General features: G+C 69.4%; 157 protein-coding genes, 7 tRNA genes, 3 pseudogenes and 1 riboswitch. Of the genes and pseudogenes, 92 read left to right on the forward strand and 75 right to left on the reverse strand.

Features of this window, described 5'->3' with window-relative positions; translation table 11 throughout:
* Positions 1–104: 104 nt before the first annotated feature.
* The 8 genes from ACF1CT_RS04750 to ACF1CT_RS04785 form a co-directional block, all read right to left on the reverse strand.
* Positions 105–1,007, reverse strand: a complete 903-nt coding sequence (locus ACF1CT_RS04750) for an amidohydrolase family protein (protein WP_391782308.1) — start codon at positions 1,005–1,007, stop codon at positions 105–107.
* 59 nt (positions 1,008–1,066) lie between these two features.
* On the reverse strand, positions 1,067–2,038 hold the full coding sequence (locus ACF1CT_RS04755; protein WP_391782309.1) for a DUF2797 domain-containing protein: 972 nt from the start codon (positions 2,036–2,038) through the stop codon (positions 1,067–1,069).
* A 45-nt stretch (positions 2,039–2,083) separates the two neighbouring features.
* Entirely contained in the window at positions 2,084–3,592 is a 1,509-nt protein-coding gene (locus ACF1CT_RS04760; RefSeq protein ID WP_391782310.1) for an MFS transporter, read from the reverse strand.
* Positions 3,589–4,533, reverse strand: coding sequence for an ABC transporter ATP-binding protein (locus tag ACF1CT_RS04765; RefSeq protein WP_391782311.1), 945 nt, complete (start codon positions 4,531–4,533; stop codon positions 3,589–3,591). Before ACF1CT_RS04765 ends, ACF1CT_RS04760 begins: the two co-directional genes overlap by 4 nt.
* A complete protein-coding gene (locus ACF1CT_RS04770) occupies positions 4,523–5,656 on the reverse strand; it encodes a FecCD family ABC transporter permease (protein WP_391782312.1) in 1,134 nt (377 codons plus the stop codon). Before ACF1CT_RS04770 ends, ACF1CT_RS04765 begins: the two co-directional genes overlap by 11 nt.
* A gap of 89 nt (positions 5,657–5,745) precedes the next feature.
* Positions 5,746–6,759, reverse strand: a complete 1,014-nt coding sequence (locus ACF1CT_RS04775; protein WP_391782313.1) for an ABC transporter substrate-binding protein — start codon at positions 6,757–6,759, stop codon at positions 5,746–5,748.
* 263 nt (positions 6,760–7,022) lie between these two features.
* Positions 7,023–8,090, reverse strand: coding sequence for a helix-turn-helix transcriptional regulator (locus tag ACF1CT_RS04780; protein WP_391782314.1), 1,068 nt, complete (start codon positions 8,088–8,090; stop codon positions 7,023–7,025).
* Positions 8,091–8,244: 154 nt separating this feature from the next.
* On the reverse strand, positions 8,245–9,078 hold the full coding sequence (locus tag ACF1CT_RS04785; protein ID WP_391782315.1) for an SDR family oxidoreductase: 834 nt from the start codon (positions 9,076–9,078) through the stop codon (positions 8,245–8,247).
* Between the two features lie 374 nt (positions 9,079–9,452).
* Here ACF1CT_RS04785 and ACF1CT_RS04790 point away from each other — a divergent pair, with 374 nt between their 5' ends.
* Positions 9,453–10,559, forward strand: a complete 1,107-nt coding sequence (locus ACF1CT_RS04790) for a hypothetical protein (protein WP_391782316.1) — start codon at positions 9,453–9,455, stop codon at positions 10,557–10,559.
* 108 nt (positions 10,560–10,667) lie between these two features.
* Here ACF1CT_RS04790 and ACF1CT_RS04795 read toward each other — a convergent pair.
* Together ACF1CT_RS04795 and ACF1CT_RS04800 are read right to left on the reverse strand one after the other, a co-directional pair.
* Positions 10,668–10,740 (reverse strand) — tRNA-Arg (locus ACF1CT_RS04795).
* A gap of 324 nt (positions 10,741–11,064) precedes the next feature.
* A tRNA-Ser gene (locus ACF1CT_RS04800) sits at positions 11,065–11,155 on the reverse strand.
* Between the two features lie 292 nt (positions 11,156–11,447).
* Here ACF1CT_RS04800 and ACF1CT_RS04805 point away from each other — a divergent pair.
* Both ACF1CT_RS04805 and ACF1CT_RS04810 read left to right on the forward strand, forming a co-directional pair.
* The gene (locus ACF1CT_RS04805; protein ID WP_391782317.1) at positions 11,448–11,915 is read left to right on the forward strand and encodes an SSI family serine proteinase inhibitor; all 468 of its coding nucleotides are present in this window, start codon (positions 11,448–11,450) and stop codon (positions 11,913–11,915) included.
* Between the two features lie 238 nt (positions 11,916–12,153).
* Positions 12,154–16,377: a PAS domain-containing protein gene (locus ACF1CT_RS04810; protein WP_391782318.1), complete on the forward strand. Its 4,224-nt coding sequence runs from the start codon at positions 12,154–12,156 to the stop codon at positions 16,375–16,377.
* A gap of 465 nt (positions 16,378–16,842) precedes the next feature.
* Here the strand turns inward: ACF1CT_RS04810 and ACF1CT_RS04815 are convergent, their stop codons facing one another.
* From ACF1CT_RS04815 to ACF1CT_RS04850, 8 genes are all read right to left on the reverse strand, one after another.
* Positions 16,843–18,492 carry a long-chain fatty acid--CoA ligase gene (locus tag ACF1CT_RS04815; protein ID WP_391782319.1) on the reverse strand — a complete coding sequence of 550 codons (1,650 nt, stop codon included), beginning with the start codon at positions 18,490–18,492 and terminating at the stop codon, positions 16,843–16,845.
* 355 nt (positions 18,493–18,847) lie between these two features.
* The gene (locus tag ACF1CT_RS04820) at positions 18,848–19,534 is read right to left on the reverse strand and encodes a SigE family RNA polymerase sigma factor (protein ID WP_391782320.1); all 687 of its coding nucleotides are present in this window, start codon (positions 19,532–19,534) and stop codon (positions 18,848–18,850) included.
* 220 nt (positions 19,535–19,754) lie between these two features.
* The gene (locus tag ACF1CT_RS04825; protein ID WP_391782321.1) at positions 19,755–20,921 is read right to left on the reverse strand and encodes a lipid-transfer protein; all 1,167 of its coding nucleotides are present in this window, start codon (positions 20,919–20,921) and stop codon (positions 19,755–19,757) included.
* A complete protein-coding gene (locus ACF1CT_RS04830; RefSeq protein ID WP_391782636.1) occupies positions 20,918–21,391 on the reverse strand; it encodes a MaoC family dehydratase in 474 nt (157 codons plus the stop codon). Before ACF1CT_RS04830 ends, ACF1CT_RS04825 begins: the two co-directional genes overlap by 4 nt.
* A 50-nt stretch (positions 21,392–21,441) precedes the next feature.
* Positions 21,442–22,476: an acyl-CoA dehydrogenase family protein gene (locus ACF1CT_RS04835; RefSeq protein ID WP_391782322.1), complete on the reverse strand. Its 1,035-nt coding sequence runs from the start codon at positions 22,474–22,476 to the stop codon at positions 21,442–21,444.
* 1 nt (position 22,477) lies between these two features.
* Complete coding sequence (locus tag ACF1CT_RS04840; protein ID WP_391782323.1) at positions 22,478–23,491, reverse strand: bifunctional MaoC family dehydratase N-terminal/OB-fold nucleic acid binding domain-containing protein; 1,014 nt, start codon at positions 23,489–23,491, stop codon at positions 22,478–22,480.
* Positions 23,488–24,660 carry an acyl-CoA dehydrogenase family protein gene (locus tag ACF1CT_RS04845; RefSeq protein WP_391782324.1) on the reverse strand — a complete coding sequence of 391 codons (1,173 nt, stop codon included), beginning with the start codon at positions 24,658–24,660 and terminating at the stop codon, positions 23,488–23,490. Before ACF1CT_RS04845 ends, ACF1CT_RS04840 begins: the two co-directional genes overlap by 4 nt.
* A gap of 504 nt (positions 24,661–25,164) precedes the next feature.
* Positions 25,165–25,239, reverse strand: a tRNA-Trp gene (locus ACF1CT_RS04850).
* Positions 25,240–25,772: 533 nt separating this feature from the next.
* Here ACF1CT_RS04850 and ACF1CT_RS04855 point away from each other — a divergent pair.
* Entirely contained in the window at positions 25,773–26,762 is a 990-nt protein-coding gene (locus ACF1CT_RS04855) for a prealbumin-like fold domain-containing protein (protein ID WP_391782325.1), read from the forward strand.
* Positions 26,763–26,911: 149 nt separating this feature from the next.
* Here the strand turns inward: ACF1CT_RS04855 and ACF1CT_RS04860 are convergent.
* Together ACF1CT_RS04860 and ACF1CT_RS04865 are read right to left on the reverse strand one after the other, a co-directional pair.
* Positions 26,912–26,996: transfer RNA gene (locus ACF1CT_RS04860), tRNA-Ser, on the reverse strand.
* Positions 26,997–27,049: 53 nt separating this feature from the next.
* Complete coding sequence (locus tag ACF1CT_RS04865) at positions 27,050–28,546, reverse strand: trypsin-like peptidase domain-containing protein (protein ID WP_391782326.1); 1,497 nt, start codon at positions 28,544–28,546, stop codon at positions 27,050–27,052.
* Positions 28,547–28,846: 300 nt separating this feature from the next.
* Between ACF1CT_RS04865 and ACF1CT_RS04870 the strand changes: the two genes are divergently transcribed.
* The 4 genes from ACF1CT_RS04870 to ACF1CT_RS04885 all read left to right on the forward strand — a co-directional run bounded on the left by ACF1CT_RS04870 (position 28,847) and on the right by ACF1CT_RS04885 (position 32,589).
* Positions 28,847–29,680: a glycerophosphodiester phosphodiesterase gene (locus ACF1CT_RS04870; protein WP_391782327.1), complete on the forward strand. Its 834-nt coding sequence runs from the start codon at positions 28,847–28,849 to the stop codon at positions 29,678–29,680.
* 53 nt (positions 29,681–29,733) lie between these two features.
* Entirely contained in the window at positions 29,734–30,420 is a 687-nt protein-coding gene (locus ACF1CT_RS04875; protein WP_391782328.1) for an ATP-binding protein, read from the forward strand.
* Between the two features lie 338 nt (positions 30,421–30,758).
* A complete protein-coding gene (locus tag ACF1CT_RS04880) occupies positions 30,759–31,742 on the forward strand; it encodes a DUF5926 family protein (RefSeq protein WP_391782329.1) in 984 nt (327 codons plus the stop codon).
* Positions 31,743–32,415: 673 nt separating this feature from the next.
* Positions 32,416–32,589, forward strand: coding sequence for a hypothetical protein (locus tag ACF1CT_RS04885; RefSeq protein ID WP_391782330.1), 174 nt, complete (start codon positions 32,416–32,418; stop codon positions 32,587–32,589).
* Between the two features lie 66 nt (positions 32,590–32,655).
* On the opposite strand, the gene ACF1CT_RS04890 is transcribed toward ACF1CT_RS04885, so the two are convergent.
* Complete coding sequence (locus tag ACF1CT_RS04890) at positions 32,656–33,384, reverse strand: bifunctional DNA primase/polymerase (RefSeq protein WP_391782331.1); 729 nt, start codon at positions 33,382–33,384, stop codon at positions 32,656–32,658.
* Between the two features lie 629 nt (positions 33,385–34,013).
* Here ACF1CT_RS04890 and ACF1CT_RS04895 point away from each other — a divergent pair.
* On the forward strand, positions 34,014–35,390 hold the full coding sequence (locus ACF1CT_RS04895; RefSeq protein WP_391782332.1) for a PP2C family protein-serine/threonine phosphatase: 1,377 nt from the start codon (positions 34,014–34,016) through the stop codon (positions 35,388–35,390).
* Between the two features lie 173 nt (positions 35,391–35,563).
* The gene (locus ACF1CT_RS04900) at positions 35,564–37,027 is read left to right on the forward strand and encodes an aminopeptidase P family protein (RefSeq protein WP_391782333.1); all 1,464 of its coding nucleotides are present in this window, start codon (positions 35,564–35,566) and stop codon (positions 37,025–37,027) included.
* A gap of 91 nt (positions 37,028–37,118) precedes the next feature.
* Here the strand turns inward: ACF1CT_RS04900 and ACF1CT_RS04905 are convergent, their stop codons facing one another.
* Positions 37,119–37,733: an ATP-binding protein gene (locus ACF1CT_RS04905; RefSeq protein WP_391782334.1), complete on the reverse strand. Its 615-nt coding sequence runs from the start codon at positions 37,731–37,733 to the stop codon at positions 37,119–37,121.
* Between the two features lie 357 nt (positions 37,734–38,090).
* Between ACF1CT_RS04905 and ACF1CT_RS04910 the strand changes: the two genes are divergently transcribed.
* From ACF1CT_RS04910 to ACF1CT_RS04950, 9 genes are all read left to right on the forward strand, one after another.
* Positions 38,091–38,891 (forward strand): hypothetical protein, encoded by an 801-nt coding sequence (locus tag ACF1CT_RS04910; protein WP_391782335.1) that lies wholly within the window; start codon positions 38,091–38,093, stop codon positions 38,889–38,891.
* 228 nt (positions 38,892–39,119) lie between these two features.
* Positions 39,120–39,854 carry a YcnI family protein gene (locus ACF1CT_RS04915; RefSeq protein WP_391782336.1) on the forward strand — a complete coding sequence of 245 codons (735 nt, stop codon included), beginning with the start codon at positions 39,120–39,122 and terminating at the stop codon, positions 39,852–39,854.
* Positions 39,855–40,087: 233 nt separating this feature from the next.
* A complete protein-coding gene (locus tag ACF1CT_RS04920) occupies positions 40,088–40,741 on the forward strand; it encodes an SCO family protein (RefSeq protein WP_391782337.1) in 654 nt (217 codons plus the stop codon).
* Positions 40,738–41,187, forward strand: a complete 450-nt coding sequence (locus ACF1CT_RS04925; protein ID WP_391782338.1) for a copper chaperone PCu(A)C — start codon at positions 40,738–40,740, stop codon at positions 41,185–41,187. Before ACF1CT_RS04920 ends, ACF1CT_RS04925 begins: the two co-directional genes overlap by 4 nt.
* A gap of 14 nt (positions 41,188–41,201) precedes the next feature.
* A complete protein-coding gene (locus tag ACF1CT_RS04930) occupies positions 41,202–43,361 on the forward strand; it encodes a copper resistance CopC/CopD family protein (protein ID WP_391782339.1) in 2,160 nt (719 codons plus the stop codon).
* Between the two features lie 25 nt (positions 43,362–43,386).
* Complete coding sequence (gene efeB, locus ACF1CT_RS04935; protein ID WP_391782340.1) at positions 43,387–44,985, forward strand: iron uptake transporter deferrochelatase/peroxidase subunit; 1,599 nt, start codon at positions 43,387–43,389, stop codon at positions 44,983–44,985.
* A gap of 203 nt (positions 44,986–45,188) precedes the next feature.
* Entirely contained in the window at positions 45,189–46,124 is a 936-nt protein-coding gene (gene pheA, locus ACF1CT_RS04940) for a prephenate dehydratase (RefSeq protein WP_391782341.1), read from the forward strand.
* A 761-nt stretch (positions 46,125–46,885) separates the two neighbouring features.
* The gene (gene serS, locus ACF1CT_RS04945) at positions 46,886–48,175 is read left to right on the forward strand and encodes a serine--tRNA ligase (protein ID WP_391782342.1); all 1,290 of its coding nucleotides are present in this window, start codon (positions 46,886–46,888) and stop codon (positions 48,173–48,175) included.
* Positions 48,172–48,969 (forward strand): HAD family hydrolase, encoded by a 798-nt coding sequence (locus ACF1CT_RS04950; RefSeq protein ID WP_391782343.1) that lies wholly within the window; start codon positions 48,172–48,174, stop codon positions 48,967–48,969. Before serS ends, ACF1CT_RS04950 begins: the two co-directional genes overlap by 4 nt.
* 147 nt (positions 48,970–49,116) lie before the next feature.
* Here the strand turns inward: ACF1CT_RS04950 and ACF1CT_RS04955 are convergent.
* The 5 genes from ACF1CT_RS04955 to ACF1CT_RS04975 form a co-directional block, all read right to left on the reverse strand.
* Positions 49,117–49,204: transfer RNA gene (locus ACF1CT_RS04955), tRNA-Ser, on the reverse strand.
* A 610-nt stretch (positions 49,205–49,814) separates the two neighbouring features.
* Positions 49,815–50,534, reverse strand: a complete 720-nt coding sequence (locus tag ACF1CT_RS04960; RefSeq protein WP_391782344.1) for an ABC transporter permease — start codon at positions 50,532–50,534, stop codon at positions 49,815–49,817.
* A 30-nt stretch (positions 50,535–50,564) separates the two neighbouring features.
* The gene (locus ACF1CT_RS04965) at positions 50,565–51,476 is read right to left on the reverse strand and encodes an ABC transporter ATP-binding protein (protein WP_391782345.1); all 912 of its coding nucleotides are present in this window, start codon (positions 51,474–51,476) and stop codon (positions 50,565–50,567) included.
* On the reverse strand, positions 51,473–52,390 hold the full coding sequence (locus ACF1CT_RS04970) for an ABC transporter permease (protein ID WP_391782346.1): 918 nt from the start codon (positions 52,388–52,390) through the stop codon (positions 51,473–51,475). Before ACF1CT_RS04970 ends, ACF1CT_RS04965 begins: the two co-directional genes overlap by 4 nt.
* Positions 52,387–53,433, reverse strand: a complete 1,047-nt coding sequence (locus ACF1CT_RS04975) for an ABC transporter ATP-binding protein (RefSeq protein ID WP_391782637.1) — start codon at positions 53,431–53,433, stop codon at positions 52,387–52,389. The genes ACF1CT_RS04970 and ACF1CT_RS04975 overlap by 4 nt, the downstream gene beginning before the upstream one ends.
* Positions 53,434–53,697: 264 nt before the next feature.
* Between ACF1CT_RS04975 and ACF1CT_RS04980 the strand changes: the two genes are divergently transcribed.
* The 4 genes from ACF1CT_RS04980 (at position 53,698) to ACF1CT_RS04995 (ending at position 57,989) form a co-directional block, all read left to right on the forward strand.
* Positions 53,698–54,549: a M24 family metallopeptidase gene (locus tag ACF1CT_RS04980; RefSeq protein WP_391782347.1), complete on the forward strand. Its 852-nt coding sequence runs from the start codon at positions 53,698–53,700 to the stop codon at positions 54,547–54,549.
* On the forward strand, positions 54,546–56,327 hold the full coding sequence (locus tag ACF1CT_RS04985) for an SDR family oxidoreductase (protein ID WP_391782348.1): 1,782 nt from the start codon (positions 54,546–54,548) through the stop codon (positions 56,325–56,327). Before ACF1CT_RS04980 ends, ACF1CT_RS04985 begins: the two co-directional genes overlap by 4 nt.
* Positions 56,324–57,298 (forward strand): MerR family transcriptional regulator, encoded by a 975-nt coding sequence (locus ACF1CT_RS04990; protein WP_391782349.1) that lies wholly within the window; start codon positions 56,324–56,326, stop codon positions 57,296–57,298. The genes ACF1CT_RS04985 and ACF1CT_RS04990 overlap by 4 nt, the downstream gene beginning before the upstream one ends.
* A gap of 148 nt (positions 57,299–57,446) precedes the next feature.
* Entirely contained in the window at positions 57,447–57,989 is a 543-nt protein-coding gene (locus ACF1CT_RS04995; RefSeq protein ID WP_391782350.1) for an RNA 2'-phosphotransferase, read from the forward strand.
* Positions 57,990–58,068: 79 nt separating this feature from the next.
* On the opposite strand, the pseudogene ACF1CT_RS05000 reads toward ACF1CT_RS04995, so the two are convergent.
* A pseudogene (locus tag ACF1CT_RS05000) lies at positions 58,069–58,512 on the reverse strand (LLM class flavin-dependent oxidoreductase); the annotation flags it as partial.
* Between the two features lie 51 nt (positions 58,513–58,563).
* On the opposite strand from ACF1CT_RS05000, the gene ACF1CT_RS05005 reads away from it, so the two are divergent.
* From ACF1CT_RS05005 to ACF1CT_RS05030, 6 genes are all read left to right on the forward strand, one after another.
* A complete protein-coding gene (locus tag ACF1CT_RS05005; RefSeq protein ID WP_391782351.1) occupies positions 58,564–58,734 on the forward strand; it encodes a hypothetical protein in 171 nt (56 codons plus the stop codon).
* Positions 58,735–58,811: 77 nt separating this feature from the next.
* The gene (locus ACF1CT_RS05010) at positions 58,812–59,018 is read left to right on the forward strand and encodes a recombinase family protein (protein WP_391782352.1); all 207 of its coding nucleotides are present in this window, start codon (positions 58,812–58,814) and stop codon (positions 59,016–59,018) included.
* Positions 59,019–59,180: 162 nt separating this feature from the next.
* Positions 59,181–59,684, forward strand: a complete 504-nt coding sequence (locus ACF1CT_RS05015) for a hypothetical protein (protein WP_391782353.1) — start codon at positions 59,181–59,183, stop codon at positions 59,682–59,684.
* 33 nt (positions 59,685–59,717) lie between these two features.
* Positions 59,718–60,149, forward strand: coding sequence for a hypothetical protein (locus tag ACF1CT_RS05020; protein WP_391782354.1), 432 nt, complete (start codon positions 59,718–59,720; stop codon positions 60,147–60,149).
* Positions 60,146–60,466 (forward strand): hypothetical protein, encoded by a 321-nt coding sequence (locus ACF1CT_RS05025; RefSeq protein ID WP_391782355.1) that lies wholly within the window; start codon positions 60,146–60,148, stop codon positions 60,464–60,466. The genes ACF1CT_RS05020 and ACF1CT_RS05025 overlap by 4 nt, the downstream gene beginning before the upstream one ends.
* Positions 60,463–61,026, forward strand: coding sequence for a hypothetical protein (locus ACF1CT_RS05030; protein ID WP_391782356.1), 564 nt, complete (start codon positions 60,463–60,465; stop codon positions 61,024–61,026). The genes ACF1CT_RS05025 and ACF1CT_RS05030 overlap by 4 nt, the downstream gene beginning before the upstream one ends.
* Here the strand turns inward: ACF1CT_RS05030 and ACF1CT_RS05035 are convergent.
* The gene (locus ACF1CT_RS05035) at positions 60,984–61,484 is read right to left on the reverse strand and encodes an AAA family ATPase (protein ID WP_391782357.1); all 501 of its coding nucleotides are present in this window, start codon (positions 61,482–61,484) and stop codon (positions 60,984–60,986) included. The two genes, ACF1CT_RS05030 and ACF1CT_RS05035, sit on opposite strands and share 43 nt — an antisense overlap.
* A 101-nt stretch (positions 61,485–61,585) precedes the next feature.
* Between ACF1CT_RS05035 and ACF1CT_RS05040 the strand changes: the two genes are divergently transcribed.
* The 3 genes from ACF1CT_RS05040 to ACF1CT_RS05050 all read left to right on the forward strand — a co-directional run bounded on the left by ACF1CT_RS05040 (position 61,586) and on the right by ACF1CT_RS05050 (position 64,086).
* Positions 61,586–62,503, forward strand: a complete 918-nt coding sequence (locus tag ACF1CT_RS05040) for an FkbM family methyltransferase (RefSeq protein WP_391782358.1) — start codon at positions 61,586–61,588, stop codon at positions 62,501–62,503.
* 88 nt (positions 62,504–62,591) lie between these two features.
* A complete protein-coding gene (locus ACF1CT_RS05045) occupies positions 62,592–63,071 on the forward strand; it encodes an NUDIX domain-containing protein (protein ID WP_391782359.1) in 480 nt (159 codons plus the stop codon).
* Between the two features lie 112 nt (positions 63,072–63,183).
* Positions 63,184–64,086 carry an LLM class flavin-dependent oxidoreductase gene (locus tag ACF1CT_RS05050; protein WP_391782360.1) on the forward strand — a complete coding sequence of 301 codons (903 nt, stop codon included), beginning with the start codon at positions 63,184–63,186 and terminating at the stop codon, positions 64,084–64,086.
* An 89-nt stretch (positions 64,087–64,175) separates the two neighbouring features.
* Here ACF1CT_RS05050 and ACF1CT_RS05055 read toward each other — a convergent pair whose 3' ends face one another.
* Positions 64,176–64,961 (reverse strand): SAVMC3_10250 family protein, encoded by a 786-nt coding sequence (locus ACF1CT_RS05055; protein ID WP_391782361.1) that lies wholly within the window; start codon positions 64,959–64,961, stop codon positions 64,176–64,178.
* A 141-nt stretch (positions 64,962–65,102) separates the two neighbouring features.
* On the opposite strand from ACF1CT_RS05055, the gene ACF1CT_RS05060 reads away from it, so the two are divergent.
* The 5 genes from ACF1CT_RS05060 (at position 65,103) to ACF1CT_RS05080 (ending at position 71,919) form a co-directional block, all read left to right on the forward strand.
* Complete coding sequence (locus ACF1CT_RS05060) at positions 65,103–66,893, forward strand: hypothetical protein (protein ID WP_391782362.1); 1,791 nt, start codon at positions 65,103–65,105, stop codon at positions 66,891–66,893.
* Positions 66,894–66,937: 44 nt separating this feature from the next.
* Positions 66,938–68,110: a serine/threonine-protein kinase gene (locus ACF1CT_RS05065; RefSeq protein ID WP_391782363.1), complete on the forward strand. Its 1,173-nt coding sequence runs from the start codon at positions 66,938–66,940 to the stop codon at positions 68,108–68,110.
* A gap of 521 nt (positions 68,111–68,631) precedes the next feature.
* A complete protein-coding gene (locus ACF1CT_RS05070; RefSeq protein ID WP_391782364.1) occupies positions 68,632–69,873 on the forward strand; it encodes a DUF262 domain-containing protein in 1,242 nt (413 codons plus the stop codon).
* Entirely contained in the window at positions 69,870–70,985 is a 1,116-nt protein-coding gene (locus ACF1CT_RS05075) for a DUF3696 domain-containing protein (RefSeq protein ID WP_391782365.1), read from the forward strand. Before ACF1CT_RS05070 ends, ACF1CT_RS05075 begins: the two co-directional genes overlap by 4 nt.
* On the forward strand, positions 70,966–71,919 hold the full coding sequence (locus tag ACF1CT_RS05080; RefSeq protein ID WP_391782366.1) for a hypothetical protein: 954 nt from the start codon (positions 70,966–70,968) through the stop codon (positions 71,917–71,919). The genes ACF1CT_RS05075 and ACF1CT_RS05080 overlap by 20 nt, the downstream gene beginning before the upstream one ends.
* A gap of 429 nt (positions 71,920–72,348) precedes the next feature.
* On the opposite strand, the pseudogene ACF1CT_RS05085 reads toward ACF1CT_RS05080, so the two are convergent.
* A pseudogene (locus ACF1CT_RS05085) lies at positions 72,349–72,564 on the reverse strand (LLM class flavin-dependent oxidoreductase); the annotation flags it as partial.
* Positions 72,565–72,664: 100 nt separating this feature from the next.
* Here ACF1CT_RS05085 and ACF1CT_RS05090 point away from each other — a divergent pair.
* From ACF1CT_RS05090 to ACF1CT_RS05100, 3 genes are read left to right on the forward strand one after another with little or no spacing between them, the layout of a single operon-like run.
* Complete coding sequence (locus ACF1CT_RS05090; RefSeq protein ID WP_391782367.1) at positions 72,665–72,976, forward strand: hypothetical protein; 312 nt, start codon at positions 72,665–72,667, stop codon at positions 72,974–72,976.
* A gap of 52 nt (positions 72,977–73,028) precedes the next feature.
* Entirely contained in the window at positions 73,029–74,237 is a 1,209-nt protein-coding gene (locus ACF1CT_RS05095; protein ID WP_391782368.1) for a hypothetical protein, read from the forward strand.
* A gap of 46 nt (positions 74,238–74,283) precedes the next feature.
* A complete protein-coding gene (locus ACF1CT_RS05100; protein WP_391782369.1) occupies positions 74,284–74,619 on the forward strand; it encodes a DNA-binding protein in 336 nt (111 codons plus the stop codon).
* Here ACF1CT_RS05100 and ACF1CT_RS05105 read toward each other — a convergent pair.
* Positions 74,616–74,847, reverse strand: a pseudogene (locus ACF1CT_RS05105) (integrase core domain-containing protein); the annotation flags it as partial. The gene ACF1CT_RS05100 and the pseudogene ACF1CT_RS05105 overlap by 4 nt on opposite strands.
* 1,101 nt (positions 74,848–75,948) lie before the next feature.
* Here ACF1CT_RS05105 and ACF1CT_RS05110 point away from each other — a divergent pair.
* Entirely contained in the window at positions 75,949–76,233 is a 285-nt protein-coding gene (locus ACF1CT_RS05110) for a LysR family transcriptional regulator (protein WP_391782370.1), read from the forward strand.
* Positions 76,234–76,744: 511 nt separating this feature from the next.
* Here the strand turns inward: ACF1CT_RS05110 and sbnB are convergent.
* The 4 genes from sbnB to ACF1CT_RS05130 form a co-directional block, all read right to left on the reverse strand.
* Complete coding sequence (sbnB, locus tag ACF1CT_RS05115; protein WP_391782371.1) at positions 76,745–77,746, reverse strand: 2,3-diaminopropionate biosynthesis protein SbnB; 1,002 nt, start codon at positions 77,744–77,746, stop codon at positions 76,745–76,747.
* 141 nt (positions 77,747–77,887) lie between these two features.
* Positions 77,888–78,859, reverse strand: coding sequence for a 2,3-diaminopropionate biosynthesis protein SbnA (gene sbnA, locus ACF1CT_RS05120; protein ID WP_391782372.1), 972 nt, complete (start codon positions 78,857–78,859; stop codon positions 77,888–77,890).
* Between the two features lie 7 nt (positions 78,860–78,866).
* A complete protein-coding gene (locus tag ACF1CT_RS05125; protein WP_391782373.1) occupies positions 78,867–80,573 on the reverse strand; it encodes an ATP-binding cassette domain-containing protein in 1,707 nt (568 codons plus the stop codon).
* Complete coding sequence (locus tag ACF1CT_RS05130) at positions 80,570–82,270, reverse strand: ABC transporter ATP-binding protein (protein WP_391782374.1); 1,701 nt, start codon at positions 82,268–82,270, stop codon at positions 80,570–80,572. Before ACF1CT_RS05130 ends, ACF1CT_RS05125 begins: the two co-directional genes overlap by 4 nt.
* A gap of 313 nt (positions 82,271–82,583) precedes the next feature.
* Here ACF1CT_RS05130 and ACF1CT_RS05135 point away from each other — a divergent pair, with 313 nt between their 5' ends.
* From ACF1CT_RS05135 to ACF1CT_RS05145, 3 genes are all read left to right on the forward strand, one after another.
* On the forward strand, positions 82,584–90,398 hold the full coding sequence (locus ACF1CT_RS05135) for an amino acid adenylation domain-containing protein (protein WP_391782375.1): 7,815 nt from the start codon (positions 82,584–82,586) through the stop codon (positions 90,396–90,398).
* Entirely contained in the window at positions 90,388–97,434 is a 7,047-nt protein-coding gene (locus ACF1CT_RS05140) for an amino acid adenylation domain-containing protein (protein WP_391782376.1), read from the forward strand. Before ACF1CT_RS05135 ends, ACF1CT_RS05140 begins: the two co-directional genes overlap by 11 nt.
* Positions 97,435–97,695: 261 nt before the next feature.
* Positions 97,696–98,583 (forward strand): Cof-type HAD-IIB family hydrolase, encoded by an 888-nt coding sequence (locus tag ACF1CT_RS05145; protein WP_391782377.1) that lies wholly within the window; start codon positions 97,696–97,698, stop codon positions 98,581–98,583.
* A gap of 134 nt (positions 98,584–98,717) precedes the next feature.
* On the opposite strand, the gene ACF1CT_RS05150 is transcribed toward ACF1CT_RS05145, so the two are convergent.
* The 5 genes from ACF1CT_RS05150 to hisC all read right to left on the reverse strand — a co-directional run bounded on the left by ACF1CT_RS05150 (position 98,718) and on the right by hisC (position 108,254).
* On the reverse strand, positions 98,718–100,424 hold the full coding sequence (locus ACF1CT_RS05150) for a GAF domain-containing sensor histidine kinase (protein ID WP_391782378.1): 1,707 nt from the start codon (positions 100,422–100,424) through the stop codon (positions 98,718–98,720).
* Between the two features lie 107 nt (positions 100,425–100,531).
* Positions 100,532–104,158 (reverse strand): thiol reductant ABC exporter subunit CydD, encoded by a 3,627-nt coding sequence (gene cydD / locus ACF1CT_RS05155; protein ID WP_391782379.1) that lies wholly within the window; start codon positions 104,156–104,158, stop codon positions 100,532–100,534.
* An 83-nt stretch (positions 104,159–104,241) separates the two neighbouring features.
* Positions 104,242–105,243, reverse strand: a complete 1,002-nt coding sequence (gene cydB / locus ACF1CT_RS05160) for a cytochrome d ubiquinol oxidase subunit II (RefSeq protein ID WP_391782380.1) — start codon at positions 105,241–105,243, stop codon at positions 104,242–104,244.
* Positions 105,244–105,261: 18 nt separating this feature from the next.
* A complete protein-coding gene (locus ACF1CT_RS05165; protein ID WP_391782381.1) occupies positions 105,262–106,773 on the reverse strand; it encodes a cytochrome ubiquinol oxidase subunit I in 1,512 nt (503 codons plus the stop codon).
* A gap of 401 nt (positions 106,774–107,174) precedes the next feature.
* A complete protein-coding gene (hisC, locus tag ACF1CT_RS05170) occupies positions 107,175–108,254 on the reverse strand; it encodes a histidinol-phosphate transaminase (protein ID WP_391782382.1) in 1,080 nt (359 codons plus the stop codon).
* A 371-nt stretch (positions 108,255–108,625) separates the two neighbouring features.
* Between hisC and ACF1CT_RS05175 the strand changes: the two genes are divergently transcribed.
* The 3 genes from ACF1CT_RS05175 (at position 108,626) to ACF1CT_RS05185 (ending at position 111,968) form a co-directional block, all read left to right on the forward strand.
* Positions 108,626–109,738, forward strand: a complete 1,113-nt coding sequence (locus tag ACF1CT_RS05175; RefSeq protein WP_391782383.1) for a LacI family DNA-binding transcriptional regulator — start codon at positions 108,626–108,628, stop codon at positions 109,736–109,738.
* A gap of 173 nt (positions 109,739–109,911) precedes the next feature.
* Positions 109,912–110,970, forward strand: a complete 1,059-nt coding sequence (locus tag ACF1CT_RS05180) for a metallophosphoesterase (RefSeq protein WP_391782384.1) — start codon at positions 109,912–109,914, stop codon at positions 110,968–110,970.
* 182 nt (positions 110,971–111,152) lie between these two features.
* Positions 111,153–111,968: a hypothetical protein gene (locus tag ACF1CT_RS05185; RefSeq protein ID WP_391782385.1), complete on the forward strand. Its 816-nt coding sequence runs from the start codon at positions 111,153–111,155 to the stop codon at positions 111,966–111,968.
* Positions 111,969–112,031: 63 nt separating this feature from the next.
* Here ACF1CT_RS05185 and ACF1CT_RS05190 read toward each other — a convergent pair whose 3' ends face one another.
* Positions 112,032–112,619 (reverse strand): GNAT family N-acetyltransferase, encoded by a 588-nt coding sequence (locus ACF1CT_RS05190; protein WP_391782386.1) that lies wholly within the window; start codon positions 112,617–112,619, stop codon positions 112,032–112,034.
* A gap of 303 nt (positions 112,620–112,922) precedes the next feature.
* Positions 112,923–114,698: a phosphomethylpyrimidine synthase ThiC gene (gene thiC, locus ACF1CT_RS05195; protein ID WP_391782387.1), complete on the reverse strand. Its 1,776-nt coding sequence runs from the start codon at positions 114,696–114,698 to the stop codon at positions 112,923–112,925.
* Positions 114,691–114,823: riboswitch (TPP riboswitch) on the reverse strand. (Overlaps the previous gene by 8 nt.)
* 31 nt (positions 114,824–114,854) lie before the next feature.
* Here thiC and ACF1CT_RS05200 point away from each other — a divergent pair.
* Positions 114,855–116,213, forward strand: a complete 1,359-nt coding sequence (locus ACF1CT_RS05200) for a YibE/F family protein (RefSeq protein WP_391782388.1) — start codon at positions 114,855–114,857, stop codon at positions 116,211–116,213.
* 146 nt (positions 116,214–116,359) lie between these two features.
* Here ACF1CT_RS05200 and ACF1CT_RS05205 read toward each other — a convergent pair whose 3' ends face one another.
* From ACF1CT_RS05205 to ACF1CT_RS05220, 4 genes are all read right to left on the reverse strand, one after another.
* A complete protein-coding gene (locus ACF1CT_RS05205) occupies positions 116,360–116,797 on the reverse strand; it encodes an SsgA family sporulation/cell division regulator (RefSeq protein ID WP_114245561.1) in 438 nt (145 codons plus the stop codon).
* A 101-nt stretch (positions 116,798–116,898) separates the two neighbouring features.
* Positions 116,899–117,669: an IclR family transcriptional regulator gene (locus ACF1CT_RS05210; protein ID WP_391782389.1), complete on the reverse strand. Its 771-nt coding sequence runs from the start codon at positions 117,667–117,669 to the stop codon at positions 116,899–116,901.
* 242 nt (positions 117,670–117,911) lie between these two features.
* Entirely contained in the window at positions 117,912–118,118 is a 207-nt protein-coding gene (locus tag ACF1CT_RS05215; protein ID WP_391782390.1) for a DUF5326 family protein, read from the reverse strand.
* Positions 118,119–118,337: 219 nt separating this feature from the next.
* Positions 118,338–118,655, reverse strand: a complete 318-nt coding sequence (locus tag ACF1CT_RS05220) for a cupin domain-containing protein (RefSeq protein WP_391782391.1) — start codon at positions 118,653–118,655, stop codon at positions 118,338–118,340.
* A 70-nt stretch (positions 118,656–118,725) separates the two neighbouring features.
* On the opposite strand from ACF1CT_RS05220, the gene ACF1CT_RS05225 reads away from it, so the two are divergent.
* From ACF1CT_RS05225 to ACF1CT_RS05235, 3 genes are all read left to right on the forward strand, one after another.
* A complete protein-coding gene (locus ACF1CT_RS05225; RefSeq protein ID WP_391782392.1) occupies positions 118,726–119,103 on the forward strand; it encodes a phage holin family protein in 378 nt (125 codons plus the stop codon).
* Positions 119,104–119,184: 81 nt separating this feature from the next.
* Positions 119,185–120,315, forward strand: coding sequence for a cystathionine gamma-lyase (locus ACF1CT_RS05230; protein WP_391782393.1), 1,131 nt, complete (start codon positions 119,185–119,187; stop codon positions 120,313–120,315).
* Between the two features lie 303 nt (positions 120,316–120,618).
* A complete protein-coding gene (locus ACF1CT_RS05235) occupies positions 120,619–121,098 on the forward strand; it encodes an NUDIX domain-containing protein (protein WP_391782394.1) in 480 nt (159 codons plus the stop codon).
* A gap of 62 nt (positions 121,099–121,160) precedes the next feature.
* On the opposite strand, the gene ACF1CT_RS05240 is transcribed toward ACF1CT_RS05235, so the two are convergent.
* A complete protein-coding gene (locus ACF1CT_RS05240) occupies positions 121,161–122,483 on the reverse strand; it encodes an FAD-binding oxidoreductase (RefSeq protein ID WP_391782395.1) in 1,323 nt (440 codons plus the stop codon).
* A gap of 239 nt (positions 122,484–122,722) precedes the next feature.
* Here ACF1CT_RS05240 and ACF1CT_RS05245 point away from each other — a divergent pair, with 239 nt between their 5' ends.
* The 3 genes from ACF1CT_RS05245 (at position 122,723) to ACF1CT_RS05255 (ending at position 124,809) form a co-directional block, all read left to right on the forward strand.
* Positions 122,723–123,274 carry a DUF2269 domain-containing protein gene (locus tag ACF1CT_RS05245; RefSeq protein ID WP_391782396.1) on the forward strand — a complete coding sequence of 184 codons (552 nt, stop codon included), beginning with the start codon at positions 122,723–122,725 and terminating at the stop codon, positions 123,272–123,274.
* Positions 123,275–123,279: 5 nt separating this feature from the next.
* The gene (locus ACF1CT_RS05250; protein WP_391782397.1) at positions 123,280–124,152 is read left to right on the forward strand and encodes a GNAT family N-acetyltransferase; all 873 of its coding nucleotides are present in this window, start codon (positions 123,280–123,282) and stop codon (positions 124,150–124,152) included.
* 204 nt (positions 124,153–124,356) lie between these two features.
* Positions 124,357–124,809: a GNAT family N-acetyltransferase gene (locus ACF1CT_RS05255; RefSeq protein WP_391782398.1), complete on the forward strand. Its 453-nt coding sequence runs from the start codon at positions 124,357–124,359 to the stop codon at positions 124,807–124,809.
* A gap of 88 nt (positions 124,810–124,897) precedes the next feature.
* Here the strand turns inward: ACF1CT_RS05255 and ACF1CT_RS05260 are convergent, their stop codons facing one another.
* Complete coding sequence (locus ACF1CT_RS05260) at positions 124,898–126,283, reverse strand: serine hydrolase domain-containing protein (protein ID WP_391782399.1); 1,386 nt, start codon at positions 126,281–126,283, stop codon at positions 124,898–124,900.
* A gap of 377 nt (positions 126,284–126,660) precedes the next feature.
* Positions 126,661–128,133: a replicative DNA helicase gene (gene dnaB / locus ACF1CT_RS05265; protein WP_391782400.1), complete on the reverse strand. Its 1,473-nt coding sequence runs from the start codon at positions 128,131–128,133 to the stop codon at positions 126,661–126,663.
* Between the two features lie 460 nt (positions 128,134–128,593).
* Here dnaB and ACF1CT_RS05270 point away from each other — a divergent pair, with 460 nt between their 5' ends.
* Entirely contained in the window at positions 128,594–129,931 is a 1,338-nt protein-coding gene (locus ACF1CT_RS05270; RefSeq protein ID WP_391782401.1) for an MATE family efflux transporter, read from the forward strand.
* A 199-nt stretch (positions 129,932–130,130) separates the two neighbouring features.
* On the opposite strand, the gene rplI is transcribed toward ACF1CT_RS05270, so the two are convergent.
* The 4 genes from rplI to rpsF form a co-directional block, all read right to left on the reverse strand.
* Complete coding sequence (rplI, locus tag ACF1CT_RS05275) at positions 130,131–130,577, reverse strand: 50S ribosomal protein L9 (protein ID WP_391782402.1); 447 nt, start codon at positions 130,575–130,577, stop codon at positions 130,131–130,133.
* Between the two features lie 18 nt (positions 130,578–130,595).
* Complete coding sequence (gene rpsR / locus ACF1CT_RS05280) at positions 130,596–130,832, reverse strand: 30S ribosomal protein S18 (protein WP_003967857.1); 237 nt, start codon at positions 130,830–130,832, stop codon at positions 130,596–130,598.
* Positions 130,833–130,875: 43 nt separating this feature from the next.
* Positions 130,876–131,463, reverse strand: coding sequence for a single-stranded DNA-binding protein (locus tag ACF1CT_RS05285; RefSeq protein WP_391782403.1), 588 nt, complete (start codon positions 131,461–131,463; stop codon positions 130,876–130,878).
* Between the two features lie 73 nt (positions 131,464–131,536).
* Positions 131,537–131,827, reverse strand: a complete 291-nt coding sequence (rpsF, locus tag ACF1CT_RS05290; protein ID WP_327274126.1) for a 30S ribosomal protein S6 — start codon at positions 131,825–131,827, stop codon at positions 131,537–131,539.
* A 274-nt stretch (positions 131,828–132,101) separates the two neighbouring features.
* Between rpsF and ACF1CT_RS05295 the strand changes: the two genes are divergently transcribed.
* From ACF1CT_RS05295 to ACF1CT_RS05305, 3 genes are all read left to right on the forward strand, one after another.
* Positions 132,102–132,416: a hypothetical protein gene (locus ACF1CT_RS05295; RefSeq protein ID WP_391782404.1), complete on the forward strand. Its 315-nt coding sequence runs from the start codon at positions 132,102–132,104 to the stop codon at positions 132,414–132,416.
* A gap of 235 nt (positions 132,417–132,651) precedes the next feature.
* Complete coding sequence (locus tag ACF1CT_RS05300; protein ID WP_391782405.1) at positions 132,652–133,770, forward strand: lipid II:glycine glycyltransferase FemX; 1,119 nt, start codon at positions 132,652–132,654, stop codon at positions 133,768–133,770.
* Positions 133,771–133,983: 213 nt separating this feature from the next.
* On the forward strand, positions 133,984–135,015 hold the full coding sequence (locus ACF1CT_RS05305) for an alanine racemase (RefSeq protein WP_391782406.1): 1,032 nt from the start codon (positions 133,984–133,986) through the stop codon (positions 135,013–135,015).
* Positions 135,016–135,289: 274 nt separating this feature from the next.
* Here ACF1CT_RS05305 and ACF1CT_RS05310 read toward each other — a convergent pair whose 3' ends face one another.
* Complete coding sequence (locus tag ACF1CT_RS05310; protein WP_391782407.1) at positions 135,290–136,783, reverse strand: glycosyltransferase family 87 protein; 1,494 nt, start codon at positions 136,781–136,783, stop codon at positions 135,290–135,292.
* A gap of 99 nt (positions 136,784–136,882) precedes the next feature.
* A complete protein-coding gene (locus ACF1CT_RS05315; protein ID WP_391782408.1) occupies positions 136,883–139,597 on the reverse strand; it encodes a transglycosylase domain-containing protein in 2,715 nt (904 codons plus the stop codon).
* 407 nt (positions 139,598–140,004) lie between these two features.
* Between ACF1CT_RS05315 and ACF1CT_RS05320 the strand changes: the two genes are divergently transcribed.
* From ACF1CT_RS05320 to ACF1CT_RS05330, 3 genes are all read left to right on the forward strand, one after another.
* Entirely contained in the window at positions 140,005–140,712 is a 708-nt protein-coding gene (locus ACF1CT_RS05320; protein ID WP_391782409.1) for a helix-turn-helix transcriptional regulator, read from the forward strand.
* A gap of 61 nt (positions 140,713–140,773) precedes the next feature.
* Positions 140,774–141,856, forward strand: a complete 1,083-nt coding sequence (locus tag ACF1CT_RS05325) for an inositol-3-phosphate synthase (RefSeq protein ID WP_391782410.1) — start codon at positions 140,774–140,776, stop codon at positions 141,854–141,856.
* Positions 141,857–141,979: 123 nt separating this feature from the next.
* Positions 141,980–143,248: an MFS transporter gene (locus ACF1CT_RS05330; protein WP_391782411.1), complete on the forward strand. Its 1,269-nt coding sequence runs from the start codon at positions 141,980–141,982 to the stop codon at positions 143,246–143,248.
* 124 nt (positions 143,249–143,372) lie between these two features.
* On the opposite strand, the gene ACF1CT_RS05335 is transcribed toward ACF1CT_RS05330, so the two are convergent.
* Positions 143,373–144,815, reverse strand: a complete 1,443-nt coding sequence (locus ACF1CT_RS05335) for a CCA tRNA nucleotidyltransferase (RefSeq protein ID WP_391782412.1) — start codon at positions 144,813–144,815, stop codon at positions 143,373–143,375.
* Positions 144,816–145,000: 185 nt separating this feature from the next.
* Between ACF1CT_RS05335 and ACF1CT_RS05340 the strand changes: the two genes are divergently transcribed.
* The 7 genes from ACF1CT_RS05340 (at position 145,001) to trxA (ending at position 154,935) form a co-directional block, all read left to right on the forward strand.
* A complete protein-coding gene (locus tag ACF1CT_RS05340; RefSeq protein WP_391782413.1) occupies positions 145,001–147,298 on the forward strand; it encodes a DUF6049 family protein in 2,298 nt (765 codons plus the stop codon).
* A 49-nt stretch (positions 147,299–147,347) separates the two neighbouring features.
* Positions 147,348–149,519: a murein biosynthesis integral membrane protein MurJ gene (murJ, locus tag ACF1CT_RS05345; RefSeq protein ID WP_391782414.1), complete on the forward strand. Its 2,172-nt coding sequence runs from the start codon at positions 147,348–147,350 to the stop codon at positions 149,517–149,519.
* Positions 149,520–149,645: 126 nt separating this feature from the next.
* A complete protein-coding gene (locus ACF1CT_RS05350) occupies positions 149,646–151,364 on the forward strand; it encodes a protein kinase family protein (RefSeq protein WP_391782415.1) in 1,719 nt (572 codons plus the stop codon).
* Between the two features lie 404 nt (positions 151,365–151,768).
* The gene (sigM, locus tag ACF1CT_RS05355; protein WP_391782416.1) at positions 151,769–152,512 is read left to right on the forward strand and encodes an RNA polymerase sigma factor SigM; all 744 of its coding nucleotides are present in this window, start codon (positions 151,769–151,771) and stop codon (positions 152,510–152,512) included.
* Positions 152,509–153,459, forward strand: a complete 951-nt coding sequence (locus tag ACF1CT_RS05360) for a hypothetical protein (RefSeq protein ID WP_391782417.1) — start codon at positions 152,509–152,511, stop codon at positions 153,457–153,459. Before sigM ends, ACF1CT_RS05360 begins: the two co-directional genes overlap by 4 nt.
* A gap of 131 nt (positions 153,460–153,590) precedes the next feature.
* On the forward strand, positions 153,591–154,553 hold the full coding sequence (gene trxB / locus ACF1CT_RS05365; protein ID WP_391782418.1) for a thioredoxin-disulfide reductase: 963 nt from the start codon (positions 153,591–153,593) through the stop codon (positions 154,551–154,553).
* A 49-nt stretch (positions 154,554–154,602) separates the two neighbouring features.
* Positions 154,603–154,935 (forward strand): thioredoxin, encoded by a 333-nt coding sequence (gene trxA / locus ACF1CT_RS05370; protein ID WP_391782419.1) that lies wholly within the window; start codon positions 154,603–154,605, stop codon positions 154,933–154,935.
* Positions 154,936–155,024: 89 nt separating this feature from the next.
* Here trxA and ACF1CT_RS05375 read toward each other — a convergent pair whose 3' ends face one another.
* The 9 genes from ACF1CT_RS05375 to rpmH form a co-directional block, all read right to left on the reverse strand.
* Positions 155,025–155,642: a GNAT family N-acetyltransferase gene (locus ACF1CT_RS05375; protein WP_391782420.1), complete on the reverse strand. Its 618-nt coding sequence runs from the start codon at positions 155,640–155,642 to the stop codon at positions 155,025–155,027.
* Positions 155,643–155,934: 292 nt separating this feature from the next.
* Positions 155,935–157,035 carry a ParB/RepB/Spo0J family partition protein gene (locus tag ACF1CT_RS05380; RefSeq protein WP_391782421.1) on the reverse strand — a complete coding sequence of 367 codons (1,101 nt, stop codon included), beginning with the start codon at positions 157,033–157,035 and terminating at the stop codon, positions 155,935–155,937.
* The gene (locus ACF1CT_RS05385) at positions 157,032–158,108 is read right to left on the reverse strand and encodes a ParA family protein (protein WP_391782638.1); all 1,077 of its coding nucleotides are present in this window, start codon (positions 158,106–158,108) and stop codon (positions 157,032–157,034) included. Before ACF1CT_RS05385 ends, ACF1CT_RS05380 begins: the two co-directional genes overlap by 4 nt.
* A 297-nt stretch (positions 158,109–158,405) precedes the next feature.
* Positions 158,406–159,122, reverse strand: coding sequence for a 16S rRNA (guanine(527)-N(7))-methyltransferase RsmG (gene rsmG, locus ACF1CT_RS05390; protein ID WP_391782422.1), 717 nt, complete (start codon positions 159,120–159,122; stop codon positions 158,406–158,408).
* A 108-nt stretch (positions 159,123–159,230) separates the two neighbouring features.
* Positions 159,231–159,740: a protein jag gene (locus ACF1CT_RS05395; RefSeq protein ID WP_391782423.1), complete on the reverse strand. Its 510-nt coding sequence runs from the start codon at positions 159,738–159,740 to the stop codon at positions 159,231–159,233.
* A gap of 14 nt (positions 159,741–159,754) precedes the next feature.
* A complete protein-coding gene (gene yidC, locus ACF1CT_RS05400; RefSeq protein WP_391782424.1) occupies positions 159,755–161,056 on the reverse strand; it encodes a membrane protein insertase YidC in 1,302 nt (433 codons plus the stop codon).
* Positions 161,057–161,059: 3 nt separating this feature from the next.
* Positions 161,060–161,419, reverse strand: coding sequence for a membrane protein insertion efficiency factor YidD (gene yidD / locus ACF1CT_RS05405; RefSeq protein ID WP_391782425.1), 360 nt, complete (start codon positions 161,417–161,419; stop codon positions 161,060–161,062).
* On the reverse strand, positions 161,416–161,787 hold the full coding sequence (gene rnpA / locus ACF1CT_RS05410) for a ribonuclease P protein component (RefSeq protein WP_391782426.1): 372 nt from the start codon (positions 161,785–161,787) through the stop codon (positions 161,416–161,418). Before rnpA ends, yidD begins: the two co-directional genes overlap by 4 nt.
* 18 nt (positions 161,788–161,805) lie before the next feature.
* The gene (rpmH, locus tag ACF1CT_RS05415) at positions 161,806–161,943 is read right to left on the reverse strand and encodes a 50S ribosomal protein L34 (RefSeq protein WP_030930485.1); all 138 of its coding nucleotides are present in this window, start codon (positions 161,941–161,943) and stop codon (positions 161,806–161,808) included.
* A gap of 379 nt (positions 161,944–162,322) precedes the next feature.
* Here rpmH and dnaA point away from each other — a divergent pair, with 379 nt between their 5' ends.
* The 10 genes from dnaA (at position 162,323) to ACF1CT_RS05465 (ending at position 176,153) form a co-directional block, all read left to right on the forward strand.
* Positions 162,323–164,113, forward strand: a complete 1,791-nt coding sequence (dnaA, locus tag ACF1CT_RS05420; protein ID WP_391782427.1) for a chromosomal replication initiator protein DnaA — start codon at positions 162,323–162,325, stop codon at positions 164,111–164,113.
* Positions 164,114–165,172: 1,059 nt separating this feature from the next.
* Positions 165,173–166,303: a DNA polymerase III subunit beta gene (gene dnaN, locus ACF1CT_RS05425; RefSeq protein ID WP_391782639.1), complete on the forward strand. Its 1,131-nt coding sequence runs from the start codon at positions 165,173–165,175 to the stop codon at positions 166,301–166,303.
* A gap of 177 nt (positions 166,304–166,480) precedes the next feature.
* Positions 166,481–167,359: a phosphogluconate dehydrogenase (NAD(+)-dependent, decarboxylating) gene (gene gnd, locus ACF1CT_RS05430; RefSeq protein WP_391782428.1), complete on the forward strand. Its 879-nt coding sequence runs from the start codon at positions 166,481–166,483 to the stop codon at positions 167,357–167,359.
* Between the two features lie 78 nt (positions 167,360–167,437).
* Positions 167,438–168,580, forward strand: a complete 1,143-nt coding sequence (gene recF, locus ACF1CT_RS05435; protein ID WP_391782429.1) for a DNA replication/repair protein RecF — start codon at positions 167,438–167,440, stop codon at positions 168,578–168,580.
* Positions 168,577–169,158, forward strand: a complete 582-nt coding sequence (locus ACF1CT_RS05440; protein WP_391782430.1) for a DUF721 domain-containing protein — start codon at positions 168,577–168,579, stop codon at positions 169,156–169,158. The genes recF and ACF1CT_RS05440 overlap by 4 nt, the downstream gene beginning before the upstream one ends.
* Positions 169,159–169,598: 440 nt before the next feature.
* On the forward strand, positions 169,599–171,713 hold the full coding sequence (gene gyrB / locus ACF1CT_RS05445) for a DNA topoisomerase (ATP-hydrolyzing) subunit B (protein ID WP_391782431.1): 2,115 nt from the start codon (positions 169,599–169,601) through the stop codon (positions 171,711–171,713).
* A gap of 47 nt (positions 171,714–171,760) precedes the next feature.
* Positions 171,761–174,391 carry a DNA gyrase subunit A gene (gyrA, locus tag ACF1CT_RS05450; protein ID WP_391782432.1) on the forward strand — a complete coding sequence of 877 codons (2,631 nt, stop codon included), beginning with the start codon at positions 171,761–171,763 and terminating at the stop codon, positions 174,389–174,391.
* A 93-nt stretch (positions 174,392–174,484) separates the two neighbouring features.
* Entirely contained in the window at positions 174,485–175,093 is a 609-nt protein-coding gene (locus ACF1CT_RS05455; protein WP_391782433.1) for a DUF3566 domain-containing protein, read from the forward strand.
* A gap of 70 nt (positions 175,094–175,163) precedes the next feature.
* Positions 175,164–175,240 (forward strand) — tRNA-Ile (locus ACF1CT_RS05460).
* A gap of 154 nt (positions 175,241–175,394) precedes the next feature.
* The gene (locus ACF1CT_RS05465) at positions 175,395–176,153 is read left to right on the forward strand and encodes a DsbA family protein (protein WP_391782434.1); all 759 of its coding nucleotides are present in this window, start codon (positions 175,395–175,397) and stop codon (positions 176,151–176,153) included.
* A 159-nt stretch (positions 176,154–176,312) separates the two neighbouring features.
* Here ACF1CT_RS05465 and ACF1CT_RS05470 read toward each other — a convergent pair whose 3' ends face one another.
* The gene (locus ACF1CT_RS05470; protein WP_391782435.1) at positions 176,313–176,693 is read right to left on the reverse strand and encodes a DUF6344 domain-containing protein; all 381 of its coding nucleotides are present in this window, start codon (positions 176,691–176,693) and stop codon (positions 176,313–176,315) included.
* A gap of 423 nt (positions 176,694–177,116) precedes the next feature.
* On the opposite strand from ACF1CT_RS05470, the gene ACF1CT_RS05475 reads away from it, so the two are divergent.
* Both ACF1CT_RS05475 and ACF1CT_RS05480 read left to right on the forward strand, forming a co-directional pair.
* Positions 177,117–177,251 (forward strand): DLW-39 family protein, encoded by a 135-nt coding sequence (locus tag ACF1CT_RS05475; protein WP_003958712.1) that lies wholly within the window; start codon positions 177,117–177,119, stop codon positions 177,249–177,251.
* A 359-nt stretch (positions 177,252–177,610) separates the two neighbouring features.
* Positions 177,611–178,969 (forward strand): hypothetical protein, encoded by a 1,359-nt coding sequence (locus ACF1CT_RS05480; RefSeq protein WP_391782436.1) that lies wholly within the window; start codon positions 177,611–177,613, stop codon positions 178,967–178,969.
* 8 nt (positions 178,970–178,977) lie between these two features.
* Here the strand turns inward: ACF1CT_RS05480 and ACF1CT_RS05485 are convergent, their stop codons facing one another.
* Positions 178,978–180,354 (reverse strand): protein kinase, encoded by a 1,377-nt coding sequence (locus ACF1CT_RS05485; protein ID WP_391782437.1) that lies wholly within the window; start codon positions 180,352–180,354, stop codon positions 178,978–178,980.
* Positions 180,355–180,498: 144 nt separating this feature from the next.
* Positions 180,499–181,047: a helix-turn-helix domain-containing protein gene (locus ACF1CT_RS05490; protein ID WP_391782438.1), complete on the reverse strand. Its 549-nt coding sequence runs from the start codon at positions 181,045–181,047 to the stop codon at positions 180,499–180,501.
* A 172-nt stretch (positions 181,048–181,219) separates the two neighbouring features.
* Here ACF1CT_RS05490 and ACF1CT_RS05495 point away from each other — a divergent pair.
* The 4 genes from ACF1CT_RS05495 (at position 181,220) to ACF1CT_RS05510 (ending at position 184,984) form a co-directional block, all read left to right on the forward strand.
* Positions 181,220–181,292 (forward strand) — tRNA-Ala (locus ACF1CT_RS05495).
* Positions 181,293–181,396: 104 nt separating this feature from the next.
* Positions 181,397–182,728, forward strand: coding sequence for a tyrosine-type recombinase/integrase (locus ACF1CT_RS05500; protein WP_391782439.1), 1,332 nt, complete (start codon positions 181,397–181,399; stop codon positions 182,726–182,728).
* Positions 182,729–182,946: 218 nt separating this feature from the next.
* On the forward strand, positions 182,947–183,270 hold the full coding sequence (locus ACF1CT_RS05505; protein ID WP_391782640.1) for a hypothetical protein: 324 nt from the start codon (positions 182,947–182,949) through the stop codon (positions 183,268–183,270).
* Between the two features lie 37 nt (positions 183,271–183,307).
* Positions 183,308–184,984, forward strand: coding sequence for a protein kinase (locus tag ACF1CT_RS05510; RefSeq protein ID WP_391782440.1), 1,677 nt, complete (start codon positions 183,308–183,310; stop codon positions 184,982–184,984).
* Here the strand turns inward: ACF1CT_RS05510 and ACF1CT_RS05515 are convergent.
* Both ACF1CT_RS05515 and ACF1CT_RS05520 read right to left on the reverse strand, forming a co-directional pair.
* Entirely contained in the window at positions 184,947–185,471 is a 525-nt protein-coding gene (locus ACF1CT_RS05515) for a hypothetical protein (protein WP_391782441.1), read from the reverse strand. The two genes, ACF1CT_RS05510 and ACF1CT_RS05515, sit on opposite strands and share 38 nt — an antisense overlap.
* A gap of 100 nt (positions 185,472–185,571) precedes the next feature.
* Positions 185,572–186,012, reverse strand: a complete 441-nt coding sequence (locus ACF1CT_RS05520; protein ID WP_391782442.1) for a hypothetical protein — start codon at positions 186,010–186,012, stop codon at positions 185,572–185,574.
* A 533-nt stretch (positions 186,013–186,545) separates the two neighbouring features.
* On the opposite strand from ACF1CT_RS05520, the gene ACF1CT_RS05525 reads away from it, so the two are divergent.
* On the forward strand, positions 186,546–186,779 hold the full coding sequence (locus ACF1CT_RS05525) for a DUF397 domain-containing protein (RefSeq protein WP_391782443.1): 234 nt from the start codon (positions 186,546–186,548) through the stop codon (positions 186,777–186,779).
* Between the two features lie 89 nt (positions 186,780–186,868).
* A complete protein-coding gene (locus ACF1CT_RS05530; RefSeq protein WP_391782444.1) occupies positions 186,869–187,804 on the forward strand; it encodes a DUF5753 domain-containing protein in 936 nt (311 codons plus the stop codon).
* Here the strand turns inward: ACF1CT_RS05530 and ACF1CT_RS05535 are convergent.
* The 4 genes from ACF1CT_RS05535 to ACF1CT_RS05550 all read right to left on the reverse strand — a co-directional run bounded on the left by ACF1CT_RS05535 (position 187,801) and on the right by ACF1CT_RS05550 (position 190,362).
* A complete protein-coding gene (locus tag ACF1CT_RS05535) occupies positions 187,801–188,601 on the reverse strand; it encodes an SAM-dependent methyltransferase (protein ID WP_391782641.1) in 801 nt (266 codons plus the stop codon). The two genes, ACF1CT_RS05530 and ACF1CT_RS05535, sit on opposite strands and share 4 nt — an antisense overlap.
* 198 nt (positions 188,602–188,799) lie before the next feature.
* Positions 188,800–188,973, reverse strand: coding sequence for a hypothetical protein (locus ACF1CT_RS05540; RefSeq protein WP_391782445.1), 174 nt, complete (start codon positions 188,971–188,973; stop codon positions 188,800–188,802).
* Positions 188,974–189,334: 361 nt separating this feature from the next.
* Positions 189,335–189,838: a hypothetical protein gene (locus ACF1CT_RS05545; RefSeq protein WP_391782446.1), complete on the reverse strand. Its 504-nt coding sequence runs from the start codon at positions 189,836–189,838 to the stop codon at positions 189,335–189,337.
* A gap of 353 nt (positions 189,839–190,191) precedes the next feature.
* Positions 190,192–190,362 carry a hypothetical protein gene (locus tag ACF1CT_RS05550; protein ID WP_391782447.1) on the reverse strand — a complete coding sequence of 57 codons (171 nt, stop codon included), beginning with the start codon at positions 190,360–190,362 and terminating at the stop codon, positions 190,192–190,194.
* 1,090 nt (positions 190,363–191,452) lie between these two features.
* Here ACF1CT_RS05550 and ACF1CT_RS05555 point away from each other — a divergent pair.
* From ACF1CT_RS05555 to ACF1CT_RS05580, 6 genes are all read left to right on the forward strand, one after another.
* Positions 191,453–192,190: a DUF2786 domain-containing protein gene (locus ACF1CT_RS05555; protein WP_391782448.1), complete on the forward strand. Its 738-nt coding sequence runs from the start codon at positions 191,453–191,455 to the stop codon at positions 192,188–192,190.
* A gap of 70 nt (positions 192,191–192,260) precedes the next feature.
* A complete protein-coding gene (locus ACF1CT_RS05560) occupies positions 192,261–192,503 on the forward strand; it encodes a hypothetical protein (protein WP_391782449.1) in 243 nt (80 codons plus the stop codon).
* A gap of 33 nt (positions 192,504–192,536) precedes the next feature.
* Entirely contained in the window at positions 192,537–193,001 is a 465-nt protein-coding gene (locus tag ACF1CT_RS05565) for a DUF6197 family protein (RefSeq protein ID WP_391782450.1), read from the forward strand.
* A 93-nt stretch (positions 193,002–193,094) separates the two neighbouring features.
* On the forward strand, positions 193,095–194,870 hold the full coding sequence (locus ACF1CT_RS05570) for a ParB N-terminal domain-containing protein (RefSeq protein ID WP_391782451.1): 1,776 nt from the start codon (positions 193,095–193,097) through the stop codon (positions 194,868–194,870).
* Positions 194,871–194,937: 67 nt separating this feature from the next.
* Positions 194,938–195,360, forward strand: a complete 423-nt coding sequence (locus ACF1CT_RS05575) for a hypothetical protein (RefSeq protein WP_391782452.1) — start codon at positions 194,938–194,940, stop codon at positions 195,358–195,360.
* Between the two features lie 134 nt (positions 195,361–195,494).
* Positions 195,495–196,712, forward strand: coding sequence for a hypothetical protein (locus ACF1CT_RS05580; protein ID WP_391782453.1), 1,218 nt, complete (start codon positions 195,495–195,497; stop codon positions 196,710–196,712).
* Positions 196,713–196,876: the final 164 nt, after the last annotated feature.

Consider the following 196,876-nt stretch of genomic DNA (forward strand, 5'->3'; position numbering starts at 1 on the left):
ACGTGTCCTCGTGTCCTCGTGTCCTCGTGTCCTCGTGTCCTCGTGTCCTCGTGTCCTCGTGTCCTCGTGTCCTCGTGTCCTCGTGTCCTCGTGTCCTCGTGTCCTCAGTCCACGCCGAACAGCTCCGCCGCGTTCCCGTGACAGACCGCCCGAAGCCAGTCGTCCCCGAGCTCCAGCCTTTCCAGCGCGTGCAGTTGGTGCGCGTACGGATACGGAATGTTCGGGAAGTCCGTCCCCAGCAGAATCCGGTCCCCGAGCGCGGCGAGCCGCCCGCGTCCGTCCACCGGAAACGGACTCGTGTCCCGCGTGAAGTCCGTGAACGCCATCGTCGTGTCGAGCCGCACTTCCGGGTAGGTCTCGGCCAGCGCCAGGAAATCCGCGTACTCCGGCATCCCCATGTGCGCCACCACCAGCCGCAGCCGCGGGTGCCGGGCCAGCAGCCGGGCGACCGGTTCGGGCCCTGTGTGCTTTCCCGGCGCCGGTCCGGATCCGCAGTGCGTGACCACCGGAATGCCCGCCTCCGCGAGCAGCCCCCACACCGGCTCCAGCAACGGGTCGTTGGGGTCGTACGCACCCACCTGGACATGCGCCTTGAAGACCCGCGCCCCCGCCTCCACGGCCTCGCTCACATACCGCTGGGCGCCGTCCTCCGGGAAGAACGTCGCGGTGTGCAGGCAGTCCGGGACCCGGCGCGCGAACCCGGCCGCCCAGTCGTTCAGCCAGGCGGCCATCCCGGCCTTGTGCGGATAGAGCATCGAGGTGAACCGGCGCACACCGAACGAGCGGAGCAGTGCGAGCCGCTCGTCCTCGTCGTGCCGGTACTCGATCGGCCATTCCATGCCCGTCAGCGGCCCGGCGGAGTCGAAGTACGCCCAGACCTTGCGGAGCACCCGCTCCGGCATGAAGTGCGTGTGCACATCGATGATTCCCGGCAGCCCCAGCCGCCCCCAGAACCTCACGACGGCGTCGGCGTCACCACTCACCACAGCGTCGGCGTCACCACTCATCACGGCCTCCCGACCACATGCCCGGCATCGTCTGCCCCGCCCCTGCCGAACCGACGATCTCAGAACAACCCGTCCTGCACACCACCGGCCCCGATGCCGGTCACCGGCACGTCCACCGCGGCCCGTGGATCGGCCCCCTCCAGCACCCACCCCACCATCAACCGGGTATCCACCACCACGACCCCCCTCTCCGTCACTCCCCTCGCCTCCCCCTTCCTCGCCTCCGCATCCGCCCCCTCCCTTTCCGTCTTCTCCCCTTCCCTCTCCTCGTCCCCGCTTCTCCCCGTCTCCAGATGCAGATCGGGACCGGCCGCCGCCACCAGTCGTCCCGCGACCACGCCCCCGTCCACCAGTTCGGTGACCGCGCACGTCACCGTGACGTCACCGGCCAGCCCGAACAGCCCGGCATGGTCGACCGTCCCGAACGGCAGCCGCTGCAACGACTCCGGCCACCCGGCCCCCTCCAACGCCACGGCCCGCCCGTACAGCTCCGCCACCTCCGCCCGCCGTTCCTCGGCGTTCGGCAGCGCCGCGCGTACCGCCCGCTTCGCCGCGTACGGGATGCGGTCCGGCACACCGAGCGCCGACCGCAGCAGTTCCTCGGTGCGCCGCGCCGCCATCAGCGGCCCCCGGCCGAGCCAGCTGAACACCACGGCCCCCTGCTCCCGCAGCCGTGCCGCCTCCCGCTCCTCGGCGGTGATGCCGACCTTCACCATCCCCGGCCCGAACCAGGCGAGGTACACGCGGTACGTCCGGGGATCGTCGGCGATCGTGTCGGCGGCCACCGAGTGCGCCCGGTCCAGCCGCGCGCACTCCGGGCATCGCGCTCCCGTGCTCCTCCCGGCCACCACGGCCCCCACCGGACACGGGTGCCCGCGCGCACCGGTGCACCGCCGCGGCCCCGCGACCCGGAATCCGAGCTCCGTCCCGCGAGCGAGCGTGCTCCACCGCACGGTGCCGCCGCGCTGCCAGCCGAGCGCGGGCCCGCCGTCCTCCGTCGGCCACCGCAGCCCCGTGCACTGCCAGCCCATGGTTGAACTCCGGCCGTTTCGCGGTTGCTGAGAGACCCGGCGATGCTACCGGTCGGTGTCACTCCGCCCCGCTCGTCCCGGCTGACCCGGCGGAACCTGTGGGCCCGCAGAACCGACCGACCCCACGGAATCGGCTGACCCGGCGGAATCCGTGATCCCCGCAGACCCCACGGCTTCCGCGTCGACGGCTCGTACCCGGTCGCGTTGCCGCCGCAGCAGCGCGACCGCGAGGGCCGCGGTGGCGAGGGCCACCGCCCCCGCGACCGCACCGACCTCGCCGAGCACCCGTGTGTACGCGGCCCGTCCCGGGGCCGAGAGCCCGACGAACAGGCCGCCGCACACCGCGACCCCCAGGGCCAGGCCCACCTGCCGCGCGGTGTTCGCCACGGCGGAGGCCACTCCGGCCCGCGCCGGGTCGGCGTCCCGCATGGCTGCCGACGGCAGCACCGGGGAGACCATGCCCGCGCCCACCCCGGTCAGCACCAACGACGGCACCAGCGCCGCAGGCCCGTACGCGAGGCCGAGCAGCAGGAAAGTCAGGCAACCGACGCCGCAGAGAGCGGTGCCGACGGCGAGCGGCAGCCACAACGGGGCACGCTGGAGCGCGGCCCCGCCCAGCGCCGAGACGACGAAGAAGACGGCCGGCTGCACCGAGAGCAGCAGGGCCGTCCGTACGGCGTCGAGCCCGGCGGCACCCTGGAACCAGGACGACAGCACGGTCAGCGGCCCGAACGCGGCGAAGTAGTAGCCGAACGCCACCGCGACCACCGCGAGGAACCGGGGGTGGCGGAAGAGTGCCAGGTCGACGAGCGGATCGGGCGTACGGCGCTCCCGCACCACGAAGGCGACGCCACCCGCGCACGCGACAAGTACCGCCGCCAAAGGATCGGGCCCCGCACCGTGTTCGCCGTAGAGCAACGCGGCGACCACCAGAGCCGCGAGTCCGGTGCCGAGCAGGGCGGCTCCGGCAAGATCCACGCGGCGCTCGTCGCGCTCCGGGTCGCGGGGCAGGAAGCGCACGGCCAGGGCCACACCGAGCACGCCGGGCGGGACGGCCAGCAGGAAGATCGACCGCCACCCCAGCGCCTCGGCCAGCAGTCCGCCCGACACGTTGCCGACCGCCGCCGCGAGCCCTGCCACCGCACCCCAGACGGCGAAGGCCCGATGCTGCTCCCGACCGCTGTAGGAGGCCCGGATGAGCGGGAGCGTGGTCGCGAACATCGCCGCCCCACCGACACCCTGGGCGCCCCGGAACGCGATCAGCGCCCCGACGTCCGGAGCGAGTCCGCAGGCGAGCGAGGAGAGCGTGAAGAGGGCGAACCCGGCGACGAACACCCGGCGACGCCCCATCACGTCACCGACCGCACCGGCGACGACGAGGAGCGCGGCGAGCGCGAGGGTGTACAGGTCGACGACCCATTGCAGGGCGGCGAAATCGGTGTGCAGCCCGTCGGCGACGGCGGGGATGGCCACCGTCACGATCGTGGCGTAGGCGAGCAGCAGGAAGGTGGCGAGACAGGAGACGACGAGGGGCATCTGATGACGTGGGCTCACGAGCGCTCCTCGATGGTGGAGTTCCCCTGGCGGACCCGGCGAACGCGGCGGTCACGACAGTCATGGCAATCACGACAGTCATGGCAGTCACTGCGGTCACTGCGACCACTCCGGTCACTGTGGCCACTCCGGTCACGGCGGCCGTCGAGAAAGGCCAGGGCGAGTTCCCCCGTCACCGGGTTCCGGTACGTCTCGCACTCGACCTCGTAGACCTCGCGGACGAGTGCGGGCGTGAGGATCTCCTCGGGCGCCCCGCGTGCCGCCACGGAACCGTCCTTGAGCACATACAGCTCATCGCAGTAGCGGGCCGCCATCGTCAGGTCGTGCAGGGCCGCGAGCACCCCGATGCCGAGCCCCCCGACGAGGGACAGGATCTGCAACTGGTACTTGATGTCGAGGTGGTTGGTCGGCTCGTCGAGAATGAGGAAGCCGGGCTCCTGGGCGAGGGCCCGCGCGAGGACGACACGTTGTTTCTCGCCGCCGGACAGCGACTGGAAGGTGCGGTCGGCGTACGCCTCCATCCGGACCCGGCGCAACGCGTCCGCGACGATCGCGCGGTCGTGCGAGCCGGTGGTCTCCAACAGGCGCTTGTGGGGCGTGCGCCCCATCGCGACCATCTCCGCGACGGTGAAATCGAAGCTCAGCTCGTTGAACTGGGCCACGACGGCGAGTTCGGTGAAGACCGCGGCCGGCCGGCTCGCCAGCACGTCCAGCTGACCCAGGGTCACCGTCCCGGAGTGCGGCCGGACGACCTTGTAGACGCTCCTGAGAAACGTGGATTTGCCGCAGCCGTTCGGGCCGACGACTCCGACGAAGGCACCGGCGGCGACCCGCAGGGACAGGTCGTGGACGACCGGGGTCCCGCCGAGCCGGACCGACACGTGCTCCGCGCACAGATCGGGGCCCCGCCCGGGGACGGCGGCCCCCGCGTCACGCGCCACCAAAGCCGTACTCCTTCCGGATGAGCATGTACATGAACAGGGGGGCGCCGAGAACCGAGGTGACGATGCCGATCGGCAGTTCGGCGTTGGGGACGGCGACCCGGGCGACGACGTCCGCCCAGACGAGGAACAGCGCTCCGGACAGCACGGTGACCGGCAGCAGCCTGCGGTGATCGGGGCCCACTGCACTGCGCGCGATGTGCGGCACGATCAGGCCCACGAAGCCGATGATTCCGCAGCAGGCGACGAGCACCCCCGTGGCCAGAGCCGCGATGACCAGGTAGATCCGCCGGAACAGCCCCGGGTTGATCCCCAACGTGACGGCGGCCTCGTCGCCGACCAGCATCGAGTTCATGACCCGGCCCTGGAAGAGGAAGAAGGCCGTGGCGGCCAGGACGACCCCGGAGACGACCGGCAGGGTGTCCCACGCGGCGGAGGCGAGGCTGCCCATGGTCCAGAAGGTGACCGACCTGATGCCCTCGGCGCTGTTGGCGAAGTAGACGAGCGCGCTGGACGCGGCCCCGCACAGGGCGTTGACCGCGGTTCCGGCGAGGATGAGCTTGACCGGCGACGTGCGCGAACCGATGCTCCCGGCACCGAGCACGAGTGCCGCGGCCCCGAGCGCCCCGAGGAACGCCCAGAACGGGACGCCGAAGCCGCTGATCCCGCCGAGCACCCCGGCCGCCCCGAACCCCACGAGAAGGGCGAAGGTCGCACCGAGCGAGGCACCGGAGGAGATGCCGAGCACGAACGGGTCGGCCAGCGGGTTCTGCAGCGCCGCCTGCATGACCGTTCCGCAGAGCGCGAGCCCGGTCCCGACCACGGCGGCCAGCAGCACCCTGGGAAAACGGATGTTCCAGACCACGTCCACGGCCATCGGATCACCGCCCGCACCGGTCCCGGTCAGCTTGCCGGACAGGATCCGGAACGACTCCCCCCAGGGGATGCCGACCTGCCCGATCGAGACCGAGGCCACGACCGAGACCCCCAGCGCGAGCCCGAGGACGATCAGGAGAACGGGCAGCGGCACCCCCCGCGCCCCACCACGCCGCCGCTCCCGTCCGGCGACGGAAACGGCAACGGCAACGGCACCGATGCCGACGCCGACGTCGCCGCCGCTCATCTCCTCGGGACCCCCCGCAGCGGGCCCGCCCGTGCCACGCACACGCGTACCGGACCCACTCACGCCGGACCCACTCCCACCGGGCCCGCTCATGAGGCGGGAAAGAGGTCGGGATGCACGAACGCCGCGACCTTCTCACAGAGATCGGCGAGCGCCAGCGAGCCGCGGATGGAGGTCGTGTAGTCCGCGATCATCACGTCGCCGTTCCTGATCGCGGTGACGTTCCTGAGCCGGGGATCACGCAGCAGCCGGTCCCGGGACTTCTCCCCGTCGGACTTCTGGAACTCCGTCACGACGATCCGGTCCGGGTTCGCCGAGATGATCGATTCGAGCGAGAGCTGCGCGTAGGTGTCCCGGGTCAGCTCCATGTACGTACCGCCGGCCCCGTTCACCATCTCGTCCACGAGCCCGAGCGACGGGGAATAGTAGTCGTACGTGTCCCGACCGCCGCTGGCGACCAGCAGCACCTTCGGTGAGTCCTGGGCCTTCTTCGCCCGCTCGGCGATGGCGGCGATCCTCGCCTTCTGCTCCGCGATGTAGGCCTCGGTCCGCTTCGTCACCCCGAAGACCTCGCCGACATGGCGCACGTCCTCGTAGTAGCTGTCCAGGTCCCGGCCCACCGTGTAGTTCACGGCGGGCAGCACCTCCACGCCCCGGGTGTTCCAGAACGGGACCTCACCGATCTTGTCGGGCTTCAGCGCGAACGACATGGTCAGCACGAAATCCGGCCGCCGTTCGAGGATCGCCTCCTTGGAGGGCAGTTGGTCGGAGATCTTCGGCAGCTTCTTGATCCGGTCCGCGTAGGCCGAATACGAGTTGTCGAGATAGCCGACGCCCACGATCCGGTCCTCCAGACCGAACTCGATCATCAACTCGGCGAGCGCCTGCCCGATGACCACCACCCGCTCCGGACTCTTCTCGACGGTCTGGGTGAGTTTCCCGCCGGCGTCGTCGACGACGTCGAGGGTGACCGGGTAGTGACCGGACGGCGCCGCCGCGCCGGTCCGCCCGGGGGCGGGTTCCGCCGGGGTCGAGCAACCGCTGAGCAACAGAGCCGCACCGACGGCGAGCGCGGTGCAGACGCGTATCGGGGAGACGTTCACGATGTCCTTTCGAGCCGGGCGTGGCGACGGCCACGGCCTCATGCTGAAAGGGACGAAAGCGAAAACCGTACGGAGAGCGCTCCCCCGAAATGTGGAGCGAACGCGCCCGGCACCCATTACACCCACCGCCCCCACGACCCCTACGACCGCGTCGCCGCCACGGCCCCGGACCGGTCACGGGACGAGAGGCGCCCGCGCCCCTCGGTCACGGAGGTGCCCGCGCCCCTCGGTCCACGAGGCGTCAACGCCCGGCGCACCCCTGGCTACGCGGCGTCCACGCCCACCCCGCCCCGCACGCCCACACCACTCCGCCCCACACCCCGCACGCCCGCACCGCTCCGCCCCACGCCGCTCCGTTCCGCCCGGTACTGCCGCGGGGTCCGCCCGAACCGCTTCTTGAAGGCGTAGCAGAAGTTGCTGGGGCTGGAATAACCGACCCGCAACGCGATCGCCGCCACGCTGAGGTCGGTCTCCACCAGCAGCAACGAGGCCCGGCGCAGGCACTCGTTGCGGTGATGGCTGAAGATCGTGTCGCCGTAGAGCTGCTTGAACCCGTGGCTGAGCCGCTTGGGGTTCATCCGCAGGGCGCGGGCGAGGGACTCGCCGGTGTGCTGCTCGTGCAGGTTCTCCATCAACAGCGTCGGAACCGTCCGGATGCGCTCGATCTCGTACTCCGCGAGCGGCAGCTGGGCAGGTTCCCGCGGAATGTCGTCGCGGGAGACGATCCGGGCAAAGATCTCCATGACCTTCGCCTCGAAGTAGAGCGCCCTGAAGCGGACGGGCAGCGTGCACACGAACAGGTCCCCGAAGGCGGCGGCAAGTTCGGGCGGGGCCTGGCGCCCGAGATAGTGCGCGTCCCGCTCCGCGGCCGGCATCCCCTCGACGCTCTCCTGCCAGGCCCCGGCCCCGACGCTCCCGAAGAACGCGGCGGTCGCCGACCGTTCGGCAGCGACCGACACCCCCCGGTAGCGCTGCCCGGCCGGGCGCGTCAGCCGCCCGGCCGAGGCCCGCGAGTGCGAGATGGACAACTGCCCCGCCCCGAAGACCGACGCCCCCGTACCCGCCTCTTCGAGCAGCATCAGACCGTCGACGCAGTACTCCAGCTCGAAGTACTCGCCGCCGAGGTCGAAATCGAGGACCAGCTCGTCGTGGAACGCCACGTCGTACAGGGTCAGCGTGACCCCTTCGAGCAACTCGTACACCGTGATGTGCCCGTCCCCCACCTCGGGCCGCACCTCGTGCACCACGGCCCCGCTCCCGAGCTCCCGCCGCACGGCGATGGCCGCGTAGAACGCGCGGTACTGCCGTTCCAGTTCCGCGAACCCCCGCACGGAAGCAACCGAAAACCGGCCCGACATGCCTCACCCCGAATCCACGAGGAAACGATCACCCTTACGCAAGTAAGGGTACCCTTACTCACCTGTCGCCGGCCGGACCACCTGCCTGGTGTCCCTCGACGAGTTCAGCGATGACCGGCCGAGCGTCTCAGCGGAAGATGTCGGCGTTCTCCGCGGCCCACTGCCGGAACGGTCTGCCCGGCGAGCCGGTGATCTGCGAGACCGTGTCACGCACCGAGAGCAACTCGTCATTGACGTCTCCGCCCGTGACGTCGAGCACCGCATCCGCTGCCTCGTCCCCGAAGACCCCGGCCATCCGAGAATGGGCCTCCTGTCGGCTGATCTCGATGAAGGGCACCTCCCGCCCGAGTGCTGCCGCGATGGCCTCGACCTGCTGCCGGGCTGTCACCGGCTCCGGACCGGTCAGGGCATACGTCCGCCCCCGGTGACCGGGCTCGGTCAGCGCGACCCGCGCCACCGACGCGATGTCCGCGGGGTGGATCGTGGGCAGCCCGATGTCCGCATACGGTGCGCGGACCGTCTCACCGTCACGGATCGCCGCCGCCCACATCAGAGCGTTCGAGGCGAACTGAGTCGGCCGCAGAATCGTCCAGGCCATGCCGCTGTCCTTGAGCAGCCGCTCGACCGCCCGGTTCTCGTCTGCGGGACCCAGGTGCGGATGGGTCCGGACGGTGATGGACGACACCAGCACCACGTGCTCCACACCCGCCCGGCGGGCTGCCGCGAGGATGTCCGCGTCCGGGCCCACACGCGACAACAGGAACAGCGAGCGCACCCCGCCCAGAGCGGGCTTCAACGCCCCCGGCACCGTGAAGTCGCCCTCAACGGCCTCGACCTCCGCAGGAAACGCCGCCCGTGAGGCGTCACGGGTGAACCCTCTCAGCGGCCCCGCACCGCATGCGTGCAATTCCCCCAGCAATGCACTTCCTATGTTTCCGGTGGCCCCGGTCACCAGGATCATGAGCGCGTTCTCCCGTCGTCAGTTGGGCAACTCCGGGACACGCTAAGAGCTCAATCGGACTTCAGGTCAAGGAGACGCCTGCACTCCCGAACGACATCAAGAATCACTGATATCCGGAAGCGCGCAGGCCCTCGGCCTCGTTCACGAGAACGGGCGGATGTCCGCCACTTCGGGAGGCACCACAGCGCACCGGGAATCCGAACGCCGAGTGAGTCGCCTGCCGCGACCGGGGGCGCGAACGGCACGTGCCCGCACTGCCCGCGTCGATGCGCCACGTCGGTGGCAGGCGCCCCCTACCGCAACGGATGAGAAAACATGTTGGCCGGCTGCCGAACGAGCTGCGAAGATGCGTCCGTTTCCCAGGCGGAGGATATTTGTTCGTTTTCGTGTGTGCGGGATGCGGCGCCGAATTGACCACTCCGCTGTCCCAGGTCTCACTGCCGGTCCACGCCCGTCAGAAGTACGGGAACGGAACCCAGCTTCCCGTGCTCATGCGGTCAGGGACGTTCGCCGTCGACCCGGACCCCTGGGGAGGGCCGTGGCGGATGTGGGACGAGATCGATCCGGGCGAGGCGGAGGCACGCGGCATCTACGCGCCGGTCCACGCCCTGTCCGACGGCACGCCCGGGGCGAGTGTCATCGCGCCCGGTGACATCCGTGGAACCCGCCTGATCCCTGAGAAGCGCGGCGGTGCCTGCTGTGGCCTCGACGGAGCCGACGGGCCCAACATGGTCTGCGGGACATGCGGCCTCCCGGTAGCGACCAGGGTCGACGACTGCTCGCTCTGGCAGACAGTGCGGCTCAGCCCGGACACCGTGCACCGCGTCCCCGTTGACGGTATCCACGCCGCACCCCTCTCCTGGACGGAGCTGGCAGAGAAGGCGGAGAAAACGCCCCCGTTCGAGCCGATTGCCACGTGGGGAGGGCGGTTGGGGTCGAACCACTACTGGTCGTGGAGTCCGCAGTGGGAGGCGGCAGTCGGCAAGGCGCTCGCCCACCTGCTGATTGCCTCCCGAGGGCAGCCGGTGAAGGTCCCGGACGGTCTGACCACGGACGTCTTCCAACGCGCGCTCGACGCCCTGCTGCCCGCAGGCCCCCCGAAGCGGCACGCCGTCCTGGCCGGACCGGGACAGCCCTCCCCGGACGCGGGCGTCGACATCCTCCTCGTACCGCTCCATCCCCAGACGGGTCGGACCTGGTCCCCCGCCACCCCACCCGCGTCGGCGTACCCGGTACCCCTGCCGCTGGGTGTGTGGCTGTGGCTGGTCTCCCCCCGGCCCTGCCTGCCGGTTCCCGCGTCGGGCCGCATACCCCAGGACGTCCTCCGCGACGACCCGCTCCCGCTGCTCCCCAACTACCTGCTCCGGGCCGACTGGGGAACGTTCCAGCACACCCTGGTCCGGCTACCAGCCGTGCGCAGCCCATGGCTGCGCACAATCCTCAAGAACCTCGCGCAGGGCACCCCGGCCAACCTCTTCTAGCACCATGGACGGTGTCATCGGCCGACGACGGCCGCCAGCAGTCGGGGCGGTTGCTGTACGCCGCATAACGCAAGAGGCCCGGACTTTCGTCCGGGCCTCTCAGCTGTGTGCACTCGGCAGGATTCGAACCTGCAACCTTCTGATCCGTAGTCAGATGCTCTATCCGTTAAGCTACGAGTGCTTGTGCTTCCCGGTTTTTTTCTTCCCGGTCGGCGTTGCGGGAACAACATTACATGACCTGCGGCGTAGCGCGAAATCCATTAGCCAAACCACCTCTGACCTGCGGAAACGCGCTGTCTTGCGGCGTGTGGCGCTCGCGGTCCGACCCGTGTGGGACCACCGCCGAGTCACCACCGGACCGCATCCGTCCGGATGAGCCCGCGAGCCGTGCCGAGCCGGGCGCGGACAGGTACGCACGGAACATGAGAGCGGGTACGCACGGATCGACCGAGGCCCGTGTACGACTGAAGCCCCGTGCCGATGGCACGGGGCTTCAGTCGTCGAGCGGAGGCGGAGGGATTTGAACCCTCGATGGGCTTTAAGACCCAAACCGCATTAGCAGTGCGGCGCCATAGACCGGACTAGGCGACGCCTCCAGCACACCTCGCGCAAGCGCGAACGGTGCGTGCAGATGATGACACAGTCGAGCGTCGTGCCACCAATCGATGCCTACGGTACTAGGCAGTCGGGCGCGAGGGCAAAGTGCTCGGGGCCCGCAACGCCGGGGCGTGACGCGCGTTGGTGAGCAGGGAAGGAGTCCCCGGCCTCCCGGCCTTCCACCCAGTTCCACCCTGTTCCGCCCAATTCCACCCCGTTCCGCCCGTTCCCGTCCTCGTCCCGGATACCGCACGGCTTCGTTCGCCGGAGGACACAAGCACAGGAGCCCGTATGTTGCGCCGCCTCGCCCTCACCGCCGTCGCGTCCCTCGCCGTGCTGTCCGCCGCGGTCCCGGACGCCGCGGCCGCCGACGGCCCGGTCCCGGTCCCGCTTCCGTGGCCGCTGCACCTGCCGCAGGGCGCCGACGGCGCCCGCACCCGGCTGACGGTGACAGTCGCGAAAGTCGGGAATCCCTCGGCCGAGGGGGTCTTCGAGCTGGAGTGCGAGCCCACGGGCGGCAGCCATCCGGCGGCAGGACGGGGCTGTGACCGGCTGGAGGAGCTGGCGGCCGAGGGAACGGACCCGTTCACTCCGGTGCCCGGGGGCACGATGTGCACCCTGCAGTACGGGGGGCCGGCCACCGCCCGGATCACCGGAACCTGGCAGGGGCGGCACGTCGACGCGGCGTTCAACCGGGCTGACGGCTGCGAGATCTCGCGCTGGAACACGCTGCGACCGGTGCTGCCGGACATCCGGTGAACACGCCCGCCCGGCCGGTGGTACCCGGCCCCGTGATCCCCCCGCCCGGGCGTCCCGCCCGGTGCCGTCGGACCGGCGCACCACGCCGCGTACACCGAACCTTGGTGAGAGCTCCCCCTCATCCGCCACCCCCTGCCCTCCCCCTGCCTTTAGACTCCTTCCGTGACAGCCCGCGGCCCGAGGGGCAAGATGGGGCCCGCTGTCGGCAAGGTGCGGTAATCAGGGAGGAAGCGTCGTCGTGAGCAGCAGGCCGTCCCGAGGCACTGCTCGCCTCGCAGCCATACTCGATGCCCTGCCCGACGGGCTGTTGCTCGTCAACTGCAACGGCACGGTCGTCAACGCGAACAGCGTGGCCCTGGAGATGTTCGAGACTCCGGGCACCGCGCTGGTCGGGCGCGGGCTTCTCGACCTGCTGCCGGAGTTCGACTCCCGGCTGATCCCCGGGTCGATGCGCCGGCCCGAATCCGCAGCCAACACGCACGGCCGCACGAAGCCGACCCGGATGTCCGCCCGCCGGACCGACGGCACCGAATATCCGGCTGAGGTCAGCAGCGCCGGGCTGGAGGACGGCCACGCCGCGTACAAGGACTCCCCGAGCGGTTACGGCGGCGGCTACACCGGCGACGAGCTCCTGATGATCGTCGTACGGGACCTGTCGGGCACCGTCGACACCGAGGCCGAACTGGCCCGGTCGCAGCGGCAGACGGAGATGATCCTGCGGGCCGCCGCCGAGGGCGTCGTCGGCACGGACACCGACGGCCGGGTCGTCCTCGTCAACCCCGCCGCCGCGCAGATCCTGGGCTTCCGCGCCAGCGACCTGGGCGGCCGGGAACTGCACACGCTGGTCCTGCACTCGCGGGCGGACGAATCGCCGTTCCCGTACGAGGAGTCGCCGCTCGCCGACACCCTCAGGTCCGGACGCAAGCACCGGGTGCGGGGACAGGTCCTGTGGTCCAAGAGCGGGGCGCGGGTTCCGGTCGACCTGACCACCGCACCGGTCCGGGACGGGGACCAGCTCGTCGGCGCGGTCATGACGTTCACCGACCGCAGGCCCCACGAAGAGCTTGAGGAACAGCACAAGGCCGAGATCGACGGGCTGACCACGAAGCACGACTCCGAGGTCACCGGTCTGACGGAACGGCACGAGGCGGAACTGGCCGACCGGGCCGAGCGGTACACGACCGAACTGGAGCAGCAGGCCGAACGGCTGGCGGCGCTGACCGCCCGGCACACCCAGCTCACCGCCGTGCTCGGCGAGTCGCTGCGCGGCCCGCTGGAGGAACTGCGCGGCGAACTCTCCACGCTCGCCGCCGACCCGGCCGGCCAGCTGTGGCCGGAGGCGAACCAGATCCTGCACCACCTGGCCGCCGGCTACGCCCGGATGACCACGCTCGTCGACAACGTGCTCGGCTACCAGCGCCTGGACTCCGGCGCGGAGGAGCTGTCCAAGACGAACGTGCTGCTCGACTCGGTCGTGGCGGCCGGTGTCGACGCCGCCGTCGAACTGATCGGTCCGGGACGCGCCCAGTTCGCGGTGCACGCCCCGCCGATCGAGGCGGAGGTGGACGCGGGACGGCTGGTGACCGCGCTCGCCCACCTGGTCGCGGACGTCGCCGGGGTCGACTCGACCGGCAAGGCCCGTCTGGTGCCGGGGAGCGGCTATGTCGACTCGACGGTCGTCGTCGCGGCGGCGCAGCGCGGTGAGGTCGTACGGATCGAGGTGCGCGGACCGTTCGCCGGTGGCGACCCGGTGCACGAGCCGATCGTGCGCGGGATCGTGCAGGCGCACGGCGGCGTGCTGCAGACGCACGAGGTTCCGGGCATGAGCGGCAGCGCCTACGTGCTCGAAGTGCCGTTGGGCGCGGGCTCGGGAACGGTGGCGACCGCGACGACGGCGGAGCCGATGCCCGCACCCGCACCCGCACCCGTACCGACGCCGGACGCGGGACAGGAGTCCGGGACGGATTCCGCCCCGGCGCCGGGGCCGGGGCCGGAAACCGGTCCGGATGTGCCGGGCAGTGGGCGGCGGCGGGCCCGCCGGCCGTCCACGGACGCGTTCCTGGAGAGCCCTGTGGGCGCCGCGGGTGCGGTAGCGGATTCCGGCTCCGGTATCGGTTCCGGGACCGGTGACACGTCCGGCGGCAACGCGGTGGCCGAGCCGACCGGGCGGCGGCGGGCACGCCACGCTCCGGAGGGCGAGGGTGCCCCGGAGACCGCGGGCGGTCAGGGGCAGCACGACAGGATTCCCGCTCAGCAGGGCGAGGGATCGGGGCGCAGGCGGGGGCGGCCGAGTCCGGCCGAATCCGGTCTGCACCCGCTCCCGGCACAACTGCCGTCACTGCCCCAGCAGGCACCGGGACAGCAGGCACCGGGACAGCAAGCACCGGAGCGGCAGGGTCCGGGCCAGGCGTTGGCGCTGCCCGCGGCATCGGCGCCCTCGGAGGGGGCGGTGGTGACCGCGGCCGAGGGCGCGCAGGGAGGCGCCGACCGTCCGCAGCGCGGGCGGACCGTGCCGCCGCAGGGTGTTCCGGCCGGAACGCCCGTTCCCGTTCCGGCGAGTGGTGCGCACCTGCCCGGTCAGTCGGGCCCCGGTGGCAAGAACCCGTCGGCCCTGGCCCTGCCCGCCGCTCCTTCCGCTCCCTCCGCTCCCTCCGCTCCTTCCGTTCCTTCCGCCGATGGTTCCGTCGACGGTGGGCTGCCACGGACCGGTGACGGCGCCGCCCCGGTGCCGCAGCCGACCGGGCGACGGGCCCGGCGGACCCTGGCGGCCGCGCAGGAGCGGTCCGCCCAGGCCGAGCCCGCCGGTCCCCGCACGCCGTTCGCCCTGCCGCCCGCGGATGCGGACCGGAACGCCGCCTCGCCCGCCGAAGCGGACGCCTCGCTCCCCGGACGTCACGACGCCGCACATGTCGCGCCGGGAGACGGCCACACTCCGCCCCGGGCGCACCCCGTACCGACCGGACGGCGTCGGGCACGTCACGGCGACACCGCCCAGCAGCCCGAGCAGGCCGCCGGCCCCGAGGACGCGGCCACGGGCCACGGCCCGGAGCAGCAGACCGCGCGGCAGGGCGGACAGCCGGAGTACGACGCCCCGGGGCACGGCACCGCTGTGCCGCCCGCCCCGGACGAACGGGCTGTCGGCACGCCCGGCAACCAGCCCGGCACCCGCCCCGGCGACGATCCGGGCCACCCCGTGGTCGGCCGGACCACCCATGCCACGGGCTCCACGCCGGTGTCGGCTGCCGCCGAGGCCCCCGCGTCGTCGGACGGCCACGGGCACGACCTCATGTCCGGTCCGGACGGGCGGCGGCAGCCGCTGCCCGCGGAGGCGCCGACGGCCGGTGCTTCGTCCGACTCGACGCAGGGACGCGCGTTCAGCGTGCGGACACTCGGCCAGGGCGTGCCGTTCGCCCAGCACATCGCGCAGCAGCCGAACCAGGCGCCCGGCGGTGCCGGGCGGCGACGCAAGCTCGCCGCCCCGCCGGAGGAGGAGCGCGCCCCGCAGCCCGCGCCCCCTCAGTCCGGAGCGGCACCGGTGCCGGTCCAGGCGGCGGCCCAGGGCGGTCACGCGCCCCACGGTGCCCACGGGCAGTTGCTCCAGGCCCCGGAGGCCGAGGGGCGCGCGTACGCGATAGGGGCGCCCGACGAGGGTGCCGAGGGACCGGAGCCGCTGGACGGGCCGGGCGGCGCCGTCGAGGTGTCCAACCGTCCGTCGCCACAGCCGGTCGACGACGAGCTGCCCCCGGAGCCGTTGGACAACCCGCGTCGGCTGCTCGTCTGGCCGGCGCCCGACGTCTCCACCCAGCAGGCGCTGAGCGACCGCGGCTACCGGCCGGTGATCGTGCACTCGCGCGAGGAGGTGGACGCCCAGATCGCGGCGTTCCCCGCCGCGCTGTTCGTCGACCCGCTCACCGGGCCGATCACCCGCAAGGCGCTCCAGTCGCTGCGACAGGCGGCGGTGGCGGCCGAGGTCCCGGTGCTGGTGACGGCCGGCCTGGGCCAGGCGACCCGGGAGGCCGCGTACGGCGCCGACCCGGCCGTGCTTCTCAAGGCCCTCGCCCCACGCGACAGCGAGCAGCATCCGTCGCGAGTACTGCTGATCGAGGAGCACGAGGAGATCGCCCTGGCGTTGACGGAGACGCTGGAACGCCGCGGAATGCAGGTGGCGCGGGCCGCCACGGACAACGAGGCGGTGACCCTCGCCGGGCGGATGCGGCCCAATCTGGTGGTGATGGACCTGATGCAGGTGCGCCGCCGCCGGGCCGGGATCGTCGACTGGCTGCGCGCCAACGGCCAGTTGAACCGGACTCCGCTGGTCGTCTACACCTCCGCCGACATGACAGGTTCGGACCTGCCGAAGCTCAGCACGGGCGAGACCGTCCTCTTCCTGGCCGAACGTTCCACGAGCGACGAGGTGCAGTCACGGATCGTCGACCTGCTCGCGAAGATCGGCACCAACTGATCCGTACGTACGGGCAGAGACGTTCGCACCAACTGATCCGTGCGTACCGGCAGATCCGTGCGTACCGGCTGGTCCCGCGCGCCGATCCGGAACGGCGTGAGCCGGATCCGAGTGGGCGCGCGCCCGGCCGGATCGAATCAGGTCCGCCCGGACCGGGTCGAGTCGAGTCGGACCGGACCGCGTCGGACCAGGGCGGGTCGGACCGTCGTCGATCGGACTGGGGCAATCGGCCGCGACGCACGACGCGCGGGCGGCACGCATCGCCGCGTCCCGCCCGCGTCATGACTGTCCCAACCTCGGTACCCGGCATCGGGCACCGAGGCACTGAGGCACTGAGGCACCGAGGCACCGAGGCACCGAGATATCACCACAGCGCCTGACCGCCGCACCGCACCGCCGCACAGCCGTACCGCACCGCCGCACCTCATCGCCGTGCCGCGCCCTCGTACCCGACCGGTCGGCAGGTCAGAGGCGGGTGATGTCCAGCTCGCCCTCCGCGTACCGCTTGCGGATCACCTTCTTGTCGAACTTGCCGACGCTCGTCTTCGGCACCGCCTCGATGACGGTCCAGCGCTCGGGCAACTGCCACTTGGCGATGCCGGACTCGGTGAGGAAGTCCCGGAGCGCCGTGTAGTCGGCGGTGGCGCCGTCCTTGAGCACGACCGTCGCGAGCGGGCGCTCGCCCCACCTGTCGTCCGGGACGGCGACGACCGCCGCCTCGGACACGTCCGGGTGCGCCATGAGCACGTTTTCCAGCGACACGCTCGAAATCCACTCGCCCCCGGACTTGATGACGTCCTTCGCCCGGTCGGTCAGGGTGAGGAAACCGTCCTCGCTGATCACCCCGACGTCACCGGTCTTCAGCCAGCCGTCCTCGCTGAACTTGTCCTCGGGGCGCAGAGCCTCGCCGTCCGCGCCCCCGTAGTACGCGGCGGCGATCCAGGGACCGCGCACCTCCAGCTCACCGGCCGAGGCGTTGTCCCACGGCAGGTGCTCGCCGCCGGGGCCGACCAGCCGTGCCTCGACACCGGCCGGGAAGCGGCCCTGGGTGACGCGGTAGGGCCACTCCTGCTCCTCGGTCAGGCCGGCGGGCGGGAAGGCCATGGTGCCGAGCGGCGAGGTCTCCGTCATGCCCCAGGCGTGGCAGAGGCGCACGCCGAGCTTGTCGTACGCCTCCATGAGGGACGGGGGACAAGCGGCGCCGCCGATGGTGACGCGGGCCATGGAGGTGAGATCGCGCGGGTTGGCCAGGACTTCGGCGAGCAGCCCCTGCCAGATGGTGGGAACGGCGGCGGCATGGGTCGGCCGCTCCCGCTCGATCATGTCGGCGAGCGGTGCGGGCTGCAGAAACCGGTCCGGCATGAGCATGTTGACGCCGGACATGAACGTCGAGTGCGGCAGCCCCCACGCGTTCACATGGAACTGGGGGACCACCACCAGCGTGGTGTCCCTGTCCGTCAGGCCCATCGACTCGGCCATGTTGACCTGCATGGAATGCAGGTAGATGGAGCGGTGGGAGTAGACGACGCCCTTGGGTTCGCCGGTGGTGCCGGAGGTGTAGCACATGGCCGCAGCCTGGCGTTCGTCGAGTGCGGGCCAGTCGTAGGTGGTCGGGCGGCCCGCGATCAGTTCCTCGTACTCGTGCACCCGGGGCCGCACGCCGTCGAGGAGCGAGCGGTCACCGGGACCGGTGACGATCACGTGCTCGATCGTCGCCATGCGGGGGAGAACCGGCGCGAGCAGCGGCAGCAGGGAACCGTTGACGATGACGACCTTGTCGTCGGCGTGCTCGGTGATCCAGATCAGCTGCTCGGCGGGGAGCCGGAGGTTGAGCGTGTGGAGGACCGCGCCCATCGACGGGATCGCGAGATACGCCTCGACGTGCTCGGCGTTGTTCCACATCAGGGTACTTATCCGCTGGTCGCCGTCGATGCCGAGTTCGTCGCGCAGGGCGTTCGCCAGCTGGGTGGCCCGTCGGCCGATCTCGGCGAAACTGCGCCGCTGCGGCTCGGGCTCGCCGGTCCAGGTCGTGACCTGAGACTTCCCGTGAATGGTCATCCCGTGTTCGAGGATGCGGGTGACAGTCAGCGGTACGTCCTGCATGGTGCTCAGCACGGCGTCCTCCCGGTGGGCGCTACGCGGCAGTAGGGTTCCGCTGATTCTGCGCGCATACCGGGCGGTATGTCACTAGTTTCGGACCACGAATTTCCAGGTCATCCGGGGAGCAGTCCGGATCGAGTGCTCGGTTCGGCTTCCGGGCCGGGTTTCCCGGCCGGGTTTCCGGACGGGCCCCGGTTCGGGTCTCCGGGCAGATCCCGGTTCGGGTCTCCGGACGGGCCCCGGTTCAGGTCTCCGGACGGGCACCGGTTCGGGTCTCCGGACGGGCCCCGGTTCAGGTCTCCGGACGGGCACCGGTTCGGGTCTCCGGACAGACCCCGAGCTGAGGCTGACGCCGGGCCGGACTCCGCTGTCACCTGACCGGGGTCAGTTCGGGGTCTTCCCTGAGCTTGCCGAGCGCCCGCGACACCGCGCTCTTCACCGTACCGACGGACACCCCGAGCACCTCGGCAGTCTGGGCCTCGCTCAGGTCCTCGTAGTACCTCAGGACGACCATGGCCCGCTGCCGGTCCGGCAGCTTCAGCACGGCGCGCCACATCGCGTCGTGCAACGTCTGGTGCTCGGCCGGATCGGGGGCGCCGAGCGCCTCCTGCTCCGGCAGTTCGTCGCAGGCGAACTCGTCGACCTTGCGCTTGCGCCACTGCGAGGTCCGGGTGTTGAGCAGCGCCCGGCGGACATAGCCGTCCAGCGCCCGGTGGTCCTCGATCCGCTCCCAGGCGACATACGTCTTGGTGAGCGCGGTCTGCAGCAGATCCTCGGCATCGCACGGGTTCGCCGTGAGCGAGCGGGCCGCACGCAACAGTACGGGTCCGCGGGCCCGTACGAACGAGGAGAACGACGGGTACGGCGCGTACTGCGGCCGCGAGGCGTGCGAAGCCTGCGCGGTGTACGAAGCCTGCGCGGTGTACGAAGCCTGCGCGATGTGCGCGGCACGCGGCGCGGGTACGGTGCGCGGCGTGTGCACGGCGGGTGAGCCGTGCGGGACATGTTCGGTGCCGGCGGCTCCCCCGGTGATGCCTGTGCAGACTGGCGTGGTCATGTCTCCACGCTAGAAGCGGGCGTCGCTCCGGGGATCGGCCCCAGGTCCCGAAACGGCGTCCGCCTCAGGGTGTAGGGGTGGGGCCCGTCCCACCTCCTGAAGGTGGAGCCGTCGGCGGGGCCGCTCAGGGTTGCCACGGGCATGGTGGCGGGTCGCGACGACCGGCCGGGAACGGGCGGGCGCACGCCGGGGCCCGCCGGGCGCGGGCGGTCTGCCGCGTTCACCCGCCGGCGCCCAGGATCAGACCCGAGGTGGGTACGCCGGTACCTGCCGTGACCAGGGCGGTGGCCGCGCCGGGAACCTGGTTCACCGACGCGCCCCGGATCTGCCGGACCGCCTCGGCGATGCCGTTCATCCCGTGCAGATACGCCTCCCCGAGCTGACCCCCGTGCGTGTTCAGGGGCAGCGCGTCGGCGGCGACGAAGTCGGCGGCCTCCCCAGGGGCGCAGAAGCCGAACTCCTCCAGCTGCATCAGCACGAACGGTGTGAAGTGGTCGTAAAGGATGCCCACATCGATGTCGGCCGGGGAGAGCCCGGAGCTCCGCCAGAGCTGTCGGGCGACCACCGCCGTCTCCGGCAGGCCGGTCAGACCGTCCCGGTAGAAGCTGGTCATCTGCTCCTGCGCCCGGCCCGCCCCTTGGGCCGCCGCGACGATGGGGACGGGCGGCCTCCTCAGGTCGCGGGCCCGCTCGGTGCTGGTGACGACGATCGCCTGTCCGCCGTCGGTCTCCTGGCAGCAGTCGAGCAGCCGCAGGGGTTCGACGATCCACCGCGACGCGGCGTGGTCGGCCAGGGTGATCGGCTTTCCGTAGAAGTACGCGGCCGGATTCCGGGCGGCGTGCCGCCGGTCGGTGACCGCGACATGTCCGAAGGCGTCCGGGGTCAGCCCGTAGGTGTGCAGATAGCGCTGGGCGGCCATGGCGACCCAGGAGGCCGGGGTGAGCAGCCCGAAGGGAAGGTTCCAGCCGAGTGCGGTGCCCTCCGCGGTGGGCTCGCGCTGCTGCACCCCGGAGCCGAATCTGCGCCCGGAGCGCTCGTTGAACGCCCGGTAGCAGACCACCACGTCGGCCACCCCGCTCGCCACGGCCATCGCCGCCTGCTGCACGGTGGCGCAGGCCGCCCCGCCCCCGTAGTGCACGCGGGAGAAGAACGACAGCTCGCCGATCCCGGCGGCCTGAGCGACGGTGATCTCCGGGCTGGTGTCCATGGTGAACGTGACCATGCCGTCCACGTCGGCGGGGGTCAGCCCGGCGTCGTCGAGGGCGGCCCGTACGGCCTCGACCGCCAGCTTGAGCTCACTGCGCCCGGAGTCCTTGGAGAACTCGGTCGCCCCGACGCCCACGACCGCCGCCCTGCCACCGAGCGAGTCGGCCCTGCGCAGACTCATGCCGTCCCCTTCCGAGAACCATCGGCACCGCCGGCACCGGCACCGGCACCGCCGGCATCCCTGGTATCCCTGGCATCGCCGTCGGCGGTGATGACGGTGGCGACGACGGTGCCGGTGACATGTCTGCCGAGGCCGTTGGTCCCGACGACCGACACCTCTGTCGTCCCGTCGTCACCGAGTGCGGTGACAGTGCCGGTGAGCACCATGGTGTCGCCGGGATAGTTGGGTGCGCCCAGCCTGATGGCAACCCTGCGGAGCACGGCCGACGGACCGAGGCGGTCGGTGACGTACCGGCCGACCAGGCCGTTGGTCGTCAGGATGTTCATGAAAATGTCCGGGGAGCCCTTCTCCCGGGCGAGTTCCGCGTCGTGGTGCACGTCCTGGTAGTCGCGGGAGGCGATGGCACCCGCCACGATCAGGGTGCGAGTCACCTCGATCTCCAGCGGTTCCAGTTCCTCGCCGAGTGCCATTCCGATGCCGACCTGCGCACCGGCATCACCCTCCGCCCCGGTGCCGATCTTCACTCCGGTCCCTCCTCGTCCAGCAGTCGACCGAGTTCCTGAAGCACTTCGCTGCCACTGCCCAGATGGGCGTCGAGCTGCCGGCCCCAGAGGAAGTGCCGGTGCACCGGGTGGTCGAGGTCCGCGCCCGTCCCCCCGTGCAGGTGCTGCCCGGCGTGCACCACCCGCTTCCCCGCCTCCGCCGCCCACCACGCGGCGGTGAGCGCCTGGGGCGCGTACGGCAGCCCCATGTCGTGGCGCCACGCAGCCTCGTACGCGGTGACCCGGATCGCTTCGGTGTCCATATGGGCGTCGGCGGCACGCATCAGCACCGCCTGTTTGGTGGAGAGCGGACGCCCGAACTGCTCGCGGGTGTTCGTGTGGGCGACCGCCCGGGCCAGCGAACCGGCGCACACTCCGGCCTGCAGCCCGGCGAACGCGATCCGGCCCACGGCCAGGACCGCCTCGTACGCCCCCGCGCCGCCGATCCGCTCCCCGGCCGCCCGGTCCAGGACGAGCCGCGCCGCCGACCACGGCGCCGTGGTCTCCACCGGCTCCGACGCCACCCCCGCCGCCTCCGTCGGCACGATCCACAGCCGACGGTCCGCATCCGCGACCAGGACCAGTGACGCGTCGCGCAGCCACGGCACGTACGGCACCCGACCGCTCAGCCGCCCCCCGCCGTCCGTGTGCACCCTGCCGCGCGCCGGGAAGGCCCCGGTGGCGACATCCGTGCCGTCCCGCAGCCCGGGCAACAGCCGTTCCCGCTGCTCGTCCGTGCCGTGGGCGGCGACCGCGAGCAGCCCGTACACGCCGTTCACCGCGAACGGCACCTGGGCCGTGGTCCGGCCCTGCTCCTCCAGCAGCAGCACCAGCCCCAGCAACCCGATCTCCTCGACGGCCGCCGTCAGTCCCGCCGCGCACAACTCCTTCCACAGCGCGGTGTCGATCCCCGTGCCGGCCGCGACCAGGCGCTCGTGCGTCGACAGGTCCCGGAAGATCCGCGCCGCCAGCCCCTGCGCCGCCGACTGTTCCTCGGTGGGGACGAAGTCCATGTCAGCCCTCACCCCCTCGGAAGACCGGCAGAACCAACTCCGGGTCGGCACGCAGGAATTCCAGCAGCACCGGCATCCCCGTCCGTACCTTGTCGTACGGCACACCGATCACGTTGCTGACCATCCGTACCCCCTCCGCCAGCTCGATCAGCCCCACCGCGTACGGCCCGCCGTCCCCATCCGCGGCGAAGGCGGGAAAAGGCGGGTGGTGCATCACCACATGGCTGAAGACAGTGCCCTCGCCACTCGCCTCGAACGTGTCCCACTCCTGGCTGCCGCACGCGTTGCAGCCCGGCAACCAGGGGAAGCGCGCCTTCCGGCACTCGCCGCACCGCTGAATCAGCAGCTTGTGTTCGGCGACCCCCTGCCAGAAGCCCGCGTTGTCCCGATTGATCACCGGGCGCGGTCGCGGTCGCCCCTCGCCACCCCCCGACGACCGCTTCCGCGCATCGGCCGCTCCGGGCTCCTCCGCAGTTCGCCTCCTCGCCGCCGGCGCGTACTTGAGGATCCGGAAGCGGTGCGTCCCGGCGCGTTCGCCCCGCACGTGCACGTCCATGCGCGTCGTGACGAAGTAGCCCGTCCCCAGTTTGGTCGTCTTCCGTCGCGAGACCGACTCGATCAGCGCGTCGAAGGTGATCAGGTCGCCGGGCCGGAGCGGACGCAGGTACTCCTGCTCGCAGTCGGTCGCGACCACGGAGGTGTACCCCGCCCCGTCGAGCAGGCCGAACAACTCCTCGTACGCCGGGGAGCGGTCGGTGTGCCCCGACAGCCCGCCCATCGTCCATGCCTGGAGCATCGTCGGCGGAGCGACCGCCTCCGGTCCGGTGTAGGCGGGGTGGGTGTCCCCCATCGCCTCGCACCAGTGCCTGATCATCGGCTCGTTGACCGGGTCCTTGCCGACGCCCGCGGTCGCCGCCGCCCGCCCCTCGTACGCCTTGAGGCGCGCGTACAACGGGTCCTGCCCCGACGACGTCGGCCGCCCCTCCGCCTCTTCCTCTTCCGGCGTGCCCGTCACCGCTTGCCCCTCCTCATGCCGAGCCGCATGGTCGCGACGAGTTCCCGCTGCACCTCGCTCACCCCGCCCCCGAAGGTGTTGATCTGCGCCGCCCGGTTCATCCGCTCCAGCTCCCCGTCCCCGAAGCACCCCTGCGAACCGCCCCGCACCGTGCCCGCGTCCCCCACGACCTCCTGGCAGATCCGGTACACCTCGACGGCGCTCTCGGTCCCGGCGAACTTCACGCCGCTCGCGTCACCGGGAGCCAACGAGCCGGCACCGACGTCCCCCACCAGCCGCCAGTTGAGCAGCCGCGTCGCCGCCAGCCGCGCGTACGCCTCGGCCAGCCGGGCCCGTACCCACGGCTCGTCGGCCGGACGGAGCCCGGTCGCCGGATCGGGCGTGCGGGCGAAGGCGAGAGCCGACGCGTAGAAGTCCTCGGCCTGCATCCCGATCGCGGCGAGTGCCACCCGTTCGTGGTTGAGCTGGTTGGTGATCAGACCCCAGCCACCGTTCTCCTCGCCGACCAGGTGGCCGGCCGGTACCCGCACCCCGTCGTAGTAGGTGGCCGTGGTGGTCAGCCCGCCCACGGTCTCGATCGGCGTCCAGGAAAATCCCGCGGTCTCCGTAGGAACCAGAATGATCGAAATGCCCTGATGCCTGGGCGCCCGGGGGTCGGTGCGACAGGCGAGCCAGATCCAGTCCGCGTTCTGCGCGTTGCTGGTGAAGATCTTCTGCCCGTCGATCACCCAGGAATCACCGTCCCGTACGGCCCTGGTGCGCAGCGCCGCCAGATCCGTACCCGCCTCCGGCTCGCTGTATCCGATGGCGAAGACGAGGTCGCCGCCGAGAATCCTGGGCAGGAAATAGGCCTTCTGCTCCGCCGTTCCGTACTTCATCAAGGTCGGGCCGACCGTGTTGAGGGTGACCATCGATACGGGCGCTCCCGCCCGGTACGCCTCGTCGAAGAAGACGAACTGCTCGTCGGCGCCGCGGCCCCGGCCGCCGTACTCGACGGGCCAGCCCAGCCCGAGCATCCCGTCCGCGCCGATCCGGCGAAGCAGCCGACGCTGTTCGGCCGGGTCCTCGGCACCGGGCCGCGCCCCTTCTCTCCTGGGCATCAACGTGCGGAAGTAGGTGCGGAGTTCGGCGCGCAGCTCTCGCTGTCGCTCCGTCTGGGCGAGGTGCACGGCGGCGGCCTCCCGGGCGCGGGCATACGAATCAAGGTCTCGGACTCATTATCTGACTGTCCGTCAGATTCATGGTGACTGTCAAGGAGACCGACCTCACCCCCTGGCGCCCCTCAGCCATCGCACCGGGGCGCCGACACACCGAGAGAGTTCATTCCTTCGCGTCGCACCGCACCGCGTCGCACCGCACCGTCGGCATGGCTCACGCCAGAGCCGGAGCCGGGGGATGGGGGATGGGGGCCGGTGGATAGAAGCCGGGGCCGGGAGCCGGGACCGACTGTGCGCACGGCAGTGGCCCGCGGTCGGAGCCCGTGACCTTCAGGACGCCGCAGACGCACCGGCCACGCCGGACAGACATCCCGCGCCCGTCATGCCCGTCATCACGCACCTGTCACACCTGTCACACCTGGCGCATCTGTCACACACGACACACACAACACACCCGGCACACCCGGCACACCCGGCACACCCGGCACACCCGGCACACTCGGCACTCCGAGAAGGCGGAGCCGACCGGATTCGAACCGGCGTCCTCGCGATTTTGGAGACCGCGCGCGACGACCTCTGCGCTACGGCTCCGCCCCTCACACCGTAGGTCCAGGGACCCTCGCCGCAAAGGCGTTCCGGGCCGCACTCCATCTGCGGAACCGAAGCCGGGAGCGGAATGAATCGATACTGCGCCGAAGGCCCGGGCACGCCGCACGTCCACCACCACCGACACCACAGGCACCACCGACACCACAGGCACCACAGGGACCACCGGCACCACCGGCACCACCGGCACCACCGGCACCACCGGCACCGACGAAGCGACGCTGTCCGAGGTGCGCGCCGGACCGGCGACGGCGCCGCTGCTGTCCGAAGGATGTGATGGCCGTGATGGCCGGCCGGGTGCCCCGCCAGGCGCCGGTAGAAACTCGGCGGCGGAACAGGCCATTCGAGTCGTCACGCCGGGACGTGCCCTCGCCTCAGCATGTTTGTGCGGTTCTCACACCTATGTTGCGATCACGAGACTCGCACAGACAAGACTCGTGGGCGTACGGGGCAGCCGGAGGCACCGGTCAGTACGGGGTGCCGGGAGGCAGGGGGCGCAGGTTTCCGCGCCGCTGAACGTGACGGCTGGTCAGGTCCTCACTGTCGACGTCGGGGGTGCGGGCCACGGCGGGGACGACCCCGATGAGCCCACCCGAGGCGGCTACGGCGGTGGAGGAATGGGCGGCGCCTACCGGGTGAACGGCGAGATCCGCGGGATCACCGCAGGAGGCGGTGGCGGCCGGACCGTCATCAGCACAGGCTCGACCCCGCTGATCGTGGCGGGCGGAGGCGGCGGCGGGGGTGCGTCGTTCTTCTCCTCGAACATGGGCGGCGGGGACGGTGGAGAAACCGGAGAGCCGGGCATCGGTCTGGCCGGGGACGACGAGGGCAAGCCGGGGCGCCCTGGCGGGGAAGGCGGCCAGGGCGGCATCAACGTTCCGACCACGGAACCGAACGGGCAGAACGGGTCCCCGGCCATCGGACCGGTCGGTGGGCGCGGCGGCGACAGCATCCGCGACCCGCACGGCGGCGCAGGTGGTGGAGGCGGCGGCGGAGCCACCGGGGGCGGCGGAGGCGCCGCGTCTCCCACCGCCTACAACAGCGGGGCCGGTGGGGGCGGAGGATCCAGCACGGGGCCCGGAGGTGCCGCCTTCGTCACCGGTGCACGCCAGGGCAACGGCGAAGCCACCTTCCGGTGGGAACCCTGCGCTCCCGCCAACGGCGAACTCACCGTCAGGAAGACCGATGTGAAGAACGGGAGGCCGCTGCCCGGTGCGGTCTTCCAGCTGTGGCGGGAGACCAACAACATCGACGGGCTCCAGACAACGAGCAGCAATCCCGATACCCCGGTCGGCAGCGCCTGCGCCACCGACGAGCAGGGCCTGTGCACGTTCGGCGGTCTGGAACCTGGCGCCTTCCACCTGCAGGAGATCGCCGTCCCCGAGGGCTACCTGCTGCCCGGGAACCCCGTCACCGGTCCCTACGAACTGACCGAGCAGAACCCCGTCCTCTCCACCACCGTCAGCAACACCCGTGGTGAACCCTGCAAGGGCACGCACTGCAAGTGACCGAGCATCCGCCGGTTCGACGGTGTCGAAGGTGAGAACGGCACTGCCCGATCGGGCGGGAATCCAAAGGGGGACACGGTGGCTGTCGGGCAGCGGACACCAGAACGGCCCCTGACCGTCACGCCTGGTCAGGGGCCGTTCGTCTGGTGCGGTGGGTGTGGGATTTGAACCCACGGTGACTCGCGCCACGACGGTTTTCAAGACCGTTCCCTTAGGCCGCTCGGGCAACCCACCCCGCGTCGCCGACCCCATCGGGGCGGTGGCCGACGCGAGGACAGCCTAGCCGGTCAGCTGTCGCCCTTGCGCTCCCCCAGGGTGACTTCGGCCGTGGCCGTCTTGCCGTCGCGCTGGTAGGTCAGGGTCACGCGGTCGCCGGGCTTGTGCGTCCAGATCTCGCCGATCAGGGTCGGACCGCTGTCGATCACGGTGTCGTCGAACTTCGTGATGACATCGCCCGCCCGGAGACCCGCCTTGTCCGCGGGGCCGTCCTTCGCCACGGCCTCCGTATCGCCCGTGCCCCGGTCGGAGATGGCGGCGCCGCCGGACCTCTCGTCCATCGTGACCGTGGCACCGATCACCGGGTACACCGGCTGGCCGGTCTTGATCAGTTGCTGCGCGACGTTGGTCGCCTGGTTGATCGGGATGGCGAAGCCGAGGCCGATGGAACCGGCCTGCGCCTGGCCCATGCCGCTGCCGGTCGACTGGATGGCCGAGTTGATGCCGATGACCGCTCCGCGCGCGTCGAGCAGCGGGCCGCCGGAGTTGCCCGGGTTGATCGACGCGTCGGTCTGCAGGGCGCTCATGTACGAGTTGCTGCCGCTGGAGCCGTCGCCGGAGGCGACCGGACGGTTCTTGGCGCTGATGATGCCCGTGGTCACCGTGTTGGACAGGCCGAACGGGGCACCGATCGCGATCGTCGAATCGCCGACCGCCACCCGGTCCGAGTTGCCGAGGGAGAGCGGGGCGAGCCCCGACGGCGGGTTCTTCAGCTTCAGCACCGCGACGTCGTAGCCCTGCGCCCGGCCGACCACCTCGGCGTCGTACTTCTTGCCGTTGGAGAACGTGGCGGTGAGGCGACCGCTGTCCGCGGCGGAGGCCACCACATGGTTGTTGGTGAGGATGTGGCCCTGCTTGTCGTAGACGAAGCCGGTACCCGTACCACCGTCACCGTCACCGGTCTGTGCGTCGATGGTGACCACACTGGGCAGCGCCCGGGCAGCCACACCCGCGACCGTGCCGGGATCGCGCTTGAAGCCCTGCGGATCGGAGGACGCGGAGATCGTGGTCGAGCCGTTGGACGAGTTGTTCCGGTCGGCCGCCCAGTAGCCGAGGGCGCCGCCGATACCGCCTGCGATCAGTGCCGCGGCGGCCACCGCGGCCACCAGCCCGCCCATGCCCCGCTTCCGCGGACCCTGCGGGGAATGGAGCTGGTCCGGGGCGCCCCAGACCGGGCCGCCGCCACCCGCGCCGTGGTGTGCGTACGCGGGGACGGGGGGAGGCGGCGGGGGCCAGTTCGCCTCGGCGGCCGACTGGAAACCGGGGGGTGCCGAGGCCGGGACGGGCCCCATGGGGGCGGTCGCGGTCGTCTCGTCCGCCGGGGGGAAGGCCGGCCCTTCCGCCGGAGGCTGTTGCGCGGCCGACCCCTCGGGCGTCTGCGGATGCGCCGGGGCGGGGGCGGACGTGGGCGGTCCCTTCGGAGCATCGGCCGGCACTGGAGGTACGGACGGAACGGACGGAACGGCCTCGCCCGCGGTGCCCTCGTTGCCCTCGTTCTCTGTGCTCACAGCTTTTTACTCCTCGATTCCACATCATGTTCGGCAAGAGATCCGCTGTGTACGTGTCCTGGGACAGCTTTTCCCACAGCACGTCAGGCCACTGTAAGCAGGACCTGTGCGTTCGCACAGCAATCTTTACATCCGGCGAAACGGACTCCCGGCCCCGGGCATGCGCGACGGCGACGCGTGGCACCGCTCCTCCCCCGCACCCCGCCCGGATGTCATCGCGCGTACCTTTGGGCGCCGTCGCGCGCACCCCCGGGCGCAGAGGCGTGCACAGCATCCGCTCCTCGGTGACACGATGGCGCGGTGACCCACGCACGGCAGGACTCCACGCACCATTCCATCCAGGTCATCGCCCACCGAGGCGCGTCCGACGACGTCCCCGAGCACACTCTGGCCGCCTATCGGAAGGCGATCGAGGACGGCGCCGACGCCCTGGAGTGCGATGTGCGACTCACCGCGGACGGACATCTCGTCTGCGTGCACGACCGCCGCGTGAATCGCACCTCCAACGGCCGCGGCGCCGTCTCCGCCCTGGAACTGTCCGCACTCGCCGCGCTCGACTTCGGCTCCTGGAAGGACCGCGAGGAATCGGAGTCCCCCGACTGGGATCCGGTACCGGGGGAACTCACCTCGGTCCTCACGCTGGAGCGACTGCTCGAACTGGTCACCGAGACCCGGGCCACCGGGCGCCCGCTCCAGCTGGCCGTCGAGACCAAACATCCCACCCGCTGGGCGGGCCAGGTCGAGGAACGGCTGCTGCACCTGCTGAAGCGCTTCGCACTCGACGCCCCGCCCGCCGACGGCCCGTCACCGGTACGGATCATGAGCTTCTCCGCTCGCTCCCTGCACCGCGTCCGGGCCGCGGCCCCCACCCTGCCCACCGTCTATCTGATGCAGTTCGTCTCGCCGCGCCTGCGGGACGGACGGCTACCGGCCGGAGCACGGATCGCCGGCCCCGGGATGCGGATCGTCCGAAGCCACCCCGGCTACGTCGAACGTCTGCACCGCGCGGGCCACCGGGTGCACGTCTGGACCGTCAACGAACCCGAGGACGTGGAACTCTGCGTCAACCTCGGCGTTGACGCAATCATCACGAACCGCCCCAAACAGGTTCTCGCGCAGCTGGGACGCCTCTGATTCTCGTCACGAGGGGTACACCGGCGCATTCGAACCGTATTCGATCGTCACGAGTGCGTCACCGGCAGACGACCAGGCGGTTTCCGGCCCCGCCCAGGGGGGCATCCACTCCGTGGCGTGGGGCAAAGGAGGTCTCGGGGGTGGCGTTGGTGGTGGCACAGGAAGTGCCCACGTCGTCGAGCATGGCCGTACCCCATGGCCCTGCGGGCGTGGGTCAGGCGCGGCACCGGATGCGTGAGCAGTTGCGCAGTCGCGGCATGCCGGATTCGGTCGTCGACGATGCTGTATTGATCCTTTCCGAACTGCTCAGCAACGCCTGCCGGCACGGCAGGCCGCTGGGGCGGCACACAGATGTGGGGGACGGCGACATCCGCGCCGCGTGGCGCGTGGACGGTACGGGCGGGCTGACCGTCGAGGTGACCGACGGAGGAGGGCCGACCCGACCGGTTCCGGCCACACCGTCGGTGACCGCACGCGGCGGCCGCGGACTCAACATCATCAGCGCGCTCGCCGAGGACTGGGGCGTACGCGACGGCTCCGCCGGCGAGGTCACCGTCTGGGTACTCGTCCACGAGGGACATCGGCGAACGGGCGGCTCGACGGGCGCGTCCGGGGCCCCGGGCGTGCCGAGTCTGCCGGGTGCCTCACGCGTGACGGGCGTGCCGGGCCCTGCGGGCCGGGCGGGCCGGGCGGGGCTGGGCCGACTGGGGCTCGCGGAGGCCCTCGACGACGTGGGCTGAGGTCCGGCGCCGGACGCGCCCCGCAACGCGATCCGCGGCACGAGGCGAGATCCGGTCCGGGATGCCGGCGGAGATCCGGTCCGGAGCCCGGTCCGCGACACGGGCGGCACTCGATCCAGGCCGCGGGGGAAGTCTGTCGGGGCACGGGCGAACCCCGACCGGGGTTCCGGTCCACGACCCCGGTCGGGACACGGACCAGGACGCGGGTCGGGGTGGTGCGATCCGACACGGGTGGCGTCGCGCCGCTCGCGGTGCGCGGGCACAGGTGTTCCGGACTCCGCACCGGCCGCTAGGCTCGCGGGCCAGACCGCACTGTCGCAATCGGGAGAAAGCCCACCATGGCCAAGAAGCGCCCTCAGACCAAGGCCGGGAAGCAACAACTCGCCGGAAAGCAGCAACGCGAGGACGGCGAGATCCCGGTGGTCGGGGCTCGCGAGCCCTGCCCGTGCGGTTCGGGCCGCCGCTACAAGGCGTGCCATGGCCGTGCCGCCGTCCAGGCCGTGACCGAACTGGTTCCCCGCCCCTTCGAGGGCCTGGCCGGTGAGTGCGACTGGGTCGCCCTGCGCGAACTGGTGCCGGCCGCCACGGTAGAGCTGACGCTCAAGGACGGACTCCCCGAGGGAGTGCCCTCCGTGACGCTCGCGACCGTCCTGCCGATGGCGTGGCCGGCCCTCCGCCGGGACGACGGCTCGGTGCTGCTCGGCCTGCAGAACGACACGCCGTCCGGTGACCTCAGCCGCGATCTCGCGGACACACTGCGGCAGGCCCTGGAGGCCGAGCCCGGTTCACCGGTGACCGCCCGACGGGCACCGGCCGACGGGCCGAGGCTGCAGGACGTGCTCGCCCCCGAGGCGACGTTCGAGCCCGTTGTGCACTCCGGTTTCGAGTTCTGGGTTCCGGACTCGGAGAACGCCGCGCCCGAGGTGTCCGCGTCCCTGGAACGTGCGAACGAGGCGGCGATCCCCACGGTGCGGCTCTCCGGCGTGGACGCCGCCTACTGGTGCGAGACCCCGGAGAAGAACCACCTGCGCTGGGTCATGCCGCACCCCGAGGAGCAGCTCCTCGACGCGCTCGCCCGACTGCACGCCGCCGGTACCTCGTCGCTGGGCGAGGGAACGAGGCTGGTCGGCTCCTTCCGGGCACACGGACTGATGGTTCCGGTCTGGGACCTGCCGAGCGCCATGGGGGCGGCCGAGTGCGAAAAGCCCGCAGTGGAGTTCGCGGAACGGCTGACCGCGGCGCTGGCCTCGGACGCGCCGCTCACCGCCGAGGAACGACGGGCCCGGGGCGGGCTCACCAACCGCCAAGTGACGCTCAGCTGACAGTGACGATCACGAGACCGATTGCGTGATGCGCGTCACAACTTGCCGTACTGACAGGTAAATCACTGTCCGAATACGCGAGATCGAATTTGCGAACGGCAGATCTCTTGTTACCGTTCTAGAAGCCCGGTCGCTGGTGCATCCCCCGTCGCCAGCGATCGGGCATCCTCATTTCCCGGTGCGGCGCACGAGCCCGCGCACTCACACCACCGGCGCGGCGCCATCCGCCCGCCCCTCCGAGTCGCCGCACCCGCCCTTCGCGACCGTCCCCGGCCCTCGTCCCGCGCCACGCCGCCAACCGGGCACGACACACTCCGGCTTGACGCCCTGTTCCGCCGCACGGGCCGCCTCCGCGCCGGCCCCCGCGAGCAGCAGGGGCCACCGAGGCGGCCGTGCCCGCGGCGGAGAGGACCGCGCACCTCGCTGCGCAGCCCCCTCCTTATTGCTCGAATAAATCTTCGAATAATTCCACGGATGCGATTCAAAAGAGCCATCAGAAAGCCGCCCGTCGACGGAACTTTGCAGCGGCAGACTTTGCATGTGCCCATACAAGGTCGACCCGAGAGGAAATTTCGGGAGAAGGCGGTGACGTACATCGGGACCCGTGGACCGTCTCCGGCACGCACGAATCCCGATACCGATCAGCCGACGGTCACCGGTCCCTCGATTCACCGTGTTCATTCGCTCGCTCGACCTGCTGAGCGCGCTGAACTCACTCGACCTGCTGAGCGCGCTGAACCCGCTCGACTTGCTCGATCCGCTGAGCGCGCCGAACCTTCTGGGCTCACTCGGCTCGCTGAACTCGCCCGGCTCACCGAGCTCGCTCGACTTGCTCGGCTCCGCGTGACCGGTCCGGCTCAACCGGTCCGACTCAACCGATCCGGCTCAACCGATCCGGTTGGACCGCCGGGGATCAGTACGCGAGCCGGCTGTCGCCGTCGGACGCGCCGTTGCTCGCCTCGACCAGCGCGTCGAGCACCGTCCCCATGTCCGGCAGCCACGGAGCCGTGTCGCAGGCGGCACGGTTTCGGTCGTGGCTGCCGCTCGCATCGCGCCGGGAGTTCGACGGCGCGGGCGCCCGTTCCCAGCGCACCTGCCCCGTCCCCGCCTCGGACGGCGGAAGAACGAGGTACCCGCCCTCGTTGTGGAAGCGCAGCGAGCTGGGCACCCGGTCCTGGGCGTGCAGCAGCTCACCGAGCCGTTCGAGGGTGTAGGGCGCGACCAGCAGCGACCACCGGGTCGGCGTCGCCACCACCGGGCCGATCCGTACGCCCATCCGGTCCAACTCCGCCAGCGCCCGCGCGGCGGCCACCGCGGGCAGGCTCAGCGCACAGGGGGCGTGCCCTCCGGTGGCCAGCAGGATCGGAGCCGTCGGCCGGTTGGTCCACCACCAGCGCACCATGCGCTCATCGGTGGTCGCCGCGAGAAGACCGGGATCGAAGGGGTGCGCGCCGGGTACGGCGCATTCGGGATCGGGGCAGGCGCACCCGCGGCCACGGCCTCCGCGGCCGCCGGCCGCCTCCAGCCCCACACCGGGGAGTACCGGCCACTGCCATGCCGTGGCACAGATCAGGACCGCGTCGAGCGGAGCGGGCCTTGCCCTGCGCCGGAGCCTGCGTCGCCTTCCGAGGATCTCGCGCATGAGCGCTCGTTCCTTTCCGTTGAACGCCGAGGGTCCACATCACACCACGCGCTTGTCACACCGCGCGTGCGTCACTTCACCATGCGTACACGCTCTTTCGCCCCGCCGCACGGGCGGGTCGTCGTACCGAGCGTGCGCCGAACCAGTTCGAACAGAGGGGTGAGACGGGTCGGAACACAAACGTGGCGAGGAGAAGCGCACGTGTCGCGCATACCGCCCCGAGGTGCAGTGCAACCCCGCCGCTCGGGGGTGGGGGGCGTGGCCGTCACATGAGAGGACGTCCGGACCCGCTGCCAGGTTCCCGGGGCGATCAGAACTGCCCGCGGCCATCGTCGTTCACGTACCCAGCATGCCCGAAATGACGCTCCCTATGGGACTTCACCCCGAGAACACCCCCTGTCGAGCACACCCAGTCGACCGCAAATGGCGACCGCAAGGTGCATTTTTCAGCCAACTTAACAGACGTCCGGACACCGCAAATCCTGCGGGGACGATGCTGGACATCGCCTTACTTGTACGTGTACATGTGGATGCTACGTGTACATGTGGATGCACTGATAGCGGCGCAGAATGACATGGGGGTTTGCGATGCTATTCCCAGAGGCGCACCGGCGGGAAAGCCGACTGCCATGAGCGCCCCGCACCTGCCGAAAGTGGCTGGAATCGATCCCACGATTCCTGTTTCAGCGCAGACTGCCGGTTCTCTGTCCGCGGTACCGGCCGCCCCCGGAACATTCATCCAGGACCGGCTGGCCGGCTGGGTCTCCGATCTCACCACGCTGCACGAACTCACCGAGCGGCTGGCCAGGACCAGCACGCTCGACGACGCCCTGCACGAATTGCTCGATGCCGGGGCCGCGCTCGTCGGTGCCCGCCGCGGCCTCGTCGCCTTCGAACCGTCCGACCGCCGCGGCCCCGTCAGCACCATCGGCCTCGGGCTCGCGCACGCCGAACTCGGGCACATGGCCACGGTGCCGCGCAGCGCCACCTCCTACGGCCGGATCCTGGAGGGCCTCCCGGACGCCGAGAAGGAGCAGACCACCCCCGATCTGCTCGGCGACACCGCCCTGGACCCCCGGCGCCGCGAGGTCGCCGCCCGGCTCGGATACGCCGCCAGCTACGCCGTGCCGATCACCGCCGGGGCGACCGGCAGGCTCGGCGCCGCCGTCTGGCTGTACGACGAACCGGCCGAACCCCGGGAGCGCCAACGCCATCTCGTCGGCCTCTACACCGGATACGCGGGCGAGCACCTGGCCAGACTGCTGGAACTGGAGCGGGCCAGGGCCGATGTCGCCACCGTCGCGGAGGAGCTGCTGCCGACCCGGCTGCCCAGGGTTCCCGGCGTACAGCTGGCGGCACGTCACCGCGCGGCGCCGCAGGGGGGCGGCGACTGGTACGACGCGCTGGCCCTGCCGGAGGGGGCTCTCGGTCTCGCCGTGGGGTCGGTGGACGGCTCCGGGCCCAGTGCGCTGGCCGCCATGGGCCGGCTGCGCGCCGGTCTGCGGGCGTACGCCGTGATGGAGGGCGAGGACCCGGTCGCCGTGCTCTCCGACCTCGAACTGCTGCTGCGGCTCACCGAACCCGCCCGTTCCGCGACCGCCCTCTTCGCCTACTGCGAACCGTCCCGCCACAAGATCCTGCTGGCCGGTGCGGGCCACACGCCTCCGCTCGTGATCGGCGACCGGCGCACCGAGTTCGTCGAGACCACGGTCTCCGCCCCGCTGGGCATGCTCGCCTGTTGGGAGGCGCCCAGTGTGGAGATCACCCCGGCCCCCGGCGAGACCGTGCTCTTCTACACCGACGGGCTGCTGCGCCGCACCGGCGACTCGACGGACCGGGCGTTCGCACGGCTCCACTCGGCGGCGGCGCGCGTGCCGAAGGCGCTGCGCGACACCCCCGAGGCCGTCGCCGACCACGTGCTGAGGACCATGCTGCCGGACGGACTCGATCTGGACGCCGGAACGGAGGACGTCGTCGTCCTCGCCGCACGGTTCGCCTTCGCCTGAACGCGCGGCGGGTGCCCCACCGCACCGGAAGGTGTCCTCGGCGCCGCGCCGAAATCGGCCCGGAGGGGCGCCGCCGCGGCCACGACCGTGTAACAGGTCTTCCGGCCCTGTGCCCCCTTCCGTACACCCGTACGATGGACGGGGTCCAGTGTCGTATCAAGGAGAGACAAGCCGTGGCTGAGGAGCTCACCCCGGAGACCCCGGAGACCGAAGCGGAAGAGACGATCAAGCTGCGGAAGAACGGCCTGTACCCGGGCGTCTCCGATGAACTCGCCGCGAACATGAAGTCCGGTTGGGCCGACACCGAGCTGCACGGCCTCGAACCGATCGCCCAGGCCGGGCACACCGCCGCCCGGCGCGCCGCGCTCTCCGCGCGTTTCCCCGGCGAGCGCCTGGTCGTCCCCGCGGGCAACCTGAAGACCCGCTCCAACGACACCGAGTACGCCTTCCGCGCCTCCACCGAGTACGCCTACCTCACCGGTGACCAGACCCAGGACGGCGTCCTCGTCCTGGAGCCGACCGCGGACGGGCACGAGGCGACCATCCATCTGCTGCCGCGCTCCGACCGCGAGAACGGAGAGTTCTGGCTCGACGGCCAGGGCGAGCTGTGGGTCGGCCGCCGCAACTCCCTCGCCGAGGCCGAGCAGCTGCTGGGCATCCCGGCGAAGGACGTCCGCGAGCTCCCGGCCGCGCTCACCGAGGCCACCGGACCGGTCCGCAACGTCCGCGGTCACGACGCCGGCATCGAGGCCGCGCTGACCGACAAGGTCACCGCGGAGCGCGACGAGGAGCTGCGCACCTTCCTCTCCGAGGCCCGGCTGGTCAAGGACGAGTTCGAGATCGCCGAGCTGCAGAAGGCCTGTGACGCCACCGCGCGCGGCTTCGAGGACGTCGTGAAGGTCCTCGACAAGGCCGAGGCGACGAGCGAGCGCTACATCGAGGGCACCTTCTTCCTGCGCGCCCGCGTCGAGGGCAACGACATCGGCTACGGCTCGATCTGCGCGGCCGGGGCACACGCCACCACCCTGCACTGGGTGCGCAACGACGGCCCGGTGCGCTCCGGCGACCTGCTGCTGCTCGACGCCGGTGTGGAGACCAACGACCTCTACACCGCCGACGTGACACGCACGCTTCCGGTCAACGGCACGTTCACGCCGCTCCAGCGGAAGATCTACGACGCGGTGTACGAGGCCCAGGAAGCGGGCATCGCGGCGGTCAGGCCCGGTGCCGACTACCGCGACTTCCACGACGCGGCGCAGCGGGTGCTCACCGAGAAGCTCGTCGAGTGGGGTCTGCTCGGCGACCTGTCCGTGGACAAGGTCCTGGAGCTGGGCCTCCAGCGCCGCTGGACGCTGCACGGCACCGGTCACATGCTCGGCCTGGACGTCCACGACTGCGCGGCGGCACGCACCGAGACGTACGTGAACGGAACGCTGGAGCCCGGCGTCTGCCTCACGGTCGAGCCCGGCCTGTACTTCCAGGCCGACGACCTGACCGTGCCCGAGGAGTACCGGGGCATCGGCGTCCGGATCGAGGACGACATCCTCGTCACCGAGGACGGCAACCGGAACCTCTCGGACAAGCTGCCCCGCCAGGCCGACGAGGTCGAGGCGTGGATGGCGCGTCTCAAGGGCTGACCGTCACCGACCGGCCCTCGCGGACCGATCGTCTCGGACCGATCGTCCGGGGTCCGGTGGGCAACGGCTCACGCGCCCGGGGGCGCCCCGCTCAGGACACCATGAGCAGGGCGCCCTCGCGCCATTTCAGCACCTTGTCGAAGCTCACCACGGCACCGTGTCCGGGTCGGTTGCCGAAGTGGACGTGGTCGGCGAGCTGTTCGATCAGGCAGAGACCGCGGCCGTTCTCGGCGCTGAGCGAAGGGTACGGCGGTGATCCGTGCTGCTGTGCCGACGGGCGCAGCATGCGCCGGGCGGGGAAGCCCGGCCCCGAGTCGGTGACTTCGATGCGGCACATCTCGCCGTCCAGATACGCGGTGACCCGGTACTGACCGGGGGCGGCTCCGGGCCGCTCGCCCCGTGCATCCGGTACGCCCGATACATTCGGTACGCCCCGAGGGCTCCGTCCCGCGTTCCGTTCCTCCTGGGGCCGTTCCTCCCGGGACCGCTCCCCCTGGAACCGGTCCTCCCGGGGCCGGTCCTCCCGGGCTTCGCGGACGCCGCCGTGCTCGACGGCGTTCGCGCATGCCTCGGTGAGCGCGACCGACAGGTCGAAGGAGATCTCCGGATCCACCCCCGCGGTCTCCATCGTCCCCAGCAGGAAGCGACGGGCGAGCGGGACGCTCGCAGCCTCGCGCCGCAAGTGGAGGGACCACCAGATGCTCATGCTCCAGCCTCCTGGCTGCGGCTCGACTACCGATACGTATTGCCCTGCCGAACCCTTCGTAAGCACATACCGGGTGTGACACCGCTCATTCGGCGGATACCCGCACCCCAGGTACCCGTGTATGCCGAACCGGACCGCGAGTTCGGCGGTCGGCCCCGGTCCGACGCCCCGGCCGACGGTGCCCGTTCCGGGCCTCGGGGCGTTGACCTGGCGAATCGCCCCGGTCCGGGTTGCGGTGCCCTCTCCCGCGTGTGCGTCGGCCGCAAACGTGGGCCCTCTCCGGCACATCGGACGGACGGTGACCTTCCGGACCTGCCGTGCACAGGCGCGAGGCACGATGCGATGATGGGCCCCGCCATGTCTATGCCTGTCGCACGCGCCGGGGCCGGTCTGAGGCTCCTGAGGGCCACGGTGTTCACCGCGGTCTGCGTCGCGCTGTCCGCGGCGGGCCACAGCTTGGCCTCCTGTGCGGCCGTCCCCTGGTGGACGCTGGTCGCCGGATTCCTGGGAATCTTCGCGGTGGTGGCACCGCTCGCCGGGCGCGAGCGCTCGCTGCCGTCGATCGCCGCCGTACTGACCGGCGGGCAGATCGCCCTGCACTCCCTCTTCGGCGCGGGCACTCCCGCCGTGTCGACGGCCCCCGCGACGGGCGACGACCCGCTGATCCGGTTCGCGGCGAGCCTCGTGTGCGGCATGGGCCCGGCCCAGTTGAACGCCGCCGAGGCCCACCGCATCGTCACCACCGCCGGCATCGACCCGGCGTCGGTGAGCGGCGGGCCCCGGCATCTCGCCCCCGTGGTCGGCGCGCACTCCGGGCCCCTCGCCGGGTTGCTGCCCAGCCTGCCGATGCTGCTCGGTCACCTGCTGGCCGCCGTGGCCACCGGCTGGCTGCTGCGGCGCGGCGAGATCGCCCTGTTCGAGCTGGCCCGGCTGTCCGCGCACGGGGCCCAACAGGTTGCGGCCGGGGCCCGGTTGCGCTCCCTGCGCGCCGCTCTCGCGCTCGTGGACGCCCTGCGCGCCGGGCTGCCGGGATCCACGACGACCGGACCGCGCACGCCCCGTACCGCCGTCGACGCCCCGCTGCCCGCCACCGGGGACCCGTTGCAGCACATGGTGATCAGGCGCGGCCCGCCCGCCGCGTACGCGCTCGCAGCCTGACGCGACACCCGCCGCCCGGCCGGTCGACCACTCGGACGTTCGCCCCCGTGGTCACCCGGCACCCGGCCGCGCAGTCACCCGACGCACACCCGCCCGGCGCAACCGTCGCCCGGCGTCCCACGTGTCGGTGCACGCGCGCGGCGTGCGGGGAAGAAGGTGTCGCGATGCCGTCGCGCACACGCGCGCCGGGCCACCCTTCCCATGTGCTTCCGTGGAGTGATCCCTGCCATGAACATTTCCCGCATCGCCCTCGCCGGCGGTATCGCCGCGTCCACCGTGCTGCTTCTCGCCGGCACCGCTTCCGCGCACGTGTCCGTGCAGCCGCAGGGCGAGGCCGCCAAGGGCGGGTACGCGACCGTGAACATCAAGGTCCCCAACGAGCGCGACAACGCCTCGACGATCAAGCTGGAGGTCAGCTTCCCGACCGACCACCCGCTGGCCTCGGTGACACCGCAGGCCGTACCCGGCTGGGACATCGAGGTCACCAGGAGCAAGCTGGCCAAGCCGCTGGAGATGCACGGCCAGAAGATCAACGAGGCGGTTTCCAAGGTCACCTGGACCGCCACGGGCGGCAAGGACGACGCCGGTATCCGTCCCGGCTACTTCCAGCAGTTCCCGCTCTCCCTCGGCCAGCTCCCCGAGGACGCCGACCAGTTGGTGCTCAAGGCCGTCCAGACGTACGACAACAAGGAAGTCGTCCGGTGGATCGAGGAGCAGAAGGAGGGCGCCGACGAGCCGGAGAGCCCGGCGCCCGTCCTCAAGCTGACCGCGCCGGCCGCCGGTGACCACGGTGCCGCCGACGACAAGAGCGGTGCCACGCAGGCGGCGGACAAGCAGACGACGGCCGCGTCGGACTCGCCCGACAGCGACACCACGGCCCGTGTCCTCGGCATCGTCGGCATCGTCGTCGGCGCCGCGGGCGTGGCCTTCGGCGTCCTCGCCGGCCGCCGCCGCACCGCCTGACCGAGGGCGGCTCCCACCCGCGGGGCCGTACGGTCCCACCGGACACACGGCCCCGCGGAACGCACGGCACCACGACACCCCGGGGCGCTCGGCACCACGGCACCCCGCCGGGGCCCGGGGCGCCACCCGAGCCCGGGACACCCTCCGGCCCCCCGGCCCCGAGCACCCTCACCACAGGCACCATCAGTTCCACTGCCCCACTGCCCCATCGACCCACCAGGACTCAGTGCTCCATGCGTAAGAAATCAGTGCTGGCCATAGCGTTCGCCGCCGTAGCCGCACTCTCCCTGTCCGCGTGCGGCGGCAGCGACGACGCTGCCGAGAAGCCCTTCGCCGATGTGTCCGTACCGACCAAGACCAAGGCCGCGACGGTGCTCGACCAGCCGTTCACCAAGCCCGACCTCGTTCTCACGGACACCCACGGCAAGAAGTACGACCTCCGTGAGCAGACCAAGGGCAAGCCGACGCTGATCTACTTCGGCTACACCAACTGCCCCGATGTCTGCCCGCTCATCATGAGCAACATCGCCATCGCCAGGAAGGCCCTCCCCAAGGCCGACCAGGACAGGCTCCAGGTCATCTTCGTGACCACGGACCCCGAACGGGACACTCCCTCCTCGCTGGGCACCTGGCTCGCTTCCCAGGACCCCTCCTTCATCGGTCTCACCGGCGACTTCCCGACCATCCAGGCGGGCGCGCGCCAGATCGGCATCGGCATCGACGCCCCCAAGAAGGAGAAGGACGGCACCGTCGTCTCGATGCACGGCTCCCAGGTCATCGCGTTCTCCCCGAAGACCGACAAGGGGTACCTCGTGTACAGCGAGGACACCACGCCCGACGACTACACCAAGGACCTCCCCAAGATCGCCAAGGGGGAGAACCCGTGAACCGCCGCACCACCCTCGCCGGTGTCGTCGCCCTCGTCGGCGGACTGGCACTGGCGGGATGCTCGTCGTCGGACGGCGCACCCGAACTGAAGGTGTCCGGCGCGTTCATGCCGCAGCCCATCAGCGACATGGCGGCGGGCTTCCTCGTCATAGAGAACAGCGGCGGTGCCGCCGACCGGCTCACCTCGGTCACCAGCCCGCTCTCGGACGACGTCACGATCCACGAGACGAAGAACAACGCGATGCGCATGGTGACGTCCTTCGAGGTTCCCGCGGGCGGCGAGCTGGATCTGGAACGCGGCGGAAACCACATCATGTTCATGAAGCTCAAGCAGCAGCCCAAGCAGGGCGAGAAGGTGTCCGTGGAGCTGCACTTCGAGAAGGCCGACCCGATCACGGTCGACCTTCCCGTGAAGGAGACCACCTACAACCCGAAGAAGCAGTGAGGGACTGACACGACATGACAGCCACCGCCCCGCACTTCGGAACGTCCCCGTCCTCCCCCGCGGCCCGTCGGCCGTTCACCACGGCCGCGCTCCTCACCGCCCTCGTCGGCCTGGTACTCGGCCTGGTGCTGGTAGGGGCGGGCCCCGCGTCCGCGCACGCCGCGCTCACCGGAAGCGATCCGCAGGACGGGGCGGTGGTCGCCACCGCCCCCAAGGAGATCACGCTCACCTTCTCCGAACAGGTCGCACTCGGCAACGACTCCATCCGGATCCTGGACCCCACCGGCGAACGGGCCGACACCAGTACCGCCCCGCGTGATCTGGGCAGCGGCTCCACGGTGAAGTACGGCGTCCCGCTGCGCACCAAGCTGCCCGACGGCACGTACACCGTCGCCTGGCAGGCCGTCTCGGCGGACAGCCACCCCGTGTCGGGCGCCTTCACCTTCTCCATCGGCGCACCTTCGAAGACCACCGTCGCCCTCCCGACGGACAAGGCCGGGGGCGGTCTCGTCGGCACCCTCTACGACATCGCCCGCTACGCCGCCTACGCGGGTTTCGTCCTGCTGGCCGGCGGCGCCGCCTTCGTGCTGGCCTGCTGGCAGCGCGGTGCGGGCGCACGCCCCCTGCAACGCCTCGTCGTACGCGGCTGGCTGACGCTCACCGTCGCCACCCTGGTCATGCTGATGCTGCGCAACCCCTACACCGGCTCCGGGAAACTCGCGGACGCCTTCGACCTCGACGGGCTGAAGGCCGTCCTCGACACCAAGCCCGGGGCGGCGCTCGTGTCCCGGCTCCTGCTGCTCGGCGCGTCCGCGCTCTTCGTCGCCGTGCTGTTCGGAACGTACGCGCGGCGCGAGGACCGTCGCGAGACGAGGGACCTCACCTTCGGGCTGTCGATCGGCGGTGTGGTGATCGCCGCGGGAATCGCGGGTACCTGGTCGCTCTCCGAACACGCCTCGACCGGCCTCCAGACCGGCATCGCCATGCCGGTCGACGTACTCCACCTGCTGGCCGTCGCCGCCTGGCTGGGCGGGCTCGCCGCACTGCTCGTCGCGCTGTACCGGACCCCGGACGTCGAGGCGGCGGCAGTGGGGCGCTTCTCCCGTATCGCGTTCGGCAGCGTGGTCGTGCTCACCGCCACCGGGATCTACCAGTCCTGGCGCCAGGTCGGCACCTGGTCCGCGCTCACCGGTACGGGATACGGGCAGCTGCTGCTCGTGAAGGTGGCGCTCGTCGCCGTGCTCGTCGCCATCGCCTGGGGCTCGCGCCGCTGGACCGCACGCCTGATCACGGGCGGGAGCGGTGCGGGGCGCGAGGAGGCCGATGAGACCGGCGAGGCCGGGAGAACCGGCGAAGCGGATGGGGCCGGCGAAGCGGATGGGGCCGAGGGCGCCGGGGACGACGTCATGGCCGGGGAAGCCGGGGCGGAGATGGCCGGGGCCGGGGCGGAGACCGATCGCCGGGCGCCGGAGCATACGGCCGGGACGGTCGGAACGGGGGCCGGTGGTGAGGGGGCCGACGCCCGAAGCGGGGCGGCGGACTCCGGGACCGGGGCGCCCCGATCAACGGAGGACGGCGCACCGGTGCCGGGTGCCGGAGACGCGGCACGGGCGGCGCAGCTCGCCCGGCAGCGGGCCGCCGTGGCCAACGCCGAGAGGAAGCGGGTCCGCGACGCCGACCCGGACCGCTCCGGCCTGCGCCGTTCGGTACTCGCCGAAGTCGGTGTCGCCGTCGTGCTTCTGGCCGTGACGACGGTACTGACCTCGACCGAACCGGGCCGCACCGAGGAGGAGGCCCGCGGTTCCACGGCGGCGACCGCCCCGGTGGCCGCCGGGCCGGTCGGTCTGACCGTGCCGTTCGACACGGGTGGCGAGAACGGCAGGGGAACGGTGCGCATGGATCTCGATCCGGGCCGCACCGGCGTCAATGAGCTCCACATCTGGGTCGACGGCGCCGACGGCAAGGCCATGGACGTCCCCGAGCTGAAGGTCGCCTTCACTCTGGAGTCCAAGGACATCGGCCCGCTCCCGGTCGCCCCCACCCGGCTCACCGAGGGTCACTGGACCGCGAGCGGCGTACAGATCCCGATGGCGGGCGACTGGAAGGTCGCGGTGACGGTGCGCACGTCGGACATCGATCAGACGACCGTCGACAAGAACGTGAAGATCGGATGAGCAGGATCGTGAGCGGGAGCGGCACATGGTGAGCGGCAACAACAGGCGGAAGACCTTGCCGGGCAGCCGCAAGCCCTCCGCAGCCAACCGGAGGGCCACGACGCCCTCGACGGCGGCGGGCACGAACAGCCTGACCGGTGCGGACGGCGAATACACCGGGAACGACAGGACCACCGGGAACAACAGGACCGCGAGGAACGGCGGAACCGCGGGAGACGGCGGGACCGCGGGGAAGAACAGAACGGCGGGAGACGGCGGGACCGCGGGGAAGGACAGAACCGCGGGAGACGGCGGGACCGCGGGGAAGGACAGAACCGCGGGAGACGGCGGAGCCGCGGGGAACGGCGCGAACGACGGGGCCCGTACCGACGACCGTGCCCTCACCCGGCGGCGGCTGCTCGGCACAGCGGGCGCCACGGGTGCGGCCGGTCTGCTGGTCGGGGTGGCCGGGGGCACGACCGGCTACGCCATGACCCGGCCCGAGGAGCCGACCGCCCTGACCGCGGTCGGCTCCACCCAGGTGATGTTTCACGGGAAACATCAGCCGGGGATCACCACTCCGCTCCAGGCACGTGGTCACCTCGTCGCCTTCGACCTGGTACCGGGTGCCGGGCGGAAGGAGGCCGCCACCCTGATGCGCCGCTGGTCGGACGTGGCCCGGCGCCTGATGACGGGTGAACCCGCGGGCGGCGGCACGGCGGACGGCGGGGCCCACGACACCGGGATCGCCCTGGACGCCGGGCCGTCCTCCTTGACCCTCACCTTCGGTTTCGGGCACACCTTTTTCGACCGCACCGGGCTGGCCGATCACCGCCCGCCCGGACTCGACCCACTGCCCCCCTTCTCCAACGATCATCTCGACACCCGACGCTCCAACGGTGACCTCTGGGTGCAGATCGGCGCCGACGACGCGCTCGTCGCATTCCACGCGCTGCGTGCCGTACAGAAGGAGAGCGCCGGAACCGCCAGGGTCCGCTGGCAGATGAACGGCTTCAACCGCACCCCCGGCGCCACTGCCCGGCCGATGACCGCCCGCAATCTCATGGGCCAGATCGACGGCACCGGCAATCCGAAGCCCACCGACAACGACTACGACCGGCGCGTCTTCGTCCCGGCCGGAGCGGACGACGCGTACGCGTGGCTGGCCGGCGGGTCGTACGCGGTCGTACGCCGGATCAGAATGCTGCTCGACGACTGGGAGAAGCTTCCGGTGGAACGGCAGGAGCAGGTCATAGGGCGGCGCAAGAAGGACGGCGCCCCGTTGAGCGGCGGTTCGGAGTCCACGGAGATGGACCTCGACAAGGCCGGCCCCGACGGCAAGCTGCTGATTCCGGACAACGCCCATGCCCGGATCTCCTCCCCCGGAAAGAACAGCGGCGCGGCCATGCTGCGGCGCCCCTTCTCGTACCACGACGGCATCGCGGAGGACGGCACCCCGGACGCCGGACTGCTGTTCGTCTGCTGGCAGGCGGATCCGCTGCGCGGCTTCGTCACCGTGCAACGGAAGCTGGACCGGGGCGACGCGCTGTCCCCCTTCATCCGGCACGAGGCGAGCGGCCTGTTCGCGGTGCCGGGCGGGGCGGGGCGGGGCGAGTACGTGGGGCAGCGGCTGCTGGAATCCTGAACCGGACCGGGCCTACCGATGCGTGTTCCGAAAGCGGCGCCGTCTGCCCGAAGGGCAGGCGGGCGACGTCCGGTGCCGTGCGATCGCAAGGCGGAGGGCCGCCCCGATGCTGAGCGTATCGGGGCGGCCCCGACAACACGGCGAGCGTGCGTGCCAGGCGTCGCCCGGCAGGCGTCTTTCGGAACACGCTTTAGGGTGACGGTATGTCCGCCACGCGCTACGCCTATCTCGGCCCCGAAGGCACCTTCACCGAGGTCGCCCTCCGTACGCTCCCGGAAGCCGCCACCCGCGAACTCGTACCGATGGTCTCCGTACCGGCGGCGCTGGACGCGGTGCGCAACGGGGCCGCCGCCGCGGCCCTCGTGCCGATCGAGAACTCCGTCGAGGGCGGCATCACCGCGACGCTCGACGAGCTGACCTCCGGCGAACCGCTGATGATCTACCGCGAGGTGCTGCTCTCCATCAGCTTCGCGCTGCTGGTCCGCCCCGGCACCAAACTCTCCGACATCAAGTCGGTCACCGCGCACCCGGCCGCGCAACCGCAGGTGCGCAACTGGCTGGCCGCCCATCTGCCGGATGCCGTATGGGAATCCGCGGCGTCGAACGCCGACGGTGCCCGGCTGGTGCAGGAGGGACGGTACGACGCGGCCTTCGCCGGTGAGTTCGCGGCGGCGACGTACGGTCTGGAACCTCTGGTGACGGAGATCCACGACGCGGTGAACGCGCAGACGCGCTTCGTTCTGGTGGGACGCCCGGCCCGGCCCGCTGCGCCGACGGGCGCGGACAAGACCTCGGTGGTCATCTGGCTGGGTGAGGACCAGCCCGGCGCGCTGCTCGAACTCCTCCAGGAGTTCGCGGTCCGCGGGGTGAACCTGATGCTGATCCAGTCGCGGCCGACAGGGGCCGGTATCGGCAACTACTGCTTCTCTGTGGACGCCGAGGGCCATATCGCGGACCGACGGGTCGGTGAGGCCCTGATGGGCCTGAAGCGTATCTGCCCGAAGGTACGGTTCCTCGGCTCGTACCCGCGTGCAGGGGTGGATCCGCAGGACGTACGGCCCTTGCGGCACGGTACGTCCGACACGGAATTCACCGACGCCTCCGACTGGCTGGCCCGGAACCTCGACGGCCGCGCCTGACCCCGGCCCGTTGTCGGCCGCCACGATCCGGACGACAGCCACCGGACGATGACCGTCGGGGGCAACAGCGCCGGGGAGCGATGGCGGCCGACGAACCACGACGGCCGGGGAACGATGACGGCCGGACGGCAGCGCCCGGGCGAATCGTTCCGGGCATGCCGGTGCCGCCGCGCCCCGTCCCTGGTGGAATGCTTTCTACGGATCTTCGCCATCTGAGGATCTTCGGCATCCACAGACTTATCCACAGAGGCGCCCCCAGGCCTGGGGATAAGTCGACGCCCTCGTGCGACATGATCGACATATCGTCACAGTCGCCTCGGGCGCATCCACAGACCACGAGACCGACCGGGCCACCGACCGCCAGCCCCTTTTCAACGATCAACGCGTCGAGGCAGGTAATTCCACCCGAACGAGCGCCCGAAGCGAGTTTGAGAGGAAAACCTGCGCGCCTCAGCGCCTTGCGCGGTACACCCTTCTTCGGTATCCACAGAACTTCCTCACAGCCTGTGGATAACCCGAGAAAAATTCGGCGCCTGTGGACAAGCGGGTCCCAACTCCCCCTCCACGGGGGGCAGATGCGTCAAGAAGACCAGTACTCAATGCCCCTTTTGGAGGGGTAAACTCTTTTTCGTTGACCGGCCGAGCCGATCAACGGGCACCCAATAGACCCCACCATTTAACAATTCGGGCAATTCGGGCAAAATGACACGCGCGGCAATATCGGTTCGAGCGGTAGAAGCACGCACCGGTAGCCTGGAGGGGTGATTGACCTTCGCCTGCTCCGTGAGGACCCCGACCGTGTTCGCGCCTCCCAGCGCGCCCGTGGAGAGGACGTCGCGCTCGTCGACGCCCTGCTCTCCGCCGACGAGCGGCGCAGGTCGTCCGGCGTCCGCTTCGACGAACTCCGCTCCGAGCAGAAAGCGCTCGGCAAACTCATCCCCAAGGCCTCGCCCGAGGAGCGCACCGAGCTGCTCAAGCGGGCCGAGCAGCTGAAGGCCGAGGTCAAGGCGGCCGACGCGGCGCAGGACGAGGCCGATGCCGAGGCGAAGAGCCTGATGCTCAAACTCGGCAACATCGTCCACGAGGACGTGCCGGTCGGCGGCGAGGAGGACTTCGTCGTCCTGGAGACCCACGGCACGATCCGCGACTTCGGGGCCGAGGGCTTCGAGCCCAGGGACCACCTGGAGCTCGGCGAGAAGCTCGGCGCCATCGACATGGAGCGCGGCGCCAAGGTCTCGGGTTCGCGCTTCTACTACCTGACGGGCGTCGGCGCACTGCTGGAGCTGGCCCTCGTCAACGCCGCGATCGCCCAGGCCACCGAGGCGGGATTCATCCCGATGCTGACGCCCGCGCTGGTCCGGCCGCGCGCCATGGAGGGCACCGGCTTCCTCGGCCAGGCCGCGGAGAACGTGTACCACCTGGAGAAGGACGACTACTACCTGGTCGGCACCTCCGAGGTCCCGCTCGCCGCGTACCACATGGACGAGATCATCGAGGCCGACAAACTGCCGCTGCGGTACGCGGGCTTCTCGCCGTGCTACCGCCGCGAGGCCGGTACGTACGGCAAGGACACCCGGGGCATCTTCCGCGTCCACCAGTTCGACAAGGTCGAGATGTTCTCGTACGTCGACCCGGCGGACGCCGAGGCCGAGCACCGCAGGCTGCTGGACTGGGAGAAGCAGTGGCTCACCGCCCTTGAGCTGCCGTTCCAGGTGATCGATGTCGCCACCGGCGACCTGGGCGCCTCGGCCTCCCGGAAGTTCGACTGCGAGGCCTGGATCCCGACACAGGGCAAGTACCGCGAGCTGACGTCCGCGTCGAACTGCAACAGCTTCCAGGCACGCCGTCTGTCCGTCCGGATGCGCGACACCCATGACGGCAAGAAGGTGCTCCAGCCGCTGGCCACGCTGAACGGCACGCTCTGCGCCGTACCGCGCACGATCGTGGCGATCCTGGAGAACCACCAGCTGGCCGACGGTTCGGTACGGGTGCCCGAGGTGCTCCGGCCCTACCTCGGTGGGCGCGAGGTCCTGGAACCGGTCGCCAAGTGACCTTTCCGTACAAGCTCGTCGCGACCGATCTCGACGGGACGCTGCTGCGCAACGACGACACGGTCTCGGAACGCACCCGGTCGGCACTGACCGCGGCCGCGGCGGCCGGTGCCGCGCACATCATCGTCACCGGCCGTGCGGTTCCCTGGACCCGCCACATACTGGACGACCTCGGCTACGAGGGCCTCGCGGTCTGCGGCCAGGGCGCGCAGGTGTACCACGCGGGCGAGCACAGGCTGCTGACGTCACTGACGCTGGACCGGCAGCTCGCCGGTCTCGCGCTGTCCAAGGTCGAGGCCGAGGTCGGCCCGTTGGCACTGGCGGCGAGCCGCGACGGGCTCGACGGCGAGGTCGTGATCGGCCCCGGCTACCGCGTTCAGGAGGGACCGCTCCCCGCTCTCGTGGCGAAGGACCCGGCCGAGTTGTGGGCGGCCCCGCTGAACAAGGTCTACATCCAGCATCCCGATCTGGACGACGACGCACTGGCGACGGCCGCGCGCGCGGCCGTCGGCAATCTGGTGGACGTGGTCATGGCCGGTCCGGGCGTGGTCGAGATCCTGCCGATGGGGCTGAGCAAGGCGACCGGGCTCTCGCTCGCCGCACGTCGGCTGGGTGTGAAGGCCGCGGAGACGATCGCCTTCGGGGACATGCCGAACGACATCCCGATGTTCGCCTGGGCGCAGCACGGCGTGGCCATGGCCAACGCGCACGAGGACCTGAAGGCCGTGGCGCAGGAGATCACCGCGTCCAACGAGGACGACGGCATCGCCGAGGTCCTGGAGCGGCTGCTCTGACCCGTCCCCGTCCGTGACGTCCCCGTCCGTGACGTGTCCGTCCATGCCGCACCCGTTCGTGCCGTATCCGGATTCGATGTACCGGGCACGGCACGGACGAGGACGCTTGCGCGTCCGCGTGCGCGGAACCGGCTGTGCACGGTTCTGCGGAGGATGCGCGGATCGAACGCGCGCGGGGTTCACGGCCCCGACGACGGCTTAGCAAGCCGCTGCCTTACCACTCGGCCAATCCTCCGGGAGGGCGGCAGTGCGCAATGGCGCGACGTGCCGCCCCGGGCGTCCCGCCCGATCGGCAGCGGCGGAGTGTCGGTGACTACTCCGGTGCCGGCTCGGAGCCGCCCAGTCGGGAACTCGACGGACTCGGACTGTCGGTCATCGCCGCGCTCCCCTCCCGGTCTGTGGTGGGCGTATCGACGCACGGCGGTGGGCTTCCGTCCCCTCCGTACCGCGCCGACACGTGCCCGCACCCCACGGTGCTCCCCACTACCCTGCCGGGTGCGGCCCTTCGGCGCCATCCATTTTCCGGACGTCCCCGAAGGGCCGCACGACCCGCCGTGTCAGCGGCGCCGGTCCGCTCGGGGCCGCTTGCCGGTGCGGCGCTCCAGGTCCCTCGGGTGCCGGGCGAGAACGTCCGTCCTGCCGTCGATGCGGACGATGTCCATGGGATTCACGCAGCTCAGAGCCGCTATCCGAAATGCGTCAGCCCTCGCCCGGAGGGCGAGGGCTGACGACGGACCACCGGTATGACGACGGTGACCGGCTGACGTGTGACTGCGTGCGCAGCGGTCAAGCGGGAACCGGGCGGGAGCCGAGTGCCGACCGGCCGGAGACCGGCCGGCCCCGGCTCACTCCTCCCCGGCCAGCTTCAGGGTGCGCAGCTTCTGCCCCGCGTACCAGGTCGCGCCCACGGTGACGGCCACCAGCAGGATCGTCGCGGTCGGCAGTCCGACGTCGGAGGTGATCACTCCGGTCCCGCCGATCTTCTCGGCGACCGCGAGGGACCACTGCTGCACGCTGAGCGTGCGCGCCCCGGGCACCAGACTGCCGAACAGCGCCTCCCACACCAGCGCGTAGACGAGTCCGAAGACCACCGCGTGCCTGCTGACGGTGCCCAGCAGCAGGAAGAGCGAGCTGTACGCGATCGAGGCGACCAGGGCCGCGACGGTGTACGCCACCGCGATCTGTTGGCCGTTGCCGTTGAGGATCAGGCCCGCGATCAGCGTGGGCAGTGCGGAGAAGACCATCGTGACCGCGATGGACACGATCAGCTTGGTGAAGATGATCGTGGGCCGCTTCACCGGCTTGGACAGCAGGTAGACGATCGATCCGTCATCGATCTCGGGGCCGATGGCGCCCGTTCCGGCGATCACACCGATCAGCGGCACCATCGTGGCGATGGCGAAGCCTCCCAGCACGTCCGCCGCGACCTGGTCGTCGGCCCCGGCGAAGGCCCGTACCGCCACCGCGATGGCCACCAGCAGCACCGGCAGGACGAACATGATGGCGGCCCGGCGCCGGCCGAGCAGGGCCCGGTAGGTGAGCCGGGCGACTGTGGGGTCGTACATGACGCTTCACAGCTCCTTTCAGGCCACTACTCAGGCCGCTACGAGATAGGAAAAGACCGATTCGAGGGACTCGTCGGACGGCGAAACGGTCAGCAGACGGATTCCGTGCTCGCGTGCGACCTTCGGCAGCAGTTCGGTGAAACGCCCGAAGTCGACGGCCTGGATGCGCAGGGCCCGCTCGCCCAGGTCCACGTCGATGCCTGCCGTCGACGGGTCGGCGATGAGCGCGGCGGCGAGGGCGCGGTCGTCGCTGGAGCGCACGAGATAGCGGTGCGGGCGGTCCGTCATCAGTCGGCGGATCTTCCGGAAGTCACCGGACGCCGCGTGCCGCCCCGCCACGATCACCTCGATGTGCGAGGCGAGTTGTTCGACCTCTTCGAGGATGTGGGAGGAGAAGAGCACCGTCCGCCCCTGGGCCCCCATCTGCCTCAGCAGTTCCATCAGCTGCATCCGCTGGCGCGGGTCCATGCCGTTGAACGGTTCGTCGAGCAGCAGTACCGACGGCTCGTGGACCAGCGCGGACGCCATCTTCACGCGCTGGCGCATGCCCTTGCTGTACGTGGAGATCTTGCGGTCCTGCGCGTACTCCATCTCGACCGTGGCCAGCGCCCGTTGCGCCTCGGCGTCGCCGAGCCCCTGGAGTTCCGCGTTGGCGACGACGAACTCGCGGCCGGTCAGGAAGTCGTACATCGCCTCCCGCTCGGGCACGATCCCGATCTCCTTGTACACGGCCTCGTTCCGCCAGATCGCCTGCCCGTCGAGCGTGACGGTGCCCGTGGACGGGGCGAGGAAGCCGGCCATCATGTTGATCAGCGTGGACTTGCCCGCGCCGTTGGGTCCGAGCAGTCCGGTGACGCCCGGCCCCACCGTCATGCTCACGTCGTTGACGGCGACCACGTTCCCGAACCAGCGCGAGGTGTGGTCGATCTCGATGGTGGTCACAGCCCGACCCTCCGGTAGCGGCGCATCAGAACGCCGTACGAGCCGGCGATGAGCGCGAGAACAACGATCAGATAGACCACGCCGAGCCCCGCGCCCGGACCGTCGCTCCCGGGAAAGGCGGATGCCGCCCCGAGGAACGCGCTCTGCACGCCGTCGATCAGCGTGATCGGGGAGAAGAGTCCCAGCCACGCGACGGCGCCCTCGGAACCCGTGCTCCAGGCGATGGCCTGCACGGTGGAGACCGCCCCGTAGGAGATGGTCAGCACGGCGATCACCGCGGCGACGCCGAACCCGCGGCGCGGCGTCAGCGCGGCCATCACCAGTCCCAGTCCGGCGAAGAGCACGGAGAGCAACGCCACCGACACCATCCCCTGCCCGAACCCCTTGGTCTGCGTGGCGAAATCGAACTTCCCGAGCAGCGCGCCCCCGTAGAGGATGACGAGCGGCACCCCCGTGAGGATGAGGAGCGCGGACGCCATGGCGGCGAACTTCGCGACGACGTAGTCGGCCCGCTCGATCGGCCGCGAGAAGTACAGCGGCACGCTCTTGAAACGCAGGTCGCGCGAGACCGACTGAGGTGCCTGCGCGGCGAGGAACAGACCGATGACTGCCTGGAGATAGATCGCGAACGACGTGTACTTGATCGGCAGCGCCGTGGACCCCGGCGTGGCGACGGCGACGGCGACGATGATCGCCGCGACGATGCACATCACGCCGGACAGCAGCATCGGCAGCACCTTGGACTTGGCGGAACGCCCGAGTCCGAAGGCTCCCCGCAGGGACTGCGAGTACAGCGAACGCCGCGCGTATCCGCGCCCGAGGCGCGGGCCGTCGTAGGAGCGGTACCCGATGTTGTGGATCCTGGACGTCTCGCCGCCGGCGGCGGCCGCGGTCCCGGTCTGCGTGCTCGTCACGACCGCTCCCCTTCTGCTTCGAGGCCCTTGTGCCGCACGGTTCCGGCGGCCGGGTCCGGGTACGCGTGTGCGGAGGCGGACTGCGCGACGGCCCCCGGCTCCCCCTCGGTGCGGAAGACCTCGGCGATGTGGTGGCGCCGCTGTTCCATCCGCACGAGGCCGAGCCCGAGTTCCGCGACACTGTCGCGGACGACGTCGTACGTCTCCTCGCCGGTCGCCTCGACCAGCAGGATGTGGCCCGCGCCGGGCAGCCCCTGCCCGTCGAGACCGTCCTGCCCCACGAGACCGACGCCCGCCCGGACGAGGGCCCGGCGCAGCGCGTCCGTGCCGTCCGGGTGGGTGTCGCTGTCGGTGACCTCGACCGCGAGGGTCGTGGTGGTCTGGGTGAAGTCGCTGGTGGAACTGGAGCGCAGCAGGGCTCCGCCGTCGATGACGACGACGTGGTCACAGGTGCGTTCCAGCTCGCCGAGGAGGTGCGAGGTGACCAGGACCGAGATGCCGAAGTCCGCGTACACCCGGCGGATCAGGCCGAGCATCTCGTCGCGGCCGACCGGGTCGAGGCCGTTGGTGGGCTCGTCGAGCAGCACCAGCTTCGGGTCGTGGACGAGCGCCTGGGCCAGCTTCACGCGCTGCTTCATGCCGGTCGAGTAGCCGCCGATGGGGCGGTAGCGCTCCTCGTAGAGACCGACGTGGCGCAGGGTGTCGGCGGTGCGCTCGCGCGCGGCCGTCGGGGGCAGACCGGACATCCGCGCCATGTGGACGACGAACTCGGTGGCCGAGACGTCCGGTGGCAGGCAGTCGTGCTCCGGCATGTAGCCGACGCGTTCCCGGATGGCGGCGCCGTGGGTGGAGACGTCGAGACCGAGCACCGCGGCCCGGCCCTCGGTGGCGGGGGACAGACCCAGCAGGATCTTGATCAACGTGGACTTGCCGGCTCCGTTGGAACCCACCAGTCCGGTCACACCGGGTCCGATGTCCAGGGAGAGCCGGTCAAGCGCGGTCACCCGTGGGAACCGCTTGCTCAGGCTTTCGGTCGCGATCACAGTCACGCTTCGACGATAGGGGCGGGGGCCACACCCGACATCAGCCCTGGCGGCTGGATCCCCATCAGACTCCAGGCGTACGGCCCCGTAGGGGGGCCCACCGCACGGGGGAGCCCGGGAGCCCCGCCCGTCTCCCGCGGGTCCGGGACGGGCGAGTTGTCCACAGGTCTCCGCACACCCCTTGACGCAGCCGTCGGACATTGTCACATTCATCAGTGTCACGTTACGGACACGTACCGCACACGGCAGGGAACGGACGGTGGCATGGCGTCGGCAGTGAAGGACGAACGATCCCCGGAGCTGCGGGGGTTCAGGGAAGTGCAGCGCCTCGCGTACGCCTGTGCCGAGGCGGTCGCCGGCCGGCTGGCCCCGGGGGTGACCGAGCGCGAGGCGGCCAGGATGCAGCGCGACTGGTTACGCGAGCGCGGGGTCCGGGACTGGTTCCACCTCCCCTTCGCCTGGTTCGGGGACCGCACGGCCTTCACCGGCTTCAAGGTGCCCCTGCAGTTCTTTCCGACCAACCGCGAGCTGGAGCCGGGGATGCCGTTCATCCTCGACATGGCCCCGGTGTACCGGGGATTCACGGCGGACATCGGGTACTCCGGCTGCCTCGGGCCGAACCGCCTGCACGACAAGCTCATGAGCGATCTGGAAGTTCATCGCGAGCTGATCCTGCGCGAGGTGCGGGAGCGTCGTCCGCTACGGGACATCTACGAGGACGTCGACCGCCTGATGGTCAGACAGGGGTATGCCAACCGGCATCGTGCGTACCCCTTCGGCGTCATCGCCCACAAGATCAATCGTGTCTCCGAACGCCGCTGGTCCCCGCAGGTGTTCGGGTTCGGGGCCCAGTCGCTCAAGGGACTGCTGAGCGATGCGTTGCACGGGCACCGGGACGGCTGGTCACCGCTGTGGAGTCCCCACCGCTTCTCCGACCATCCGCCGCGGCCGGGGCTGTGGGCGGTCGAACCCCACCTCGGATTCCGGGGTACGGGCGCCAAGTTCGAGGAGATCCTCGTGGTCACCGACTCCAAGGACCCCGAACAGAGCGCCTTCTGGCTGGACGACGATCTGCCGCATGTGCGGCGCTGGGCCGAGGAGAGGGAGGCGGCATGAGTCCGCAGGGTCTGCCGGAAGCGCGTGAGCGCCGGGTGCGTACGGGCGGAATCGACCTGTGCGTGGCGGAGTTGGGCGACGAACTGCGTCCGACGGTCGTGCTCGTCCACGGCTATCCGGACAGCAAGGAGGTCTGGACGGACGTGGCGAGGCAGCTTGCCGATCAGTGGCACGTCGTGCTGTACGACGTGCGCGGTCACGGCAGGTCCACGGCGCCGAAACCGCTGCGCGGGGGTTTCACCCTGGAGAAGCTCACCGACGACTTCCTGGCCGTCGCCGATGCGGTGAGCCCGGACCGCCCGGTGCATCTGGTCGGGCACGACTGGGGGTCGGTCCAGTCCTGGGAGTTCGCCACGGTCAAGCGGACCGAGGGCCGGATCGCCTCGTTCACCTCGATGTCCGGGCCTTCCCTGGACCACTTCGGGCACTGGATCAAGCAGCGGATGACCCGGCCGACCCCGCGCCGGGTGGGTCAGTTGCTCGGCCAGGGCGCCAAGTCCTGGTACGTCTACCTGCTGCACACGCCGGTCCTGCCCGAGCTCGCCTGGCGCGGTCCGCTCGGCAGGCGGTGGCCGAGGATCCTGGAGCGGCTGGAGAAGGTGCCCGCGGGCGACTACCCGACGCCCTCCCTGCCCGACGACGCGGCCCACGGCGCCTGGCTCTACCGCGACAACGTCCGGACCAGGCTGAGCAGGCCCCGCACCGACGCCTACGCGCATGTGCCGGTCCAGTTGATCACGCCGACCGGTGACGTCTTCCTGTCGGAGAAGCTGTACGACCAGCTGGAGCTGTGGGCACCGCAGCTGGTGCGCCGCTCGCTGCCGGGCAAGCACTGGGTGCCGCGGACCAGGCCGGACCGGCTCGCCTCCTGGATCAGCGAGTTCGTCGCCGCCAACGAGGCGGCCCGGGAGGCTGGGCGGCCGGTGCAGGACTCGGCGCCCGCCGGGGCGTACGCCGACCGGTTCGGCGGTCAGTTGGTCCTGGTGACGGGCGCGGCCGGCGGAATCGGCAGGGCCACCGCCTTCGCGTTCGCCGAGGCGGGCGCCCGGGTGGTGGCCGTGGACCGGGACGCGGAGGGGGCCGCCAGGACGGCGGAGATGGCCCGGCTGATCGGGTCCCCGGCCGCCTGGGGCGAAGCGGTCGACGTCAGCGACGAGCAGGCGATGGAGAAGCTCGCCGAGAAGGTCGCCGCCGAGTACGGCATCGTCGACGTCCTGGTCAACAACGCGGGAATCGGGCTGTCCGGGTCGTTCCTGGAGACCACGAGCGAGGACTGGCGGAACGTACTCGATGTGAATCTGTGGGGGGTCATCCACGGCTGCCGGATCTTCGGCAGGCAGATGGCCGACCGCGGCCAGGGCGGCCACATCGTCAACACCGCGTCCGCCGCGGCCTATCAGCCCTCCAGGGCGCTGCCCGCGTACAGCACCTCCAAGGCGGCGGTACTGATGCTCAGCGAATGTCTGCGGGCCGAGTTCGCCGATCGGTCGATCGGGGTCAGCGCGATCTGCCCCGGCATCGTCAACACCGGAATCACCGCCGCGGCGCGCTTCGCCGGCGCGGACGCGGCGGAGGAGACCCGGTTGCGAAAGCGAACCAGTCGGTTGTACGGGCTCCGCAACTATCCCCCGGAGAAGGTCGCCGACGCCGTCCTCAAGGCGGTGGTACGCAACCAGGCCGTCGTGCCGGTGACCCCGGAGGCCCGAGGGGCCCGTCTCCTTGCCCGGTTCAGCCCCGGCGCGTTGCGCGGCATCGCCCGGCTGAAGCCGCCGCTGTGAGCGGCACCGGGCGGTCGGCGGCGGGCGGCCGGTCCGGCGCCGAGTACCGGATCGAGGACCTGGCCCATGCCAGCGGTGCCACGGTCCGCACGATCCGGGCCTATCAGGACCGCGGCCTGCTGCCGACGCCGGAACGGCGCGGTCGGGCCAATGTGTACCGGGACACCCATCTGTCCCGGCTGCGGCAGATCGCCGATCTGCTCGACCGCGGCTACACCCTGGCCAGCATCAAGGAGTTGCTGGACGCCTGGGACACCGGTCGTGGCCTGGGCGGAGTGCTCGGCCTCGTCGCCGAGGTGCACGGCCCCTGGACCGACGAGCGGGCCGACCGGATCACCCGGGCCGAGCTGGACGCCAGGTTCGGCGGCACCTCGGACGACGAGGCGGTGGCCGAGGCGGTCGACCTCGGTGTGCTGGAGCGCGTCCCGGGGCGGGACGACGAGTTCCTCGTACCCAGCCCCCAGGAACTCGCGGTGGCCGTGGAGTTGTACACCGCGGGCGTGCCGCTCGGGGCGATCTCCGGACACTTACGGGAACTTCGCGGGCAGGTGGAACAGATCGCCTCGCGCTTCCTGGAGTTCACCACCGAGCACGTCTTCGCCCGCTACCTGGGCCACCGCCCGCCGACGGACGTGGACGCGGCCGAGGCCGCCGCCATGGTGCGCAGACTGCGCCCGCTCGCCCAACTGACGGTGGACGCCGAACTCGCCCGTGCGATGCGCACGTTCGCCACCCTTCACCTGCGTCATCACCTGGGCGAGGACACGGCGCTCGCAGTCGTGACCGCGCCCGCCGAGGAGGAGCGCCTGTCGCTGCCGGCGGAGACAATCGCCGCCGTCCGGCGCCTCGTCGGCGAAGAGAACACCTCCGCGTTCATCACGATTGCCGCCGAACGCGAGCTCCGGGCACGGACCTTGGACGCACTCGTCTCACCGGACGGCACATCGGCACAAGTTGACCAAAGCACCTGAAAGGCAACCGCGTTGTCCACAGAATCGTCAATCACGCTGTGGATAACCGCAGTTGGCTGTGGATCAAACCTCTTAACAAGAATTTACCAAAGCAAATGTATGGTGAAATGCGGATGCGCTCCGGAAGCCATCCGGAGAGGCTGTGGTCATGGACGCGCAACGCACCGTCAAGGTGTCCAAATACCTCTCGAAGCATCTGCGCCATCAGCCGGAGCGGCTCGGGATCGCCCTCGACGCCCACGGCTGGGTGCCCATCGACGAGCTGTTGCGCGCCATGGCCCGCAACAATGTCCCCCTCACCCGGGCCGAGCTCGACCACGTCGTCGCCACCAACGACAAACAGCGTTTCGCCGTCGAGGGCGGCCGTATCCGTGCGAGCCAGGGCCACACCGTCCCGGTGGACCTGGGCCTCCCGCCGTCCGACCCGCCCGCGTACCTCTACCACGGCACGGTGGGCCATGCGCTGGACGCGATACGCCGTGAGGGCCTGCGCCCCATGAACCGCACACACGTCCACCTCTCGGCCGACCGCGAGACCGCGACCAGGGTCGGGGCACGGCGCGGCCGCCCCGTCGTGCTGTCCGTGGACGCCGCCGCGATGCACCGCGCGGGCCATACCTTCTGCGTCAGCGCCAACGGCGTCTGGCTCACCGCCGCCGTGCCGCCCGCGTTCCTGCGCTTCCGCGGCTGACCACCACGGCCCGGGCGCCGGCAGCACCCCGGCCGACGAAGGAGTGGACTCTCCGGACCGTCCCCCGCGCTCGATTGGTTCAGCCGAGCTGTGCGAAGGCTTCCGCGGCGATCTTCTCGAAGACGGTCTGATCGGCGGCGAAGTCCGAGTCCGGGATCGGCCAGTGGACCACGAGTTCGGTGAAGCCGAGATCATGGTGGCGGCCCGCGAAGTCGACGAACGCGTCGACCGAGTCCAGGGGGCGACCGCGCTCCGGGGTGAAGCCCGTCAGCAGGATCTTGTCCATCGGTCCGGCGTCCCTGCCGATCTCGGCGCAGGCCGCGCCGAGCCGCTGGACCTGCCCGCGGAGCGCCTCGTCCGACTGTGCCGGTGTGCCCTCCTCGAACAGTTTCGGGTCGCCCGTCGTCACCCACGCCTGCCCGTACCGTGCCGCGAGCCCGAGCCCGCGCGGGCCGGTCGCGGCGACAGCGAAGGGCAGCCGGGGGCGCTGCACACAGCCCGGGATGTTCCGCGCCTCGGACGCGCCCGGCGTCGCGAGTTCCGGCACATCATCGCGTACCACCCCGACCGGCTCATGCGGCAGCCGCGCGACCTGGAGGAGCTGCTCCAGGTCTCCGACGAGCAGGAGATCGTGCTGCACGGCGAGGCGAACCGCCGGAACCTCTCCGACCCCGACGACCGGTTCATCCTCCGCATCGAGGTCGCCCACGCCTGCCGCTCCTCCGACGACACCTCCGCCGCCTGAAGTCCGCGCTCGCGGAACGGGCCGAGACCGGCACGCCGCACTTGGGCAAGCGGCGGTTCGGGTACGAGCCCGACGGCATGACCGTCAGGGAGGACGAGGCCGAGATCGTCCGCGAGGTCTTCGACCGCTACCTCAAGGGCCAGAGCCCGGTCGCCATCGCCCTCGTCCTCCACAAGCGCGGCATCAAGACGGTGTACGGCAAGGAATGGACCCAGGGCACCGTCCGGGCCCTGCTCGACTCCCGCCACGTCGCCAGCATCCGCATGCACCAGGGCGACGGCTAGCCGCGACGGCGAATTCGCCGCCTATGCGGCGGCCGGCGCCCGTGACGGACTCGACTTCACCAAGGCTGCTGCCCGAGATGCTCCGCGCTTCGAGGCTCTCAATGACCCGCCCTGGCTGCACCAGCACTTCACCACGGTGTACGGCGAGCAGGCGGTCACCGGGTGAACACCGCTCCCGGGCCGCTGGTGTTGATCGAGCCGTACGCACACCGGGGCGGCGGACACCACCAGCGCACGCTGGCGGCGCTCGCCGCCGAACGGCCGAGCAGCCTTGTCATCGCCCCCGGCGGCCTGAGCGAGGACATGGCCCCGCTGGTTCGGTCGGGCGCCCGAGTCGCTGCCGGTCCGGCCGGACCGGCAGCGAGGATCCTTCTGGGCGTCGCGCGGGCCGTAGCCCGCGTCGCTGCCGCCGGTCAGCGGGTCTTCGCCTCCCGGAACTGGCCGCAGACGGTCCGCAGGTCCCCGCACCAGGTCACCCTTCTCGCCCGGTGCCTGACCGAGGCCGCCTGCCTTCGCACCGCACGCCGTCTCGCCCCGCGAGCCTCGTCCGTGGTGATCCTCAGCGCGAGCGAGGCCCTGCACGGTGCCACCGCCCTGCTCGGCGGCGCCCCGCACCTGCGGTTCGTCCACGAGGCGGTCACCACCGAAGACCGTTCCGTCCGGTAGCTGAGCCGGCTCGCCCGCGAAGGCGAGAAGCGGGTGATCGCGCTGTACCCAACCGCCGCCGTCCGTGACCAGGTCGGACCGCACTTCCCTCACCTTCCCGGCGAGGTGCGGGCGTTCGCGGTTGATGACGGACGCCCGCTTGCCGACTCCGAGCGCGGCGGAGCCCGCAGCGCCTTCACGATCCCCGCAGACGCGAAGGCGGTGTGCGTGGTCGGCGGCTGGTGGCTGTACAAGGACATCCCCACCGTCGATACGGCCCTCGCCCGCCTCGCCGAGGAAGCCTGGACCCGGCTCTTTCCGGCCGGTGATCCGGACGCCCTCGCCAACGCGCTGGACCAGCTCACGGCAGATATTCCCGCCCTCCCGGGCCCGTCAGCGTGCGGGGCTCTGGACATGAACTCGGCGGCCGACCAGGCCACCTTCCTCACCGACACCTACACCCGCCTGACCAAGGAATGCCGATGAAGACGCCCGTCTCTCCAGCCCTGGTCGCGGTGGTGGGCCCGGTCGAACCGGCCCTGCTGGCCGCCTGGACCGCCCACTACCGCCGGCTCGGCATCGATCGCTTCCACCTCGCTTTCCACTTCCCCGACCACGTCCACGACGCCTGGCGGCACCAGCTCATCGCGGCCAGCCACGACCTCGGCATCGTCCCTGCCCGGATCAGCACCGGACCCTGGCACGAGCACACCAACACCCAGCTCCGCGACTTCCCGCGCGAGCAGGCGGGCCCCGGCTGGCACCTGAGTTCCAGACCTACCCCACCCCGCTCACCGAGATGATCGCCCGGGCCGAGTCCGCCAAGCACCAGGTGACCGGCGGGCTGATGCTCGACCGCGCCACGAACGACGGCCGTCTGGCGCTCTGGGGCCCCGAAACCGGACTGGACCGGTCCTTCCCGCTCGGCGGGCACCTCACCCACCGGCTCCTCAAGGGCGACCCCCGAAAGATCGTTCTTGCCCACTCCTCTGTAGCCATTGCGTCCGGCAACCACCGGGCACCGGGCCACGAGCAAAACCCGGACACGCTCGCATGCGTGCACCACTTCAAGTGGCGCTCGGGCGTCCTGGACGACTTGCGCCGACGGGTCGACCGGTTCACGTCCGGCGAGTGGGCCGAGCGCACCCCGGCCGTCCGCAGCGAGGCGTCCCGCCTGTTGCAGCACATCGACCGCCACAACGGCCGGATCGATGTCGCCGACCCGCGTCTGGCCTTCCGTCACGTCACGCTTGATCGGCTGCCGAGAGACTGGGCCGTCGAAGCCGCCAAGATCACAGCCGTCTGGCGCCCGCACACGGCTCAGAGCCAGCCCGGCTCCACGATCTCTTCGCCCTCGTCCTGAGGCTCCTCGAAGCGAGCAAATAAGTCGTCCAGTGCCTCCGGGGTCACGACCAGCGCGTTGGCGTCTTCCCGCTCATTACGCTCCGCCAGCCTGTGCAGCAACTCGTCGTGCTCCACCGGGAAGTACAGCAGCCGCCACCGGCTGCCGACCGCCTCCACCAGATCCTTCATCGCGTCGCGGTCCTTACGCGGCCACAGCCCGTGGTCCCACACCACATCCCGGCCCTCGTCGACCAGGTCGGCGAGCCGCTCGTGCAGCTCGGCGACGACCGGAGCCTCCTTCTCGAAGTAGGTGTTCTCCGGGTAGTCGACGCCGTACCGACCGTGCCGCTCATGGACGACCTCGTCCACCGACAGCCGCACAGCGCCCTCCGGCTCCAACTTCCGCTGGGCATAAGTGGTCTTCCCAGAGCCGGTGAGCCCCACCAGCAGGAATACCACCGGAGTGCGCTCGGTCACCGCCGACCCCCCTCAACACCACCAGCGTCCCTTGGTCAGTCTGCCACCGTCGGTCGGCCCAAGGCCCCTTTCCTCCTCACCACCACCCGAAGGAGCCGCCCGTGTCCGCCTCCGCACTCGCCCGCGCCCTGCGGGCCTACGTCCGTTACGCCCCAGGAACGGTGGGCAAGGCCCGGCTCGTCGGCCGCTTCCTCGACGAACACCTGCGCACCCACCCCGTCCACACCACCGTCAGGCTGCGATCTGGCGACAAGATCGGCCTCACCACCAGCGACGTCATCCAGCGCTACCCATACCTGTTCGGTGAGTGGGAACCGAACCTGAGCACCTTCTTCCGTGACCGGCTCCGCCCCGGAGACACCTTCATCGACGTCGGAGCCCACCGGGGCGCCTTCAGCCTCCTTGCCTCCCACGCCGTCGGCCCCCACGGCCACGTCATCGCCGTAGAACCCTCCCCAAGGTTCCACGACGACCTGACCGCCGCGATCACTGCCAACCGCCGCACCAACATCCAGTCGATCCGATCGGCAGTCTCCGACACTCACGGCAGGCAGACCCTGTACCTGGCGGACCCCACCAACCTCGGCCACACCACCGCCGTACGACCCCGCCACGCCCACATGTCCTTCGATGTACCGACCGCGCCCCTTGCCAGCCTCATCAGTAACGCCCAGTTCGCCACCACGCGGACCATCAAGATCGACATCGAAGGCGCCGAAGCAGCAGCCATCCGCGGACTGCTACCGGCGCTCGCGCACTTGCCGGACGACGCGGAACTTGTCGTGGAGGTCACCCCTCGGCTCTTGGCCAAGCTGGGCGAGAGCGCCACCGGGATCATCGGCATCCTGAGCGAGAACGGCTTCCATGCGTACAGGCTCACCAATGACTACGACCCGACCACCTGTCCCAGGACCATGCGGCACCCGCAGCCGCCCGTTCGGTGCACCACGGTCCCCGAGGAGATGACCGACCTGGTGTTCTCGCGGACCGATGCGGACCACCTCGCGTCGGGGCGTTGAAGGCGCCCGCGCTCCAAGGGGAAGCTGGCACCCCGGATGCCCGCAGGACCCCGATGAACCCGAAGCACGTCGACAAGGAGCGGACACGATGAGCAACAACAGCGTGATGAACAGTCGCAATGCGGTCTGCGTGATCGTCCACGACAAGAACACCGACACGATCGCATCCCTGCTCTATGGGGCCCGTAGCTGGTCCCCGCAACCGGTCTGGACCCTTCCCGGCGGCAAGGCCGAACCCGGCGAACCCCTCGACGAAGCCGCCGCCCGCGAACTCAAGGAAGAGACGGGCCTTCTCGTCGACCCGGCCGACCTTTCACTCGTCCACGTCGTTCACGTCGAGCAGGGCTGGGACCGGTCTGGGCAGTTCGTGCTCTTCGCCTTCGCCACCGACACATGGACTGGTGAACTGACCAACGCCGAACCGGACAAACATCTCGCAGCCCAGTGGCTCGCGGCCGAACGCCTCCCCGAGCCCACGTTTCCGACGGCCGCACAAGCCCTGGCTGCGTATAGGGATGGCAGCCCGTTCTTCTCCCGCTACGGATGGCCCGCCGCTATCACGAACTGAATCGTCTCGCTGTTCTGGACGGCCCGGCGGCCGCACGGCACCGCGCCTGATCAGTGGGGACTCGCTTACGTCGAGCCGCGACCAGGAACGCGCTCGACGTAAGCTCACCGGCATGAACCTGCGTCTGAGCACCGTCATCCTTCCTGTCGACCGCTGGCACGAGGGAGGCCGCGCCAAGTGGCAGCGCGCCGAGGAACTCGGCTTCCACGCCGCGTACACCTACGACCATCTCTCCTGGCGCAGCTTCCGTGACGGCCCGTGGTTCGGCGCCCTGCCCACCCTCACCGCCGCCGCCACGGCTACGGACCGCTTGCGCCTGGGCACCTTGGTTACGTCGCCAAACTTCAGGCACCCCGTGACGCTCGCCAAGGAACTGATCTCGCTCGACGACATCTCCGGCGGACGCGTCACCCTCGGCATCGGTGCCGGCGGCAACGGCTTCGACGCCACCGCACTCGGCCAGGACGCGTGGACACCGAAGGAGCGGGCGGACCGGTTCGGCGAGTTCGTGCCACTGCTCGACCGCCTGCTCACCGAGGGCGCGGTCTCACAGACGGGCGACTTCTACACGGCCGAGGAGGCCCGCAACCTCCCCGGCTGCGTACAGCGCCCCCGACTCCCGTTCGCAGTGGCGGCGACGGGCCCACGCGGACTGAAGCTCGCAGCGAAGTACGGGCAGGCGTGGGTGACGACCGGTGACCCGAAGCTGTACGAGGAGGGGACCCCGGAGCAGTCGGTGGAGGCATTGCGCGGACAGATCGAGAGGCTCGGCAAGGCGTGCGCCGAGGCCGACCGGGACGTGGCCGACCTCGACAAGATCCTGCTCCACGGCTTCACCCCCGACCGGAACCGGCCACTGGAGTCCGTGGACGCCTTCGTCGACTTCGCCGGTCGCCACCGCGACCTCGGGTTCACCGAAATCGTGGTCCACTGGCCCATCCCCGACTCTGACTTCGCAGCGGACCTGGTCGTCTTCGAGCGCATCGCCACCCAGGTGCTAAAGCAACTCAGCTAATGGACGCACTGAAGGGGCCGAACTAAAGATCCAGCAGTCACAAGGCTCAGATCGTAGTTGGGCCGTCTGCCAACCAAGCTGCCGCCGAGTCACGCAGGGGCCCACTCCGAATCGGACGTCGCGTACTCCACCACAAGGGGACTCGCCACAACACACCGAGGTGTGGCACTGGTGCTGGGAAGAATTCCCGTGACACGGGCGTATCCAGTCATCATCGCGGACACGTCGATGTCGTCGTCCTCATCATCCAGCGCGTCGAGCAGTTCCTGCACACCGCGGCCATGCAATCGCATCTCCGTCCGGGATGACGTCAGCTCTGCTGGCAACGGATCCCGATGGCTGGTGAGCACATCTACGACCTGGCCGACTCTGGTGACGAATGCAGCCCCCAGGCTAGAGACTGAGCTCTCCGCCTCCAGCGCGGGTCCGTCCACAGACATCGGGGTCCAGCTCCTCAGATGACGGACCGACCCATGCATGAGTAAACGGCAGAGGCCGTCAGCGTCAGGATCTGTTCCTCTTCCGCCTGCGGAGTCCACAAACAGTACGAGATCTTGGTGAGCTCCGCTGAGCGTTACGCAACGAAGGGGTACCTCGAACTGCACCCACTGACCAGGTCGTAAGTCGGGCGACGCATACCAACCAGCCACGAGCTCAACATGCTTGTGCACGTCACGCAGGTGCCGCAACTGCCCCTGTTCCACATCTGCCGCTGGCGCGTCCATGTCGATGCCGCCAAGTGGAGTGGTCAAGCGGAGAGCACCAGTACGTGGGACACGTCTCGGCTCAGGCAGGAACTGTCGCAGCTTGCTTTCTGACAAGTAAACGATCTCACGCAAGGGGCGCTCCTGTCCGATCGGCTGGCCACGTGACACGACATACTGCCACCCCCCACCGACAGTGGCCGAAACAGCTCAAGAACGGTGCAAAACAAGCCATTTGCCGACCACATGCTCCGACGGTGTCGACAATGGGTCGTCAGTCACTGCACGCGGCGATGGCCTCGGGGGGACGTCATGGAAGATCGTCTTGAGCCGGATTCGGCACTGCACCAACTCGGCGAACGAATCGAAGGAGTAGAGAAGGGGCAAGGGCGTCACGAGGAGACGCTGGACGGATTCTGGGATGGGCTGCGTGGCGTGCGGGCGGACGTCGTGCGGCTCAGCGGCGAGGTCACCAATGTGAGGCAAGAGATCGCGGGGCTGGAGAGCGCGGTCACCGACACACGCCAGACTCTCGACACCTTCATCGAGCAATATGGACGCGACAGGGAAGTTTCCAAGGCTCAGGCCGAACTGTCTCGCCTGACAACCGAGTGGCACGCCAACTTCGCCCAGCGCAAACAGACCCGTGCCCTGGCTCGTGGCCTGGTGCACACCCTCACCGCGCAGGCGGTGTACAGAAACATGGTGAACACAGCCACTGTGCGCGCCTGCTCTGAAGAACGGTTGCTTCTCGAACCAACCTACTGGCTTGCGCCTGCCACCTTGGCGGTCGCGGCCAATTTCCGTGACGAGGAAGAGCAGGCGGAGCGTGCTCAGTCACATGCCTTGATCTTGGATGCCGCCAAGGCGAACCTCTTTCTTTCGTTGACATATTCTCGCCTCGGAGACGAAGCCAAAGCTGGCGCATGGATCGACCTCTATCTCCAGTCGCTCGACCCAGACGAACTAGGGCAGGACTTCCTTGTCGTTCTGGACGCGATTGCGAGCAGGGAGCTAGGTGAAAAGGCACTTGGGTACGCTCAGCAGACCATGGCCGGGTGGAATCCAGACAGCTCCGGCTACTCGGTCGACACACACAAAACGGTCAATGCGCACGATGGTACTTCCCTGACGTCCCGAATGTTAAGCCTACGTAGCCGCATCGCCGAGAAACGGTATACAGATCTACGCGAGACATGTGCAGACCAGTGGGAAGCGCTCCGGGTCGGTTGGGAGCTCGCGACCGTGCCTGGTGAGACCTTGGCCTATCTCAGACGTATGTTCCCGGACGGAGCCGAAGGGATCGCATCGGTCGGCACCGGCCGCCACGTGGAGAGCGCCCTGGAACGCCTCATCGATCAACTTGAACCAGATGAAGCGGACATGCGCGAAAAGATGCGGCGACTTGAGCGCGTGATCGAGCATGGGGGAGACCTAAAGGCAGCCGATCGAGCACACGAGGTTTCACTCACGCCTGACGCCACCCCAGTCTCGCTCATGACGCTCCTTGACCAAGCCATTTTCGAGCCGGACGAAGTGCGGCTCGGCCAGCCGGCCCGCCGCATGGCCTTACATGCCATTTGGCCTGCACTGGAAAGCGCCGCGCAGCGATTTGTCGCACTCTCCCGACAGCGCCTTCCTCATCACATCACGTTGAGGGTCGCAGGTTGGTCCTGCACCATCGCGACGGACCCGCGAATTGTGGTGGAGCCGGGACCACTTGTCGAAGAACTCGCCACGCACATCGAGCAAAAGACCCAGGTTCAGTCGGACGCCGTGGTGCGCAGATGGCCCCGCGTGATTCTTGCCCTTGCGATCGGCATTCTCACCGGGGTGCTCGTAGTGCCGTTTGCCGACGGCATGTCACGGTGGACATATCTCCTACTTACGTTCGGTATGTTCACGTGGATGATCTGGGAGATATGGAGCGTTCCGCTCCGCAAGAAGCACGTACGCGATCAGGGAAACCGGTTGCGAAATGATGCTGTCACGACGCTGAGCAAGGCACTACGCCAGACTGAGGATTTTTTCGAGGACTGGCATGAGGGAATGGGGAAACTGACTCCCCTCGTTCAATGGGGAGGGCAATTCAAACAGAACTGATCGCAGGGTAACCCGAGTCGACCAGGAACGGAAAAAGGGGCCAGATGGACACCTCCAAACTGATTGGCGGCCGTTTCAAGGCGACGGATGATGGGCCTGTCAGTGGTGCCATGGGCGACGTATGGCCAGCCGAGGACACAAAGCTGGGCCGGACAGTCGCTCTGAAGTTCCTTGCCCGGCGACGCCTCCGCCAGCAGGGAGCCCTCACAGAGTTCACCGATTGGATGGTTAAGAGGTTTGAGCGCGAGAGCTTTGCGATGGCACGGGTCAACCATCCTCACGTCGCGCACATCTATGACACTGGCGAACATGACGGCGAGCTCTACATCGTCATGGAGTACGTCCGAGGCAAGTCGCTCACCAATCACTTGAAGACGGGGCCCACCCTCACACTTGAGCGAACCGTGCGATGGACACGCGAAATCTGCGAGGGCCTCGACGCCGCGCACTCGTGCGAGGTTTTCCACCACGACATCAAGCCCGACAACATCATGATTACAAACCAGGGCGAGGTGAAGATCGTGGATTTCGGGTTGGCGTCTTTCGCCGATGTCACCCAGACTCATACGGGCGTGGGCACCCCGCTGTACAAGGCACCAGAGCGGTGGAACGGTAAACCGGGCAGCGCGCGCAGTGACCTGTACTCAGTGGGCTGCGTCCTGTACGAGATGCTGACTGGGCGCCCACCCTTCGGCACCCCTCGGGACGACCCGATGACCGTGGGCAGAATGCACCAGGAAGACGCGCCGGCACCGCCGAGCGCCCATCGCCCCGGCGTTCCCGACCAACTCGACTCCATTGTCCGGATCCTCCTGGCCAAGGACCCGGCGCATCGACCGCGAAGCGCCGGAGCGGTTGCGGAGGTGATGAGGGATGTCCAGGGCTCTCTGGATATTGAAGACCTGGTTGATGCGGGCGGACGCGCAACCCTGTCTGGCGCGGCGGACAACGGTGCTCGCCATTCGGAGGGAATCCGGGCGTTGGATCGCCGCATCTTCGAATTGGAGCTCCGGTTCGGTCCAGACCATCAGGCAGTGATCGAGGCGCGCACAGAGCACGCTGAGCTCACCGGCCAATCGGGCGATGCACGAGGGGCCGCAGCCCTATACAACCGTCTTGGCCGTGATTGTCGGGACTTCTTCGGTCCCTATGACATTCAGGCACTCAACGCCTTCGAAGGTGTCGCAAGATGGATCACAAGGTCGGGAGCAAAGTGACGAGCTTGCGTGTGTCGTCAGAGCGGCACTCAAAACTGCTGCCGTAGGTGCCGTTGCAGTCAGGCCGCGATAGGCGAAAAGGCTTGACCGACATCACCAGCGTACCCAGGCGCACACCCTGTGTAGCTGTCGCTGCGGCGGTAAGGGTCGGAATCGTCCCGAACCACAGCTGGTCCCGGAAGCTCCGCCAGCCCGTGGGAACGCCGTCCGTTCGACCGGGTCCAAGACTGCGCTGTACACCTGAGCTGTCGGTCTCCGGCAGGGCCCGGTCATCAACATCGAGGATGCCGACCCCGAGAGCACCAAAGCGACCCGCCCACCGATGCTGACCCCGACAAGGAGAACACGCTGTCCTCGCTCCATCGAGCAGTGGAAGGCCCCCGTCGAACCGCCGGTCACCAATAACACACGATCCCATCGCGACGAACGTTCGTCGCCGAGCAGGAGCAGTCCCTTGCCGACGCCGCTACCCATGAGGAGCACCAATCGCTCAGCGCCAGATCGAGCGCGGAAGCGACCTCATGAGCGAACTGGCCCCGGGCGTGACAGCCGGGCTGACGTTGGTAGGTGGCCACTATGATCGGTCCATGGTGATGGACAGGGTCCGAGAGCTGCGTGAAGGCCACGAGGAGTACTTCCTCGACAGAGGGACCGACGTCGAAGCGGAAGAAGAACCCGAGTCCGAGGAAGGCGAAGACCTCGGGGAATCCTCCGCCCCCTGGAACCCGGAGCAGATCCGGGTGAACACGAAGCAGTTCTCGTTGCGCAACGTGCTGGACATGATCGAGGAGGCCTCGATCGAACTTGCTCCGGACTTCCAGCGCGACGAGGTGTGGAAGCCCGTTCAGAAGTCTCGTCTCGTCGAGTCGGTACTACTGCAGATCCCGCTGCCTGCCTTCTATTTCGCGGAGGACAGTCAGGCGAACATGCGCGTGGTCGATGGACTCCAGCGCCTGTCGACCATCCGCGACTTCGTCCGCGGCAACGAGGTGAGCAGGTTCAGACTCCGCGAGCTGGAGTACCTGTCTCTAGAAGGCCAGCGATTCGAGGATCTGCCCCCTCTTCTGAAGCGGCGCATCTACAACGCGCAGATCACTGTTCATGTCATCGATCCGACGACGCCGCCGCGGATCATGTTCGACATCTTCAAGCGCATCAACACGGGCGGGACACCGCTCAATGCCCAGGAGATCCGGCACTGCATGAGCAGACCACGCAGCCGGGCAATCCTCAAACGCATGACGTTCCTCCGCCAGTTCAACGAGGCAACGAACGGGCTTGGTGGTCACAAGCGCATGCACGACCGCGAGATGGCGCTGCGCTTCGCGGCCTTCCACCTTCTCGGTGTGGACGGCTATGCGGAGGATCCCGCCATGGATGCGTTCCTCCAGCGGGCCACTGCACTGCTGGACGAACCCAAGCGGGTTAGTGATGACGCAGTCGAGTCACTGATCGCCCGGTTCCAGGGGGGAATGTCCAATGCATATCACGTCTTTGGCGCGCACACCTTCCGAAAGTGGCCCGTCGATGACGAGCACCGTAACCCAGTCAACCGAGCGCTCTTCGAAGCCTGGGGAACCACGCTCGCCGGCTTCGAAGCCGACGATCTCAAGCAGCGCAAGGACCAGATTGTCAGGGCAGCCCGCGAGCTGATGACCACGGACCTGGAGTACCTGGAGTCGATCACGTCTTCCACCAGCGGCCTACGACGCGTACGTTACCGTTTTTCCGCCACCGAGCAGGCCGCGAGGGCGGGACTTTGATCACCGTCCTGCGTGTACGCAACTTTAAACGGTTCGCCGACACCTCCTTCACTCTGCGTCCGCTGACCGTGTTCACCGGCGTCAACGGCACTGGCAAGAGCACGGTGGTGCAAACCCTTCTTCTGGTCCGCCAACTCGTCGACTTGCCCGGGACCGAGGTCGTCCAGCTCAACGGGCCGTACGGCCTGGCGCTGGGCGAGGCGGAGGAAATTCAACAGCGCGACCTCGCCGATCCGTACATCGATATCGAACTGCGCAGCGACGAGCTGCTCGAGCCGCGGACGTACAAGTTCGAAGTACCCCAGGATCGTGCTCTGCACCTAAACGTTCGCGATTCGCAGGTACAGCCGCTACCGGAGCTCGCTCGTAGCGGTTCCGGCTTCACCTACCTCTGCGCGGAGCGTCTGGGGCCTCGAGACCAGCTGACCGTCTCCGCCGGCCATCCCGATTACATCGGCGTCGGCGTGCAGGGCGAGTACACCGCGCAGGTGCTCGCCCTGCACGACACTCGCCAGGTCCGCGAACCACTTCTGTCTTCGGACACCGATACCACCCAGGACATCTCCAGCCTGCGAACACAAGTCGAGGCGTGGGCGTCGGAGATCATCCGTCCGATCCGGATCTCCGCGCAGTGGCCGGCGGGGATCACGGCGAGCACCATCCGCTTCCACGACCTGACCTCGTTCGGGCTCAGCGACCCGCTCCGCCCGGCGAACATGGGCTTCGGCTTCTCCTACGCGTTGCCGATCATCGTCGCGGGACTCCTCACCCAACCCTGCGACATGCTGATCGTTGAGAACCCGGAGGCACATCTCCATCCAGGCGGACAGTCAAAGCTGGGCCGCTTCCTGGGCCGCGTCGCCGGCAGCGGTGTCCAGGTCCTGCTGGAGACGCACAGTGACCACGTGCTGAACGGTGTCCGTCTGGCAGTCGCAGAGGAGCGGACACTCGCCGCAGGAGACGCGGTCATCCACTACTTTGATGAGGACACGCTCGGATCGACGCCGGTGGAGATCACACCGCGAGGCGAGTTGACCACATGGCCGAAGGGCTTCTTCGACCAGTTGGAACGGGACCTGGGGAGGCTGTCGCGTGCCCGGCGAGGCAGATGAGAGGTACCGGATCATCGTCGATGAGTCCAGCTTCGATTTCCGCGGGGTGGACGACGCCACCCTGAGCGATCTGCTGGAGAACCTCTCGGACGCCCTGGAAACGGTCCAGGAGTTACATGTAGTCGGTACCTCTCCGGAGTGGAGCGTGATCGACTGCGAAGACCGTCTGGAGCTCTGCCAGTTCCTCTACGACCACAGCAAGCGCAGTGTGTCCCCGGATGTCCGGAGAAGGCTCGCGAAGCTGATGGACAAGTGCACCAGCTGGGACTCGTCCGAGAACGTCACCGCCCCTGTCAAGGTCGACTCGGTTCCGATCGACACGGCTTGGTCGGTGCACTATGCGCTGCATAGCGCTGCTGCCGGGAAGTCCGTGGCATGTCTCGGGCTGTCCTCCTCGGGTCGGCGCAACTGGCTGCGCGTGGCCTGCGAGGAGGCCGCAGCAGAGGTGTACTTCTTCGCCACGGCACAGGAAATGCCAGAGTTCTGGCGGGAGCTCTACTTGCGTGAGGACGTTCCCGAACATCGGTTCTTCGAGCTTGCTGGCTTCGCCTTCCCTGCGCTCGTCATGTCCTCAGGGCTGACGTTCCGCAAGTTGGACGGCAGCTACGGCGAGATGCGTGACTGGGTGGTCAAGGCACTTTCTGCCATCAACGACGAGTTTGCCACCGCAATATCTGCGAACATGGGTCAGCCCTACGCGGTCCAAGCAACCCTTGGACACTTGGGACTCAACCTGTCGCCAGAGAGCCCTAAGACACGAGCCAACGTCAAGGCGATGAGGCTCCGGGACGTTGAACATGGAGGGAAGACTTATCGCTGCGAGTGGCACGCTAAGAAGGACCCGCACCGCAACCGCATCCATTTCAGCCTGCCTGCGCCGACTCTCGGCGGCAGGATCCTCATCGGCACTTTCATCGACCATCTGCCCACCTGAATGGCGGTCGCACACTGTTTCGGGTGATCCGCCCTGAGCCTCGCCTGCAGTTGCGCGAGGCAGGGGCAGTCGAGCTGACACCACCGCTGGTTCCACAGAGGCTGAAGTGCCAGCGATCTGGCGCAGGCCCCGCCTGGCCGGCCCATGATCAGGCATCCCTCGGTGGGAGCACGGACCGCCTGGAGCGCAAGATGCCTCACTCAGACCGTGGAACGGCTCTCGAAGCTGGCTACACCGGGTACGCCAAGTGCCACGACCTGATGCCCCGCCAGGCATCTGCCGGTCTTGTTTCGAGAACGACCGCTCGTTGTTCGAACGGATCGCTACGGATGGCTTGGTTCAGCACTGCTGAGGACTGCCGCCCACCGTCGCAGGTGGGGACTGGGACGTTTTCGCAGTTCAGGCCGTGATGCATGAAAAAGGCTTGGCTGACGTCACGAGCGTACCCACACGCATACTCTGTGCGACCCCTGCTGCGGCTGTGAGCGCGGGGACGGCACCGAACCACGTCCCGTTCCGGAAGAACCGCCAGGACAGGTGGTCGTACGTGTACACGGCATGAAACCCGAGCTCTTCGGCCCGCCGCCAGATCTTCTGCCCTTCGGCCCATCGGTGAATGGGGAGGATCACCGTGCTCAGACGCATGACCCCGACGGTACGTGGGCTTTCCGTTGCTATGGGTATGCCAGCAGAGCAGATTCGGGAAGCCGTGCCGACGTAGCGATGGAGCGGCTACCGTGGCGTCATGGGCACGCTGGGTAGGGCCGAACTCGAGGCCATGATCGAAGAGGCGACTGTCGACGCCTACAACGAGGGCGAGCAGTTGACCGGTCTGTTCACCTTGCTTGAGGAGTGCCTCGATCTGCCCTTCACCACCGCGATTCTCGGTGTCGAGGTGACTGTGCACGGCGTCGGCCTCGCGCCCGACGGCAGGATTGTCGCCCTGTGCTCTCGTGGCCGCGTCCAGCAGTCGATCGGCATCCTGGAGCTGCCGTTGCCCAGCCCGGCGCCTGAGGGGGCGGAGTGGATCGAGGCGTACCGCCACTGGGTCGGTTGAGGTCGGACACCTCTCACTTCACGCGGAACTGGCTCGTACGAAAGGGCTGAACATGGCTGAGGCCGTACAAGGTACGGATCTGCATGTCGGTGAACCGTCGCTGAACGATCTTATCGAGCGCAGCGCCGAATTGAAGGGGCGGCTGGTCACCTTTGCGCAGAGTGTCCGCTTCGACCAGTGGTTGACACCCCTCCTGCTGGAGGCCGCTGGGCCTGAACGGCAGTTGGACGAGGGGGAGGCGATCCGGATCACCGACCATTTCATCCTGGGGTACCGCCTGCCGGATGGTTCGACCGTGGTGGACCGGTTCGTCGCCGGCCGGAAGGACTTGACTGCGGCCGACCGGGCGATGCTGCTCGGCTGGCGTTACCCGGTCGAGGGCGTGTTCGAGATCCGGCGCAAGGATGGGGATGCCGTCATCCTGCTGAACCTTGTCGACGACCTGGAGTACCGCACGTACTCGAATGTCGGGCGGGCGGCGTTCCGCGGAGTACCCAAGGGGGGATTCCTCCTTACCTGCCTGGTACCCGTCTACTCGGCCGACGGGGCGTGGTTGGTGTCCGGGGCGATGACGAGCTACCCCAGTTCCAGCGCCACCGATATCGCCCAAGCAGCTCTGCAACTGGCCACGCACGACCCCGAGCTGGTCTTCCGCAACCCAGAAAAGATCGAGCAGGGATGGCAGCGGATGCGGGAGGACCGAGCCGCGTTCATCGAGTTCTGCGGTAGCGACGAACTGGTCCTTCCGCCTGCCGGGGTCGAGGACCTCCTCAACGCCTACTACCGCCACCGCCAGGAGGCAGCCGTCGCCGCACAGCCCGGTCGTACCCGACGCAGACGGCTCCCTGGCCTGGACCTGCCCTTCTTCGAGCTGCCGTCAGAACTGGCGGGCTCGGACACCGTCGGTGTCATCTACGACCAGGTCGACGGGCTCAACTTCTACGCCGACTACGGGATGCTGCGGGACCTCTTCGCGGACCCCGCCCTTACGGGTCGCAGACAGCACCAGGGCCTGCTGCGCACGTACCTGCGCGAGGAGTCGATTACGCCACTGCCGATCCGTCGGCTGGCCACCGCTCACCCGGAGACAGCGGACGCCGTGTTCCGGAAGCTGCTGAGGAAGCCCGGATTCACCTGGAGCGAGCACGGCGATGCGCTGATGCGCCGACGCAAGCCCTGGTACTACGAGAGCGACCCGCGCCCTGGGGTGTCCGTGATCGGCGACCGCCTACGCGAGCTGCTCGGTGCGGGCCGGCGCTGAACTCGATCTTCGGCACGGCCGAACACGAGGAGTCGGCGAGCGCCGCGTGAACCATCGCCCTGAGACCGTCGTACTGGACTCCCAAGGGCTGTCCGCCTGGATCTCGCAGGACCGGGCCGTGCTCGCGATGATCCGGTCCTTCCATTCGATGGCGGCCGATCTCGTGGCCTGTGCCAACACCATCGTGGAAGTCATGCATGCCCAGGTGAACACCGCCGCCGGGCTGCTGAAAGAGGTCGGCCTACACGGCCACAAGTACGCGATCGATGCCACCGTCGCCGAGCTGGCGCTCCGCCAGCCAGACCCGGTGGCCATGCCCACGTCCGACATCGACGACATGGCCAAGCTGTGTCACAACCGCGTACGGCTCATCGCGATCTAGGTGTACTGACCCGTGAGGTTGTGGACGCGGCTGGCGGGTGGTTGGCCCTTGAGCGCGGTGTGTCCGCGGTGGTGATTGTAGGTGTGCAGCCAGGTCGGGTAGGCGTCGCGTCGCTCCTGCTCGCTGCGGTAGGGGCGGGCGTAGGCCCATTCGTCCAGGAGGGTGCGGGTTGAAGCGCTCGACCTTCCCGTTGGTCTGCGGGCGGCAGGGCCGAGATCGTGCTCGACGTCCTTGGAGAGGATCTCCGCTCCCGAGTAGACGATCTCGTTGTCGCAGAACGGCAGAGCCTGGTCGATTTCTGCCGCTCATGGGGCGACCGTTACGAGACCTCGCTCGTGGACCTGGAGACACAGAGTGAGGCTGCTGCGGCAAGACTTGGTGCCCGGTTGAAGGAGCTTGGCTACGTGTGACCGGCTTGCGTCCATGGTGCGGACCGACGCCCAGCCGGTATCTCCGCAGTTCAGGCTGCGATCGGTGGTCCGGCGCGCACGGGTGCCACCGGCGCAGCAAGCACGGCCTTCCGTTGTGGTGATCAGCGAATTCGGCACTTCGCGGTCACCGAAAGCCGCGCCCGCGGGTGTATCCGCCGACCGCCACGGACCGTCCGCCATCGTTCGAGTCGAGATATTTTGGGCCACCCCGGCATCTTCGGGCCGACCATGGGGAATGACGGATCTCGGGGGATGCGGACCGACGGCCGTTTCCGAGCGGATTCACCATTGCACGACTGATGTTTGCATGTATATTTTTCTGTAAAGCGATCGGAGAGCAGATATCTTTCTTGCACTTTGCGCACTGTCTGCGCGGGGGTTTTCTGTGGCAAATCACCGATGCGTTGTCCGTCGGCCCGAGGCGTCCATGCAGCTGCGGGCCCGTCGCTGATGCCGGGTTCGGACCCGGTGGAAGACCGGCGCCGCGGCGCGAGAGCCGCCCGCTCCCTTCACACCCACTTCCGAAGACAGGCGCCCGACCTACGGCCGCCTCGCGATCCGCGTTCGCACGCCGCGGCGCGGCGCGACAGCATCGCCGGCTTCGCACGGTCGGCAGGTGCGGCCCGCACATCACGTACGACTGGAAGGGACCCCTCCCGGTGAAGTGCCGGTGAAGGGAGAAGACGCCCACGCGCCTCGTCCCTGACACTCCGCCCGGCCGTCTCCTGCGGCTGGTGGGCAGTTGCACGTCGGCCATCCCGTACGTGCAGGAGGTCCATGACATTCGGGACCACTCCCTCGGGCGGCAGGTGTGGACGACCGGGGTCCGGGCGGGCGAATCCTCGCCCGTGTCACGCGTCTCCACTGATCCAGCCAAACTGATAAGTGAGGACAGCCCATGGAATTCCATCACTTACGTGCGTTCCAGGAAGTGGCCCGGGCATTGAGCTTCACCCAAGCCGCCCGGAACCTGCACTGCGCGCAGTCCACGGTGACCGCACAGATCAAGAGTCTGGAGAGACGGCTCGGCGTGCTGCTCTTCCACCGCAGGGGGCGCTGCCCCATCCAGCTCACCGCCGCAGGCGTCCTGCTGCAGGAGCGCGCCACTCTCATCCTGGACGCGATCGAGTGCACCGACCGTGACGTCCGCCTCGTCGCCCTCCGGCGGACACACATCCGGTAGCACGGCCGTACGTCGGCCGCCCCGTCGACCGCGGGAACGGGCCGGATTCCGGGACCACCGTACCCACGGCCGTCGCCGCCCCGGTACGAGGGAACGGAGAGGCGAGGAATCGGAGAAGCGAGGGGGCGGAGGAACGAGGAAGCGGCCGGGAATGCGCCGCGGAGGGCCGGGAGCACGGGGTCCCCCATCGGCCGCAGCCCGCTCACGGCGCCGTCCCGCCCGGCGCCGAGGCAGCACAGTTCCGTACATTCGCATACGCATTCCGTACGCATTCCGTACGCATTCCGGTCCCGGATGCTTTCCGGCCCCAGTTCGTTCCTCGAACAGCGACTGAGCATTTCGGCAGCAGCGCCGCCGCCCCGGGGTGTCCGAAATTCGCGCTCCGGACGAACGTGGCCTTTCCCGTGGTGGCCCCGCATAACTGTCGGCCGAATGGCGTCATTCAAACCGGGCAGTGTTTTTCCGCCATTTCCGCTGTGCGTGGACCCCGCGGCGTCGCGGGGTCCGTGGCTCACCAGCGCTGCGTCTCCGCGAAGAAGTCCGGAACCGCCAGGGTCTTCCCCGCGGCGCGGGCCCGCTGGTGCACGAAGGCCCCGAGCGCGAGGTCGAGGATGCCGAGGCCGAATGGCGAGAAGACCACCGGCCGGTCGTCCGGCACGGACACGTCGCCGCCCAGCACCCCGGCCAGCGTGCCCGTGACGAACTCCCGCCCGCCGGTGGCCTGCTCGGCGAGGTGCGGAGAGGTGTGGGCCTTCATGCAGTGGTCGACGTCGTCGAAGACGTTCGACGCCCCGAGGATCACCTCGGGGGCGAGGTCACGCAACGACAGGTTCAGCACGAGTTGGCCGGGCTTGAACGGCGTGTGCACATAGGGCGTGCCGGCGGTGGTGGTGAAGACGACGGTGTCGGCATCCAGCGCGGTGCCGAGGTCCTCGGTGAAGTCGGCGTGTTCCCCGAGCCCGTCGTTCAGGTGGTCGACGAGCGCCTGCCCGGATTCGGCGTGCAGGTCGTGCACCACGTACGCGTCGGGCGCGCAGCCGGCGGCCTTGAGGTATTCGCACACGTTGCGGGCGATGATGCCCGCGCCGATCACGGCGACGCGGGTGCCGCGGTGGTCGCCCGGCCGCAGCGCGGCAGCCGCGACGGCCGCCGAGGCGGCGGTGCGGGCAGCGCTGATCTGAGCCGCCTCCAGACAGGCGATCGGGTAGCCGGTCTCGTAGTCGTTGAGGATCAGCAGGGCCGACGCACGGGGGATGGACTTCGTCGTATTGGACGGGAAGCTGGAGATCCACTTGATGCCGGCGAGCTGCACGTCCGCACCGAGGAAGGACGGCAGGGCGATGATGCGCGCGTCGGGCTTCTCGGGAAAGCGCAGGAAATAGCTGTCGGGGTTGACCGACTCGCCGGCCTCGTGGTCCAGGTAGGTCTGCTTCACGAGGTCCAGCACCGCGTGGCGGTTGCCGGTCAGGACCTCGCGGACCACCGGTCCGGAGACCAGGTCGAACTCGAACATGAAGGTGTTCCCTCTCTGCGGTCGTGCTGGGGATCGCCGCCGTTCGCACGGGAAGCGGCAGCGGCCGCGGCCTTCGGGCCGGGAGTCCTGCCACCCATCGGCCGGGGCTGATGTCAACTGTCGGGCCGGACGGGGGCGTTGTCATCTGTCGGGCAGTGGGACGAGCGCCTGCGGCCCGAAGTTCCGCAGGACCCAGGCGTCGTTGTAGACAGTGTCGAGGTAACGGTCGCCCATGTCCGGGGAGATGCACACCGCGCACAGGGTCCGCCGGGGGTCGTTGCGTTCGAGCCAGGTGCGGGCCCCGTCGACGACGGTCCCGGTGGAACCGCCGAACAGCAGGCCCCGTGCCGAGAGCGCGCGGCACATCCGCAGCGCCGCCTCCTCGGGGACGAGCACCACGTCGTCGAAGGCGTCCGGGTCGAGCAACGGTGGTACGACGCCCGCGCCGAGCCCCGGTATCAGGCGGTTTGCGGCAGGTGAGCCGAAACTGACGGAGCCGACCGCGTCGATGGCGACGACGCGGACGGCGGCGCCGATGTCGCGGAAGTAGCGCACGCAGCCCATCGCGGTACCCGCGGTACCGACGCCGACGAAGAGGACATCGAGGTCGGGGAAGTGCTTGAGGATGCCCTGCGCGGTGTCCTTGTAGTGGGCCGTCCAGTTCGCCTTGTTGTTGTACTGGTTCAGCCAGACGTGGCGGTCGTCCTCGGCGCAGTGGCGGCGGACCAGGTCGAGCCGGGCCTTGAGATACCCGCCCTCGGGGTCCGGTTCGTCGACCACCAGCAGCCGGGTGCCCAGGGCACGCATGACGGACGCCGTGAGTTCGTTGCACCGGCGGTCGGTCACGCAGGTGAACGGGATCCCCTTCGCCGCGGCGATGATGCCGAGAGCGACGCCCAGGTTGCCGGACGAGGACTCGATAAGGATGGAGTGCTCGCGGATGAGGCCGTCCCGCTCGGCGTCGGCGATCATGGCGGCCGCCGCCTTCATCTTGATGGAGCCGCCGAAGTTGAGGCCTTCGCACTTGACGTAGAGCGTGCGCCCCATCAGGGGTTCGAGGTCGACGTACAGGTCCGGATCAACCAGTTCATGCGGTGACCTGATGATGGGCACTGGCTGCTCACTCCGCGGTGACGAGGGACGGTTCGGTGCGGCGGGTGACGCGCACGACGGTGTCGGCGAGGGCGGCCAGGTCCGGATTGTGCGAGACCACCACCCAGGCGCCGGGCCAGTCGCCGGGCACGGTCCGCCAGATGTCGCGTGCTGTGGGGCCGTCCAGTGACGAGTCGCAGTCATCGACGACGTAGACCTCGGCCGGACGGCACAACATGCGGGCCAGGGCGAGACGCTGCCGCTGGCCGCCGGAGAGCCGGCTCGCCTCGCCCGAGTCGAGGAACGTGTCCAGGCCTTCGGGCAGTTCGGGGGTGCCGGGGCTCAGGTGGACCGCGGTCAGCGCCCGGTTCATGCGCTCCTCGGTGATGGAGTCGTCGCCGAGCCGCAGGTTGTCGCGGACGGTGCCGACGACGAAGCGGGGCGACTGGCGGGCGTAACCGATGTGCGGTGCGCCGAGCCGTTCCCGGTCGCCGGTGACCGCAGTGCCGTTCCAGTGGACCTCTCCCGCCGCGTCGGGCTGCAGCGCGAGCAGCGCGCGTACGACGGTGCTCTTGCCGACACCGATCTCGCCCACGATCGCCAGGAGTTCGCCGGGGCGGACGGTGAAGCCGACCGGTGCGGGGGCGGGGCCGCCGTCCGGGGCCGTACGGGTGAGGCCGGTCACCGTCAGCTCGCGCAGCGGATCCGCGACGGCCCGGCCCGCCGTGGCGGATTCCACGCCACTGCTCGTGTCGGCCAGGCGCCGGTAGGACACCTTGCCGCTCTGGTAGCGGGCGAGGATCTTGCCGAAGAACGACATCTGCTGGCCCAGCCAGCTCGAATACGTCATGAAGAGCACGAGTTTGCCGACGGTGAAGTCGCCCGCGGCGATCCGTACGCTCGCGGTCAGCAGGACCACGGCGGTGCCGATCATGACCAGGTTGCGGAACAGGTCGGAGAGCAGGTCGGCGAAGACCTGGTGGCGCTGCTGGAGACGGCGTCGCCCGGCGAACTCCCGCTCCAGCCGGGTCATCCGGCCCGTGATGGCGCCGGACAGGCGCAGGTCCCGGATGCCGGTCAGGGTGTCCGTGATCGCGCCGCCGATGCGGCCCTGCTCCACGCGGATCTGCGTCTGCAGGGTCGCCACCCGGTTCTTCAGGAAGATCGAGGCGAACAGTCCGCCGAGCAGCAGGAGCAGCGGAATGGTCATGATCAGGTCGGTGCCGGCGAGCACGGCGACCGCGATGACGAGCAGCACCGACCGGTAGATGAGGTCGGTGGTCCACTCCAGCAGCCCGCCGATCTCCTCCGTGTCGTCGCGCAGCCGGTTGATCGTCTCGCCGTTGCTCACCGCCCTGTCGCGCGCTGCGGGGCGGCTGAGGAGCCCGCGCAGGACCCGTACCTTGAGCCAGGCGCTGGTCTTGAAGATCAGGACGAAGGTCAGCTGCAGTCCGCCCCAGAGGACGACGGCCCTCAGCGCCATCAGCCCGATGGCGAGTGCGAGCAGCCACCAGGTCGCGGAGTCGACGAGGCCGTCACCCGCCCGGTCGATGAGCCGGGAGATGGCCAGGCCGATGACGAGCGGGAGGGCGTAGATGACGGTCCAGCTCGCGACGGCGGCGAGGTAGAGGCCCCTCACGCGACGCGCCGCGTGCATCAGGAACCGGCCGAACGGCTGTGATCCGAGGGGGAGTTCCTTTCCCCTGGGCGGGTTGGGGTCGGTCTGCGGCGTCACCTGGCGGCTCCTTCGCGGGGGCGGTCGACGTACGTGATGCGGCCGTCGGCCATGGTGGCGATGCGGTCGACGCCGTTCAGGGCGGCTTGACGGTGCTCGACCATGACGACCGTGCGCTCCTTCATCACGGTGTCGAGGAGAGCCGACCAGGTCCGCTCGGCCTCCGGATCGAGCTTGGAGACTCCCTCGTCGACGACGAGCAGGCCGACCGGGCGGATCAGGGCGCGGGCGCAGGCGATGATCTGCATCTCCCCCTCGGACAGGGCGCTTCCCGCGGCGCCGACGAAGGTGTCGAGCCCGTCGGGCAGCGCGCGGATCCGGCCGTCCGCTCCGAGTTGTTCCAGGACTCGCCAGATCCGGTCGTCGGGGACCGCGTCGTCGTAGAGGGTGACGTTGTCGCGTACGGTGGCGGCGAAGACGTGCGCGCGCTGGCTGAGCACGGTGAGCCGCGTGGCGAACTCCGCCGGGTCGATACGGTCGACGTCGACCCCGCCGATCCGTACACGGCCCTCGTCCGGGGACGCGAGCCCGCACAGCAGGTTGATCAGGGTGCTCTTGCCGGTTCCGGTCCGGCCGACGATGCCGAGGCTCCGCCCGGCCCCGACGGTGAAGGACACGTCGCGGACCACCGGGACGTCGCCGTAGCCGAAGCTGACGTGCTCGAAGGCCACGTCGAGCGGTCCGTCGGGGAGGGAACCGGGCGGAAGCCTGTCCGCGCCCCCATCGGCGGGAGGCTCCTCCAGGGTGCGGGCGGCGATGCCGAGGACGGCCATGGTCTTCTGCAGCTCGCCCCACTGGGAGGACATCTCCTCCACGGGCCGCTGCAACAGGTCCACGTAGAGGTAGATCATCGTCAGCGTGCCGATGGACAGGGAGCCCTGGCCCAGGCCCCGGAGGCCGAAGCCGAAGCCGAGACCGAAGGCGACGGCGAAGAACAGCTGGGTCAGCGGCCAGAACGCGCGACCGCTGATGTAGGCGCGGGCCTCGGTGCGCAGCAGCCGGGTCAGCTTGTCCTGGATGGTGCCGGTGGCCCAGCGGGACTTGCCCAGCGGCAGCAGGTCCTCCCGCGCGGCCAGGGAGTCGCCGACGAATCCGAAGAGCGCGGCCTGCTGCTCGCGGGCCAGTTCCCAGCGGGTGACGGCCCGGCGGGCGAGCCGGGTGAGCAGCAGGCACACGGCGACGATGAGCACCGCGATGCCGGCCCCCGCGGCGGGGACCGCGACGACCATGACGGCGAGCGTGCCGACGACGACCGCGACGTTGCCGATCAGCTGGAAGCCGGACTCGGCGATGGACTTGCCGACGATGTCGCAGTTGCCCTCCACCTTCTCCAGCACCTCGCCCACGGGGCGGCTCTCCACGTCGAGCACCGGGCGTTCGACGGCGGTCCGGCGCAGCAGCCGGATGCGCAGGCCGTCCGCGATCTGCCAGGCGCTGCGCACGGCGAGGTATCCGGCCCCGATGCGGGCCGCGCCTCCGGCCAGCGCGACGGCCAGGTAGACGAGCGCGACCGTCACGAGCTCCGATCGGGTGCTGCCCTCGGTGGCGCGGTCGACGAAGTGCTGGACGAGAAGTGGGCCCGCCAGCGTGGCGAGAACGCTCACGACCAGCACTCCCAGGGCGGCGGCCACGACGGACCGGACGGGTCCGGTCTCCTGGCGCAGCAGGCGGGTTGCTGTGTTCTGTCCACGGGTCATCCGGTCGACGCTCCGGCGTGCTGCGACGTCATCGCTTCTCTCCCTACCGCGGTGCGGGGATGCGGACTTGTGCCAGGTGGCTGGAGGAAGAAGAACAAAAGTCGATCGACGGTTTCAAATGACATCGGGGATGCCGATCGAAGTGCAACACCCCCCGGGTACCCATGAATCATTTGATCGAGATGACCGATCTCATTTGAAAGCGTCAGCAGGGTTTTGCTGTCCTGGCGGCCACGGCGGCGGCCGGGGGGCCTCCACCGGGTACGGGTGACGCGCATTCGGGCGCACGGCAGATGCGGACAGAGGGGCGACCTTGATCGATTCCAGTCGATTGATACAGCAGCTGATCGCGGAGCAGGCGGCGATCCGGCCGGACGAGGTGGCCGTGGAGTGCGGCGACGAGCGGCTGACGTACGAGCAACTGATCACCCGTGCGCGGTCGCTGGCCCGGCTGCTGCGTGACGAGCACGGGGTCGGGCGGGACACGCTGGTGCCGCTGCTGTTCGCACGCTCCCCGGACCTGGTCGTCGGCATCCTCGCCGTCATCGAGGCGGGCGGCGCCTGCCTGCCCCTGGACCCGGGGCATCCCGCCGCGCGGCACCGGTTCGTCCTGGAGGACTGCGGGGCTCGCCTGCTGCTGGCCGGTGTCGACACGGACCCGGGCCTCACCGGACTGGTCCGCGTCCTCGACCTGCGGGAGAAGCCCTCCTGGCCGGAGCGGGCCGACGAGCTGCCGGTCGTCGGCACTGCCGATGACCTCGTCTACTGCCTGTACACCCCGGGTTCCACGGACGGGCCCGAGGGCGTGCTCATCGAGCACCGCGGTGTGCGCAACCTGCTGCGGTGGGGCACGGAGTACTTCGGGATCACCCCCGACGACCGGGTGCTGCAGAAGACGGCCCACACCTCCGGCAGCTCCCTCATGGAGCTGTTCCTGCCGCTGGTCAACGGGGCCCGCCTCGTCCTGCTGGAGGCGGGCGCGGAGACGTCGCCGCCCGCGATCCACGACGCCGTCACGCGGCACGGCGTCACCCTGATCCAGTTCACGCCGCCGGAGCTGGCCGCGTACCTGGCCGGCATGGGCACCGCCGATCCGTTGCCGGGTGTGGTGCGCTGCCTCGTCGCGGGCGAGCCGCTCCAGCCGGGGCTGCGCACGGCGTTCCACCACGCCACCACCGGCTGCGACCTGTTCAGCCTGTACGGCCCCACCGAGGCGTCGGTCTGCGCGACGGCCTGCCTCGTGGACCGCGGGGCGCCCGTGACGGTGGGCGGGCCGATCGCCGGCACCACGCTGCTTGTCGTCGACGGGGACAACGTGCCCGTCCCGGTCGGCGCCACCGGTGAACTGCTCATCGCGGGCGAGGGACTGGCCCGCGGCTACCTTCACCGGGACGAGCTGACCCGTGAACGCTTCGTCCGGGACCCGAGGGGCGGCGGCGTGCGGATGTACCGCACCGGGGACCTGGCGATCCGGCTGGAGGACGGCGGCATCGACCTGGTGGGTCGCGGGCTGTGCGCCGTTCTCCAAGAGGTCCTCGGCCGGGGGCGGGTGGGCCCGGACGACAGGTTCCTCGACCTGGGCGGCGACAGTCTCCGGGCTGTCCGCGTCGTTTTGCTGACCCGCGAGCGGCTGCGGCGCGAGCTGGACGTGGACGCCCTGCTGCGCAACGAGACCGTCGCCGAACTCATCTCCCGTCTCCGCGGCTCCGGGCCGCCGGGCGCGCACGAGGTACCGGCGGAGATCGCTCCCGCGGGGCCCGCGCCGTGGCACCCGCTGTCCTCCGGCCAGCGGTCGATGTGGCTCCTGGCACAGGCCGGCGCCCCTCACGCGGCGTACACCGTGCCCGCCGTGTACGAGCTGCGCGGCGCTCTGGACCGGGAGGCCCTGCACGGCGCGCTCGTGCGGCTCGTGACCCGCCACGAGTCGCTGCGCACGGCCTACGGCGAGGTCGCCGGGGTGCCCATGCAGCGGGTACGGGAGGACTTCTCCGTCGACTGGGAGATCGAAGCCGTCGACGACGAGGGCGCGGCACGGAGCGCCGTCACCGCCTTCGTCCAGCGGGACTTCGACCTCGCGGCGGGCCGCCCGGTGCGCTTCCTGCTGGTCCGGCACGCCCCGGACCACCACGTTCTCGTCGTGAGCGCCCATCACATCGCCGTCGACGGCAGGTCGCTGGCCGTACTGATCGACGACGTCATCACCGGCTACCGCGACCGGGTCGGCGGACGGCGGTCCGAGGAGGACCCTCCGGGCCTCCAGCACAAGGACTACGCGCACTGGCAGCAGGGAACGCTCGACCGGCCCGCCGCCGAGGAGTCGCGCGCCTACTGGAGCCGGAAGCTCACCGGGGCCCCCGACCCCCTGGACCTGCCCGCCGACCGCCCGCGCCCCGCCACCCGCAGCCACCGGGGCGCCGTCCTGCGCCGCACAATCCCGGCCGACGGCCTGCGGGGGCTCACGTCGCTGTGCCGCGAGGAGGGGGCGACCCTGTACGCGGGCCTCTGCGCGGCCCTGCGCGTGCTCTTCCTCCGCTACACCGGTCAGCGGGACGTCGTGCTCGGCACCGTGACGCCGGGCCGTCCGCTGGAGGCTCTGCACCAGCAGATCGGCTGCTACGCCAACAGGGTCGCCCTGCGCGAGGAGGTCGCCGCCGGCACGACGTTCCGCGCGCTGCTGCGTACCGTGCGGGACTCCCTCGCCGAAGCCGTCCGGCACGGCGAGTACCCCTTCGACCGCGTCGTCCGGGACACCGGGACCGTCACCACGGAAAGCCACAGCCCCCTGTTCGACGTCATGGTGGTGATGGATCCCGCATGGGGCACACCCGGCTCCGGGCCCGCCGGACTGCGGATCCGGCGCCTCGACCACCCCGTCCGGCACAGCAGGACGGATCTCACGCTCTCCTTCGAGGAGACGGACGACGGACCGAGGATCTCCGCCGCGTACGCGACGGACCTGTTCGACGAGGTACGGATCGAACGGCTGCTGACCCACTTCGGAACTCTGCTCACGAGCGTCGCCGCCGCTCCCGGGGTCCCCGTGGAGGAGCTGGAACTGCTGACCGGGGCCGAGCGTGCGCTGGTGCTGACCGGTTTCAACGCCACGGACACCGCGTACCAGACGGACACCCCGGTCCAGCAGCTCTTCGAGCGGCGGGCGGCCCTCACCCCGGAGCGCGTCGCGACCGTCGACGAGCACCGCGCGCTGACCTTCGGCGAGCTCAACGCCGCGGCGAACGCCCTCGCGTGGGCGCTGCGCGAGGACCACGGGGTCTCCACCGGCACCCTGGTCGCCCTGTACCTGGACCGGAGCGTCGACATGACGGCCGCCGTCCTGGGGGTGCTCAAGGCGGGCGGTGCCTATCTGCCGCTGTCCACCACCGACCCGGCCGACCGTGTCGCCACCGTCCTGGAGGACTCCGGTGCCGCGGTCCTCCTTGCCGACACGGCCCGCGCCGGGGCGATGGCCGCGCCCGGCCGCACCGTCATCGACGTCACCGCCCTCCTGGCGAACGCCGCGCGCGCCGTCAACCCGCCGCCGCTGGCCGGGCCCGACGACATCGCGTACTGCATCTACACGTCCGGCTCGACGGGTGTGCCCAACGGTGTCCTCGTCGAGCACCGGGGCCTGGTCAACCGGCTCCGCTGGACGATCGAGGACCTGGGCCTGACGGACCGGGACGTCGTGCTGCAGAAGACGCCGTACGTCTTCGACGTGTCGGTGTGGGAGTTGCTGCTGCCCGGCGTGACCGGCGCCCGCCAGGTGATGCTCGCGCCCGGGGGCCAGTCCGATCCCGCCCTGATCCGCGACACCGTCGAACGCCACGGCGTGACGCTGCTGCACTTCGTGCCCTCGATGCTCGGCCAGTACCTGTCCGCGGTCGAGCGGGGCTTCACCGGCGTACGCGACGTCGTGTGCAGCGGTGAGGAGCTCAGCAGGGACCTCGCCACCCGGTTCTTCGCCGCCACCGCGGACACCGGCACACGGCTGCACAACTACTACGGCCCCACCGAGGCCACCGTCGACGTCTCCCTGCTGGAGGTCACCGACACACCGGGGCCGGTCACCATTGGCCGGCCCGCCGCCAACACGCGGCTGTACGTCCTCGACGACACGGGGCGGCCCTGCCCCGTCGGCATCCCCGGCCGGCTGCACGTCAGCGGTGTCCAGGTGGCCCGCGGCTATCTCAACCGGCCGGAGAAGACCGCCGAAAGGTTCGGGACCGACCCGTTCCGGCCCGGGGCGCGCATGTACTGGACCGGGGACCTGGCCCGCTGGCAGGAGAACGGCGAGATCCTCTACCTGGCCCGCTGCGACCACCAGGTCAAACTGCGGGGCTTCCGGATCGAACTCGGCGAGATCGAGCAGGCGCTGGCCGGGCAGGCGGGCGTCGGGCGCGCCGTCGTGATGGTGCAGAAGGACGCGGCCGGCGCCGACGTACTGTGCGCGTACGTCGAGAACGCGGTGCCCGGCACGCCGACGGCCCCCGCGGAGCTGCGGAACGCCCTCGCCTCGCGGCTGCCGGAGTACATGGTGCCGACGTACTTCGTCTTCACCGACGCCGTCCCGGTCACGCGCAACGGCAAGGCCGACCGCCGTGCCCTGCTCGCGCTGAGCCACACGGCGCAGGTCTCCGTCGCCCGGTACGTCGCCCCGCGCACCACCGCCGAGGAGCGGCTCACCGCCATCTGGAAGGAGCTGCTGCCGCTGGAACGCGTGGGTGTCGAGGACGACTTCTTCGCCCTGGGCGGCAACTCGCTCAGCGCGCTGCGGCTGTCCACCCGCATCGGCAGGGCCTTCGGCGTCGAGCTGCGGCTCGCCTCGCTGTTCACCCACCGATCGGTCGCCGCCCAGGCCGCCCTGGTCTCCGGCTCGGCACCGGCACCGTCCACGCCGGCACCGGCGCGCGTCCCGCGCGGCGAGCGGCACGTCCTGTCGTTCGCCCAGGAACGCATGTGGTTCCTGCACATGCTGGACCCCGACAGCGACGCCTACCACATCCCTGTCCTGATCCGCCTCGGCGGAGCGGTCGACGCCGGGGCGATGGAGGCGGCCGTCACGAGCCTGGTGGCCCGGCACGAGGCGCTGCGCACGACGTTCACCAGCGAGGGCGGCCAGGTCTTCCAGCGGGTGCGTGACGACCTCCCCGTCCCGTTCGAGGTGCGGGACCTGGGCGCCCTCCCGGACGAGGCGGCGCGCGACGAGGCCGCGCGACTGGTGCGGGAGACCGGCGCCGCGCCGTTCCGCCTCGGGGACTCCACGCCGCTCCGGGTCGTGCTGTTCCGGCTCGGTGACGAGGAGTGGCAACTGCTGGTGGTGGTGCACCACATCGCGGGCGACGGCTGGACGCTGCGTCTGATGACGCAAGAGCTCTCCCGCTTGTACGCGGGGCACGCGTCGGGCCTCGGCGACCCGCTGCCCGCCCCCGCGGCGCAGTACATCGACTACGCGGCCGCCGTGCGCGACCCCGCACACGGGGAGGCCATCCGGAGCGACCTCGACTACTGGGCGGACCGTCTCGCCGACGCGCCGTCCCCGGCACTGCCCACCGACACGCCGGACGCGGCCGCGCGGGACAGCGCCGGGGGCCTCGCGACGGCGCGTGTCGGTGCCGCCACCGGCCGCAGGCTGCGGGAGTGGGGGGCACGCACCGCGACGACCTCCTTCGAGATCACCATGGCCGCCCTCAACCTGGTTCTGTCGCGCCTGGGCGACCAGCAGGACGTGGTGATCGGGTTCCCGGTCGTGGGCCGGCCGGACAGCGACCTGGAGGGGACGGCCGGGCTCTTCCTCAACACCCTGGTGCTGCGCACCGATCTGACCGGCGCGCCCCTGTTCACCGGTCTCCTGGAGCGGGTCAGCACGGGGGTGCGGGAGGCGTACGAGCATCAGACCGCACCGTTCGAACTGCTCGTCGAACGCCTCAACCCGGTGCGCGACGTGGACCGCACGCCGGTCTTCGACGTCCTGCTGAACTACCTCGGCGACCTGGGCGAGGACCTGACCCTCGACGGGGTCACGGCCGAGGTCGACCGCCACGCCTTCGCCCCCCGGGCCAAGTTCCCGCTCACGTTCTACGTCCGCGACGAGCCGGACGGCGGGATGCTGATCGAGCTGGTCCACCGGACCGACCTGTTCTCGCCCGCACGGGCCGGGACGATGGCCGCCCAACTGGCCGAGGTGCTCGAACTGGTCGCGGCCGATCCCGGGCTGCCCATCGCCTCGTACGCCCTGACGGCCGGGGCGGCCCGGCACCAGCGGGCAGCACTGGCGGCGCCGCTGGAGCGGCCGGACCCGCCGCCGGTGCCGGAGCTCGTCGCCCGCGCCGCCGCACGCCATGCCGACCGTGTCGCCGTCCGGCAGGGCGGCCGGACCCTGACGTACGGCGAACTGGTCGCCCGCAGCGAGGCCGTCGCCCGCCGGCTGGTGGCGCGTGGCCGCGGCGTCGGCGACGTGGTCGGGGTGACCGGACCGCGCGGGATCGGCTTCGTCGTCGGCCTGCTCGGTGTGCTGCGCAGCGGGGCCACCGCGTTCCCGCTGGACCCCGCACTCCCCGAGGGGCGCAGACGCCACCTCCTGGGGATCGGCGGGCCCCGCCTGTTCGTGAGGGTCACCGGCGCTGCCGACGAGGGCGCGGCCCCCGTCGGCCCCGGTGCCGGAACGGTCGATGTCGACGCCGACGGGCTGTCCCCGCGCCGCGGGGAGGACGACGGCGCGGCGCCGCTGCCGGTGGTGTCCGCGGCGGACCCGGCGTATCTCTTCTTCACCTCCGGCACCACCGGCCTGCCGCGCGGGGTGCTCGGCCGGCACGGCTCGCTCAGCCACTTCCTCACCTGGCAGGCCGCCGAGTTCGCCCTCGGTCAGGACGACCGGTGTGCGCAGCTGACCAGCGTCTCCTTCGACGTGATGCTCCGCGACACGTTCCTCGCGCTGGTCTCGGGCGCCACGCTCGTGGTGCCGGAGGAGGCGGACGAGCTGGGCGGCAAGGCGATCTTCCGCTGGCTGGACCGCGAGCGGATCACCGTCCTGCACGCCGCCCCCACCGTCCTGCAGACCTGGCTGCTGGACGCCCCCGACGACGTCCGCCTCGACGGCCTCCGGCTGACCTGCTGCGCGGGCGAGCCGCTGAAGGCGGCCCTGGTGGAGAACATCCGCGACCGCTGCCCGGGCACCGAGGTGGTGAACCTGTACGGGCCGACGGAGACGACCATGGCGAAGTTCTTCCACCGCGTCCCGGACGGCCCGCTGCCCCCGGTCCTCCCGGTCGGCACCCCGCTGCCGCAGACACAGGGCGTCGTGATGCGCGACGGCGGCGTGCTGTGCGGTGTCGGCGAGACGGGCGAGATCGTCATCCGCACCCCGTTCCGTACCTTCGGCTATCTGAACGACCCGCGGTCCACCCGCGCGAGCTTCTTCCCCAACCCGCTGCGCGAGGACGAGGACGACCTGCTGTACCGCACCGGTGACATCGGGCGGCTGCGCCCCGACGGCCTGCTGGAGATCCTCGGTCGCACCGACCACCAGGTGAAGATCAGCGGGGTGCGGATCCAGCCCGCGGAGGTCGAGAACGCCCTCACCGGGCATCCGGCCGTCTCCACGGGCCTCGTCGTCGCCCACAAGGACACGGGCGGCGACGAGGCCCGTCTGGTCGCCTACGTGGTGCCCGAGGACCGGGACCGGGACGGGCGGACCCTCGCCGAGGAACTGCGCGCCCATCTGACGGGCCTGCTGCCCGGGGCGATGGTCCCCGGTGAGTACATCGCCCTGGACCGCATCCCCACCAACGCCAACGGCAAGCCCGACCGTGCCGCCCTGCCGGCGCCGCGCTTCGCACGGGAGCCGCGGCCGAACACGTCGACAGCCCCGCGCACGGACGGCGAGCACCACATCCGTGACATCTGGGAAACCGTCCTGGACCGTCCCGTACCGGGGGTCGAGGACAGCTTCTTCGCCCTCGGCGGCACGTCGCTGAAACTGCTGCGCCTGTACGCACTGCTCGACGAGCGCTTCCCGGGCACTCTCCGCGTCGCCCAGCTCTTCACCCACCCCACGATCGCCACACAAGCGGCGCTGGTCGCGCCCGCCCCCACCCAGCCGGAAGACGAGGTCACCGAACATGAGTTCTGAGATCAACGCGAACGGCACGGACCGCGCTCAAGGAGCCGCGGCGGGGACCACCGGGCCCCCGGCCGACGCCGGCCGGGACATCGCCGTGATCGGCATGGCGGCCCGGCTGCCCGAGGCGGACGACCTCCAGACGTTTCTGCGCAACCTCCGCGAGGGCCGCGACAGCGTCCGTGAACTGACCGGGGACCGCATCGCGCGGACCTCGCTCTCCCCCGACGAGCAGTACCAGCTGTGCGGCTTCCTCGACGACGTGGACACCTTCGACCACGCCTTCTTCGGCATCTCCGAGGGCGAGGCGCAGAACATGGCGCCCGAGCACCGGCTGCTGCTCCAGGTCGCCTACCAGGCGGTCGAGCACGCCGGTTACGCGCCCGGGGCGCTCGACGGTGTGCGCGGGGCGGTGTACGTCGGCGACACGAGGATCGATTACGGCCAACTGGCGCGCGACCCCGAGCCGACCATGGTGATGGGCACGCACGTGTCCGCGATGGCGGGGCGGCTGTCGCGCTTCCTCGGCCTGCGCGGCACCGCCGCCATGATCGACTCGGCCTGCTCGTCCGCCCTGCTCGCCGTGCACCACGCGGTGAACGATCTGCTGCTCGGCGAGGCCGAGCTGGCCCTGGTGTGCGGGGCCAGCGTGAACGTGCTGGCCGACCGCAGGAGCGGCGACCTGGACATCGGCATCCGCTCGGCCGACGGCAAGGCCCGCGCCTTCTCCGCCGACGCCTCCGGCACCGGCTCGGGCGAGGCCGTCGCCGTCGTCCTGCTCAAGCCGCTCGGCGCGGCACTGCGCGACGGCGACACGGTGCACGCCGTCATCAAGGGCACCGCCGCCAACAGCGGCGCGTCCCGCTCCAGCACCCTGACCGCCCCGGACAGCACCGCCCAGGCCGAGGCCATCGAACTCGCCTGGCACAAGGCGGGGATCGACCCGGCGACCATCTCCTTCGTCGAGGCCCACGGCACGGGCACCCGCCTGGGCGACCCGATCGAGATCGAAGGGCTCGACATGGCCTTCGGACGGGTGACCGACCGGAAGAACTTCGTCGCCCTCTCGACCGTGAAGTCCAACCTCGGCCACACCTGGAGCGCGTCCGGCCTGGTCGGCCTGATCAAGACGGTCCTCTCCCTGCGGAACCGGCAGCTGTTCCCCAGCCTGCACGCCGCCGAGCTCAACCCGCTGATCGACTTCGCGGGTTCGGCCGTGTCGGTCACCCGGGAGCTCACCCCGTGGGAACCGGCCGTCGGGGTACGCCGCGCGGGCGTCAGCTCGTTCGGCGTGATGGGCACCAATGTGCACGCGGTCCTGGAGGAGGCTCCCGACCCGCCCGGCTCCCCGGCCGGGGAAGTGCCGGACTCCGACGGAACGTACTTCGTGCCGCTCTCGGCGAGGAGCCCCACCGCCCTCGCGGCCAACGCGGCCGCGCTGCGCCGGTGGATCGAGGAGCGGCCGGAGCTGCGTCCTGCCGACATCGAGCGCACCCTGACGGCGGGACGCGACCACCACCCGTACCGCATCGCCCTTGCCACGAGCGGCCTTGCCGACCTCACCGACGCCCTCGCCGCGGCGACGCCCCCCGCCCCCGCCGGGCCGGTGACGACGGTGCTGCTGGTGTCGGGCGCCTGCGACGCCACGCCGGAACTCACCGCCGGGCTCCGGGCCCGCCACCCGCACTTCGACGCGCTGTACCGGGAGGCCCTGGACACCGCGTCCGGACCCGGTGCGCGGGACGAGGGGTTCGCGTTCCAGTACGCCTTCGTGGGTCTGCTGCGCCACATCGGCCTCGACTTCGAGCATGTCGTCGCCCAGGGCGCGGGCAAACACGCCCTGGACGCCGCCAACGGCCGCGTCCGGCTCGACGAGGCGCTGCGCCGCGCGACGGCCGAGGGCCGGGACGTGCCCGCGGACCTCGACGCACGCGTGGACCGGCTCCTGAAGAAGCTCGCCGGCCCGCGGCGGGTCCTGTTCGTGGAGGCGGGCCCGCTGTCCACGATCTCCGGGACGCTGGCCGGGCGCGCGGGTGGGGGCCACGACGTGGTGGCCGTCGACGGAACCGGGTTGGCCGGCTTCCTGTGCGGTCTGTACGCGGCGGGCGCCCAGTGGCGGTGGGACGCCGGAATCGGTCCGGGCCGCCGCGTCGAGCTGCCGTCGTACCAGTTCGACCGCGTCCGCTGCTGGCTGGACGACAGCAAGGTCCGCGGGCGCTCCGCCGCGGCCGGTCCGGCCGCCGTGACCGGTCCGGCCACGGCGGCCGATCCGCTGGAGGCCGTGCTGGAGGTGTGGCGGGACATCCTCGGCGGCGCAACACCCGACACCGAGGCCTCCTTCTTCGACCTCGGTGGCGACTCCATCAGCGGGATGCAGCTCATCACCCGCCTCAGCACCCTCTTCGGCGTCGAACTCGACGAATACGCCATCTTCGACCACGAAACCCCCCAACTGCTCGCCGCCCACGTCCGGGACGCGCTGCACATCCCCGCGGCGGAGCCCGCGGCGGACACCGTCGCGTCGGCCCCGTTCCCGGCCTCCCCCGCCCAGCTGAACATCTGGGTCGCCTCGCAGTTCGAGGGCGGTTCCGCCGCCTTCAACCTCACCCGCAGTTTCCGGCTCGACGGGCAGGTGGACCGGGAGGCCCTGCGGCAGGCCCTGGACGCGCTCGCCGAACGCCACGAGGCCCTGCGCGCCGTGTTCGCCCTCGTCGACGGTGAACTCACCCAGACCACGACCGCCGCCGAGGGCTTCACGGTCCCCCTCCTCCTGGAGGAGCCTGCCGGCGCCCGGCCCGACGACACCGGCATCACGGCCCACGTGCGTCCCTTCGCGGCCGCCCCGTTCGACCTGACGGCCGGTCCGCTGGTCCGTGCCCAGCTCGCCTCCTTCCCGGACGACGAGCACGTCCTGACGCTCAGCACCCACCACATCGTGGCGGACGGCTGGTCCCTGGAGCTCCTGGTCCGCGACCTGTCCGCGCTGTACGCCTCCTTCGCGCGGCGCGTCCCGGCCGGACTGCCCGCGGTGGAACTCGGCTACCGCGACCACCACGTCGAGAGCGCGCAGCGGGCCGACGAGCGCGGGGAGGCGGCGTCCGCGTACTGGCTGGAGCAGTTCGCGGACGTGCCCGCCGGGATCGATCTGCCGGTCCGCTCCGGTGTCGGCGGCGAGGCCTTCAGCGGCGCCTACCGCGACTACGCGCTTCCCGACGCGCTGTGGTCACGGCTGAAGCGGTTCGCGCAGGCCGAGGGCGGCACCGCCTTCGCCTCGGTCGTCAGCGCCTTCGCCGTACTGCTCGCCCGCCACACCGACCGGGGCGAGCTGGTGGTCGGCACCTCGCTGAGCGGTCGCGGCAGGCCGGGTGCCGAGCAGCTCGTCGCCATGCTGGTGCGCACACTGCCGCTGCGCGTGCGGATCGACGACGAGGCCGGCTTCCGGGCGCTGTTCGCCCAGGTCCGTTCCCGGTTCACGGCCGGCGCCCGGCACAGCGACTACCCGTACGAGGAACTCGTCCAGGAGCTCCAGCGGCGCGGACACACCAGTTCCGCGCATCTGTTCGACGTGCTGATCGAGTTCGAGCAGTTCGCCGGCGACGACGAGCAGGCCCTGCGCACGATGGGGAACGAGAACCTGCGGGTGACCCCCGTGGACGTCACCCTGCAGACCAGCGTGTTCCCGCTGAACATCATGCTCGCCGAGCGGGACGGCACCCTCGGGGCCGCCATCCGCTTCGACACGCGTCTGTTCGACGCGCACACGGTCGACCAGCTGTGGGAGTCCTTCACCGGACTGCTCGGCGCCGTCCTGGACCGTCCGGACACGGCCCTGCGGCAGATCCCGCACCTCACGGAGGCCGAGCAGCACGACGTCCTCGCCCTCGGCGCGCACGACTTCGACTTCGACGCCTCGTCGAAGATCCACCTGGCCGTCGAACGGTTCGCCCGCACGAGCCCGGACCGGGTCTGCCTCCTGGCCGGGTGCGAACAGCGGACGTACGCCGAGCTCAACGCCCGCGCCAACCGGCTCGCCCGCTGCTTCCGGGACGAACTGGGGGTGAGGAGCGAAGAGGTCGTGGCCCTCGTCATGGACCGTTCGATCCTGACGGTCGAGGCGATCCTCGCGCTGTGGAAGTGCGGCGCCGCCTACCTGCCGGTCGACCCGGGCTATCCGCCGTCGTACGTGCAGTCGATGCTGGAGTCGTCACGGGTCCGCGTCGTCGCCGTGGACCCGGCACGGATGACGCCCGGGCTGCGCGCCCGCATCGGCGGCCGGTGCACCGTGGTCGAGCTGACGGACGCCACCGGCGCGGACCTCGACGCCGGCGACCTGGACATCACGACCGAGGACCCGGCGCTGTCGTACGTCATCTACACCTCGGGCTCGACCGGCGTGCCGAAGGGCGTGATGGTCGAGCACCCCGGAATGCTCAACCACCTCCACGCGAAGATCAACGACCTCTCGTTGACCGAGCGGAGCGTGGTGGCGCAGAACGCGTCGAACAGCTTCGACATCTCCGTGTGGCAGATGTTCGCGGCTCTGTACGTCGGCGGCCGGACGGTGATCTACGAGACCGCGCTGCAACTCGACCCGGTGCGCTTCGGCGAACGTCTCGAAGCGGACGGGGTCACCGTCCTCGAAGTCGTCCCCTCGTACCTCGACACCATGCTCGACGCCTGGGAGCGCGCCGGGCGCAGCTTCGATCCGCGCGCTCTCGCCCATCTGGTGGTGACCGGCGAGGCGATACTGCCCCGCTCGGTCAACCGCTGGCTGGCGCACTGCCCGCACATCCCGGTCGTCAACGCCTACGGCCCCACCGAGGCGTCCGACGACGTCACGCACCACGTGATGGCCGAACCCGTGACCACGGACACCGTGCCGCTGGGCACACCGATTCACAACACCCTGATCTACGTGCTGGACGAGCACCTGCGGGTGTGCCCGCGGGGGATGAAGGGCGAGATCCACGTCTCGGGCATCGGTGTCGGCCGCGGGTACCTCAACGCTCCCGAGCAGACCGCCGGGGTGTTCCTCCGCGACCCCTTCCGGCCGGAGCGACGCATGTACCGCACCGGCGACGCCGGACGCTGGACGGCGGACGGCACCCTGGAGTACCTGGGCCGCACCGACAGCCAGGTCAAGGTACGGGGCTTCCGGATCGACCTCGGCGAGATCGAGCGCCGCGTGGACGCCTGCCCCGGTGTGAAGGCGGCCGCGGTCGTGATCCGCGCCGAAGCCGAGGACCGGCTGTGCGCGTACGTCGTGCTGGAGCCCGGCGCCACGGTCGCCGGGTGCCGTACCGTGCTGCACGGCGAGCTGCCCCATCACATGGTCCCGGCCGACTTCGTCGAGATCGACGCGATGCCGCTGACGTCCAACGGCAAGATCGACCGCAGGTCCCTCGCCCGCATCGCTCCGCCCCGGCCGGACGCCTCCGGTGCCACCGGGCCGCGCACGGACTCGGAGCGCGCCCTCGCCGCGATCTGGCGCGAGGTGCTCGGCGCCGAAGAGATCGGGGTCCACGACCGGTTCTTCGAGATCGGCGGCAACTCCCTGCGCGCCGTACAGGTCCTGTCCCGGATCCGCAGTCAGCTCGGCGTGCCCATGGACCTGGAGGTGCTGTTCTCGCAGCCGACCGTCGCCGCGCTGGCCACAGCCCTTGAGCACGCGGACGGCCGCGCCGACGGGGACGACACCATCGTCGCCGTGGGCGGCCGGGGCGCCTACCCGGTCGCGCACACGCAGGACCTGCTGCTCGGCATGGAGGACACGTACGACCGGCCCGACGGGTTCAACCGCAACGACCTGTACGAACTGCACGGCACCGTCGACCCGGTGGCACTGGAACGCGGCTTCGCCCGGCTCGTCGAGCGGCACGAGACGCTGCGGACGACGTTCGCGCGGGAGGGCGACCGGTGGACGCAGATCGTCCACGCGCCGGGAGCGCTGCCGCTGCCGTTCGCGGTCCACGACTTCTCGGGACGGCCGGCCGCCGACGCCCGCGCCTTCGCCGAGGACCGGATTCGGACGGCCTTCGCGGTGACCGAGGAACCGCTGATGCGCGTCGACCTGCTGCGCACGGACGACGGCTGGCTGATGGTGACGTCCATGCATCAGCTCGTGTCGGACGGGCGGACGGTGGACGTGCTGGTCGAGGACTGGCTGAGGCTGTACGACGCCGAGGTGGAGGGCCGCGACGCGGAACTCGAACCGCCGACGGTCCAGTACAAGGACGTGGCCCAGTGGCGCAACACCCGTATGACCGGTGAACGGGCGCGGGAACACCGCGACTTCTGGCTCCAGGAGCTGGCCGGCGCCAGTTCCTTCGTACCGCTCGCCACGGACGGACCGCGCCCGGCCCGGACCGCCTTCGCCGCGGGCCGGCTGCGCCGCCCGGTGCCGGAACTCGCCCCGCGCCTCGCGGGCCTGGCCGGCGGCCACGGGGTGACGGAGTTCGTCGTCGCCAAGACGGCGGTCAGCCTCCTGCTGCTGGCCGAGACCGCCGTCGACGACGTCACCGTCGGCACGTACACCCGGGGCCGCAACCGTCTCGATCTCGAAAACCAGTCGGGCTTCTACATCAACACCGTTCCGCTGCGCACACGGCTGCTGCCCGACAGGACGGTCTCCTCCGTGCTGCGCACCGCGCAGCAGGACGTGCTGCGGGCCTTCCAGCACGAGGAGTACCCGTACGGGTGGACGATGCGGGACCTGGGCTGGGAGCGGGGCCCGGACCGCAGTCCCCTCTTCGATGTGATGGTGGCCATGGACCTGGCCGAGACACCGGAACCCCTCGGCGCCGACGGACATCGTGTGGAGTTCCGCCGACTGGCGCTGCCGCGCCGGGCCAAGGAGGCCGACCTGCAGTTCGTGTTCGGCCGCGTCCCCGACGGCGGGATGGAGATCGCGGTGACGTACAACTCCGAGATCTTCGGCGCCTCCCGCGTCGAGCGCTGGGCCGGGCGGCTGGAGGAGATCGTCCGGGGTCTCGCCGAGGACCTGCCGCTGATCGAGATCCTGAAGGGCGGACCCGGCCCGACCGGGTAGGCGCCGGACCCGCGGGATGCCGCCGCGCCACCACCACGGCGCGGCGGCATCCGGGTCGGACCGGGAGCCGATCGTCTCCACCGGGTACGGCGGATGCTCGTCGACGGAGAGTCCGAGAATCGACGGAGGAACGACCGCCGGGCGAGATCCGCCCCGAGAGCCCTGGCATATGTCTCAGTCATGTTCCCCGGTCGGGGGCGCGCAGCCTCATATGTGCGCCCCTCCGCACGACCGTGCGGCCCGGTACGCGAGAATGGGCGGGTGACCTCAGCTACCGACTCGCCCTCGCCTGCCGTTCCCCGGCTGATCGCCACCGACCTCGACGGCACCCTGCTGCGCGACGACAAGACCGTCTCCGAGCGCACGGTCGCCGCGCTCGCCGCCGCCGAGGAGGCCGGCATCGAGGTCTTCTTCGTCACCGGGCGCCCGGCCCGCTGGATGGATGTGGTCAGCGACCATGTCCACGGCCACGGGCTGGCGATCTGCGCGAACGGCGCCGCTGTCGCCGATCTGCACGCGAACGGCAAGCTGATCGAGGTCCGTCCGCTGGCACGCGACATCGCCCTCGACGTCGTACGCACCCTGCGGGCCGCCGCTCCCGGCACCTCCTTCGCGGTCGAGCTGACCACCGGAATCCACTACGAACCGGCCTACCCGCCCCTCCACCGCGACCCGGGCGCCACCGTCGCCGTCGCCGAGAAGCTGCTCCACGAGGAATCGCCGGGCTCCGGCGCCCCCGTGCTGAAGCTGCTCGCCCACCACGCCGAACTCGCCCCCGACGACTTCCTCGCCCTCGCCCTCACCGCGGCCGGGGACCGGGCCTGCTTCACCCGGTCCAGCCCCACCGCCCTGCTGGAGATCAGCGGGCCGGGAGTGTCCAAGGCGAGCACCCTGGCGCGGTGCTGCGCCGAGCGCGGCATCTCGCCCTCCGAGGTCGTCGCCTTCGGCGACATGCCCAATGACGTGGAGATGCTGCGCTGGGCGGGCACCTCGTACGCGATGGACAACGCGCACCCCGCCGCCCTGGCCGCCGCGTCCGGCCGGACCGCCTCCAACAACGACGACGGCGTCGCGCGCGTCATCGAGAGAATCCTCGCCGAGCGCCCCTCGGCCGACTCCGACGCCACCGACGCCGCCTCCACGCGCTGATCCACGGAGCCGCGGTCGCAGCCGCGCCCGACCGCGACGGCAACTGCGGCTGCGACGGCGACGGCGGCTGCGGCTGCGGCTGCGGCTGCGGCTGCGGCTGCGGCTGCGGCTGCGACGGCAACTGAGCCCCGTGCTCAGATCGGGGCCTCCCACACCACCGTCGTGCCGCCCCCGTCCTCCCCGATGCCGGGCCCGAACCAGCTGGCCCCGCCGAGCGACTCCGCCCGACGGGCCAGGTTCCGCAGTCCGCTGCGCCGCCCGCCCTCGGGAATGCCCACGCCGTCGTCGGCGACCGACAGCCGCACGGCCTCCCGCCCGTCGGGCAGCGCGGCGGTCGCGTCGACGACCACGTCGATCGCCGATGCCCCGGCGTGCCGGAAGGCATTGGACAACGCCTCCCGCAACGCGGCGATCAGGTTCTTCCCGGTCAGTTCGCCCACCAGGGAATCGACCGGGCCGAGGAAGCGATGCGTGGGCTTGAAGCCCAGCGGGACCGCCGCCATGTTGATCTCGCGCAGCACGCGGGTGCGCAGCCCGGACGGTGCCTCGGCGGGTTCCTGCTGGAGTGCGAAGATCGCGGTGCGGATCTCCTGAATGGTCACGTCCAGTTCGTCGACCGCGCGGCCCACACCGGACTGCACCTCGGGCGCGGCCGACCGTCGCTGGGCACTCTCCAGCATCATCCCGGTGGCGAACAGCCGCTGAATGACCAGGTCGTGCAGATCGCGGGCGATCCGGTCGCGGTCCTCGTACACGGCGAGCCGCTCCCGGTCCCGTTGCGCCTCGGCCATCATCAGCGCGAGCGCGGCCTGCGAGGCGAACTGCGTGGCGAGATTCCGTTCGGTCTCCGTGAACGGCCTCCCACCGCGGGCCCGGGGGGTGGCGAGCGCCCCCAGCACCCGGCCACCGCTCTGCAGGGGCAACAGCATGCTGGGGCCGAAGCGGCCGGCCAGCCCGGTGACCATACGGGGGTCGGTGGCCGAGTCGTCCACGAAGACGGCCTCACCGCTCAGCAGTTCCGCCACCACCGGACTCTCCGGACCAATGATCATCCCCAGGGGGGCGGAGGGGTCGTCCGCGGAGACGGCGACGATCTCCAGTCCGCCCTCATCGGACGGCAGCATCACGATCCCGGCGGCGGACACGGCGAGGTGGCGGGCCTGTTCGGCGACGACGGCGAGCGCGTCATCGGCGTCACCGCCGGAGAGCAGGGCGGTGGTCACGGCCACCGAACCATCGATCCACCGCTCCCGTTGACGGGCCGCCTCGTACAGACGGGCGTTGCCGACGGCGATTCCGGCCTCCGTGGCCAGCACCCGCACCATGTGCAGGTCGTAGTCGTTGAACTCGCTCCCGTCCTCCTTCTCCGACAGGTAGAGGTTCCCGAAGATCTCTCCCTGCACACGGATCGGGACGCCGAGGAAGGACCGCATCGGGGGATGGCCGGGCGGGAACCCGGCGAACCTCGGATCGGCCGTCAGATCGGCGAGCCGCACCGGAGCCGGGTCCCGCAGCAGCGCGCCGAGCAGGCCCCGGTGACCGTCGGGACGGCGTCCGATCGCCCGTGCCACCTCGTCGGGAACTCCGTGGGTGACGAAGTCGGAGAGCCCCGCGCCCTCCTCGTCGACGACTCCGATGGCGGCATAGCGGGCGTGGGCGAGCTCGGCCGCCGTCTCACAGATCCGGTCGAGCGTGGAGTGCAGTTCCAGACCCGTGCCGACGGATCGCATGGCCTCCAGCAGCCGCGGCACGCGCGCGGTCAGCTCGGTGGACAGGCCCCACAGGCTGCGCGTCGCCTCCGCCGCGGCTTCGAGTGAGTCCTTCGGGTCCTGCTCCGGCATACCCAGAGAGTAGTTAGTCCCCATTGGCGAGGAAAGTCGACTGTTCGCCCGACCGGCACACGCTCAGCCCTCCGGCCTCACGTCGGCACACGCTCAGCCCTCCCGCCTCATGCCGGCGCGCCGACGACCGCCCCGGGCGCCCCCGCGCTCTCCCGCTCGCGTTCCAGCATCCGGCGCAGCGGGCCGTCCACGGCCGCGAGACCGGCGTACGGACCGCGCTGCACCACCCGGCCGGAGTCCAGCACGAGCACCTCGTCGACGGCTTCGAGCCCCTGCAACCGGTGGGTGATCAGCACCGTCGTACGCCCCCGGGTGGCATCCAGCAGATCCGCGGTCAGGGCGTCCGCGGTCGCCAGATCGAGGTGCTCCGCCGGCTCGTCCAGAACGAGTACGGGGAAGTCGGCGAGGAGCGCCCGCGCGAGCGCGAGTCGTTGACGCTGCCCTCCGGAGAGGCGTGCGCCGTGCTCGCCGACGAGGGTGTCGAGCCCGTCCGGCAGCGCCTCGGCCCAGTCGAGCAGCCGCGCCCGGTCGAGCGCGGACCGCAGTTCCCCGTCCGTCGCCCCGGTGCGGGCCAGTCGCAGGTTCTCCCGGATCGAGCTGTCGAAGACGTGGGCGTCCTGCGCGCACAGTCCGACGAATGTCCGGACCGTGTCGCCCTCCAGAGTGCGGGCGTCGGCGCCACCGATCCGGTAGGCGCCGGTACGCGCGTCCAGGAACCGGAGCAGGATCTGGGCCAGGGTCGTCTTCCCCGAGCCGGACGGTCCGACGACGGCGATCCGCCGGCCGGCGGTCAGCGTCAGGTCCACGGTGTCCAGGGCGTCCCGGTCCGCTCCCGGGTACCGGGCCGACAGCCCCCGCAGCTCCAGCGGGAAGGGGGTCCCGGGCGTCTCCGCGGGCTCGTCCGGTTCGCGCACGGGGAGTGGGGCGTCCAGCACCTCGTACACCCGCTCCGCGCTCCGCTCCACGCGCTGCCGGTACTGCACGGCGAGTGGCATGCCGGTCACCGCCTCGAAGGCGGCGAGCGGTGTGAGCACGACCACCGCGAGCTGCACCCCCGCGAGCCGCCCGTCCTGCACGGCGGGCAGGGCGACGAGGGCGGTGGCGACCACGGTGAGACCGCCGACCAGGGCGATGAGGCCGCCGCCGAGCGCGGTGGCGGCCGCCGCGCGGGCCGCGATGCGGGTCAGGACCCCGTCGGCCTCCCGGGCCCGCAGCCTGCGGGCGGGCAGCGCCCCCGCGACGGTGAGTTCGGCGGTCCCGCCGAGAAGGTCGGTGACACGGGTGGCCAGGTCGGCACGTGCCGGGGCGAGCCGCCGCTCCGTGTTCCGGGAGCACACCCCGCTGATCCAGGGCACCACCGCTCCGGCCAGCAGCAGACCGACGGCCAGCACCACGCCCGCCGCGGGCAGCAGCCAGCCGACGAACCCCACGGTGGCCAGGCCCACGACCACGGCCGTCCCGGCGGGCAGCAGCCAGCGCAGCCAGTAGTCCTGAAGCGCGTCGACATCCGCGACGAGCCGGGAGAGCAGGTCCCCGCGCCGGGTGCGGCGCAGACCGGCCGGAGCGACGCGCTCCAGGCCCCGGTAGACCGCGACGCGCAGCTCGGCCAGCATCCTGAGTACCGCGTCGTGCGAGACCAGACGCTCGGCGTAGCGGAAGACGGCCCGCCCGAGCCCGAAGGCGCGGGTGGCGGTCACGGCGACCATCAGATAGAGCACCGGGGGCTGCTCGGAGGCCCGGGAGATCAGCCAGCCGGAAACGGCCATGAGCCCGACGGCCGAGCCCAGGGCGAGGCTTCCCAGCAACAGCGCGAGCGCCAGTTGTCCGCGCCGGGCGCCCGCGGCCCTCCTGACCCGGGCGAGCACGTTCCCGGGGCGGGTGGTGGTGCCCCCCGGCGCCCCGGCCTCCGCCGTCGCGCCGGGTCCACCGCCCGCCTCGGCCGTCGGCCCTGGCGTCGCGGTGTTCTCCCCGGGCTTCTCCGGCCCGAGGGCCGAGGCCCGGACAAGGGTCCCGGCAGCCCCGTCGGCCGCGTCCGCTCCGAAAGCGGCGTCCGGCCCGAAAGCGAGGTCCACGCCGGAAGCAACGCCCGGTCCGGGGGCCGCGCCCGGTTCGAGGGACACCACCCGGTCGGCCACCGCGAGCAGCGCGGGCCGGTGCACCACCAGCAGCACCGTCCGCCCGACCGCGAGCCTCCGTACCGCCTCGACGATCCCCGCCTCGGTCTCGCCGTCCAGACTCGCGGTCGGCTCGTCGAGCAGCAGCAGTGGACGATCGGCGAGGAAGGCGCGGGCGAGCGCAAGCCGTTGACGCTGTCCGGCGGAGAGGCCCGCGCCGTCCTCGCCGAGCAGGGTCCGCGCCCCGTCCGGGAGCTCCGCCACGAAGTCGTACGCCCCGGCGTCCCGCAGTGCCGCTGTCACCGCCGCGTCGTCCGCGTCCGGCCGGGCCAGCCGCACGTTCTCCGCGATCGTGCCCGCGAACAGGTGGGGACGCTGCGGGACCCAGGCGATCCGTTCCCGCCAGCGTGCGAGGTCCAGCGCCGCCAGGTCGACGCCGCCGACGCGTACCCGCCCCTCGTCGGGCGCGGTGAAGCCCAGCACCACATCGAGCAGGGTGGACTTCCCGACCCCGCTCGGGCCGACCAGGGCAACGGTCTCCCCCTCCGCCACCACCAGCGAGGCCCGGTCCAGCGAGGGCTCGGCGCGGCCCTCGTGCCGTACGGTCACGCTCTCCAGCTCCAGGCGCGGCGACGCCGGGACGTCCGCCGTGCCGCCCACGCGGGGCTCGGTCTCCAGGACCGAGAAGATCTCCTCGGCGGCCGAGAGCCCCTCGGCGGCCGCGTGGTACTGCGCCCCGACCTGGCGGATCGGCAGGTATGCCTCGGGCGCCAGGATCAGCACCACCAGCCCGGTGTAGAGGTCGAGTTCGCCGTGGACCAGTCGCATGCCGATGGTGACGGCGACCAGGGCCACCGACAGCGTCGCCAGCAGTTCCAGGGCGAAGGACGACAGGAACGCGATCCGCAGGGTCCGCAGCGTGGCCCGCCGGTACTGCGAGGTGATGACGCGAATGGACTCGGCCTGCGCCTTGGCACGGCCGAAGACCTTCAGCGTCGGCAGTCCGGCCACCACGTCGAGGAAATGGCCGGAGAGCCGGGACAGCAGCCGCCACTGGCGGTCCATCCGCGACTGGGTGGCCCAGCCGATCAGAATCATGAAGAGCGGGATGAGGGGCAGCGTGATCACGATGATCGCCGCCGACACCCAGTCCTCGGTGACGATCCGGGCCAGTACCGCCACCGGTACGACCACCGCGAGCCCGAGCTGCGGCAGGTAGCGCGCGAAGTAGTCGTCGAGCGCGTCGACTCCGCGGGTGGCGAGCGTCACCAGGGAACCGGAGCGCTGGCCGCTCAGCCAGCCCGGCCCGAGCTCCGTGGCGCGCGCCAGCAGCCGGCCGCGCAGTTCGGACTTGACCGCCGCACTCGCGCGGTACGCGGCACGTTCGGTCAGCCAGGAGACGAGGGCCCTGCCGAGTGCGACCCCGGCGAGCAGAAGAAGCGGCGTCCGCAGCCCGGAGGCGGTCAGCCCGTCCTCGAACCCTCCGACCACCACCTCGGCGACGAGCATGGCCTGGGCGATGACCAGCGCGGCCCCGACGACTCCGAGTGCCACCACGGCCGCCAGGAAGAAACGGGTGGCACGAGCGTGGCGGAGCAGACGCGGATCGATCGGTTTCACGTGAAACAGCCCCCAGTGAGCAGGGTCGGTGGACCAGGGCGGGGCCTGCCCGGCGGTTCAGGACCGGGCGGGCCCCCGTGCGCTCAGTGCGCTTCGGCGATGTGCTGCGTACCGATGCGCTTGCGGAAGACCCAGTAGGTCCAGCCCTGGTAGAGCAGGACGACCGGAGTGGCGATCCCCGCGCACCAGGTCATGATCTTCAGGGTGTACGGACTGGACGAGGCGTTGGTGACCGTGAGGTTCCACGCGTCGTTCAGCGAGGACGGCATGACGTTCGGGAAGAGCGTCAGGAAGAGCATGGCGACCGCGGCCGCGACGGTCACTCCGGAGAAGGCGAACGACCATCCCTCGCGTCCTGCCGCGATCGCGCCGAGCGCGGCGAGCAGCGCCACCACCGCGACGATCATCGCCACCAGGCTCCGGCCGTCACCGTGGTCGATCTGGGTCCAGACCAGGAAGCCCAGCGCGAGCACCGCCGTGACCGCCCCGAGCCTGAGGGCCAGCGCACGCGCCCGGTGCCGGATGTCACCGACGGTCTTGAGACCCGCGAAGACGGCGCCGTGGAAGGTGAAGAGGGTGAGCGTGACCAGACCACCGAGGATGGCGTACGGGTTGAGCAGGTCCCAGAAGTTGCCCACGTACTCCTTGTGGGCGTCGATCTTCACGCCGCGCACGATGTTCCCGAAGGCCACACCCCAGAGCAGCGCCGGGATCAACGAGGTCCAGAAGATCGCGTGTTCCCAGTTGGTCTGCCACCTGTCCTCGGGCCGCTTCGCCCGGTACTCGAAGGCGACACCCCGCACGATCAGGCAGACGAGGATGATCAGCAGCGGCAGGTAGAAGCCGGAGAACAGGGTGGCGTACCACTCGGGGAAGGCGGCGAAGGTCGCACCGCCCGCGGTGAGCAGCCACACCTCGTTGCCGTCCCAGACCGGCCCGATCGTGTTGATCAGGACCCGCCGCTCCTTGCGGTCGCGGGCCAGCACTTTGGTGAGTACGCCGATCCCGAAGTCGAATCCCTCCAGGAAGAAGTAGCCGATCCAGAGGACGGCGATGAGTACGAACCAGACGTCGTGGAGTTCCATCTCGCAGTTCCTCTTCCCTCAGTAGGAGAAGGCCATCGGCCGGTCGGCGTCGTCGTGATCGTCGCCACCGATCTTGGTGGGCGGGTTGAGGTCTGCCTCGGTGAGTTCCGGCGGTCCGGCCTTGACGTACTTCACGAGCAGCTTGACCTCGATGACCGCGAGGACCGCGTAGAGCAGGGTGAAGCCGATCATCGAGGTGAGCACCTCGCCCTGGGAGACGCCGGGGGAGACCGCGTCACGGGTCTGGAGGACGCCGTAGACGACCCAGGGCTGACGGCCCATCTCGGTGAAGATCCAGCCCCAGGAGTTGGCGATCAGCGGGAAGAGCAGGGTCCAGAGGGCCAGGATCCAGTAGCACCTGGCGAACTTGGGGCTGAGCGCCTTGTTCTTGAAGAGGACGAGGTGGGGCACCTCGTCCTCACCGGTGCGCAGTCCCGGCGGCAGCATGAACTTCTTCCGGGTCAGCCAGAGACCGAGGATGCCGAGGCCGAAGGACGCCATGCCGAAGCCGATCATCCACCGGAAGCTCCAGAAGGCGACCGGGATGTTGGGCCGGTAGTCGCCGGGGCCGAACTTCTCCTGTTCGGCCTTGTTGATGTCGTTGATGCCGGGGACGTGCGAGGTGAAGCTGTTGTCGGCGAGGAAGGACAGCACCCCGGGGATCGAGACCTCCACGGTGTTGTGGCCCTTGGCCACGTCACCGACCGCGAAGAGCGAGAAGGGCGCCCCGTCCTCACCCTCCCAGAGGGCCTCGGCGGCGGCCATCTTCATCGGCTGCTGCTTGAACATGACCTTGCCGAGCTGGTCACCGCTGACGGCGGTGAGCAGGCCGGAGATCACGATCGTGACCAGCCCGAGCCGCAGCGAGGTCCGCATCACCGGGATGTGCTTCTTGCGTGCCAGGTGGAAGGCGGCGATGCCGACCATGAACGCGCCTCCGACGAGGAAGGCGGCGGTGATGGTGTGGAAGAACTGGGCGAGCGCGGTGTTCTGGGTGAGGACGTGCCAGAAGTCGGTCAGCTCGGCCCGGCCCCGCTCCTTGTTGATCCGGTAGCCGACCGGGTGCTGCATCCAGGAGTTGGCCGCCAGGATGAAGTAGGCGGACAGGACGGTCCCGATGGAGACGATCCAGATGCAGGCCAGGTGGATCTTCTTCGGGAGCTTGTCCCAGCCGAAGATCCACAGCCCGATGAAGGTGGACTCGAAGAAGAAGGCGATCAGGGCCTCGAACGCGAGCGGCGCACCGAAGATGTCACCGACGAACCGCGAGTAGTCGGACCAGTTCATGCCGAACTGGAACTCCTGGACGATGCCGGTGACCACACCCATGGCGATGTTGATCAGAAAGAGCTTGCCCCAGAACTTCGTGGCCCTGAGGTACTTCTCCTTGTTCGTGCGCACCCAGGCGGTCTGCAGGCCGGCCGTGAGCGCGGCGAGAGAGATCGTCAGAGGGACGAACAGGAAGTGATAGACGGTGGTGATACCGAACTGCCAACGGGCCAGGGTTTCCGGCGCCAGAGCTAGCTCCACGTCGTCTTCTCCTTACATCGCCGCGATCGTACGGGCAGTTTGCCCGTTAAATCCGGCCCATCACGGAAAAAACAGAACACGCTTGTGAACGCGTTCACATTCACAAGCAATTATGACGCACAGGCTTTCGGGATGTACCGGCGGGGTCCCCCCTCTCTCGGGACCTTCCGATCAATCCGCCCGAAGCAGACACCCGGACCCGCGCGGACGATCGGACGCGGCCCCGAGGGCGGCCCCGCACCCGACCCGGCACGCCCCGCCGCCCGACCCCTGTCACAGCCCCACCGCCGCCGGCCCCACCGCCGCCGGCCCCGCCACCGCCCCACCGCACAAGAAAGCCCCGCACCTCACCGATCGAGGTACGGGGCTCCGGGACTCCCGGTCACACGGGGCGACCCGCGCTACAGCTCCTTGCGGTACGACTCCGCCACCTTCAGGAACAGGTCGTTCGCCTCGTCCTCGCCGATCGTGACCCGTACCCCCTCGCCCACGAACGGCCTGACCACCACACCTGCCCGCTCGCACACCGCGGCGAAGTCGGCGGTGCGCTCCCCGAGCCGCAGCCACACGAAGTTCGCCTGGGACTCCGGCACCGTCCAGCCCTGGTCCGCCAGCGCCCGCTGCACCCGGTCGCGCTCACACACCAGGGAACCCACCCGTCCCAGGAGTTCGTCCTCCGCCCGCAGCGAGGCGACCGCCGCGTCCTGGGCGAGCTGGCTGACCCCGAAGGGCACCGCCGTCTTGCGCAACGCGGCCGCCACCGGCTCGTGGGCCACGGCGAAACCGACCCGCAGACCGGCAAGACCGTACGCCTTGGAGAACGTGCGCAGCACCGCCACGTTGGGACGGTCCCGGTAGATCTCGATGCCGTCCGGCACCTCGGTGTCACGGATGAACTCCCGGTACGCCTCGTCGAGCACCACCAGGACGTCACCCGGCACCCGGTCCAGGAAGCGCTCCAGCTCGGCCCGGCGCACGACGGTGCCGGTCGGATTGTTCGGATTGCAGACGAAGATCATCCGGGTCCGGTCCGTGATCGCGTCCGCCATCGCGTCCAGGTCATGCACCTCCCCGCCGGTCAGCGGCACCTTCACCGACGTCGCGCCGCTGACCTGGGTGATGATCGGGTACGCCTCGAAGGAGCGCCAGGCGTAGATCACCTCGTCGCCCGGCCCCGAGGTGGCCTGGAGCAGTTGCTGTGCCACACCGACCGAGCCGGTCCCGGTGGCGAGGTGCGAGACGGGCACGCCGAAACGGTCGGCCAGCTCGTTCATCAGACCGGTGCAGGCCATGTCCGGGTACCGGTTGAAGTTCGCGACCGCGGCCAGGGCGGATTCCATCACGCCGGGCAGCGGCGGATACGGGTTCTCGTTGGAGGACAGCTTGAAGGCAACCGGTCCGTCGGCAGCGGCCGGCTTGCCCGGCACATAGGCGGGAACGCCGTCCAGCTCGGCGCGCAACTTGGGGCTCGTCTCGCTCACCGCAGATCCTCCTCGACCATCTGTACACATCAATACTGCTCACCTTATGAGGATTGGGCGCCGCTGCGAATGGTCCGAGCGCCCAATCGTCCGATGCGACCGGGAATGAGGGGGAGCGCTTTCGGTCTTGCCGCGCGCCGATGGCTCACGCCGTGGCGCGCATCCCTCGAAGAGGTGAGATGAGACCTCTTCGAGACATCGACCATTTAGTAGGCCCATCGGGTTCGGGACATCACACACCTCGGTCGATTCCACCAACATCCTTTCTTTGCAAGGCATTTCACGCTGGATGATCATGCAAAAACGTGCCTGCCAAGGAGCGCATATGCGGCCGGGCCAACCTCCCGCGCGGCCCCTACTATCGGCACGCCATGACAGCAGCAGGGAAGCACCAGGTGAGCCGGGCGGAGACCCCCCGGCGCGGCGGTCGGCAGGGACGAGCGGGGATCCGGGACGTGGCCGCCGCCGCCGGGGTCTCCATCACGACCGTCTCCGACGCGCTCAACGGCAAGGGCAGGCTCCCGGAAGCCACCCGCCGCCATGTCCGCGAGGTCGCAGAGCGCCTGGGCTATCGCCCGTCCGCCGCGGCCCGAACCCTCCGTACCGGCAAGTCCGGCCTCATCGGCCTGACCGTGACGACCTACGGGGACGAACCTTTCACCTTCACCGAATTCGCGTACTTCGCCGAGATGGCCAGAGCGGCCACCTCCGCCGCGCTCGCCCGCGGCTACGCCCTCGTCATCCTGCCCGCCACCTCACGCCACGACGTCTGGTCGAACGTCGCCCTCGACGGCACCGTCGTGATCGACCCCTCCGACCAGGACCCGGTCGTCACGGAACTCGTGCGGCAGGGGCTGCCGGTCGTGTCGGACGGACGGCCGGCCGGAACCCTTCCGGTCACCGCCTGGGTCGACAACGACCACGGGGCCGCCGTGCTCGACCTCCTCGACCACCTCGCCGCCGCCGGGGCCCGCCGCATCGGCCTGCTCACCGGCACCACGACGGACACGTACACCCGGCTCTCCACCACCGCGTACCTGCGCTGGTGCGAGCGCGTGGGCCAGGACCCCGTGTACGAGTCCTATCCGGCCCACGATCCGTGCGCGGGCGCGGTCGCCGCGGACCGGCTGCTCGCCCGGCCGGACCGGCCCGACGCCGTCTACGGCCTGTTCGACCCCAACGGCACCGACCTCCTGGCAGCGGCCCGCCGGTACGGACTGCGCGTTCCCGAGGACCTGCTGCTGGTCTGCTGCAGCGAGTCCACCGTGTACGCGACGACCGAACCCCCCATCACCACCCTGTCGCTCAAACCGCGCAGAATCGGCACGGCGGTCGTCCAGCTCCTGATCGACGCCATCGAGGGAGTGGACCACGACGGACCGGTCGAGCAGGTCATACCGACGGAACTCATCGTCCGGACGTCCTCACAACGGCGCCCGCCCCGCACCACGGTCAGCGCACCGCGCTCGCCCGCCGGGAACTGATCGGTCGATTCCGGACCAAACGGTCGACGAACCTGACATGCTCAGGGATTCACCACCCCTGGTGCGTCACACAGCACGACCCGCATTCCTATGATGGGCGCACGACACCGCGGACCGCCTCGACCAGCAGGGCCCGTCAGGTGTACGGCGGTGCGACGGTGGTGGAGGGGTCGATGACACAGGGGGCCGGTCAGGAACCCGTGGTGCGGACTGCGACGTTGCGCGACTTCCGCGTCCCGCCCTATGCGCAGACGCCGGTACCCCCCGCGCCGCCGCACCCGGGCAACGCCCTCCCGGCGGACGCCGTGCCCGAGGGGTACACCCCCACCGAACGCGACCTCCCGGTGATCAACCGCGGGGACACCGTCCAGGTGCGGGCCGTGCCCGACCCGCAGCCGTCCGCGGAGCCGGGTCTCGGGCCGCTGTACGTCGTCGGCGACGTCCACGGCTATCTGGACGAGCTGCTCACCGCGCTCACCGAACAGGGCCTGGTCGACGCCGACGGCAAGTGGGCCGCCGGCAACACCCGGCTCTGGTTCCTCGGGGACTTCACCGACCGGGGCCCGGACGGCATCGGCGTCATCGACCTCGTGATGCGGCTCTCCGCCGAGGCGGCCGCCGCCGGGGGCTACTGCAAGGCCCTGATGGGCAACCACGAACTCCTGCTCATCGGCGCCAAGCGGTTCTCCGACACCCCGGTGAACTCCGGCGCGGGCACCGCCACCTTCCAGGCGGCGTGGCTGCTCAACGGCGGCCAGAAGAACGACATGGAGCGGCTCCAGGACGTCCACCTCCAGTGGATGTCCCGGCTGGACGCGATCGTCGAGGTGGACGGACACCTGCTGCTGCACTCCGACACCACGGCGTACCTCGATTACGGCACCACGATCGAGGATGTCAACGACGCGGTGCACGCCATTCTCACGCGCAACGACGCCGACGAGTGCTGGGACCTCTTCCGGAAACTCACCAAGCGGTTCGCCTTCCGGGACGACGGGGGACCGCAGGCCGTCCGGGAGCTGATGTCGGCCTACGGCGGGCAGCGCGTCGTCCATGGTCACAGCCCCATCCCCTACCTCCTCGGTGAGGTCGGCTCGGAGGACGGGGAGGACAGCTCCGGCCCGGTGGTCGACGGTCCCCACGTGTACGCCGACGGGCTCGCGATCGCCATGGACGGCGGAGTGACCATGGCCGGAAAGCTGTTGGTCGTCCAACTCCCCCTGCATGGCTGACGCCCTGCCGGGAAGACGCGTCCACGACCTGACCACGCCGAGCACTGGGCCTATTTCCGGAAACACCCTGTCACCCCGTGCCGTGGGCGCTCTACCATCGGCGTACCAGTAGCAGGCTCTCCTCCGTTTCCGCCCAACTGCCCGGTCCACACGGGCGATCGGGCCCGACGGAGCATCGGGGGATGCACATGAACAGCGCTCCGCACCTGCTGACCGAGGACCGTCCCGAGTACGAGCGGATCCTCGACGACGCACTGCGCCACGCCCATGAACGACCGGATCTGGCCGCCGTCGGCGAACAGCTCAACGCCGTACAGCTGCGCACCATGGCACTGGACGCCACGACGTCGATCATCGCGACCGCCGCCACCGAGTACGACCATTACGTACGGGTCCGCGAAGAGCTGCGTGGACCGGCCGGCGAGGGGGGCGGAGAAGCAGGCCCCGTCGCGGACGCGGACGGGTCCGGCGCCGGCATAGGCGCGGTCATCACCGTCCTCGCGCCCGTCCTCGCCGGCACGGCGGCGTTCATCTTCCTGCTGGCCGGCTATCTGCTGAAGCTGCTCAGCCCGCCACCGGCCTTCGCGTCGACCATGGTCACCGCGGGCTGGTTCTTCGCGGCTGTCATGGCCGCGGCAATCCTGGTCGCCGCCGTCGGGCTGCTCGTCACGGCTCTGCGCAACGGTTCCGTGTCGGACTCCGCCGCGGGCGACGAGACGGAGCTGCCGGAGGACGTGGCCCGCGCCCGGGAGGCATGGCGCCACGCCCTGCTCGAACGCGGCATCCTGCCGTTCCTGCGCGACGCGCTCGACGACCCCGGGGCCGGCCGCGCCGCCCGCGCACCGCAGCCCTCGCCGAACCGCATCCCGAAGGTCGGCTACGGCCGACCTGACTTCTCCGGCCCGGACGAGGGCCAGACCGCCGGGCCCCGCCCGACCTTCACCAGCCCCGACTTCACCAGCCCCGAATTCGGCGGCCCCGAGCACGAAGTGGAGTGACCGGCCCCGCCGCGCGTGCCCGGGAGCCCCTCGCGCCGGACCAGGAACCGTTTGCGTGCCCGGTCACCACTCCCAGGCCCGTCGCCGCCCCAGCCCCTCCCACTCGGGCCGGAGCAGCGAGAGCACCGCGACATCGTGGCGGCGTCCCCGGTGCAGGCACGCCGAGCGCCGTACGCCCTCCCGGACGAACCCCGACTTGGCGAGGACGGCGAGCGCGGCGGCGTTGTCGGTGTGGGTGACGGCCTGGAGCCGGTACAGGGGGAGCTCGCCGAACGCCAGATCCGTCAGCGCGTCCAACGCGTCCGTGCCGTATCCCCGGCCGCGATGCCGCGGGGACAGCACCAGCTCGACTTCGGCGGTGCCGTCGGCGAGGTCCTGATCGGTCAGGGCCACGTGCCCGATGGGGGTGCCGTCGGCGAGCACGACGAGGAAGTTGTCGAGGTTCTGGTCCTCCTGGTCGCGCTCGATGCGCTCGCGCAACGAGGCGAGCGAACGCGGCCAGACACCCGTCGCCCGGCCCGCCACCGGGTCGCACCGCCATTCCTGCCACAGCTCGGCGTCGTCGGTCTCGACGGCGACGAAGGCGACTTCCCGTCCTCGCCAGCACGGCCGTCGCCCCGTCTCGGACATCTGTGCCCATATATCGCTCACACGTGGACCCTACAGACGCGCCTTCACCAAGATCAGCCGATTTTCGCCCCGGAACCACGCTTCGGGCTTCGCTTCCGTCGCCCGTCTCCGGCCCTCGTTTCCGTCCACCGGCTCCGGCCCCCGTCTACCGGCTACCGGCTCCGGCTCCGGCTCCGGCGACATGCTCCTTCCCGCGTCGCGCCGGACGCGCCACGGACCGTCTCACGGCGTCACGCGGCGCCCCTCGGCAGCAGGCCACCCGCCGCACGGCGGGGCCCGTGTCGTTCAGGGGCCCCGCCGCTCGTCACCGCGGCCCGGAGAAGGTCACTCCGCGATCGGCAGGTAGACCCGGTTGCCCGCCGCCGCGAACTCCTTGGACTTCTCCGCCATGCCCTTCTCGATCTCCGCCTGCGAACCCCCGTGCTCGCGCCGGATGTCCTGGGAGATCTTCATCGAACAGAACTTCGGTCCGCACATCGAGCAGAAATGCGCCGTCTTCGCCGGCTCGGCCGGCAGCGTCTCGTCGTGGAACTCCCGCGCGGTGACCGGGTCCAGCGCCAGATTGAACTGGTCCTCCCACCGGAACTCGAAGCGGGCGTCGGAGAGCGCGTCGTCCCAGTCCTGGGCGCCCGGATGCCCCTTCGCCAGGTCCGCCGCGTGGGCCGCGATCTTGTACGTGATCACACCGGTCTTCACATCGTCCCGGTTGGGCAGGCCGAGGTGCTCCTTGGGCGTGACGTAGCAGAGCATCGCCGTGCCCCACCAGGCGATCATCGCCGCGCCGATGCCCGAGGTGATGTGGTCGTACGCCGGTGCGACATCGGTGGTCAGCGGGCCGAGCGTGTAGAAGGGCGCCTCCTCGCAGATCTCCTGCTGGAGGTCGATGTTCTCCTTGATCTTGTGCATCGGGACGTGCCCCGGGCCCTCGATCATGGTCTGAACGCCGAACCGCTTGGCGATCGTGTTCAACTCACCGAGCGTGCGCAGTTCGGCGAACTGCGCCTCGTCGTTGGCGTCGGCGATCGAACCGGGACGCAGACCGTCGCCCAGCGAGTACGTCACGTCGTAGGCGGCGAGGAGTTCGCAGAGCTCCTCGAAATGCTCGTAGAGGAACGACTCCTTGTGGTGCGCGAGGCACCAGGCCGCCATGATCGACCCGCCGCGGGAGACGATGCCGGTCTTGCGGCGCGCGGTCAGTGGAACGTACGGCAGGCGCACGCCGGCGTGGACGGTCATGTAGTCCACTCCCTGTTCGGCCTGCTCCACGACCGTGTCCTTGTAGATCTCCCACGTCAGTTCCTCGGCCCTGCCGTCGACCTTTTCGAGGGCCTGGTAGAGAGGGACGGTGCCGATCGGCACGGGGGAGTTGCGCAGAACCCACTCACGGGTGGTGTGAATGTTGCGGCCGGTGGAAAGGTCCATGACCGTGTCGGCGCCCCAACGCGTCGCCCATGTCATCTTCTCCACCTCCTCCTCGATGGAGGACGTCACCGCGGAGTTGCCGATGTTGGCATTGACCTTCACCAGGAACCGCTTGCCGATGATCATCGGTTCGATCTCGGGGTGGTTGACGTTGGCCGGAAGCACGGCGCGCCCCGCGGCGATCTCCTCGCGCACCACCTCGGGCTCGACGTTCTCCCGGAGCGCCACGTACTCCATCTCCGGGGTGATCTCGCCCCGCCGGGCGTACCCGAGCTGGGTCACCGGCCGCCCGTCCCGGCTGCGGCGCGGGAGCCGGGGACGGCCGGGGAAGACCGCGTCGAGGTTGCGCAGCCCTCCGCGCGGCGAGGTGTGCTTGAGCCCGTCGTCCTCGGGGCGGGCGGGACGGCCCGGGTACTCCTCCGTGTCACCGCGCGCGATGATCCAGTTCTCCCGCAGCGGTGCGAGCCCGCGACGGACGTCGGTCTCGACGGTGGGATCGGTGTACGGCCCCGAGGTGTCGTACAGCGTCACGTCCTTGCCGTTGGTGAGGTGCACCTGACGGACCGGCACGTGGAGGTCCGGGCGTGATCCCCGAACGTAACCCTTGTGCCAGCCGATGGACTTCCCGGCCTCGTCGTTCTGGTTCGAGGCAGGCGTGCGTGCGTCCTGTGTGGTCATGAGACCTACTCCCTACGCCGGCATTACCCGGTAACAGGTTCGGCGGTCGGCGCAGCCCGTCCGTACCGATGTACGGACCTCAGCGCCCTCTCAGCCCGGTGCTCCGAGCTCCCGCGTGTGCAAAGGTTCCTCCACGCTAACGTCCCGTCCGGCGGGATGAACAGAGGGCCCTCCGCTTCTTGCGATGATCGGCCGGTGACGTCCCTCTCCCTCGATCCCGAACCGCAGGACCATCAGCACGGCCACGCGCACAGCCATGGTCCTGCCGCACCCGTCTCCAAGCATCTTCGAAAGGTCATCGCCGCCGTACTGATCCCGTTCGCCACCGCGGTCCTCGTGGGCCTGGTGGCGCTCTGGCCGGGCGGCGCGCCGTCGCACGAGCGAACCGGTGTCGGTTTCGACCGGCAGACCCAGCAGGGCAAGGTGGTGAAGATCGACAAGGTCGACTGCAAGGACGTGGACGCGGGCCGGCAACCGACCGACGAGACCGCCCCTCCGTCGACGAGCGGCGGCGGACGGTGCGCGCGGGCCACCGTCGAGGTCACCTCCGGGCCCGACAAGGGACGGACCTTCGTCGAGATCGTCCAGCCCGACGCACCGCGTCAGTTGCGCGAGGGTCAGGGCGTGGTGGCGGCCCATGCCCCGGACGCGCCCCGCGAGCTCCAGTACTCGGTGACGGACGTGGACCGGAGGTTCCCGATGACGCTGCTGGCCGGCGTCTTCGCCCTCGTCGTGGTCGCGGTGGGCCGGATGCGTGGCGTGATGGCACTGATCGCACTCGCCGTGTCGTTCGCCGTACTCACCCTGTTCATCCTTCCCGCCATACTCCAGGGCTCGAATCCGCTGCTCGTCGCGGTGGTCGGCGCCAGCGCGATCATGCTGATCGCGCTCTACATGTGTCATGGCCTGAGCGCCCGCACGTCGGTGGCGGTGCTCGGCACACTGATCTCGCTGCTGCTGATCGGGCTGCTCGGATCGCTCTTCATCGGCTGGGCGAGCCTCACCGGCAACACCGACGACAGCACGGGACTGATCCACGGCCTGTACCCGGACATCGACATGAGCGGTCTGCTGCTGGCCGGTGTCATCATCGGCTCGCTCGGGGTGCTCGACGACGTGACGGTCACCCAGACGTCGGCGGTCTGGGAACTGCACCGGGCGAACCCGACGTTGGGGGTGCGAGGGCTCTACCGGGCGGCGATCAGAATCGGGCGCGACCACATCGCCTCGGTCGTCAACACGCTGGTGCTCGCCTACGCGGGCGCGGCACTGCCACTGCTCCTGCTGTTCTCGATCGCCCGGAGCGGTGTCGGGACGGTGGCCAACAGCGAGCTGGTGGCGGAGGAGATCGTGAGAACGCTGGTCGGCTCGATCGGGCTGGTCGCCTCGGTACCGGTGACAACGGCGCTCGCCGCGTTGGTCGTCTCCGCGGACCGCACAGGGCTCGGCGCGGAAGCCGTAGCTCCAGCACCCGTACGGGCCGGGAAGGGCCGCCGTCGCAGGACGGGACCATGAACGCTTCCGAACGGCGAGCAGCCCCGGAACAGCAGGCGGCTCCTACGGAGAACAACTCCTGCGGAGGGCGGCCCCCACGGAGAGCGATTCACCCATTCGGCGGACATCGTGTTCGACCGGCGAGCCGGCCGACGGCGCCGCGTTCTTCAGCCGGCGTTCTGTTCCTCGGCCAGAATCCGGCCCAGGGCCTCCTCCAGGTTGCCCTCGAAGTCACCCAGCGTGCATTCCTGACCGAGCGGCACGAGCTTGTCGGTACGGTCGAGAAAGGCCACAAGTGGTGCTGTGCCGGCCCTGAACAACGCCCGGTCGGCGCCCACTTGAAGCCTGATGTGCACGTCGGAAAGCCCCTCGGGCTCAGTGGGCCCGATGTGCACATCGCCGTCGCCACTCGGGCTGTTGAGGCCGTCGAGCAGCAGCTCGCGGCCGAATGCCCAGGTGACGGGGGCGTCACCTGGCAGATGGAAGGTCATCCGAATCGCATACGGATCACACACTTCGTACCGGAGCTCCACCGGGATCCGGAAAGAGAGCTCCTCGGAGACGAGGAAGCTCATCATGACCTCAGCTTGAACCGACTCGCGCATCGTTCAACCCCGCAGTAGATGAATCTGGCCAGGAATGATCCCCCGTGGCCCTATTGACGCCATCGTGGTGCACGCGATAGCAGATCACAAGGAGTGATTTTTCAGATACTGATAGAGAACACGAGGGAACGCAAGAGGTTGGCCACTTCGCCACGTAGTTGTTCGACTGCGGGGAGCAATTGCTCCTCCTGCTCCAGGGGTACCGAAATCGCCATCGCGGCGACGGTGAAGCCGGCGGTGATCGGGATGGCCGCGCAGACCGTGCCCAGGGCGTACTCCTGCCGCTCGATGACGGGTTCCAACCGCCGCAGCGACCGCAGCCGGTCGAGAAACGCCGCGCGGTCCTTCACCGAGTAACGGGTCAGCGGACGGACCGGATGCCGGTCCAGATGATCCTCACGGGCCTTCTCGTCCAGCTGGCTCAGCAGACACTGGCCGATCGCATGGGCGTGTCCCGTCTCCCGGAAGGACGCCCACTCGTCAACGGCGGGAGTGGCGGGATCGTCGGCGACCGCGACGAGTTCGATCTCGCCCTCGCGGTAGACCGCGCAGTACACCGGTGCGCCGATGGCATCGCGCCAGCGGCCCAGCGACTCCGTCATCCTGCTGCGACGCATCTGCGACGAGCCCTCGCCGACCAGCCGCTCGGCGGCGGTCCCGAAGAGGAAGACGCCCTTCTCACGGCGCAGATAGCCCTCGTGCGTCAGGGTGCGCAGCAGGTGGTAGGCCGTGGGAAGGGGAAGGCCCGCTTCCCTGGCCAATTGTTTCGCGGGCGCCCCGTCCCGATGCGCTCCCACTGCTTCCAGCAGCCTCAGCGCTCGCTGAACCGAACCGATCAGCGTCGGCGCAGCAGTGCTCGATGCCGTGGTCAACGGTCACCCCCAGGCGTGGTGACGGGTAGTCAGCCCGCCTGTGGGGGCCGCCCCCACGGACCGCCGCATGGCTGGGGTCCGGAGGCCGAACACCGCGCGAACCACTGGTCAGTATGGTGACGGGCCGTTAATTCCCAGGTGGCGGCAGTGGAATACCACCATATCGGCCATGTTCCCGAGGGGTGTCGTTTTGTTCTGCGCTTAGCCCGGCCGGCCTAATTCACGAGCGGTTTCCGATCGTCCTACCAGCCGCCGCGCGAGGACGACATGAACTTGCGCACGACGAAGACGAGCCCGCCGACCAGGATCACGAAGACAAGGATCTTGAAGAGCAGACCGATCACGAACCCGACCACGCTGGCGATCAGGCCGCCGAACACGACGATCGCGATGACCGGCACCGCGATCCACTTCACCCACCAGGGCATCCCCGCGAATATCTCTCGCACGGCCATCGTCCTTGCCTCGTCTCTGTGAGTCACTGTTGCGATACCTCGATGCTAGAGGCGCGAAGGCATGGGAGGGGATTCCGCATCCCTTGTCCTCCCCTGATCGTCCCCCTAGGGATCCCTGACGCCGAGGCCCACCGAAGCCCTGCCGGGGGACCCGGCGGAGTCCCGCCGAAGCCCCCGGCAGCACACCGTCGGCCCGGTTCCGGTACGAGCCGGTCAGCTCTCCGGCGGGGAGAAGACCACCATGACCCTGAGGTCCTCGGTGATGTGGTGGAACTTGTGGGCCACTCCGGCGGGCACGTACACCACGCTCCCTCTGCCCACCTGCGTGGTTTCCATGCCGACCGTGATCGAGGCACGCCCGCTGACGACGAAGTAGACCTCGTCCTCCGTGTGCGGCTGCTGCGGGTCGAGCTCGCCGGCGTCCAGTGCGTACAGGCCGACGGACATGTTCCGTTCCTTCACGAACTGCAGGTACGCACCGTTGTTGGCGGCCCGTTCCGCTTCCAGTTCGTCCAGTCTGAATGCCTTCATGGCCCGTCCGCCCCTTGTTCCCTGTACCTGCCGGTGTCCGCCACCGACCGTGTCTGCCACGATCAGACACATGAAGAATTTCGTAGTCAAGACGATCGCCAACGCAGGTGCGCTGGCCGTGGCCATCTGGCTGCTTCAGGACATCACGCTGGAGGGCGGCAGCACCGGGCGCAAGGCGCTCACGCTGATCCTGGTCGCCCTGCTCTTCGGCCTGGTGAACTTCGTGGTCAAGCCGGTCGTGAAACTGGTCACCCTGCCACTCTTCATTCTCACACTGGGGCTGATCACCCTGGTGGTCAACGCGCTCATGCTGCTGCTGACCTCCTGGCTGGCCGGCCTGTTCGACCTGAGCTTCCACGTCAAGGGCTTCTGGACCGCCGTGCTCGGCGGCCTGATCATCTCGATCGTGTCGTGGGCGCTGAACGTGGTACTGCCCGACGAGGACTGACGTCCGCAGGAGCATCCGGCCCCCTGTCGAATGAGGGCTAGGGGAACCGGTGGCACACCGGCGAGGACGACGAGGAGCGCGATGAGCACCATGGGTGACGGGACCAGGGCGGTACGGGCCGGGCTGCCCGAACCGGAGCAGTTCGAGCCCACCCTGCCCGGCCCGGTCTTCGCCGCGCACTTCCACCTCTCCGGCGAACCGACCGGCCCGTACACCTACGGGCGGGACACCAACCCGACGTGGACCCGTCTGGAACACGCCATCGGCGAGCTGGAGGCCCCGGGCGAGCCGGTCGAGACCGTCGTCTTCGCCTCCGGCATGGCGGCGATCTCGGCCGTGCTGCTGTCCCGGGCACGCGGCGGGGACGTGGTGGTGCTGCCCGACGACGGATATCAGGCGCTCCCGCTGGTACGTGAGCAACTGGAGGCGTACGGGGTCGAGGTGCGGACCGCGCCGACCGGCGGCGACGCACAGCTCTCGGTGCTGGAGGGTGCCGGGCTGCTGTGGATCGAGACTCCGTCCAATCCGGGGCTCGACGTCTGCGACGTGCGCCGGCTCGTCGAAGCCGCGCACGCGGCGGGCGCGCTGGTGGCCGTCGACAACACTCTCGCCACCCCGCTCGGCCAACGCCCCCTGGAGCTGGGGGCCGACTTCTCGGTGGCCAGCGACACCAAGGGCATGACCGGTCACGGAGACATCCTGCTCGGCCACGTGACCTGCCGCGATCCCGAACTGGCGGCGGGGGTCAGGCGCTGGCGCAAGGTCGTGGGCGCGATCCCGGGCCCGATGGAGGCATGGCTCGCGCACCGCTCCCTGGCCACGCTGGAGCTGCGGATCGACCGGCAGTGCGCCAACGCCCTGGCCCTGGCCGAGGCGCTGGGCCGGCGCCGGGACGTGACCGGGCTGCGATACCCGGGCCTGCCCACCGATCCTTCGTACCCGAAGGCCGTGCGGCAGATGCGGCGCTTCGGTTCGGTAGTCTCGTTCGTGCTGCCCGACCGGGAGCGGGCCGAGCGGTTCCTCGCCGAATTGCGACTTGTCGACGACGCCACCAGTTTCGGCGGCGTGAGGTCCACGGCCGAGCGACGGGGGCGCTGGGGCGGCGACGCCGTACCGGAGGGCTTCATCCGCTTCTCCGTCGGCGCCGAGAACGCGGAGGACCTGGTGGCCGACGTGGAACGGGCCCTGGACGCGGCGCGCGGCGCCGTCTGATCCGGCGGTGCTCACACCGCTCACCGCGCGGAATCTGGCACTGCGTGGTTCGTTCTCCGCCGGTGCCGCGGAGATTCTGGAGGGGCCTGCCGCCGGCCATCACGGCATGGGCGTCGTGCCTCTCGATCCCCCGTGCCTCCGGTGCGCACCTATTTCCTGACCGTGCGCACCGGCACATCGGCACCGCCGCGCATCGCGCGGGCGCACCAGTGGCCGCTGCGGGCTGCCGTCGACCGGTGCGCGCAGGACGTCCCGGCGCCGTCCAGGGGTTTCGGAACCGGTCCGGTGGGCCACGCTCTTGCCATGACCGAACGTCCCGTGGTCAAGCGCACCGCACGCGCCATCCTGCTCGACGGCAACGACCTCATCCTGATCAAACGCACCAAGCCCGGGGTGGACCCGTACTGGCTCACACCGGGCGGCGGGGTAGAGCCCGAGGACACCACCGTCGTCGACGCCCTGCACCGCGAGCTGGACGAGGAGCTCGGCGCCAAGGTGACCGACGTCGTCCCCTGCTTCGTCGACACCGTCGAGCACATCGAGGGCGGCGGGGTGAAGGGCGTGAAGGTCCAGCACTTCTTCGTCTGCCGTCTGGAGTCGATGGATCTCTCCCGGCGCCACGGTCCCGAGGTCGATGCCCCCTGCGGGGAGTACGAGGTCGTCCGGGTGCCGTTCAGCCGGATGGGAATCGCCGCCGTTCATCTCGTACCGCTGTCGCTCCGGCACTACCTGGACGGCAACATCGAGGGCGTACGAGCCATGCACGCACCCGACCTGAGCTGACCGGTCCGGCCCTGTGGCCGGAGGAACCGTCGGCGCCCGTGCGACCCACCGGTTCGCACGTGTCACCCGGGGGCGACGGCCGCCAGTTCCTCGACGGCGTCGTGGCGGATGCGGCCGGTCGGCATGCCCATGCTTCTGAGCGCGTCCACGCTGCTCCGGATCATTCCCGGTGGACCCGACAGATAGGCGTCGTAGTCGCGCCAGGGGCCGCATTCCCGCACGGCCTCCGACAGCAGTCCTCGCAGACCGCCCGCCCACCCCGCTCGGCCGACGGCGACCACCGGCCGCACCGCGAGCCAGGGAAAGGTCTTCTGGAGGCGCATCATCGTGTCGATCTCATACAGGTCGTGTTCGCTGCGCGCCCCGTAGAGGACCTCCATGGGACGCCGGTCGCCGCGCTCCGCGATGTCCTCGACGAGTGCCTTGATCGGCGCGATACCCGTGCCACCGCCCAGGCAGAGCAGACCGTGATGGGTGGAATGGTCGACCGTCATCGAACCGGTGGGCGGGCCGAGGCGCAGGACGTCGCCGGGCCGGGCCCGGTGCACCAGCGCGTTGGAGACCCACCCGGCCGGAACCGCCTTGACGTGAAAGGTGAGCAGACCGTCGCGACGGGGCGCCGAGGCGAAGGAGTAATGACGCCAGACACGGGGCCACCACGGGGTCTCCATGGCCGTGTACTGGCCCGCGACGAAGGGATAGACCTGATCGGGGCGGACGGTGAGAACCGCTATGTCACGTGTTCTCAACTCATGCGAGACGATCTCCGCGTGCCACCACGCCGGTGCCCGTCGCTCGTCCACGGCAGCCGCGTCGATCATGATCTGCGACATCGCGGTGTAGGCACGGACCCAGGCCCCTTCGGTCTCCGCGTCCCAGACCGTGGTCGCGTAGCGGCTCAGCGCGCCGAGCAGCGCCTCGCCCACCGCGGGGTAGTACGCGGCCAACGTGCCGTACTTGCGGTGCCCACGGCCCAGTTCGCCGAGGTACTCGGCGAGCGCCGAGGGATCGTCGAACCGGTCCGCCGCGGCGAGGATCGCACGGAAGAGACGATCGCGTTGCATGTCCATCGCGACCGGGAACAAGGCACGCAGGTCGGGACGCCGGGTGAAGAGCAGGGCGTAGAAGTACGAGGTCGTCCTGTCCGCGACGGGCGAGATCTCGTTCAGCGTGCGGTGGATCAGAATCGCATCGGGGGATCTGTCCCTCCCGCCTTCGGTCCACCTGGTGACCGGAGCATCCATACTGTGCCTCGCCTTGAACGTCTTCTGGTCGCCCTGCGCACCCGGACGTCCCGCAGCCGCTGCCCGCGAGTGTTGTCCGGCCCTGCTTGTGGTCGACGGCCGGTTCCCTGCCCGTGGTTCCCCCGCGGGCACGCTTGCCATGAAACACGGGCCGGACACGCGGCGGAGAGCCCGCGCATCCGTATCACCTTCCCCGTTACGCTCCTTTGCCCCGTGACCGGGTCGTGAATCCACCTGGGCGGTACAGAGACGGAGAGAGACAGGGACGGGGAGTGGGAGTGGGCCTGGGGCGGAGGCGGAGCTTGTACTCCAAGACCAGTAGCAGCGGATACTCCCGTCGTCGGACGCCCTGTCGCTCCGTTCCCGGCACCGTGTTTCACGTGAAACCACTCAAACGTTCCGCGCGCCGGAACCTCCTCGTCGCGCATGTCGCCGTCTCCGTGAGCTGGTTGGGGCTGACTGCGGGACTGCTGACGCTAGGAGTCGCCGCCTTCCATACCGGCGACCCGGAGACCGCGCGGGCGGCGACCCGAGCGATGAAGATGTTCGGTGACTGGCTGATCGTCCCGTTCGCCGCGTTCGCACTGTTCAGCGGTCTCGTTCTGTCCCTCGGAACACCCTGGGGGCTGGCCAGGCATCAATGGGTCTGGACGAAGTTCTGGCTCACCCTGATCGCTGCGGCGCTGTCGGTCTTCCTGTTGCGCGCCGCCATCAGCGACGCGGCAGCGCGTGGCGCCGTCGATATCGACCTCGTGATCGCCCCGTCGGTGGCAACGGCCACGTATCTGTTCATCACGGCGATCTCGGTGCTGAAGCCCTGGGGGCTGACCCGACGCGGCCGACGCCTGCGTTCCTCGACCGGAACGGGTGGGCGTTCCTCGACCGGTACAGGTAATGGGCTGGACACGACCGCCTCCCGTCGGACAGCCTGACCAGCATGTCTGCTCCACTGTCCCGTGCACTCGCCGAGTTGCGCGTGCGGCGCCTCACTCCGGCCGATCTGGTCGCCTGCGCCGATCTCTGCGAGGACCGCGGCTGGCCACGCGACGAGCACCGGTGGGGTCTGCTCCTTGCCGCGGGAATCGGATACGGCATCGACGACCCCGCGGAGGGCGGGGGACTGGCGGCCACGTGCGTGGTGACCTCCTACGGACCGCGGCTGGCCGCCGTCGGCATGTTGCTCGTCGCCGGGCGTCATGCGAGACAGGGCATCGCCCGGCACCTGATGCGCCGGGTGATCGACGCGGCGGGGGACACCCCCCTCAGCCTGTATGCCACGCCCGCAGGTCGGCCGCTCTACGAACAGCTCGGCTTCGAGGCCGTGGCCCGCGCCGAACGGGTCACCGGCAACTTCGTGCCCACGAGCGGCGACGAGCCCGGGAAGGGTATTCGCCCGGCCACAGCGGAGGACCTGCACGCACTCGTCCGTCTGGACACGGAGGTGTTCGGCGTCGACCGGACCCATGTCCTCGCCCGGTTGCCCGCCTACGCAGATCACCTCCGGGTCGCTGAGGAGAACGGCGGAATCGTCGGTTACGCGGCGGCCTGGCCGAGCGCCGGTACTCAGGTGATCGGCCCGTTGATCGCGCCCGACACCCGCACTGCCCAGGGGCTCATCACCTCCCTCGCCGCGGCCACGGATCTGCCGTTGCGCATGGACATCGACGCACGCCATGCGGAACTGCTCGTCCGGCTCAAGGAACGCGGTCTGAGCGTCGGCTCCAGCACCACCGTGATGACGTACGGTGCCCCGGACCTTCCGGGCGACTGGACCCGACGGTTCGCCCCGCTGACCGTGGCCATGGGCTGACCGATGCGGCGCCCCGGCTTCCGGCCCCCGACAGCACCACGGAATCGGGTCTCCGTGCGGTCGACCGCACGGAAGTCACACGCATCCGATGAGCGGTTCAGCGTCGGGCCGTCGCGGCCGGGACGGGGTCGGGGCTACGCCGTGTGACGACTCGGCTCCGGGTGACCGTGCGACGTTCCAGATGATCTGCGTAACCTGCCCCTCATGAGCGAACTGGATATACGCCCCGCCACCGCGGCCGACGTTCCCACGATCGTGGCCATGCTCGCCGACGATCCGCTGGGCTCACAGCGTGAGTCGCCGGAGGACCTCGCCCCGTACCACGCCGCCTTCCGACGGCTCGCGGACGACCCCCATCAGCACCTGGTGGTCGCCGTCCGCGAGGGCCGGATCGCCGGAACTCTGCAGCTGACGGTGATTCCGGGGCTTTCCCGACGCGGCTCGACCCGTGCCGTCATCGAAAGCGTCCGTGTCCACGCCGACGCACGCGGCAGCGGACTCGGAACCCAGCTGATCAAGTGGGCCGTGGACGAGTCCAGGCGCCAGAACTGCCAACTGGTCCAACTGACCTCCGATGTGACCCGGACCGAGGCCCATCGGTTCTATGAGCAGCTCGGCTTCACCGCCAGTCATCTGGGCTTCAAACTCGCGCTCTGACCACGGCCCGAAACCCGGCCCGCGCACTCCTCGCACACCGCGTCGGTGACGGACGGCACCGGACGGGCCCGGACCAGCCCCAGGGCATTCAGCCTTCGAGGCCCCGCCACCCGCCGTCGTCCACACCACCGGGAACGGCCGCCGCCGGATCGTACGGCTTCCGGGTGAAGACGAAGGAGCCGAGGTCGAGATGGTTCACCGTGCCGTCGTCGTTCCGGACGACCCGCAGAATCTCTCCCGCGTAATAGCCGTCGCGACCGATCCAGGTGCCGTCGGGCCGTGCGGTGAATCGGGCGCCCCGACCGCCGCCCTGCACGGGCCAGAACTCCAGTCCGCCGTCCGAGGTCAGACGCAGAGCGTTCGCCCGCGTGCCCCAGTACCAGGGACCGGTCAACGCGAGAAGCTCCTGATCCACTTCGGGAAGCGGGCGCCAGGGCTCCGGGATGCGTGGCTCGGCATCGGCGACGATCTCCACGAGATCCGCGACGACACCGCCGATCGGCGGTCCCGAGGTGACGTTGGTCAGGGCAACGGCCGCTACGTCGTCCTCGACGCTGAACCACAGGGCGGCGAGGAACCCGGGCAGCGAGCCCGTATGTCCGAAGAGTGTGCGGCCGCCCCTCCGCGCGATCTGAAGACCCAGGCCATATGCGGAGTCCCAGTCACCCGGCTGGGTCGGCGCGGACGGTTCGCGCATCTGCTCAACCGTGGCGGCACCCAGCACCCGGTCGTCGCCCTCCGCCAGGAAGGCCGCGAAGCGCAGCAGATCGTCGGTGGTGGACCAGAGCTGGCCGGCCGGGGCCATCAGCCCGAGGTCCTCGGCAGGTTCGGGCAGCATGACATCCGCCCAGGGATGCACGGCCCAGCTCCCCGCGTGCGGCGTCCGGGGACGGGAACTCGTGCGGTGCATTCCCAACGGCTCAAGAATCTCCCGGCGCAGCACTTCTTCCCAACTCGCCCCGCGTGCCCGCTCGACCAGCGAGCCCAGCAGTGTGTAGCCCGGGTTCGAGTAGTGGTGACGGTGGCCCGGGGAATGCATCCTCGTCCCCTCGCCGAGCACATCGGCCAACTCGGGCCGCAACGTCCCCGGCGTCCTCTCCCACCACGGCGCGGGCGCCTCCGCCCCCAGGCCCGCACTGTGGCCCAGGAGTTGATGAACGGTCACCGTTCCCGCATCGGTGCCGGGAAGGTGCTTCTCCAGCGGGTCCGCCAAGTCCAGCAGCCCCTCGTCACGGAGCCGCAGGACCAGCACCGCGGTGAAGATCTTGGTGATCGAACCGATCCTGAACTGTGTGTCCGCGTCCGGTACATGGCCGTCCGCGCAGCTCCGGGATCCATTCCAGAAGGCCCGTTCCCTCGCCCTCCCCACCGCGGCGACGAGCGACGGGGTCCGGCCCTCCGACTGAGCGGTGGCGATGCGATGCAGCAGAGCACGCTGTGTACTGGGAAGCAACTGTTCGGCTGGAGAGGTCATGCTCAAGAACTACCCGTGAAGGCCGCGTCGCGGCGAATCCATTTCACCTCCGTCCGATGGTGCGGGCGACGGGTCGGAGCAGGTTCTCAGGCCGTCTCGCCTCGTGCCAGACATCAGCTGTCTCAGCCTCATGTCATTGCCTCAAGCGACGGAGAAACGGTCGGCGGCTCTCCGTCCTGGTCCGCATCGTCCGTTGTGTGGGGAAGCGGGGGGAACAGCCTGGTGACGAGGGCCGCTGGTAGAGCGCCGACCTCGGTAGCCAGCGGCCGCTTTTCTGCCGAAGGGTCCAAGGGCTGTCGGAGATGTCGTGTCCGAGACCCATCCGGCACGGGTCATGGGATTCCGACACGCGCGAAAGGGCTCTACAAGCCCGGAACTCAGGTCTGCGCCATGTCCACGAAGCGTGAGTAGTGGCCCTGGAAGGCCACCGTGATCGTCGCCGTGGGGCCGTTGCGGTGCTTGGCCACGATCAGATCGGCCTCACCCGCACGGGGCGACTCCTTCTCGTACGCGTCCTCGCGGTGCAGCAGGATCACCATGTCCGCGTCCTGCTCGATGGACCCGGATTCACGCAGATCGGAGACCATCGGCTTCTTGTCCGTGCGCTGCTCGGGGCCACGGTTCAGCTGGGAGAGCGCGATGACCGGAAGCTGCAGTTCCTTCGCCAGCAGCTTGAGGTTTCGGGACATGTCCGAGACCTCCTGCTGTCGGCTCTCGGCCCGCTTCGAGCCGCCGGACTGCATCAGCTGCAGATAGTCGATGACCACGAGCTTGAGGTCGTTGCGCTGCTTGAGCCGACGGCACTTCGCGCGGATCTCCATCATGGAGAGGTTCGGGGAGTCGTCGATGTAGAGAGGGGCGGCCGACACGTCCGGCATGCGGCGGGCCAGCCGCGTCCAGTCGTCGTCGGTCATGGTGCCGGACCGCATGTGATGCAGCGCCACGCGTGCCTCGGCCGACAGCAGTCGCATCGCGATCTCGTTGCGGCCCATTTCGAGCGAGAAGATCACGCTGGGCAGGTTGCTCCTGATCGAGCAGGCCCGGGCGAAGTCCAGCGCCAATGTGGACTTGCCCATCGCGGGACGGGCGGCGATGACGACCATCTGTCCCGGGTGCAGGCCGTTCGTCAGGGCGTCCAGGTCGGTGAAACCGGTCGGCACTCCGGTCATCTCGCCACTGCGCGAGCCGATCGCCTCGATCTCGTCGAGGGCGCCCTCCATGATGTCGCCGAGCGGCAGGTAGTCCTCGCTGGTCCGCTGCTCCGTGACGGCGTAGATCTCGGCCTGTGCGGAGTTCACGATGTCGTCGACGTCGCCGTCGGCCGCGTATCCCATCTGCGTGATCTTCGTCCCGGCCTCCACGAGTCGCCGCAGAACGGCCCGCTCGTGAACGATCTCCGCGTAGTACGAGGCATTGGCCGCGGTCGGCACGGACTGGACGAGGGTGTGCAGATACGGCGCCCCGCCGACCTTGGTGATCTCCCCGCGCTTGACCAGTTCGGCCGCCACCGTGATCGGGTCGGCCGGCTCGCCCTTGGCGTAGAGGTCCAGGATCGCCTGGTAGACGGTCTCGTGGGCGGGGCGGTAGAAGTCGTGCCCCTTGATGATCTCCACGACATCGGCGATGGCGTCCTTCGACAGGAGCATGCCGCCCAGGACGGACTGCTCGGCATCGAGGTCCTGGGGCGGCACCCGCTCGAATCCCGAGGAGCCGCCCTCCCATCCGTCGCCGTCCCTGCCGCGCTCGTGCTGATCGGCACGGTCACGGCCCTCGCCGCGACGCTGACGGGAAACAGGCAGACGGTCACCGGGGCCGGTGTCGGCCCAGTCCAAGGGCTCGGGAATGCTCACCGCGCCACCTCCTCCCGTCCGCTCCGCGGACCTCGCCATGCCACTCTTTCTTACGGCACGGCACCGACAAACAAGACGCCCGACTCCCGGTTCCGGCGCGTCGAGTTCTCATGGGTTCCAGGGCCGGAACGGGGTGCGGGCGCCGGACCACGGTAGGCCGCTCGGCACCGTCAGCCAATCTGGTTATCCACAGGGCATGTGGACGACAGACCAGATGCTGTGGAGAACCCCCCAGATCCTGTGCACAGAGCGGGGGACAGCACTGTGGAAAAATTCATAGCAGCCTCACGAATGGTGCCCTGACCTGCGAATCTTCCATCCACCGCCTGTGGGGGAGAAAAACTTTTTGCATGCGCTCAAGATCGCGGCCACCCTCACGCCGGAGAACGCGAATCCCCCACAAATGTAAGGGACGCGCTGGGATTGCATCTATTACCTGTGGAAGATTAGATTGACGCCCATGACTCAGGCCCCGGCGCCCTCCCCACCCAGTCGTCGACGTCACGATCGCGAGATCATCTCGCTCGCCGTCCCCGCCTTCGGCGCACTCGTCGCTGAGCCCCTTTTCGTGATGGTCGACAGCGCCATCGTCGGTCATCTCGGCACGGCGCAACTTGCCGGTCTGGCCGTCGCGGCGGCCCTGCTGACCACCGCCGTCAGCATCTTCGTCTTTCTCGCCTATGCCACCACCGCGGCAGTGGCACGCCAGGTCGGGGCGGGTGATCTTGCCTCCGCGATCCGACAGGGCATGGACGGCATCTGGCTCGCCCTTCTGCTCGGCATATTGGTCATCGCTGCCGTACTGCCGACGGCATCCTGGATCGTGAACGCCCTCGGCGCCTCCGAAACGGCGGCCCCCTACGCCACCACGTACCTGAAGATCTCCAGCCTCGGCATCCCGGCCATGCTCGTGGTGATGGCGGCAACCGGCGTGCTCCGCGGCCTGCAGGACACCAGGACCCCGCTCTACGTCGCCATCGGCGGCTTCGCCGCCAACGGAGCCCTGAACGCGGGGCTCGTCTACGGCGCCGGGCTCGGCATCGCCGGATCGGCCTGGGGCACGGTCATCGCCCAGGTTTCCATGGCCGTCGCCTACCTGATCGTGGTGGTACGAGGAGCGCGTCGGCATGGTGCTTCGTTGCGCCCCGACGCCGCGGGGATCAGAGCCAGCGCCCAGGCGGGTGTTCCGCTGCTGGTCCGTACGCTGTCACTCCGTGCGGTACTGATGATCGCCACGGCCGTCGCCGCACGCCTCGGCGATACGGCGATCGCCGCACACCAGATCGTCCTCTCGCTCTGGAGCCTGATGGCCTTCGCGCTCGATGCCATCGCCATCGCGGGACAGGCCATCATCGGCCGATACCTGGGAGCCGGCGACAGCACGGGCGCGCGCGAGGCCTGTCGACGCATGGTCCAGTGGGGCATCGTCTCCGGGGTCGTGTTCGGGGCACTGGTCGTCCTTGCACGACCGCTGTTCGTCCCCTTGTTCACCGACGACCGATCCGTCCAGGACGCCCTGATTCCCTCCCTGCTGGTGGTGGCACTGTCCCAGCCGATCGCCGGTGTGGTCTTCGTGCTGGACGGAGTCCTGATGGGAGCCGGAGACGGGCGCTACCTCGCGTGGGCCATGATCATCACGCTGGCGGTATTCGCTCCGGCCGCCCTGCTGGTACCCACCTTCGGCGGCGGCCTCACCGCGCTGTGGTGGGCCATGACCTTGATGATGGCCGTCCGCATGGCCACGCTCTGGCTTCGTACCCGCTCGGGCAGGTGGGTGGTCACCGGCGCCACTCGCTGACCGGTCTCCATGTCCTGTTTCACGTGAAACATCACCCAATGGCACCCACCGGCACCTGCCGCTCTCGCAACCCGGCACTCTCGAAACCGTTTCACGTGAAACGCACCCTCGCGACGAGGCGCCCGTGATGCGGAGCAACGATGAAGGGCCGTACCCGGACGGGTACGGCCCTTCACTTGCTCTGATGAGCTATGTGCCCTTAGGCAGAGATGACCTCGACACCGAGCTGCGCGGCAACCTCGGGGTGCAGACGCACGGACACCTGGTGCCCGCCGAGCGTCTTGATCGGCGAACCGAGCTCGACGCGACGCTTGTCGACCTCGGGGCCACCGGCAGCCTTGATCGCCGAAGCGATGTCGGCCGGGGTGACGGAGCCGAAGAGACGGCCGGCGTCGCCGGAGCGAACGGCCAGACGGACCTTCACGGCCTCAAGCTTGGCCTTGATCTCGTTGGCCTGCTCGATCGTGGCGATCTCGTGGATCTTGCGGGCGCGGCGGATCTGCGCCACGTCCTTCTCGCCGCCCTTGGTCCAGCGAATGGCGAAGCCACGCGGAACCAGGTAGTTACGGGCGTACCCGTCCTTGACGTCGACGACGTCGCCCGCGGCACCGAGGCCGGAGACCTCGTGGGTCAGGATGATCTTCATGATTCGGTCACCCTTCCCTTATCGCGCGGTGGACGTGTAGGGCAGCAGCGCCATCTCACGGCTGTTCTTCACGGCCGTGGCGACGTCACGCTGGTGCTGCGTGCAGTTGCCGGTCACGCGGCGGGCACGGATCTTGCCGCGGTCGGAAATGAACTTCCGCAGCATGTTCGTGTCCTTGTAGTCCACGTACTGGGTCTTGTCCTTGCAGAACGCGCAGACCTTCTTCTTAGGCTTGCGCACAGGCGGCTTCGCCATGGTGTTTCTCCTGTGTGATCAAGAAGTGGGGGTACGAGCTGCCCTAGAAGGGAGGCTCGTCCGAGTAGCCGCCGCCGGAACCGCCGGAGCTTCCGCCCCAGCCGCCTCCGCCTCCGCCGCCCTGCTGCCCACCGGAGGGTGCACCGGTGGCCCACGGGTCGTCGGCGGGAGCACCGCCGCCGCCCTGCTGGCCGCCGCCACCGGGACCGCCGCCCCAGTTGCCGCCGCCCTGCTGGCCACCGCCGTATCCACCCTGGCCACCGCGACCCGTGGTCTTGGTGACCTTGGCCGTGGCGTTCTTGAGGCTGGGGCCGACTTCCTCGACGTCCAGCTCGTAGACCGTGCGCTTGATGCCCTCGCGGTCCTCGTACGACCGCTGCTTCAGCCGGCCCTGCACGACGACGCGCATGCCTCGCTGGAGCGACTCGGCGACGTTCTCCGCTGCCTGCCGCCAGACCGAGCAGGTGAGGAACAGGCCTTCGCCGTCCTTCCACTCGTTGGTCTGCCGGTCGAAGATGCGGGGAGTGGACGCGACACGGAACTTCGCGACCGCCGCACCGGACGGGGTGAAGCGCAGCTCGGGGTCGTCGACGAGATTGCCGACGACCGTGATGACGGTCTCGCCTGCCATGGGTGAACCTCTCGGCGGGATTGCTTCTGGCTGCTTGCTGCTACTCGGACCCGATGACCGCTGAGCGGAATGCTCAGTGGATCTCGGGACGGAGGACCTTGGTCCGGAGGACCGACTCGTTCAGGTTCATCTGGCGGTCGAGCTCCTTGACGACCGCAGGCTCGGCCTGCAGGTCGATGACCGAGTAGATGCCCTCGGGCTTCTTCTTGATCTCGTAAGCGAGACGACGACGGCCCCAGGTGTCGACCTTCTCAACCTTTCCGCTGCCCTCACGGACGACGGAGAGGAAGTTCTCGATCAGCGGGGAGACAGCGCGCTCCTCGAGATCGGGGTCGAGGATGACCATCACCTCGTAGTGACGCATGTGGAACCCACCTCCTTTGGACTCAGCGGCCACGGTCGTTCCGTGGCAGGAGGGTCGTGATGCGTGAGCATCGGCGCCTCCACTCGGGACAGCCGCCACGAAACGCCTCCGTCGAACGGGGCTGGCGGGCCGACCTGGGCAGACACCGGTGCAGACCGTACAGACTACCCGCACACAGGCTTCCGGTTGAAATCCGCGGCTCAGGAGACGCAATCTGTACACATCGGGTGTGAGCGGTGCCACAATGCACCGCCTTTCGGCCAGGAGGTTCTCCATGGCACAGGCAATACGACCCCGTCCCCCCGTCTCCCTTCTCGCCACGGACGGCAAGCGCCATCCGCTCCAGCAGGTCCTGGTGGCGGTGACGCTGGTGCTCGGTGCGCTCGCCTTCGTGACGGCGATGTTCCACAACCTGCATCTGGTCAGCTCGTGGGCGGGGCTCATCGGGATCCTGACCGCGGCGTACGGGCTGTACGTCTCGGTGACCACGCGTGAGAGGTTCCCGCTGATCATCGGCCTGGGCGCGGCCGCCATCGGGTTCTTCCTCGGAATGGCGCACGGCGGCCTCTTCGGCGGGGTGGTGGGCTGATCCGGGGTCCGGCGCCGAACACGACGGAACGGAGCCGGACCGACGGGTCGGTCACCGCCCGAACCGCACCGGGCTTCGTCCGGGTTCGTCCGCGCCGGGCCTCCCCGGCCCCGGCGCGGGCGAATTCTGCCGGGTTCCATACGGCCAGACGGCGCACTCGGCGGTCACAGTAGGCTTCGGCGCGAGAGCCGGAGCCCCTGACCGATGGGGACACACCTGCCGAGGAGCGCCCCGCATGAGCCTGACCCTGAGGACCATCAGCCGAGAGCAGCATCTGGCTTACATCCAGAATCTGCCCGCTGCGAGTCACATGCAGGTCCCGGCATGGGCAGACGTGAAGGCCGAATGGCGCTCGGAGAGCCTGGGGTGGTTCGACCGGGACGGACAGCTCGTCGGCGCGGGACTGGTGCTCTACCGGCAGCTTCCCAAGATCAAGCGCTACCTCGCCTATCTGCCCGAGGGACCGGTCATCAACTGGTACGCGCCGAATCTGGACGACTGGCTGCGACCGATGCTGGCGCACCTCAAGCAGCAGGGTGCCTTCTCCGTGAAGATGGGCCCGCCGGTCATCATCCGTCGCTGGGACGCGACCGCCATCAAGGCGGGCATCCAGGACCCCGAGGTGAAGCGGCTGCGCGACATCGAGGCCACCCACATCGAGCCGCGGGCCTTCGAGGTCGCCGACCGGCTGCGGAAGATGGGCTGGCAGCAGGGCGAGGACGGCGGCGCCGGGTTCGGCGACGTACAGCCTCGCTACGTCTTCCAGGTGCCGCTGGCCAACCGTTCGCTCGAAGACGTCCACAAGGGCTTCAATCAGCTGTGGCGACGCAACATCAAGAAGGCCGAGAAGGCCGGCGTCGAGGTCGTCCAGGGCGGCTACACGGAACTCGACGAGTGGCAGCGGCTGTACGAGATCACGGCGGAGCGCGACCGGTTCCGGCCGCGGCCGCTCAGCTACTTCCAGCGCATGTGGACGGCCCTCAACACCGAGGACCCCAACCGGATGCGGCTGTACTTCGCACGGCACGAGGGCGAGAACGTCGCCGCCGCGACCATGCTGATCGTCGGCGGGCACGTCTGGTACTCGTACGGCGCGTCCGCCAACCACAAGCGGGAGGTCCGGCCCTCGAACGCGATGCAGTGGCGGATGCTGCGCGACGCGTACGCCATGGGCGCCACCGTCTACGACCTGCGCGGCATCTCCGACTCGCTGGACGAGACGGACCACCTCTTCGGTCTGATCCAGTTCAAGGTGGGCACCGGCGGGCAGGCGGCCGAGTACCTCGGCGAATGGGACTTCCCGCTGAACAAGCTCCTCCACAAGGCTCTCGACATCTACATGTCGCGCCGCTGACCCCCTCGTCCCACCGACGTGCGTCGTCCCCGCCGGACACGCGCCCGGCCGGAAACGCGTCGCCCCGCTGACGGAAACGGCTTCATTCGTTTCAATGGGGGCATCGCACCGACACGCGTCCCGCGGAGCCCCGAAGGGTTCCACCACCGGCGATGCGACCCATCCCGCACACCCCCGACCCCCCGCAGCCACCAGAAAGGTCCCGGACCGGCCATGGCGCTCTCCCTGTACGTCGACACCGCGCGCTGGCGGGCGCACCAGAAATCCGTCCTCGACCAGTTCCCCGGCATCGTCCCGGTCTGCAAGGGCAACGGATACGGTTTCGGTCACGAACGGCTCGCCGACGAGGCAATCCGTTTCGGCTCCGACATGCTCGCCGTCGGCACCACCTACGAGGCGGCGCGCATCAAGGACTGGTTCAGTGGCGACCTGCTCGTGCTGACCCCGTTCCGCCGGGGCGAGGAACCGGTGCCGCTGCCCGACCGCGTCGTCCGGTCCGTCTCCTCCGTGGACGGCGTGCACGCCCTGGTGGGCGCGCGGGTCGTCATCGAGTGCATGAGCTCGATGAAGCGCCACGGCGTCAAGGAGGAGGAGCTCGGGCAGCTGCACGCGGCCATCGAGGACGTACGCCTTGAGGGCTTCGCCCTGCATCTTCCGCTGGACCGCACGGACGGTTCGGACGCGGTCGAGGAAGTCATCGCCTGGATGGACCGGCTGCGCGCGGCCAGGCTGCCGCTGCACACCATGTTCGTCAGCCATCTGCGCGCCGAGGAGCTGGGACGGCTCCAGCAGCAGTTCCCGCAGACCCGTTTCCGCGCCCGCATCGGCACTCGGCTGTGGCTCGGCGACCACGAGGCGACGCAGTACCGGGGCGCCGTTCTGGACGTCACTCGTGTCGCCAAGGGCGACCGCTTCGGCTACCGGCAGCAGAAGGCGGCGTCGGACGGCTGGCTGGTCGTCGTCGCGGGCGGTACGTCGCACGGGGTGGGCCTGGAGGCCCCGAAGGCCCTGCACGGCGTGATGCCGCGGGCCAAGGGGGTCGCCCGCGCGGGCCTGGCCACGGTCAACCGCAACCTGTCCCCGTTCGTCTGGGCCGGCAAGCAGCGCTGGTTCGCCGAACCGCCGCACATGCAGGTGTCGATCCTGTTCGTGCCCGCGGACGCCCAGGAGCCGAAGGTGGGCGACGAACTGGTGGCCCACCTGCGCCACACGACCACCCAGTTCGACCGGCTCGTCGATCACTGAGGGCTGTCCCGCAATCCCTGGTGGGCGGACCCTTCCGCCCACGGCGCCGCAACGAAGGCGGCGGGCCGGGAGAACGACGAGGGTCTTCCCGGAGAGGTCCGGGAGGACCCTCGCCCCAGAGCCTGCCGGGTGACCTTCGGCCGGAGAGCGGACGGGCATGGTGCGTGCGGTTCCCGGACGCACGGAGGGCCCGGTGGCCTAGGCCGTGTCGGCAACGCCGGAAGCGTGCGTGCCAGGGACGTGGCCGCCCGCTCAGAGGTCGCCCGACAGGCTCTCAGTCCAGGGCCGGTTCTCCGGCCGCACCCGTGTCGGCCCACGGGCCCGGTACGGCGGCGACGGTCTTCTGCGGCGGATACGCCGCCCGCCCCAGTACGAACACGTCCTCGGCCCCGTCGAGCACCCCACCGGACGGATCGTCCGATCCGTCGCGCCGCACGACGTCCCGCTCCGGCACGAGAATGTCCCGTACGACGACGGCGCAGAGGTACAGCGTGCCCAGCAGGTGCAGGGCGATCGCCAGCTGGTACCCCTCCGTGGGGAGCCCCTGGTGTTTGTCCCCGCTCGTCGTGTACGCGAGGTACATCCAGATACCCAGGAAGTACATGACCTCGCACGCCTGCCAGATCAGGAAGTCGCGCCAACGAGGCCTGGCCAGGACGGCCAACGGGATCAGCCACAGCACGTACTGCGGCGAGTACACCTTGTTGACCAGGATGAACACGGCGACGACGAGAAAGGCGAGCTGCGCGAAGCGGGGGCGGCGCGGCGCCATCAGCGTCAGCGCGCCGATCGCCGCGCACAGCACGACCGTCAGCAGGGTCGAGACGGTGTTGACGGTCGAGACCTCGATCGCCCTGCCGGTGCGCTGGGTGATGATCAGCCAGAAGGAGCCGAAGTCGATGCCCCGTTCCTCGCTGAACGCGTAGAACTTCTTCCACCCCTCGGGAGCGAAGATCATCACCGGCAGGTTCACCACCAGCCATGACACCGCCGCGCCGAGCGTCGCCACGACGAACTCCCGCCACTTGCCCGCCCGCCAGCACAGGACGAAGACCGGTCCGAGCAGCAGCACCGGATAGAGCTTGGCCGCGGTGGCCAGTCCGATCAGGATGCCGAACGCCACCGTCCGACCCCGGGACCACATGAGCATCGCCGCGGCCGTCAGCGCGACCGCCAACAGGTCCCAGTTGATCGTCGCGGTGAGCGCGAAGGCCGGAGCGAGGGCGACGAGCAGCGCGTCCCAGGGACGGCGCCGGTGCGTACGGGCCACGCAGACGGCGATGATCACGGCGCAGATCATCAGCATGCCCGCGTTGACCATCCAGTACGTCTGCTCACGGTGCTGCAGGGGGCCGCCCGGCGTCAGCCACGACGCGACCTGCATGAACACACCCGTCAGAACGGGGTACTCCAGGTACTGCATATCGCCGGGGAAGCGGTCGAAGTACGGCACGAGGCCGTCGGAGAAGCCCCGTGCGACGAAGAGGTGAGGAATGTCGGAGTAGCAGGCGTGCGTGTACTGCGACGTGGCACCGCGGAACCACGCCCAGTTGTAGCAGGGCAGCTTCTGGACCATGCCCAGGGCGAACGTGCCGAGCGCCACCAGCGCGACGACGCCCACGGGCGTGAGCGTCGTGCTGCCGAGCCGTGTCCAACGTCCCGACCGTCCGCCGATCAGCTCGCTGCCCGCCGCGGCGATCTCGTCCTGGTGCGTGGGCCGTACGACGGACCGTTCCTGGTCCACGCCGGTCTTTTCTGCGCTTGGCATGCCGTTCATCCTGCCGTACGGACATGTGGAAACGGTGAGGGCCGCCGCACCGGGTGGTGCGGCGGCCCTCACGAGGCGGTGCGAAGGGTCAGGCGAACGTCATCCGTACGGACCGCCGAAGAATCCTCCGCCGCCTCCCGGGGCTCCGTTTCCGTTGCCGTTTCCGTTTCCGTTCCCGTTTCCGTTGCCACCGCCCGTCGGCTGCGTCGGCTGCGTCGGATCGCCGCCGGGACCGCCGTTGTCCGAGCCGCTCGTGTCACCGGCGTTGGTCCCGCCGTTGTTGTGCTTGCAGTCCCAGTCCCACATCTCGCAGGTCTCGGTGGGATCGGGCACCGGCGGCGGCGCGGGCTGCGTGATCGGCGCGGTCGGCGACTCGCTGTGCTTGGGCGTCTCTTCCATCGTCGGCGTCGGCGTCGGGCTGTGGGCACCGCCGCCGTAGACCTTCTCACCGATCGGCGTCGGCTCGGGGAACGTCACGGCCGGCACACCCTCCAGCGCACCCGCCATGTAGTCGTGCCAGATCTGGGCCGGGAACGAGGCACCGTGGATCGTCTTCTCGCCACCCGTGCCGTACATCTTCTCGAACTTGCGGTCCTTGTTGGTCTCGTCGTCGTCCAGCCGGTACATGCTGATCGCCGTGGACAGCTGGGGCGTGTAGCCGACGAACCAGGCGGACATGTTGTCGTCCGTCGTACCCGTCTTGCCCGCCACGTCGCGGCCGGGAAGCCGCGCGGGGGTACCGGTCCCCTCGTCGACGACGTGCTTCAGGACGTCGGTCACGTTGTCGGCGATCGCGGGGTCGAAGGCGCGCTTGGTGGCCACCTTGTGCCGGTAGATGGTCTCGCCCCGGTGCTTCACCTCCTCGACCGAGTAGGGCTCGCGCTGCTGGCCGCTGGCCGCGAAGGTCGCGTACGCGCCGGCCATGCGGATTGCGCTGGGCGAGGACGTACCGATGGAGTACGAGGGAACACTCGAATTCGCCATGTTGGTGTCGTCCTTGAGCCCGGCGGCTACGGCGACATCCTTCACCTTGTCGGTGCCGACGTCCATGCCGAGCTGCACGTACGGTGAGTTGGCGGACACCCGCATCGCCTCGCGAAGGGTGATGTTCCCCTTCGACTCACCGCCGTCGTTGGCCTGCCGCCACTCGTTGCCCTTCTCGTCGGCCCAGGTCTGGCCGTTGTACTTCTTGATCTTCAGGTTGTTGTCGGCGTTGTAGATGCTCAGCGGGGAGACCTTCTCCCGCTGCGACTCGTCCTGGTCGGGCCCGCCCGAGGGATCGCGCCTGCCGTACTCCATCGCGGCCGCCAGCACGAACGGCTTGAAGGTCGAACCGACCTGCGCACCCGTGGGGTCGGCGTTGTTGGTGAAGTGCTTGGTCGCGTCCTGACCGCCGTAGATCGCCGCGATGGCCCCCGTCTTGGGATCCACCGAACCACCGCCGAACTGGACGTGGGTGTCCGTCCCGGGGCGCTCCTTGGGCTTGATCTTGGTGTCGTAGACCTTCTGGACCGCGGCGTTGAGCTTCTCGACCTTGCGCCTGTCGAAGGTGGTGTGGATCTCGTAGCCGCCCTGGGCGAGCATCTCCGCCGTGACGCCCTTGTCGTTGTTGTTGAGGAAGTAGTTCTTGGCAAGGTCGACCAGGTAGCCGATCTGGCCACCCAACTGAGCGTCCTTCCTCGGCGGATTCGGCATCGGGAAATCGATGTACTTGGCGCGTTCCGTCGCCGACAGGCGGCCGTCCTTGACCTCCTCGTCGAGGATCCACTTCCAGCGCTTCTTGGCCCGGTCGGTGTTCAGTTCCTTGGTCGCCTGCTTGGCGTCGATCTCCGGCGCGCCCGCCGGGTCGTAGTAGGTCGCGCCCTTGAGCAGCGTGGCCAGGAAGGCGCACTCGCTCGGGTCCAGCTTGTTGGCGTCCTTGCCGTAGTACGTACGCGCCGCCGCCTGGATCCCCGACGCGCCCCGCCCGTAGTACGAGACGTTGAGGTAGCCGGTGATGACATCCCGCTTCTTCACCTGGTTGGCGACCTTGAGCGTGATGAAGAGTTCCTCGAACTTCCTGCTCAGGGTCTGTTCCTGGGACAGGCGGGAGTTCTTCACGTACTGCTGGGTGATCGTCGAGCCACCCTGGGTCTGGCCACCGGTGGCCATGTTGAACAGGGCGCGGCCGATACCCATGGGGTCGATGCCCCGGTCGTGATCGAAGGACTTGTTCTCGGCCGAGATGACCGCGTTGCGCATGGCCTCGGGGATCTGCTCGTAGCTGATCTCCTGGCGGTTGACCTCACCGCCGGTGGCGACCATCTGGCTGCCGTCGCCCCAGAAGTAGACGTTGTTCTGCGCCTTCGCGGCATCCTTCACGCTGGGCATGCCGACCATCGCGTAGGCGATGCCGGCAAATCCCATGAGCAGGCCGAGGAAACCGATGCAGAGGCCGGAGGCCAGCTTCCACGACGGCAACCAGCGGCCCACCCCGTGCTTCCCGGCGCGCGGGTAGTCGATGAACCGCTTCTTCACCGGTCGCTGACCGGCCCGGCCACGGCCCCGGCCCGGGCCCTCGTGCCCGCTGTCGCCGCCACCGCCCCGGCGTCGGCCGCCACCCCCGGATCCGCGGCCGCCGCCGCGCTGGGCGGCCCGTCTGGCCGCCGCGCGACCGCCGTACGGGGCATCCCCGTCATGCGAACCGGATGGTGACTCAGATGTTACTCCGTGTGACGGAGCGGCTCGGCGTCCGGAGGACTGCTGGGCGGCTCGTCTGGCCGCTGCACGCCCGCCACCTTGCGGTTGCGGCGTTTTGCGACGGTGCTCGCTCATGGAACGACTACTCCTCGGGCAGGCGAGAGCGCCTGGAAGCGGCAGTTGAGATCCGGTCCCCCCGAATCCGGTCCCCCCGAAATACGGATCGGCCGGGCGTCGGCCCGATCCGCCATGCGTCCGGCTGACCCGCGAAGACTGACGCGCGCGGGCGTCTCACGGTTCCCGGTGGTCTGCATGCCGCACAGACTACGCACGGCCAAAACCCTCCTAGGGCCGAACTTCACCTCAAACAACGCAAGTCGGTTCCTACGAATTCGCGATGTGACGCCGTTCACCATGCCTCGTCTTGTCGCGGCGCGACGTCCGATCTATCGTCGTGATGTATCGAGTCGATACATCAGCTCGGTACATCAGCTCCGCACAGGGGTCCGCAGAAGCACTCGGGGAAGAAGGAGAGGGCACAAGTGAGCAGGCGCTCCGGCATCCTCGAATTCGCCGTTCTCGGTCTGCTCCGCGAGTCCCCCATGCACGGGTACGAGCTGCGCAAACGACTCAACACCTCGTTGGGGATCTTTCGCGCCTTCAGCTACGGCACCCTCTATCCCTGCCTCAAGACGCTGGTCGCCAACGGCTGGTTGATCGAGGAGCCGGGGGGCAACCCCGCCGACCTCCCGACCGCCGCCGGCCGCCCGGTCGCCCCCGCCTCCTCACTGGCCGGGCGCCGCGCCAAGATCGTCTACCGGCTCACGACGGAGGGCAAGGAGCACTTCGAGGAGCTGCTCTCGCACACCGGCCCGGACTCCTGGGAGGACGAGCACTTCGCAGCCCGCTTCGCCTTCTTCGGGCAGACGGAACGCGAGGTGCGGATGCGGGTGCTGGAAGGCCGGCGCAGCCGGCTGGAGGAGCGCCTGGAGAAGATGCGGGCCTCGCTGGCCCGCACGCGCGAGCGCCTCGACGACTACACGCTTGAGCTTCAGCGACACGGCATGGAGTCCGTGGAGCGCGAAGTGCGCTGGCTGAACGAGCTCATCGAGAGCGAGCGGTCGGGACGGGATCAGCGACGATCCTCGCCCGGGGGCGAAGCTCAGCAGAACACCGCAGGAGAATCGGGCGGCCTGCCCCGGCGCCGGGGTGACACCCCGCCGGATCCGTCCGACGACACCTCACAGTGAGGTTCTCGCAGATCCGCGGGGCCTCATCGGGAACATCCATTACACACAGGGAGCAACCGGAATGGGTTCGGTTCGCGTAGCCATCGTCGGCGTGGGCAACTGCGCCGCCTCGCTGGTCCAGGGCGTCGAGTACTACAAGGACGCCGATCCGGCCGGCAAGGTGCCCGGCCTGATGCACGTCCAGTTCGGCGAGTACCACGTGCGGGACGTCGAGTTCGTCGCCGCCTTCGACGTCGACGCGAAGAAGGTCGGTCTGGACCTCGCGGACGCCATCGGTGCCAGCGAGAACAACACCATCAAGCTCTGCGACGTGCCGAACACCGGCGTCACCGTCCAGCGCGGCCACACCCACGACGGGCTGGGCAAGTACTACCGCCAGACCATCGAGGAGTCCACCGAGGACGCGGTCGACATCGTCCAGGTCCTCAAGGACCGCGAGGTCGACGTCCTCGTCTGCTACCTGCCGGTCGGCTCCGAGGTCGCCGCGAAGTTCTACGCCCAGTGCGCCATCGACGCCAAGGTCGCGTTCGTCAACGCTCTCCCGGTCTTCATCGCCGGCACCAAGGAGTGGGCGGACAAGTTCACCGAGGCCGGTGTCCCGATCGTCGGCGACGACATCAAGTCGCAGGTCGGCGCCACCATCACGCACCGCGTGATGGCGAAGCTCTTCGAGGACCGGGGCGTCATCCTGGACCGCACGATGCAGCTGAACGTCGGCGGCAACATGGACTTCAAGAACATGCTGGAGCGTGAGCGCCTGGAGTCCAAGAAGATCTCCAAGACGCAGGCGGTCACGTCCCAGATCCGCGACCGTGAACTGGGCGAGGACAACGTCCACATCGGCCCGTCGGACTACGTGGCCTGGCTGGACGACCGCAAGTGGGCGTACGTGCGTCTTGAGGGCCGCGCCTTCGGTGATGTCCCGCTGAACCTTGAGTACAAGCTGGAGGTCTGGGACTCCCCGAACTCCGCCGGCGTGATCATCGACGCGCTCCGCGCCGCGAAGATCGCCAAGGACCGCGGCATCGGCGGCCCCATCCTCTCCGCGTCCTCGTACTTCATGAAGTCCCCGCCGGTCCAGTACTTCGACGACGAGGCCCGCGAGAACGTCGAGAAGTTCATCCGCGGCGAGGTCGCCAACTGACGCGACCGGACACGGCGCGTCAGACGCGGACCCGATGAAGAGCGGCAACGCTCCTGTCGAGGCCGTGCCGTCGAGGGTCCCCGGGTCACCCGGGGACCCTCGACGTATGTGACTCTTGATCGCATGCCCGTCGTAGGTGATCTGCGCGTACTGCTGCGCCTTCGGAACTTCCGTCGTCTGCTCGCCGTGCGGCTCCTTTCCCAGTCGGCCGACGGCGTCTACCAGGTCGCACTGGCCTCGCACGTCGTCTTCTCCCCCGAGAAGCAGGCCTCGGCGGCGGCCATCGCCTCGGCCATGGCCGTGCTGCTGCTGCCGTACTCGCTCGTCGGCCCTTTCGCGGGCGTCCTGCTGGACCGCTGGTCACGCCGTCAGGTCTTTCTGTACGGCAATGTGCTTCGCGCCGCGCTCGCCTGCTGCACCGCGCTCCTGATCCTCGGATCGGTACCGGAGTGGCTCTTCTACACCTCGGCGCTGTGCGTGACCGCGGTCAACCGGTTCGTGCTGGCCGGACTCTCGGCAGCGCTGCCGAGAGTCGTCGAAGACGAGCGACTGATCCTGGCCAACTCGCTCTCGCCCACCGCGGGCACGCTCGCGGCCACGGCCGGTGGCGCCCTCGCCTTCGTGGTGCGACTGGTATTCGCCGATTCCGATGCGGCGGTGGTACTGCTGGGAGCCACGCTCTACCTCGCTTCGGCCCTGGTCTCTCTGAGCCTGCCCATCGGACTCCTCGGGCCGGATCCGGACGGAGACCGGATCCGGCTGGGAACGGCACTCGCCGTCACCGCTCGTGGGCTCGTCGAGGGACTGCGCCATCTGGCCGAGCGAAAGCAAGCCGCCCGGGCATTGGCTGCCATGACCGTGATCCGCTTCTGCTACGGAGCGCTGACCGTGATGGTGCTGATGTTGTGCCGGTACGCCTGGTCCGGCAACGATTCCGAGGGCCTGGCCCTGCTCGGGCTTGCCGTGGGTGTCTCCGGAGCGGGGTTCTTCGCCGCGGCGGTGATGACGCCCTGGGCCGTGGCACGACTCGGCAGGTTCCGCTGGATGGCCGTGTGCGCGGCCGCTGCCACGGTCCTCGAACCCGCGCTGGGACTGTGGTTCGCCCTCCCGCCGGTACTCGTCGCCGCCTTCGTCCTCGGGCTCGTGACCCAGGGCTCGAAAATCGCGACGGACACGGTGGTGCAGACCACGGTGGAGGACGCCTTCCGCGGCCGGGTCTTCTCCCTCTACGACGTACTTTTCAACGTGGCCTTCGTGAGCGCTGCCGCCGTATCCGCCTTGCTGCTGCCTCCCGACGGACGCTCGGCACCGGTGGTGATCGGGGTGGCACTGCTCTATGCCGTCGTCGCCGCATCACTGTTCCGGTGGAGTCGCGCCGGACGAAACCTCTGACCGGCCGGTGTGGGTGAGGGGCGATGTTTCACGTGAAACATCGCCCCTCACCGACCACCCTCATGTTTCACGTGAAACAGAGCAGCACACGCACCTCGGCCACCAGCACCCGAAGCCCGGCCCCTCACCCCTGAGCGGCCCACCACTCCTTGAGCCGGTCGACGGCCACGTCATGCCCCATCGGTCCATGCTCAAGTCGCAGCTCCAGCAGAAACGCGTACGCCTTGCCGATCACCGGGCCGGGGCCGACGCCCAGGGTCTTCATGATCTCGTTGCCGTCCAGATCGGGCCGGATCGCGTCCAGCTCCTCCTGCTGCTGCAACTGCGCGATGCGCTCCTCAAGACCGTCGTAGGTCCGGGAGAGCGCGGCCGCCTTGCGCTTGTTCCGAGTCGTGCAGTCCGAACGGGTCAACTTGTGCAGCCGCTCCAGCAACGGTCCCGCGTCACGGACGTACCGACGCACCGCCGAGTCGGTCCACTCCCCGTCGCCGTAGCCGTGGAAACGCAGGTGGAGCTCCACCAGCTTGGAAACGTCCTTGACCATGTCGTTGGAGTACTTGAGCGCGGTCATGCGCTTCTTCACCATCTTGGCGCCCACCACCTCATGGTGGTGGAACGAGACCCGCCCGTCCTTCTCGAACCGTCGCGTCCTCGGCTTGCCGATGTCATGGAGAAGAGCAGCAAGCCTCAGAACCAGGTCGGGCCCGTCCTCCTCCAGGTCGATCGCCTGCTCCAGGACGGTCAGCGAATGCTCGTAGACATCCTTGTGACGGTGATGCTCGTCACTTTCCAGTCGGAGGGCGGGCAACTCCGGCAGTACCCACTGGGCCAGCCCCGTGTCGACGAGCAGCGCCAGGCCCTTGCGCGGGTTGGGGGACAGGAGCAGCTTGTTGAGCTCCTCCCTGACGCGTTCCGAGGAAACGATCTCGATACGTCCAGCCATTTCCGTCATCGCCGCAACCACGTCGGGGGCCACGTCGAAGTCCAGCTGTGCGGAGAAACGGACAGCGCGCAGCATCCGCAGCGGGTCGTCGGAGAAGGACTCCTCGGGAGTGCCCGGGGTGCGCAGCACGCGCCGGGACAGGTCCTCCAGTCCACCGTGAGGGTCGATGAACTCCTTCCGCGGCAGCGCCACGGCCATCGCGTTGACCGTGAAGTCACGACGGACGAGGTCCTCCTCGATGGAGTCCCCGTAGGAAACCTCCGGCTTACGAGAAGTCCTGTCATACGCTTCCGACCGATATGTGGTGACTTCGATCTGGTAGCCGTCCTTCTGGGCGCCCACCGTGCCGAAGGCGATGCCGACCTCCCACACGGAGTCGGCCCACGGCCGCACGATCTTCAGCACGGCCTCGGGGCGGGCGTCCGTCGTGAAGTCGAGGTCGTTCCCGAGCCTGCCCAGAAGGGCGTCCCGGACCGATCCGCCGACCAGAGCGAGACTGAATCCGGCATCCTGGAAACGGCGGGCGAGGTCGTCGGCGACCGGTGACACCCGCAGCAGTTCACTGACTGCGCGGTGCTGCACCTGGGTCAGGGCGCTGGAGCTGTCTTCGTTGGCGTTCGACACAACAGAAAAGGGTACGTGCCCGGACCGGCCCGGTCGTCCGAGTTCTGCCCCCGCTCCGCGAGGCTCTTCCGATCTTGTGGCCGACACCGCAGCACTGGGCACTCACGTACATCGTTACCATGCGTGGACGCAACAACCGACAACCATCGACACCAGCTGACAAACGACGAGGGACGGGCAGGCGCGTGGCCGAGGCGGCAGACAATCAGGGAATCGGTCCCTCTCCTGCCCGCCGCTGGCTGCGGCGCACAACATCCCTGATCTTCGGGGCCCCGCTCGTCGCGGCACTGCTGATCACGCCGACCGCCCCCGCGGCCCACGCCGCCCCTGTCGCGAAGGCACCTTCCGGTTCCGAGACGGTGAAGGTGTCCTTGGACACCATCGCCCCCAGCGCTCCGGTGAAGGGGGACACCCTGACCGTCGCCGGCACGGTGACCAACCGGGGCAAGGCCACCGTCACCGACGCGACGGTGGATCTGCGGGTGGGTCCGAGGCTCACCGGCCGGACGATGATCGATGCCGCCGCCAAACGCTCCGGGTACGTTCCGGGCGGTGACCCCGCTCCGGTCGGCGGCACGTACACGGTGAAACTCCCGAAGCTCCGCTCGGGGATCAGCCAGGACTTCACGCTGTCCGTCCCTGTCTCCAAGCTGGGCCTCGGCGACGACGGCGTCTACCAGCTGGGTGTCTCGCTGTCCGGGCAGACCTCCAAGGCCCGGTACGACCACGTCCTGGGGATCCAGCGCACCTTCCTTCCCTGGCAGGAGGAGGAACGCGACGCCCGGACGAAGATCACCTACCTCTGGCCCCTGATCGCGCCGGCCCATGTGACCGCGGAGACCGGAGCCGACGACGAGCAGACGGCGGTATTCGCCGACGACGATCTGGCCGGCGAGCTCGCACCGGGCGGGCGCCTTGAACAGATGGTCTCGCTGGGCAGCCAGCTGCCGGTGACCTGGGTCATCGATCCCGACCTGCTGGCCAGCGTCGACGCGATGGCACGGGGTTACCGGGTCAAGTCCGGCGACACCACCGTCGCCGGACAGAACCAGGCCGTCGCGAAGAAGTGGCTCGCCTCTCTGGAAGCTGCGGTGTCCGACGGCAAGGTGGTCGCGCTGCCGTTCGCCGACCCCGATCTGGCGGCCATCGCGCACCGCGGCAAGAACGTGTCGGGCACGCTCGGTCATCTGCAGACCGCCACGGAGGCAGCCGGGTCGACCGTGCAGACGGTCCTGCACGTGACGCCGTCGACGGACTTCGCCTGGCCCGTCGACGGGGCGATCGACCCGGCGATCGTCGATGTCGCCACCTCGGCCGGCGCCCACAAGGTGATCGCTCGCAGCGACAGCCTGGAGGAGAGCGACAACCTGTCGTACACGCCGACCGCGGCCCGTCCGATCGGTGGCGGCACCACCGCGGTGGTCTCCGACGCCCGGCTCTCCACGGCGTTCCAGGGCGACATGTCGAGGGCCGGCAGCTCCACCCTCGCCGTGCAGAAGTTCCTCGCCCACACCCTGGCCCTCACCGAGCAGGACACGGACTCCGAGCGCAGCATCGTCGTCGCACCGCAGCGGATGCCGACGGTGGCCCAGGCCCACTCGATGGCGAGTGCCCTGCACGCCCTCGACGACGGACGCTGGACCCAGCCCCTGGGGCTCGTGGACGCTGCCGAGGCGAAGCCCGACGCGGACGCGACGACCAGCGTTCCCGGCTCCTCCCACTACCCGAAGAAGCTCCGCAGCCAGGAGCTGCCCACCCAGGCCTTCCAGGACATCAAGTCCACGCAGGTCTCGCTCAACAAGTTCCAGGTCATCCTCACCCTGCCCGAGCGGGTGGTCACCCCCTTCGGCAACGCGGTGAACCGGTCCATGTCGACGTCGTGGCGCGGCAGGCCCCTGGAGGCCCAGCAGTACCGGGACTCCGTTCGCAGCTACCTCCAGGGCCTCATCAACGAGGTGCAGCTCATCTCGAAGTCCGACGTCACCCTGTCCGGCCGCAGCGCCACGATCCCGGTGACCGTGCAGAACAGGCTGCTGCAGGGGGTGGACAATCTGGTCCTCCGCCTGAAGTCGGACAACGCGACCCGGCTGAAGCTGAACGACGGCGGAGCCGTGGCGGAGCAGCCCATCCGGATCGCCGGTGGCCACAGCCAGTCCGTGAAGTTCGACGCCGCGGCCAACATCAACGGCCAGGTACAGATGACGGCCCAGCTCTACACCGAGGACGGCACACCGTACGGCGAGGAGATGACCTTCACCGTGAAGGTCTCGGAGCTCACCCCGACCGTGCTGCTCGTCATCGCCGGAGGACTGCTGCTGCTGGTCCTCGCGGGCATCAGGATGTACACCCAGCGCAAGCGGGCCGGTGCCGTCGGCACGGACGGGGACGACGGCGATGAACCCGAGCACCCGAGTGACCCCGCGCCGGACACCGGTCCGGAAAGCCGGGAGGCATCGGACTCGGGTGAGAAAGTGGAACGTTGAGCGATGTCTGTCGCGGCCGGTCGGCCGGGGACGATGAGGTGGGGTTTCGATGAACGCGCCGTACGACGGTGACCGCGGTCAGGGTGCGGGCGGAGCCGGGTCTTCCGACGGTCCGCCGATGCCTCCCGGACAGGGCGGGGGTCCGCCGACGCCCGATCCGTATCTGCAGACCGCCTACGGCCACGATCCCTACCGGGCTCAGGATCTGTCGGCCCAGGACCCGGTGGCCGAGGCGCTCTACGACCGCGCCGCGCACCCGCCGCCGCCTCCCGGCACCTACCAGCAGCCTCCGCCGCTGTACCAGCAGCCGCCGCCGGCGCAGTACGCGCCCGATCCGCGTGTCTGGGCCCAGACGCCCCCGCCCGAGCCCGACGGGCCGTCGCGGTATCTGCCCTACGGCGACAACGCGGCGACCACCCAGTACGTCGGTGTGGATGACCTCGTCGGCCAGGCATCGCAGAGCCATGGGCAACCGGATGCCTTCGCGCACCTGTACCGCGACCAGGAAGGTCCGGCGGGTGCCTCCCCGGCTCCGGCCGAACCCGAGCCCGCACCGGCGCCCGCGCCCGCTCCCGCACCGTCCAAGGCGGGCGGCCGGGCCTCCGGCCTGTTGAAGTCCAGCGCGCTCATGGCGGCCGGCACACTCGTGTCCCGGCTCACCGGCTTCGTCCGCACACTCGTGATGACCGCCGCGCTCGGGGCGGCCCTGCTGGGCGACAGCTTCACCATCGCGTACACCCTGCCGACGATGATCTACATCCTCACCGTGGGCGGCGGTCTCAACTCGGTGTTCGTCCCGCAACTCGTCCGTTCCATGAAGGACGACGAGGACGGCGGCGAGGCCTATGCCAACCGGTTGCTGACTCTGGTGATGGTCGCGCTCGGTGTGATCGTCGCGATCGTCGTCCTCGCCGCCCCTTGGCTGATCCACGCGATGTCGCCGACCATCGCCGGGGACGCGGCCGCCAACAGCGTCGCCGTGACGTTCGCCCGGTACTGTCTGCCCACCATCTTCTTCATGGGCATCCACGTCGTGATGGGCCAGATCCTCAACGCCCGCGGCAAATTCGGCGCGATGATGTGGACCCCGGTCCTCAACAACATCGTCATGATCTTCACGTTCGGCGCGTTCATCTGGGTCTACGGCACCTCCGCCGAATCCCGGATGGGGGTCCAGACCATCCCGCCGGAGGGCATCCGGCTCCTGGGCATCGGCACCCTGCTCGGCCTCGTCGTCCAGGCGCTGGCCATGATCCCTTACCTGCGTGAGGCGGGCTTCCGCTTCCGTCCGCGTTTCGACTGGCGGGGGCACGGCCTCGGCAAGACGATCAAGCTGGCCAAGTGGACCGTGCTGTTCGTCCTGGCCAACCAGGCGGGCGTGCTCGTCGTGACCCAGCTCGCGACCTCTGCGGGCAAGCTGTCCGGCAAGGACGGCGCGGGCTTCCTCGCCTACTCCAATGCCCAGCTGATCTGGGGCATGCCCCAGGCGATCATCACCGTATCGGTCATGGCGGCCCTGTTGCCCCGCATCTCCCGCGCCGCCCACGACGACGACCCGGGCGCCGTCCGCGACGACATCTCCCACGGGCTGCGGAACTCGGCGGTCGCCATCGTGCCGGTCGCGTTCATGTTCCTCGCCCTCGGCCTGCCGATGTGCACCCTCATGTACGCCTCGGCCGGCTCCGAGGCCGCCCGCTCCATGGGATACATCCTCATGGCATTCGGGCTCGGCCTCATCCCGTACTCCGTGCAGTACGTGGTGCTGCGAGGCTTCTACGCCTACGAGGACACCAGGACGCCCTTCTACAACACGGTCATCGTCGCCGCCGTCAACGCGGCAGTCTCGGCCCTCTGCTACATGGTCCTTCCGGCCCAGTGGGCCGTGGTCGGCATGGCCGCCGCGTACGGGCTCGCCTACGCCGTCGGCGTCGGCGTCGCCTGGCGGCGGCTGCGCAACCGACTGGGCGGCGACCTGGACGGCGCGAACGTCGTGCGCACCTACGCCCGGCTGTGCCTGGCAGCCGTTCCGGCCGCCGTACTCGGCGGTGGAGTCGGCTTCGCCGTTCTCCAGGGCCTCGGTGAGGGCGCCTTCGGTTCGCTGGTCGCGCTGGTCTGCGGAGGAGCCGTTCTGATGGGTGTCTTCGTCGCCGCAGGCAAGCGGATGCGGATCGAGGAGATCAACGGCATGGTCGGCATGGTCCGCGGGCGGCTCGGACGCTGAGGATCACCGGTGCACAACCATCACCGCCCCTTGCGTGTCGTGCATAGCGCAGGAGTGTGGGCACAATTGGCGTGACTGTGCAGAGCTGGCTGGCATCGCGCAACGGATGGGGAGGCAGGAACGACGGTGGCGGAACGTAGCACGGCTGCCGTCGACGTGGCCGACAACAGTGGTGATGAACCGCTGACCGCCAAGGCGGATGAGGCCACGACCGACGGTACGGCAGAAGCTCAGGACTCGACGGGTGCGAAGTCGCAGGACAAGGACGACGAGCGTCACCGTTCCGAAACCGCCCTGCCATCCCCCGATCTGCACAGCGGGCACAAACTCGCGCGACGCTACCGGCTGGAGGAGTGCGTCACCCGGCTGGACGGATTCAGCAGCTGGCGCGCCGTGGACGAGAAGCTGCGCCGCGCGGTGGGGGTCCATCTGCTCCCCGCCGACCACCCTCGCGCCCGCTCCGTGCTGGCCGCTGCCCGGTCCGCCGCGCTGTTGGGCGACCCGCGCTTCGTGCAGGTGCTCGACGCGGTGGAGGAGGACGACCTCGTCTACGTCGTCCACGAATGGCTCCCCGACGCCACCGAGCTCACTTCTCTGCTGGCTTCGGGCCCGATGGACGCGCACGACGCGTACCAGCTCGTCAGTCAGGTCTCCCAGGCCATGGCAGCGGCTCACCGCGAGGGTCTCGCCCATCTGAGGCTGACGCCGGGGGCGGTGCTGCGAAGCTCGACGGGGCAGTACCGGATTCGCGGCCTCGCGGTGAACGCCGCTCTGCGGGGCATCACCTCCGAGGGCCCGCAGCGGGCCGACACCGAGGCGATCGGCGCGTTGCTCTACGCCGCGCTGACCCGGCGCTGGCCCTACGAAGCCGACGCCTACGGTCTGTCCGGGCTGCCCAAGGGCGTGGGTCTGATCGCTCCGGACCAGGTGCGGGCCGGCGTGCACCGCGGTCTCTCCGAGCTCTCCATGCGCGCCCTGGCCAATGACGGCGCCACTGCCTCCCGGCAGGAAAAGCCGTGCACCACACCGGACGAACTGGCCAAGGCCGTCGCGGCGATGCCGCGCATCCGCCCTCCGGAGCCCGCCTTCACCGCGCCCCCGGAGTACCAGCGCACCACCTACCAGCAGGGCAACTACCGGCGTCCGGCCGTCGGGCCCGGCGCCACGACGACAGCGCCCGTGATCCCCGTGCCGCCGCCCCCGTTGCAGAGCCGTACCGGCAAGGCTCTGAAGTGGGCGGTCTCCGCCCTGCTCATCGCCGCGCTGGGGCTCGGCAGCTGGCAGCTGGCGGACACCCTGCTGCACCACGACAAGGGTTCCGACGACCAGCAGACGACACAGACCACCGGCGATGACAAGCCGAAGGCGCCCGCTCCGGTCAAGATCGTGGAAGCACGGGAGTACGCCCCGGACGGATTCCCGCAGGCACCCGGCGAGGTCGCCAAGACGTACGACGGCAAGAGTTCCACCTTCTGGCGGTCCAAGACCTACATGGACGGCCCCGAGCTGGCCCCCTACAAGAAGGGCGTCGGCATCGTCTACGACCTCGGCTCGGAGAAGAACGTCTCCAACGCGTCCATAGGACTGTTGTACAGCGGCGATCACACCACGGTTTCGCTGTACGCGGTGGACGGTATGTCGCCGAGCACCCCCGTCGACTCGCTGAAGCCCTTCGCGACGCACAGCACGAACGGCGTATCGGCCCAGCTGAAGGCCGGAACACCGGCGAAGGCGCGTTATGTGCTGGTCTGGCTCACGGCCGCGCCGTACGCGTCGGGTGATTCCTATACCAAATCCGGCTACAAGCAAGCCATCACGGATGTCACCTTCTCCGCTGCGGAGTAATCAGCATCGGCATTGTCCGCCCCAGCGGGGAAATCCGGGTCCGACAGAAACGAAAGCTCTGGCGGACCCGGATTTCCCGGTCAGTACGACGGCGCCTTCGAGCGCGGATCGGGGCGACGTACGAGGACCAACCCTCCGCGCACGAGCGGAGTGCGCCCTGCCGCAGAACACTGCCGCACAGCGGGTCCGACTTCCCTGGGGCTTCCTTGGGGCTTCCGCAGAAAGGGAACGGGCGGCAACAGCACATCGCACACCCCTCCCTTCGAACATTTCACTTCATTGGTGATCCGACATCTCATTGCAGGGCAGAAAGATGCCCGGAATTTTTGGTGAAGGAGGCTTTTCGCCATCATTACATGTGCGATTGATCCCCATCATTTACTTTCCGGGACGGATCGGTTTGAATGCACGCAGGGCGCCGGTCGAGGAGGGAATCCGTGAGTCGTGGGGCGGAAAACCCTCACGCGACGAGCGACCAGGACCTCCTCCGTCGCCATGTCGCCGGCGATGCCGAGGCCTTCGGTGAACTCGTACGACGGCACCGCGACCGGTTGTGGGCGGTGGCCCTGCGCACCCTCGGCGACCGCGAAGAAGCCGCCGACGCGGTTCAGGACGCCCTGGTCTCCGCTTTTCGTGCGGCTCACACCTTCCGAGGCCAGTCCGCCGTGACCACCTGGCTGCACCGCATCACCGTCAATGCCTGCCTCGACCGGGTCCGCAAGGCGGCCACCCGCAGGACCTCGCCCGTCGACGACACCGAGAGGTTCGAGCAACTCCTCGAACCTCATGAGTCAGCGGAAGCACCCGCGGAGCGGCAGGACCTGCACCGCGAACTCCTGGTCGCGCTCTCCACCCTTCCCGCCGAACAGCGCGCCGCACTCGTCCTCGTGGACATGCAGGGATACCCGGTGGCCGAAGCGGCACTGATCCTCGACGTACCGACAGGCACGGTGAAGAGCCGCTGTGCGCGGGGCCGGGCGCGACTCGCCCCCCTGCTCGGACACCTACGCTTTGAAGGGACGGGAACCGATGGATCCGGCGCGGAAAGGAACCAGACGCCACGCGCATCCGTCCCACCCGCATCGGGAACGAAAGATACGGGCACAAGTGATCCCGCTGCGGTGAAGGGCGGAGGTGGACGCACATGACATCAACGACCGACACCAGCAGCCACCCGGACGTCTCGGAGATCTCCGATCTCACGGAGGGACTACTCCAGTCGGCACGCGCGGACGAGGTACGCGGCCATGTGGACGGCTGTGCGCTGTGCGGTGATGTTCACACCTCGCTCGTCGAAGTTCGCCGTCTGCTCGGTGCCGTTCCTGTGCCGCAGTCCATGCCTACCGATATCGCCGACCGGATCGACGACGCTCTTGCCGCTGCCGCTCTCGACAGCACGGTGCCGGACGACTCGACGATGGATGTTTCACGTGAAACAGAGCCGGTCCCAGCGCCGAAGCCCGATACTTCTCCGCCAACGGATCGCCCCGTGGGGCGGCCCGGCGCTGCCACTGGCCCCGGCCGTCGCCCAGCCCGGCGCCGCCGTCGCGCGGCTGTTCTGGGCACCGCTCTCGGCGCTGCCCTCGTCGGCGCAGGTTTCCTCATCATGCAGGGCACCCACACGCCCCAGGACACTGCCGCCGGCCTCAGGAGCGCGACCCGCGATGCAGGCTCTTCGGCGAACGACGCGTCGACGTTCTCGGAGTCCACGCTCGAAGACCAGGTCCAAAGCCTGCTGCGTGGAGGGACGAAGTCGTCGCACCCGGACGGGGCTACTACCGAGAAACGGGCACCGTCCCTCAAGGCCGAGTCGACGCCCGAGAACGAGCCCCCCGCCTCCGAGTCGTCTTCGGCACCCCTGCGTGTGCCCACCGTGTCGGTTCCGTCCTGCGTGGAACAGGGAATCGGTCGCGACGTCCCTGCTCTCGCCGTCAGCAAGGGCAGCTACAAGGGTGCGGACGCCTTCCTCGTCGTCCTTCCTCATCCCTCCGACTCGGCCCGGGTCCAGGCGTACATCGTCGACGCGGCCTGCACCCGCGAACAGGGCACAGCCGTGGGGAAGCTCCTGCTCACTCACGTCTACGCACGCCCCTGAGAACTGTGCCGGACGCCGTCCGGCACGTCGGGAATGCATCCCCCGTAGGATCCGTTGGGTGGGGTGAGAGTCGTTGAACCGGCCCCAGTAGGCGTGGACAGTAGGCAGTCTGCAGAAACGAGGAAGAACCCGTGAGCGACGTCCGTAATGTGATCATCATCGGCTCCGGCCCCGCGGGCTACACGGCCGCCCTTTACACAGCACGCGCCTCGCTGAAGCCGCTGGTATTCGAGGGCGCCGTCACCGCAGGCGGCGCGCTGATGAACACCACAGACGTGGAGAACTTCCCGGGCTTCCAGGACGGGATCATGGGTCCCGAGCTCATGGACAACATGCGCGCCCAGGCCGAGCGCTTCGGCGCCGAACTCGTCCCGGACGACATCGTCTCCGTGGACCTCAGCGGCGACATCAAGACGGTCACCGATACGGCCGGTACGGTGCACCGTGCCAAGGCCGTCATCGTGACGACCGGTTCTCAGCACCGCAAGCTCGGTCTGCCCAATGAGGACGCCCTCTCGGGACGTGGCGTCTCCTGGTGCGCCACCTGCGACGGCTTCTTCTTCAAGGACCAGGACATCGCCGTGGTCGGCGGTGGCGACACCGCGATGGAAGAGGCAACCTTCCTCTCCCGCTTCGCCAAGTCGGTCACCATCGTCCACCGCCGTGACGCGCTGCGCGCCTCCAAGGCCATGCAGGACCGCGCCTTCGCCGACCCGAAGATCAAGTTCGCCTGGGACAGCGAGGTCGCCGAGGTGCACGGCGAGCAGAAGCTCTCCGGTCTGACTCTTCGCAACACCAAGACCGGAGAGACGTCGGAGCTCGCGGTGACCGGCCTCTTCATCGCAGTGGGACACGACCCGCGAACCGAACTCTTCAAGGGCCAGCTCGAACTGGACGACGAGGGCTACCTGAAGGTCGATGCTCCTTCCACGCGCACCAACCTGTCCGGTGTCTTCGGCGCCGGCGATGTCGTCGACCACACCTACCGGCAGGCGATCACCGCGGCCGGCACGGGGTGCTCGGCCGCCCTGGACGCCGAGCGCTTCCTCGCCGCGCTGGCCGACGAGGAGAAGGCCACCGCCGCCTCCGCCTGATCCATCTTTCCCACCCCCACACTCCAGTACTTGAATGAAGGAGGCCGCCGTGGCCGGCGCCCTGAAGCATGTGACCGACGACACCTTCGACGAGGTCGTCCTGAAGAGCGGAAAGCCCGTACTGGTGGACTTCTGGGCTGCTTGGTGCGGCCCGTGCCGCCAGATCGCGCCGTCCCTGGAGGCCATCGCCGCTGAGCACGGTGACCAGATCGAGATCGTCAAGCTCAACATCGATGAGAACCCCGCCACGGCGGCCAAGTACGGCGTCATGTCCATCCCGACCCTGAACGTCTACCAGGGCGGCGAAGTCGCCAAGACCATCGTCGGAGCCAAGCCGAAGGCCGCGATTCTCCGCGACCTCGAAAACTTCATCGACGCATAAGGTCACAGCCGCTGTTTCACGTGAAACGGTCCGTCCTCATCAGAAGGACGGACCGTTTCGCTTGTCCCGGGCCGGATCGGTCGGGTGGATCACAGCGGCCGTAGAGCGGGTTCCTTCTGAACGGCTCCGAGCAACCGGTCCAGTGCCAGTTCGACGTCTTCCTTCCAGGAAAGCGTCGTTCGGAGTTCCAGCCTCAGCCGCGGGTGCACGGGGTGCGGCCGCACTGTCTTGAATCCGACCGCGAGAAGATGATCAGCGGGAAGCACACAGGCGGGCTCCTTCCACCGGGTGTCCCCGAAGGCCTCGATCGCCTTGAAGCCGCGGCGCAGCAGGTCCTTGGCAACGGTCTGCACCATTACCCGTCCCAGTCCCTGCCCCTGGTATCCGGGCGCGATCCAGGCAGTCATCAGCTGGACGGCGTCGGGGGACACGGGACTGGTGGGGAAGGCCGTCGAACGCGGCACATACGCCGGTGGTGCGTACAGAACGAAGCCCACCGGCGCGTCATCGACGTAGACGACTCTGCCGCATGACCCCCACTCCAGGAGAACGGCCGAGATCCACGCCTCTTTCTCCACTTCGGGCGTGCCTGCCTTTACCGCAGCTTCTCCGCTGACCGGATCGAGCTCCCAGAAGACACACGAGCGGCAACGTCTGGGAAGATCGCAAAGGTTGTCCAGTGTGAGCGGTACGAGCCGACGCCCCATGAAGGCTGTTCCTCGCTTCCTTCGCCCGTCGCGTCGCGTACGACAGTCAGTGCTCCCTTGTCGGGTGCAGGCTGCCAATGGTTCCTCGGCAACTTCTGAGCACAGCCCCACCGCCATCAGCCGGCTGCGGCTCACCACCGCATGGCCCTCCCTTCGCCGAGGCAGCTCAAGCAGGATGTGCCATACCAGACGCATCGTATCCACCCGGACATCAAGCAGACACCGAGAGAAAGCAAAGGGCGGGCTGTGTTCCGATGGCATCGGAACACAGCCCGCCCTTTGCTTGTCAGGATCAGCCCTCGTCGTTCTCGGCCCCTTCCTCGGACGGAGCCTGGTCGAGGGCTCGGCCCTCGCCCGGTGCCAGGCTGCCGAGAATACGGTCGAGATCCTCCATCGATGCGAACTCGACGACGATCTTCCCCTTCTTCTGCCCGAGGTCGACCTTCACTCTGGTCTCGAAGCGATCCGACAGACGGGAAGCAAGATCCGAAAGGGCCGGTGAGACTCGGCCTCCGGCCCTCGGCCCCTTGGACTTCACAGAACTCGTGGACGCCGAACCCATCAACTTCACGATCTCTTCGGCCGCACGTACCGAAAGGCCTTCGGCCACAATGCGATGAGCCAGCTTGTCCTGCTCCTCCGAGTCCTCCACGGAGAGCAGCGCCCGCGCATGACCGGCCGACAGCACTCCGGCCGCCACCCTCCGCTGAACTTGTGGCGACAGCCTCAGCAGACGCAACGTGTTCGACACCTGCGGGCGGGAACGCCCGATCCGGTCGGCGAGCTGGTCGTGCGTACAGCTGAAGTCCTTGAGCAGCTGGTCGTACGCGGCCGCCTCTTCCAGGGGGTTCAGCTGGGCCCTGTGGAGGTTCTCCAGAAGGGCGTCCAGGAGCAGCTTCTCGTCCTCGGTGGCCCGGACAATGGCCGGGATCCGTTCCAGATCTGCCGCGCGGCAGGCCCTCCACCGTCGCTCGCCCATGATGAGCTCATAGCGATCCGGTCCCGCTTTCCGTACGACGACGGGTTGCAGGAGGCCCACTTCCTTGATCGAGGTCACCAGCTCGTCCAGGGCGTCCTCGTCGAACACATCACGAGGCTGCCGCGGATTGGGAGCGATGGCGTCGATGGGAATCTCTGCGAAGTACGCACCGGCGACGCTCGTCGGCTCCGCGGCTGCCACGGTCTCCGCGACCGGCGTACTCGGCTCCGGCACCACCGGGGTGGAGACATGGCCGACCACCTTGGCTGCTGCCACCCCTCGCTCCGGCGCCATGGTGGGCCCCGCACCAGCAGAGGCCGAGCCCGGTCCTGCGGACGGCACCTGCTTCTCCTGCGGAGCGGCGGGGATCAAGGCACCCAGCCCACGCCCCAACCCTCTTCGACGCTCGCTCACTGAATCCCCTCCGAAATGTTCTGCTGACTGATACCACTGCCCGTATGGGCATGCTGGGCGTCGTATTGCACCCCGACACCTCGCAGGGCGATCTCACGCGCCGCTTCGAGGTAAGACAGCGACCCGCTCGAACCGGGGTCGTAGGTCAGCACGGTCTGCCCGTAACTCGGCGCTTCCGAGATGCGCACCGACCTCGGAATGCTGGTGCGCAAGACCTCCTTGCCGAAGTGGCTGCGCACCTCCTCCGCGACCTGTGAAGCGAGCCTGGTCCTGCCGTCATACATGGTGAGCAGAATCGTCGACACATGGAGATCGGGGTTGAGATGCCCCCGGACCAGCTCCACATTGCGCAGCAGCTGCCCAAGCCCTTCCAGCGCGTAGTACTCGCACTGGATGGGAATCAGCACCTCTGCGCCGGCGACCATCGCGTTGACGGTCAGCAGACCGAGCGACGGCGGGCAGTCGATCAGGATGTAGTCCAGCGGCTGCTCATACGCCTGGATCGCCCGCTGGAGTCGGCTCTCACGTGCCACCAGCGACACCAGCTCGATCTCCGCGCCGGCCAGATCGATGGTGGCGGGAGCACAGAAGAGACCTTCGACGTCTGGGACCGGCTGAACCACTTCCGAGAGTGGCCTGCTCTCCACCAGGACGTCATAGATGGAAGGAACCTCGGCGTGGTGATCGATGCCCAGGGCCGTGGACGCATTGCCCTGGGGATCGAGATCGACCACGAGAACACGTGCACCGTGAAGCGCAAGCGAAGCGGCAAGGTTGACCGTCGTGGTCGTCTTGCCCACTCCGCCCTTCTGGTTGGCCACCACCATGATGCGCTTATGGCCAGGGCGGGGCAGACCCTCGCCGGCGCGGCCGATGGCCTCGACCGCCAGTTGGGCCGCACGACCGATGGGGGTGTCGTCCATCGGCGGCGGTGTTTCACGTGAAACACCCTCCCCCGCCGATTCGGTTCTGGGACCGGGGACCGGATCGGTCATCGGTCCCGCAATGTTGGCGTCGGACCGCAAGGATTCACTCTCCTCGACTTCAGGCTCGCAATGAACAGAGCCTGCCATGCTTTCGGGTTCGTGAACCAGCGAGGCCCGCTCTTCTGTGGACGAACCCACTTCTGTGGACAACTCCGTAGTCCTAACGGGCCTGCTATGCCTCGGTGTGGCGGCGGCGCGACCACGGCTGATGATTCCATGCAGCAGAGAGCGACGTTTCACGTGAAACACGATGCCCCCGCTGCGTAGCTACGGAGGCACGACACTCCGCATCGCGCACGCGCGGCAACGCTCCAGGAACCTCACCTGGAGCGCCGGAGACAGACCGCGCAAGGCGGTCGTTCCCTGCGCGTGCGCCCGAGCGGGTCAGCGGCGACGCCTCGTGCGACTCGTCCGCGCGGCCTTGGCCCTCTTCGCGGCGAACCGCACACCCCCCGGGCTCTCGCCTACCACCACACGCACCACCGTGGACATCGGGTCGACGACGCCCTCTCCGACGTGCAGCACCTCGGTCTCCACCACGCCGAGCTTGCTCAGAGCAGCCCGCGCCCCGGCAATCTCCTCCTCGGCGGTATCTCCCTTGAGCGCCAGCATCTCTCCGTAGGGACGCAGGAGTGGCACCCCCCAGCCGGCCAGTCGATCGAGCGGCGCCACCGCGCGAGCCGTCACCACATGGACCGGCTGAAGCGTCCCCAGAACCTCCTCGGCCCTGCCGCGCACCACCGTCACATGGTCCAGTCCGAGCAGTTCGACGACCTCTTGAAGAAAGTTGGTGCGCCGCAGCAGCGGCTCCAGCAGCGTGATCTTGAGGTCGGGACGTACCAGCGCCAGCGGAATTCCCGGCAGGCCCGCACCGGAACCCACATCGCAGACCGTGACACCCTCGGGTACGACCTCGGAGAGCACCGCGCAATTCAGCAGATGCCGCTCCCACAGCCGAGGCACCTCGCGTGGGCCGATCAGCCCCCGTGTCACTCCGACATCGGCCAGCAGTTCCGCGTACCGGACAGCCTCCGGGAAGAAGTCACCGAATACCGCCTGCGCGCCTTCGGGCGCCTGGGGAAGCTCTACTTCCGCCGTCACGGGAACCGTCCTTCCATACCGCACGACCGCACTGTGGCGGCTGACTATCAGGCTGACAAAGATCGGCCCCGCCTGCGAACAGACGGGGCCGACAGAACAAGGGTCCGGTCAGGCCGGGAGAACGACGACGAAGCGCTGCGGCTCCTCGCCCTCGGACTCACTGCGCAGACCCGCGGCCGCAACCGCGTCGTGCACGACCTTGCGCTCGAACGGCGTCATCGGGTCCAGCTTCACCGGCTCACCGGTGCTCTTGACCTCGTCCGCGGCCTTGGCGCCCAGCTCGGCCAGCTGGGCCCGCTTCTTGGCCCGGAAGCCGGCGATGTCCAGCATCAGCCGACTGCGGTCACCGGTCTCCCGGTGCACGGCAAGTCGCGTCAGCTCCTGGAGCGCCTCCAAGACCTCACCGTCACGACCCACGAGCTTCTGCAGATCACGTACCGAGTCGCTGATGATCGATACCGCGGCCCGGTCCGCCTCGACGTCCATGTCGATGTCGCCGTCGAGATCGGCGATGTCGAGCAGGCCTTCGAGGTAGTCCGCTGCGATCTCGCCCTCCTGCTCAAGGCGGGTCAAGGTGTCGCTGCCCTCAACGGCCGTGGAAGTGGTGCCTTCCGTCACGGATGGACTCCTTCTTACTTCTTGGACGGGTGCTTGGGCCGCTGCGGGCCCTTGCGCTGTCCGGACTTGGCTTGGCGTGAGGAGCCGGACGCGGTCTTGCCCGCCGGCTTGTCGTCCTGCGGTGCGTCCGACCCCTTGCTCCGTGCCTGGGAGCTGCCCGTGGCCTTGGACCGCGTCAGGGGCGTATCGCCGGTCTTGCTTCCGGGCTGCTGCGTCGTACCGGTGCCGGTACCAGTACCGGTGGTGGTCTGGCGCTGGGACTTCGTCTGGCGCTTGGGCTGCTGGCGACGCTGCGCGGCACTGCTCTCGGCCTCGGCAAGAGCCGTGTCGCTCTTGATCACCGAGCCGTCCTCCTGGGCAGCGAAGCCCTGCTTGGCCAGGCCCGTGATGAACTTCCGCTCGATGTCGTTGCGGTCCGGACCCTTGGACACGATGCGCTTGACCATGTTCCGCCTGGTCCGGCCGCGCACCTCACCATGAGCCATGACGCTCTTCAGCAGACGCCCCAGGTACTGGTCCTGCGCCTTGCTGCCCGGCGTCGGGTTCTGGTTGATCACGTACATCTGCTGACCCATGGTCCAGACGTTGGTGGTCAGCCAGTAGACCAGGACACCGACGGGGAAGTTGATGCCCATCACGGCGAAGATCACCGGGAAGATGTACATCAGCATCTTCTGCTGGTTCATGTACGGCGTCTTGACCGTCAGGTCGACGTTCTTCGTCATCAGCTGGCGCTGGGTGAAGAACTGCGACGCCGACATCATCACGATCATGATCGCGGTGACGACCCGGACGTCGGTGAGGGAGGCGCCGAGAGCCTGAACCTTCTCCTGGCTGTCCATGAACTTGGCAGCGAGCGGAGCACCGAAGATGTGTGCCTGACGGGCGCTGTCCAGCAGCGACTGGTCGATGACACCGATCTTCTTGTTCGACGCGATGGCCGAGAGCACGTGATACAGGGCGAAGAAGAACGGGGACTGCGCCAGGATGGGAAGGCACGAGGAGAGCGGGTTGGTGCCCGTCTCCTTGTACAGCTTCATCATCTCTTCGGACTGACGCTGCTTGTCGTTCTTGTAGCGCTCCTGGATCGCCTTCATCTTCGGCTGGAGCACCTGCATGTTCCGGGTGGACTTGATCTGCTTCACGAAGAGCGGGATCAAGCAGATCCGGATCAGCACCACCAGGGACACGATGGACAGGCCCCAGGCCCAGCCCGTGTCATTGCCGAAGATCGCTCCGTACAACTTGTGGAACTGGACAATGACCCATGAAACAGGCCAGGTGATAAAGCTGAACAGACTGGCAATCGTGTCCACTAATCAGGCTCCTTGAGCATTGGGCGAAGTCTCTGCGGCCGGGCTCGGGGGTTCGGAAACCGACCCTCCGGGAGGCACATCAGCGGCGGAGTCCCCGCCCTTGCCGCCGCGCATGGCATGGCGCAGCAGTTCGTGCCAACGCGGACGTTTGCGTGGTGGAACGTGGTCCACGCCACCGGGTGACCACGGATTGCACCGCAGGATGCGCCAGGCCGTCAGCGCTGTTCCCTTGATCGCTCCGTGCCGGTCGATCGCCGTATATCCATAGTGGGAACACGACGGGTAGTAACGACAGACGGGCCCGAGAAGAGGGCTGATCGTCCACTGATAGAGCTTGATGAGAGCCAGCAGCGGGTACTTCATCGCGCGCCCCCTCCCAGCAGCCGCTGAAGTGCGGCGTCCAGGTCTCGGGCCAGTTGTGCGTGGTCGGCGTCGCCCGCTCCGGGCAGCGCTCGTACGACAACCAGGCTACCGGGGGGCAGCAGGGCCAGCCGTTCACGGACCAGGTGGCGAAGCCTGCGCTTCACCGCAGTACGCACAACCGCTCCGCCCACGGCTTTGCTGACAACGAAACCCGCACGTGGCGGGGGAGCGTACTCCCCAGTCACGTGCGGGTCCGTTGCGCCGCTGCGTAGATGAACGACGAGAAGCGGGCGGCCGGCCCGGCGTCCTCGGCGTACTGCGGTCGCGAAGTCCTCGCGCCGCCTCAGCCGATTCTCGGTAGGCAGCACGTCATGACCTGTAGGCGATCAGGCGGACAGGTTGGCGCGACCCTTGCCACGGCGGGACGCGAGAATCGCGCGGCCGGCACGGGTGCGCATCCGCAGCCGGAAGCCGTGGGTCTTCGCGCGACGACGATTGTTCGGCTGGAAGGTGCGCTTGCTCACTCGGGGGCTCCAGAAATGACTCGGGTTTTGGCGGGACATCGTCTGGCTGTCACCGTGCGCCCACGAGAGACTCGGTAAACGCTCAAGTGCACCGCTTCACGACCACAGATCGTGGTCTTTGCCCATCGGAGGCAGGCGGCAGCAGCCATCGACAACTCGACCTCGTCACGGTACGCGCGGCTGCGCCATCCGGTCAAACCGGCTCCGCGACACCCGCACTGTGCACAGGCTGTGGACAACAACTTGAACCACGTGGGTCGCCCTGGCTACCGTGGCTGAACCCCGGTTCTTTTTCTTCCTGCCTGCCGGTCCTCACCCATCCCGACCCACCCCGTCCCGAGAACCACACATTCGTGGGACCAGCGAGAGAGCGTGCCCTGTGGCTGACGTACCTGCCGATCTTGCCGCAGTGTGGCCACGCGTGCTGGAGCACCTTCTCGGGGAGGGGCAGCAGGGCATCGAGCCGAAGGACAAGCAGTGGGTCGAGCGCTGCCAGCCGCTCGCGCTGGTCGCCGACACCGCGCTGCTCGCCGTCCCCAACGAGTGGGGAAAGCGTGTGCTGGAGGGCCGGCTGGCGCCGCTCATCAGCGAGACGCTGAGCCGCGAGTGCGGCCGCCCGATCCGCATCGCGATCACGGTCGACGACTCCGTGGGGGAGCCCCCGAGCCCGCCGGCGCCTCCGATACACCAGTCGCCGCAGGCCCAGCAGCAGCGCTACCCGGAACCGCCGCACGACGAGCGCCGTCCCGGCGACGCGTACGACGGCTACGGGCACCGGCCCTCGGACGACGGCATGCCGACCGCCCGGCCCGCCTACCCCGACTACCAGCAGCAGCGCCCCGAACCCGGTGCGTGGCCGCGCACCCAGGAGGACCTGTCCTGGCAGCAGCCCCGGCTCGGAGGGTTCCAGGACCGCGACGCGTCCGTGGACCAGTGGCGGGAGCCGTACACGGGCGGGCGCTCCCCGCACGACTACCGGTCGCAGCCGCCCGAGCGCCAGGGCTACGAACAGCAGCGTCCCGAGCGCCACGACCTGGACCCCCAGTCCCCGCACCGCCCGCCCGCCGGCGGCACCGGCAGGCCCGGTGGCGCGGGCGGACCGATGGGCGGCCAGCCCTCCGCGGGCCCCGGGGAGCCCGCGGCCCGGCTGAATCCGAAGTACCTCTTCGACACCTTCGTCATCGGGGCGTCCAACCGGTTCGCGCACGCCGCGGCGGTCGCGGTCGCGGAAGCGCCCGCCAAGGCGTACAACCCCCTCTTCATCTACGGGGAGTCCGGTCTCGGCAAGACCCACCTGCTGCACGCCATCGGGCACTACGCCCGCAGCCTCTACCCGGGCACCCGGGTGCGGTACGTGAGCTCGGAGGAGTTCACCAACGAGTTCATCAACTCGATCCGTGACGGCAAGGGCGACACCTTCCGCAAGCGCTACCGCGATGTGGACATCCTGCTCGTCGACGACATCCAGTTCCTGGCGAGCAAGGAGTCGACGCAGGAGGAGTTCTTCCACACCTTCAACACGCTTCACAACGCCAACAAGCAGATCGTGCTGTCCTCGGACCGGCCGCCCAAGCAACTGGTGACCCTGGAGGACCGGTTGCGCAACCGCTTCGAGTGGGGCCTGACCACCGACGTACAGCCGCCGGAACTGGAGACGCGCATCGCGATCCTCCGCAAGAAGGCGGTGCAGGAGCAGCTCAACGCCCCGCCGGAGGTCCTGGAGTTCATCGCCTCCCGCATCTCCCGGAACATCAGGGAACTGGAGGGTGCGCTGATCCGGGTCACCGCGTTCGCCAGTCTCAACCGCCAGCCGGTGGACCTGGGACTGACGGAGCACGTGCTGAAGGATCTGATCCCCGGTGGTGAGGACTCGGCGCCGGAGATCACTGCGACGGCCATCATGGCGTCGACCGCTGACTACTTCGGTCTGACGGTGGACGATCTGTGCGGAACCTCGCGCAGCCGGGTACTGGTGACGGCCCGGCAGATCGCCATGTACCTCTGCCGCGAGCTCACCGATCTCTCGCTGCCCAAGATCGGGGCGCAGTTCGGCGGTCGCGACCATACGACGGTGATGCACGCGGACCGGAAGATCCGCGCGCTGATGGCGGAGCGGCGTTCCATCTACAACCAGGTCACCGAGCTCACCAACCGCATCAAGAACGGCTGACGCGGCACCGCGTCCGCCGCAGGGGCGCCTGTGGAACCCGTCGAGGTTCCGCGGGCGCCCCTGTGCGTGGTCGCGGTCGGCCGACGCCGTTCCCGACGCTGCCGGCACCACGGCTCCCGGCAGCGTCGGGCTGCTCCGGGTGCGGCCTCCCGGTGCGGGCTCCGCCGCCTCCCGGACGGACCTCGCCCCGGGCTGCCGGACCGTCTTCGGGTCGGCCTGGGCCACTCCCAGCCGCCTGCCCGGGGGCTGCTCCGACCCCGCCACCGCCGCTCCGACGCCGCCGCGGTGTTCGAATACCTGCCGTTGGCCGCCTGTTCTCCACAGATCTGGGGAGTTTTTCTCTTCCACAGCCTGGGGATCCGGAAGTTGTCCATACTGCTTCCACAGGCGTGGTTCCCGATGCACCATCAGGCCAGGTCACGAGCCTGGGGATTTGTGGCAAACCTTGATCCACAGCCTGTGGACAAAATCTCCGTCCACAAGGCACCGGTGATGTTGTCCACCGGCAACCCACAGCCGCGCACGTGTTGTCCCCAGCCGGACCGGGCTTCTCCACATCGCTGTCCACTGTTCGGCAACGCGACACCGCTCTTCACTGCGCCGAGTGAAAGGCGTCACACCGAGAGGGATGGTTGGGCTGTGGGGAACGGGGGTAAAACTGGGGACAGCCCTGGGGAGAAACCCCCCTGTCCTGTGTATCGGGTGTGCAGAACTTTCGTGTGTCCACAGAGACACCGAGTTGTCCACCGCTGCCACCCACAGGGGCAGTGGACAAAAAATCGGGCCTGACCTGGGTAAACAGCGTTATCCACGGTTTCCACAGGCCCTACTACTACTGCCACATAGAGTTAGCTCGGGATTCGGTTCGAAGCAGGGGCTGTGCACAACTCCGGCCCGGCGCCGACCGAGCCTCTTGGCACGACTTGACCCCGAGCCGCACCGAGTGTCGGTGCCGTACGTCAGACTGGTCCCCGGCGTCCTCCCGCCGCCATGGAAGGGGGACGCAGTCAGAAGACGAAGGCCGGCAGGGCGAGCGAGCAACAGCAGGAGGCGGTTCCGGTGAAGATCCGGGTGGAGCGCGATGTACTCGCGGAGGCGGTGGCCTGGGTGGCCCGCAGCCTCCCGGCCCGTCCGCCGGCGCCCGTTCTCGCGGGCCTTCTGCTGAAGGCTGAGGACGGCGCCCTCAGCTTCTCCAGCTTCGACTACGAGGTCTCGGCGCGGGTCTCGGTGGACGCGGAGGTCGAGGAGGACGGCACGGTCCTGGTCTCCGGCCGCCTGCTCGCCGACATCTGCCGTGCCCTTCCCAACCGTCCGGTGGAGATTTCCACCGACGGTGTACGGGCGACCGTGGTCTGCGGCTCCTCGCGATTCACACTCCACACCCTTCCTGTGGAGGAGTACCCGGCACTCCCGGAGATGCCGACCGCGACCGGGACGGTCCCCGGTGAGGTCTTCGCCTCCGCCGCCGCGCAGGTGGCCATCGCCGCGGGGCGCGACGACACGCTGCCGGTCCTTACCGGTGTGCGGATCGAGATCGAGGGCGAGACCGTCACCCTCGCCTCCACCGACCGGTACCGCTTCGCGGTCCGTGAGTTCCTCTGGAAGCCGGAGAACCCGGAGGCCTCGGCCGTCGCCCTGGTGCCCGCCAAGACGCTGCTCGACACCGCCAAGGCCCTGACCAGCGGTGACACGGTCACGCTGGCGCTGTCGGGCTCGGGCGCCGGTGAGGGACTGATCGGTTTCGAGGGCGCGGGCCGCCGGACCACCACGCGACTGCTCGAAGGCGATCTGCCGAAGTACCGCACCCTGTTCCCCACCGAGTTCAACTCGGTCGCGGTGATCGAGACCGCGCCGTTCGTCGAGGCGGTCAAGCGCGTGGCCCTGGTCGCCGAGCGGAACACCCCGGTGCGGCTCAGCTTCGAGCAGGGCGTGCTGATCCTGGAAGCGGGTTCCAGCGACGACGCACAGGCTGTGGAGAGGGTCGACGCGGTGCTGGAGGGCGATGACATCTCGATCGCCTTCAACCCGACCTTCCTGCTGGACGGCCTGAGCGCGATCGACTCCCCGGTCGCCCAGCTGTCCTTCACGACGTCGACGAAGCCCGCGCTGCTGAGCGGCCGTCCCGCCGTGGACGCCGAGGCCGACGAGGCGTACAAGTACCTGATCATGCCGGTCCGCCTCTCCGGCTGACCCGGGCCACTCCGGGGATTCTCCGACCGGTTCCTCACCCGGTCGCCGGACCCTTCCGGACCTGCCACGGCGGTCATGGCGGTCACGCCCGTCGACGGGCGTGACCGCCGTTCCGTCCCCCGCCGGGCGTAGGCTCGGTCCCGGGTACGCATCGGCACAACGCTTAAGGATTCTCTGATGGAGCTCGGTCTCGTCGGCCTCGGCAAGATGGGCGGCAACATGCGCGAGCGCATCCGCCGCGCAGGCCACACCGTCATCGGTTACGACCGCAACCCGGATGTCTCCGATGTCCACAGCCTGGAAGAGCTTGTGGGCAAGCTGGAGGGCCCGCGGGTCGTCTGGGTGATGGTGCCGGCCGGTGCCCCGACCCAGGCCACGATCGATGAGCTGGCCGGGCTCCTGTCCCCCGGCGACATCGTCGTCGACGGCGGGAACTCCCGCTGGACCGACGACGAGAAGCACGCGGTCGAGCTGGGCATCAAGGGCATCGGCTTCGTGGACTGCGGGGTCTCCGGTGGTGTCTGGGGCCTGGAGAACGGCTACGCCCTGATGTACGGCGGCGACGCCGAGCACGTGGCGAAGGTCCAGCCGGTCTTCGACGCGCTGAAGCCCGCGGGCGACTTCGGCTCCGTCCACGCGGGCAAGGTCGGTGCCGGTCACTTCGCGAAGATGGTCCACAACGGCATCGAGTACGCCATGATGCAGGCCTACGCCGAGGGCTGGGAGCTGCTGGAGAAGGTCGACTCCGTCACCGATGTGCGCGAGGTCTTCCGGTCCTGGCAGGAGGGCACGGTCATCCGGTCCTGGCTGCTCGACCTGGCGGTCAACGCGCTGAACGAGGACGAGCACCTCGACGAGCTCCGCGGTTTCGCCGCGGACTCCGGCGAGGGACGCTGGACGGTGGAGGCCGCGATCGACAACGCGGTGCCGCTGCCCGCGATCACGGCGTCGCTCTTCGCGCGTTTCGCCTCGCGGCAGGACGACTCCCCGCAGATGAAGATGATCGCGGCGCTGCGCAACCAGTTCGGCGGCCACGCGGTCGAGAGCAAGAAGTAACGCACCGGGAAGCGGGCCGGGAGACCGGTCCGCCACCGCGGAGCACGGAGCAGGAAGCCGGGAAGGTCGGCGCACACCATGCATGTCACGCATCTTTCGCTGGCCGACTTCCGCTCGTACGCCCGGGTCGAGGTACCACTCGATCCGGGCGTCACCGCTTTCGTGGGGGCCAACGGCCAGGGCAAGACGAATCTGGTGGAGGCCGTCGGATATCTGGCGACGCTCGGCAGCCACCGGGTGTCCTCCGACGCGCCGTTGGTGAGGATGGGCGCGGACCGGGCCGTGATCCGGGCGGCCGTCACCCAGGGCGAGCGGTCGCAGCTCGTCGAGCTGGAACTCAACCCGGGCAAGGCCAACCGTGCGAGGATCAATAGATCGTCGCAGGTCAGACCACGTGACGTGCTGGGAATCGTGCGCACGGTGCTGTTCGCGCCGGAGGATCTGGCCCTGGTCAAGGGCGATCCCGGGGAACGCCGGCGGTTCCTCGACGAGCTGATCACGGCCCGTTCGCCGAGGATGGCGGGGGTGCGGTCCGATTACGAGCGGGTGCTGAAGCAGCGCAACACCCTGCTGAAGTCGGCGGCGATGGCGCGCCGGCACGGTGGCCGGTCGATGGATCTGTCCACGCTCGACGTGTGGGACCAGCATCTGGCCCGGGTGGGCGCGGAGCTGTCGGCGCAGCGGCTGGACCTGCTCGCGACGTTGCAGCCGCTGACCGACAAGGCGTACGGGGACGTCGCGCCGGGTGGTGGGCCGGTGGCGTTGGAGTACCGCGGCTCGGCGGGTGCGGCGGTGGGTGCCGCCGCCGGTTCGGCGAGTACGCGCGAGGAGCTGTACGAGCAGTTGACCGCGGCCCTGGCGGAGGTCCGCAAGCAGGAGATCGAGCGGGGCGTGACGTTGGTGGGGCCGCACCGGGACGATCTGCTGCTGGGGCTGCGCGGGATGCCGGCCAAGGGGTACGCGAGTCACGGCGAGTCCTGGTCGTACGCGTTGGCGCTGCGGCTCGCCTCGTACGAACTGCTGCGCGGCGAGGGCAACGAGCCGGTGCTGGTGCTGGACGACGTCTTCGCCGAGCTGGACGCGCGCCGACGGGAGCGGCTGGCGGAGCTCGTCGCCCCGGCCGAGCAGGTCCTGGTGACGGCGGCGGTGGACGACGACGTCCCCGGCGTGCTGGCCGGGACGAGGTACGCGGTGTCCGCGGGTGAGGTGGAGCGGCTGTGAGCGGGCGGGACGAGGCGTCCGGGGCCCCCGGCCGGACTCCGGGGGACCGGCCGGAGGGCGCGGGGCAGCCGGAGCCGTCGGGTGTCGATCTGGCGCGGGTGGCGTTGCGCGCGGCGAAGGAGCAGGCCCGGGCGCGCGGTGCCGCGGCGCAGCAGAAGAGGCAGGCACGGCGGGGCGGCGGGCTGCGTTCCGGGGCGCGGGCCGACGGGCGGGACCCGTTGCCGCTGGGTGCCGCGATCCATCGTCTGATCGCCGAGCGCGGCTGGGAGACGCCCGCCGCGGTGGGCGGGGTGATGGGACGCTGGCCGCAGATCGTGGGCGACGATCTGGCCAATCACTGTGTGCCGTTGCGCTACGACGAGGATCCGGACGAGCGGGTGCTGACGGTGCAGTGCGACTCGACGGCGTGGGCGACGCAGCTCCGTCTGCTGGCGCCTCAGCTCGTGGCCCGGCTCAACGCGGATCTGGGGCCGGGCACGGTGCGGATGATCAAGGTGTTGGGGCCGGGGGGGCCGCAGCGCAGGTTCGGTCCGCTGCGGGCGCCCGGAAGCACCGGGTCCGGCGATACCTATGGCTGATGCCGGGGCGGTCGATGCCTTCTGGTGACACGTGCCGACCTGGGGCGTCTTCGGGTTCCGGGGGTCGTGGGGCGGTCTTCCGGAGGGGGCGGGGCGGTGTTCCGGGCCGGTTCGCGGTGGCGCGGGGTGTGGCCCGTCGCACCCGTATCGCACGGGTGTGCGGTGATCGAAACCGCGAGGCGGGAGTGGGGCGTCCCTCACGGTAGCGGAGGGTTGACCGGCCGAAGCGCACAATGCCGGTGTGGGGCTCTTGAGGACCCTTCCTGAATATGGGGAGTCGTCAGCCGCTTATTCAGGGCGGCACATGCGTACTCAGGTACCCGCAAACCCCCATGAGTGTCGGCGCTACCGGTAGACTGGTGCACAATCCCGCATCTCGCGGGAGTCGTCGATTACAAGCCGAACGACGCAGCCGTTCCGGACTGTCCGGAGGACGGCCTGTGCTGTGCCAGAAAGGGCGCTTCGTGGCCGAATCCGGCAACCCCAACGAGAACAACCCGTCCACCTCCGGTGAGAGTGGCGAGGCGGTCGCCCCGGCCGGGGCATCCGCCTCCGTCGAGGCCGTCGCCCCGGCCGAGGCGTCAGCTTCGTACGACGCCAGCGCGATCACCGTCCTGGAGGGCCTGGACGCGGTCCGCAAGCGACCTGGCATGTACATCGGCTCGACCGGTGAGCGCGGCCTGCACCACCTCGTCTACGAGGTGGTGGACAACTCCGTCGACGAGGCGCTGGCAGGTCACGCGGACACCATCGACGTCACGATCCTCGCCGACGGCGGCGTCCGCGTTGTCGACAACGGCCGCGGTATCCCGGTCGACATCGTCCCGTCCGAGAAGAAGCCGGCGGTCGAGGTCGTGCTGACGGTGCTGCACGCGGGCGGCAAGTTCGGCGGCGGCGGTTACGCCGTCTCCGGCGGTCTGCACGGTGTCGGCGTCTCCGTGGTGAACGCGCTGTCGTCGCGGGTCTCCGTGGAGGTCAAGCGGGACGGTTACCGCTGGACCCAGGACTACAAGCTCGGCGTGCCCACCGCGCCGCTGGCCCGCAACGAGGCCACCGACGAGTCCGGCACGACCGTCACCTTCTGGGCCGACGCGGACATCTTCGAGACCACCGAGTACTCCTTCGAGACCCTGTCGCGCCGCTTCCAGGAGATGGCGTTCCTCAACAAGGGCCTGACGATCGGCCTCACCGACGAGCGCGAGTCGGCGAAGGCCACCAGCGGTGCGGACGAGGCGGGAGCGGACGAGAAGGCCGAGGTCAAGTCGGTCACGTACCACTACGAGGGCGGCATCGTCGACTTCGTGAAGTACCTCAACTCCCGCAAGGGCGACGTGATCCACCAGTCGGTGATCGACATCGAGGCCGAGGACAAGGAGCGCATGCTCTCGGCCGAGATCGCGATGCAGTGGAACACGCAGTACAGCGAGGGCGTCTACTCCTTCGCCAACACGATCCACACGCACGAGGGCGGCACGCACGAGGAGGGCTTCCGCGCGGCGCTGACCACGCTGGTCAACAAGTACGCGCGGGACAAGAAGCTGCTCCGCGAGAAGGACGACAACCTCACGGGCGACGACATCCGCGAGGGTCTGACGGCCATCATCTCGGTGAAGCTGGGCGAGCCGCAGTTCGAGGGCCAGACGAAGACCAAGCTGGGCAACACGGAGGCGAAGACCTTCGTCCAGAAGGTGGTCCACGAGCACCTCACGGACTGGTTCGACCGCAACCCGAACGAGGCCGCCGACATCGTCCGCAAGGGCATCGCGGCGGCCACCGCCCGTGTCGCGGCCCGCAAGGCGCGCGACCTGACCCGTCGCAAGGGGCTGCTGGAGAGCGCCTCGCTGCCGGGCAAGCTGAGCGACTGCCAGTCCAACGACCCGACGAAGTGCGAGATCTTCATCGTCGAGGGCGACTCCGCCGGTGGTTCGGCGAAGTCCGGCCGCAACCCGATGTACCAGGCGATCCTGCCGATCCGCGGCAAGATCCTGAACGTCGAGAAGGCAAGGGTCGACAAGATCCTGCAGAACACCGAGGTCCAGGCGCTGATCTCGGCCTTCGGCACCGGGGTCCACGAGGACTTCGACATCGAGAAGCTCCGCTATCACAAGATCATTCTGATGGCGGACGCCGACGTCGACGGCCAGCACATCAACACCCTGCTGCTGACGTTCCTCTTCCGCTTCATGCGTCCGCTGGTCGAGGCCGGGCACGTCTTCCTCTCCCGCCCGCCGCTCTACAAGATCAAGTGGGGCCGGGACGACTTCGAGTACGCGTACTCGGACCGTGAGCGCGACGCCCTGGTCGCGCTGGGGAAGCAGAACGGGAAGCGGATCAAGGAGGACTCGATCCAGCGCTTCAAGGGCCTCGGCGAGATGAACGCCGAGGAACTGCGCGTCACCACGATGGACGTCGACCACCGGGTCCTCGGCCAGGTCACGCTGGACGACGCGGCGCAGGCCGACGACCTCTTCTCGGTGCTCATGGGCGAGGACGTCGAGGCGCGGCGCTCGTTCATCCAGCGCAACGCCAAGGACGTCCGCTTCCTCGACATCTGAGTCGGCCGCATCCAGCCAGCCGCCGCTCGAAAGGACTTTGACCAGCAATGGCCGACGAGAACACCCCTGTCCCCGTGACACCTGAAGAGGAGCCCGCCGCCGGTGTGGGCATGCGTGTCGAGCCCGTCGGGCTCGAGACGGAGATGCAGCGCTCCTACCTCGACTACGCGATGTCCGTGATCGTCTCGCGTGCGCTGCCGGACGTGCGGGACGGCCTCAAGCCCGTCCACCGCCGGGTGCTGTACGCGATGTACGACGGCGGCTACCGGCCCGAGAAGGGCTTCTACAAGTGCGCCCGCGTCGTCGGCGACGTCATGGGTACGTACCACCCGCACGGCGACTCCTCGATCTACGACGCGCTGGTGCGCCTGGCACAGCCGTGGTCGATGCGGATGCCGCTGGTGGACTCCAACGGCAACTTCGGTTCCCCGGGCAACGACCCGGCCGCCGCCATGCGGTACACCGAGTGCAAGATGATGCCGCTGTCCATGGAGATGGTCCGGGACATCGACGAGGAGACCGTCGACTTCCAGGACAACTACGACGGCCGCAACCAGGAGCCGACGGTTCTGCCGGCGCGCTTCCCGAACCTGCTGGTCAACGGTTCCGCGGGGATCGCGGTCGGCATGGCGACCAACATCCCGCCGCACAACCTGCGCGAGGTCGCGGACGGCGCGCAGTGGTACCTGGAGCACCCGGAGGCCTCGCAGGAGGAGCTCCTGGAGGCGCTGATCGAGCGCATCAAGGGCCCGGACTTCCCGACCGGCGCGCTGGTCGTGGGCCGCAAGGGCATCGAGGAGGCGTACCGCACCGGCCGCGGTTCGATCACGATGCGCGCGGTCGTCGCGGTCGAGGAGATCCAGAACCGCCAGTGCCTGGTGGTCACGGAGCTTCCGTACCAGACCAACCCCGACAACCTGGCGCAGAAGATCGCCGACCTGGTGAAGGACGGCAGGATCGGCGGCATCGCCGACGTCCGCGACGAGACCTCCTCGCGCACCGGTCAGCGGCTCGTCGTCGTGCTGAAGCGGGACGCGGTCGCCAAGGTCGTGCTGAACAACCTGTACAAGCACACCGACCTCCAGAACAACTTCGGCGCCAACATGCTGGCGCTGGTCGACGGTGTGCCGCGCACCCTGTCGATCGACGCGTTCATCCGCCACTGGGTGACGCACCAGATCGAGGTCATCGTCCGGCGGACGAAGTTCCGGCTGCGCAAGGCCGAGGAGCGGGCGCACATCCTGCGCGGCCTGCTCAAGGCCCTGGACGCGATCGACGAGGTCATCGCGCTCATCCGGCGCAGCCAGACGGTCGAGGTGGCGCGCGAGGGCCTGATGGGCCTGCTGGAGATCGACGAGATCCAGGCGAACGCGATCCTGGAGATGCAGCTGCGCCGGCTCGCCGCGCTGGAGCACCAGAAGATCACCGCCGAGTACGACGAACTCCAGGCGAAGATCAACGAGTACAACGCGATCCTGGTGTCGCCGGAGCGGCAGCGGGGCATCGTCAGCGAGGAACTGGCGGCGATCGTCGACAAGTTCGGCGACGACCGGCGTTCCAAGCTGGTGCCCTTCGAGGGCGACATGTCCATCGAGGACCTGATCGCCGAGGAGGACATCGTCGTCACGATCACGCGTGGCGGCTATGTGAAGCGCACGAAGACGGACGACTACCGCTCGCAGAAGCGCGGCGGCAAGGGCGTGCGCGGGACGAAGCTCAAGGAAGACGACATCGTCGACCACTTCTTCGTCTCGACGACGCACCACTGGCTGCTGTTCTTCACCAACAAGGGCCGGGTGTACCGCGCGAAGGCCTACGAACTGCCGGACGCCGGCCGGGACGCCCGCGGTCAGCACGTGGCCAACCTGCTGGCCTTCCAGCCGGACGAGCGGATCGCCCAGATCCTGGCGGTCCGCGACTACGAGGTCGCGCCGTACCTGATCCTGGCCACGAAGGGCGGCCTGGTGAAGAAGACCGCGCTGAAGGACTACGACTCGCCCCGGTCCGGCGGCGTCATCGCCATCAACCTGCGTGAGACGGCCGACGGTTCGGACGACGAGCTGATCGGCGCGGAGCTGGTGTCGGCCGAGGACGACCTGCTGCTCATCAGCAAGAAGGCGCAGTCGATCCGGTTCACCGCGACGGACGAGGCGCTGCGCCCGATGGGCCGTGCCACCTCGGGCGTCAAGGGCATGAGCTTCCGCGAGGACGACGAACTGCTCTCGATGAACGTGGTGCGGCCGGGTACGTTCGTGTTCACCGCCACCGACGGCGGATACGCCAAGCGGACCGCCGTGGACGAGTACCGGGTCCAGGGGCGTGGCGGTCTCGGCATCAAGGCTGCGAAGATCGTCGAGGACCGGGGCTCGCTGGTCGGTGCGCTGGTGGTGGAGGAAACCGACGAGATTCTCGCCATCACGCTCGGCGGCGGTGTGATTCGTACGCGAGTCAATGAAGTCAGGGAGACGGGCCGTGACACCATGGGCGTCCAACTGATCAATCTGGGCAAGCGCGATGCCGTCGTCGGCATCGCGCGCAACGCCGAAGCCGGCCATGAGGCCGAAGAGGTCGAGGGGTCCGAGGAGGACACCGAGGCCGCGACGGCGGAGGCTGCCGAGAGCACGGTCGATGCCAATGTCGAAGGCACGTCGCCTTCGGCCGGGGAGCACGAGGAGTAGAGCGTGAGTGGAGCCACGGGTGCCGATTCGGCCGCTTCCGGAGCTGGAGCGCACGGTGCCCGTGGCCCCGCCACGGACTCCCAAGGGGGCACAGTGACGGACACCCGGGGGCCTCAGCCCCAGTACGAGGGTTACGCGACCGGGCCGTTGCCCGGTGAGCGCGAGCCCGCACCGGGGCAGGCGAGCGGGCCGTACCACCCGCCGCAGGCGTATCCCTCGCCCGCGGGCGAGACCCAGGGCGGCCGGTCGCACGGCACGCAGGGTGGTGCACAGGGAGCAGGTGCCGCGCAGGCGGCCCGGCTGCCGAGGACGGGAGCGCGGACGACCCCGCGTACCCGCAAGGCGCGTCTGCGGGTGGCGAAGGCCGACCCGTGGTCGGTGATGAAGGTGAGCTTCCTGCTCTCGATCGCGCTCGGCATCTGCACCGTGGTGGCGTCCGCGGTGCTGTGGATGGTGATGGACGCGATGGGGGTCTTCGAGACCGTGGGCGGCACGATAAGTGAGGCCACCGGCTCGAACGACAACAGCGGCTTCGACCTGGAGTCGTTCCTGTCGCTGCCGAGGGTCCTCATCTTCACGTCGGTCATCGCGGTGATCGACGTGGTGCTGGCCACGGCGCTGGCGACGCTTGGCTCGTTCATCTACAACATCTCGGCGGGCTTCGTGGGCGGCGTGGAGCTCACGCTCGCCGAGGACGAGTAGGTCACGCGGTATCGATTTTGGGACTGGCCCCGACGTGCGCTAATCTTCAGAGGTCAGCGCACAGCGCGGCGGGGCTATAGCTCAGTTGGTTAGAGCGCATCCCTGATAAGGATGAGGCCACAGGTTCAAATCCTGTTAGCCCCACCAGTACGAGAGCCCCCCACCGGAGACGGTGGGGGGCTCTCGGCGTTTCCGGCCGTCGTCCGGTGCGGGCGGCCCGCGGCCGGTGGTGATCATTCGCTGGGTACGGCAGGCGTGCGCGTGATCCGGGGACGGTCGCGCCGGGAATGGGGGAAGCAGGATGCGTGCGGTGGGGTGGGCGGCGGCGTGTACGGCCGGCGTGCTGGCGCTGACGGGGTGCGTCGAACGGCCCGCGACGGACAGGCCGTCGTTCGTGGATGCCGAGGATCTGCCGGAGAAACTCGGCGAGGACGGCACGACCGTCGTGGTGGGGGACGGCGACGCGGTGGTGACGGTGCACCTGTACGAGGACCCGCGATGCCCGGTTTGCAGGGAGTTCGAGTTCGACGGAGGCGGTCCGGCGCTGGAGGACGCGATGCTGCGGCGTGAGGCGAGCGCCGAGTACACCTTCGCCTCGTTCCTGGACATCAGGGCGGGCGGCAACGGGTCGAAGAAGGCGGTCAACGCGCTGCGCGCGGCCCTGGAGCTGGGCAAGTTCGTGGAGTTCCACGAGGTGCTGTACGCCAACCAGCCCGACGAGGAGGTCGACGGCTACACCGATGACTTCCTGCTGAAGATCGCCGAGCAGGTGGAGGGACTGCGCGGCCCGGAGTTCGACGCGGCGGTCAGGACCATGAAGTACCGCTCCTTCGTCGTCGCTTCCCAGAAGGCGTACGAGCGGGCCGGTGGCGAGAAGGAGCCCAAGGGGCCCGGCACACCCACCGCGGTCATCAACGGCAAGCGGATCCCGGTGGAGCACCAGGGGTTCCTGATGGACCGCCGGGGCTTCGGCGACGTGCTGAAGCTGATACTCGGCAACCCGGCGGGATGGGACGCCACCCAGTTGGGAGAGCCCGCGCCCGGGGAGGTCAGCCGGTAGGGGCCGGTCCGGCGGTCGGCCCGAGCCCGTCGTCCGTCACACGCCGGCGTCACACGCTGTCGGTCACACGCGGTCCGTCGCACATCGGCCGGAGCGCGTGAAGAAGCCCCCGTCCGGTGCGAACCGGCCCGGGGGCTCCGGGTGTCAGGCGCGCCGCGCTCAGGGCGGGAGGAGGGCGGCGTCCCCGGCCGGGTCCCGGTGGAGGGTGTGGGCGGAGCCACCGGGTCTCGGGGCGTTCGCGGTGTTCGGGGTCACGTGCCGGGTGGCCGGTGACGAGCCGTGCGCCTCCGCGTGGATGCGCTGCTTCATCGTGGGCGGCAGGGCTCTGTCGCGAGGAAGGGTCCATCGCACGGACGGGGTGCTCGCGGTCGCCGCGGTCGTGGCGGCCGTGACCGTGTGCTCCTGGTTCGTGGTGGCCGGCTCCGTGGCGCTCTGCTCCGTGGCCGCCGCCGGGGTGCTCATGAATCCCAGGGCGGCGAGGAGGGCGAAGAAGGCGGTGACGAAGGCGGTCCAGATGCTCCTGGCCTTGAACGTGCTCATGGCCCCTCGCTTTCGGGTGGTCCGGTTTGCTTACCTTTCCGATGATGTGGAAGCAACCCGAGATTTCGTGGACCGACGCCTCGAATACGGCGATCTTCAGATGAACACCACTCGTATGGTTCAACCGGTCTTGACGGGCCCGTGCGGCGCGACCGGGGGGACGGTGCCCCCTGGGGCCGGATCGGCTCCCGGAGGGGCTCACGGGGCCGCTGCGCGGTGATTCCCGGAAGTGGTGTCCGGGAGTGGTGTCCGGGGGCGGTATCGGGGGGACGGCGCCCGGGGCGGTGTCCGGGACGGCGCCGCAGGTGATCGCTTTTCCTGCGGCCCCAGTTGGGTTGCCCGGTAGGTCACCGATCGATATCGGCCGGTGTGTATAGTCGGGCGGCAGAAGTCCCCTACGTCAAGGAAAGACGAGGTCGCGCGGTGAAGAAGCTTCTCCTGGTCGCACTGGCCGCCATCGGCGGGCTCCTCGTGTACCGCCAGATCCAGGCGGATCGCGCCGAGCAGGATCTGTGGACGGAGGCGACTGACTCCGTGCCCGCAGGTTCGGGTGTGTGAGACAGAACAGCCTGATTGCGGGCCCCGGTCGCCGAGCGACCGGGGCTTCGTGCTGTTGCGGGGGCACGGGGCGTGTGCTCGCGGTCAGCACCTGACCCGCCCGTCGGCCGGAAGCGTGACGGGCGGAGCGGGCGGGCCCTCGGCCGACGCAGGGCACCGATGCGGACCGCGTCCCGTTGACGGGAAAAGGAAGAGGAACCGGGGCGATCCGGCCTGCGCCGAGGACAGCGGTGGTGCGGGCGGGGCAGGATGGACCGGCATCGTGGCCGCCGGGCGGACGCCGTGCCGCTGACCGCGGGGCCCGCGGCCGTGCGCCGGTGTCGCGGGCGGGCCGCACGGACGACGAGGGGGAGCGCGTGATGAGGCAGCGCAACAGGGGCCGGGTGACGTTGGCCGCGGTCGCGGCGATGTGCGCGGCGGCGCTGCCGGGGCAGGCGTACGCGGCCGGGGAGGCCGCCGCGTACACCTTCGATCCCGGGGCGAAGAAGGTCGACGGCGCGGAGGTGAGCACCGAGGCGCCGCCGCTCACGCCCGGGTCCGTCTACCGGAGCTCGATCAAGCGGGGCGAGAAGCTCTACTACCGTCTGAACCTCGACGCCGACACGAACGCGTACGTGTCGGCGGTGGCTGTGCCCGGGGAGGGCCAGGTCGCCTACGGGGACGGCATCACGGTCAGCATCCGCGACAGCACGGACCGGCAGTGCAGTTCCGAGAGCGCCCGGTTCCAGTCGGCGGAGTTCGCGCGTCCGATCGCCGGGTACGCCCATCGCGTCGTCGACCCGGACAGCAGTTCCTGCCAGGAGGCCGGGACGTACAACGTCCTGATCGAACGGGAGAGCAAGGCCACCTCGGCACCCGGGGAATGGGACCTGGAGCTGCGCTACGCCGCGGAGCCCCGGGCGAAGCCGGCCGGTTCGATGCCGACCGAGGCTCCGGAGAACTGGCCGTCGCAGTCGCCCGCGCCGCCCACCACCGAACCGCGGAAGCGGTCGGGCGGCACCAGCTACTACGACGCCGCCGGTCTGGAGACCGGCGAGTGGCACGACGACATCGCCCCGGGCCGCACCCGCTTCTACCGGGTTCCGGTGGACTGGGGGCAGCAGGTCTTCGTGAGCGCGGACCTGGGCAACAGCAACGCCTCCACCGAGTACATCGGCAACGCGCTCGCGATGTCCCTGGACAATCCGGCGCTCGGCCACGTCGACAGCGCCTCCCCGCTCTCGTACTCCGGCAAGCCCACCTCCGTGTCGCTGGACCCGCTGCCCCCGGTGGCGTACGAGAACCGGTACGACTCCACGAGCCGCGTCGGCGCCATGAGATTCGCCGGCTGGTACTACCTGTCGGTGTCGCTCAGCCCCAAGGTCGCGGAAGCGTACGGGGACAAGGCCATTCCGCTCAGCCTCAAGATCACGGTGAAGGGAACGGCAGGGAAATCGCCGTACGGGACGGACGCCGGGATCTTCTCCGTCACCCAGAACGACAAGGACATGGCGAGGAGCGGCAGGAGCGCCTCCGAGGAGGCTCGGAGCACCACCATGAGAACGGTCGGTGTGGCCGGGATCAGCGCGGGTGTCGTGCTGGTGCTCGGGCTCGGGGTGTGGACGCTGCTGGCGCGGCGCCGCGCCGCGGGGGTTGCGGCCGGCGGGCCCACGAACGGGGGCGGGCCCACGGCCATGGGCGGCGGGGCGCCGTACGGAGGGCCGCCGCAGGGCTGGTAGGCGGGCGGTCAGCTCTGGGTCAGGGCCCAGATGCCCACGGCGAAACAGAGCAGCGCCACCACCAGGATCGAGGCCGCCACCTTCGGGGGCGGCCCCGGGCGTCCTTGCGGAGCCCGCACCGGAACCGCGGCCGGAACGTTCCCCGGCGCGGCTCCGGGAAACTGCGGCTGCCCGGCGGTGTACGCGCGGGTGAGGGCCGGGTCGTGCCGCACCGCGGACGTGGGCGACTGCGAGAGGTCCGGAGCGGGCGCGACCGCCGGGAAGGGGGTGTCCGGGTGCGACGGATCCGGTGCGGACGGAGCGACCGCCTGCTCCTGCCGGGGTGGCGACGCGGGCTGCCGCGGGGGCGGTGGGAGATGGAAGCTGCCCGTTTCCGACATCGAGACCGGGGGCGGGGACGGGGACTGGGGTGACGGCACGGAGTGCTGGGTCGAGGAGCCCTCGTCCGTATGTCCCTGGTCGGGTCGTACCGACCCGGCGGCGTCCGGCCCGGGCGGGGGCGCCGCCGACGGCCCCTCGGGGCCGAACCCGGTGGGCAGCGGTCCGATCTGGTCGAAGACCTCCACCGGCTCGTCGTCGACGCCGGACTCCGGCAGCATCTCGACCGCGGCGGACAGTGCCTTGCGCGCCCCCGTCGCCGTACGGAACCTGGCCTGCGGGTCCGGTTGCAGCAGACCCGCGAGGACCTGCCACAGCGGCTCGGGGATGCCCTCCGGGGCGCCGGGGGTGCCGTGCAGGGCGAAGTGCTCGACCAGGGCCCGCGCGTCCGGCTTCTTCCCCTGGATCAGGTACAGCGCGACCAGGCCGACCGCGAACAGGTCCGCGGGGAAGTCGGGTTCCGCGCCCATCATCTGCTCGGGTGCGAAGTAACCCGGCGTGCCGACCACGTAGTTGGTCTCGGTGAGACGCGGCTCGCCCTTCCGCATGGAGATCCCGAAGTCGGACAGCCGCAGATGCGGTCGTCCGGTGCCGGTGGCCTCCAGCAGGATGTTGGCGGGCTTGATGTCCCGGTGGACCACGCCCTCCGCGTGCACCGTGGAGAGCCCGGAGAGCAACTGGTCGAGCAGTACGCAGACGAAGCGCGGCGGCAACGGGCCGTAGTCGCCGATGAGATGGGCGAGCGAGCCGCCGCTCACCAGGTCCATGGTGAACAGGACCTTGTCGTCGTCCGCGGCCCAACTGGCGGGGGCGAGCACATGCGGATGCTCGATCCGCAGCGCCTGCTCGCGGACGAAGCGCAGCAGCGTGTGGGCGTCGCTCTGCTGGAGAACCTTGGCCGCCACGTAGCGTCGTCGGCGGTGGTCCCAGGCACGCCAGACGGCGCCGACTCCACCACGTCCGATCGGATCGATCAGTTCGTACCGACCGGCGAAGACCTCACCCATGGTGCTGCGCCCGCTCCCCGTCCCTGGTCTCGGCTCGTACCCGGCCCCGGCTCGTGTCCGGCTTCCGGGGAGCGGTGCCCCGGGGCATGCCGGACCGTCCCCGGTCGTGACGCCCCTCGTTCCCGGGGCCCCGCTCCGGTGTCGTCAGCTCTGGTGTCCTTCGTAGTGCGCCACCGCGTCCGCGGTGCGTCCCGCGCCGTACACCTTGAGGAACTCTGCCAGTTCCGGATGGGTCGGGGCGAGGGAATCCGCCGCATCGATGATGTCACCGGCCGCCGCTACAGACCTCAGCAGCGACTGGATCTCGCGGACCACGCGCCGGACGGTCGGGGCGCCGCCGGTGTGCGTGGTCTGACTGGTGGCGGTGAGGACGGAGCCGCCCTGTGACTTCTTGATCTCCTCCATGCGGTTGGTGGCCTCCCCGGCACTGACACTGCCGTCGGCCACCTGACCGGACAGCTCCTGCAGGGCCTGGACACGCTGGACCACCGCGGGATTGCCGATCTTCGCCCGCTGCCCGCTCATCAGCTGGGAGAGCATGGGGGCAGACAGCCCGAGGACCGCGGCGAGCCGGGCCTGGTTCAGGCCGAGATCATCGATCAGCCGGCGGAACAGCGCTCCGAGAGGCTCTCCGTACCAACTGCGCTGAAGTTCCCTGGCTCTTGCCGTAGCCTCTTGCTGCGCTGCATCCATGGCGTCTCCCCTTCGCTGCCGCTTCGCTGCTGCGAACCTAGTCGTGCATCCTACGGAGAGTGGTTGCCGACCGGGAGTCCCCATCTTTTTTGCAAGTTTCCCGGGAGTACCCGGTACTCTGGTCTGCGGCGGTGGCCGAGGCGCTGAAACGTCCGGTGTTGTCCGCCCTTTCGGGGCCTTAGCTCAGTTGGTAGAGCGCTGCCTTTGCAAGGCAGATGTCAGGAGTTCGAATCTCCTAGGCTCCACATTCTCAAAGCCCCTCTGACCTGCGGAAACGTAGGATGGAGGGGCTTTCTTGCTGGCTCTGGTGGGCACATGGTGGGCACATCGCGTCGATTACGGTCGTTTCATGGCCTACATCGAAACCAAAGAGCGAAGGGGCGGAGACCCTACGTTCGTCGTCCGCTGGCGTGCAGCCGGAGCCCGGAACGGCAAGCGGGAGTCGGAGGCGTTCGACGACCTCACGTCCGCTGAGAAGTTCCGTGACCTCGTGAAGGCGCATGGGGAGCACTGGCCGCCCGGCTGGACCCGAGGTCACGGTTTCGTGGCAGACCGGCGTCGCAAGGAGACGATGTTCGAGCCCTTCGCGCTCGCCTATGTCGACCGACTCACCGGAATTCAGGGCGACACCCGCAGCAAGTACAAGACGCGAATACGTGCCAACATGACGCCCTGGTTCGGTCCCTACTCCGTGGAAGACGGTGAGGGCAGCATCCGCCGGGAGATGGTGCAGGACTGGGTCAACGACCTGGAGGCTGGACGGCTTGCCCCGCTCGATCCTTCAGACCGGAAGCCTCGAACGAAGTACCGGCCGAAGACCATCCAGAACGAGCACGGCTTGCTCTTCTCGATCCTTCAGGCAGCAGTGGACGCGGAGCCGTCGCTGCGGGCCTCGAATCCGTGCGCGAAGACTCGTCTCCCGCGGCTCGACGGTGCTGAGGACGAAGAAGAGATGGTCTTCCTCGAACGTGAGGAATGGGCCTGGGTCTACGAATGCCTCAGCGACGATGCCAAGGATCTTGGCGAGGCCATCGCGGAGACCGGTTTTCGGTGGGGCGAGGCGACGGCACTCCAGCCTCGTGACCTTCGGCGGCGTAACGGCCGACCCGCCATCCGTGTTCAGAGGGCCTGGAAGAAGGACGAGGACGGTAAATCCATCCTCGGTGCCCCGAAGACCCGGAAGGCGCGGCGGACCGTCGTCATCACTCACAGGCTTGATCGGATGCTGCGACGCAGAGCCAATGGCCTGGCTCCCGATGCCCTCATATTCACCGGCCCCGAGGGGGGCAAGTGGGATCCCGGCACGTTCCGGCGCTTGCGCTGGTTGCCCGCGATCGAGCTGGCCGCGGAGAAGCACGGCCTCATCAAGCGACCGCGTATCCACGACCTCCGCCACTCCCATGCGTCGTGGCTGATTGCCGCGAAGGTGCCCCTGCCTGCCATCCAGGGACGACTTGGGCACGAATCCATAACCACCACTGTGGACCGGTACGGCCACCTCTTGGACGCCTTGGACGACGAGGTCATGGCCGCCATCGAATGGGCCATGGACCCGACCGCGCCGCTGCCTGGCTTCCGTGCGACTTCGGGCCTTGGCGATGCGACCGAGGGCTTCCCCGTCGTCCCCCGTCAGCAGTCCGGCATGGACCAAGAGGGCGGGAAGGGACGCGATAGGCCCTGAGCAGCGCAGCGAGTGGGTTGGTGGCGGTCCTGTTTGGGCGCTTCCGTCAGGGCGGCAGTCCTTGGTTTCCGCGCGCCCTCCAGACACAGCTGCGCGCTGCCCCACGGCACGCCTTGGCCCAATAGTCAGGCCAACTCTATGATGGGCCGCTAGTTCGTACCTGCTACGGACGGGGACTGAGGGGGAGGGGTCTAGGCGTGCCGGAGTACCGCATTTCCGTGGATGGGGACTCGCAGGGGCGGGACCTGTGCCAACTCGCGCAGTGGCTTCGCCAGGACACAACGATTAGGACTGGGGCAACCATCACCCTCCAGCCGGCACCCCCCACTGCGGGCGAGATGGGTACAGCCCTCGACGTAATCGCGTTGATCACTCAGACCGGCTTTTCGGCAGCCAGCCTGGCGCTGGCAATCTCCGCCTGGCGCCGGACCCGGCCGTCCACACCCGTCGTCACCATCGAACGCAACGGCGTGCGGATGACGGTGGACTCTGGTGAACCGGCCGAGGTCGCCCGGCTCGTCCGGGCGCTGGAGAGCGAGTAGCTACCGGATGCCACTTCCCCGCCCGGAGTCCTCGCGGGTGGTCCTGATCGGTGTCGCGGACTATGACCACCTACCGCCCCTCCCGGCTGTCCGGAACAACCTTGACGCGCTCAAGAGCTTCTTCGCCTCAGTGTCAGGCTGGGGCCTGTCGTCGGAACACTGCACAGTCGTCGCCGACCCCAGGCAGGCCCACGAATTCATCGGGCCCGTCCAGCAGGCTGCCGCCGAAGCCACTGACACCCTGCTCGTCTACTACGGCGGGCACGGCCACCTCGACGACGAACTGCAATACTCAGTCTCGGTCACCGGCTCCAAGCAAGGCGAGCCGTGGACCTGCGTGCCGTATAGGTGGCTGAAGTCCGCGCTGACTCAAACACGGGCAGCACGTCGTGTGGTGATTCTCGACGCCTGCTTCAGTGGGCAAGCCCACGGGCTGATGGCCGACGCGGCCGACACACTGCGGGTCCAGGTGGCGACCGCGGGTGCGGTGGTCATCAGCGCGTCCCGCTATGACCTGCCCGCGCTCGCGCCGATTGGAGAGCGCTACACGGCCTTCACCGGTGAGCTGCTCCAGGTACTCACCGACGGCATCGCAGGTGGACCCGCAGAGATCACCGTCGATACCGCATTCACTCACGTCAAGGCAGCTCTGGCGGCAAAGGATCGCCCCACTCCTGATCGCACGGGCACCGACACCTCGGGCGCCCTGGTCATCGCCCGCAACCCTGGATTCCGATCGCACTCTCCCAATGCCGCTCCCGGGACACATCTACGGGCGCTGGCCAACCGGCTCTCCCTGGCGTCGACGGACACCCGAGGTGCAGCCGGACCCTACGTGGAGCCGGACGCGGCTGGAGAGCGATACGAGATCATCCGCCCGATCGGACAGGGAGGCATGGGAGCGGTGCACTTGGCTTATGACCGTCTCCTGGACCGGCGAGTCGCGTTGAAGACCATCCAGCTCTCCGGGTTCGACGAGCCAGCAGAACGGCAGGTTTTCTGGACCGCAGTCCGGGTCGCGGCCGCGCTGAACCACCCAAACGTGGCAGCGATCCACGATGTGGTCGATGGCAAGGCCGGACGGTTCTTCGTGATGGAGCTTGTTCCGGGAATCGATCTGTCAAGTGCGCTCAGGGAAGACGGGGCGCTGTCACCCGACGAGGCCGCGGAGGCCGTCCACGACGTTCTGTCTGGGCTGGAGGCTGCTCACCATGCCGGAGTGGTCCACTGTGACGTCAAGTCGTCCAACATCATGCTGACGCCGGACGGCAGGGTCAAGATCACCGACTTCACGGTCTCCCACATCATCGCCAACGAGGGGGAGGGCCCCCTCCACAGGGGCGACGGGACCATGGTGGGTACCCTCGCCTACATGGCCCCCGAAAGCATCCGCGGCCAACTTCCCGCCATTTCCGCCGACATCTACGGAGCAGGGGTCGTGTTCTACGAACTGTGCACCGGACAACTGCCGTTTACCGCTTCCAGTGGTGCCGCGCTTATGGCACACAAGGTGCATGAGTCCGCCACGCCGCCAAACCAGATCCTCCCCGGGCTGCTGGCTGAGTACCAGACGATCATCATGCGAGCCCTTGAGCGTGACCCTCGGGAGCGGTACAGCAGTGCCGCCGAGATGCGCGCGGCGATCGCAGCCACCCTTTACGGCACAGATCGCGGGGTCACCAGAGGCTCAGGGGTCTTCCAGCAACTGCCGTAGTGCGGATTCGGTGCGCGATCTCGGCTTCCGATTCGCCGCTGGTCTGTCCTGTCCGAATGGCCTCGCCGATCGCGCGGGCCCGTCCGGCGGGTCCGCGGAGGTCAGCCAGGGGGCTGTTGGGATTGCGGCGGCGGGTCAGCCACTCGGCCCGGTTCTCCGCCGCCGTGCCCAGCCGGAGGTGTGCGGGCTGCTGGCAGGAGTGGTTGTCGCAGGTGTGGCAGACGGTCGGGTTGTCAGTGCCCCAGCCCAGGCGAGGGATGACACCGTGCGCGAGCTGGTACCCGTACAGGTGACCCGGCACCGTGCCCGTTCGTGTCCTGCCCGGCCGCGAGGCGGCCCTGAAACTGGCGTGGCCGGTACTGGAGATTCCGCCGAAGAAGAACCAGCAGTCCTCGGTTGACGGGGTGCGGAAGACCTTGGTCCAGTAGCGTGCCTGAACGGTCTCGTCGGCCAGCCAGGCCGCCCACTCAACAGCCGGTATACGCACAGGCGTTGGTTCGCCAATGAGGGCAAGCTGCTCATCAACGTGAGCGAGCCCGGACCCGTTCACCGCCGCGAGCGGGAAGAGCCCGGGCCTGAGGTCGTTCTCAGCCGGCATCAGCCCGGCTGCCGTCCGGTGTGACGGCCGGGGCCGGGGTCCGCGAAGCCGGAGGCGACGGGTCCGACGCTTCCGCCCGAGGCTTACGGGCTCGGTTGGAACGGGGGCGCTCGGCGCGGGCCCGCAGCGATTCGATGATCGCCTTCGCGCGAGCGGCGGTAACAGGCTTCGCCTCGCGTTCCAGTTCCTCCGCCGGCACTCCCAGTAGATCCGCTACCAGCTCTGCATCGTTGTCGAACAGCCGCAGAGCCACGGCAGCGGCTTCCCGCGCCGCGATGTCAGCCTTGTCCTTCGCACGCGCTGCCTTCACCGCAGCCTCGCGTGTGGCCAACACATTCGCCGCGGCCAACTCTCTTGTCTTCGCCTGGAGTGCTTCGACGGCTCGCACCCGTCGCCGCAGCTCTGCCGCGCTCACCGAAGTCGTGCTCACCCGTGCCTCAGCCCTGTTCGAAGTTGCTGCTCATTGCGCGCACCGTAGACACAGGTCCGCGGACATCTCGAACCACCAGGGGCGCCGCTCACCGCAGCAGCAGGAGATCTCGGGACGCCGAGGTGCGATACGGGGCCGCAGCAGACGGCACAGAAACTGTCAGGGGCGGGGCATGGTCGGGCGGATCTCAACTACTTGAGTGATTGAACAAGCAAATAGCCATCTGCCAGAATCCGCCATGTTTCGCCAGGGTTCGCCACCGCACTTTAGTCGGCCAATCCTTCAGGGCTGCCAACTTCTTGACATGGGCAGGTCTTCTATCTGTTCGCCAATCATATTGTCACCTCACAAAAATACCCTTCCGAGGGACGCCGGGCGCCCCTTTCGCGGGGATAGGATCACCGTCATCCCCACCGCTCGTGAACTTTCACGGGCGCACGAAAGCGGATGTCGAGTGGATGTGTTCGCCACGCGGGCACGACCCATGCCTTCTACATCACCGCAGGTCAGGAACGAAATGGCAGGTGACACGCATGTACAGCAACGGAGTTTCAGCGAATTTGATCACGGGTGTTACGTGGGTGAAATCTTCGCTCAGCGATGGCATCGGCGGCAACTGCGTTGAAATTGCACGACTCGCTGAAGGTCATGTTGCGCTTCGCAACTCCCGGGACACCTGTGGACCCGCATTGGTGTACAACTCCGGAGAGTGGGAGGCGTTCCTCCAGGGCGCGAAGGACGGCGAGTTCGACAGCATGACTGTCTGAAAAGGAGATAGCCGTCCACTACACCGTCATCGTTGACTCTTCGCTCTGGAATACTGGCTGCCTGGCCTGTGGCGGGACGAGGAGTGATGATGTCCGATCGGGATTTGAGTGTCGTTCCGGACGGTGGTGGCGGCAGGTCGCCGGCCGTCGCGGCTGACCTCCTGGGGAGGCATCTGCGACGGCTTCGCGAGGAAGCTCGGATGCTACAGAAGGATGTGGTAGCAGCCGGAGCGATCGGCTCGACGTCGATGCTCAGCAAGTATGAGGGAGGCAAGGTCTCGGTCCACGAGGACCAGGTCCGCCGACTGGTGAACCTTTACACCCACGGCGACCCGGGCGACCTGGAAGCCTGCCTCGCTATGGCCAGGGAAGCGAGCACGAAGGAGTGGTTCGCCGAGTACCAGGACGTCATCCCCGACCATGGCAACCGGCTGTTCAGTCAGGAGCGCGACGCGAGCGAGATTCGTTCGTTCGAGGCTCACCATGTGCCAGGCCTGCTACAGACGCCGGAGTACGCTCAGGCGATCATGACGGAGGCCGCGGCGGATGCTGAGGGTGAGCTCCACGAGCCGGATATCGCAGCGCTCCGCCGCCGCATGGCCTTTCGCCTGGAACGCCAGATGCACCTATTCTTGCCGGGCGCACCGGACTTCTACGCCGTGTTGGACGAAAACGTGCTCCGGCGCACGAAGTACAGCACCCGCGTGATGCGTGCTCAGCTCCGCTACCTGCTGAGCGTCGCGGAGAACAGCCAGCGGATCCACATCCGGGTTCTGCCGTTCGACGCGTCCACGGACCTGGTGCCCACGCACAACTCCGTCACACTGCTGACGATGCGGCCAGGGCACGGCGATGACCTCGTCTACATCGAGTCCAGCAATGTTGGCGGGACATACCTGAGCGACTCAAAGAACGTCGAGCTGCACCGCCAGCGGCTCACCACTCTGTTCATGGGAGCCGCCAGCAAGGAGGCGACGATGGATATCATCGACGAGCACATTCAGCGGCTCGTCGGCAAGCGTTAAGGAACGCGGGCCACACCTCCGAACTCGACCCACTCTTTTGTCTCCTGCCGGGGACCGAGTTCACTGTCCGGCCGCCAGAGCGACACCTCGCACGGCGCCTGATTCTCCACCATCTCCAACCCGTCGAAGAATCGGTTCACTTCGGCCAGCGAGCGGACCTCACCCCAGTTCCCACCCGTGGCAGCACGCATGAACTGCGTGATATCGGTGCGGAGTTGCACGTCGTCGCTCGCGAGCTGGGAGATCACCAGGTAGCTGCCAGACGGCAGTCGATGCGCAACGTCTCTGACCAGTTTCCACGGGTCGTCCTCTTCGGGTACGCAGTGCAGGACCGAGACGAAGAGGCACGCGATCGGCTTGTTAAGGTCAATAAGCCGGCGGACCTCGTCGCTTTCGAAGATGGCGTCGGTTTGCCGCATGTCCCGGAGTATCACTGCGGTGGTCGCCGTGTCCTCCTCCAGCATCATCTTCCCGTGACCGAGAACGATCGGGTCGTTGTCGACGTACACCACGCGCGCGTCAGGGTGAATTCTCTGGACGACTTGGTGGACATTCGGCGGTGTGGGGAGACCGGAGCCGTGGTCAATATATTGCGTAACGTGGCGTTCTTTAGCCAGATAGCGGGCCGCGCGGATGAGGAAGGCGCGGTTCACCAGCGCCAATTCGCGCGTGCTGGGAGCTATCCGCAACAACTCTGCACAAGCTTCCCGATCAGCTGGATAATTGTCACGACCACCGATTAAGTAGTCGTACATTCTAGCCACACTGGGCGTGTTGAAGTCAGGTTGGATGACGATTCTCCCCGCAGCCCGTCCGCACCGCAGCACCCCGTGCAGCGTCGGATCCCTTTCGGGTAGGGATCCATGCTAGGAGTTTCTCTCCACGAGAGCCAGTCGCTTCACTACTCCGAGGGACTAAAAAGGCGCGAAGGCGCTACTTTAAGTCACCAACCCCGCGCCCCCGGCAGTGCGGGAGACGCCGCAATTCGGTCCTGCCTATGCTTTATGCATATGCCGCACTTGGGCAGCCCTCCTTGTCGCGTACCGCAGCATCCCGTTGATCTCCAGCTCGTCGATGCCCATGAGCTCTGCGGCTTCCGCCAGTTCGATGCCCAGGCGGTAGCGCAACATGACGGCGTCGGCGTACAGGCGGGGCAGTACGCGGTACACTGAGCCTCCAGGCCGCAGCCGGGCACAGGCGCTGCCCCTTTCACTGATCAGGTCCCAGGACAGTGCCGCCGGCGACGCGCTGCGCAAGGCCCTCTCCCACACGGTCGCGAGATCTCCGAGAGCCTCCTGCGCCAGCTCTCTGCCAGTACACGGGCACCCGGTGCAAGCTGTTGCGAACCGCATGTAAGCGGCCAGCCGGAGCGCGCAGAACGCAGTAAACGTGACGGGCATCCGGAGTTCCATCGTTGCGTCGTGGGGCGGCGCCAGGGACAGCAGACCAGGCTGACGGACTTCCTCACCGCACCATGCCGAGACGCCTTGCGCGGGCTGGGTGCGCCGGGCGCGCGCTGCGCCCCGGATTTCACTCCATTTCTGCGCCATCGCCGTCCTCATCAAGAGAGAGGAATTCAGGGGCACTCAAGGCGGCGCGGCGAGCCTGCTCCCACAATGGCTGAAACCGTTCAGCACTGGCGCCGAAGCCTTCGACCAGTTCCCTCGCCCGTTCCCAGCTGTCCAGGACACCAGGTAGGCCCCGCTCCTCCTGGAGCAGGCGCGTCTCGGTTTCGTTCCGGGCTGCGGTGCCAGGCGTTGAGGCGAGCCGGAGCCCTCTGAGCGCGGCCTGGAAACGGTCCACCGCCCCCGTGTGGGATACAGGGCACCGTGGTCGCTGCCCCCGGGCCCATTCCCAGAGCCAGCGAACGTCGTCGGGCGAGCCATGCATCACGGAGACGACCATGAAGGTCGTCGGCCAGGCCGGTACCACGTCACCGTCGAGAATCGCCTTCACATGACTGGGCCGCATTGACGTGAAGTCGGCGACCTCAGGCACAGTCAGCCCGCTCAACCAGAACAGGTTCCGCAGCATCTGGCCGAACAGCCGTCGGCCGTCCTTTCCCTTTGTGCGTCCGCGGAGGCTTCTCGAACGCTTCGAGCGGGAAAGGCGACGATCCCCTGTAGCGGTGAGGTCACGCTCGTACTGTGCGCGTCGGCGACAGGCCACCTGGCAGTACATCCGCGGCCGGCCCGCGCCCTGCCGCTGACGAAACCGGCGTCCGCACCCCTGGAATGCACAGTCACTGAAGACCGCCCTCCCGGCGCGTCGTTTCGCGCCCCCGTTGCCTGTCACTTTGTTCCCCACCCTCTGGTCACCCCGCAACTCCTTCCAGCATCACGTCACCGCCTTGGGGGCGAGCGCTCAGAGAGGCCCGCCCCTCCCAGCTAGCGGCGCCGGATGCGGAACCAGGTGAGAGCAGTTCGGTCCGCCCATACCAGGGGGCCGAGAACCGCGAGTGCTTCGTACGACGGCGGTTCGCCCTTCAGGACGACGGCAGTCACCAGAGCGCCGAGCAGCACGGAACCCCATCGCAGTGTGAAGCCGAGAACACTCACCAGCGAGGTTTGGTCGGAACTAAAAGCCGGAATGGTAATCTCAGGACACCCCAGAAATTCGCTGACAGGCTTCTGGGAAACGCGTTCGATCACTCTGTACTCCTTCTCTTGTCGAGACAGGGCGGACGCGTAAGGGCTTCGGGGGGTTCACCGCCTGCCTCGAAGCCCTTACACGTTTGCCTGAATCACAACGTAGTCAGCGATCGAGAGTCGACACCACTCTGAGAAAGTCCGTGAAAGCGGAATGATCTTGCACTGTTCAGAGTGGCAAGACAGAGGTCAGCAAGGTGTGTTCGCCGGACTTTCGACCACATTTCGGTCAATTCGGAAGGGGAAGTGGGATGAAAGTCGATCTGGCAATTCAGATGCCTAGCGCTTAATCCTTCTACTCTGCCACGCCAATCACTCTGAAGAGTGAAGAAATCAGTTCTTCTTTCCGTCAGGCGTGCAAGTGCACCTGAGAACCGGAACTCGGGTTTGGGCTCGTAGAGGACGGCCTCCGGCAGGGTGGCCCGCTTCACGCCAGCGCGAGGGCCGCCTCGGTGAGCGAGTGCCGGAGCATGTGGGGTGCGGCGCCTGGTTCTCGCGTGAACGGCTGCCGCCTGCTGGAGGTTGTGTCTTCGGCGCTTACGCGGTGGGTGCCGGCGAGGGTGGAAAGGCTGCCTCCGGCGGGTCCTACTCGGAGGGGGTGGGGGCTGGTTGGTCGGGTGCGGGAGCGTTGTGGTGCGGGTGGTGGAGGCGGGGTTCCCTCCTCGGCCGGACACCCCAAGGGGCGTACCAGGAACCCGGGCACGGAGTCCAGGCCGAGCCGCTGCGCGGTCGCTGCGCGAGCCAGGACACCGCGCCCGGAACCCTGGTACGGCGGAGCTGTCCGACCGAGGAGGGAACCCCGCCCAGGCCCGTTGTGGCCGGGCCCGGCCGAGCGGGCGCAGGCCGGGGTGCGGGAAAAGTGCAGGTCAGGGCATGTGTCGGGGTTGACCCAACCGCTGAAACATGGTTTAATTAGTGATGTCGGAAGGGGAGGGCAACCCCCGACCGGCAGCGGTAGGCCGACCGGCCGCCGACAACCTCTCTCACCAGGAGAACGCGCGTGAGCACCACGAAGGCCCCCGGAAAGCTCGACACCATCCGCGCACTGCTCGCCACGGCGGAGGACCCCCGTACGCCGGAGTCGGAGGCGGAGTTGGCCCGGAGGCGGGCGTTCGAGATGATGGCGAAGTACGGCGTCGAAGAGGCCATGCTGAGCGACGGGCAGCCGTCGCGGGACGCGGTCACCGCGAAGTACGTCGACCTCCCCAACCCGTGGGCCATGTCCCGTGTCCGGCTGATCTGCTTCATCGCTCAGAGCGTTGGGTGTAAGGCCGTGCACATGGGTGTGCAGGGCAAGGTGCGCCGCGTTCACATCGTCGGCCATGAGTCCGACATTCAGCGCGCCGAAGTCCTGTACGCCTCCCTTCTAATCCAGATGCTCGGCGGGCTCAGCGCGCAGGTTGTCCCGTACGGCGTCCGCAGTGCGCGAGCATGGCGCAACTCGTGGACCCTCGGGTTCATCGAGCGCGTCATAGAACGGCTTGAGGCGATCGAGCAGGCCGCCCGCGCCGCCGCCAGCGGGGAGACGTCGGCCACTGGCCGTAGCGGTGAACTCGTGCTGGCCGACCGCGACGCGATGGTAAATGCCCTCTACCGCGAGGAGCACCCGCACGTCCGGCACACGCGCGGCTCGTACAGCGGCAGCGGGTACGGCGACGGAGCCGCCGCAGGCAACCGCGCCGACATCGGAGGCAGCCGCCGCATCGGTGCCCAGACCGCCGGAGCGATTGCAGCCTGACCCGCCCGTCTCAGCCGGGGCGGCAGCCCGCCGCCCCGGCCCCCCCGCGCGAAGCGACGAGGAGTCACGCATGTACATGGAATGGGCCCGATTCCACAAGGCCGACGAGAACGGCCGCCACTACTTCCAGACCTACAGCTTCCCCTACACGTGGGCCGCCGCGACGCCGAAGGAGCCCGGCACCGGCCGGATCAGCGAAGCCGCCGCCCTTGCCTACTCGATCATCAGCGCGGCCGGGTGGCAGTGGCAGACGCCGTGTCACTGCGTCGAGTGCACCATCACAGCCAAGTCCGCCCAGCACGTCACTACTTGACCGCCGCCAGTCAGTCACCGCCAGGAGGACACGATGCCGTCCCGGAAGCCGCCCGCCACCCCCGCCCGCATCCTCACCGCCGCCGCCGACCACATCGAACGCGTTGGGCTCTATCAGGGTGACCACCTCTGGCAGCCCGGCCGGATGGGCGACACCGCCCCCTGCACCGTGCTGCATGCATGGGAACGTGGCGTGCGCGCCGTCCGGCCCCGCTGGTCCGTACGTGGTGAACCGTGGGACATCTTCCACCGCGCGCTGTTCGACTCCCTTGTGGTGCTCAGCAACCAGGTCAACGGCCGTCCCGTGTCCGGCGTCCGGTGGCGAAAGCTGAAGCTCACGGAGGACGCCTACCGGCGCACTCTCCTGTGGTGCTGGGGAGACGAGCCCGAGCGCACCACCGCCGAGGCCGCCGCCATGATCCGAACCGCCGCAGCCCTGCACCCGAGTGACGGCGATCACAGCATCCCTGGTTGCCCCACCCTTCAGAACATGGTTTAATTAATGGTGTCGGAAGGGGGAGGGCAACCCCCTGACCGACACCCCACCGGGCCGAACGGCCCGACGAACTCTCACCAGGAAGAAGAAGGACCGATGACGAACACCAAGACCCAGGCCGGCGTCCAGACCACCCCTGCCCCGTGGCCGACCCTCACGGTTGCCGAGCTGGCCGCGCACCCCGGCAACGTCCGCGACATCGAGGCCCCGGCCGATCTGCTGGCCGACGTGAAGGACAACGGCGTCGTGGAGCCGCTGTACGTCGTGCGCACCAACGGCGACGTGCCGCAGGTCATCGACGGGTTCCAGCGACTGGCCGCAGCCGTTGCCGCAGGGCTGGAGACCGTGCCGGTCACCCCGCGCCCCGTGATCCGGCTCGACGCGCTCACCCCGCACCCGAAGAACGCCCGCGAAGACCTGGACCTCAACGCGCCGTTCGTAGAATCGCTCCGCGCCGAGGGGTGCCGCATCCCCATCAAGGTCCAGCGCCTTGACGGCGGAATCCTCCAGGTCAACGACGGGAATCGCCGCTACTACGGCGGGCAGGACGCGGGACTTACCCACCTGCCGTACGAGTGGGAGGACGACGACCGCGACGCGGCGGGCCAGTTCCTCGACATGATCACGACCGCTCAGCACCGCAAGAGCCTCACCAAGACCGAGGTGAACCAGGCCATGTTCAGCGCGGCCGAGGCGGGCGCGCAGGTGGGCCGTATCGCCAAGGCCGCAGGCGTTCGGCAGAAGGACGTCAAGACGCTGGTCAAGGTCCGGTCCGACGAGAAGCTGTCGGCCGCCGTCAGCGGCGCGAGCAGCTACGAGTGGACGTTCGAGCACCTGGCCGCGCTGTCGGAGTTCGCGGACGACGCCGAAGCGCTTGCCGCGATCACCGAGGCCGCCGCCGACGACGACGCCGACGAGGGAGACGTGGACTGGGCCATCGCGGTCGAGCGGACCAAGCGCGACAAGCGGACCAAGGCCGAGGCCCACCACGCCGAGCTGGAGGCGGCCGGGCAGAAGATCCGGGACGCTGAGGAGCTGTCCGAGCGCGCCATGGCCGTGTGGCGGCTGCGCGGCATCAGCACCGAGGAGCACGCCGAGTGCAAGGGTCTGGTGTGGGTGTTCGACGAGCGCCGGGCAGACCGGTATGAGCCCTACTGCTCCGCCCCCGGCCTGTACGGGCACACGGTCCCCGAGGGCAGCAGCGGCAGCGGCGGCGGCACGAAGACCGCCGCCGAGGTGGAGGCCGAGCGCGCGGCCCGCGCCGCCGTCAAGAAGGGGAACATCGACTGGGACGCGGCCGAGGCCCTGCGCCGGAAGTGGATCACCGACCTGATCAAGCGGCGCAACCTGCCGAAGGCCACGACCAACACCCTGATCGGGCACGTGAACAACGCGCTTTTGAACGGAAGTTGGGGAATCTGCGACGACCTGAACAAGGAGCCGACGACGGAGATCCTGGCCGCATTCCTGGGGCTGAGCACCGAGCAGGCCAAGGACCGGGGCAGCTTCGCCGGGCACGTCGCCAAGGACCCCCGCAGGGCCCCGCAGCTCCAGTTCGCCGCCATCGCCGCCGTACGGGAGAAGTGCGCGAACCGGTCCGCGTGGAGGACGGACAGCCAGCGCGCCCCGTGGACGCGGACGCCCACCGGCCGGTGGTTCCAGGTGCTCGCGGCTCTCGGGTACCCGCTCACGCCCATTGAGCAGTCGGTCATGGACGACGAGCCGTACGACCCGTCGAAGAAGAAGCCCCGCGCGATCACGTCGGGCAGTGAGCCGGAGGCCGAGCAGGAGCCCGGCACCGCCGAGGAGGAGGGCGAGCCGGACGCCGAGGAGGCCGACGACCCGGCCAGCGACGACGAAGCCGCCGCCTAACCGCCTCAGCCGCCCGACGCCGGGGGCGGGAACCCCTCCCGCCCCCGGCCACCCCAGGAGCCCCGCAGTGACCCGTACAGCTCTGTTCGAGACCCACGCCGACGACCACGGTTGCGGATGTGTTCCCGCCCCCGCCGAGCCCGACCCCGGCACCACCGCCGACATCATGCAGGCCCGCGCCATCGCGGGCGGACTCGCAGAGTTCGGCATCGGGCCCCGCCGCTGGTCCGCCGCCTACGACCACCAGGCCGCCGCCGTCGTCCTGCGCGTGGACACCCCGCGCGGGCTGTACGCGCTCGCCATCCCGGCCCCCGGCGCAGCGTTCCCCGTCCACCACCGGGGCGAGCGCATCGGCGCACTGGACTGCCGTCGCACCTACGGCACCGCCGACAGCTACACCGCCGCCCTGTTCGCCGCCTTCCTGCGCGACCGCGCCGCACTGGACATCCCCGGCAGGGATGCTTGCCCCACACCCCAAAACATGGTTTAATTAATGGTGTCGGAGGGGGGGGCAACCCCCCTCCGGCACGACGGGCCGCCAGCCGGCCCGAGACCGGCCGTACGCGGAGGGCAACCCGCCCGGCCGGGCCCGCGATTCCTCTCTCACCAGCAGGAGTACCCACGATGACCAGCGCAGCCATGCGTTTTTCCATCCCCGCGACCGCTCAGTCCCGCGTCCGTCAGCTTGTCGAGGCCACCAACGCCCGCGCCGCCGTCCACCACCTCAGCGCGTACGCGCTCGACATCTCCGAGCCGTTCCTTGCCGACTACCGCGACCTTGACGGCCGCGTGATCGGCAAGCGCCCCACCGTCACCGTGACGATCTCCGGCGACATCCCCCGTCACCACGGCTGGACCGTCATCGCCCGCCTGGACCACGATGAGGAGGGCGAGACGATCACCAGCCTGTTCCCCGGTCTGCCCGAGCAGGACGCCGAGGCCGCGCGCCAGTACCGCGCCATCGAGAACTTCTGCCACGGGTGCGCCGTCGCCCGGCACCGCACCGCCACCTACCTTGCCCGCCACGAGAACGGCGAGATGCGGCAGTTGGGTACGACGTGCGTCGAGCCGTACACCGGTCTGCCGATCAAGGGACTTGAGGCCCTGTGGCGGTTCGGCACGCTGAAGGACTCCGATTGGGACGGCGAGGGGGGCGGCATCCCGGCCGACCTCCGCGTTCCGGTGATCGAAGTCCTGCGGGTGACCGCCGCCATCGTGAAGACGGAGGGCCGGTTCTACAGCCGGTCCGAGCAGTGGAAGAACACGATGCCGACCGCCGACGGCGTCGAAGCGTACTTCTTCGACCGCAAGGCCCCGATGGAGTGGCGGGCCGCCATCGACGCCGACCCCGACGCGCCGAGCACCGCCGCCGCCGTCCGGGCATGGGCCGTCCAGGGATATGGCAGCCTCTCCGACTACCGCCACAAGGTGGGCCAGCTCGCCAAGGGTGAGACCGTCGACCCGCGCCACCTCCCGACGCTCGTGTCCGCCATCGCGGGTTGGTACCGCGACCAGGAGAAGGAAGCCGCCGAGCGGGCCGCCCAGAACAGCAAGCCGCAGGGCACGGTGGGCGAGCGGATCACCACCGCCGCCACCGTCACCACCGTGATCGAGCTGGAGGGCCGGACCTACGGCTACCACACCCAGCGCCGCCGACTGGTGAAGTTCCAGGACGGCGAGGGCAACGTGTTTGTCTGGTTCAGCTCCGCCGCCGACGTGCCCGACCAGGGCAACGAGGTCGAGCTGACCGGCACGGTCAAGGACCACAGCATCTACGGCGAGACCGCACAGACCGTACTCACCCGGTGCCGCGTCGCCGCACGCGAACCGGTCGCCGCGTAGCAGCAGCCCCGGCCGGGCGGGAGTCACCGCCCGGCCGGACCCCGGCCGCCGGGCCGTGGGGGGGGGGGGGGGGGGGGGGGGCCGCCCCCCCCCCCCCCCCCCCCCCCCCCCCCCCCCCGCCCCCCCCGCGCGGCCGGCGCGCCCCCCCCCCCCCCCCCCCGCCG

Source organism: Streptomyces sp. NPDC014734 (genome assembly GCF_043083325.1).
GTDB lineage: Bacteria > Actinomycetota > Actinomycetes > Streptomycetales > Streptomycetaceae > Streptomyces.

What these genes read in the sequence shown, in the direction of transcription:
- ACF1CT_RS05500 (WP_391782439.1), top strand. Translation starts at nt 181,397, where the DNA reads ATGGCCTACATCGAAACCAAAGAGCGAAGGGGCGGAGACCCTACGTTC.
- ACF1CT_RS05095 (WP_391782368.1), top strand. Translation starts at nt 73,029, where the DNA reads ATGGCTGAGGCCGTACAAGGTACGGATCTGCATGTCGGTGAACCGTCG.
- ACF1CT_RS04985 (WP_391782348.1), top strand. Translation starts at nt 54,546, where the DNA reads ATGAGTCCGCAGGGTCTGCCGGAAGCGCGTGAGCGCCGGGTGCGTACG.
- ACF1CT_RS05295 (WP_391782404.1), top strand. Translation starts at nt 132,102, where the DNA reads ATGGCACAGGCAATACGACCCCGTCCCCCCGTCTCCCTTCTCGCCACG.
- ACF1CT_RS05560 (WP_391782449.1), top strand. Translation starts at nt 192,261, where the DNA reads ATGTACATGGAATGGGCCCGATTCCACAAGGCCGACGAGAACGGCCGC.
- ACF1CT_RS05300 (WP_391782405.1), top strand. Translation starts at nt 132,652, where the DNA reads ATGAGCCTGACCCTGAGGACCATCAGCCGAGAGCAGCATCTGGCTTAC.
- gyrA (WP_391782432.1), top strand. Translation starts at nt 171,761, where the DNA reads ATGGCCGACGAGAACACCCCTGTCCCCGTGACACCTGAAGAGGAGCCC.
- ACF1CT_RS04755 (WP_391782309.1), bottom strand. Translation starts at nt 2,038, where the DNA reads ATGGGCTGGCAGTGCACGGGGCTGCGGTGGCCGACGGAGGACGGCGGG.
- ACF1CT_RS04960 (WP_391782344.1), bottom strand. Translation starts at nt 50,534, where the DNA reads ATGTACGACCCCACAGTCGCCCGGCTCACCTACCGGGCCCTGCTCGGC.
- ACF1CT_RS05025 (WP_391782355.1), top strand. Translation starts at nt 60,146, where the DNA reads ATGAAGACGCCCGTCTCTCCAGCCCTGGTCGCGGTGGTGGGCCCGGTC.
- ACF1CT_RS04825 (WP_391782321.1), bottom strand. Translation starts at nt 20,921, where the DNA reads ATGAGTCTGCGCAGGGCCGACTCGCTCGGTGGCAGGGCGGCGGTCGTG.
- ACF1CT_RS04830 (WP_391782636.1), bottom strand. Translation starts at nt 21,391, where the DNA reads ATGGCACTCGGCGAGGAACTGGAACCGCTGGAGATCGAGGTGACTCGC.
- ACF1CT_RS04890 (WP_391782331.1), bottom strand. Translation starts at nt 33,384, where the DNA reads ATGCGCGAGATCCTCGGAAGGCGACGCAGGCTCCGGCGCAGGGCAAGG.
- ACF1CT_RS05255 (WP_391782398.1), top strand. Translation starts at nt 124,357, where the DNA reads ATGAGCGAACTGGATATACGCCCCGCCACCGCGGCCGACGTTCCCACG.
- ACF1CT_RS05200 (WP_391782388.1), top strand. Translation starts at nt 114,855, where the DNA reads ATGAACAGAGGGCCCTCCGCTTCTTGCGATGATCGGCCGGTGACGTCC.
- ACF1CT_RS04880 (WP_391782329.1), top strand. Translation starts at nt 30,759, where the DNA reads ATGGCCAAGAAGCGCCCTCAGACCAAGGCCGGGAAGCAACAACTCGCC.
- ACF1CT_RS04915 (WP_391782336.1), top strand. Translation starts at nt 39,120, where the DNA reads ATGAACATTTCCCGCATCGCCCTCGCCGGCGGTATCGCCGCGTCCACC.
- ACF1CT_RS05545 (WP_391782446.1), bottom strand. Translation starts at nt 189,838, where the DNA reads ATGCTGCGGAACCTGTTCTGGTTGAGCGGGCTGACTGTGCCTGAGGTC.
- ACF1CT_RS05090 (WP_391782367.1), top strand. Translation starts at nt 72,665, where the DNA reads ATGGGCACGCTGGGTAGGGCCGAACTCGAGGCCATGATCGAAGAGGCG.
- ACF1CT_RS05570 (WP_391782451.1), top strand. Translation starts at nt 193,095, where the DNA reads ATGACGAACACCAAGACCCAGGCCGGCGTCCAGACCACCCCTGCCCCG.
- sbnB (WP_391782371.1), bottom strand. Translation starts at nt 77,746, where the DNA reads ATGTTCGAGTTCGACCTGGTCTCCGGACCGGTGGTCCGCGAGGTCCTG.
- ACF1CT_RS05220 (WP_391782391.1), bottom strand. Translation starts at nt 118,655, where the DNA reads ATGAAGGCATTCAGACTGGACGAACTGGAAGCGGAACGGGCCGCCAAC.
- ACF1CT_RS05150 (WP_391782378.1), bottom strand. Translation starts at nt 100,424, where the DNA reads ATGCCGGAGCAGGACCCGAAGGACTCACTCGAAGCCGCGGCGGAGGCG.
- ACF1CT_RS05530 (WP_391782444.1), top strand. Translation starts at nt 186,869, where the DNA reads ATGTCCGATCGGGATTTGAGTGTCGTTCCGGACGGTGGTGGCGGCAGG.
- ACF1CT_RS05110 (WP_391782370.1), top strand. Translation starts at nt 75,949, where the DNA reads ATGGAATTCCATCACTTACGTGCGTTCCAGGAAGTGGCCCGGGCATTG.
- ACF1CT_RS05010 (WP_391782352.1), top strand. Translation starts at nt 58,812, where the DNA reads ATGACCGTCAGGGAGGACGAGGCCGAGATCGTCCGCGAGGTCTTCGAC.
- ACF1CT_RS05315 (WP_391782408.1), bottom strand. Translation starts at nt 139,597, where the DNA reads ATGAGCGAGCACCGTCGCAAAACGCCGCAACCGCAAGGTGGCGGGCGT.
- ACF1CT_RS05180 (WP_391782384.1), top strand. Translation starts at nt 109,912, where the DNA reads ATGACACAGGGGGCCGGTCAGGAACCCGTGGTGCGGACTGCGACGTTG.
- ACF1CT_RS05005 (WP_391782351.1), top strand. Translation starts at nt 58,564, where the DNA reads ATGCGGCAGCCGCGCGACCTGGAGGAGCTGCTCCAGGTCTCCGACGAG.
- ACF1CT_RS05375 (WP_391782420.1), bottom strand. Translation starts at nt 155,642, where the DNA reads ATGGGGCGTCGGCTCGTACCGCTCACACTGGACAACCTTTGCGATCTT.
- ACF1CT_RS04920 (WP_391782337.1), top strand. Translation starts at nt 40,088, where the DNA reads ATGCGTAAGAAATCAGTGCTGGCCATAGCGTTCGCCGCCGTAGCCGCA.
- ACF1CT_RS05065 (WP_391782363.1), top strand. Translation starts at nt 66,938, where the DNA reads ATGGACACCTCCAAACTGATTGGCGGCCGTTTCAAGGCGACGGATGAT.
- ACF1CT_RS05060 (WP_391782362.1), top strand. Translation starts at nt 65,103, where the DNA reads ATGGAAGATCGTCTTGAGCCGGATTCGGCACTGCACCAACTCGGCGAA.
- ACF1CT_RS04930 (WP_391782339.1), top strand. Translation starts at nt 41,202, where the DNA reads ATGACAGCCACCGCCCCGCACTTCGGAACGTCCCCGTCCTCCCCCGCG.
- efeB (WP_391782340.1), top strand. Translation starts at nt 43,387, where the DNA reads ATGGTGAGCGGCAACAACAGGCGGAAGACCTTGCCGGGCAGCCGCAAG.
- ACF1CT_RS05205 (WP_114245561.1), bottom strand. Translation starts at nt 116,797, where the DNA reads ATGCGCGAGTCGGTTCAAGCTGAGGTCATGATGAGCTTCCTCGTCTCC.
- ACF1CT_RS04835 (WP_391782322.1), bottom strand. Translation starts at nt 22,476, where the DNA reads ATGGACTTCGTCCCCACCGAGGAACAGTCGGCGGCGCAGGGGCTGGCG.
- ACF1CT_RS05385 (WP_391782638.1), bottom strand. Translation starts at nt 158,108, where the DNA reads ATGGCAGGCTCTGTTCATTGCGAGCCTGAAGTCGAGGAGAGTGAATCC.
- ACF1CT_RS04905 (WP_391782334.1), bottom strand. Translation starts at nt 37,733, where the DNA reads ATGAGCATCTGGTGGTCCCTCCACTTGCGGCGCGAGGCTGCGAGCGTC.
- ACF1CT_RS05465 (WP_391782434.1), top strand. Translation starts at nt 175,395, where the DNA reads ATGCGTGCGGTGGGGTGGGCGGCGGCGTGTACGGCCGGCGTGCTGGCG.
- ACF1CT_RS05260 (WP_391782399.1), bottom strand. Translation starts at nt 126,283, where the DNA reads ATGACCTCTCCAGCCGAACAGTTGCTTCCCAGTACACAGCGTGCTCTG.
- ACF1CT_RS04805 (WP_391782317.1), top strand. Translation starts at nt 11,448, where the DNA reads ATGTTGCGCCGCCTCGCCCTCACCGCCGTCGCGTCCCTCGCCGTGCTG.
- ACF1CT_RS05050 (WP_391782360.1), top strand. Translation starts at nt 63,184, where the DNA reads ATGAACCTGCGTCTGAGCACCGTCATCCTTCCTGTCGACCGCTGGCAC.
- ACF1CT_RS05490 (WP_391782438.1), bottom strand. Translation starts at nt 181,047, where the DNA reads ATGGATGCAGCGCAGCAAGAGGCTACGGCAAGAGCCAGGGAACTTCAG.
- ACF1CT_RS04820 (WP_391782320.1), bottom strand. Translation starts at nt 19,534, where the DNA reads ATGACCACGCCAGTCTGCACAGGCATCACCGGGGGAGCCGCCGGCACC.
- ACF1CT_RS05235 (WP_391782394.1), top strand. Translation starts at nt 120,619, where the DNA reads ATGACCGAACGTCCCGTGGTCAAGCGCACCGCACGCGCCATCCTGCTC.
- gnd (WP_391782428.1), top strand. Translation starts at nt 166,481, where the DNA reads ATGGAGCTCGGTCTCGTCGGCCTCGGCAAGATGGGCGGCAACATGCGC.
- ACF1CT_RS05470 (WP_391782435.1), bottom strand. Translation starts at nt 176,693, where the DNA reads ATGAGCACGTTCAAGGCCAGGAGCATCTGGACCGCCTTCGTCACCGCC.
- ACF1CT_RS05485 (WP_391782437.1), bottom strand. Translation starts at nt 180,354, where the DNA reads ATGGGTGAGGTCTTCGCCGGTCGGTACGAACTGATCGATCCGATCGGA.
- ACF1CT_RS05140 (WP_391782376.1), top strand. Translation starts at nt 90,388, where the DNA reads ATGAGTTCTGAGATCAACGCGAACGGCACGGACCGCGCTCAAGGAGCC.
- ACF1CT_RS04770 (WP_391782312.1), bottom strand. Translation starts at nt 5,656, where the DNA reads ATGAGCGGCGGCGACGTCGGCGTCGGCATCGGTGCCGTTGCCGTTGCC.
- rplI (WP_391782402.1), bottom strand. Translation starts at nt 130,577, where the DNA reads ATGAAGATCATCCTGACCCACGAGGTCTCCGGCCTCGGTGCCGCGGGC.
- ACF1CT_RS05070 (WP_391782364.1), top strand. Translation starts at nt 68,632, where the DNA reads ATGAGCGAACTGGCCCCGGGCGTGACAGCCGGGCTGACGTTGGTAGGT.
- ACF1CT_RS04995 (WP_391782350.1), top strand. Translation starts at nt 57,447, where the DNA reads ATGGACGCGCAACGCACCGTCAAGGTGTCCAAATACCTCTCGAAGCAT.
- murJ (WP_391782414.1), top strand. Translation starts at nt 147,348, where the DNA reads ATGAACGCGCCGTACGACGGTGACCGCGGTCAGGGTGCGGGCGGAGCC.
- ACF1CT_RS04980 (WP_391782347.1), top strand. Translation starts at nt 53,698, where the DNA reads ATGGCGTCGGCAGTGAAGGACGAACGATCCCCGGAGCTGCGGGGGTTC.
- ACF1CT_RS05480 (WP_391782436.1), top strand. Translation starts at nt 177,611, where the DNA reads ATGAGGCAGCGCAACAGGGGCCGGGTGACGTTGGCCGCGGTCGCGGCG.
- ACF1CT_RS04750 (WP_391782308.1), bottom strand. Translation starts at nt 1,007, where the DNA reads ATGAGTGGTGACGCCGACGCTGTGGTGAGTGGTGACGCCGACGCCGTC.
- ACF1CT_RS05130 (WP_391782374.1), bottom strand. Translation starts at nt 82,270, where the DNA reads ATGACCCGTGGACAGAACACAGCAACCCGCCTGCTGCGCCAGGAGACC.
- ACF1CT_RS05045 (WP_391782359.1), top strand. Translation starts at nt 62,592, where the DNA reads ATGAGCAACAACAGCGTGATGAACAGTCGCAATGCGGTCTGCGTGATC.
- ACF1CT_RS05305 (WP_391782406.1), top strand. Translation starts at nt 133,984, where the DNA reads ATGGCGCTCTCCCTGTACGTCGACACCGCGCGCTGGCGGGCGCACCAG.
- rpsF (WP_327274126.1), bottom strand. Translation starts at nt 131,827, where the DNA reads ATGCGTCACTACGAGGTGATGGTCATCCTCGACCCCGATCTCGAGGAG.
- pheA (WP_391782341.1), top strand. Translation starts at nt 45,189, where the DNA reads ATGTCCGCCACGCGCTACGCCTATCTCGGCCCCGAAGGCACCTTCACC.
- yidD (WP_391782425.1), bottom strand. Translation starts at nt 161,419, where the DNA reads ATGAAGTACCCGCTGCTGGCTCTCATCAAGCTCTATCAGTGGACGATC.
- ACF1CT_RS05330 (WP_391782411.1), top strand. Translation starts at nt 141,980, where the DNA reads ATGCCCGTCGTAGGTGATCTGCGCGTACTGCTGCGCCTTCGGAACTTC.
- ACF1CT_RS05360 (WP_391782417.1), top strand. Translation starts at nt 152,509, where the DNA reads ATGACATCAACGACCGACACCAGCAGCCACCCGGACGTCTCGGAGATC.
- ACF1CT_RS05580 (WP_391782453.1), top strand. Translation starts at nt 195,495, where the DNA reads ATGACCAGCGCAGCCATGCGTTTTTCCATCCCCGCGACCGCTCAGTCC.
- ACF1CT_RS05565 (WP_391782450.1), top strand. Translation starts at nt 192,537, where the DNA reads ATGCCGTCCCGGAAGCCGCCCGCCACCCCCGCCCGCATCCTCACCGCC.
- ACF1CT_RS05030 (WP_391782356.1), top strand. Translation starts at nt 60,463, where the DNA reads ATGATCGCCCGGGCCGAGTCCGCCAAGCACCAGGTGACCGGCGGGCTG.
- ACF1CT_RS05250 (WP_391782397.1), top strand. Translation starts at nt 123,280, where the DNA reads ATGTCTGCTCCACTGTCCCGTGCACTCGCCGAGTTGCGCGTGCGGCGC.
- ACF1CT_RS04785 (WP_391782315.1), bottom strand. Translation starts at nt 9,078, where the DNA reads ATGATCCTGGTGACCGGGGCCACCGGAAACATAGGAAGTGCATTGCTG.
- ACF1CT_RS05310 (WP_391782407.1), bottom strand. Translation starts at nt 136,783, where the DNA reads ATGCCAAGCGCAGAAAAGACCGGCGTGGACCAGGAACGGTCCGTCGTA.
- ACF1CT_RS05325 (WP_391782410.1), top strand. Translation starts at nt 140,774, where the DNA reads ATGGGTTCGGTTCGCGTAGCCATCGTCGGCGTGGGCAACTGCGCCGCC.
- ACF1CT_RS05185 (WP_391782385.1), top strand. Translation starts at nt 111,153, where the DNA reads ATGCACATGAACAGCGCTCCGCACCTGCTGACCGAGGACCGTCCCGAG.
- ACF1CT_RS05270 (WP_391782401.1), top strand. Translation starts at nt 128,594, where the DNA reads ATGACTCAGGCCCCGGCGCCCTCCCCACCCAGTCGTCGACGTCACGAT.
- ACF1CT_RS04910 (WP_391782335.1), top strand. Translation starts at nt 38,091, where the DNA reads ATGTCTATGCCTGTCGCACGCGCCGGGGCCGGTCTGAGGCTCCTGAGG.
- cydB (WP_391782380.1), bottom strand. Translation starts at nt 105,243, where the DNA reads ATGGAACTCCACGACGTCTGGTTCGTACTCATCGCCGTCCTCTGGATC.
- ACF1CT_RS05240 (WP_391782395.1), bottom strand. Translation starts at nt 122,483, where the DNA reads ATGGCAAGCGTGCCCGCGGGGGAACCACGGGCAGGGAACCGGCCGTCG.
- recF (WP_391782429.1), top strand. Translation starts at nt 167,438, where the DNA reads ATGCATGTCACGCATCTTTCGCTGGCCGACTTCCGCTCGTACGCCCGG.
- ACF1CT_RS05230 (WP_391782393.1), top strand. Translation starts at nt 119,185, where the DNA reads ATGAGCACCATGGGTGACGGGACCAGGGCGGTACGGGCCGGGCTGCCC.
- ACF1CT_RS05285 (WP_391782403.1), bottom strand. Translation starts at nt 131,463, where the DNA reads ATGGCAGGCGAGACCGTCATCACGGTCGTCGGCAATCTCGTCGACGAC.
- thiC (WP_391782387.1), bottom strand. Translation starts at nt 114,698, where the DNA reads ATGACCACACAGGACGCACGCACGCCTGCCTCGAACCAGAACGACGAG.
- sigM (WP_391782416.1), top strand. Translation starts at nt 151,769, where the DNA reads ATGCACGCAGGGCGCCGGTCGAGGAGGGAATCCGTGAGTCGTGGGGCG.
- ACF1CT_RS05225 (WP_391782392.1), top strand. Translation starts at nt 118,726, where the DNA reads ATGAAGAATTTCGTAGTCAAGACGATCGCCAACGCAGGTGCGCTGGCC.
- ACF1CT_RS05525 (WP_391782443.1), top strand. Translation starts at nt 186,546, where the DNA reads ATGTACAGCAACGGAGTTTCAGCGAATTTGATCACGGGTGTTACGTGG.
- ACF1CT_RS05175 (WP_391782383.1), top strand. Translation starts at nt 108,626, where the DNA reads ATGACAGCAGCAGGGAAGCACCAGGTGAGCCGGGCGGAGACCCCCCGG.
- rpsR (WP_003967857.1), bottom strand. Translation starts at nt 130,832, where the DNA reads ATGGCGAAGCCGCCTGTGCGCAAGCCTAAGAAGAAGGTCTGCGCGTTC.
- ACF1CT_RS04895 (WP_391782332.1), top strand. Translation starts at nt 34,014, where the DNA reads ATGAGCGCCCCGCACCTGCCGAAAGTGGCTGGAATCGATCCCACGATT.